The organism is Runella defluvii (genome assembly GCF_014195535.1).
Lineage (GTDB): Bacteria > Bacteroidota > Bacteroidia > Cytophagales > Spirosomataceae > Runella > Runella defluvii.
This window is the reverse complement of sequence record NZ_JACIBY010000001.1, coordinates 288358-499649: the sequence shown is the minus strand read 5'-3', so window position 1 is coordinate 499649 and position 211292 is coordinate 288358. Positions and strand designations below refer to the sequence as shown.

Here is a 211292-nt window from a genome sequence, read left to right as displayed (position 1 = left end):
CACTACAGGGTTTCCTGATGAATCTGTTGTACGGCTATATCCTCCTGTGCTACATGTAGCATTGAACGACAATACTGTCGATCCTGATACTGCACTTACACACAAGCTAATCGAGTTAGCTGGACCTTTCGCTGGTGATACTGATGATACCTGACCCAAAGATGCTGTTGGTGGCACAACTACATTATACGTGTAAGGTACTGAAGAAGCACCGATACATCCTTTTGCTGTCTTACATGCTACATATACTGTATATGTACCTACTGAAGCAAAGTCAGTAGCTGTTTGCTCTACACTGCTTGCATTTACAATAATAGCTGTTTCACCCGCGCCACATGTCGCTGTGAAAACTGGCAATGTACCAACACAACCTGGGCTCACAAATGATGATACCGTTGGAGCTGCCGCTGGTAGCGGGTTTACTTTGAATACAACTGGCGCGCGACTAGCCGCTGGAGTTTGGCACCCTTCTGGGGTTACACATCCTACATAATAAGTGAAACTACCCGCGGTAGTCGTATTGGCTACCACTGAAGCAGAACCGCTTCCTGCAGTTGTATTGTCAGCGTAAAGTTTTGGCGATCCGTTATCACATACTGCACCTGCAGCTAATGATAAAACAACTGCTGGACCAGCCGTTGTTTGGCAAACCTCTGGAGTCGTAAAAGCAATAGTTCCAGTTGGTGTTGAAGGCGTAGCAACTACTGTAAGAGTTACCGTTTTCTCTGGGCTAGAGCAGGCTCCGTTTACACAAGAGATTTTGTAGTTGTAAACACCTGCTGCTGTTGGTGCGGGTGCACCTGGAACAACCGTTGCGTTTGTTACGGCATCTTTAACAACTGTAGAACCTACATCACAACCTGCATTAAAGTCGAGTGTAGTACTTCCTGTAATTGCACTTTGACACAAAGTAATCGAAGATGCTGGGCCTGTAGATGGGTTCGTAGTAGCAATATGCTGTAACGAACTAACAGGAGTCTGAGTAACCATAAAACCAGGAACTGAGCTGTACTTATTAAAAGTACAACCTGAACCAGATGTGCTGTATCTTACAGCGTATGGCCCACCCGAAGCTGGTAGTGGAAGCGATGCGTTTGTTGCTGGAACAGGCGTAGCAGAAACTTTGCCAAGTGTTACACTAGTACCTGAAATCGGGGCAAGTGTAGTAGCATCAACAATTTCAGCTACTACGTCAATGTTTTGACAACCCGCTCCTCCAGAAATTGAAACACTACCTGCTGCAATGGTAAGGGAGGTCCCTCCACACTGCGGACTTGAAGGGGCAGGTGGCTGGGAAATATCCGTTACTGCTTGACCCCAAGCTCCTACTGCTACCATCAACACCGCAAAAAGCGAAAGTAAAGATTTGATTGGTTTCATTTGGACTTTTTTTTGTTTTTTTCCCCACTAAAAAACGTTATTTTAATTTTACAAGCACACTTTGGGGTAGAGGCTTACGTTTAGCATAATTGTCCCTTACCGAGCACTCCCACTCGCAAGAGCCGACAGGTCGTAGGGGCAGTTAGGGTCTTCCTTTGTTTCTGGGTGTTGTACGATTGAGATAGTAAAACATAGCTTAAGGTTTGTGATGTTTTAGTGCTGTGGGTTTCCACCCACATTATAAACCTCACTTAACATATGACTCACAAAAATACAATAAGTATCTACAATTCAAAAAAAATAGGTTAGTGTATTTTAAGTTTTTTTTAATAACCAGCTCAAATCATAAAAATGCGTTCAAAGTCACTCCTATTCAATGATGAATATCAGATTCTTGCATTTATTTAATCTTTGAAAGTTTCTCATTAAATGCTTTACCATCGATTTTAGCGGCTTTTGCAACGGCGATAGCCGACTGTAACGCTTTCTTGGCATCTTCTTTTTTATTGACTTTGAGATAGGCTGTTGCCAACTCTCCATACATATCAGCCACCTCTTTCGTATTTCTCTCTGTAGGTTTCACAAGTTTCAAGCCTTCATTAGCCCATATAATTAAGGATGGGACATAAGTAACATCGCTTGCATTTTCATTAAAGTATCTGACTAAATACGAATAGTCGGCAAAACGAAGCGTTCCATATTTCTTGTGAGCATTTAACCTCTCTGTGGCACCCTTCGTATCTTTTGCCCGAAAATACGCTTCGAGTTCTTTCAAAACTGTTCTAGTACTCGCGACCGATTGTGTGATTCCCAATTGAACAAACGCCTGACGAACTTTAACTACGTCAGCGACATTGAGTGTGTTCGCTCTACGGCCGTACAGTGTAAAATACAAAATCGACTCTCCTGTCTCTTGTACGTCTTTGGCTGGAAATTTGGCTTTGTACTTACCTATGTTTTTGAAGAAATACGCCGCCATCGGATTCTCTATATCATTTATTAACCGTTGAAGAACATAGAAGCCATTAGGACTTTCCATGTCTACTGGCTTCGTAAAAATCTTACCTAGTTCATTATTTATCTGCCAAAGTCGGTCGTTATCCTTTGTCATCTTTGCAAACTTACCGTAGTTAACCAAAAATAATAAATCACGGTCCCCTTTAGCAAATCGATTAGGATACGAAGTAACTCGTTTTGTTGGATCAGTAGCATCTTTCCCATGACGAAGGACTTCTTCTATCGCTTCAGCACGACTGGGCTTTTCAGCTGGTGCTGCGTAGTGGGTCAATTGTCCAGAACTGGAATCAAAAAAGAAGAACAATGGAAATTCCACATAAGATATCCCTTTTTGCTGTTGCATAATTTTAGACTCCTCTGAGTTCGCTTCCATTTTGTAGGAGACAAAATGAGTGTTAAAATAATCTCCTACTTTTTTTTCTTCGAGAACAGGAGCTAACGCTGCACAGTGTGGGCATCCTGTAAGATAGACTTCTACAAAAAGTGGCTTATTAGACCGCTTAGCTGTCTCCACAGCAGCTTGATAGCTTCCTGCTAGAAAACCTATCCCTTGTGCATAGCTAGTTCTCCAAAGCCCTAATATACTAATTGATAATAGTATACTAACTTTCAATTGGAATGTGTTTCGATTAACAATTGACCAGTACATATAATTAAGATAGTTATATTTTGATGTAAGGAATCTGAGTATCGCTCAAAAATTCTCGGCAAATATATGAATCCAATTGTTCTAGCCGTAGTAAATTATCACTATTAAGAAAATAAAACTGTACATTTGGCAGTAGTAATTCTTTCTCCCTCTTATTAATTTGGCCCGAAAGTGTTTAGTACTAACCAAAAACTTCAACAGATTCATAACTTCTCAGTTGTTTTGATAGTATTACTTAATGTAGTATCTAACTCGCTCGTTGCGCAAAAAGATACTAACTCTATTTATACTTCAAATCATATAGAATTTATAGGTGGTTGGGCAAATAGCAACCGTACGCCATTTTGGAACAGAAATTTAGAATACGGATCCGTACCAATATCCTCTCCTTTTTCATTAATTAGGCTTAGCAGTGAAAATAAACATAAAACAGGTAATGTTAGTTGGACTGGACACCTCGAACTAGTCGCAGGCATATCGGATAAGTCAATCTTTCAACTTCCTGTATCATATTTATCTGCCGAATACAAAAATTGGTGTATATATGTCGGCAGAAAAAAAGAGACAATTGGTATTACTGATACTACTCTTAGTTCAGGCTCTTACACCTGGTCTGGTAACGCACTGCCAATCCCTAAAATCCACATTGGAACGAATGGATTTGTTCCTTTACCAATCTTCAAAAACAAAGTATTCATCAATGCAAACATTGCTCATGGCTGGTTTGGGAAGCAGCAATTTGCTAGCAATTATTTTTTACATCAAAAGGTACTGTACTTCAAATTTCAACCCAGAAGCCCGTTTTGGAGGGTATATGCAGGTATTGTTCACTTTGCACAATGGGGGGGGAATGCACCGTGGTTAATAAAATACAACCGGACCGACCCCAATGGGGACTTCCCAAGTTCATTTAAAGATTTTATTAATGTGTTTTTAGCTCGGAAATCTTCACCGTCCATGTTCGAAAATCAATTAGGTAATCATGTTGGCTCAATAGATTTCGCTACTAGCATAAATTATGGTAGGAATAATTGGCTTTTATATTACCAACATAGTATAGAAAGCAGAGGAATTTTAAGTAATTTACCCGATGGGCTCTATGGTATAAGTTGGCAAATAAAACAAAGGAAGAACCAACGTTTATTTACCAAAATCACATTAGAAGTTTTGTCAACACTTAACCAAAATACAAGTTATGATACGACCAGAAATGTTTATTTTAATGATGATTATTTCAATCATCCCTATCAATATTTTGATGGCTGGACATATCAACATAGAGTAATCGGAAATCCATTTATTACGATGCGGACAGAAAGCCAAGCGCGATGGTTTGATGTTAGAGGTTCTTATAAAAATGACGCCTTCCAACAAATCAATAGCAACAGGCTCATTGCAATCTATGGTGGTCTTCAAACACAACTTACTGAAAAAGTAACGCTAAAACTTCGATTATCAACTTGGTTAAGCTATTTAAGCTTCAACCCACTCAATGGCCTCTATCAAGAACCTGTACAACAGTTTTCTTCCTCAATTGAGTTAGCAAAAAAGGCTGCAATTCTCCGCAAAGGAGACATTACATTTAAGATCGGCATTGACCAAGGCACTCTTTTAAGCAATACATATGGCGGCATTATTCACATAAAATATCCTATTCACCATAAATAAAATCAAACTTTAGCATATGAAGGGATTTTTTTGGAGTTCTACACAGCGTCAAGTAACTTTGTAAGTTAAAAAATGGAACCATTTAAAAGAATGCTCTACAAAACAATAAACGATAGCACTACAAAGATGCATCTAAATATATTCTCTAAAGTCAAGCCTCTGGCAATACTTTGCTATTTTTTCTTTATCCTAGCTTGCTTTGGTAGTTGCGTAAGCCCTAAGCAAATTGTATACTTTCAAAGTAATGATACCACTACAATTGTCAAGTTACCTAAAATCACACCCGAAATTAGTAGAATTCAAGCAAATGACATCCTCTCAATAACAGTGGGAAGTTTAAGCACAGAATCAAATGAAATACTAAACTTTGCAAATATAAATGCTCTAACTACATCTAGTTTTCCAGGTCAGGCAGGGGCCAACCAAGGCCGCCAACCATTAGGGTACTTAGTTGATATAACAGGATTTGTGGAGCTTCCATTTGCAGGCAAAATAAATGTTCTTAATCTAACATTAGAAGAAGCTTCACAAAAAATAAGAAATGAAATCGAAAAATCACTTAAGAATCCAGCCATTAATATTAGGTTTTTGAATCATAAATTTTCAATCTTGGGAGAAGTCAACCATCCTGCCACTTATAATCTTGTCAATGACCAAACAACATTGCCCGAAGCACTTGCAATGGCAGGCGATTTAACTATTTACGGCGAACGAAGTAATGTTTTAATTATACGTGAAAAAAATGGGGTTAGAGAACTCTCTCGAATCAATTTATTAAACAGAGATGTCCTTAACTCTCCCTATTATTACATCAAGAATGGTGATGTAATCTACATTGAACCGTCTAAAGCAAAAGCAACTTACACAGACCGTTCAATACAACTAGTACCAGTAATTACCAGTATTACAACAACAATTCTTGTTTTATTAAATTTTATTCTCAAGTAATCACCAACTTTTACATCCTGATTTAATTTTATAAATGGAAGACTTCGAAATATCCAAAGATCAAGATTTTAATCTTAGATTAATTATTTTCAAATACTTGAGATACTGGTATTGGTTCATTCTATCATTATTCTTTAGTTTAGCAGTATCATACTTTTATTTACAATATACGACCCCAATCTACAGGGTGAGTGCCTCTCTTTTAATTAAGGATGAAAAAAAAGGTATGACAAGCGGCAATCAGATTTTAAAAGATTTAGAAATTAGTGGAGGAAGTAAGATAGTTGAAAATGAAATTGAAATTCTAAAATCACGCAATTTAATCGAGAATGTAATAAATGAATTAAATCTTACAGTTGGGTATTATGAAGAAGGTAGATTTAGAGACAGTGAATTATTCAAAAAGTCACCAATTACACTTAACTATACCCAACTTCAAAATAATGCTTATCAAACACCTCTATACATACAAACAATTGATAATCAACATTATAGACTATTAAATCAAGATAAAAACAACCTTGGCACTTATCTTTATACACAGCCAGTGAATTCAGGATATGGCCGTTTTCGGGTATTTATTTCTAAAAAAGAAATCATTCCTAATCAAATCATTAAAATCTTTTTTTATGACAAAGAAAATCTCATTGAGTCATTAACTCAACAACTTCAAGTAAACTTACTCAATACCAAAAGTACTGTACTTGAGGTTGGGTTAGAAACAAATGATCCAGATAAAGGGAAAATTATTTTGGCAAAGCTACTTGATGCCTATTCTTATTCTTCTTTGCAAGACAAAAATAGAGAAGCGTCAAATACTATGCGGTTTATCGAGGAACGTTTAAAGTTAATTACAGGAGAGCTTGTAAATGTTGAAAAAGATGTAGAAACATACAAAAGTTCTCAAGGTATTACAGACTTAAGTACAGAAGCGAATTTATTTCTTGAAAAAGTTAAGGATAATGATACCAAGCTTAATGAGGTAGATATACAATTAAAGGTACTTGATGGGGTGGAAAGATATCTGCAAAGTGGTCAGGGTCAGATTGCACCAGCAACTTTAATGGTTACTGACCCGATTCTTACTTCATTTATTGAAAAACTGGGTGAACTTGAATTACAGAAAGAAAAAGTTTCAAGAAGTGTACAACCTGGCAATCCTTTTTTAGAAACTTTAAACACTCAAATATCCAACACCAAACAAGCTATCAGAGAAAGTGTAAATAATCAAAAGAAAGGACTATCAATTACAAAAAGTGGGCTACAGTCATTAAATACGCGTTTTGAAACAACAATACGAGCAATTCCACGAAAAGAACGCGAGTTTGTTAGCATACAAAGACAACAAAATATTAAAGAAAACTTGTATCTAATCTTACTCCAAAAACGAGAGGAGACTGCCCTGTCTTATGCTTCTACTGTAACAGATAGTAGGATAATTGATTTACCACATTCAACATCTAGCCCCATAAAACCTAGAAAAAGGACGATTTACCTTATATCATTTTTGATAGGCTTTATATTCCCTATTTTAGTATTACATCTCAAAGAGATGTTAAATGATAAAGTTCAAACTAAGAAAGAAATCGAACAAGAAACCTCTGTTTCGATTTTCGGCGAAATCGCTTTGAAACCAAAAGAAGTAAAATCCCCCCTTCTTGATACAAAAAGTCGAAGTTTTATAACAGAACAGTTTCGTATCCTAAGGACAAATCTACAGTACATTAACTCTAATTCAAATAATGACCTTGGGAGGGTTATACTCTTTACTTCTTCAAATAGTGGTGAAGGGAAAAGTTTTGTTACCCTTAATCTCGCAGCTAGTATTGCAGCTTTAGGGAAGAAAGTAGTAGTATTAGAATTAGACCTTAGAAAACCAAAATTAAGTGATTACCTCTCATTACCAAGAGATCATGGTATTACAAATTATTTAATTGGTAATACCACCCCAGATAGCATATTACAAAAAACTGGTGTTGATAATTTGTCTTTAATTGCGACTGGGCCGCTTCCCCCAAATCCATCAGAATTATTATCAAATGGTCGTATAAAATCTTTGCTTGAATTGTACAGGCAACAATTTGATTATATTTTAATCGATACTCCACCAGTTGGGCTTGTGACCGATGCAGTAATTTTGAGTCCATTAATTGACGCCTGTTTCTACATAGTCAGGCATGATATGACACCGAAACGAGACCTCTTAATTGTCTCTGAGTTAAAGAAAAATGATAAGTTTAAATCAATAAGTATAATATTTAATGGTGTTAACTACCGTAACAGCCGAGAATATAGGTATGGCTATGGGTATGGAACTAAATACGGTAAAGGCTACTACTAGAGCAAATTATGAAAATTTCAGCAGAAAAAGTGTATAGAAATAGTGGAAATTCAGCTATCATTGATGCTGTTACTGATTCCGATAAATCAATATTAGATATTGGGTGTGGTTTTGGTGACAATGCACGTATCTTGGCAAGAGATGGAAGAAATATTGATGGAATTACCCTATCAGAAGAGGAAGCTCGAAATGCTGGTATGTATTTAAACAATGTTTACATACATAATCTTGAAAATGGACTCCCACTTGAAATTGCTCAAAATAAATACGACATCGTTATATGTTCCCACGTTATCGAACACATAGCTTATCCAGAAAAACTTCTCAGTGATGTAAGAGAAATATTATCTCATAATGGGAAATTGATTATCGCATTACCCAATATTATGATTTATCAAGCAAGGTTTCAACTCTTGTTAGGAAATTTCAACTATAAAGAGACAGGAATATGGGACTACACACATTTAAGATGGTATACTTATAAAAGTGCTAAAAACTTACTAATAACACATAATTTCAAAATTATAAATAGTTTTGTCACAGGTGATTTACCTGGATTAACGATTACTAAGTTCATACCATATAAACTACGGCAATGGGCTTTCAAAAATATATTTGTTAGGTTATCAAAAGGTCTTTTTGGAGGGCAAATTGTATTAATTGCTAAGAAATAATACATGAGAATACTTTTTATAACTTCAACTGAGCAAGACTACTTAGCAGATTCTCTTTTACATGGCTTCAGAAGCATATATGGGTATAATTGTATTGATTATCCTAAATGCGATTTTTTATACAAAAACTATCAATCATTTGATAATAAAATTTATGGAGAAGGATTTACTCTCTATAATGGTTTGCTAAATGATGCGCCAATTGACCGGCTAAACATTGATACAAAAATTAAAAAAGAATACTTTGATTTAATAGTAATCAGTAACATACAGCGTCAATTTGGTTTCTTTTTACAATACAGACCTTGGTTAAACTACAAAAACACAATTATTATTGATGGAGATGATACTCCAAAGCCCTATCCCATGAGGGGTATTTGGCTCAAACACTACTACTACTGGTTTCTACCTAGAGCTAATAAAGATTTCCTGTATTTTAAAAGGGAGTGGACAACTGAAACTCATTTTAATATTTACAAAGCATTATCACCAAGTTTTGTAAAAGTCATGTATAAATTTGACAAAAATTTACGCAAAATATCATTCTCTATTCCAAAAGAAAAAATCATTAACCAACTTCCAATAAAGACGAAAGATTTTCCAAGACATATTGTTGATAAAGAAGTAGCACAATACATAAATGAAGCTAGGGATAAATATGTTTTTTCAAATGAAAATGACTATTACTTGGATTTACAGAGTTCTCGTTTTGGAATTACAACAAAACGAGAAGGGTGGGATTGTATGAGACACTATGAAATAGCTGCGAATGGTGCTGTTCCCTGCTTTTTACAACTCAATAAGAAAAATATTAATTGTGCGCCACATGGTTTAGATAATAGCAATTCTATTATTTATCAAAACTATCAAGATCTGATAAAACAAATCAATAAACTTTCAAATGATGATTACCAATCTATTCAATCAAATGCATTGAAATGGATTCACTCACAAACTACCGAAGTAAGAGTTAAAGAAATTATAAACACTTTTAAAATAAAATGAGAAAGCTTATTTATAATCTACCCAATTTTAAAGGTAAACAGAGAATCCTTTTAATTTTAGATAAATTTTTTAAAACGTCCATTATAAATGTACGGAACGGAATTAAGCTCGAAGGTTACTTCTCTAGTTTACAAGATACAGCATTCATAAAAAAGGAAGTTGAAAACTATAAACTAGAATATTTAATTTCTAATTTACCAAATGATGGAGTATTTATTGACATTGGAGCGAATAATGGTTATTACTCTGCATTAGCTTCACAAAAACTGTCACGTGAAGGGTCAGTACTCTCTTTTGAACCTTCCTTAAGAGAATATAGAAGGTTAATATTTGCGAATCAATCCAATTTTCATCAATGCCAATGGCTACTTTTTAATATAGCATTAGGGTCGGAAAATGAAATAGTAAGAATTAAGGCAGACGAAAGTCATACAGGAATAAACTTTATTAGTAAAAATAAAAATGATGGTACTCAAAGTTGTGTTTTAATGAAAGGTTGTGATATTATAAATAACTTTATACATAAGGATAAGGTCATAGATTTAATAAAAATAGATGTCGAAGGATATGAATATTTTGTACTATTAGGTTTATTGCCGATTTTAAAGGATAAAAGAGTATGTAGTTTACAAATCGAAATAACAGATATATTTTTAAAGAGAGCTGGGTCAACTAAAGAAATGCTTTACAATTTATTAAATTCTTTAGGCTATGAAGGACAATATGAATCTGATGAATGGCAATATAACGAAGTTTTTATCTTAAAGGATACTAAAGTCAATGTCATCAGTTAAGCGAATTATATCAGGAAGTCTAGCTTCATGGGGAAGTATTTGTTTGAATTTGGTGATCCAGATTATGTTTGTGCCAATTTATTTGACTTATTGGACTATTGAAACATATAGTATATGGATTTCATGTCAAGCACTTATGTCATTTATTACAATTTTTGAACGAAGTCATCAGACTTTTTTAGGATTTGAATTTTTAAAAATCAAAAATACAGACGTTAATAATCTAAATAAAACGATATCTTCTGGTATATTAATTGGCTTATTACTTGGTTTTATTCAATGTCTAGCAGTTTTATTACTAATTAAATGTGATTTTTTGAGACATATTTTTGTATCAATTTCATCGCTTAATTTACAAACGGCAGGTTATGTATTATTTATTTTAACACTTTCCAATTTATTAAGTAGTAGCGTGGGAGGTATATTGGTAAGGGCAGTGACACCATTTGGTTATTACCCTAGAATGGCTTGGTGGGGAATTTTATCTACCTTCTCAGCTGCTTTTTTCCCTTTATTTGCTGTAACCAAAGGAGGGGATTTAATTACCGTCAGTATTGTAACCTTATTATCAACTTTTATATCTAGCCTTTTTATTTATTTTGACTTATACTTAATATTGAAAAGAGAGAACATTAGATTAGTTAACTTTTCTCTTCAAGAGGGTATTACAAATTTAAGAAACTCAACAATAGTTGCAATAAAAGAGTTTTTCGACAACATTCGCCAACAAGGAACTAGAACACTAATTTCCCCTTTTTTAAGTCCGAATAAGTTTGTAACTTTTACAACCATAAGAACCGGTTCTAATATTGCATTGCAAGGCTTGAATACTGTAGTCAACCCTCTAATGCCTGAGTTAGTAAAATTCTTACACCAAAAAGATCAAGATAAAGTTAATAGTAGTATTAGCGTGCTTTGGGCTATCGTTATACTATTTATGTCTCCAGCAGTAACAATTTTACAAGTATATGTGGAACCTTTATATTTAATTTGGACAAGAAATAAAACCTCTTTTGACCCATATTTATTTTCTTTACTCTCAATTTCAGTTTTAATTTATGCTATAACTCAACCTGCCATATCAATTATAACAGGAAATAATTTATTAAAATACCAACTTATTCTATCAATAGTATCTGGACTAATATTAGTATTGAGTTTAGTTATACTCGTACCCAAATTTAATCTTATTGGGATAGGTGTTTCTTTAGTATTTTCAGAATGCACACTTTCAATTGGATATCACTTTTATTGCAAAAGATGGTTAAGTTTAAACAAATTAAAATGGCCCAATAATTTATTTAACCACTCAGCCTTAAGCGTTTTTTGTGCGTCATTTTCGATGCTATTATTAGCTTATTATACAAATTTTAAAATATTAATCATGGTTTTATCTATTAGTCTTCAAATTGTGATATCTTATAAATATGTTAAGGCTTTACCAAATGTAGTTGTAAATAAAATTTATAACTTTTTTTTAAAAAAAAAAACGTAAAACACATATGTTACCCGAGATATCAATAATTACACCGACTTGGAATGGTTTACCATATATCAAAGAATGTGTAGAATCCGTCATTACACAATCCTTTCAAAACTGGGAAATGGTTATTAGTGATGATGGGTCTAGTGATGGAACACGAGACTATTTAAAAACTTTAAACGACTCAAGAATAAAAGTTTATTTTCAAGAATCAAACCTAGGCATTTTTGAAAATTTGAATTTTATTTTTTCAAAAACAAAATCGCCTTTATCACAAATTTTATGTCAAGATGATTACTTTGTAAAAAAGACTTCAATCGAAACAATTATCAATTATTGGAAGAGAGCTCCAGAGAGTATATCATTTGTTAGATTTAACTTCAATAATGTTGTACAATGTAAATTGACAAAATATCTAAAAGAAATAGCTCCAAAAGTCCTTGATTCTTCTAAGTCAAGTTTATTTTTTTATATATTCGGAAACATTCCAGGTAATCTTTCAAATGTTTCTTTAAGATCTGATATTGTTAAAAAGTTCAACTACTTTCAGCAATCACTACCTTTTGCTGGCGACTTTGATTTCTGGTCAAGAGTTTCAGAAAAAAGTAATATAGGAATTGAAGATGAAATTATCACATTTGTAAGAAGACACCCTAAAGTCGCCTCAATTACTCTTAATAAGAAAGGAGAACTAATTTCTCAAAATAATAAAATAGTAAGCAGTCTATACTCAAAGTTGTTAGATACAAACAGAAACAAAAAATTATTACTAAAAATAATAGGGACATTAAATTACGATTCTCTACAAAGAGATACTGCTCTAAGGAAATGGTTTTACGGGTATTCTGAATACCTAATAGAGTTAAATTTAATTTCTACAAATACATCATTTATATTACCAAATTATATTAGGTGGTTTTTATTTATCGTGTCATTGGGTGGTAGAGTTGGCAGGGTATTAATTGCTAAAATAATTTTTAAAATTGTTACATTATGAAGAAATTAAAAAGAACTATTCGTAAAATCATAGATAGAGTTCAGTATACTAGAATAAACTCTAGCGAGGTAATTGGCAACTTTCAAGCAGATTGGTGTATTGATACAGCATCACTCCAGAAATCTCCAATACTTTTTTCTGGAGGTGCAGGAAATGATATTTCATTCGAACAATTGTTTGTTGAAAAATTTGATGGATGTGTATATTTGTATGATCCATCCCCTACTGGTAGGAAAACATTCAAAGAATATAATGGCCCTAATAAAATAACTTATCATGCTAAAGCCTTAGGCAAAACTAATATGGGAGTGCTTATGGCCAAGCCTCAAGATCCTCAGGAAGGCTCTTGGACGATTCTTCAGAGCAGCAATGGTAATTATGAAGAATTTAAGTCAGTATCGCTTGTTGATGAAATTTTGCGTTATGGGTTATCATATGTTGATGTAGTAAAACTAGACATAGAAGGATTTGAATATGACGTTCTTGATGACCTTCTGGAGAGTAGCATAGAGGTTAGGCAAATACTTGTTGAATTTCATGATTTTTTTGACGGTATAAGTAAATGGAAATCACTGAAAATGAGGTTAAAGCTTAGAAAAAAAGGATATGTATGTTTTCATAAAAGTCGGTATGATTTTTCATTTATAAAAAGATGAATAAAATTACCCAAATTTCAATTGGTCGCTTCCATCATTTTCATTTAGCGCGCCAACTCGAAAAGTATAATCTTCTTGAAGCTATCTGGACTGGCTATCCATCGTTTAAATTAAAAGACGAAGACGGCATTGCCGTAGATAAAATAAAAACCTTTCCATGGTTTCGTGCCCCTTATATGGCTTTAGGCCCTTGGATTGACTATCTACCAGCCTTAAAAAAGCAGTGGGACTGGTTGGCATTTGAAAGTATAGATTACTTTGTAGCTCAGAACATTAAGAGTCCAACAACTTTAATATCATTATCAGGAACTGGACTATACTCAGGGAAAAAAGCTAAATCATTAGGCGGCAACTTTATATGCGATAGAGGGTCATCCCACATCGTTTTTCAAGATAATATTTTGAAAGATGAATATCATAGATGGGGATTTAAATATGAAGGAGTTGATAATCGCATTATTCAAAAAGAACTTAATGAATATGAAATTGCAGATTTTATTACTGTACCATCTCAATTTGTAAAAAACACATTTATAAGTATGGGTGTTAATGAAGAAAAGGTAATAAAAATACCGTACGGAGCAAGACTTGAAAGATTTAAAAAAATCGGCAATCCACCGAGTAATAAATTTAGAGTTCTCTGGGTTGGGGCAGTTAGCATAAGGAAAGGGTTTATTGATTTACTTAATGCCTTTAATTTATTATCACATCCAAATAAAGAATTGCTTGTTATTGGTTCAGTTCAGCCTGAAATTAAACAGATTATCAAATCAAAAAACATTAAAAACGTAATATTTAAAGGCAACTTACCAAATACAAGTCTTGCTGAATATTACAGTAAGAGTCACGTTTTCGTATTGCCCAGTATTGAAGAAGGTCTAGCAATAGTACAAGGAGAGGCACTTTCGTGTGGGTGTCCTGTCATTTCTACTCCTAACAGTGGAGCAGAAGACCTTTTTGAAGATGGCATTGAGGGCTTTATTGTTCCGATTCGTTCTAGTCAAACTATACATGATAAGCTACAGTTTTTAATTGATAATGATTTAATGAGAAAAAAAATGTCAGAAAATGCTATCCTACGGGTAAAAAAAATCGAAGGATGGGATACTTATGGTAAAAACATGGTAGGCTTTTTAAAAAGCAAAACATATGAGCTCAAATAAAAATACGATACCAAATAATATTAACAATTCTAATAGCTTTGTTAATGTATTAGTGCTTTGGGCTTCACGAACATTGATATTTTGTTCACTTTTGCAGTGTATTTTTTTCTTTGACTCCAATAATTTTATCGCTGTATTGACCATAAATATATCATTTTATATTTTAATAATAACCACACTTAAGCAGTCTTTTTTCAAAAACTTCCCATTATCAATTTTTTTGATTATTGGATTTTTTCTAACCCAATTATATCTCCCTCTTATATTTACTTTGTTAGAGGGAAATCCTGTTGTGTTCAATTTAAAATTATCTAATGAAGTATTTTTACACTCATTTTTGATTTTAATTACACTCATAATTTCTCATTATGTATACAGGCAATTTTCGTATTTACACAAGAATAAACTTCGTAATATCCTATTAAGATTCGATTTTTTCACCCCGCCTTCAGATACACAAATTTGGATTATTGGGCTTATAGGTGTATTCGCGACATTCTACGTTTACATATATGCAAAAAGCGCTTTAAAACTTACTGGAGGTTCTTTTGATAAATTTATTGAAAGTTTAATTAATTTCGCTTACGCGCCTTATTTTATTGGAATTGGTATCATTTATGGTCGGAATGAAAAAATAAATAATAATTATCTAATTAAAATATCAGTCTATACAATTATTATTTTTTTAGTAAGCGTGGCTCGAAATAGCCGTGGTGCATTTATGTTTGGTTTTACAAGTTTGGCTTACTCATACATACTCTGTATAGGTTTAGGAATCAAAAAAGCAAACTTTTTTAATAAGAAAAATATTATTTTATTGATTATGTCATTTTGGCTGATAATAGGACCTATATCTGATTTGAGTACTGCAATGGTTGCTGTCAGGAATCAGCGCCATGAAGTTTCAAGTTTCAACTTACTTGAAATGACTATTAAAGCATATGAAAATAAAACCTTATTACAACAATTTAAAAATAATAAGAGTGGTGACGACTCAGGATGGGACGAGTACTATCTTAACAATGTATTATTATCAAGATTTTGTAATATAAAGTTTAATGATGCTAGTCTTATTGAAGCCTCAAAACTCAACTTTAAAATTGACAAAGGTTTTCAAGATTTTTCTATTAATCGTACTATAGCTATTTTACCCACGCCCATTTTGACATTGCTAGGAATTGATCTCAACAAAAACTTAATCAACTATTCGTTTGGAGATTACCTATTCGCAAAAGCTAACTATCTTGGCAATGATTACAGTGTTATAGGTGTAAATCGCACTGGCCATATTTCTGGAACTGGAATGATTTCATTTGGCTGGTGGTATCTTCTGTTACTATTTATCTTTATAATCCCGTGTTATTATATAATTGATTCATGTTACATAAATTTAAAATCAACAATTTCTAATGGATTTGAGCCCAGAATCAGTCTCTGTATCTTACTGGCTATCAATTCAGTATTTATATTTCTCCCAAGCGAAAGTGTAATGACTTTGCCCATGTTTTTAACACGTGGCTGGATTCAAATGTATATTTTATACTACTTTATTTTTAAGTTCAGTTATTTTATAAGTTTTTTTATTAAAAAATAAAAATAGATGAATACAATTTGGTATCTGGGAAGTTCTTCAATTGATAGCACTTCATTCCACAGAAGTAAAGCGTTAAAAAGACTGGGATATAATGTATTACTTTTTGATCCTTATAAAACATTAAACAACCCATTTGATAGATTTTTAAACCCTATTCATTTTAGAACTGGGTACATTCTAACTAATAATAAAATAACTAGATGGTGTGAAGAATTATTGGAGAATCAACCAGCACCTGATATTATCTGGATAAATAGTGGAGAACTTTTTGGCCCAAGTGCTCTTAAAGTACTTAGACAAAAAAAAGCTCCTATTATTCTGTATAATAATGATGATCCTACAGGAAAGCGGGATGGTGCACGTTTTAACTTGCTTTTGAAGTCTATACCCTATTATGATATTTGCGCAGTAATGAGGGACGTTAACATCAATGAGTTTACAAAAAAGAAAGCCCAAAAAGTTGTTAGAGTTACAATGTCCTATGATGAAGTAGAACATGCTCCTTTTTCAGATCCGTTAATTATTTCACCTAAATTTCATAGTGATGTTGCGTTCATTGGAACATGCATGAAGAATGAAAATAGAGACCGGTTTATTTATTCATTAATTAAATCAAATATTAATGTTTCAATTTGGGGGGATAGATGGAATCAATCTCCATACTGGAATAAGTTAAAACCTTATCATAGGGGCAACTCTATAAGTGGTCGAGAATATGTTTCAGCTATCCAAGGTGCAAAAATATGTCTTGGTTTACTTTCAAAAGGAAATAGAGATCTCCATACACAAAGGAGTCTTGAAGTTCCATATGCGGGAGGAGTTCTTTGTGCCCAACGTACGAACGAACATCTTGAATTATTTAGGGAAAAACAAGACGCCCTCTTTTGGTCATCATTAGATGAATGTATCGAAATCTGTAAACATTTACTTGAAAATAATAATTATCGCGAAGAAGTAAGGTTTTCTGGTATGAAAAGAGTTAGAGAAATAAAAGTTGGTAACCAAGATGTTTGTCAAAAAATTTTATCTTCCATTTAGTAACTTGCATTTAATATCCTCATTTCTTTACATTATAATCAATTTATGCCAATGAAATTGGTTTTTCTAGCACATCCCAAATTTATTAATCTTCCAAGCATGGAACGATTTAGGAATTTACTAGTAAATGGAATGCAGCAACGGGGCCATATGGTAAGTGTATGGGAACCTAAAGCTATTTTCTTTTTACTACCATTTTCTGGAAATATTCGTAAATGGCTAGGTTATATTGATCAATTCATTTTGTTTCCATTTATAATATATATAAAAACAAAATTCACAACAAAAAAAACACTTTTTGTATTTTTAGATCATGCTTTAGGTCCTTGGGTGCCACTTCTAGCTCACAGGCCCCATGTGATACACTGTCATGACTTTTTAGCTCAACTTTCAGCATTGGAGCAACTACCAGAACATACTACAAGTACAACAGGAAAACTCTACCAACGCTATATTCGTTGGGGCTATTCAAAAGGTAAAAATTTTATCTGTGTTTCAAAACAAACTCAACGTGATTTAAATGGTCTATTGCCCTCTCCTTCAAAAAACGCTTTAGTTGTTTACAATCCTTTAAACCCATTATTTGAGTTTTTAACACAAGAAAACGGTCGTCAATTTTTTGAAAGTGTAACAAGTTTAGAACTTTCAGGTGGATACCTTTTACATGTTGGAGGTAATACATGGTACAAAAATAGAATCGGAGTACTACATTTATACATTAAATGGCGTAGTTTGAGTAACAAAAACCTACCTTTGCTTCTTGTAGGACCTCCACCCACTGCTGACATGCTTGCTCTCATTGCAAATAACAAATACCAGAATGATATCCATTTTCTAACACAAATTGACGATATATCTCTTCGGTATGCTTATGCAGGTGCGACTTTGTTCCTTTTTCCATCCTTAGCAGAAGGATTTGGATGGCCAATAATCGAAGCTATGTCTTCTGGTAGTATTGTTATGACTACCGATGTTTCTCCGATGAATGAAATAGGGGGCAATGCCGCTGTCTTTATTTCTAGGTATAATAAACAAGTAGAAGACTATGAACAATGGGCTTTGAAAATAGCCCCATTAATTGAAAGCGTTTGTAATTGGAACCCTGATAAAAGAGAGCAGCAAGTTCAATTATCGTTGAAAAATGCGAAGCAATTTAATGTGATAGAAGTTTTAAATAAAATAGAAAATGAGTACAAAAAAATAAATAACACATTCTTTCAGGAGTGAACTGCATAAAACCATGAAAATATTACAAGTAATTGACAGTATGAACTCTAGTACAGGTGGCACGGCTAAAGGTTTAGAATATTCTATAATAAATCTAATTGGTAAGGGTATAAATAACGAAATAGTTTGTTTAGATAATAAAATCTATAGTCCGCTTAATATAAAAGTTCATCTCTTGGGTCCTTTCTTTAGCCCATGGCATTTTTCCTTTAAATTATTACCTTGGTTAAAAAGTAATATTACAAATTTTGATATAGTGATTATAAATGGCTTATGGCTCTATCCAAGCTTTGCTACTTATTTAGCATTCAATCACCTAAAAAGAAACAAGGCACATATCAAAACTTTGCTATTTGTGATGCCACACGGAATGCTTGACCCATACTTTCAAAATGCCCCGAATAGGAAGTGGAAAGCCATCAGAAATCGCATTTTTTGGAAGTTTTTTGAAAAACATGTAATCAACAAAAGCGATGGAATCTTATTTACGACAGAAGAAGAAATGCAGCTAGCCAAACAAACGTTTACCAACTATCAACCAAAATTAGAAATCAATATCGGTTATGGAACTATTCCTCCACCCAGTTTTAATCAAGTAAAAATATCTTTAGGCAAAAACAGACATTGTATCAATAATTCAAATCCATATTTACTTTTTTTAGGCCGTGTTGCTCCGAAGAAAGGTCTTCATATTTTAATAGACTCTTATCTACAAATATTAAATATAAAACCTAATTTATTTGCAAAATTACCAACTATCTTAATTGCTGGGCCTGTTGACAAAAGTAACTATGTTAATGAATTAAATAAAAAAATTGACCAATGTGAACAATTAAAAGAAAAATTTCATTTTCTTGGTATGGTCGAAGGCGACCACAAATGGAATCTCATTTACAACAGTACTGGGTTAATTCTACCTAGTCATCAAGAAAATTTCGGGATTGTGGTTGCAGAAGCACTTGCGTGTAGCAAAATAGTAATTACAACAAATAAAGTAAATACATGGAGAGAAATTGAGAGGTTTCAATGTGGATATGTAGTTGATGATACAGTGTCAGGATTGTGTAATGCTTTAGAATGGTTTCTTAGCCTGCAAGATGAAGATTTAATAAAATTTGAAAACAATGCTTTAAATTGCTACCACTCGTGTTTTAATATAAATAATACAAACAAAAATTTAATTAATTTATTTCAAAAATTCAAATCAAATGCATAATCTTGATACGTTTTCTGGGCCATCATTCTCAATAAAAAATAGACTTTTGAGAGTTATTTGGAACTGCGTATATTTCCTTTTTTTTTCTCCTACTCCTCCTCCATTCCATGTCTGGCGTTCTGCAATTTTAAGATTATTTGGTGCAAAGATAGGGAAGGGGGTTCATATTTATCCAAAAGTCAAAATATGGGCTCCATGGAACCTAGAAGTTGGTGACCAAACGGGCATTGCTAATGGAGTAATTCTCTATTGTCAGGGCAAAATTTCGATTGGAAAAAGGAGTGTCATATCGCAAGGTTGTCATCTTTGTTCAGGAACCCATGACTATAACCAAATCGGATTTCCTCTAGTTACTAAGCCGATTTCAATTGGTAATTACGTTTGGGTTGCAGCGGAATCATTTATTCATCCAGGAATTAATATTGGCGATGGCTGTGTTATTGGAGCAAGATCTGTTGTTATCAAAGATTTAAAAGAATGGATGGTTTACAGTGGTCACCCTTGTATGTTCATTAAATCAAGAAAAAAAATATATTAATTTCAAAATGACCCAAGACATACTTGATTTAACTATTGTAATTCCAACAAAAAACGAAGAAAAAAATATACAACTTTGTTTAAATGCAATAGGTAGAAATTTCGCAAAAGAAATAGTATTAATTGACTCTGGTAGCACTGATAATACGTTAAATATTAGCAGGAAGTCTAATGTCACTATCCTTCATTTTGAGTGGGATGGAAAGTTTCCAAAAAAAAGAAATTGGTTTTTATTTAATCACCCTCCAAAAACAAAATGGGTTTTATTTTTAGATGCTGACGAGTTTTTAACAGAAAAGTTCAAGTTTGAAGTTCGTAATAAATTAAAAACAAGCTCACATGTAGGGTATTGGCTTTATTACACGGTTTATTTTCTTGGAAAACCCTTAAAAGGAGGTTATCCACTGAAAAAATTAGCTCTATTTCAAGTAGGCAAAGGGTACTACGAAAAAATCAATGAAACATATTGGAGTCATTTAGATATGGAGGTGCATGAGCATCCAATTATTGATGGAAGTATTGGAAAAATAACATCTAAGATTAGCCACAATGATGTAAAAAATTTATCCCATTATATAAATAAACATAATGAATACTCCGACTGGGAATCTAAAAGATACATCCATTACCTATACAATCCTCACTTAAAAAGTAAATGGACGTTTTTTCAAAAGATCAAATACAGCATTTTAGGAAAGTCTTATGTAGGTATAATATACTTTTTTGGAAGCTTTATCTTAATGAGAGGTTTTTTAGATGGAAAAACAGGGCTTTTATTTTCACTGATGAAACTTTCATATTATACTCAAATTTACTGCAAAATTAAAGAACTAAATGAAAAATAATAAAATAACAACGGCTTTACTTTTTACTATTCTTTTATTGGAGGTAATTTGTCGTTATTTTGGATTGAATACTTACCCTTTATATATCAAAAGCAAAGATTACGAATACGCCTTAAAGCCTAACCAAAACACTGTGATTTATAGAAATAAATTCATAACTAACGAATACTCTATGAGAAGTACAAGTATGTCATATAAAGACACTAGTGTTATTTTATTAATTGGAGATTCTGTTATTAATGGTGGCAATCTAATAAGTCATGAAAACTTAGCATCAACAATTCTTGAAAATGAGTTATCAAAGGTCTTAAAGAAAAATATAAGGGTATTGAATATTTCTGCTAAGTCGTGGGGACCTGACAATGGGGCTGCATTTATAAAAAAACATGGTTTATTTGATGCCGACATTATTTTTTTAATTGTAAGTAGCCATGATGCCTTTGATACAATGACATTCTCTAACATTGTCGGAGTTTCGCCTGACCATCCCGACAAAAATACATTATTTGCTACACACACTCTATTAAAAAAAATTTATAATAGATATTTCCCAAAGACTATACATGAGATACCTGTTCAAAAAAAATGGAATACAGGATTTAATTATTTTAAAAACATATCTAAATTTAACAATATACCTATATATATATATATACATTCAACAAAAACAGAGCAAAAAGCACATACGTATGAAAACGGTGGAAAAGAAATTATTCAATTTTGCAAAAAAAATAAAATAACTATAATCAAAGGAATAGATTTTGAACAAGAAAAATACTATTTCGATGACATACACATGAATGATTCAGGCCAACTATTTTTATCTAAAATTTTATTTCCTTATATCTTAGAAAATAAAAACAAACTATAGTACATATCTTTTCAATTATTATTTAAGATTTACGTTACAAGACTCGATTAAAAACACAAATTGTATCTTTTCACTATTTCAACATATACAACTGTTTTATCTAACAATTCTTATGACTCCTAACCCAGCAACTACTATTTCAATATTAGGAATACCGTTTTTTAATGGACAAGTTAATGACGTTTATGAGTATCTAAACCAATATGGAGGGCTTCTTACTGTACCTGCGGCTCCTGCTTTAGTCAATATTTCAAATGACTCTGAGTACTACAAGTCTATTGTTAATTCTGATATAATTATCCCTGATAGTGGCCTAATGGTAATCATGTGGAATTTATTCAACTCCAATAGGTTAAGTAAAATTTCGGGCTTGGAGTTTATTAATTTTTTTCTAAAAAAGCTTACTTTTGCTGGTCATGTACGTCTAATGCTTGTCAACCCATCTGATTCAGAGGGGTCAATTAATTTAAATTATTTAAAACAAGTAGGAATTAATACGACTTTAATTGGTTCATATACTGCTCCTTATTACAAAAAAAATGTATTCGATCCTCAATTAGTATCAAAAATTGAAGAATTCAAGCCTCAATGGATTATGTTAAATATTGGCGGTGGAACCCAAGAGAAATTAGGATATTACTTAAAAAATTCCTTGTCATACAAACCAGCTATTTTATGTACTGGGGCTGCAATTGCATTTAAGACAGGAAGCCAAGCATCTATTCCTCAATGGGCTGATTACATTTATCTTGGATGGTTATTCCGGTGTTTACATCAACCAAAACTTTATATTCCAAGGTATATTAGAGGCTTCAGGCTAATTTACCTTATTTTGAAATTCAAATCGAAGAGAATAATATGAAAAAAGCGTTAGTTTGCGGTGCAGGTGGCTTTATTGGTGGCCATCTTGTCAATAGATTAAAATCAGAAGGTTATTGGGTTAGAGGGGTTGATTTAAAGCAGAATGAATTTGGCAATAACCAAGCGGATGAATTTATTATTGGGGACTTGACATTACTCAATGTAGCCATGAATGCTCTAGAAGGTGGCTTTGATGAAGTATATCAGTTAGCTGCTGATATGGGAGGCGCTGGCTACATATTTACGGGTTTTAACGACGCTTCGGTTATGCACAATTCTGCTTTGTGTAATCTAAATATTTTAGAAGCAAGTGCAAATGCTGGTGTTGGTAAAATTTTTTATTCTTCATCGGCTTGTATGTATCCTGAATACAACCAGCTAGACCCTGAAAATCCCAAATGTTCAGAAGACTCCGCCTATCCAGCTGCTCCTGACAGTGAATACGGATGGGAAAAACTTTTTAGTGAACGTTTGTATCTTGCTTATCAAAGAAATCGAGGTCTTGATGTCAGAATAGCAAGATTTCACAACATTTTTGGTCCATGTGGTACATGGCAAGGTGGAAAAGAAAAAGCTCCTGCTGCGATGTGTCGTAAAGTAGCAGAAGCAACAGATGGTACATTCATTGAAGTTTGGGGTGATGGTAAACAAACGCGTTCATTTCTCTACATAGATGACTGTATAGACGCTATCCGAGCACTGGTTAAATCAGATTTTTCAGGCCCTGTTAATATTGGCTCTGAAGAAATGATTTCAATCAATGATTTTGCTCAAATGGTTATTGATATTGCAAATAAAAAACTTACTATTAATAATATAACTGGTCCTCAAGGTGTTAGAGGCAGAAATTCTGACAACTCTCTAATCTTTAAAAAATTAGGCTGGAAGCCATCGCTCACTCTGCGCCAAGGAATGGAATTAACTTACAAGTGGGTCAGTAAACAAGTAGCTATATCTGTCACGGCTTGACACGGAGATTTGTCAGTAACCAAAATAAAAAGGTTTGTATAGGCAAATTGAATCCGTTACTTTTGTACAAGTTGATAGTCCAACACAAAACCTATTAACTTGTACATTTCTTTGTTGAATTCGGATGAGACCTAGTTTACCCTTTTTTTTTCGACCCCTCCAATTCGTTTCTGACCTCATCGTTTTGAGTGTGTCTTTTGAAATCGGTAACGCATTGGTAAGCCCTAATTCTTCGAGTATCAACAATAAAAATATTGTATTTCTATCTTTTCTTGGTTTTTGTTGGCTGTTGATTGTTTCTGTCCTGCGCCCTTACAAACATACTCGCCTCAAATTCCACGTATTCACTCTTATTTACAAGCATTTGATATCAGTGCTTCTCTTTTCTGCACTGGGTGTTTTCATATGGATGCTTCTTCAAGACTTTCATCTACCTAGACTTCAGCTCTTTTACACGTTCTTATTGTTCTGGATTTTTGGGTGCACTTGGCGAACTGCGGCAGTGGTCTTACTTAAAATTTATCGTGCCAACGGCAACAATACCCTGAATTATGTCATCGTTGGTTACAATGATACATCACAAAGAATTAAGCGCTTCTACGACCAACATCCCGAATTTGGCTACAAGTTCTACGGCTATTTTGATGAATTGAGTGCTACCAATAAGCCATTAATTAGGGGCGATTACAGCGTCTTAAACCAACTACTCGCTTCGAACCAGATTGATACCGTTTATTGCTGTATTCCTCGTGTAGGGCATCCACTCTTAAAGGATATGGTAGAGAAGTCAAATACTGCTTCGTACAAAGTCAAATTAGTGGTTGACTTTGCCTTCTTTTTTAGCCAAGCACCTTCACTCGAATTTCACGGGATTACTCCAGTTATCTCACTATCATCGGAATTCTTAGATTACTCCAAAGAGTACATAAGTAAACGACTTTTCGATGTTATTTTTTCAAGCTCTATTTTACTACTTGGGTTTCCCATTTTCCTTTTATTAGGCTTAATAACCAAATTAACGTCTAAAGGTCCAGTCATTTTTTCGCAAGATAGAACTGGCCAATGGGGTAAAAAATTTAAAATATACAAGTTCCGAAGTATGTATGTCGGTGCACGTCTAGGCCATTCGGAAGGTACTCTTGACAAGAGAATAACCCCTTGGGGACGTTTTTTAAGGAAAACCCGACTCGATGAGCTTCCTCAATTTTATAATGTACTTAGAGGCGACATGTCAGTCGTAGGCCCCCGCCCATTAGCAGATTATGATGTTAAAACGTTGATGGATGAGTCACCCGATGATTTTAAACTCATTTTATCCGTCAAACCAGGGATCACTTCCATTGGACAAGTCAAATTTGGTTATGCGGGCTCTCCTGACGAAATTAAGCGAAGACTTCGCTATGACTTACTTTATCTCAATAAAATTTCATTCTTCTTCGATATGTGGTTAATCATGAAAACAATGGTCATCATGATTAAAAAACAAGGAAAATAAATGACAATAGGACTCATTGGGGCTGGTATTTGGGGTAAAAACATCATCCGAGAATTAAGTAACCTAGCGGTTGACATAAAAATCTTCGACCCCAATCCTGAAGCGAAGAAAGATTATCCCCATTTTTTTGTCGATTCACTAGATGATTTGCACACTGCTGATGGAATAGTTTTGGCCTCTCCATCCGTCACTCACCGCTCCATTTTAGAACAAATTGTTCCGTGGGGCATACCCGTTTTTATTGAAAAGCCACTCGTTACTTCACTTGAAGACGCCATCGCTCTTAAAAAGTTTGAAGACTATCCCCTGTTCATGATGCACATTTGGCGCTACCATGCAGGAGTGCAGCTTTTAGGGCAACTAGCTCGTACTAAAGAACTTGGCGAGATTACGGCTCTTTATACGCATCGATGTAACTGGACAAGTCCCCGCACCGACACCGATAGCATTTGGAACTTAGCTCCCCACGATTTGACCATTGCCCTTGAAATCCTTGGGTACATTCCAGCGCCGCGTTCTGCGGTCATTGAATGGCACGGAACTAATGCCCGTGGTATGACCGCCCTTCTAGGTCATTCGCCTTTTGTTCAAATAGAGGTTTCAAACCGCTTTGCCGATAAACGTCGTGAAATTCGACTGCACGGTACCAAAGGGATTGCCATTTTGGCCGATGAAAAAGTAGATTATATCGAAATTTTCTACGGTGACGAATGTAGCTACCCTACGCCAAATAATAGCGAAAAGCGTTTTTTTGACACCACTCCACCTTTACGAAAGGAATTAGAAGCATTTTTAGCCTATTTACGCGGTGGCTCACCTCCTATTTCCACTTTTCAGGAAGGAATCACGACCATTGAAGTTCTTACGGCACTTTACACGTTAGGTGCCACAACTTGTTAAACTTTCGGGCAACATGTCTCCTCGATTTTCTATTTTACTTCCTACCACAAACGACCGTGGGTTGCTACTTCCTTACTCGGTGAGTAGTGTTTTAAAACAAACTATCCCTGATTTTGAGTTGCTTATCATTGGTGACGGGGTGAATGAATTTACGAGGGGAGTGATTCAATCGCTTGTTAAACAAGATACCCGAATCAAGTTTTTTGATTTCCCAAAGCACCTTCGTAGAGGGGAACCCAATCGGCATCAAGTACTTACACACTATGCACAGGGAAAGTATGTAGCGTATCTTTTAGATCGCGACTTGTGGCTTCCAAACCACTTAGAGACATTACTAGAGTTATTTGAAAAAGGAAACTTTGTTTCTTCCAACTATTTCCGACTTTTCCAAAATGGAGACATTCGGTATGGATATTCAAATGCGAGGCAACATTTTGTCTTTTCGGCTGTTGCACATACTTATGAATTTTACAAGAACCTACCCTACGGCTGGCGCACTACCCCTCCCGATGTTTTTACGGATGACTATATGTGGGCGCAATTTATGGAACACCCTGACTATTCTCCATTTTTTGGAAGCGAAGCCACCGTGCTGTATTTTAAACGAGGAGCTACGTATCCAGGAATCCCGACCGAAAAGCGCGTAGAAGAATTAAAAGAGTGGGAAGCAAAACTCAGCGACTCAACATTTCTCCATGTTATGCGCAAAAACGTACTCCAGTCGTTACTCGATGAGCGTGCGGCCTTACAAAATGATTGGATTCGGATTAAAGGCAAGACCCTCGCGGAATTGGTTCCTTTTATCCAAACCAAGCTTACATATAGCCTTTACGCTCTAAAGCGGCGACTAGCGTACGCAAAGAAGGGGCATTAGAGGCAGCATCTGTCAGGATAGGATTTTCAATTCCCCAAGGCAATTCCAATTCAGGATCATCCCAAGCACAACGCCAGTTGTCGTCGCCTCCATAATCCACATAGGCTTCCGAAACTGACTGAATATGAAGCGCAGGCGTATGGAAAAACCAGCCGTGCAGCATCCCTTTCGGGAAAATAAGCGCTGCGGGATCATCACCAAAAAGTTCAAATAGGGCAGATTGATGTTGTGTAGGAGAGCCCGCGCGTAAATCCCGCAAGCCAAGCACGCAATGCCCATCAATGAGACAAAAATATTCGTCGTGGCGTTGGTGGTAGTGCATTCCACGAAACACATTCGCTTCCGATTTCACGACACTCCACTGTACAGGTTTAAGAACCGTCCCCCAATGATCCTGAAAAATTTCGGTAAAGGAACCTCTGGAGTCTTTATGTTCTTTCAATGACACCAATTTCACTTCATGTAATTGTGTCCCTGCAATTTGGGTGGATTTTGCGATAGCGGTGGTACTCATGAATCAACGACCTTTTTTACAAAAGTAATTGGCCTTTGTGATTACCACAAGATTTTTGACTACTTTCTTCAAATCCCCTCCTTATACACTCAAGGGAAAGTTATTTAACGGTATCTAGCTTCTTTGGTTTTTACAAAAATGGGCTTTATCTTTGAACCTCTTCTATTAACAAGAGAATACTTGTAATTATGGAAATTTAAGGTGTTTTTCTAAAAAAAATACAAAATGAAGGAGCCTGAAGTTGAAAGTTTTTCTACCACCTTTGAAGAAATTCCATTGGAAGATTCTACCAAATATCCTACTTCTTACGTTGACATTAGCCCGAAACATTCACCCACACTGGTGCAAAACCCGTTATACATTGTGTGTCCTGAATCTAGTATTCCACTTATAACAGACATATTACAGAACTATTCTTATACTCCCTTATTCAATCAGTGTGATCAAATCTTCAAGCGGCAAGGTGTCATTACTTATTACAATGCGGCATACATTGACGACCTTGAGAGAGAATTTTTACTAAGAAATATAGAATATGGAGTTACTGTAATGCCCTTGGTGGATTTTCTGGAGTCAAAAAATAAATATACAGAAATCAGCCTTTTAAATGGTGATTACTTTCTTAACAAGGAAGCCTTCTCTGTACTGAGAAATCGTACTAAAATTGCTACGAAGCGTTTTTTTGACATCATCTATGCATCTATTCTTTTGGCACTTCTATCGCCTATTATGTTGCTAACGGCTATTGCAATACGACTAGAGTCAAAAGGATCAATTTTCTATCGCCAAAAACGCGTGGGGCTCTATAATATCGAATTTGAGGTTATTAAATTTCGTTCGATGCGGTCTAATGCTGAAGCAAGTGGTGCGCAATGGGCACAAAAAAATGACCCAAGAGCTACTAAGGTAGGTACGTTTATTAGGAAAACACGAATTGACGAGATTCCTCAGTTGTTTAATGTACTAAAAGGCGAAATGTCTCTCATTGGGCCACGGCCAGAAAGAGCTGTTTTTATTGAAATGTTGAAAACAGCTATCCCTTATTACGAATTTCGTCACGTCATTAAACCAGGACTAACTGGGTGGGCACAAGTCAAATACCCTTACGGAGCATCCATAGAAGATGGTATGTGGAAACACAGGTATGACATGTACTACATTAAACACCAATCATTCGGATTTGATTTTAAAATAATTTTACATACCATTAGGGTAGTATTAGCTGGGTTGGGACGATAGATAAATTTGCGAGGCTGCCTCTATGAGACATAGGTATTCCATTAATTTTCTGGTGTATTTTTTAATTGGTGCGCTTACCAGTTATGCACAGTTTTTGCCTACGTCCGAGTATAATTTATCGGTAAATGCCTACGGCACAAATTCTCCCACCGTTCCATTCTGGTACTATGCCAATCAATACAACGTTATTCCCAAAAACTCCTCTTCTTTTATAGCAAGGGCCTCGCTTGGTAATACTAAAGGGGACACCGTAAAGTACAGCTGGCGCCAAATACGGCTTTTATATGGACTCGATGGTGCTTTTATTGCCCAACAAAACTCAAATAAATTTAAGCTTATTGAGAGTTTTGCTGGCATCAAATACGGGCCTATTGAATTATTTTATGGTCGTCGGCTCGAAACGATGGGCCTATTGGGCGATACACTTCTTTCTTCTGGTTCTTATAGTTGGTCAGGGAACGCCCAGCCCTTCCCAAAAATTCAATTGTCAATTCCCAACTACGTAGAATTGCCTTTTTTTAGAGGACTATTTTCCATCAAAGGCTCTTTTGCCCACGGATGGTTAGATACCCTTGCAGTTGCATATGGTCCTCGAACCAATGCGGTAAAAGGCTATTATCACCAAAAGACCTTGTTCATCAAAATGGGTCGCCCAAACTGGAAAATCAATTTAATCGGAGGATTCAATCACCTTGCCCAATGGGGTGGAGAAGACCAAATTTGGCCTAACGGGCTTCCTCCTAAAGAGGCTTGGTGGGCCGTTGTGGTGGGAAAACCGTGGCAGGACAGCCGCGTGGGCAATCACCTTGGAACGCTTGATTTAGGGCTGGTTTGGAAGTTAGCTAACAACAAATCTTTGACTTTTTTTCGTCAAAATATATTCGACGATGGTTCCTTATATAATTTCTTAAATATTCAAGATGGACTCCAAGGAATAACATTTAACAATCGAAATGCCCCAAATTACGCGCAAACATTTACCCTTGAAAAAGTCAATTTTGAATGGATGAACACCACCAGTCAAGGGGGAAATGTATTTGATTTTCAACAACAAATTTTTGGGAGAGACAATTATTTTAATCATTATGTGTATTCTGAAGGATGGTCTTATAAAGGTGAAATGATTGGTACGCCTTTTATCCCCAAACAGAGTGATATTATTAGTTCTTTTCCCCTCATCAAAAATGCAAAAACCCTCAACAATAGAGTTCAGATGCTTCACTTAGGTGCAAGCGGTTGGATAGATGAATGGAAATGGCTAGTAAAAGCCTCTTTCAGCAACAACTTGGGTACGTATGATTATCCATTTCCTTCCGCTAGACAACAATTCTCTAGCCTTCTCCAAATCCAAAAGGAACTACCTTGGTTGCAGGGAATCGATTGGACAACATCCATTGCAATCGACGCTGGTACACTCTACGAACCTTCCATGGGAATCCAATTAGGGCTTCGTAAAAGAGGATTTTTTTGATAACTTTGTTTTTTACATTGTTCTCACAAGTATTCTATTCGTCCAGAAATTACTTCTTTTCCATTGAAAAAGCTTTTCGTATTACTGTCTTGTTGCTTTTTAATTTTGGGTTGTGGAGGTTTGGCTACCGCACAAGATAGTACTGCAAAACATTCTTTTAGGACTGATTTCAGTGCTTTTTATTACAACACGGCCACCCAAATGCCCTTTTGGTTACGAGCGAATCAGTACGATGTCGTACCAGAAAAAACAGCCGTTGCGCTAAGCGGGGCAATCGACTTTGAAAGTAACTTATCTGCAAAAAATAATAAATGGAAACTCATAGGTAGTACTCAAGTAGTAGGAAATCTGCTAGATAGTAGAAGTACCACCCTGTTCTTACCCCAGTTGTATGCGGGTGTTAAATATAAAAATTTGCTTTTTTATGCTGGCCGCAAAAAAGAATTGTTTGGTCTAGCTGACAGCACACTTGGCACAGGCTCTTATATATGGTCAGGAAATGCCTTTCCGATGCCTAAAATCCAAATTGAAATACCAGATTATCAACCATTAGGAAAAAATAACCCTTGGTTAGCTTTTAAGGGGAATTACGCTCATAGCTGGTTTGGGACGAACAAGTTTGCCTATGGTTATTATTTGCACCAAAAGTCCGTTTATGTTCGCATCGGTAGGCAAAGCTCTTCCGTCAAACTATATGGGGGTTTTAACCACCAAGTGCAATGGGGCGGAAAAACATTTGATGATATCGGAACGGTCACAAATAAAACACTTCCCAGCAGTTTTGCAGACTATTTATTAGCAGTAATTGCCATTGGTCCAAACATTGGGGTTCGAAAAGGCAATGCCTTCGACTCTACTAACCGCGTAGGCAACCATTTAGGTACAGTTGATGTTGGCTTTGAACTTGATTTGAAAAAAGTAAATATTTTGGTGTATCGCCAAAATATCTACGAAGATGGGTCTTTATTCTACCTTACAAGCATCGCCGACGGCCTGAATGGAATTGTACTCACCAACCTTTACCCTAGCCAAGAAAAAGGTAGAATTTCCTTTAAAAAAGTGGTATTTGAGTTCTTAAATACCCGTAGTCAGGGTGGTGATACGTTTGTGATGACAAATGGCAAAAAGCGCGGCAAGGACGAGTACTTCAACCACCAACAGTACTACGATGGGTGGTCGTATCGACGACGAATTATTGGGACTCCGTTCATTACCAATCAGGAAGATACCAACCGCCCTGAAGAACAAAATACCAATGACATGGCTAACAACAACCGTGTTTTAGTATATCATCTTGGTTTTGAAGGCAATATCGGCCCCTCGATTCAGTTTTTATCCAAAATCTCTTACAGTGCCAATTACGGTACTTACATCTACTCCTACCCTACCGTTCCTAAACAACTTTCGGCTTTGTTACAACTCAAAGGCCAAATTCCTGCGCTCTCGGGCTTAGAGTGGGTTGCCTCGGCGGCTATTGACCGTGGTGATCTTTATACCAAAAATACAGGTTTTAGGATAGGTTTTAGACAAACCTTTGGTACAGGCAAATTCCGTACTTCCAACTAGGACACTTCATCCGTATGCGTTCTTCTTCCATAGCTCCGCAGCGAATTGTGTCACTCGTTCCGTCGCAAACTGAGCTTCTTTTTGACCTTGGTTTGGAGGATAAAGTAGTAGGTATTACAAAATTTTGTTGCCATCCCGCCGATAAAGTAAAGAACATCGCAAAAATCGGCGGAACCAAAAACTTTGACTTTGAAAAAATCAAGGCGCTGAACCCTAATTTGATTATTGGCAACAAAGAGGAAAATTATAAAGAAGGCATCGAAACTTTGCAACGAGACTTTCCCGTTTGGATTTCTGACATCGTCACCTTAGACGATTCGCTTGAAATGATTCAGAAGGTTGGGGAGCTCACCCACAAAGAACCTGAAGCTTTCAAAATTTGTCAACAATTATCTACCCAATTTGACTCACTCCAATCGCCGTCGCTTCGCCCACGCGTAGCATATTTTATTTGGAAAAAGCCCTTTATGGTTGCCGCGAACGGCACGTTTATCCACGAAATGCTAGGTAAAGCTGGTTTTCTCAACGTATTTGGCAACCTGACACGTTATCCCGAAATCTCAGAAGCTGACTTACGACAAGCTGCTCCTGAGCTCATTTTTCTTTCTTCAGAGCCTTATTCATTTCGAGAAAAACACTTACTAGAATTTCAAGAAATTTGTCCCTCTGCCCATATTATGTTGGTTGATGGTGAATTGTTCAGTTGGTACGGGAGTAGGTTATTAAAATCCGTTGCTTATTTCAATGAATTGAGAGATCGTTTGTCAAAATTCTTCGTTTCCTGATTTTGTACAAAACTATCTTTGCAAATTTTTAACATTGTACTCAGTTTCATACGATTTTATACCTAAAACCCTCCTTACTATGCTGCTTTTGTATGTCCTGTTGGGGATTGTAGCCCTTGTTTTGTTAGTTGCCTATTTCCATCTTGATACGTTCATTTCCTTCGTCATCGTCAGTATTGGCCTAGGGTTAGCCTGCGGAATGAGCGTAAGTCAAATCAGTCAGTCGCTCGAAAAAGGCATCGGCGGAACGCTCGGGTCATTGGTAATTATCATTGGTTTTGGTTCAATGCTTGGCAAACTCGTGGCGGATAGTGGGGCAGCCCAACGAATTACGACCACCCTCATGAATATTTTTGGCCTGAAATACCTGCCTTGGGGATTGGCCTTGGCTGGTTTTATCATTGGTTTGCCTTTGTTTTATAATGCGGGTTTTGTGATTGTCATCCCCCTCATTTTTACCATTACTGCTTCCACCCGACTTCCCATGTTGTATGTCGCTATTCCGATGTTATCGGCACTTTCGGTAGCGCACGGTTACTTGCCTCCTCACCCTTCGCCTACGGCCATTGCTACTCAATTTAAAGCAGATGTGGGGCAGACACTCTTTTATGGGATTTTGGTTGCGATTCCTGCCATCATCATTGCAGGTCCTATTTTTGGAAAAACCTTAAAAAAGTACAACCCTAAGCCCGACGCTTCTCTTTTTAACACCCGCCAATTCACCGAAGACGAAATGCCTAGCCTGAGCATCAGCCTTGTAGTAGCGCTTTTGCCTTTGCTTTTACTGACATTGATGCCTTGGCTCAAAGGACAATTTGAGGAAAATTCGGCGTTACATACGGCGTTTACCTTTTTGGGCGACCCCTCTATTTCGATGCTCATTTCAGTACTGGTCGCTATTTATTTCTTGGGAATCCGTCGGGGCAGAAGTACCAAACATGTGATGAAATCATTGGAAGAAGCCTTCAAAAGTGTCTCAATCATTCTCTTAATTGTAGCAGGAGCAGGTGGTTTTAAACAAATACTCACCGACGGCGGGGTAAGCAAGTACATTGGTGAACTACTAGCAGGTGTCCAAATTTCACCTCTTTTGTTAGGTTGGGCGATTGCGGGCGTCATTCGTATTTGTGTGGGTTCGGCTACGGTAGCGGGCCTCACGGCCGTTGGAATCATCGCTCCTTTGGTTCAAAGTCAGGGAGTTAAGCCTGAATTAATGGTGCTGGCCATCGGCTCAGGTAGCTTGATTTGTTCTCACCTCAACGACGGTGGTTTTTGGTTGTTCAAAGAATATTTCAACCTGTCCATCAAAGAAACCTTACAAACTTGGACGATTATGGAAACCATTGTTTCGGTAGTGGGGTTAATTGGAGTTCTAATTTTAAACCAATTTGTTTAGTCTGGCTAAAACCCATCTAATTAAAAATCAACTATTTGAACATAAAATTCTATTTATAAGCAATGATTACTTCGGTAGTCATTGCTTATTTTTTAAATTTATTTATTAATTTGCTTCATCAATATTTCTAACCTTCAATCCCTCCCACTCCATGAAAAATTTCTTGGAACGCCGCTCATTTCTAAAAGCTACGGCAGCCATTGGTTCTGCCTTAGGATTACCTTTTGTTTCTAATGCTCGCTCAAATTCAATAGAAGAAACGATTGCTCAAACGACCGTCATCCCAAAGGCCGTTGGTAAGTCGGTAATTGGTCTAAAATCAGCACCGATTCCGCAGGTTCGGGTAGCTTTTATTGGGGTCGGGAACCGTGGTTCGGGGCACGTAAAATTGGTACATGCCTGCGGAGCAAAAGCCAAAATTGTGGCCGTTTGCGACATTCAGGAACGATATACCAACCGAACCAAACAGTGGCTTGAGTCAAAAGGGGTCAATGACGTCGCCTACTATCATTCAAAAGTGGACGCCTGGAAGGAAATGTGTCGCCGCGATGACATCGACCTCGTTATCATTGCCACTCCTTGGGAAGACCACGTCCCCATGTGCGTTTATGCCATGCAACAAGGAAAACACGCTGCGACGGAAGTACCTGCTGCTTATACCGTAGAGGACTGTTGGAAACTGGTAAATACCGCCGAGCAAACCCAACGCAACTGCATGATGCTCGAAAACGTTTGCTACGGCGACGAAGAACTTTGGGTATTAAACATGGCCGAACAGGGTGTTTTTGGTACCATTACTTACGCCGAATGTGGCTACATCCACGATTTGCGGGAATTGCTTTTCTCCAAAACTGAATACTACAACATGTGGCGGATTCGTCACAATTTGACCCGTGACGGAAACCTTTACCCGATGCACGGCCTCGGCCCTGTGTCGCAATACATGAACATCGACCGTGGCGACCGCTTCAACCACTTGGTATCAATGAGTAGTTTGGAGGCCAGTCTCAGTGAAGACTCTTCTACCATGACCGACCCTTCCAACGAATTTCATGGGCGAAAAGGTTTCAAACACGGCGACATGAACAATACCCTGATTAAAACTCACTTAGGCCGTACTATTTTGGTTCAACACGATGTTGTTACGGCTCGTCCTTACAGCCGTATCAACATGCTGGCGGGAACCAAGGCATTCCATACGGGCTATCCGAGCCGTTTTGCCAAAAAAGGGCAAGGGCACGGTTTTATTAAAGACGAAGAATACAAAGCCTTACGCGAACAATACAAGCACCCTATTTGGGCAAAAATGAAGGAAGAAATCGAGCGTAACGGTGGTCACGGCGGCATGGACTTCGTACTGATTTACCGCTTGATTGACTGCTTCAACCGTGGAACAGCCCTCGACATGGACGTGTATGATGCCGCCTCGTGGTCGTCGGTGACTCCGCTTTCTGCGCTTTCAATTCAAGGTGGCAATGCTCCTGTTAAATTCCCTGACTTCACGCGCGGACGCTGGAAAGAAGACCGTAAACTCGGTATTTTGACCAACGTTTAATATCCCTCCCAATCCTTCCAAGTTTCAAAAACTTGGAAGGATTATTTTACCACCATTCCCATGACCTTTCTGAACAAACTACTCGTTGGTACAGTAGCTGTTTGCGTTTTGGCATACGGCTATCATTCTCTGTCTGAAAGTGAAATTGATTTTAATACGCAAGTCAAGCCTATTCTAAACAAAAAGTGCATGGCTTGCCACGGTGGAGTAAAAAAAGCAGGCGGGTTTAGTCTCTTGTTTGAAGAAGAAGCCTTCGGAAAAACCAAATCTGGAAAGCCTGCCATCATTCCAGGGGATGCTGCTCACTCCGAATTTATCCTTCGTTTGACGCACCCTGATCCTGAAAAATTCATGCCCAAAAAGGGCGAGCCTCTCAGTGAAGAGGAAATAGAGCTCTTGACCAAATGGATTGACCAAGGAGCAAAATGGGGCAAACATTGGGCGTACCAAGCCGTCGAAAAACCTGCTGTTCCAAGTAGTTCATGGTGGAAGTTTTGGGAAAAATCGTGGGTCAACAACGATATTGACCACTTTGTGACCGAAAAATTAAAAGAACAGCACTTATCGCATAGCCAAGACGCCGATAAAGCCACGCTGTTACGTCGCGTAACGCTCGATTTGACAGGGCTTACACCCACCGAGCAACAGTACAAGGCATTTTTTAACAATCCCGCCCCCAATGCCTACGAAACGGTGGTTGACTCTTTGTTAAAATCACCAGCTTTTGGGGAAAAATGGGCTTCGATGTGGCTCGATTTGGCTCGCTATGCCGATTCAAAAGGTTACGAAAAGGACGATATTCGCAATGCTTGGCGTTACCGCGATTGGGTCATTAAGGCGTTTAATCAAAACATGCCTTATGACCAGTTTATCACCGAACAATTGGCGGGTGATTTGCTTCCGAATCCTACCGAAAATCAACTCATCGCCACTGGTTTTCACCGAAATACAACCAATAATGACGAAGGAGGAACTGACGATGAAGAGTTTCGAGTCGCTGCCGTGCTCGACCGCGTAAGTACCAATTGGGTAGCTTTCAACAGTACGACCTTTGCGTGTGTCCAATGCCATAGCCATCCGTATGACCCTTTTAAGCACGAAGAGTTTTATAAATACATGGCCTTCTTCAACAACACGCGCGACGAGGATGTCATGGACGAATCGGCTCACTTGCGGTTTTTCAACGAAACAGACCAAAAGAAGCTGGATGAAGTAGCTCAATGGGTAAAAACTTCCGTTTCTGAAACGAAGTCGAAAGAAATTGTGCATTTTTTACGAACCGTCGAGCCTCGTATTTACGCGCACAATTTTGATAGTTTTCAAAAAGGAACTTCCGAACCTAGTTCATACATGGGAATGCAAAATGGGGGAACCTGCCGTTTGAAAAATGCGCCAACCATCAACAAAAGTCGGATGCTGATTTCGTACGTCACGGCACAAGTGGGTGGAAGCATTGAAATTAGAACTGATAGCCTCAACGGCCCTAAATTGGCCGTGGTAAAGCTTGATACGGCACAAGGACGTAATTTTTGGAACGGCCTTACACTCCTAAAATGGGTAAATCTCCCCAAATTTAGCACAAGAAAAGACCTACATTTTATTTTCCGAAACCCCAAACTAGCCTCTGAAAGTCAAGATGTTTGTTTGGTCAATTGGGTCATGTTTTTGGAAGACGACTTTCCTGGAAAAGGAAAAGAAGGCTACGATACGCAGTTCAAGCATTTCAACGAACTGCTGCTCACTCGCACCGAAAACGTCCCTATCATGCTCGAAAATCCAGCCGATTTGAAACGTACCACTCGAATTTTTGAGCGGGGAAGTATGTTTTCGCCCACCACGGCCGTCGAGCCCGATGTTCCTCATTCATTACACCCTTTTCCTAAAAACGCCCCCCGAAATAGACTAGGATTGGCCCGATGGATTACGGCCAAAGAAAACCCGCTCACGGCTCGAACGCTGGTTAATCGGGTGTGGGAGCAGTTATTTGGAACAGGGCTTGTCGAAACCCTCGAAGACATGGGTTCGCAAGGCTTTGCTCCTACCCACCAAGCGTTGCTCGACTACCTTTCGTACCGTTTTATGGACGATATGAAATGGCAAATCAAACCGCTTTTGAAGGAGATTGTTTTGTCAGCCACCTACCGTCAAGATTCGCACGTTACGGATGAACTTTTGGAGAAAGACCCTGCCAATCGTTATTTGGCGCGTGGCCCTCGCGTTCGATTGACGGGCGAGCAGGTTCGTGACCAAGCCTTGGTCGTCAGCAATTTATTGAGCAAAAAAATGTACGGCCGCCCCGTCATGCCTTACCAACCACAAGGGGTTTGGCAAGTCGTGTACAGCGGTTCAAAATGGAACCAAAGCGTGGGAGAAGATGCCTATCGGCGCGCCATTTATACCTACATTCGGCGTTCAAGTCCGTATCCGAGTATGCTTACGTTTGATGGCTCTACGCGCGATGTGTGTTTGGCTCGGCGGATTCGCACCAACACTCCTTTGCAGGCATTGGTCACCCTCAACGATTCGGCCTTTGTCGATGTAGCCCAACACTTTGCACGTCGAATGCAGCACGAAGGAGGAAAAACTGTGGCTTCTCAGCTTCAAAAAGGATATGAGTGGATGACGGGTCATGTACTTCCAAAACCCAAGCAAGAAGTATTTGAAAAGCTCTATCAAGAAGCGCTGATGCGTTTTCAAAAAAATCCCCAAAAACGCGAAGACTGGATGTGTAACAGCACGGCTGAAGCCGCCGCACTGGCGTTTGTGGCCAATACTATGTTGAATATGGACGAGTTTATAACGAAGGAATAACCCATGAAACTTCAAAACGAACTTCAACTCGAATCCGCTCTGTTGGAAACTCGGCGGCATTTTCTCAAGCAATGTACGTCGGGGCTGGGCATGATGGCCTTAGGAACCATGTTTGGAAGCTGCGGCAACGGAAGTACTAAAAAACAGCTTGTTACCAATCCATTGGATGTTAAGATTCCTCATTTTGCGGCGAAGGCTAAATCGGTAATTTTCTTGCACATGTGCGGTTCTCCGTCACAACTTGAGCTGTGGGATTATAAACCCGAATTGGCCAAATTAGACGGCAAACCTTGCCCTCCTTCCTTTTTGGAAGGTAAAAAATTCGCGTTCATCCGCGGAGTACCCGACATGCTTGGGTCGGTGGGCGTGTTTAAGCAACACGGCCAATCGGGTGCGTGGATGTCCGATTATTTTACCTATTTACCCCAAATGGCCGATGAAATTTCGTTTTTGAAAGCCATGTACACCGACCAATTTAACCACGCCCCTGCGCAGTTGTTTATGCACACGGGCAGTGCGCGCTTAGGGCGCCCTTCGATGGGCTCATGGGTGACGTACGGGTTAGGTTCCGAAAACGCCAACTTACCAGGTTTTGTGGTACTTACATCGGGCGGAAAAGCCCCTGACGCAGGCAAATCGGTCTGGGGAAATGGCTTTTTGCCTTCGGTTTACCAAGGAGTTCAATGTCGTTCAGAAGGAGACCCCGTTTTGTTTTTGAGCGACCCCAACGGTTTGGATAGAGATTTACGCAAAAAAGCCATTGATGCCCTCACGGCGGTCAATCAGCAACAATACGAGGAATTTAAAGACCCCGAAACACTCGCCCGCATTGCACAGTACGAAATGGCTTTCAAAATGCAGGTATCGGTACCTGAAGTCATGGATATTAGCAAAGAACCTACCTACATTCATCAACTCTACGGCACGCAGCCTGGGCAATCATCGTTTGCTAACAACTGCCTTTTGGCGCGTAAATTGGTGGAAAAAGGCGTTCGTTTTGTGCAGCTATACGACTGGGGCTGGGATACCCACGGCGACGGCAAAGGGACTTCATTGGAATTTGGGTTACGCGATAAAATCAATCAAATCGACCAATCCATCACGGCTTTACTGTTGGATTTGAAACAACGCGGTATGTTGGACGAAACGTTGGTGGTATGGGGAACGGAATTTGGCCGAACGCCGATGCAAGAAAACCGCAACGGCAAAAAAATGCCCTTCAAAGGCCGCGACCACCATACGGATGCGTTTACGTGCTGGATGGCAGGCGGTGGTGTCAAGCGAGGATTTAGTATGGGAGAAAGCGATGAGCTAGGGTATTTTGGCATCAAGGACCGAACGCACATTCACGATTTACAAGCGACGATTTTGCACCAACTTGGTTTTGACCACGAACAGCTCATTTACGAGTTTCAAGGAAGAAATTTCCGACTGACCGATACAGCGGGCAAAGTAATTAAAAACGTGATTGCCTAAAAAAGATAAAGCCCCGCTATCGTGAGCGGGGCTTTATACTGACTATTCCTAAACCCTTAACCTTTTCTACATGAAAAAACTAATATTATTATCTATCAATTTTTCTCTTTTTCTTTAAAAACCATTGAGTGAGCTAATTTGTTCCCCTTGATTTTCAAGTTCTTCGCTTTCCATAAGACTGTTCCAGTCGAGCTTCCAGAGAAAATTGATGTTATGCGATGTCTTTTTTAAACTTTGCAACCAGTCTTTCGCATTTGCCTCATTGCTTGTACTCAGCGAATGAATCATTAGACTAACTGCGTTTCTAAACTGCTTTTGCTTTTCAGCATCAACATTCAAAAACTTAGACGGAGAGTTGTTGTAATAAGTCACAATTTCTACAAAAACTTTCCAATCTTCTTGCTCAACGAAAGGCGTGTACTGTTCATTGATGTACTGCTCGAATGCCTTTTGTTGCGCTTTCACCAGTGAAGTACCCTTCGGGCTGGCGTTTGTTTTGCTACTTTCTTTTGCGTTTGACTCGGTCGCTAAAAGTACAAATCCGAGTGCAATTGCAAATATAATTGAGTTAACCGTTACTTTCATAATAAAGTTCAATTTTGCTCTTGCTCATTGAACGATACAAAGGTCGGGATAAATTTTTAATCTGCAAATTTCCATTTTCCACAAATTAAAATATTATTTCGACTAAACTTCTATAAATAAGGGTTTTAGGAACAGTATAAGTAAGATTTATGATTTTTGTCAGAATTTTATTTTGGTTAAAAAAATAAAATGTCGATAAAATTTTTTTTAACAAAAAAATAAAGTTCTTTAAAAAATACAATCATTGATTGAAATTATTCATCGTATTTTGTATTCCTAAAGTACAAAAACTGAGTACTGCGTCGCCAGCACGGTCCAAATCAATAAGTAGTTCTTCAAAACTATCTTCTGGAAAATTACTCAAAACATACCTAACCTGCTGTCCGCGCGGAAAATCACTTCCTACTCCGAAGCGCATTCGGACGTATTCTTGCGTCCCCAACAATTCTTCAATGTTGCGCAAGCCATTGTGCCCTCCATTCGACCCTTTGGGTTTGATTCTTATTTTTCCCTGCGGCAACTGGATTTCGTCCGTAATCACCATTACGTTTTCCAAAGGCACCTTAAAGGCATCCATGTAGTAGCGTAGCGCCTTGCCGCTGAGGTTCATGTAGGTGGTGGGCTTAATGAAGTAAATTTGACGCCCTTTGTGTTTAAACTCAGCCGTATAGGCCAATTTTTGCATGGTAAACTTAAAATCGTGCTGGGCTGCCAGGCGGTCGAGCACCATAAAACCAATATTATGCCGCGTAAGGGCATATTCTGGGCCTATATTTCCAAGGCCAACAATCAGGTATTTCATAGTTTAGACTGAAAATAAAACGAAGGTAGTAACTACTTTTTAGAAGCGACTATTTTTTGTTGAAGGCCATTAAAAAAGGCTTCGCGGTAGGTATCTCCCAATGGAATGTGACCTTCGGCAACCATGATTTGATTGCCATCAATGCCCTGTATTTTGCCCAAAGCAACAATGTACGACTTGTGTACCCGCAGAAAATAGGGTTTTGGTAAACGTTCTTCGAGCTCTTTGATGGTAAGAAGCGTAACGATTCGTTTGTCATCGGTAAAAATCGAAACGTAATTTCCTAGCCCTTCTACGTATCTTATTTCGGAAAGAACCACTTTCAGCAATTTTCCTTTGGTTTCGGTCTTCACAAAAATATAATCGTCGAGAAACGATGTCGCCGAAGTAGAAGCCGTCTTGGGTTGTTCTTCGGCTTCAAGTAACGTATGCGCTTTCTGAACTGCTTTCAAAAACCGTTCAAAACGCATGGGTTTTAACAAATAATCAACAATGTCTAAGTCATACCCTTCAAGCGCATATTCGGGATAAGCCGTGCATAGAATGACCTTGGTTCGTCCACCGAGAAGTTTTAGAAACTGAATACCCGTAATTTCGGGCATGTGTACATCCAAAAACACCAAATCAATCGGCTCTCTTTGAACCAGTTGGAAGGCTTCGATGGCATCGGTAGTAGCGGCAACCAGCTCTAAGTTTGGGATTTTTTCGACATATCGCGAAATTATATCCAAGGCATGTTGCTCATCATCAACGGCAAGACAACGAATTGACATCGTAATTGGGGGTTGGTCCGAACCACAAATGTACAGATTCTCACTCATTGTCAAACGTGATTTATGACCAAGTTAACCTCAAAGTAATGCTTGGTGTCGTTGATAGTTAGCTGATGTGAATTAGGATAAACTAATTCTAACCTGCGTCGTACATTGTTCAGCCCTATCCCGCTCGAATTTTCTTTAGGCCCTTCTGACTTGCGGTTTTTCACCGTAAACACCAACGAAGAATCAGGCGTTATTTGCAATTGAATCTGGACAGGTTCTTCAGCCTTGGTCGTTTTTCCGTGTTTAAAGGCATTTTCAACAAACGAAATCAGCACCAAAGGCAAAATGCGTTTGCTTGTGACATTACCTTCTACCGTAAACTCAACGGCAAGTTTATTCCCAAAACGAAGTTGATGAATCGTAATAAAATTCTTAATATGGCTTACCTCTTTTTCCAGTGATACCAAGCCCGTTTCGTCGGTATCGTGCAAGCTATATCGCATCATATCCGATAACAGCAAAATAGCTTCTCCCAGCGACTCCGAAAGCGGTTCTGCCTGGGCGTGTAGGTAGCTAAGGGTATTGTAAAGAAAGTGAGGATTGATTTGGTTTTTAAGCGAGCTTAGCTCCGCAACCAACGCCATTTTCTCCAATGTTTGGCGTTTTTTTTGTTCCTCAAAATAGTCCAGTAAAATACGATACCCAAACCCCACAATCATAAACACCAACGATGTACGCAGCAACCAAGGAAAATAATCTAAAAAGCTACTTAGGTATTCGGCCGAAAGAGCCCCAAAAAGCAACTCCGTGACGTAGGTTCGGAAGAATGAAAAAACGGCTGTTACTGATAGTTGTAATGCCAAAGAGCTCAAGAGCCATTTGGTTTTATTTCCAGAATAAGGGACTATTTTAAGCAGATACGCATAGCCATAGGTAACTCCTGTCACCAACACCATGTGCAACACAAACCAATAAAAATAGTGCCACGTAAAGGTTTGCTCAAATCGTCCCTGAAGGTAATTGCTTATTGAGTCCTGTAGAAGCAGCAAAGCCCCCCAAAAGGTCCAAAAGAAGATGTGGTATTTGTATTTATGCCATTGGTACATTTTGCTGTGAAATTCTTTTAAAAACAAATATCGGTTAGATAATCCTTATGGTGTTGGTTTATTGGACGAATTTGGTCTTTGGACTGACCAACGAGGAGTTTGTCCATGTGAAACTAAATCACATAAAGTTTGTATTTCAAACCGCGAATAGGGGTGTTTATCACTTTTTTTAGCAGGAGATGCCACTACACCCTACTTTTGAATCACCCAACAGCCATACAGCCATTTTTTTTAAACATACAAGCCATGAAAACGACAAGCGCCCCGTCATTGAGTTGACGGGGCGCTTTGTGTACATTTAAAGGCTACTATAACTGCATCGCTTAGTCGTTGACTTTTTCCACAACTAAATTATGGTTGGTATAAATACAGATGTCGGCAGCGATGTGTAAACTTTCACGAACCATCTCTTCGGCCGAAAGGTGCTGTGCATGTTTTTTGAGTGCCAATGCCGCTGATTGCGCAAACATAGACCCAGACCCAATCGCAGCGACCTGATTATCGGGTTCTAAAACGTCTCCAGTACCTGAAATGACGAGTAACTCGCCCTTCCCTGCCACAATCATCATGGCTTCCAAGCGACGCAAATAACGATCAGTACGCCAGTCTTTAGCCAATTCAATAGCAGCGCGTTTTAAGTTTCCGCCGTACGCGTTGAGCTTTTCTTCAAAACGCTCCATCAGCGTAAAAGCATCGGCCGTAGAACCTGCAAAACCCGCAATGACTTTGCCGCCTGCTAAGCTTCTTACTTTACGAACATTGCTTTTGGCCACGGTATTGCCCATGGTTGCTTGTCCGTCGGCCCCTACAACGACCTCGCCGTTATGAATAATTCCCACTACGGTAGTGGCATGAATTGGTTGCATATTTTTAAAAATAGTGTCAAAATGCTAAACCAACATTCCGAGTGGGTTTTCCAACAACTTCTTGAATGTTTGTAAGAAAGCAGAACCCGTAGCACCGTCCACCACACGGTGGTCGCACGAGAGCGTTACTTTCATGATGTTGGTAGGATAAATGCTACCATCTTCTTTGAAAGCGGCTACTTTCTTGATACCTCCTACGGCCATGATACACGAATCTGGCGGGTTGATGATGGCCGTAAATTCGTCGATACCAAACATTCCTAAGTTAGAAATCGAGAATGTATTGCCTTCCCAGTCTTTAGGTTGTAGTTTTTTATCTTTCGCTTTTCCTGCCATGTCTTTCACTTCGCTTGCAATGACAGAAAGTGTTTTCTTATCAGCATCGCGAACCACAGGCACCAACAAACCTTCGTCAACCGCTACGGCTACCCCTACGTTTACGTAGTTGTATTTACGGATTTTATCGCCCAACCATGCCGAGTTGATGGCAGGGTGTTGTTTAAGAGCCAACGCTGCTGCCTTGATAACCATGTCGTTGAACGACACTTTCACTGGGCTAACTTCGTTGATTTTACCACGCAATTCCATCGCTTTATCCATGGTAATTTCCATTGTAAGGTAGAAATGCGGAGCAGTAAATAGACTTTCGCTCAAACGACGAGCAATCGTCTTACGCATTTGCGATATAGGCGTATCTTCGAAATCTCCAACCGCAGGGGCTGCTGCTGGTGCAGCTGGTTGTGCCTTTGGAGCGGCTGGCTGACTACTAACAGCTGGCTGCTGGCTGCTGACCGCCGAAGCACCATCAATGTCTTTTTTGACAATACGACCACCTTCGCCAGAACCTACGACTTGGCTTAAATCAACACCTTTATCTTTGGCAAGTGCTTTTGCCAACGGAGAAGCCTTAATACGTCCATCTCCGCTTGTAGCAGCTGCTGGCGCTGCGGCCGCTGCTGGAGCAGAGGCTGCTACCTCTGGGGCTGCTGGCGCAGGTGCACTAGCTGCTTGTGGGCTTAGGAGAGATTGATAATCAGCGCCTGCCTCACCAACGATAGCAATAATGCCATCGACAGGTACGGCTTCACCTTCTTTCACTCCTAAATAAAGAAGCGTTCCGTCTTCATAGTTTTCGAGTTCCATCGTTGCTTTGTCAGTTTCGACTTCGGCAATAATGTCGCCCGACTTCACTACGTCTCCTACTTTTTTCAACCATGCTACGAGCACCCCTTCGGTCATTGTATCCGACATTTTGGGCATCCGTACCACCGTTGCGTTTACTGGAGCGGCTGGTGCAGCTGGCGCCGCAGCAGGTGCTGGCGCAGCTACTTCCTGTGGAGCAGGCGCGGCTGGTGCTTCAGCGGGGGCAGGAGCAGCTCCTCCACCTAACAATGCTTGATAGTCTTCGCCTGGAGCTCCGATAATGGCAAGAATACCATCCACGGGTACAGCCGACCCTTTTTCTACGCCAATGTAAAGAAGTGTACCTTCTTGGTACGACTCCATGTCCATCGTCGCTTTGTCAGTTTCTACTTCGGCGATAATATCACCTGATTTGATTACATCTCCTACTTTTTTGTGCCAAGCTGCAATGACCCCTTCGGTCATTGTATCAGACATTTTGGGCATTCGGATTACTTCTGCCATAGTGAGTGGGTATGAATAGGGAATCTTTGTTTCGTTAAATTTCAAGGGTCAAAATTAGTAGAATCACGCAAAAGTCGTCATCTTCTTTGGGAATTAGTTTGACTTTGCGGATTCAAAGGTTATTCCGCTGTATATTTCTTCCATTGGAATTTCGGCTTGGATGGATGAAAACACAACGGTTTGGTCGAGTTGTTCATAGACTCTGTATTCCCACGTTTTATCATCTACTTTGTAAAAGACTTCTACCAAAGGAAACCGTTGTTCAATCAACACATACTCCTGAAAACTAGCAATCTGGCGATAGGTTTTAAACTTTTCACCTCGGTCATAGGATTCTGAACTTTCGGAAAGCACTTCTACAATCAGGACGGGATTTTTAGCGGCCTCAGGATTTTCGTCGTAAAACTCCACAGGTCCACAAATCACCGATGCATCGGCATAGCGGTACTTTTCTTCGCTAATGGCGATTTTGAGGTCGCTGTTATATTCATTACACGGCTTCCGCTTTAAAGCCTGACGTAGTTCACCTGTTACGTTAGTACTTATTCGACTATGCTCGGTTGTTCCTCCTGCCATTGCAAACACTTCTCCCCCATCGTACTGGTACTTGATGCCTGTTTGGCGTTCCAGTTCGAGGTATTCTGCAACTGTGTAGTAGTGGTGGCTATGTTCTGGCAATCCCATAAATAAGTGTGTTTAAAATCATTAATTAATCTTCAACACCGCCATAAATGCTTCTTGAGGAATCTCTACGCTGCCCACTTGACGCATTCGTTTCTTTCCTTTTTTCTGCTTTTCCAACAATTTACGTTTACGCGAAATATCCCCTCCGTAACATTTTGCCAATACGTCTTTTCGCATCGCTTTTACCGTTTCGCGGGCAATGATTTTCTGACCAATTGCCGCTTGGATAGCGATTTCAAACATTTGACGCGGTATCAGTTCCCGTAGTTTTTCGCACAGTTTTTTACCCCATTCGTAAGCCTTCGTACGGTGAACAATAGCCGAAAGTGCATCCACTCCGTCGCCGTTGAGCATCACGTCTAGCTTAATCATATCTGATTCGCGGTAGTCAAGCAACTCATAGTCAAGGGAGGCATAACCGCGAGAAATGGTTTTCAATTTGTCAAAGAAATCAAAAACTACCTCGGCCAGCGGCATCTCAAAAATCAATTCAACGCGCTCGGCAGTCAGGTAATTTTGATTTTTTAGCAGCCCTCGTTTATCCATACACAACTTCAAAATAGGGCCAATGTATTCCGATTTCGTGATGATTTGAGCCTTAATAAAAGGTTCTTCTATCCACGAAATATACGTCGGTTCGGGCATTTCAGAAGGGGCACTTACTTCCAATTCCGCTCCTTTGGTCGTCACTACCTTAAATTTCACAGAAGGAACGGTGGTAATAACGGTCATGTCAAACTCACGCTCCAAACGCTCTTGAACAATCTCCATGTGGAGCATTCCCAAGAACCCACAGCGGAAACCAAAGCCTAGGGCGGCCGATGTTTCGGGCTCCCATACCAAAGCTGCGTCGTTGAGCTGGAGTTTTTCCATCGCTTCGCGCATTTCTTCAAACTCGCTGGTTTCGACGGGGTATAATCCCGCAAATACCATTGGTTTTACTTCCTCAAAGCCTTTGATAGCTTCTTTGGATGGCTTCTCCGTATGGGTAATGGTATCCCCTACTTTTACTTCTTTGGCTACTTTAATTCCCGAAATCAAATAACCTACGTCGCCACATTCAATGACATCTTTGGGCTCTTTTTCGAGACGCAGGGTACCAATCTCGTCGGCGTTGTACTCTTTACCCGTAGCCACAAATTTTACTTTGTCGCCTTTCCGAATGCTTCCGTTCTGAACACGGAAAATTACTTCAATCCCGCGGTATGAGTTAAAAACCGAGTCAAAAATCAACGCTTGAAGCTCAGTATTGGGATTTCCTGATGGAGCAGGAATGCGCTCAACAATGGCATTGAGAATATCTTCAATCCCGATACCTGCTTTACCCGACGCAGGAATGATATCGTTGCGGTCGCAGGCGAGCAGGTCTTCCATCTCGTCTTTTACCTCTTCAGGCATTGCCCCTGGGAGGTCGATTTTATTCAATACAGGAATGATGACCAACCCTTGGTTCATGGCCAAGTAAAGGTTAGAGATCGTCTGCGCTTCTACGCCTTGCGAAGCGTCCACCAAAAGCAGCGCACCTTCACAGGCCGCAATCGAGCGCGATACTTCGTAGCTAAAGTCAACGTGGCCTGGTGTATCAATGAGGTTTAAGGTATATTTTTCCCCTTTATACATGTAGTCCATCTGGATGGCGTGGCTCTTGATAGTGATACCCCGTTCCCGTTCCAAGTCCATATCATCTAACAGCTGGGCCTGCATCTGACGGTCAGTAACCGTTTTGGTAAACTCCAACAAGCGATCGGCTAAAGTACTTTTGCCGTGGTCAATGTGGGCAATAATGCAAAAATTACGAATATTCTTCATTCAAAAAGTCGTTATACTAGCTCACCAATAGACAATTGGTTTGCAAAATTACGTTAGATTCGCCGAATAACAGCGGGTTAGAGGGGATTGTTTAACGATAGTCTTCTTTCACAGGGCTTTCAGCTTATTTTCTGGTCATAAAATCACTAGATAACCACATAGCTCACATAGATTTATCACATAGCAAACAAAGCTGTTCTCTCTATTTTCTATGTGTTTATTCTACTGTGCCCTATGTGTTAACACTACAAATTGAACCAATAGGTCAATTTTGCCTGAATAGAACGGTTTCTTGATTGGCCATTGGCTGTATTATAATTGTCGATATACACCAAAAAGAAATCCGATACGGGCGCAAAACGCCATTGAAAACGAGTGTTGACGTTCATGTTCTCAAACTGACTGTTGTATTGTAAAAAGGTCGTCAAAAACACTTTTTTTGAAAACGTCCAGTCTAACCGCGGCCCCAACAAAAACACATTGTTGTCACCAATCGGGAGGTTGATGCGGTTGTACGTAAAATTCATTGCCAACGCGATATAAGGTTGGTAACGGTAGTTAATAGAACCCGCTAAACTCACAATTGTTCCATCATAATACTGCCCAACGAGCGGCTGCGCAAACAACCACCATTTTTTGCGCTGGTCAGAGAAGTAATTCAACGACGCATTGTAGTACGTATAACTTCCTCCCTGCTTCAGTGATGGCAATTTACCGTTGCTTCGTAAAGCATCAAAATCCGAGAATAGGTAGGTATAGTTTTGGTTCAACGATAAGAGCATTCGTGCTGAACTCTGAAACGACATCGACAAAAATGGCCCCGCTGTAAGGTCGGTGACACCCACATTAGGCATCGAATATTGCTCCAACGCTACTCCTACGCTGTACCGATTGACCAAGCGCGTTCGGGGATAAAACGAAAATCCGAGCGTTGGATTGATACGCAAAAAGTCCTTGCGTGGCACAAAGCCCACTTCGGCGTCGTAGCCTTTTCCTACCCAATCGTGTGCCCAACGAAACGTGTATTTCAGGACGCTGTACATCAACGAAAAACCGTTTGCAAACGCATCTTTTTGTTTGTTTTCGCTGAATGACTGGTGATAATACGCTTTGCCTTGCCAACGGCTGTCTCGCGAAGTAAAATTATACTCCAACCCTCCCACACGGTTGAAACTTGACAAATTCCGACCCATTTCGGGATGTAAGGTTTGTTTATTGACAAAAATCGCCGCAATGTTAGAGCGACTAAACACCTTCCGCTGCACCGACGCCACGGCAAAATTAGCGCCCGAAATCCCTTTAAACTCGTCGTCCGCTGTTTGGGCATTCAACAAACCTATGCGCCAGTTATCATCCAACTTACCACTCAATCGCGCTCCATATACAATGCGATTCGGTACGCCCAATCCTGTGGTCGAATCTTTGGCAATACCAATTTGACGGGAGAAAAAGGGACTTAAAATTTGGTTTCCTGCACCGCCCAAATTGCCTTGAGGAGGCAAAAACGGATTGATAACGTAGCTGCCAAAGCCCGAAAACAAGTCGGAATTTTCGAGAAAAAACTGACGCTGCTCGGGAAGGTTTATGTCAAAACGAGTAAGGTTAATGATCTGGCGGTCGGCTTCAACATTGGAAAAGTCAGGATTAACAGTCAAGTCCAAATTTAGTCCCGACGTCACGGCGATTTTAGCATCCCCGCCTACGTTGAAACGCGTGCCGTTGTTGGGGTTATTGCGATTGACAAAATCTTGTGAATTGCCCGTCGCAATGTACGGAATCAACGAAATGTTCGCCCCCGTTTTACGCAGTGGTTTTTCAAAAACAATGGGAATGGAATACCCCAAATTCATAATCAATTGATTTTGGGGTATTTGAACTACCGTACTTTGTTCATTGATTTGGGTATCAAAACGGTAGCTTTTAAACAACCACTGGGTAGTTCCTTCTTTAAAACGCAGGGTTGTAAACGGAATGGCTACTTCAGTGGTCCAATAGTTGTCGTAAATTTTTGACTCGGCCGTCCATTTATTGTCCCAAAACTCACTGAAGAATGTATTGTCGGTAGCTCCATTGTACAGCAATGCCTCCCGCATGACGCCCAAAGGATTGGTACCAAACAGAAAGGCATTGGTGCGGTCGTTGAACGTATCGAAGATAAAACTCACGTTGTCGTTGCTGCCTGCCCGATAATCCCGACGATACGACAAAACCACGTAGTTTTTATGTTGCGCGTGGCATTTGGCACTGACGTAGATGTTTTTGTCATCAAAGGTCAATTTCACTTCGGTTTTGTAAACAGCCTTGAGCGTATCGGCGGGGAAATACTGCCAAAACGTACCAATCGTAGGAATAGCCGCCCAGGTCTGTTCGTCAAGCACACCGTCAATTTTTATTTTTTCCGTCGTAAACTTGACTTGATAAGGCGGCGCCGTTTGGGCAAAAGCAAAAAGGGGCAAACACAACAACAGTAAAAGTCTCATCGATACGCAAAACAGTTTAGGTTAACAAGCCACAAAACTACTCATACTGAGCCAATAAACGGCGCTTTTTGCCAATATGTACGGTCACTGAGTTGAGTTATTAGAAAACACGCCAAATCGGTTGCGCTAATTCTTTCACCCAGCATGTCTTCTGTACTTATTAACACCTTTTTTCGACTATCCGTCAGCTCGATAAGTGGAAGCCGAACCAATGTCCACTGCGCTTCGCTGCTGCTCAAAAGTTCATATTCTCGTTGTTTATCGGCGGTAGAAATCGGAAAATTGGTTTTCATCCATTCAGTTGAGAACTGCGTTTTAGCGCTTTTTTTGTCAAAAGGCGTATCTACGTTCAATCCTGTCGTCACAATATACCGTTCGATGTTACACTCGTTCATCGCTCTAAGTATGTTTTGTGTAGATTGACTAAAGATTGTAGGTTCACTGTTAGGGATACCCAAACCCAACGTACTTATCACCGCGTCGCAGCCTTGCATCAACCGACGCACGACTTCATAATCTCGGATATTGCCCTCCAAAATTTCAACAGCAGGATGGTTATAAAACAAAGGTAAGTCTCGCGAAGAAGCATCACGAATCAATAACTTCAAACGAAAGCCTTGTCGAAGCAATTCTTTCACTAAATAAGCGCCTGATTTACCTGTGCCGCCTATCACGGCAATAATTGGGGAAGAATTCATAAAAAGTCTTTGTAAAAATTGAAAAATAAGAGAAGCATCAGTCGTTATTTCATCGACTGAGCAGGATGGTAATACTCAGAAGCCACCCAAGTTTCGCGTATTTTTACAAAGAGATTTGAATGAGACAAAAGTAACTTTTTTACAAATACTTCCAAAATGCCCACGGTTTTCGGGTAGTGAGGTAACTCAAATTTTGGTCATTGGCATACGCCTCGCGTTCAAAACAAATGTTTCGATAGGCTCGATAGCGGTGCCGATATACGATAAGGCGCACCAAGAATTCCAAAAGATACCAAACATAAAACAGAAGCAGCCCCGTCTCCGCCTGTTGCCGCAGGTGAATCCGCTCGTGGTTAATAAGCCACGCAGGAGGATTTTGTTTCTTAAAAAAGACCCACGGAAAAAATGTCAGTCCACCTACCCAAAGGAAGGGGACATGCACCGAAATCATGGGTAAACGCAGTCGTTTTAGCATGAAATTGTCAAAAATTTGATTTCTTTTAATGAAAAATCTAATTTTAGCACTCTTTGGCGAAAAGTTAGGAGTTTCTGGCACAAATCACAAAATCGTCGTTTCTCCCTTTAACCAAACCATTAACCTTTACAAGCCCCATGCGATTTACTGCCAACCTCCTCAATGTGTTTGATCACATTATTTCTTATGCCGAAATCGACGTTGAAGACACCCGCATCGTCAACATTTCTATTCTTGGAGGAGAACGAGTAGGTGCTCCCTATGTACTACCTGGTTTTATTGATGCCCACGTCCATATCGAAAGTTCGATGCTAACACCCGCTCAGTTTGCACGGCTGTCGGTTGTTCATGGGACTGTCGGGACAGTATCAGATCCGCACGAAATTGGGAATGTATTGGGCGTAAAAGGCGTCGAATACATGATTGAAGATAGCCGAAGAGTGCCCTTTAAGTTTTGCTTTGGTGCGCCGTCGTGCGTACCTGCGACCACTTTTGAAACCGCAGGCGCCACTATCTCCGTCAAAGAAGTTCGGCAATTGTTGGCATTAAAGGAAATTGGGTATTTGGCCGAAATGATGAATTTTCCTGGGGTGCTTAACGAAGCCCCTGAAGTAATGATGAAGATTCAGTGGGCCAATGCCTTCAATAAACCCATCGACGGTCACGCACCTGGGCTTCGGGGGGAGGCCGCCAAAAAGTACATTGAAACGGGCATCACCACCGACCACGAGTGTTTTACGTACGAAGAAGCATTTGAAAAAATCCAGCTTGGACTCGAATACGTCTTGATTCGGGAAGGAAGTGCCGCCAAGAATTTTGAAGCGCTTATTCCACTGATGGCGCAGTATTCTTCCCGACTGATGTTTTGCTCGGACGACAAGCACCCTGATAATTTGGTCGATGGCCACATCAATCAACTGGTGAAACGCGCTTTGGCCAAGGGCTACAAGCTTTTCGATGTTTTGCGGGCGGCTTGTGTCAATCCTGTCTTGCATTATCGTCTGCCCGTGGGGTTGCTTCGAGAAGGCGATTCGGCGGACTTTATCATCGTGGACAACCTCCATGATTTTACCGTTCTCGAAACTTACATCAATGGCGAAAAGGTAGCCGACCGTGGCACGTCTCTCTTGCCTGATTTGCGCAGTCCAATCGTCAATCAATTTGATTGTCAGCCTTGCCAAGCATCCGACTTAGCCATTCCAGCTCCGAGTACTTTTCTTTCTTTGAGAGTCATTGAAGCACTCGACGGTCAATTAATCACCAACCTGCTTGAGGTACCCGCCCGCGTCGAAGCGGGTTATATTGTTTCGGATACCGAGCGCGATATCCTCAAAATCGCGGTCATAAATCGTTATCAGCCTGCCCCTGTTGCCATCGGTTTTATCAAAAATTTTGGACTTACGCAAGGCGCATTGGCCTCGTCGGTGGCGCACGATTCGCACAACATTATTGCGGTGGGCTGCGACGACGAAAGCCTTGCCAAAGCCATCAATTTGGTGATTGAAGCCCAAGGCGGCGTCAGTGCCGTGGACGGCGAAGGAAGTGGTCATATTTTATCGCTGCCAATCGCAGGTTTAATGTCGGATAAAGACGGCTACGAGGTCGCAAATCAATATACCGCCCTCGATTCTTTTGTTAAGCAAACATTAAATTCTACGCTTGCGTCCCCTTTTATGACATTATCGTTTATGGGGTTACTTGTAATTCCTTCTCTGAAAATGAGTGATTTAGGACTATTTGACGGGAGTACATTTCAATTCGCCAAATTATATTCTGAAAATTAAATGTAAAAAAAACACTTTTTATTTTGCAACTTAATATAAAGAAAATTACATTTGGGCTGTGATTGTTTCAAAACCCCAAACCCCTCCACCCAAATGCCCCGGTTTCATCTAACTACTCAGGAAGAGGTAACTCTTTGGAATCAGTTTCGTCAAGACGACGAGGCAGCGTTTGCAAAACTTTATCAATGTTACGTTCAGCTTTTGTACAACTATTGTACGCAATTTAGTGTCGATAAAGCTTTGATTAAAGATTGTATTCACGATTTGTTTGTAGAACTTTGGCAACACCGTCACACGCTTGGTGACACCACATCAGTTCGTTATTATTTGATGGCTTCGATTAAACGTAAATTGGTTCGCCATCTCAACGCTCAACAAAAAAATACGAGCAGCGAAGAAATTCCTTTGGAGTACCACCACCTTTACACTGCTTCGGCGGAGTCGTACGTAATCGCTCAAGAAGAGTATTTACAAACCAACCGTAACCTCAACGAAGCCATGGAGCGCCTTCCACGCCGTCAGCGCGAGGCCATTTTCTTGAAGTTCTATGTCAATATGACCAACGAAGAAATTTCAAACTTCATGAAAATTAATATCCAGTCGGTGTATAACTTGGTTTTTGGCGCATTGACAAGCATGAAGAAGCAATTATCGGCTGAGCACGTAATTGTTTAAAAACATAGTACTATTCCGACACCTTAATCTTACGCCCGCAACTGAGTTGCGGGCTTTTTTTTATCTGTTAAAATTCAAAGGTATCCCACACAAATCGACAAGCCTTTACGGTGCTTCCTCCGGGCATTACCTCAGTGAGAGTCGCCTGATTAGTTCCTCCTACTTTCTCGTAAAAACCTCGTGCAGGAAGATTGTCTTCCAACACTTTGAGATACAGCTTCGGCTGATGATAGACTTCGAGGCTCCACTCATAGACTTTCCGCATCAACTTTCTTCCAACCCCTCTTCCTTTCAACTCAGGCGCCGCGTGTAGGTTATCTATGAATGTACCGAAAGGGTCGGTTGAGCTACCATAAGCACACACAAATCCCATAGCTCTCTCTTGGTCATCCACACATAAAATAATGCGTTGGTTTTCGGCAGGTTGTTCAATTCGTTCGGTCCAGACCTTAATTCGGTCGGCCGTTACATGATTGTCGAGGTAGTCGTCCGACAACATACCTCGGTAGGTTGTTTTCCAACTCGCCGCGTGAAGGTGAGCGATTGTCTCAATATCGTTGGTAGTAGCAATACGAAAATGCGCCATAAAATGTAGAATGTTATAGTTCCAAAGATACGCTCAAGAAAGTATTTTGGGAATAGTAAAAAAGGAAAACTGCGCGAAAAGGCTCAAAGGTTTGTATTTTTGCCCCACTAATAACAGCAATCATGCCAGCACCCCTACCCGAACGTATGCGCCCGCGCACCCTTGAGGATTTCATCGGTCAACCTCGACTTTTAGGCCGCAACGGCGCACTCAAACGAGCCCTAGAAAACAACCTTATTCCGTCCATGATTTTGTGGGGGCCTCCAGGGGTCGGTAAAACAACGTTGGCGCTCCTTATTGCTGAAACCACCAAGCGGGTTTTTCACTCACTTAGCGCCATTAGTTCAGGGGTGAAAGAGCTGCGCGAAGTGTTGGCAAGACCCTCGGGCTTATTCCCTCCTATTGTTTTTATTGACGAAATTCACCGCTACAACAAGAGTCAGCAAGACGCTTTGCTGGGGGCGGTAGAAAAAGGCCAAATTACGCTCATTGGCGCTACCACCGAAAACCCTTCCTTTGAAATCAACTCTGCGTTGTTGTCGCGTTGTCAAGTCTATATTTTAGAAGGGCTAGGTCAAGATGAGCTCATCAAAATGCTGCACCAAGCTGCCGAAAAAGACGAAATTTTAAAAACAAAAACCATTCAATTTGATTCCTACGACGCCTTGCTTCGCTTGTCGGGGGGAGACGGCCGTAAGTTGCTTAATTTGTTGGAGTTGGTGGTCAATGCGCATTTTTACGAAAACCCTATCGTGATTAATGACGATACCGTAACGGAAGTGGCACAGCAAAATTTAGCCCGATACGACAAGTCAGGCGAACAGCACTACGACATCATTTCGGCATTTATTAAGTCGATGCGCGGAAGCGACCCCAACGCGGCGCTGTACTGGATGGCCCGCATGATTCACGCGGGTGAAGATCCTGTATTTATTGCCCGACGGATGTTGATTTTGGCCTCGGAAGACATCGGCAATGCCAACCCCACAGCCATGATTATGGCCAATGCCTGCGTAGATGCCGTAAAAGCGATTGGTTTCCCCGAATCACGCATTATTTTGTCTCAAGTGGTGGTGTATTTGGCGACTTCTCCCAAAAGTAATGCCAGTTATGTGGCCATTAACGAAGCCTTAGAATTGGCCGAAAAAACGGCACATTTGCCCGTTCCGTTGCACCTGCGGAATGCACCCACCAAGTTGATGAAAGAAATTGGCTACGGCAAAAACTACAAATACGCGCACAATTACGAAGGCAATTTTACGCCTTTGGATTTCTTACCCGACGAATTGAAGGGTACAAAATTGTACGAACCAGGCCAAAATGCCCGCGAAAACGAAATTCGAAAAAGCCTGCAAAAATGGTGGGGAGATTGGTACGGCTATTAAGCCTTAAATTTGGCAATGGCTGCGCGCGTTTGTTCCGACAACACGAGGTGCCCGCTCATGGCTGCGCGTTCGTAGAGCAACGTGCTCCAGTGCTCAGTTCCTTCCCAAAATACTTTTTTAAGCTGTCGAAGCGCTTCGGGGTTATAACTTGCCAGCTGACGGGCTAAGGTAGCCAGGGCAGCGTCCAACGCTTCGATGGATTCGTACACTTCGGCATATAATCCTTTTTCTTTAGCCCAATCTGCGGAGTAAAAGGTAGCGGCATTGAGGGTCATTTGTGAAAAAGCGGCTACACCGATTTTTCGTTCGATGGCAGGCCCTACGACAAAAGGCCCGATGCCAATCAGCAATTCGCTCAAACGTACGGCAGCGTGTTGGGTTGCCAAACAATAGTCGGTGGCAGCGGCAAGCCCTACACCTCCACCCACGGCCTTACCCTGCACGCGCCCAAGTACGATGGCTGAGCTTTGCCGACAAGCATTAATGACCTTGGCAAAACCCGAAAAGAAAGCCAATCCTTGTTCTTCGGTTTCGATGGAGGCCAATTCTTCAAAACTTGCTCCCGCACAAAAGGTACGTTCTCCTCCGCTTTTTAGCACAATTACTTTGGTACGCTCATCTTCTCCCACTTCCGAAATGGTAGCAGCCAAACGTTGCAGAAGTGCACTGGGCATTGAGTTTTGGGCAGGATGAAAAAACGTAATGGTGGCAATTCCTTCGGCGGAATGCTCGGCGGTAACGTAGGCTTCCATGTTATTAGATTAACGTTTGCGCTTTAAAAGTTTCTCGTAGGGTGGAAACCAACATCTGATGGCTTCTTTGGGTTTTCGATGGAAGATAGGCGCATAGAGCCCAAAATACAAATCGGCTCCCTGTGGTTTTCCAATGCCAAAAATCCCCGTAAAATGATCAGTTCCAATCATAAGCGGCCCCACCCGCGCGGCCAATCCAACCGCAACAGCGCGGTAGTTATCATATAAACTTACGGGGGCAGAAACTTCAAGCCAACGCGTTTCGTACCTTGGAGTTACGGCCAAGACCGACTGAGGTCTAATGTTCATGTAGTTTTTTCCCCTCAACCCTTGTACCCAAATGGCGTTCACGTACCAAGGGCCAGAGTGGTGATAGTCAAAACTGACATTGGCTGCCAGCGGAAGCCCCACTTTAAAAGCACGAGGCGCATCGTCTGGATTGATCGACAAAGAACGATTGACTGCCGCCACCGCCAAGGGGGTTGTATTGGCCATGTTAAATTCCGAATAAGAAAATTCGTCCCTTACCTTTTGGACGTCTATTTCCCTTGTATAATTCAGGTTTTTGTAATTAAGCCGCCCAATATCCGTAATCGCTGCCGAAACCCTAAACTTATATTTGTTCTTGTTTGGGTCGGGTTCTTTGCCTCGTTTGGGGACTTTTCGTGTATATTCATTAAACTCAGGGCGATATTCATATACTACCCCCAAATCAGCCCCCCAGCTGCCACCCGCCGAAGCCTTTCCAAAGAGGAATTTAGGACTAAGGCCAATGTTATCAAAAGCTGCTCCCGTGGTGTAGCCATAAGTTGCGTCAAGGTTTTGAACGACAATAAACTCTCTTTCACGATTTAAGCTCTCTACCACAATTCGATGGTCGGTATTTCGTAGATCGGCATGAACGTTATAGACGCCTACCAACCGTTTTACGGTTGCACCCACTTTCAAAAAATGTTCATCATAATCAGCCACTACCGCCCCCAGCGTCATCCCCATTTCGAGAAACCCATTGGTATTTAATTGCGCCTGTTGGTTACGAAAATCTTTGCTTTGAAGGTCTTTGTTATCTGTCCCAAATCGAATCACCCGCGCGGTTTCTTCCGTGACATCTGTTAGACTCATGGCATATCTCCCACGGCTAGTGAGGCCAATCGCAAACCGATTATTGTTAAAAGAATAAAGCAGTGAAGGCCCGCGCAAATCACCTCCCGCGTGCATGTGTTTACGCTCGCCGTTGAGGCGTTCTTGGTAATATTCTTCTTTCCAAACAATCGCTCCTCGTTCACTTCGGTACTTTTTAGGAACAGTATTGGTCATGATTCCGAAAATGGAATACGGAGCTACCCAACGGATGTAATTGTTGGCAAGGAAAATATCATTCCCTACTAAATTGATGTATAACTTATGCCGTGAATCGGCGGCATGCGCTGGATTGAGAAAAAGGGCGTTGGTTCCTGCATAATTGCTCGACGAAACTCCAAGCCAATGTTGTGCTCGACCTTGAACACAAGCAAGCAATCCAACAACAATCATCCAAAAGCGATTCGACATTTTAACAGTAGTAAAGTAGGTGTTGTAAAAGTAAGGGCTCTAAAGTAGCAATGTACTTATTTAAAGTAAAAACTTAACGGCAAAATACTATACAAAGTACGGCATAATCCAATAATTTCCGAAACTTGTCCATTAATACTAACCAAAAGAACAAATTACCACAGAAAATTTGGTAAAATCTCTACTTTATCCATATCTTGTTCGGCAAAACAAATAACTCACCAACGATTTTTCACCATTATGCAATTTTCATTCAAAAACTATGATACCGAAAAGTTCTATGATGAGATGTTTACCCCCGATGGCAAAGTACGCCCTGGGTACGAAGCATTTAAGCAACGTGTAGAGCAACTCAACAATACAGAACTCGCTAACCGTCAGCACACTGCGGAGCGCGCACTGATGTCGATGGGAATTACTTTTAACGTGTATTCGGAAGGTGAAGGAACTGAGCGAATTATGCCTTTGGACATTATTCCAAGGGTGGTAACGGGCGACGAGTGGAACCGCATGGAGAAGGGACTTATCCAACGCATTACGGCGCTCAATCTTTTCATTGACGATATTTACAACGATCAAAAGATTTTAAAAGATGGCGTTGTTCCCCGCGATTTAATCGAGACGTCTAAGTGCTATCTGGAAGCCTGCAAAGGCTTAAAACCACCCAAAGGCATTTGGTGCCACATCACAGGAACCGACCTTATCCGTGGCGATGATGGTCAGTTCATGGTACTCGAAGACAACCTTCGCTGCCCGTCGGGGGTTTCGTACATGCTCGAAAACCGCGAACTTTCTAAGCAGATTTTCCCCGAAGTGCTCGCTCGCACGGGGGTTCGCCCTGTATCTGACTACCCTGCGCGGTTGTTTGAGATGTTGAAATTTATTGCCGACCGTCCCGATCCGAACATTGTGGTCCTTACGCCTGGAATTTATAACTCTGCGTATTTTGAGCACTCGTATTTGGCTCAACAAATGGGGGTTGAGCTCGTTGACGCCCGCGATTTAGTCGTTTCGGGTGGTTACGTTAAAATGCGCACGACGCGTGGTTTTGAAATCGTGGATGTCATTTACCGTCGCCTCGACGACACCTTCCTCGACCCTCAAGTGTTTAACCCGCACTCGTTGCTAGGCATTCCTGGTATTTTTGATGTCTATAAAAAAGGGAGAGTTGCCTTGGCCAATGCCCCTGGAACGGGCGTGGCCGACGACAAGGTAATTTATGCCTACGTGCCACGCATCATTAAGTATTACCTCGACCAAGAGGCAATCATCCCTAACGTGCGCACTTACATCTGTCGCGAAGACGATGACCTGAAATATGTGCTCGAAAACGTAGAAAATCTTGTTATTAAAGAAGCCAACGAAGCGGGAGGCTACGGGATGTTGATTGGGCCTAAAGCTACGAAAGAAGAACACGAGATTTTCCGCCAAAAAATCAAAGAAAATCCGCGTAATTACATTGCTCAGCCCGTAATTTCGCTTTCTCGCGTGCCTTGTTTCTTGGACGACCACGCCGAAGGCCGCCACGTTGACTTACGTCCTTACATTTTGTACGGCGATGGCATCAACGTTATCCCAGGTGGACTAACACGCGTTGCTCTACGCAAAGGTTCCCTCGTCGTTAACTCTTCGCAAGGAGGAGGTGGCAAAGACACGTGGGTCACTTATTAGAATGTCGAATTTAGAGTGCAGAATGTCGAATACTAAAAACTCGACACTCTGCATTCTACACTCGACACTTTTATTTTTCTCCTATTTCGTACTTATCGGTGTACTTGCGGTATTGGCGTTTGTGGCGGTCGTCGAGGTCGATTTTGCGCCCGCGAATAAACGCATGGTCAATGCCGTTGGAACGCATATCCAAAATATCTCCTTTGCACACCACCAACGTGGCCAATTTTCCTTTTTCAATCGTGCCTACGACGTTGTCAATTCCCAACAATTTGGCAGGCGTTGATGTAATCATTTTTAAGGCTTCTTCCGACGAAATTCCGCCAAATCCTGCCGCCGTACCCGCCGTAAACGGAAGGTTACGCGTCCGCCAATAAGCTTCGCCATAACTCAAAGCTACTGTTACACCCGCTTTTTGAAGCAACGATGGCAAACGGTACGGCTGGTACACAGGCTCATCTTGGCGCGTAGGCAAACGGTGCGTTTCGCCCAAAACGACGGCTACGTTATTTTCTTTCAAAAACTCCGCCACGCGCAAGGCATCTTCGGCTCCAATGATGATGATTTTCTTCACGCCATGTTGCTTAGCAAACTTCACTGACTCTACAATGTCTTTGCTATTATCGGCACGGATGTAGAGGTTTTGGCGCCCGTCAAAAAGACCACGCAACGACTCCAATTTAAGGTTGGTAATGGGTGGGTTTTTGATTTCGCTGTAGGCACGTGCATCCGAAAATAGCTGCGCCAACGAGTTAATCACTTCTTGGCGACGCGTATTGCGTTGAAGATTTACCGAAAAATCATCGAAATTAAACTCACGAGCAAAGAACGCAGGCCACGTTAGCCAAAGTCCATCGTCTTTTTTGAGCACGGCATCTTCCCAGTTCCAACCGTCTAATTCCATCACCGACGAAGAACCTGAAAGCGTACCACCTTGGGGCGTCGCTTGGGTTAGTAGCAATCCATTGTTACGCAACGTAGGAATCACTTCTGAGTCGGTATTATACGCAATCAATGCCCGCACATTCGGGGTAATGCTTCCCACTTCTTGGTTATCGACGGTAGCACGTACTGACGAAATTTCGACCAACCCTGTAGTGGCTCCCATCGCAATGAGACCTGGGTACAGGTGTTTGCCCGTCACGTCCACCACCTCGGTTTTTGATTTGTCAAACGTAGTACTTGCATCGCCTACGGCGGTCAATACCCCTTTGTCAAACACCACCACACCCTTTTCAATCACCGTCCCATTGCCCACGTGAACCGTGCCGCCCACTAGCGCCATGGGTTTGGCTTGGGGCTTGGCAGGGGCGGGATTCTGAGCGTTTGATGAAAGCGAAATAAGGCTAAAAAGTACAGGAGCGGAAGCCCCAAAAACCACCTCAGCCAAGCGCCTGAAGGTCGTTGTTTTTGTTTTATTTATGGAAACAATCATGAAAATATCTTTTTAATTCATTCGTAAAAACCAACACAATGTAGCGGCTGGAAGCCTTTTAATAGTCGTCGCTTGCCCAGAGGCAAGCGCCATCGACCATCGGCTATTTCCCTTCTTCTTCTCCTTCTGCCATAATGCCTTCAACGTCTTCGCAATGCCACATGCGCTGACGACGGAACGGTGGGCGAACGGCCGTAGCACCGCCTGTTTTGGCAGAAATCATTTTCTGAATCAAACGCGCACGCTCTTGTTCTACTTCCCCACGGCGCTTGTCGTCGCCATCGGTCGAATAACAAATCGCACCTTCTACAATTGTGTAGTCGGGACGAGCGTAAATCGAAAGCGGGTGATTGTTCCACAACACCAAATCAGCGTCTTTCCCTACTTTGATACTTCCTGTGCGCTTGTCGAGGCGTAAGATTTTAGCGGGGTTAATTGTCACCATTTTGAGGGCTTCCGTTTCGGCAATGCCACCGTATTCAACGGCTTTGGCCGCTTCTTGGTTGAGGCGACGCGCCATTTCGGCGTCGTCAGAGTTGATACTGGTCAATACGCCTACTTTCGCCAAAATCGCGGCATTGTACGGAATCGCGTCTTTTACCTCCATTTTGTACGCCCACCAGTCGGCAAACGACGAACCAGCGACACCGTGTTTTTTCATTTTGTCGGCCACTTTGTATCCTTCCAAAATGTGCGTAAATGTGTTGATTTTGAATCCTAACGAATCGGCTACTTTAATCAACATGTTGATTTCTGACTGCACGTACGAGTGGCACGTAATGAAGCGCTTGCCGTTCAAGATTTCGGCCAACGTTTCCAATTCAATATCACGACGTGGGGCTGGAACACCAATTTTGTTTTTCATCGAATTGTACGCATCCCACGAGCGGTCATACTCACGCGCACGAATAAAATGGTCGTAAAAGACTTGTTCTACCCCCATACGGGTTTGAGGATAACGAATGGTCGCATTGGGGCTATTGGATTGTTTTACGTTTTCACCCAACGCAAACTTGATGTATTGCGCTTCAGGAACAAGCATTTCGTTGACGTTGCTTCCCCATTTGAGTTTTACGACCGCCGACTGCCCACCGATTGAATTGGCCGAACCGTGCAACAACTGTGACATCGTTACGCCTCCCGCCAACTGACGGTAAATGTTAATATCATCAGGGTTAACGACATCGCTCATGCGCACTTCTGCCGAACTTGATTGTCCACCTTCGTTGACCGACGCGAGGGCAATGTGCGAGTGTTCGTCGATGATACCTGGTGTAAGGTGCTTGCCTGTTCCGTCAATCACGCGGGCTGTAGCTGCCGAAAGGTTTTTACCCACTTTGGTAATTTTTCCATTTTCGACCAACACATCGGTATTTGTCAACACGCCTGCGTCTTCGCTCGTCCAAACAGTCGCGTTTTTTACCAAAATTGTTTCAGACTTTGGTTTTTCGGTGTTTCCAAACCCAACAAATGGGTAAAGCGGTTTGCCGACATTCGGTACTGGACGTTGGGTAGAATCGCGGCGGGTTTCAGGCGCTTTGTAGGCTTCTTGGAACGTAGCGGCCCATTTAATAGCTTCTCCTTTGGCATTTTCACCACTTCCTTTCAACGTGGTTCCTTCCAAATAACCCGTCAAACGAGTGGTTGCATTCGGCGTACGGCGGTCGGGCTGGAAGTTAATAGAAATGACGTCGTTGAGGAACGTCACTTTGGGCGTAATCTTTACTGTATCGCGCAACACTACTTGGTAGTCGGGCTTATCGGGCTTTCCAGTAATGACGAGTTTGCCTTTTTCATCGTTCAGGTTCAACTGATACGTCCCACGGATGTCCGTTTGGCTCAGTGAATTAATAACGTATTTTTTGCCGCGAATCCAGTTTTCGTACAGAATATTATCCGCGCTAAAAATACTGCCCGACGTAATGATAAAGTTCGCCCACGTACCTGTTTTGAGGCTTCCGATTTTGTCGCTGCATTGGAGCAATTGGGCAGGAATCGTTGTGAGAGCTTCGAGGGCTTTGGTTTCGCTCAAGCCGTGTTCGATGGCTTTGCGGAGGTTTGGCCAAAATTCGGTTTTGGTTTTTAACAATGCCGACGTCAGCACAAAGTTCACACCTGCTTTTTCGAGGGTAGCGGCGTTGGCAGGAGCCATTTCCCAGTGCTTCATTTCGGCAAGGCTTACGTTGTCGGCATCCCATGCGTCTTCTACATCAAAAGCCGATGGGTAGTTAATCGGAACAATAATGGAGCCACCTGCGGCTTTGATTTCATCCACGCGCTGGTATTCATCGCCTGAGCCTCTAAAGATGTATTGCGTTTTAAATTCATCGCCGAGTTTATCCGCCCGCAACAGACTCCATTTGTCCGTCGCTTCAAATATCGTTGGCAATGATGTATGTTTGTTAAATGCCTCCAATGAGAGGTTAAACTCAACGTTTTTGCCGCTGTTTTTGTACCACTCCGCATCGTAATAGGTCTGGCGGAGAAGGGCCATCGAGCCCATGGGCGAGTTGGGATACTGCTGGGTAGAAGTCCCTTTACTAAACGACAAGTGAAAAGATGCAGGATGGCGAAGTACCGTGGAGTTCTCACTTTCTGAGGACAAACTCACCAACGCCCCCGTTCCGCGCACAATCCCGTCGTGGTGGTGGGTCAATACCGCGCCAAAACCCAACTTACGAAGTTCGTCGGCTTTGGTGGTATTAAGGGTAAAAATCTTACCCGCTTCGGCATCGGCGTTGACGGCTTGGTTCCAGCCATACGCCCCTTTTTTATTGGACTCAATTTGCGGAGAAAATCCACGACCGCCGCGCTGTCCACGCGCGATTTCGGGCATTCCGTAATCCGACTCCATGTCGATAAGCGCAGGATAAATCCGACGGCCTTTTAGGTCAGTAACCACCGTCCCCGAAGGAATTTGAACGTCTTTGGCAGCTGCCACGACAATCCCATTTTTAATCAGCAAGGTCGCATTTTCTACAACCGTGCGAGCATCGACATAAATGGTCGCGTTGGTAAAAGCGTACATTTCTGGCCGCTCGTCATAAACCCCGTTGCGGGGGAAAGTGGGCGTTTGCGCCCTTACGGCCGAAGTTACCGCTAGTGTGATGAGAAGTGTAATAATTTTTTTCATGCAAAAAAAACGGAGTAAATGTGAGTATTCTAACCCAAATCTACTCCGTTCGTTGCGAAAGCCCAAACCCCACTTGGGCTTATTTACTCGTCCTCAGGCGATTTTGCGACCAAGAGGGGTTTTTACGAGTTTTATTTTGTAATTATCTTGACCAATGTACCCTGCTGTACTTGGTCGTTGGCTTGTAGTTGGTTCAAAATTCCCAAGTCTTCCAACTTGTTATCGGGCATTCCAAAGCTTTTCATTACGTCTTTGAATGAAGCCGTGCGCGCTACCGTTTTGATGCGAATGCGATCAGGTTTACGGTTAAGTTTATCGGGGTCGTTGAGGTTACGGAAATTCTCCCCAACATTACGGAACGTAGGTAAATTAGCCGCAAACGTAGGCGCATAACTCATGCCGTGCATCGCCAAAATCATGCCGTTGTACTCGTACAAGTAAGTTGCCACCTGCACAACCGTGTTCGGGTCTTGGGCTTGTTGCGGCGCCGTTTGTCCTCCTTGCTGCTGCTGTTGTTGCTGCTGGATTTGTGAAACCATCACCACTGTAGGGATTCCATTGATGGTTGTTTTTTTGTTTTCCAACACCTTGAAATTATAGTTTTTGACCACGTTTTGGGCAGCTTCATCCAGCGTTTTTCCTTCAGCAACGGTCAGCATCATCATCGACTTGCCATCTTTGGCCGCCATTTGGAACTGCACAGGTGAGTTTTCGTATTGCCAATCACGCGGAACGGGGAATTGGAATTTTAATTCTGGATGATAAAAATTCCAATTTTCTACAAAGCCCTGTTTTGGATCGTCTCCAAAAATAATTCCGTCAATCATGCGCAAGTAGCGCTCTCTTTCCACCAAATACTGCCCTGGGTTTGATTTCTGATATTCTTCGGCCATTTGGCGCACGTTCGTAAAGCGGTCACCTGGATCGGGGTGCGTTGACATAAAGGTAGGAATCGCTTGGCCGCTTTTGTCAGAAATACGCTTGATGGTTCCGAAAAACTGCGCCATTTCGCGGGCATCGTAGCCTACTTTGCTCGAATAACCCACCCCAATTTTGTCAGACTCGGACTCGTGCGCACGGCTGTAGCTCAACAACACCATTTGCAACCCTTGCATGGCTTGGTCGCCCATCTGACGTACTTTATCTGATAACACCATCCCAGCCATTAGCCCTACAGTACCAAGTACTTGGGAGGTCTGCTGACGGGCCGAGTGACGAGCCGTAATGTGACCAATCTCGTGCCCCAAGACACCCATAAATTCGGCTTCATTATTGAAATGCGCCATGATACCTCTGGTAAAATAGACATACCCGCCTGGAACAGCAAAGGCATTTACCACTGGCGAGTCAACGATGTGAAACTGGTAAGGCAAATCAGGGCGGTGCGAAATAGCTGCCATCGACTTCCCTTTTTCATTGATGAAGTTTTGTAGCTTCGCATCTTCATACAGACCCATTGTAGCCACTATCGAAGGGTGCGACTGTGCCCCGAGCGCAATTTCTTGGTCTTGGGACATAAAGATGATTTCTTTTTTACCTGTAACGGGGTTTCGGGAACAACTTTGTAAGCCCAAAGCCACCGCAGTTGCAAAGTATAACCACAAATGCGAGGTCTTTCTCATAGATAACAGGAATAAGTTAAAATATACGAACTATATAATTGACACAAATTTCCAAAAAAGTAACCATTAAGTCACTATAAAATCCGCATCCAAATGGAATTCAAACCTACCAAAGACTTACCAAAAAAATACCAATCGACATTTTTATCCTTTTTAGGGTTATTATTGGGAGTTGTGGGGATTCCGTACTCTATTTTTGGGCAAAAAATTCCCCAATATACAGGATACGCATTGGTATGGTCTGACGAGTTTTCCAACGATGGTGCACCCAATCCACAAAACTGGGCTTTTGAAAAAGGATTTGTGCGCAACCACGAGCTACAATGGTATCAGCCCGACAATGCGTACGTCAAAAAAGGAAAGCTTATCATCGAAGGCCGACGCGAACAAAAACCCAACCCAACGTACAGCGCCCAAAGCCAAGATTGGCGCAAACAGCGTGCCAACATCGACTATACTGCCGCTAGTTTAAAAACCCAAGGGTTACACAGTTGGCAATATGGCCGCTTCGAAATGCGGGCAAAGATAGATACACAAGCGGGAATTTGGCCTGCGTTTTGGACGCTAGGCGTGGAAGGCGAATGGCCACGCAACGGCGAAATCGACATCATGGAGTTTTACCGAGGGATGTTACTAGCCAACGTCGCGTGGGGAAGTGAAACCCGTTTCAAAGCGATTTGGCGCGACCTAAAGAAACCGATTGAAACCTTCCAAGACCCACGTTGGCGTAAGAAATTTCACGTATGGCGCATGGATTGGGACGAAAAGGCCATTCGACTTTATGTGGACGGCGAATTGCTAAATTTTGTGGAGCTTCAATATACGATTAACCAAGACGGCACGCAGAAAAATCCCTTTATGCAGCCTCACTATTTGTTGCTCAACCTCGCCATCGGCGGCGATAACGGAGGCGACCCTTCGTCAAGTAAATTTCCATCTAAATACATCATCGACTACGTACGCGTGTATCAGAAATAAACGTTGCTATGAAATCACTCTTCTTGCCTGTGTTTTTCCTCCTTTCGTGGAAAGCATTTGCCCAAAATCCCGAAAAAATCGTCCAGCAGCAATTGGACGCTTACAACCGCCAAGACCTCAAAGCGTTTGTGGAAACCTACAGCGATACCGTTGAGATTTACAGTTTTCCAAACGCTAAACCGCGCGTTTTGACCAAAAAAGACCTAGAAAATGATTACGGGAGTCTTTTCAAAAAGTTTCCCCAAAACTTCGCTGCCTTGCACGGGCGAATCATTCAGGGCAACTACGTCATTGACAAAGAATACATCACAGGACGCGGGCAGGAGTTTTCGGCCACGGCCATTTATTTGGTGGAGAAGGGCTTGATACGCAAAGTTTGGTTTTTACGGTAAGAAACATTGCCCCCAAACGGTGATTTGGGGGCAGCATGGTTTTGCGTCTCCGACGCACCTTATAATTCCGTACGAATCAGCGAAACTTCAGCTACTTGTAAGCCCCGTTCGGCCTCTTTGCAGTTCCACTGAAACACCACTTCGCCGTTTTTAATGGCCTGGGCAGGTACTTCAAACTCGTATTCGGGTTGTTCGCCCAGCTTGATATAATCGTGGATGAGGCTACCGTCGGAAGTCATCATGCGTACATTCGACTTAAACCTACCGCTGTACACCACTTTCACTTTGTACTTCACTCCCTTTTCCAATTGGTCGTACTTGATTTTCAGAACATTATCGTACAACACTTCGATTTGGCTCGTCCATGCCCTCGGCACGGCTGGAACGGGCGTGCTCATTCTTGGAAAACTATCAAAGTACTCTTTGGGTAAGTTCATGCCATAACCTATCCGCGACGATTGGAGGCTTTCGGGGTCGTTGTTCCAGTTGTGTTTGGTAGGCACTACCCGCGCACGGCTCGTTGGGTTCATAAAATGATCGTAAATACCGCCTTTGCCTGGGTAGGTGCGACTGAGCAAACGCGCCAATGCCTGTTGCCCCTGCGTGTCGTCCATTTTTTCCACTTTTTTCAGCTCGCGCAGTAGCCACGGTGCATCGTTGAGCGGATAATCGAGGTTATCAATAAAATTGCCCCGACCTGGCATAGCGCCGTGTTTGGTCACCGTCAGCTGCGCCCCAATGCTCCTATGCAACGAATCGGCCAAAGCCAAGCACCGTTCTCGTAACAAAACACCAACGGGTTCATTCCACGCTTTGCTCAACACGTTTATGGCTTTTTGAGCTTTGGCTTGGACATTGCCTTCTCCCGACTTCAGAATTTCGTAGGCTTGGTGCTCCAGCTGGGTTTCGTAAATGCTTCTTTCCCGAACGTAGGCATCAAAATACGCCCGAATCAATCCCATTTGAAACCGAGGATTGGCCAGAAGCGTTTTTGAAGCGGACTGCTCCATTTTTTGCCACCTCAGTAGCGTTCGTTCGATTTGATTGGCGGCCAACACAGGCCCTTTAATGTTGGTTTCTAATTCTGATATGCCCAACGCCCCGTCCATGGCTAAGTCTGCCCCAAAAAACAAGCGACTATAGTCTTTTAACGTCTCTCTGACGTCCGTTTTGGGATCCCAATCTTGGTCGCTCCAGATAAATTTGTTCACATCGTCGTTGGTTCCTTCGGAATAACTGATGCTTCCAATGCAGTACGGCGCGACGATGTTGTGGAAAAACTTCTGGTCTTTGGGGCGAGGATTCACCGCTTCACGGCCAAGCGTAACCGCCCAAGCAGGATCCCAGTCGGGTTCGGGGTATTGTGCGGCGATGGAGTGCGTAATGTCTGGATAGTTCCGAATTGGAATCGACGGCTTCACAATTTTACGAATTTGGTCAATCGGCACTTTCACCCAAGGCCCATAGACAATGCCCCCCAACCAAGGATAGCCTTTGTTGACATGCCGAAAAAAAGCCTCAAACCACGCTTTGGTGGGTTTAAACGACTGGGGCGAAATCCAAATTTTTGCTTTGGGATGGTATTTGTTCAACAGCAACGCCATTTTATCCATCCACTCAAAAAGCTCGTCGGGTTCGAGTTCGCCTGGGTCGCCGCCTGGCACAAAAACGGCGTCTATTTTTGAAACAGCTTTAAAGACTATTTCGCGGGCGGCCAACTCATTTTTTACTTTTTCAGGCGTTGTAAAATCTTTCCCAATGTTGGGATACCACATCCAAACGTCCAGCCCGTAGCGTTGGCAAATCCGCGCTTGTTCTTTGACCATGTCCAACGTGGCCAATTTCATGTGACGGCTGGTTGGCTCGTCGTCGGTGCCTGGCGGGAGAATTTCGATGCTATTAGCCCCAAAAAGTGCCAATTCGCGAATGTATTGGTCATACTGCGCCACGGTGAAGGCATCGTACGAGTTGGTTTTGGGACGATAGCCCAATTGATGTCCTCGAACGAGGTATTTGGGACTGGTAGAAAGTCGCAAGTCGGCAGGAAAACGAATGTGTCCTTGGGTGATTTCGGCCTTGCGGAGCAAACGCCCCACGCCGTACAAGACGCCTCGTACGTCTTTTCCCACAATCACAATTGCTTTTTTATCCGCCAAGGCCACCATCCGAAAGCCTTCTTGGGTAGGTGCCGCCAATCGAAGCAGGTCGGTTCGTAGCGTCGAGGATAATTCCGTGAGGTTTTTATCCAGTACCAAATAAATGCTGGCATTGGTCGTTTCTGACAAATTGGGAGAAACACTGGGTGTAATTCCCGAACGCTTTGCGATTTCTTCCTGCAAAACGTTGACAATTTCTTTGAAAGCAGCCGCATCGGCAGGGCGATGGTGAATACTGGCTGGGGTCAGGTCTATCCACGATTGGGCATGGCCGACGTGAAAAACAATAATAAAGAGGAGTGCGGTTAAAATAGATTTCATTGGTGCGTTATTTCAGAATCAGATTTTCCAAGTACAAAAAGAATCTTCCCGAAAGTTTACACTTTCGGGAAGGCTTTAAGTAGAGGAACTCTAATTTTTCAAAGTCAAATTGTGCCAAAAACTACCTAATTCCAAGGTTTGCTTGTGCCTTGAATGAGCCACATTTTGGCGTATGGGTGGTCTTTGCTTTGTCCTGATGGGATATAGTTGGTGCTTCCTAAGCGCTCAACGGCGGAGTTGTAATTTGTCAAATAAGACGGGTCTTGGTTGGGAGACGGATACATGTATCGAATCGGCAAAGCTTTGCCAAACTGCGCTACATCGCCCGCCTTCAACGCAGGAAAGCCCGTTCGTCTCCAGTCAAACCACGACTCAATACCAAACCAAGAGGAAAGCCATTTTTGCTCCATAATTCGCTCCAGCTTGTTGGAAGCCGACGCATAACTAACCAACGGCTGTGCGTAGTATTTTTCATAGTCATAACTCGCCGTAAATACCCCTGCTTTGTCCATAGAAGCCCGAATGGCTTTTTTATAGTGGCCTTCGGCATCGGTCGCCCCAAAACTTCCCGCCAAAGCTGCTTCGGCCAGAATAAACTCCACCTCGCTGTATGTTATGATGTTCATTGGAACATACGTATCCGTGTTTTTACGGTAGCGTTCGTGTAAGAAAGAAATGTAGGGGTTGCGTTCGTTGTTGTAAGCCGTCGCGTCATTGCCTTTGTTGTAAGCGACAGCTTGCGTAATGGCCAAACCCACTGGCAAACCTACATAAAGCGACGTATCTACATTGGTAGCCGTTGTGGGCACATACACCACCGAATAGCTTTCGCCGTAGCTATTTTTGACCGTTACGGTTGTTTCTTTGGTGACTTTGGTATCCCATTTTCGCTGCACAGGTTGTATCCAACGTTGAAGACGCGGGTCATTTAGGGCGATTAACTTATTAACAAATGGCTGTCCAGGCTTTAGCAAAAAGTTGGGATTGGGCGAATTGAGCGGCCCACCTGGGGCTGAATTATCGGCACTTGCACCGACAAACGCCATCGAGGCATCATCGCTATTGCTCGTAAAAGCATCGGCAGACGCTTCCGTAAATTCTGTTTGAATATTTACGCCCAAGGCACTCATTTCGGAACGTTTGTCGGACAAGCGCAAGGCGTAACGCAAACGGAGCGAATTGGCCAATTTCCGCCATTTTTTTCCGTCTCCTTTGTACAAAATATCGGACGTCGGGTTGACGGCATCTTTGCTTTCGAGGCTGTTGAGTAAGGTCACGGCTTGTTTCAAATCGGTCATAATGCCTTTATACACGACGGCCTGCTCATCGTATTTTGGAAAAAATAGACCAGAAGATGCCTTGAGCGACTCTGTGTAAGGTATATCACCGTACAAATCGGTTAATAAGCCAAACACAGCCGACCGCATCGTAAGGGCAATGGCCTGAAAAAAGCGGTTATTTTCTTTGATGCCTTTGTCGTAAATCAACTGATTATTGCGCAAAATCTCATAATAACCGTTCCACGACTCTTGCGTCCAAGCGTATTGGTTGATTACCGCCGCTCCTTCGTTGGTTCCTGCCTGCATGTATTGCATCGCTGCCCCAATTTTAGACCCGTCTCTGCCTAAGCTAAAGAAAGTTTTGCCCGTGTTGGACAGCACATAGGTCATAATGTAGTTGGAAGAAACATCTTCTGGACTGTTAGGATTTTTGTCGATTTCGGTCAAATCTTGGCACGAAAACAGCAAACCACCTACGGTTAAAGCGGCAATCCCTTTTTTTATGTTTGTGAATTTCATCGCTACCCAATTTTAAAAGTCAACATTCAATTTGAAACCTACTGAGCCAGTGATTGGCATCACGTTGTAATATTCAACCCCTTGCGACCAGCTGGTACCCGTGGGACGGAAGGCGCGCTCAGGATCCAAGCCCTTGATTCCGTGACGGGTCCACATGTACAGGTTGTTCCCAACAATCGACAAAGAGGCGTTTTGAACTTTGAAACGGCTCACAAAGCTTTTTGGCAAAAAGTACGTAACCGAAATTTCTCTCAGCTTGACGTACGTGGCACTGTACAAATTGCGGTCAGGGAAAGGACGATTAGCGTAGCGGTACGCGCTGAATGGGTCAATCCATTTGCTGCCCGCTCCGCCCAAATTTTCCACATAAACGGTATTTCCTGCGGCATCTTTGGTAGCAAGAACCCCAGGGTTCAGGCTGGCATCTTGCAGGCGTTTTGCAGCTTCGGTGCTTCCTTCAGGCCACGCAAAACCTCCATAAGCGGCGTTTCTTCCTCCAACCCAATTGCCGAGATACATGTCTGGATTGGCTTTGATTTGTTCGGCAAGGCTACGCGATGGGTCATACGACACGCCTGACAAGGTTTCGTCAAGCATTCCGTTGTTTCCAAGAAACATCATGGTATTAGAATAAAACTGTCCTCCTTGGCGCCAGTCGATATTGGCAAAAATGCTCAAGTTTTTGTAGCGAATCGTCGGCTGAATCCCCATGAGGAAATTATGGTTAAAGTTGCCGATTTTCATCAAGTTGTTGGGGTCGTTATCGGTTTGGTAAAGCCCTCCGCTGGTCACAATCGGATAATTATAATAAGGCGACGCTTTATCTTTTACCCTCAACATTGGCGCCATATAAATATCGCCCACTTGCCCTCCTTCGTAGGTACGAACCTCCGCGCCGCTGTACGATGTAAACGAGAAATACTTGATTCCTTCGGCCAGTTTACGAATGTAGGTGCGGTTGCGAGTCAAGGTAAAATTCATGTCCCACGTAAAGTCTTTGGTTTTGATGGGGGTTGTGACTATCCCAATCTCAAAGCCCTGACTTTCCACCAACCCCGCATTGATTTGCTTGTTGCTCGCTCCTGATTCAATGGGGGTTACGATAGAAAGCACTTGGTTTCTGTTGCCGCGTTTGTAGTAAGTGGCTTCTAGTCCAAGTCGGTTTTTGAAGAATTTAAAATCCACCCCAATCTCATGCGAAGTCGAAATTTCGGGTTTCAAATCAGGGTTTCTGAGTACGCCCGCCATGTACATACGTTTGGCCGCTCCCCAGTCGAGCGCAGTACTGTACGTTTGTGAACGGCTGTATGGGTCAACGTCGTTACCGACTTGGGCAAAGCCCGCGCGTACTTTGGCAAAATCAACCCAAGATGGCATTTTGACTACTTCTGACAACAAGACACTCAACGACGCCGACGGATAGAAGTACGAATTGTTTCCTTTTTTGAGCGTACTCGTCCAGTCGTTTCGGGCGGTCAAATCTAAATAAACAAAATCCTTGAACCCAAGCGATGCCGACGCATACACACCATAAAGCAGTTTTCGTGAAAAAGAACTCAGCGGATTGAACGTTCCAGGCGCACCGTTGGCAATGGTGTATAAGCCTGGAATTACGAGTTCGGTTGTGGCATTGTACAACGACTGGTAGTATTGTTCCAAACGGTTGGCCCCCACCATCGCGTTGAGGCTCCAGCTGTTTTGAAAGCTCTTTTTATAATTGAGCATCAAATCCAAGTTCTGTTCTTTGCGGTAATCGTTGGAAATGGTATAACCACCTTTCAACGCTTCAAAATTGCTGTACGCTTTTTTGGACTCAAAAATCTCGCTGTACGAATCCCGCGCGTATTTGCCCGTTAGGGTCAATTCATTGGTAAAATCATAATCCATTTGAATTTTAGCCACCGTACGGTCGCGGCTAAAACCCGTCAGGTTTTCATAGACCAAAAAGAAAGGGTTGTTTTGTTTGTCTTTGTATTTAAGTTGGGCAATCCCCTCTTGGCCTGGCAACCAATAGTTGCGCAAATCGTTGATATTCACCTGCGAACCCATTTCGTAAACACTTCTAACGGGGTCGTTGCGGCTGGCGTCAATCAACGGTCGGTTGTCTGAGCCCGACTGGGTTACATTCAAGCTTACCGACGTACGAAACTTATCTGTAATGTTATACGCAGAATTGAGGGCAATCGTCAAACGCGATAAATCGGTGTTTGGAATAATGCCCGAGTTGCTCATATTTCCTACCGATAGACGGAAATTTCCTTTTTCATAATTGCCATTCACCGACACGTTGTTGGTGTTGGTTACGCCCGTTTGAAAGAAATCGTTGAAGCGGTTTGGGTACGAAATCAAGGGAGCTTTTTGGCCGTTGCTGTTCCACAAAACCCAGTTTTCGCCCGCATCTAAGGCAGCGCCCCAGCTTTCGTTTTCGGCTTCTTCCAGCACGTGCGCACCCGTTTTTCCTGAACCAAATTTGTTTTGAACGTGCACATATTCCAACGGCTTGTCCATCACTACGGAAGTGTTCAACGACACCCCAATGCCTTTTTTACCTCCTGTCCCCGATTTGGTCGTAATCAAAACCACGCCACTTCCTGCCCGAGAACCGTACAACGCCGCCGCACTAGGCCCTTTTAGGATCGAAATATTGGCAATATCGTTGGGGTTAATGTCCGAAATTGGATTTCCCATGTCGGCCCCCGCAAAGGAGTTGGTCATGCGGTTGGCAACGGGCACACCGTCAATCACAAACAAGGGTTGATTGTCGCTGTTGAGCGAGTTAGCACCGCGAATCACCATACTCACCGATGAACCAACGGCACCACCCATTTGTGAAATCTGCACCCCCGCCACTTTTCCCGCCAAGGTGTTGAGCACGTTGTTTTGGGGCGTTTGGGTAAGGGCGGTACTTTCTACATTCCCCACCGAATAGCCCAACGAGCGCTTTTCGCGTTTGATACCCAAGGCCGTTACAACTGCCTCGTTCAACACGATAGCGCTTTCTTCTAACTCTACTTGTAAATTGGTTTTATCTCCCAACGCCACTTCTTTGGTTTGGTACCCGATAAACGAAAATACCAAGACCGAGGTAGAAGCGGGGGCATCGATGCTAAACGAGCCATCACTTCCCGAAATCGTTCCCGTTTGGGTGCCTTTTATCACGACGTTGACGCCAGGCAAAGGTGCTCCATCCGACTTAGCCACCACCTTCCCCGCAATCACCTTCACCAATTTTCGGGCAGGTGCTAATGCCTGTACTTCCGAAACTTGAGGCGTGGAGGTGGTTGCGGGGGGCGTTACTCGCAAGGGTTCTTGTACAAACCCCGCCCATTTGGTCATGGGCGTCAGTAAGTACAGGTTTTTGTCGAGTTTTTCATAGCGCAGATTTAGTGTGGATGATATAAAATCTAGTTCTTTTTCAAGCGACCCAAACTGTTGCACACCATACTCAATGGTTTTGTTTTCAACGGTTCGTCGGTCATAAGAAAAGGAAACTTTGTATCTCGACTGAAGATCTTTCAAAGCGCTTTTGAGCGATTTGGTCGTTGTTGACTTTTGGTACTGACCCTGAACTGCAGCTACTTCGCGCGAGGCCAGTAATTGTCCCGATGCCTGAAAGGCAAAGCAGCAAAACAGTAGCCCCAGCACCTGTTGCCGTGATTTCCGACGGTAGAAACTTTTCATATAGACAATGGTTTGATATTCTAAAAACCTAACAATCAATTGTTAATAGACTTACGCACTTGAATTCCGCCCTCCACACGAACCACCTGGCCTGGGTACGCTTTTTCCAAGGCATTGATGAGCACGGCGGGGTCGTCAGACGGAAAAGCTCCGTTGAACTCTCCAAGTTCGCTGCCTGGCTCTACTTGCACTTTCAGGCCAAAGCGCCCTTCTAACGTTTTTTGAATTTCGGCCAACGTAGCATTTTCAAAAACCACTTTGCCCGACTGCCAAGCAGCATACGTTTGAACGTTGATTTCTGATTTTACCAAGCCACCCGAAGCCGTTGAATATTCCACCAAATCGCCTGGTTTCATCACTAATTTTTGGGCGTGGTTATTGGCCAATGACAATTCTACTTTGCCCGATTCGAGCGCCACGGATGTCGAGCTAGCGGCCTGTCGGACGTTGAAGCGTGTGCCCAATACCGCCACATCCACCTCGCCCGAATGCACCACAAATCCTCGGTGATTGGGCAAGTGACTTACGTCAAAAAATGCTTCTCCTTTGAGCCATACTTCTCGGTTTCCAGTAGCGTGTTGATTCAAATTTTCTACTTTCAACTCAGCCCCTTTGTTCAGTTTTACCAAAGAGCCGTCGGCCAGTTTCAGTTCCATCATGTGCTCCGAAGCCACATATATGTTGTCGGCCTCTGCTTTGTTCAGGTACCAAACCAGCCCAAATGCCATCAAAACACTCGCTGCGACAGGCCACGCCCATCGAACAAATACACGCGACAGCGAACGCGTTACGGGCTTGGTTTCTTCCCAATCTTGTACCCTCGACATCAATCGCGCAGTCGCTTGCTCTATCTGCTGCTCATTGACCAGCCTCTCTTCTTCGTTTTGCATAAATTGCAACAAAGACACGGCCTCGTCCACGCTCGCCTTGAGGGAAGGGTTTTCGGCCATTGACCTATTCCATTTGTCAACCGACACATCATCGGTTCGGAAATACCAAGCAAGAAAGGTCTCGTCGGTCAGCAATTGTTCTGGTTTCATATCAAGATTATTAACCCTTTCATGTACCAGTACCGCAAAGCATCACGGGATAATCATTTTTTTTCTTATTTTTTTTTTATTCTCAAAAAATTCAAATTGCTACATCATTAAATAGCCTACTTTTGCTTCACTTTTGTAATAGTGGTATATAAACACTTGGTTAGATGGATGAAACTCAATTGTGGAAGGGTTTTCTAAACGCCGACCAAAAAGCTTTTGAGGGACTTTTTAAGAAGTATTACAGGCCGTTATATCTGTATGGGTATAAAATTGTCCGTAATACGCAGCTTTTGGACGACTGCATCCAAGACCTTTTTTTTGAGCTTTGGACGTCCAAAGAACGTCTGGGGGAAGTTACGTCGGTCAAGGGCTATCTCTTCAAAGCCCTGAAATTTAAGCTGACACGGGAGTTGCGGAAAGAAAATCGCTTTGATGCCATTGAAGAAGAACCCAATGAGTGGTTCGAAATTAGCCACGAAAGTTGGTTAATAGAACAACAAACCGACCATGAACAAAAAGAAAGGCTCACACATTTGATAAGCCAACTTACCAAACGGCAGCAAGAAGCCCTTTATCTTCGTTTTTTTAGCCAATTAAATTACGACGAAATCGCCGAAGTGATGAAGCTGACCTACCAAGCGGTCGTCAATTTGATTTACAAGTCCGTAAAGTTTCTGCGAGAACACCTTGTCCCCTTCCTGATTCTCTTGATACAGGCTTCGTTGGGGGTGTTTTAGCCCCCACTACCCCACTCGAAACGGGCTGACAATCGCCGAAAATCGAACACTCTCGTAAATGGTGGAAACGGCTAATGTAAAACCCAAACGATCAAAAGAAATTGTATCGGTTAGCTTCTCATACGTTTGATACAACCACAACTCAGGGTTGTCAGTACGGCTGTACAATTCAACACTGCATTCATACTGAGAAACAATGAGATAATACTGTACCGAAGGGATTTTTTTGTACTTTTTGAGTTTGAAGTCTTTATCGTATTCTGCTGTACTCTTTGAAAGAACTTCTACTAACACAGAAGGATAGGCTACTACATATTCATCTTCTTTATCCCGTTCATCGCAGCTTACCATCACATCAGGATACGGATAATACGCATTTTTTATCGCCTCTAATTTTACACTTTCACTGAATACATCACATCCTTTCGGGCGAAAAACACGCTTCAAAGCACTCTGAATATTATCAGTGATAATGTTATGATTTTTGGAAGTACCTGCCATTGCAAATACCTCACCCTCATAAAATTCATACCGAACTTCACTCTGGTTATCGAGCTCAAAATATTCTTCTAGCGTATAATGTTTTTTCTCCAATTGTGCACTCATGAGCCTCTCAAGTTTAGTAAGTAGGAAGGCAAAATACGCTTTTCTCCGCTGACTTCCTACTTCAGTTTATTCAACGTATAATAAATCGCGCGGTTCATTAGCAGCTTTCCGTCAGCAGTTTTTAGTTCGCCCATTTTGAGGTCATAAACGTAGCCCGCTTTCAATTCGGCCAATTTGAAGGACACTTTTTTTCCGTCGGGCGATACCGTCACTTCTCTCACGGCGACGTCGGCCACGTCGGTTTTGGGCGAGCCGTAGGGGCGGTGGTATTTGTAGTAATAACGCTGAAATTTATACAAACTCGGATTGGCCGCTATCTTGGCATCTACGGGCAGCGAAAACGTAAGTTCAAACCCTTCTTTGGTGAGGTTCATGGCCATGATTTCTAGCGGAACTTTGCCCTTCCAATGAATACGCGAAAGTCCTTCGTCGCCTACCCAACCGTGGTCGTTGTGTCCAATCCACAAATCGCCGTTTTTATCAAATACCAAGCGGTTGTTTCCCTTCAATAGCCCCGTTCCGTCGCCAAAAGCCACGCAAGCGCCCTGCATTTGTCCACCCACTTCTTCCATCAACAAACGCACCAAACGCGGGTAATCCATTTCTCCAATGAATAGTTGCCCCGTAAAGGGTCCAAATTTTCCACCCGTGTTATCGAGCAAAGGCTGCGTCACCGAATGGGCGATTTCGGTATGTGGAAACGCAATTGCTTCGCGGGTACGCATACTGTCAAGCTGTTCGACGGGCAACGAAAGGGGCTTAACGCGAGGAAAGTCTTTTTTCCAAATTAAGCTTGCCACGTGTCCGTAAAACTTGTCTTTTTCAACGTGATACAACGGACTTGTACCGCGCCAATCTCCCTGATTGTCTGACACATACAAACGACCTTTGGCATCAAATCCTAGCCCATTGGGTGAACGAAAACCTGAGGCATAAGGCTCCAATTTTTGCGTTTTTACGTTGTATTTCATCACCCAACCACGGTACGGCACACACGAATACATCCGCCCATCGCGGCTCAGTGAGTCGTACGTACCGCGAATTTCGGGACGAATCCCCGCACCGTTGGAGGCGACGTTGAGGGCAATAAAATAGTTACCGTCTTTGTCTTTGAGCGGCCCAAAAGCAAACTCATGGTAATTGCCCGACATCCCAAAATCGTCAGTGACAGTCTCATAAACATCCGCCACGCCGTCGTTGTTGGTGTCTTTGATGCGCGTCAATTCGGGGCGCTGCATCACCAAAATCTCCGTATTACTGATGGCTGCTACGCCCAACGGATCGTGCAAACCTTCCGCAAATTTCTTCCAAACTTTGGTTTTGGGGTTGTACGTCATCACCTCCCCCAAGTGAAAACACGCCACCAACCGTCCGTCGGGCATAAAATCCATCCCGCCCGTCTCGGCCCGTAGCCCTTTGGGCAGTTTGATTTGCTCGGTTTCGTAATAATTGGTAATCGTGTCGCGCTGCGCAAACAACGGACTTATGATCAATTGAACCAAAAAATAGACAATCAAAAAGCGTTTGTGTGGTCCTCTACTTTTGGGTGAATTCATTGTTGATGCTATGCTTAATTGTATTCGTTTTACGTAATTTCTTTTTTGATAGTTTTCGGTTGTGAGCAACCGAAAACACAATCCGTGCAAGCGGTTACTCATAACCGCGACCCGCTGCGAACTAAATTTCGTCGCAAGATTTTCGGTTGTGAGCAACCGAAATCACGGCTGTTAATGCCCGTGATGCGCTCCGTGAGCAACGGGGGGAGCCTGCATCGTCACGACGCATTTGGTCGTGCCTTTAGGCAGCGTCAGCGTACCGTTTTGCCACTTTCCCACCGACGACTTGTAGGTAATACCATCCGTAGGCTGGGTCACCAAATACACGGTTTGGGTGGTAGGTTTACTAAAAACAAACGTCCGCGATACTCCTTCGTCGTTGGGCAATGCCTTGAGCGTTTCGCGAACCTCTACCCCATCAATAGCATATCGGAACGTCGGCAGGCGATTGGTCAGGGTATAACCTTTAAAATCAACTTCGGGTAACTTATCAGCTTTCCCTACGCGCAGTGGGTAGGTGACGTTGTCTTTAAAATAAATTGTTCCTTGGATTTTGCCTAGCGCATTTCCGTTGCCTTTCCAATGGTCGGTGTTGTCCACAAATCCGCCTCGCCACGCATAACGCAAATAACACTTACCCGCATCAAAACAGTAAGCATGAGACGCCGACAACGCTACGGCAATGGCCGCGGGGCTACAGTCGGGCATGAACGTACGGTAAAGCAACGGATATTCTAACGGAAAAGGGTGCGGCGAACTTGGGATGCGCTCCAACGTTTGGCGCGAAGGTGGAATGTTGGGGTCGGTTGCAAGCAACGGCAACGGCTTGGTAGTGACGTACATCGCACCGTACATCACATAGCCGTGTCCTGGGTAGGTACACACGTACGGGTACACACCTTCGGTCGCAGGTGCAGTAAACGTGATGGTTTCGGTGGTATTAGGCACTAAGATTTTGCTCGCCACGAGTACTTCGGGCATGGGCGGAACGTAATTGACTGCTTGGGCTTTGTCCCCCATTTTGATGACGGTTTCTACCACGAGTAGGCGTTTATCGGGTTGAGTAATCACCAGATTGTGCGCCATGTCGTCTTCGTTTTTAAACAAAATCTTAACTTTTTGATTGGGTTTGACGGCAAAACGCGCCAAATCAAATTGAAGTCCCGTGATGGCTTGCAGCGTAATGGTGGTGTCGGACTGCGCCCACGAACGGAAAGCGAACAAAACAACGAATAGTCGAAAAGCTACTTTATACATGATACTGACGTAATCGGAAAGGTCTCTTGCTATAAATACTGAAAAATGGGAAAATTTACTCCCCCATCATCCGTATTTCAAAAAGAAAAACGCTGGAGTAAACAAATTGTTCTCAAAAGAACCTTGTTTTACTCCAGCGTTTTCAGGAATTCAACGCCATTTTTTAGAGGTGAATCCATTGGGATTCAAATCAACCCACAAAACGCTTCGTAACGTTGATGGCTTTGGCGCGGGTTTCTTCAATCAGCGGATGAATGGGCTGCGCCAACGCCTCTAAAACGTCGTCGATGGTATCTTTGAATAAGAGATTGACTGGCATCACAACTTTTTCTGATTCGCTGGTTTGCAACACGGCAATAGGTTTTACTTTGCCCGAAGCCGACAATTGACTAAAACGACGGCGGCCATCCAAATAGCCTTCTTGGGTGGGTTCAAACACCACTTCTTCGGTTGTAATTTCGGCCAATTGAGCGGCAATTTTTTCGTCCAATGCCGCCAATAATTGGCGCAAATGCACCGTGTCTTTTCCAGTACGAATGCGTTCGCGCAACGACTGACGAATCAAGTATGTGATGGCGTGCGTAACGTCCAAACCAATTTCCGCCATTTGTTTAAAAATCAACGACGTTGGCGACATCCCAGGCAGGGTGTTGGGGTCGTGGAGCAATACGCGTCCGTCGGGCGTTAAAAATCCGTCAATCCGTGCGACCGAATTCATGCCCATTTTTTCAAATACCAGCGCAATGTTGTACTGAATCTTTTGGTTGTTTTCGAGCGACGTACGTACGGGAATAAATTTCCGAGTAACGTTTAGTTTATATTTTGTTTTAAAATCAAACGTCTGATTTTCTTCGAGTTTGGCAATCTCAGTCGGCGGCAACGCAATCACCGTACCATCGTTGTCCTGAATCACCCCGCACGAAAACTCTTGACCTTTCACAAACTCCTCCAACAAGACTTGGTCTTCGGCGTTAGCGGAAAGTAAAGCCCCCTTACCCCCAATGGGGGAATAATTGTTTAATTTCTCAATCAATTCGGTGGGGTGATAGATAAATTCGCCCGTTTGTTCTATCACGACTGGATAACCGATGCTTTCGTCGAGATTGGCAATGCGCTGCGCAAATGCGTGTTTTTCCTCATTCGAATAGCCTTTCCATTCGTCGGTGGTTACTTCCAAAGCAAAAAAGCACTGGTTCATGGCTTTCACAAAGTCTTCGAGGCTATCTTCTTTAACAATTGACACCCCAATCGACGAGCCTTGGTGAGGGGCTTTTACCACAATCGGCAAGCCCAACTCTGCTTTGGCTGCTTCAAATACCTCGGCGGCTTCCGTTCCACGCCATTGTTCCCAGCGAACCACCTGCATTTTTTTCTGCTGGCCATTGGCGCGGGCGATTTGCTCATTTTGCAAAATTTTATCAATACTCACTGCCGACCCCAATAAGCCTGGCCCCATATACGGGATTTTATGCCACTCCAACAAACCTTGGATAGCACCGTCTTCGCAGTCGGGACCGTGAAGGATGATAAAGGCAAAATCGAAATACGTTTTAAAGTTTTTCGGCTGAATTGGCGTTCCAATAGCGTGCATCAATGCCTCAATTTCCTGCGGAGCCAACTGCTGCTGCAACGACTCGATATACACTTCAAACCCACCGTCGCGAAACGCAGGCCCAGGATAAAATTCCCGAATCCCCGAATGATACAATTTTTCCTCGTCGGTCAGGATAAAATTACCGAGGCTGTCCACAAACACCAATACAGGGGTGAACAACGTTTTGTCGATGTTTTCGTAGGCAGTTTTACCACCCGCATAAGAGATTTCGCGCTCACGCGCTGGGCCGCCAAAAAAGATTCCGATACGCATTTAAATTGAGAATTTGAAAATGTGGCAAGAAGATATACTGGCAAAATTACTGTCTAAACAACGTTTTGGAAGCTATTTCCCTAAAAAATAATCCCACGCCACTTTGGCGGCTTCTGCGATGGCTCGGTCGCACTCCGCTTCTGGGAGGGTGGTATTGTTTAGGAAAACTGCGATGGCAAACCGCTTACCGTTGGGCAACTGTACAATACCAATATCGTTGGTAGCCGTGATAACTCCTTGTTTGTTTACGCCCGAATAGCCCGTTTTGTGCGCTACGATTGTTCCTTGCGGCAATACTCCTTTCAGTTTACGCGGCCCCGTGGTGGTGCCAACGAGGGTGTTCCACAAGAAATCCCAGCTGTTTTTGGAGAGGACCTTCTTTTGGTGAAACACCGCCAGCAACTTCGCGGCCGAACGCGGCGTGCTCCAGTTGTCAAATTGTACGCGGTCATCGGCGTGCATTTCTTCTTCGGTACCTACGATATTTACCTCATTGATACCAATGCTTTTGATGTATTTATCCACCACTTTGGTCCCACCCACCAAACGAAACAAAATATCACAGCCGTTATTATCGCTTTGCGCCACGGTGTATTCAAGGATTTCGCGCAGCGGAAGTTCGACCTCACCGTTGGGGTATTTTTCCCGCAAAGGACTCCACGTATTAGGCAACAAGTCTTTTTTAGTCACTTTTATTTTTTGTTCCAACGCCCATTTTCCCTTATCGACTTCACTCAATACCGCCAAGGCCAAGTGGAATTTATACACGCTCTGCATTGCAAAACGCCCCTGCCCATTGACACTCACTGTATCGCCGTTACTCAAGTCAACTATACCGACACCCAACATTCCTTGGGTAGTAGCAGCAACGCGTTGTAAACGCTGCCGAAGCTCGTTGGTTTGACTCCAAGCTGAGCCCCAGAAAAGAAAAAAAGTACCTACTAAATAGATGGGTAAAAATTTCAGGGCATTTGTCTTAGTATAATCCGTTGGCTTTGAATGGATAACTGTTAACAAATAACGATTAACTTGTGCTTTAGCACTTAAAATGGCTAATGTTGAGGGTTTCATTTTGTTTTTGATGAATATAAATTACTGTTTAATGATGCTAATGGCACACCCTCCGCCTTTGGCAAGTCGAATGCTCAGGGTGGTTTTGTTAGTAACGGTCATTTTTTCGATTTCATACGCCTCGGGATTTGTTTTCCAATCAGCCCCCTCCCCGTCGCGGTAAATGGTGGCTTGGTACGTGGCTCCTTCCTCCAAAAAATCAAAGTTTAACACCGAAGTCCGCGCGTTTTCGTCCGAAATAGCCCCCAAAAACCAGTTTGGTTTTCCTTTTGCTTTGCGGGCAATGGTAATAAAATCGCCTGGCTCAGCCGCCAATACTTTGGTATCGTCCCAGTCCACGGGAACGTCCTTGATAAACTGGAACGCATCCAAATGTTTGTTAAAGTTTTCGGGAAAATCGCCCGCCATTTGCAAAGGACTGTACATGGTCACGTACAACGCCAGTTGTTTGGCCAAAGTCGTCCGAACGCGCGTCGTGCGCGAAGCATCGTACTGGTTGAGTTGGAAATGGAAAAAGCCAGGCGTATAGTCCATTGGGCCACCCATCAAGCGCGTAAACGGCAAGATGGTTTCGTGCTCGGGCACAAGTCCTAGTTTAGGGGCGTTGTTAAACTCATTTCCACGGGCGGCTTCGTTGGCCAGCCAGTTGGGATACGTCCGATGCAAGCCCGTAGGGTGCGCAGGCTCGTGGGCTTCCACCATGATTTTGTACTCGGCGGCTTTTTGGGCCACGCGCTCATAATGATTCACCATCCATTGCCCATCGTGGTGTTCACCGCGCGGAATAATCCGCCCCACGTAGCCCGTTTTGACGGTATTCATCTGATTATCTTGCATGTAGCGAAAGGCTTTATCCATCCAACGCTCATAGTTGGTCACCGCCCCCGACGTTTCGTGGTGCATGATAATCCGAACGCCTTTTTGACGAGCATAGTCGGTCAGTTCTTTGGTGTTGTAGTCAGGATAAGGGGTGATAAAATCGAACACATTTTCTTTCCAATTGCCAAACCAGTCTTCCCAACCCTCGTTCCAGCCCTCTACTAGCACCCCATCAAAGCCGTGTTGAGCAGCAAAGTCGATGTAGGTTTTTACGTTGGCCGTATTGGCTCCGTGCTTGCCAGAGGCTTTTTCCCAAGTCGCTTTCCCCACGTGCATTTCCCACCACATACCGATAAACTTTTGGGGCTTAATCCACGAAACGTCCGTAATTTTTGAAGGTTCGTTGAGGTTCAATATCATTTTCGACGCCAAAATATCCGTCGCTTTATCACTTACGTTGATGGTACGCCACGGGGTTGTAAATGGCGTTTGCAAATAGGCTTTGTTGCCCACCGCATCGGGCACAAGGTGAGAGGTCAGGGTAAACGTTTTTTTGTCCAAAGCCAAGTGCATCACGGGGTAATTGACCAACGCCGCCTCGTGGAGGTTGACGTACATTCCCGTTGGGTTTTTTAGCATCAGCGGCACTTGAATCACGTTTGGCCCAATGACCGATTTGAGCGCGATGTCGGTTTCCTTAGCCGCCGCCGCCACTGCGTCCACTTGGCTCAACGGAGTAGTGTTGTACAAATACTCGTTGGTATCATAATCGCCTGGAATCCAGAAGGCTTTGTAATCGCCCGCCAAGTTGATTTGCGTCAGTTCGTCGGCGACTACAAAGTGATTGAGGTGTTCTTGTTTTGGAAATTCGTACCGAAACCCTACTCCTTCGTTGAACACCCGAAAGGCCACTTTCACTACAATCCCCGCTTTGTCTTTGAGCGTCAGCGTGAGGGCTTTGTAGTGGTTCCGAATTTGATTCACTTCCCCCCAAACGGGCCTCCACGTTTCGTCCACGGTGGACGAGTCTATGCTCACCAGCGAAAATTGCGTCAGCATCGTTTTGGGGCGACTCAGCGAAAACCCCAACGTGGACGGCTCCACAAACGTATTTTTTTTGTAGGAAACGCTGTACGACACCGTGCCGTTGGCGGCAAGTTGGGTCTTGAGCACAATGTTTTTGTCGGGCGACGCCACGGTCGTGGTTTGGGCATGAGCGCCCCCTAGCCCCGCCACCAATAAGCCAAGTAAAAGTGTTTTTTTCATTTGTATCATCATAGGTTAAAAACTCATTTTGTGTCACCGAGGCTTCGCCAGCGTCGCTTTCATCCGATAGCGAAGCACTACTTTTTTCCCTGATACTTTTTCCAGTACAGGTTTCAAGATTTGATTGGCGTTTTGTTTGGTCTGCTCCAAAATCCCCATTTCTAAGGCCGCTTTTTGAATTTGCTGTTCGGCATGTTGATAAGCCGCTTGCACGAGTTTTGCCTCTTCCATGAAGGCGTATTCGGTGTTATAAACTTTCGATTTGGAATGGTCGATTTTGTAACTGCAAAGCTCGGGTTCGGGCAAATGTACAATGACTGTATCCGACGCCTCCGTGACGTCAGAAGTGGTGATTTTGGTCAAATCAATGCAACCAATCGCTTCTCCCTGTACTATCAAAACCGCTTTGGCATTAGGAAGCCATTTCGTCACCTGTTCGTGCTCGACAATGTCCTTAAAATTGTACCGAACTAACTCTAATTTCCCCAGCGCTTGTACTTCTTCGAGCACCACGGCGTGGGTAGTTTGGGTCTCGTTTTCAGCCCCTAGCGAAAACCAATTCCCCGTTTTGAACGCTTCCCACAGCGCAATTACTCCGCTGATTAAGACCACTGCAAAAACAACCCGCAACAACAAACGAAAAATCGTGGACATAGCAAGAAATTACTTAATTTGAAAATGAGAAAATTTAAAAATAAAAACACTCGCTCTACAGGGAATAATCCTCCGAATCACTTCTCTGAGTAAATGTACAAAAGTTAGATTAATCTCTTGGTAAGCCAGCAACAGAGATAATTATCAACTTTTTTTAATACAATTTTCACTGCTGTCTATCAACGACTTAGCCTTTTTATTAAAAACCAAGTTCAATTTAGATAGCGACACAGACGTAAAATTATGTACCTTTGTATCCCGTAACCAGTCCAAACAAACTCCAAAGTCATGGCTGCTCACGGGCAAAAAACCGCAAAATATATCTTCGTTACTGGCGGTGTAACATCTTCATTGGGAAAGGGGATTATTGCCTCTTCACTCGCAAAACTCCTCCAATCACGCGGATTGTCGGTCACGATTCAAAAATTTGACCCTTACATCAACGTTGACCCAGGAACACTCAACCCCTACGAACACGGTGAATGCTATGTAACAGACGACGGCGCCGAAACTGACCTCGATTTGGGGCACTACGAGCGCTTTTTGAATGAGCGTACCTCGCAAGCTAATAACGTCACAACGGGCCGTATTTATTACGACGTCATCATGCGCGAACGCCGTGGTGACTTCTTGGGAAAAACCGTACAGGTCGTTCCTCACATTACCGATGAAATCAAAAAACGAATGCTTCTTCTCGGCGAATCGGGCGAATACGACATCGTGATTACCGAAATCGGAGGCTGTGTGGGCGATATCGAGTCTCTCCCCTTCTTAGAGGCCGTTCGTCAGTTGAAATTTGAATTGGGCGAAAACGATGCATTGGTCATTCACCTGACGCTGATTCCGTATTTGAGTTCGGCAGGTGAGTTGAAAACAAAACCTACCCAGCACTCAGTTCGTATGCTCCAAGAATCGGGGATTCAACCCGATATTTTGGTATGCCGTACGGAACATCCACTTCCGCACGAAATGCGCCGTAAAATCGCGTTGTTCTGTAACGTTCAACCCGCTTCGGTCATTGAGGCCATGGACGCATCGACGATTTACGACGTACCACTTTTGATGAAAAAAGAACGCCTCGACCAACGCGTGTTGTATATGCTAGACATCTACGACGACAAAGACGTGGATTTGGATGCATGGCAAACTTTTGTGGACCGCCTCAAAAACCCAAAACACCACATTCGTATTGGCTTAGTGGGTAAATACGTCGAATTGCACGATGCCTATAAATCCATAACTGAGTCGTTTATTCATGCAGGTGCGGTTAATGAGTGCAAAGTCGAAATCGAATGGATTCACTCAGAACACCTCACTCCTGAAAATGCGGGCGAGAAAATGGCGTCGCTCGACGGTGTTTTGGTAGCTCCAGGTTTTGGCGAACGTGGTATTGAAGGTAAAATTGCCGCTGTACAGTACGTTCGCGAACACAACATCCCGTTCTTTGGGATTTGCTTAGGTATGCAAATGGCCGTCATTGAATACGCTCGCAACGTGTTGGGTTGGGCCGATGCGCACTCCACTGAGATGGACAGCGAGACCGACCACGCGGTGATTGGCATGATGGAAGATCAGAAAAACATCACCAACAAAGGCGGAACAATGCGTTTAGGGGCTTATGCTTGTAAGTTGCAGTCGGGTACGTTGGCGCATAAGATTTATGGCAAAACCAAAATCAGCGAACGCCACCGCCACCGCTATGAGTTCAACAACTTGTACCGCGCCGATTTCGAAAAAGCGGGCATGACCATGTCGGGTATCAACCCTGAAAACGACCTTGTAGAGGTTATCGAACTTGCCAACCACCCGTATTTTATTGGAGTACAGTATCACCCTGAGCTCAAAAGTACGGTCATGGCGCCGCACCCATTGTTTGTTCATTTTGTGAAAGCATCGTTGAACAATGCCAAACAAAAACGTTCGACCAAAAAGGTTGTTGTCGTAGAAATGCCTACCGAACCAGCGGCAGAAACGGTGTAATAATTGTTGATAAAACCATTTTTTATTGGTGCTGAGAGACGCGTCTTTCAGCACCTTTTTGTTAATTGACATGACAAACGCTCCGCTCATTGTCATTCTTGGCCCTACTGCCTGCGGAAAAACCCGCTTGGCTACACAGCTTGCGGCCCAAATCGAAGGAGAAATTATCAGCGCTGATTCGCGGCAGGTGTACCGAAGAATGAACATCGGTACAGGGAAAGATTTGGACGAATATGTAGTTGACGGGAAAAGCATTCCCTATCACCTCATCGACATCTGTGACGCAGGCGAAGCGTATCACGTACATCGTTTCCAAGTCGATTTTCAGGCTGCTTTTAGCGATATTCAGAGCCGCCGCCACACGCCTATTTTATGCGGCGGGACGGGGCTGTACATCGAATCGGTCTTAAAGCAATACCAGTTTACGAGCATCCCCGTTGATGAAACACTACGACAGCAACTTGAAACGCTGTCGGATGAAGCCCTGTTAACGCGTTTTAATACCACTTCCTCGGCTTATTCTTCACTAGCGGACACATCCACCCGAAAACGGCTCGTGCGTGCCATAGAGATTGCTACGTACCTACAAACGCATTCGTTTGAAACAGCACCACCCACCCCGCTTCATTACCAAATTTTCGGGCTTGATTTACCCGTCGAAGAACGACGAACGCGCATTACCCGCCGCTTGCATCAGCGCCTTCAAAACGGGATGATTGACGAAGTACAGGCCCTGCTCCACCAAGGACTTACTCCCGAACAGCTCATTTATTACGGATTAGAGTACAAATTCATGACCGAATACCTCACTGGAGTGCTGACTTACGACACGATGGTCGAGCGGCTCAACGTTGCCATTCATCAGTTTGCCAAACGCCAAATGACCTTTTTCCGTAAAATGGAGCGCAACGGTCTAACAATTCACTGGTTAGATGCCCTTGCCCCCATTGACCAATTGGTAGCGACAATAAAAACTAGCCTCTTCCCTAAACTGTCTTGAAGGTTTTTCCAGTGGCGCAGGTTTCTGCCTCGTGGTGAAGGTTTCTGCTCGTGGTGAAGGTTTCTCAAAACCTTCACGGTATCCTCCCTGTGGTTCAGGTTTCTCAAAACCCGAACTTCGTACTTTCGGTTTCTCAAAACCGAAGCCCCTTTCCTCAAAAACACTGAATCAGAACACTGCGAAAGATTGCTGTGTTTACTTTGGAACTTTTACAAGGGGTCAAATGGTTTACTGATTAAATATTTAAACACATATTTATCGTACCGGCGACCCGGTCATTCTTACGAAAATGGGAAAGGCACTCGAAATCACGGATGCTAACTTTAGCGAAATAGTAGAAAATTCTGATAAGACCATTACATTGGTTGACTTTTGGGCAGAATGGTGTGGACCTTGCCGTTTGGTAGGCCCTGTGGTAGAAAAACTTGCAGGTGACTTCGACGGTAAAGCAACAGTTGGTAAGGTTGACGTTGACTCAAACCCTGAAACAGCTGTTAAATTTGGAATTCGTAGTATCCCTACGTTGTTGTTCTTCCAAGATGGCAAGATGGTTGACCGCGTAGTAGGTGCGGTTCCAGAAGCTGCGTTGAAAGCAAAATTAAACTCTTTCTTCCCTGAAAGCGAGCAGGTATAAGCATTTGCATACCAACAACATAAAACTAAGAAAGCCCCGCAAATGCGGGGCTTTCTTACGTAAGAAGATTACTTCAACGTACCGCGCAATGCACGTGGGATTTCCACACCTGCGATTGGCAACGAAGGGTTGTTCAAAATTTTGAACCCTTCTACTTTCAAATGACCTACTTTCACTGATTTACCCAAGTCAAGTTCAGCTACTGGTACATCCACGTAATCAGGGATGCTATCTGCCATACCTAGAACTTTGATTTTGTGGAGTTTTTGTACCAATTTACCCCCTTTACTCACACCTACTGCCGTTCCGATGAAACGAACAGGTACATCTACTTTGATTTCTTTTCCTTCTTGAATCAACAAGAAGTCAGCGTGAAGGATAATGTCACTTACTGGGTGATATTGTACATCCTGCAAAATCGCTTGGTATGTAGTTCCTTCGATGTTCAACGTTACGTTATACACATCTGGTGTAAAAAGTAAATCGCGGAACAAATACATTGGAGCTGAGAAGTGAACTTGCTCTGCACCTCCGTACAATACACATGGAACCATTGCTTCTAAACGCAACGTGCGAGCTTCTTGTTTGCCGAGATTCGCTCTTTTAAACCCTACAATCTCTGTACTTTTCATAATTAATTGGCCCCTAATCCCTAAGGGGAGTGTTTGAGTGAATCGTACCCTGGGATTAAAAAGGTACGTGTTAGATAGCGCAAACTTGTGCTTACGCTGGATTTATAAATAATGAGCTAATAGATTCGTGGTCACGGATGCGGCCGATGGCTTTGGCAAAAAGCTCTGACACCGACAATACCTTGATTTTTTCGTTTTCTTCGCGCAACGGAATGGTATCCGTAACGATGAGTTCTTCCAATACCGACGTACGAATACGTGTGTGCGCATCTCCTGACATCACAGGGTGAGTACAAATAGCCCGAACCGACTTAGCGCCTTTACTCATAACGAGTTCAGCGGCTTTGCACATGGTTCCGCCCGTATCAATTAAGTCGTCAATAAAGACAACGTTGGCGTCTTTGACGTCACCAATTACCTGCATCGACGCCACTTCATTGGCACGTTTGCGGTACTTATCGCAAAGGATAATGTCGGCGTTAAAGAACTTCGCAAAATTACGCGCACGGGCCGCACCACCTACGTCGGGCGACGCGATAACGAGGTTTTCTAACTCTAGGCTCTTGATGTAAGGAACAAACACGCTGCTGCCTTCCAAATGCACCATTGGTATATCAAAAAAACCTTGAATTGCTCCTGCGTGAAGGTCGAGCGTCATGATTTGCTCTGCGCCAGCTGCGGTCAGAAGGTTAGCAACCAACTTTGCCGCAATGGGTACGCGAGGTTTGTCTTTGCGGTCTTGACGTGCATAACCAAAGTACGGAATCACGGCCGTTACTTCGTGAGCCGACGCACGCTTGGCGGCGTCAATCATCAACAACAACTCCAAGAAGTTATCTGCCGAGCCAAACATTGACTGAACCAAGTACACATCGCATCCGCGCAATGATTCTTCAAAACTTGGGGACAATTCGCCATCGCTAAAACGGCGTAAATTGTAACCACCTAAGTCGCGCCCGTAGTGGCGAGCGATCTTTTCGGCTAGGTACGTTGATTGTAAGCCAGAAAATATTTTGATTGGATTGAAAGAGGCCATGCCCTGTAGAAAATTTCCGCAAAGGTAGGGAGATTTTTTTAGAAAAGCGAATAGTCCTTCCAAGTTTTGACAAGCTTGGAAGGACTGGCAACTACTTAGTCGGTTTCATACGGGCGAGCCTTGCTTTTACGGTCACGTTGGTTTTAGAACCTACCACAAACCACTTACGACGTGCCGCGAATTGCGGAAAAATAATCATGTAGTACCGTGGGTTTTTGCGCATGAGGTCAAACATCGCCATTTGCTCCACTTATCTTCAGCAAAAACCTATTTATTTAAAATTTATAACCTAAATGGATGGTTGGAAAAATTGACCATGGTTTAGTGGTATAATTCCCCAAAGCAAAATTCACCTTATTCAAAGGAATATTGTAATCTATGCTTGCCCAAGGTGCAATAAAAATGTTGGAAAAAGAGGTATTTTTAAAGAAGAAAAACCGGTATCCCGTATGGACTCCTATGCTAAACGTTTCTTGATTTTGAACCAATTCGGAGGCCCTATGGGTAATTTTGTGCTTGGCATAACCCGCACCTACGCCAGCAAACCACGTTTCTTTTTGGTTAAGTAGGTAATTGATTTTTCCACCTACCCCTCGGCTGTATGTCAAAAATCCTTTGTTTCCGCTGTAAGCTTCGGGTTGATTAGCTCCAAATATTCCCAAATCGTAGCGAAAACGTTTTTTTACATAAATAACGTGAAACGAATAGCCATTTAGAGCAAAGGCAATCGGGTCAGTTTCTAATTCAATACGACTAGTGGATACAGTATCTTGTATCGCGTTTTTTTGAGCAAATGAGTTTTGTATGAGCAATAAAAGCCCAGCAAGAAAAAATGACTTTTTCATGAGATAAGAAGTAAAAAAAATAAAAATGAGAAAGTTAACTAGACTTAGAACAGAGCCTACGCCCCTTGTTCAGCCCGATTTTTAAGCGCCTGATTCATTTTGACAAAGTTGTTTCGGGTGTCGTTTCCAATTTGTTTTAAAATCAGCGAACTAAGAATGCCCGCGAAATTTTCTCCGTGAATAAGGTTGACTTGGTTTTCAGAAATTTCTTCAATTTCAAAGTAATGATGGCCATCAAAAAGCCCTTTTACCCAAAGCGAACCTAGCCAACCAAAGCTTCGATTAGGCTCTACCTGTATTACTTCTGGCTTAAATACAATGGTTTTATCTCCATTTTGAAGCGTATTTTTGAGTTTTGTACCCACTCGTAAAACGCCCTCACTTTTTACAATAAATGGATTCCAAAGGGCATAGGCATTGAGGTCGGCGAGGATGCTCCAAACCTTTTCTTTGGAAGCATTGATGATGATTTCGGTTCTAATTTTGTGTTTCATGACTGCAACATTTAATGATGTTGCAAAAGTAGCTTGCCAACTCCTTCCCCTCCATTAACAATTGTAAAGAAATGCGTTCAGCTAGCGTTTTTGTTGAGCAAGTCGGTTTCGGATGCGGCTCATCGACACGGGAGTCATGCCCAAGTACGAAGCAATAAGGTGATGAGGGACTCGGAGTAATAAATCGCCATTTTGTTCTACGAACTTCGCATAACGTTCCTCTGGGCTATCAAGCAAAAAAGAGGACAAAATTTGTTGCGAATTGATAAAACGTTGCTCGGCAATCTTGCGGGTAAGCACGTTGAATTTGGGCAACTCTTCGTAGAGTTCGTTCATTTTGGGCTGGGTAATAACCAGCAAATCAGCCTCTTCAAGCGCTTCTAACGACTGAATACTGGGCGTTTGTCGCAAAAAACTATCGTAACTACTGGCGAAGAGATTTTCTCGAAAAATAAAGGCCGTAATTTCATCGCCTTCGTTTTCGTAAAAAAGGCGTAGCATCCCTTTATTGATAAAGTACAGTTCGTTGGCCACTTGTCCTTGCCGCACGAGAGAGAATTTTCGAGGCACTTGTTTGAATACAAACGCACTCTCCAAAATTGCCTTTTCACGGTCGGTGAAGGTGACAAATTGAGCAATCAATTGATGCAGCGCGTCAAACATAAACAAGCAAGATTAGCCTAAAAGTAGTTATTTTTTGGCAAAACGAGCTAAAAGAAAGCTTACAATTTTAACCGCCGCAAAGGCCGCGCCTACCCCAATAATCGCCCCTGCAATGATGTCTAATGGATAATGGACTCCTACATAAACGCGGCTGTAAGACACTAGCGCCGCCCACGGAAAAAACCAAAGGAGATACTTATTGGGTCGTTTGACGGTCGGGACAACCGTACCGCAGAGCAGCCATAAAGCCGTGGCCAATCCAAAACTGTTGGCCGCGTGCGACGATGCAAATCCGTAGGTTCCTCCGCAGCCTTCAACCACCAGGTGAATTTTGTCCTGCAAATACGCGACGTGGCAAGGCCGCAAACGCTCCACCCACGGTTTCAGCAAGCTAGAAGCGGTCTGATCGGCAATGATAATCGTTAAAATCAAGGCACCAATCATTCCCGCCGCTTGCTGCTTGTACTGCCACACCAACCAAATAATCAGCAAGGCATACATCGGAATCCACGTATTTCGCTCCGTTACCCAATACATCAGCGTGTCAGCCCAAGGTGCGTGTGCGCCGTTGAGTGACAAAAAAATCTGCGTATCAAGCTGTTGAATCTCGTGGAGCATTTTTTAGTTTACTGTTTGGGGATTGTGTGGAGGGGTACTCATACCCCGACCTTTTCTGTTTCGGGTTTTCAGTTTAGGGTTTCGAGTTTACCGTTTGGGATTGTGTGGAGGGGTACTCATACCCCGACCTTTTTTTCATGTGACAAAACCTTAAACTGAAAAACCCCAAACCTGAAACAGCAAACCGTAAAAAGTTAAGAAAGCCCAATCTTTTCCCGCACTTCGGCTAGTTTTTTGGAAGCGATGGCGCGGGCTTTTTCTTCGCCTTCTTGGAGTTTTTGTTCGAGTGCGGCGGGGTTTTCTTCGTAATAATACGTAAACATCTCGCGCTCTTTGGCAAAACGTGTTTTTAGAGCTTCAAAAAATGCTTGCTTGGCATGACCATAGCCATACCCACCTTTGAGGTAGTTTTCGCGCATGGTTGCAATATCGCTGTCACTGGCTATGAGCGAATATAATTTAAACGTAAGGTCCGTTTCTGGGTTTTTCGGTTCTTCAAGCGGGGTCGAATCCGACAGGATTTTCTTGGTTACTTTCTGCAACTCTTTTTCTGGTTGAAAAAGGTCAATATAGTTTCCGTACGACTTGCTCATTTTTTGTCCGTCGATGCCTGGGATGGTCATCAAACGCTCGTCGATTTTCCCCTCAGGAATCACAAAAGTATCGCCATAGGTACGGTTAAACGCCTCCGCCATGTCGCGGGTCATTTCGAGGTGCTGCTTTTGGTCTTTACCTACGGGAACATAATTAGCATCATAAAGCAAAATATCCGAGGCCATCAATACAGGATACACAAACAAGCCCGCGTTGACATCGGCCAAGCGGTCAGCTTTGTCCTTGAACGAATGGGCATTGGCCAACATCGGATAAGGCGTCAAGCAAGACAAATACCACGTTAGCTCGGTATGATAGGCCGATACCCGCGACTGACGATAAAACACCACTTTATCGGTATCAAGACCACACGCAAGCCACGCCGCCGCTACGGCACGGGTGTTGTCTTGAAGCACTTTCGCATCTTTGATGGTTGTAAGCGAGTGCAAATCTGCAATAAACAAAAACGACTCATTATCAGATTTTTCCGACAACTGAATCGCGGGCAAGATGGCGCCCAAAATGTTACCTAAGTGTGGTTTACCGCTACTCTGGATACCTGTTAATATTCGAGCCATTGTGTATTGTTTGTACTAGTGACGTTTTCCCTTTTCCGCTGCCTTTTAGACAGACCTACGTTTGGGCGCAACAAAATTGCTATTTTTAGGCCAAAATACGAAATCTGATGTTGACACTATCTACCCTTGAGTTTCTTCAAGAACTAGCCGAAAACAATAACCGTGACTGGTTTACTGAGCACCGCAAGCGCTACGATGCCGCCAAAAAAGAGATGGAGGCACTGGTAAAAGGCCTTATCAAAGGCATTGGAGAATTTGAAAACCTTCCCAATACCGAACCCAAAGACTGCTTGTTTCGTATCAACCGCGACATTCGTTTTTCCAAAGACAAAGCTCCCTATAAACAATGGCTTTCGGCGGCGGTTGGCCCAGGGGGTCGGCACTCGGGGCGGATTGATTTTTACCTACACATCCAGCCTGGAGAATCGTTTTTGGGCGCTGGAATGTGGAACCCTACGCCAAAACAACTGGCGAAGTTTCGACAAGAAATTGATTTTAACCCAGAAGCTTTAAAAAATATCATTGAAGCCCCTGAGTTCCGAACGTATTTCCCCGAAGCGTGGGGCGAAAGCCTACAGCGGATGCCCAAAGGCTACCCTGAAAATCATCCTGACATTGCACTATTGAAGCGCAAACAGCTTTTTTTCATGCACAAATACACCGATGCTGAAGTAACTTCGCCACACTTTGCGCAGGAAATCGTCAACGGCTGCCGCCTTATCAAGCCCTATTGTGATTTCTTAAATTACTTGTTTTTTGAGGAAGAAGAAGAAAGCTTTGAGTTGTAATCTTTAGCTATTTTAAGGGCATTTATCTATATTTAACCATCCATTTAGTGTTTTAGTATCTAAAATCACATTTTTTGTATGGGATTGGTATATGCAGAGGTTGAACTTATCAATGCGGAAGATTTAGCATTGGCTCGCAAGTTTTATATTGGCGAAGATGAAATAAAGCGCATGTATGTTACGGGACTTGTTGATACTGGTAGCTATATGCTTTGTATCAATGAATCCATTCAGGCCCAAATGCAGTTTCCAGTCATGGAAAAACGAATTGGCCAAATGGCGAATGGCGACCGCATCGAATGTGAGGTAGTTAGTCAAGTTGAACTGCGCTTTAAAAATAGACGTACAATTTGCAACGCTATGATTCTTCCTGGCGACAGTGAAGTACTCATTGGAGCCATTCCACTTGAAGACATGGATGTGCTTGTCAATCCTTTGCGTCAAGAGCTAATCGTTAATCCAGATCACCCTTATTTTGCCCAAATGAAGTTAAAAGGAGTGAAATAAGGAGTTTGTTCGTATGAAAATCGTCTGTATTTCTGACACGCACAACCTCCATAGAGCGATGTCTGTCCCCGACGGGGATATTCTCATTCATGCAGGTGATATTACCGTGGCTGGCGATGCGCGTGAAGTAGCCGATTTTAATACTTGGCTAGGCACATTACCTCACAAACATAAAGTCGTGGTAGCTGGTAACCACGACTTTTGTTTTTTACTCTCCTAAATACGACAATTGGGCATTTCCTGAGTCACGCCTCCTTCTCTCGATTTCAATGGGACGTAGTACGAAGTGCCATTGTTATTGAACTATAGCACTTCGTAAAGCAAACGATGCTTGTTTATCATAAGCTACATAACATACCCCCAATACCAACAAAGCAGTTAGGGGCACTGCCAAAACGCCAGTGAAACCATCGACCGCGATAAAACTGACTGCGGCACAAATAAAATCAATGGCAAAACCCGCAAAAGCCCATTCCTTAATACGTCTCGGTAGGAATGGCAGCAGAATAACTAACCCTCCCAGAAACTTAAAAATATTCAGCATGAGAGCAAAATAAGGCGGGTAGCCCAAGTGTTGCATAACCTGTCGGCTTTCTTCCGAATTGATGGTAAAGAGCGGCATTAGACCTTGGGTAATAAAAAGTAGGGCAGCTGTTGTCCAAAAGGTTATTTTCATTGTTTTCATGACCGTTTTGTTAATTTTAGTTGGGTTGGTAATTTATCATTCAATTAATGCCAAATTTATTGCCATAAAGGGTGGAGTTATAGCCGCGTCTCCAAGTACTGATCCAAATTTTCGAGTGCCATAGAAAAGCCTTCTTTAAAGCCCATTTCAACCACTTTTTCGAGGTCGCTCAGTGAATCGTACGAAATCGTAATCTCAACGAGGGTTGTTTTGTTGGCCTTTTCTGCAAACACATTGTTCCATAATGAACGCGGAAAATCTTGCACGACAGCCCCATTTTCGTCACAAAAGGCATCGAGCCCCGAAAAGCTTTTTTTAGGCTCTACTTTTTGGTAATCGGCCCTGCACCAATGCACTTCGTTTTCGGGTGAAATCATACAATAGTGCCAATACCCTCCTTCTGAAAAGTCCATGCTTTTGGTTTGGGTACGATACGGCTTCGGCGCCCACCAAAGGTCGAGCAGTTCGGGATTTGTCCACGCTTCCCAAACCAAATCCAAATCTGCGGCAAACTCGCGTTTTACCTGAATAGTGTTGTTTGCCTTGTTTACCGAAAAATCAAAAAGAAAACGGGTGCTCATTGCTGTTTTTGTTTTTTTAAGGTTGATAATACTTCGTCTAATTGAGAAAATCGGCCTTTCCAAATCTTCCTTATTTGGTTGAGCCATTGGTCTATTTTATTCATGATTGCTCATAATTTTAAACAAAAAGAAACCATTTGGTTGCAAATATAATACACAACCAAATGGTTGCAAATTTTTTTGTATTTTTTTTGTGAGGCCAATGATTTACAAAAAACACTAGCTTGCATTTGGAAGAATACATTATTGTACTTTTTATATAGAATAAGCCATCAACCAACCCAAGAAAATGGCGTTTCTTTATGTGCCCAGCGTAGAAAGAAGTATTATTGATTCAAGCCCAATCTTGGTAGTAATCTTGGTATTTACGGAGAAGCTATTTTTTCGCAACTTGGCTATTTTAGTACAGTTTTACCTATAAAATCTCAATTTCTGCTCTAAATATTTTGATTTTTTACAAAAAAATCGTATATTGTTCGTTTCAAGTAAAATACAATTGTATAAGCCGTAAAGCATTTGTTTCTTTTTTAAGCTGTTTTTCAGCCAACTAACAGCCTCCGAAACAAAAAGTGTTTACTGAGTTCGTCTCGATTATGTAGGCTCATACAAACTTACTATTTCTATCACTATTCTAAGTCAACCATTACGCAGTTTTTGATTTTCAACCTAGGTTGACAGGTACTCTTTTACATTTTTTTAAACCATCCACCCCAAAGCACAGCTATGGAATTGTATTATTCATTCTCGGTTCTCATTGTGTTAGCATCTGTTTTTGCTTACATCAATCTCCGTTTTCTAAAGCTCCCTCCTACCATTGGTATCATGGTCATGGCCATTCTCGTCTCCATTATTCTACGGTTCGCGGGGCATTGGCTTTTTCCAATTACTACCCAAAAACTCCTCAAACTCCTCACCGAATTTGACTTTACGGGAGTTTTGATGGGGGCAATGCTAAATTTTCTGCTTTTTGCAGGAGCTATTCACGTCAACTTTGCCGATTTGAAGGAGCATCGCCTTCCTATTCTCACTTTTTCAACCATCAGTGTTATCATTTCCACCTTTATCATTGGTGGGGTTTTGTTCTATGGTCTTCCTTTATTCGGCCTTGAATTACCGTTTTTGTATTGCTTGCTGTTTGGGTCACTGATTTCTCCTACCGACCCCATTGCCGTTTTGGGCATTCTCAAAAAAGCCAACGTTCCCAAATCGCTCGAAACAAAAATCGCAGGGGAGTCACTTTTCAATGATGGCGTCGCCGTTGTGTTGTTTGCCGTGATTTTGGAATTGACACAGGCTACCACCATCGACATCTCGCTGGGGTCTATCAGTTGGCTACTCGCAAAGGAAGCATTAGGCGGCTTACTGCTTGGGGTATTGCTCGGTTTTACGGCTTCTAAAGCCATCAAAGGCATCGACGATTACATCGTTTCGGTACTTATTACGTTATCGGTCGTGATGGGAGGCTACCTCATTGCGCAGGCGACCCACACGTCGGGGCCACTAACGATGGTCGCAGCAGGGCTTATTATTGGAAATTACGGTAAAAAAGCCGCCATGAGCGACGAAACCAAAGACTATCTGACAAAATTCTGGGAGCTAAACGACGAAATTCTGAATGCGATTTTGTTCTTATTCATGGGATTTGAGTTGTTACTTATTCCAGACCTGAAACTGAACACCTACTCCGTCGTATCAGCTATGGCTATTGTTGTCGTTCTTTTTGCGCGTTTTTTATCTATCTGGTTGCCTTCGCTCATTGTTCCTTTCAAGCTCAACAAAGGCTCACTCACGATGCTTGTCTGGGGAGGGTTACGCGGCGGGGTTTCTATCGCCTTGGTACTTGCCATAGGCGCTAACCCCTACAAAGATTTGCTGTTACAAATGACCTACTTCGTGGTGGTCTTCTCTATTATTTTCCAGGGTCTGACTTTGGGAAAAATGTCGGGAAAAGTACTCAACCGAGTAGTGTCTAACTAACCGTCATTAAAGTAAAACGCCTCGGGTTTATTCTCCGAGGCGTTTGGTTTAATACTTAATTACCCATTTCCCAATGGTTGTTCCCGACTCCAGCTGGGCGTGGGCTTGCTTGAGCGTTTCGGCCGATAATCCGTGAAGGGTGTGGGTATGCGTATGAAACAACACTCCTTCGTCGAGTAGCTGTGCCACACGGTTAAGAATATGATGCTGTTCAATCATATCGTCGGTTTGGTAGGTCGAACGGGTGTACATAAACTCCCACGAAAAGCTCACACTTTTACTTTTGAGTTTATTGAGCGCCACAGGTACGGCGCTGCCCGTAATCGAAGCAATGTGTCCTTGTGGCTTGATGAGCTCGGCCATGGCATCCCAATAGCCGTTGTTATCCACAAAATCAACGATAAAATCGACAAACTGAAACCCTGCACCGCGCACTTCCTCTACCAAATTTCGGTGGTTAACAACCACATCAGCTCCCATTTTTTGGCACCATTCGATGGTTTCTGGGCGCGAGGCTGTGGCAATCACTTTCAACCCTAGGACTTTTTTGGCAATTTGAATAGCAATCGACCCTACGCCTCCTGCTCCTCCAATGATGAGCAAGGTTTTGTTTTGATCGCGCTCGGCCGAAAGCCGCATACGGTCAAAAAAGATTTCCCAAGCCGTCAGCACCGTCAAAGGCATGGCCGCCGCTGCTTCGTCGGCCAACGTGGACGGCTGTTTGCCTACAATCCGCTCGTCAATCAATTGATATTCTGAATTACTTCCTGGCTTGGTGATGTCTCCTGCGTAATAAACTTTATCACCGACGCTAAACAAACTTACGTTTTCTCCTACAGCTTCTACCACTCCTGCGGCATCCCACCCGATGATTTTGGGCGTATCTAATACGGTACCTTTGGCGGAATTTTGTCGTATTTTAAAATCAACGGGATTGACCGAAATGGCGCTTATTTTCACGAGTAATTCGTGGCCGCTGGGTTGGGGCTTTGCGGTTTCAAATTCAATAAAACTCTCCTCTTCCGAAATGGGCAACGATGTTTTAAATCCTACTGCTTTCATTGTGTGTGCGTTTGTTTTGGGGATTCTTCATGTAAGTATGTAAGGAGGAAGTAAGGGCGGAAGTTCAACCTAAACACAGGCTACCCACAACAGCCCTGCCCCTACATCGACTGTGGTAAGGAGCATTTGATCGTCTTTTCTGATTAATTGAATAAATTCAAGCACTTCAGAAGCGTGTGAGATGACGTTATCAACCACCAATACGGCGCCTTTGGTACGAATCAGCAAACGGCGTAAATCAGGCCAATAGTTTTTATAGAATGCCCGTTCGGCATCCAGAAAAATAAGGTCATACTTAGGCTCAGCATGTTGCAAAAACTCTTGCGCGTCGATGGTCAGGCAGGTAGTATGGGCTAGAAAGCCAAACTTTTCGAGCGATGCTTGAGCCAATTGCGTTCGTTGCGGCTCTATTTCAATCGTAGTGAGGTGTCCGCCCGTACTTTTAAGGGCATCGGCAAACCAAAGTGTTGAATATCCATTAGAAGTTCCTATTTCTAATAAAGCCTTGGTTTGCTGCCCTCGAATAAGCATCGAAATCAGCAACGCCGACTGTGGTTCAAGATTTCGCCACCTGTCTAGTCGATTAGGTTTTTGTTCATCCTCCAATTTTAAGGTCGTGTAGAGGTGCTCCAATTGAGAAAAAAAAGCCTTATTCATGCGTGAAAACGAGTTATTTTTTTCGTCCTACAAACCGTATTACCGAGCCAATTCCATTGTGGTAAAGCCCTTCTGTCAATTCAATGGCTTTTTCTTCCAATTCGATGATTTCATAATTGGCAAAATCGGCTTCGATTTCTTCTATCGAATACAGCATTTCTATTTCCCTTGGCCCACCCACTTTTTCGTTTTTTGCAACATATTCAAGGTGTTTTTTACTAAATGCCTCAAAAATAATGATACCCCCTCGACGCAAATAGCCGTCTAGTAATAGGTGGTACGGTGATTTCATTTGGGCAGGAAAATGGGCATAAATGAGCGCAATAGCATCAAATTGCTCGGGTTGGTAATGGAGTTGTTCTAATAGCCCTACTTCGTAATCTATTGTTACTTGATGCTTTTCGGCCAACTGTAAGGCTTTTTTTTGCCCTTCTTTACTTACATCAAAAGCCCAAGTTTGCCAGCCCAATGTTGCGGCAAAAACTGCGTTTCGACCTTCTCCTTCGGCAGGGAATAAGATGTTGCCTGGCGAAAATTTTTGTAATTGTTCTTTCAAATAATCGTTAGGCATTTCTCCATACGCATATTCTGACTGACCATAGCGGTCGTTCCAGCGTTCAACCCATGCTTCTTCCATTTTGTGTTTTTTTTGAGGCGATTATTAGCTAGTTGAGTAAGTGATAAAACGAGCTATTCGTTCCCAAGATACTATCAATTTAGAGAAATTGGGCAAAAGCCAAACCTCCCGAAAGTTGGAAACTTTCGGGAGGTTCTTTCGCTATTTCCACGCCTGTCTTCGTCCGACCATCCACACAAACTGAATAAAATTAAATTCCATTTGGTCAAACATTACTTTTTTCCCTTCGGCTTTGAGGTGGAGGTTGGGCGTATAGCGAAGGTTGGTACGCAACAACCACGTTTCCGAACGGCTAATGCGAATATCCCAACCAAAAATCACACCCAATGCTACTTTTTTGGCTTCGTATGAGTTAGAGACGCCGTTGTCGGTATCCGTAAATCGCAAGTCTTCGTAGGCTAAAGTAGGGCCTACGTAAGGTACAAAACCGTGGTAATCGCCCAAAAATTTGTAGGTTTCAAAAGTGTAGGAACGGCGTTCGTAATTGAGGTGTACGCCGTAACCGCTCATGCCGTAGCCTAATTTACGGTACGAAACGCCCACATTGGCATCCGCTTTGTGAAAGTAACGTCCTGCGGCAATGTCAGGAATCAAACTTCCTGGGCTTTCTTGCTTTAAAAATGGGTACTTATCTTTAACGTATTCTGATTTTGAGATTTCAAACGAGCTTGAGGGGCCTATTCCCACGTACCAGCAGTTCAAGCGGTTGCGGGATTGTAGTTTTTTCACGCCCATTTTCATGTACTTTTCGCCGTATTTAGAAGCCAGCCCTCCGTTGGAATTAATCCAATAACTGAGTCCGACATTGAACGACCAAGGCGATACATCCAATGCTCCGTACTGGGTACGAGAAAGTGGGTATTGGAAATCGGTATAACGCTGGTAGTTGAGCCCCGCTTGAAACAATACTTTTTTGGTGGCATACACAGCACCTGCTTGAAAGGGAAAGGTTGTTTTGGCCACCGACGGCACTGTGGTATAGGTTTTATTGGGTTCGTTGGAGATTTGAGCAAAACTGAATCCTTTTAAAGCTACTCCTACAAAAGGCCGTAATTTTCCTTCCTTGATAGCCCACGGAAAAAAACGTGCGCCCGTTTCTACGCCTTCGTTGTAGGAAACATTGGCCAATTCGGCAGGGATTTTTTTGCCAAATTGAGCTACAGGAATGGAGACGTAAAAATCAGCGTGTCCCCAAAAGTGCGTCCCGCCTAATAAAATACGGGGTGAGGTAGTTCCCCCAAAATCAACTGATGACAAGCCGTTCGGGGTGAGATATTGCGTCGTTCCACCCGTGGTCGTAAAAGCGTCTATGCCAAAGTAAGATTTGGCAAATGACGTCCGAACTTTTAAGCGTTCTACCGTTGTGTCCTTTTCAGCGGTTTGCGCATACGCCGAGAAGGAGTGAAGTACCGAACAAACGGCAATAGTAAAAAGGGTTCTTTTGAAAGTGGCTGTTAGGTTCAATAAAGCTTCCATAAAAAAACGGGTTTGTGTTTTGACTGACACAAACGTAGAAGCTCAAAAATGGTTGTCCAAAAAAAAGGGACGTTTGCCTAGGTTTTGGGACAAATGACCCATTTTGGGGCTTTTATCCCCTATTTTGGGACGAATGACAAGCTATTTTTTGAAATAATCAGCCATCAAATCGGTGTAACGGCGGGCAACGGGCAGCGGATAACCCACGTTTTTGAGTTGTAATTTATACCCTTGGGCATTGCCCGTGATTTTGGTTACTTGTTTTAAATTAACAATAAATGAGCGATGACACCGCACGATGTCGCTGTTTTGAATCTGTTCTTCTAATCGACTGAGACTACTCCGAATCAGCATTTTTTGAAGGGTATTTTCCTTTAGAAACACCACTTCCGAATAGTTACTAGCCGACTCGATAAACAACAATTCGTCGGGCGAAAGGCTAAAGGTGTCTTTGAGATTTTCGGCGATTAGCGTAATTGTTTCTAATGACGCGGATGTGGGTTGTTCCTCTGTATTTGTTTTAACCGACAGTTTGTCGGTTGCGTATTTGCGCTGCAAACGGGTATAATCAAGCAACGTAATGATGGTCGTAGGAATGATGCCAATGGCGACGGTAATACCTATCCAGCTAAACAGTTCTTTTATCCGAAACGAACTCACAAAAAACCATTGGCTATAGAGCCAGTTTCCGACCGAAATGATGACTAAGATTAACAAGACCCCCAGAATTTCTTTCCCGACCGTCCAGTTTGCTTCCGAATACCAGCGTTTGAACAAAAGTGGCATGGTCAGGCTAATGCCCGACAGGCACAAAAAAGTCACAAGCCCATATCCCGCCAAAATCAGATTTTTATCGGGATGTTGCCAATACGAAGCCCCAAAAGGTTGAAAAACAATCAAAAATAGGGCAATAAAGCACCCTGCGCCTGCCGAAACCAAGAGCCAATAGCGAGAAAATAGCGCGTTGTGCGGGTAGGGTTGTGAAAGTAATGAAGTCATAAGATACAGAAAAAAAGCCACTCCGAGGAATGGCTTTTTTATGAAGATGGTGTAAAAAATTACACTCCCTGTGAAGTCAATTTAGCGCCTAAGTATTCGCGGTTGAGGCGGGCGATGTGCTCCAAAGAGATTTCTTTAGGACACTCTGCCGAGCAAGCACCTGTGTTGGTACACGAGCCAAAGCCTTCTTCGTCCATTTGCGCTACCATACGCTCTACGCGCATTTTACGTTCTGGCTGGCCTTGTGGCAACAACGCAAATTGTGATACTTTGGCCGACACGAATAGCATCGCGGAAGCATTTTGACAAGCCGCTACGCAAGCGCCACAGCCGATACACGCCGCTGCTGCAAATGCTTCGTCGGCGTCTTCTTTGGCAATTGGAATGCTGTTTGCGTCCTGTGCATTACCCGTATTGACCGATACGAACCCACCTGCCGCTTGAATGCGGTCAAAGGCAGCACGATCAACCACCAAGTCTTTGATAACAGGGAAAGCTTTGGCGCGCCAAGGCTCTACCACGATGGTGTCGCCGTCGCTAAAGCTACGCATGTGCAACTGGCAAGTGGTAATACCACCTTTGGGGCCGTGTGGACGGCCATTGATGTACATGCTGCACATTCCACAGATACCTTCGCGGCAATCGTGGTCGAAAGCGATAGGTTCTTTGCCTTCCCCGATGAGTTGTTCGTTCAACACGTCGAACATCTCTAAGAATGACATATCGGGCGAAATACCAGCAACTTGGTACGTTTCGATTTTCCCTTCTGTTTTTTTATTTTTTTGTCTCCACACCTTCAAGGTGAGATTCATATTTCCGTGACTCATTTGAATTTGAAAATTTGAAAATTTGAAAATTTGAAAATCGCAATGGCAAGCCCTCTGGGCAGCTCCGCGTTAAAAATCATCCTTTTGAGGTACCAATGATTTTAGCCAATATTTTCATAATCTGGTTAACCTCATCCAATAGCATTTCACAATTAGGATAATTGGGTGCATGTTGGCAAAGAACCAACCAGTATTCTGTTTCATCAGCTTCTTTCGCGGCTACTTTCATTTTGTGAATAAAATCAGCTTTACTCTCGGCATTTTGAGCCTCTCTGACATTTGCGCCAATTGAAGTCGCCGATTTTAAAAGCTGATTACTTATCACATACTTTCGTTTTTCCTCTAGCAATTCACAGAATGTGATAATTTGAAGTGAAAATTGTAGTGTCTTAGTCACTATTACATTTTCTTTATCATTTCTCATTTTCAAATTATCACATTTTCAAATTACCTCATTATTTATAACTCCGTTGGGCAATCTTGATGTTTTCATACACCAAATCCTCTTTGTGGAGTTCCCATTGGCTTTCACCTTGGTGTTCCCACGCCGCTACGTACATGTAGTTTTCGTCATCGCGAAGTGCCTCACCTTCTTCGGTTTGGTATTCTTCACGGAAGTGACCACCACACGATTCGTTGCGGTTGAGGGCATCGCGACACATCAATTCGCCCAACTCAATAAAGTCAGCCACGCGGCCAGCTTTGTCAAGTTCAGGGTTAAATTCATCGACATCACCCATTACGCGAACATCAGACCAGAATTCCTTTTTCAATGCTTGGATTTCTGAGATAGCCTCTTTCAAACCAGCTTCGTTACGTGCCATACCGCACTTATCCCACATGATTTTTCCTAAACGCTTGTGGAACGCTTCTGGCGAGGTTTTTCCTTGAATAGAAACAAGTTTCGTAATACGGTCTTTTACTTGTTTTTCTGCTTCCACAAACGCAGGGTGGTCAGTAGAAATCGCGTTGGTACGGATTTCGTTGGCCAAATAAGCTCCGATGGTGTAAGGAATCACGAAGTATCCATCGGCCAAGCCTTGCATCAAGGCACTTGCTCCGAGGCGGTTGGCACCGTGATCAGAGAAGTTAGCTTCTCCCAACGCGTACAAACCTGGCACCGTTGTCATCAAGTTATAGTCAACCCAAAGCCCACCCATAGTATAGTGAACCGCAGGATAAATACGCATTGGCACTTCATACGGGTCCTCGCCTGTGATTTGTTTGTACATATCAAACAAGTTTCCGTATTTCTCTTTTACTACGGCCTTTCCTAATTCCGTGATTTTTTCAGCCGACGCGTCATGGAGGTTCAATTTGTTCACTTCGCCTTTTCCATAGCGCTGAATCGCCGCCGAATAGTCGAGATAAACCGCCATTTTCGACGTTCCTACGCCATAGCCAGCATCGCAACGCTCTTTGGCGGCACGCGAGGCAATGTCACGAGGTACGAGGTTACCAAACGCAGGATAACGACGCTCCAAGTAATAATCGCGTTCGTCTTCTGGAATTTGGTCCGCAGGGCGGGTATCATTTTTCTTTTTAGGCACCCAAATACGGCCGTCATTACGCAACGATTCCGACATCAACGTCAGTTTCGACTGGTGATCGCCCGATACAGGAATACAAGTTGGGTGAATTTGCGTAAAGCAAGGGTTTCCGAAGAACGCTCCTTTTTTGTGTGCTTTCCACGCCGCCGTTACGTTAGATCCCATGGCGTTGGTTGAAAGGTAAAATACGTTTCCGTAGCCACCTGTACAAAGCAACACCGCATGACCGAAATGACGCTCTACTTCACCCGTTACGAGGTTACGCGCAATGATACCACGGCATTTGCCATCAATCACTACGACGTCGAGCATTTCGTGACGCGAGTACATTTTTACCGTCCCCAATCCTACTTGACGCTGAAGGCCCGAATAAGCTCCCAAAAGAAGCTGTTGACCTGTTTGTCCAGCGGCGTAGAAGGTACGCTGTACTTGGGTACCACCAAACGAACGGTTTGACAACAAGCCGCCGTACTCACGGGCAAAAGGTACACCTTGCGCTACGCATTGGTCAATGATTGAAGCTGATACTTGTGCCAAGCGATAAACGTTTCCTTCGCGAGCGCGGTAGTCACCTCCTTTGATGGTATCATAAAACAAACGATAGGTAGAGTCACCGTCGTTTTGATAGTTTTTAGCAGCATTGATTCCCCCTTGAGCAGCGATTGAGTGCGCACGGCGGGCAGAATCTTGAAAACAAAAAGCTTTCACAGAATATCCTAGTTCGGCCAACGTCGCAGCAGCTGACGCTCCTGCCAAACCAGTTCCTACAACGATAATTTCGAGTTTCCGCTTGTTGGCGGGGTTGACGAGCGCTACCGTAGAGCGGTACTTTGTCCACTTACTTTCAAGCAGCCCATCAGGGATTTTGGCGTCCAATTTTGGTGATGTTGCCATATTTTCTAATTTGAAAATTGAAAAATTCGATAATTTGAAAATGATGTAATAGTGAGAACTTGGTTGTGCTTCATTAGCACATTTTCAAATTCTCAAATGGGCACATTCATCATCACATGCTCTTGAAAAAGAAGTACAAAGGCATCAAAGCGAAACCAATTGGAATGATGATACCGAATACCCCAACGCCCAAGAAATTGAGTAAAGGGTTGTACTTAGAGTGATTGATTCCCAATGTTTGGAAAGCACTCTTAAAGCCATGCACCAAGTGAAACGACACAGCAAACATAGAAAGCACGTAGAAAAGTACTAAAATTGGGTTTTTGAACCCTTCCATTACGCTACGGTACAAGTCTTTCACGATTACCACGCGCGTTTGGTTTTCTTCACGTACAAATTCCTCCATTTTGCCTTTGATTTCACCTTCGAAAGGAGTAGCTACGACTTCACCAGTGACGAGGTTTTGCTCATACTGCGTGTAAGGCACGTATCCAAACTTGTATTCAAACCAGAAGTTTGACATGTGAACGACGATAAACACAAGCAAAATAGTACCAAGCAACGCCATACTACGCGAAAACCACGAGCTATTTGCTTTTCCGTTGGAAACCACATAGCGCTGATTTCCACGCGCTTGACGGTTTTGTTTTGCCAAATACAAACCTTCAAAGGCGTGTAATAAAATAAGCGCGTACAGGCCGTACGAAACCGTTTTGATGAGGGGGTTGGTGGTCATAAAAACGGCATAGACATTGAAGGCCAAGCCGTCATCATGTTTGAACAACTGTAAATTTCCACTCATGTGAACAATCAGAAAAGAGCATAAAAACAAGCCAGAAAGGGCCATGACCAACTTTTTTCCAATTGAGCTTGATAGTGTTTGAGTAACCCAAGACATATCTAAGTTTTTTAAATTAAAACGATGATTATTACTATTTTCAGCGGTCAAAAGTAGGTCTCAATTAATTTAGAAACAATCTAAAATCAAACTTTTTTTGCTAATTAGCAATAGTCATTTAAAGCACAAATTTGTAACTGAGTGTGTCATTTTTTTGTTTTAGCATCAAGCACAAAAAATACGTCTCTAAAAAAGAAAGCGGTGGAAAAAGCAATAAAATTTACACCATTTTCCTGAAATATTCGTTTTAAAAATACTATTTGCAGACCACTAGCTGCAATCGACACTGTACCCAATCATACCCCATAGTTACCCATGAGGAATTTGACACTACGTATTCTACTTCTTTGGTTGTGCATTTGTAGTGCATACTATTCTTATGCCACGCACGTTCGCGCGGGCGAGATTACAGCAAGTCGCATCTCCGACCGAGATCTTACTTATAGGCTAACCCTCACGACCTACCATGATGAAATTGGGGGGCGCATGGCCAGCGAAGGCCAAAACGACGTAACGTTTTGTATTCGTCCTTTCAACGGAGGGGCAGGAACCACATTGCTGGTTGAACGGACTGGACGAGCGCCCATCAACGTAGCAACTACGATCAACACTTTCAGTAAGCCGTTTACGTTTTCTTCCCCTGGGGTATATGTCATTTCGGTGGGTATTGAAAACCGCAACGATGGCGTAGTTAATATGTCTAACTCGGTCAATACGCCGTTTTACGTAGAAACTGTCTTGGTTATCAATGCCTCTCTAGGGCTCAATCGCACGCCCGTCATGCTCAACCCTCCTTTGGATTCAGCACGTACTGGCCAAAAATTCTGCCATAACCCTGCGGCTTTTGATGCCGATGGCGATAGCCTTTCTTATCGTCTTTCTATTCCAAAACAAGGAACTCCAGGAACCTGTATCAACCGCAACGTAAATGGGTATCGTGATCCTGCCCTTGGCGTAGATCCTGATGCAAAAAACGAATTACAAAATGCCCCAGCTACCTTCACCATCGACCCCATTACGGGAGATTTGTGCTGGGATGCTCCTGCTAGGACAGGGATTTATAACGTTGCTTTTATCATTGAAGAATGGCGCGACGGCGTCAAGATTGGTGAGGTAGTCCGAGATATGCAAATTGTAGTAGCCGATGGCCCCAACCGACGGCCACTGCTCGACCCCATTGCGAATGTGTGTGTAGAAGCAGGGCAAATCGCCTCCCAAACAGCCCGTGCTACCGACCCCGACAATAATCGTCTGATATTTTCGGCATACGGAGGAGTCTTTAACTTAGACCCCCAAGGAAAACCGATTAGTCCTCCTTTGATTGCGACCGACTATGCCACATTTACCCCATCGGTGAGCCAATCGCAAGCCTCTCCTGCCGTAGGAACGTTTCGTTGGCTGACCAATTGCAACCACGTTCGTGAAGCGCCTTACGATGTCGTTATCAAGGTCGAAGATTTACCTGGACGTAATCAAATTCAATTGGCTTCGCTCGAATCGTTTTCCATTCGGGTTGTTGCGCCCAAACCTTCTGGCCTTACAGCCACCCCATCCACGGGCACAGCCGCAGGCTTTACGCTTACTTGGACTTCCTATCGCTGCCAGCTACCTGGAGCTCAAATGATTATTTATCGAAAAGAAGGATGTTCGGGTGGAACGTTTAGCGGATGTACCAACCCAGGTGACCCACTTGCTTTGGGCTATACTGAAGTAGGGCGCGTTCCTGTCAATGCCACTACTTTTACTGATGACAACAATGGCCTTGGTTTGAGAAGAGGTGGTGTTCAGTACAGCTACCGTATTCGTGTGGCATACGCCCTTCCACAGGGCGGATTCAGCCCACTTTCGGACGAAACGTGCTTAGACCTACCTGCGCAAACCCCTGTGCTCACCAACGTAACCGTGGATACAACCAGCACAAACCGAGGTGTTATTACGGTAAAATGGACTCGTCCGCCGTTTAAAGCAAGCGATGTCCCTGGCCCTTACCAATATCGCTTGTCGAGAGCAACAGGCTTAAATGGCACCGACTTCACCCTTATTGCCACCATCAATACCAACTTGGACGCTACGGTTGATACCATTTATGTGGATCGTAATCTCAATACCGTTCAAAATGGGTATCGCTACCGTTTGGAGTTTTTCCATACCCTCAACGGTACGCTCACGAGTCTCGGAGTTACGGAGGCTGCCAGCAGCGTTCGTTTATCCGTTTCTCCTGCCAACCAAGGCTTACGCCTCAACTGGCAAGCAGTAGTGCCTTGGCGCAACGAAAACCAACGACACCGCGTGTATCGGGAAGTTAGAAATCGCCCAGGTACGTTTAACCTCATCGCGGAAGTGTCTGTGCAAAGTGCAAGCACCTTTACTTACATCGACGATGGTACCGACCGTTTTACAGCCGATGGTACGCACACGATCAAACTCTCGACCGATTCTACGTACTGCTACCGCGTTGAAACGGTAGGCACTTACGATAGCCCTCGGATTAGAGTGGGGCAACTGTATAATTTCTCGCAAATTGTGTGTGCCGCTCCCGCCGATAGCACCAAACCTTGCCCACCCGTTTTGACCATTGATGCCCTCAATTGTGATAACCCGACAGGGCTTGAATGTGCCTCTTCGGTCGTTAACAATACCCTCAACTGGACCTACCCTGTCAGAGGCACCAACAACCAAGAATGTGCGGCTGCGGTTAGCTACAATGTTTATTTTACCCGTTATCCAGAAGACCCTTTTACTAAAGTAGGACAAACTACCGCCCCAACAACCACCTTCAGACATACAGGGCTAGACTCCTACGCGGGCTGTTATTACGTGACAGCAGTCAGTCGTTTTGGTACTGAAAGTGCTAAGAGTAATACCGTTTGTAACGACAACTGTACGTCACTAAAATTACCCAACGTGTTTACGCCTAATGGTGACGGCAAAAACGACTTGTTTACCCCACTCTCTTGTACTGCCTTTATCGAAACCATCACGTTTGTGGTATATAATCGTTGGGGAACGAAGGTATTTGAAAGTAACAATCCAACTATCAATTGGGATGGCAAAACGTCGGATGGCCAAGACTTGCCTTCAGGAACCTATTACTATCAAGTAACCGTTACCTTCAAAACCTTGCAAAAAACCAGCGAACCCCTCACTTTAAAAGGATGGATTCAGCTGATTAAATAAGATTAGGACAAAACCTATGAAGCTGCGGGAAACTTCAGCTTCATAGGTTTCATGCAATAATTAAAAGGAGGAAATTCGACACTCGTCATTCACTCATTCGACACTCTTTTCCAATGGATATTATTTTCTTTGATGGAGTATGCAACTTTTGCAATGCAAGTGTCAATTTTATCATTACTCATGATTCGACACGTCGTTATCGTTTCGCGTCGCTTCAATCCGAATTAGGCCAGAAAACGCTTCAAGAAAATGGGTATTCAACCGTTGAATTGAACACTATCCTTCTGCTTCGCAACGGAAAACTCTACCAGAAGTCAACAGCAGCCTTAGAAATTGCCCGTTATCTCAAAGGCTGGTCATGGTTGTATGGCTTTATTATTCTTCCCCGTTTTATTCGAGACGCTTTCTATGGGCTTGTTGCCCGTAACCGGTACCGAATTTTTGGAAAATCAGAAAGTTGCCGCATTCCTACTCCCGAAGAACGCTCCTTGTTTATTGTTTGATAGTTTGGGGCAAGCCTTGTATGTTTGCACTCACATTGCCCCATTCAACGATCAAACTAAACTCCCTCTTGGGGGCGGAGGGCTTCTAAAAATCAATGAAAGCATACGTATTTCCTGGCCAAGGTTCGCAGTTTAGCGGCATGGGCAAAGACCTCTACGAAAACAATGCTCAAGCGCGCGCGCTCTTCGATAAAGCCAACGAAATTTTAGGATTTGAGATAACCAAGGTCATGTTTGAAGGAACCGAAGAAGAACTCAAGCAAACTAATGTTACTCAACCTGCGATTTTCCTACACTCCGTTATTTTGGCTTCGACCGTCGCCGATTTTGCACCCGAGATGGTAGCAGGCCACTCGCTTGGTGAATTTTCTGCTCTGGTAGCGGCAGGCGCATTGTCGTTCGACGACGCCCTTCGGTTGGTCGCTCAGCGTGCGGCTGCCATGCAACGCGCCTGTGATCTAACGCCATCGACCATGGCAGCCGTACTCGGGCTTGACGACGAAAAAATCGAGCAAATCTGCGCTTCGGTAGAAGGTGAAGTCGTGGTAGCGGCCAATTTCAACTGCCCAGGGCAAGTAGTTATCTCAGGCTCACACGAAGGAGTTCGTTTGGCTGGTGAAAAGCTCAAAGAAGCAGGTGCCAAACGCGTGTTGCCACTTCCTGTAGGTGGAGCGTTCCACTCGCCGCTGATGGAGCCTGCCCGCGAAGAATTGGCAGCGGCCATTGAAAACACGCAATTCACCGAACCACGTTGCCCTATTTACCAAAACGTAAACGCCCAAGCTGCTACCGACGTTGCAACAATCAAAGCCAACCTTATTTCACAGCTCACGGCTCCAGTACGCTGGACGCAATCGGTGAAAAACATGGTAGCAGATGGCGCAACCGAGTTTGTGGAATGTGGACCAGGTAAAGTTCTTCAAGGATTGGTAAAAAAAATCGCCCCTGAAGCAGTAACAGCGGCGGTTTAAGCAAAAAAAATATTTGCACAAAGCCGCTGAATATCAAGCGAAAGGCATTTTTTGAAAAATTTATTCTCATTTTTTTTCCAAAAAACGCTTGACACGTAACCAAGAAAGCCGTACTTTTGCACCACCAAAACGGAATTGGTGGATGGTGTAATGGTAACACAGAAGATTTTGGTTCTTTTATTCAGGGTTCGAGTCCTTGTCCGCCAACCGAAGCCTCTCAAGCAATTGAGAGGCTTTTTTGTTTATTGACCTGCTCTTAGCTGTGGGCAAAAAACAAAAAACCCCGACGAAAAAGCATCGGGGCTACTAAGGTATAAAAACGGAAACCTACTTTTACTTCAACTTCATTGCCAGCGTAATGCTGTTGCCCACCATACCTGTACTACGCATATAATGCCCATAACGCACCTCAATGGTATTCCAGTGTTTGATTCCAAACATACCACCTGGAGGCGCAAACCGAAGCCCCATGCCTACGAAATGACTGGTAAAACCCGAAATATCATAGTCGCTGGTATAATACGTTTCGGTGGCTTGGTGCTGGGCGTACGGTTTGAAGTAGCGCACGGCGGTTTGGTTGCTAAACCGATAAAACGGACTAACCGAGAAAAACGGCGTCACTTTGTACGAAGCTTCTACGTTGACAGTATGCGCGGTCATTCCCCAATCATCGTTGTAGAACCGATAAAACCCACGCAAAATAAGGCGGTCGCCTGCAAAGTAGCTGATACGTGCTCCCACGGGGAGTTTAAAACGGCTTCCAGGTAGTTTTTCAACCGTATGTGAACCATTCGTAAAATATACTCGGTGATATGGCGTACTAAGTAACCCTTGCTGGAAGGATGGCTCTACCGTAAACAATACCTGCAAGCGTTTGTTAATCACTTGCGAAAGCGACAGCGCTAAATTGTACGAATTTCGTGGTTTATAAGCCACGGGATCACGGTCTCCTTCGGCCGCAGAGCCATAGCCCGATGGGCGTAGTTCGGCAGGCAAAATCGCCGTCCAAGTATCAAAAAACGCCCCTGCTTTTAGGCTAAACTCACGGTTATTGTCTTTCGACGACTTAGAAAAACTAAGGTTTATCCCGTGCGATTGATAGTCGTATTCGGTCGAATATGAATAACTAATGCCCTTCGTTGTATGCCTGGCATCGTCTTTCACGCTCCACGAAAGCGACGGATAAACGTGCGTATCGCTGCGCGAGGCCGACGAAACCGTCAACGGATCGATATTATCGGAAGAAGCGGAAGTATAATGGTCGATATTGAAATCGGCGACGATGCTGTGTTGGCGGCTTTTTCGGTCGATAAAAGACAATTTCAAATCAATCGAATTGGCAAAATCGCCTAGTTTTTCGGTACCTATCCCACCCGTCACGGCTGAGTTATTGCCATCTTGTCCGTAATAGCTACTGACCAAGTTTACTTCGTCAATTTTGAGTTTACGCTTTTCGTAGGTATCTTTTTCGGATTGGGCATACCCTCCCCGAAGCAGCCCAGCAAGCAGCCCTACACTGATGATGATTTTTTTCATTAAAATTTATGATGAAAGATACATAGGTAGAAAATACGCTAGTTGCAACCACAGCCACCGCCGCTTTTGCCCCCATTGGCTCCTGACGCTCCCTCCCGATAGAGGTAAAAACTTTGCTCAAACTTTTCAGACTTGCGGGCCGACAACTCCATTTCGGAGTCATTGATACGGCTCTTTTGGTATTCTTTCACCGTCACGCAAGAGGTCATACTTCCCACAACCGCAGCGAAGAAGAACCCGTTTTTTAATTGCTTTCTCATAGGACTTTATCAGTCTTTGGTTAACTGATTTTGATATTTTTTGAGGTAAACACACGATTTGTATCATCAATAATGACGCAGGCCATTCCTTGCATCTGGTTGATTAAATCTAACCCAACTCGGACGCCCATCACAGTTACGGGCGTGGCCATGGCATCGGCAATTTCGGCATTGGGGCAAATAATCGTCACACTTTTAATCCCCGATACGGGCAAGCCCGTTTTGGGGTCAATCGTATGTGAATATTTCCTCCCCCCTATCATCACATATTTTTCGTAATTGCCCGAAGTGGCGACTGAAATGTTGCTGATGTTGAAGTACGAAAAAGGCTGTTCTTTGGCATCGGGATGAGCGATTCCAATCGTCCAAGGTTCGCCGTTGGGCTGAGTCCCCCAAGTAGTCAAGTCCCCCGACGCATTCACGATTCCGTTTTCTACGCCTCGTTGTATCATCAGCCTTTTGGCCATTTCGGCGGCGTAGCCTTTACCTATACCGCCAAAACCTATACGCATTCCCTTTTCTTTCAAAAAGACGCTGCCATCTGCTTCGTCCAAAATCACATTACGGTAATTGATAAGTCGCACCATTTGGCGGGCGGTTTTGGGGTCGGGCAAGGCCGTCATTTGGGTATCAAAATTCCACAAACTCTTATCTATCGACCCGTACGTAATGTCAAAAGCTCCTTGGGTAACCTCCGAGATTCGCAGCGAGCGCTTTACTAATTCAAACACCTCTCGATCTACTTTTACGGGCGAAATTCCTGCGTTGGCGTTGATTCGATTGGTCTGGCTATTGTCGTTGAAGGTAGTAAAAAGCGCTTCAATCCGTTGAATTTCGGCTATGGCCTCATCAATTCGCGCTTGCGCCCAAGTTTCATCCTCTGATACAGCGCTGATTTCGAAGCGATTGCCCATCAATCGACATACGCGTTTGTGCAAGATTTTCAAGAAAAGGCGGCGTTTATTGTTTGCTGTTAATCACGGCATCAATATCATTGATGAGCGACTGGGTACTCATTGACGCTGGGTATCCTTCCCATTCTTTCACAACTTTGCCGTGGGCGTCCACCAAGACAGTCAGCGGAAACTTTCCCTGAGAATTGTATTTATCAGCCAACGATTCATTGTGGGAGGTCAGTTTGGCATCAAGCTGATTTTTTTTCAAACGGGGAAAATCGGCCCTTACCAACACCAAATGCTGAGACGCATATTGTTCAAAATCAGCGGATTCAAAAATGTCTCTTTTTAACTTAATACAAGGCCCGCACCAATCTGACCCACAGAAGTTTAGCAAAATATACCTATGGTTTTGATTGGCTTCATTTTGCGCCTTAGAAAAATCGTTGCCCCATTGCGGAGCGGCCAGCCACAATGTGCTGATGAGAAGTGACGTGATAAATTTCATGGTTAATGGAGGAAGAAAGTTTGATTAACTATAAACAACAAGGGTTGTACCATCGGTAGCGGTTTTGTAAACGGTAAGGCCCTTGCTACCAAAACTGTTTAAGCCTTTTCCTGTCAGGTCAAAACGTGCGCCGTGGTCGGTGCAATAGTACTCTGTTTTGTTAAAAATGATTTTCTTTTTAGGTTGATGCGTACACGTTTGGGTCGCCGCAACATACACTCCTGCGCTCGACTGCGCCACCACAATCCCACTCTTAACAAGATACCCGCCTACTGTTTTCAGCGCGGCGTTGGCCGTAGCAGTAAGGTCGATGGTAAGAAGCCGATTGGTAATGGTGCTGAGGTCGGTCGTTGAACCTGTTGTGCTACCCGTGCTTGTTCCAGTTCCTGTCCCAGTTCCAGTTCCAGTTCCAGTTCCAGTTCCAGTCCCCGTGCTTGTACCTGTTCCCGTGCCAGTGCTGGTCCCCGTACTCGAATTTGGGTTAACCGACAGGGCTTCAACGTAAGTATCTTCTTCTCGAATACAAGAGGTCATCAATGCCATCAGTGCAGCCCCCTTAAAACCCATTGACTTTAAAAATTGATAGCGCGAATAGCGTTCCATGTCTTGAACTTTTGGTTGGTCAGTTACCCAACATTACGTACGCTTTCTGTTAAGTGTTGCTCGGAATTAGAAAATAATTTTCAATTTAGAAGTTTTCAAAATAGTTGAAAATCATTTTTGTACCAAAATGATACAAAGACAAACGGCGAGCATTTGCTCGCCGTTTGTCTTATTCACTCTATCTATCTACTTTTCTTTGAAAGTAAGGTGGCTTAGTTGTTATCGCCGCCTTCTTTTACGTCGTCGTTTCTTACGCCTTTGGTTTTCTTAGGGGCAACAAAGCTCATTTTACCAATCTTGTAGCTGAATGTCAGCTTGATGTTTTGGTTATAAATATTGTTGACCATCGTTTGATTCAAAATCGGAGTTACCGAAGTTGAAGTCATTCTCATGCCACCCAAGAAGTTGTCTGTGGCAAGACCAAGGCTTCCTTTTTTATTGTTGAATTCTTTACGAACACCCAAAGAGTACATGTAAAAGCTTCCTTGCACTCCTTGAAGAGTCACTTGGTTTCCTCTCATACCGCCGTGTGCTTGCACCGCCCAGCCTTTGTTGAGTGAAAGACTTGACATGATACGCCCGCCAATCACGACACCCGAGTTACTGGTATTGATTGATGTTCCATCCAAGCCTTGAACTTTGCCTTCCAAGTAGTTATAATACACATCCACCCCACCATTCAACGTCCATTTTGGTGTAAGATACACGTTGGCAAAGATATTGGCTCCCACCACTTGTTGCTTCCCGATGTTTTCAAAGGTTGTAATAATTGCCCCTGCGAGGGTATCAGAAGGCGAACTCAAACGCATGATGCTGTTGTTGGTTGAGCGGCTAAACACCGAGGCATTGAGGTACGTTTTTTTGATGCTTGTACTCAAAGCCAACTCAAAATTGTCGGTCAATTCAGGCTTCAAATTCGGATTACCGATGCTGATATTGTATGGGTTAGCGGCGTTAAAGTTGGGGTTCAACTGCTGCAAACCTGGGCGCTGAATACGGCGGTTATAGGCTGCTTTTACCGTTGTTTTTCCTTTGATATTCTTTGAAATATTGATGCTTGGCACTAAGCTACCGTAGCTAGGAATGTTGATTTTACCAATTTGGTCTTGGGCATCAATCGTTGTGTATTCATAGCGTGACCCTACTTTAAAGGTATATTTGTTGGCAGTAGAGTAAGTGTAAGACATGTACCCTGCCACGATGTTTTGGTTGTAATTCAGCAACCCTTTTGGATTACGTGCATCGGCCGCAAACTCACCCGTCGCCCCTGCCACTTGGTAGCTATAATCACTGTTTACTTGACGCATGATGGTTTTGGCACCGATTTCAAACATCTGATTTGCTTTGATGGGCGTTTGGTAATCGGTCTGAATCGTCGCCTCTTGGTTAACGTTCGAGTTCAAGTTCTTCTGACGGCTCAACAACATGCTGCTTTGGCTCAACAAGTCAGCGTTGAAGTTATTGGTAAGATTACTGCGGCTGTATTGTGTCGAAATCGACCACTCTTTTCCTGGGGTTTTGAACGTACGAATATAATCGAGGTTCATATCCACGTTATTTGAAAGGTCGCGGGTAGTTACATCACGGAGGGTTGTAGAAGTTAATGCGTTGTTGGTAAACAAGTTACTTGTCATGTCTTGGTTACGAATCATGTTACGCGTTCCAAAGCTCACGCCCGCCGTCAATGACTGATTTTTTCCCAAATCATAATCAAATCCGAGATTATAACGTCCAAACAACCCATTGTCATAGGCGTCAGTCGATTGTTTGGTCAACAACGACATGCCGTTTTGAATCGTCGTTTGGTCTAGCGTTGTAGCGGCTTTGTTGTAAAACATCCGTCCAAATCCACCGAGCGTGATTCCCAATTTTCCTTGGCGGTAGTTACCGTTTAGGCTAAGGTTTGAGCCACGCACCCCTACCCCAGCATCGAGGTTTAGGGTAAGCCCTTGGAGGGTTGATTTTTTGGTAATGATATTGATGATACCCGCAGAACCTTCGGCATCGTATTTGGCGGAGGGAGAAGTGATTACTTCCACTGATTTAATCAAATCGGCAGGAATCATTTTCAAGGCATCCGCAATGCTACTTGCTACGATTGTTGAGGGTTTATTGTTAATCAATACTCGAATGTTAGAGCTTCCGCGAAGCGAAACGTTTCCGTCCAAATCGACGCTCAACATCGGTACTTTTTTAAGAATATCCGCGGCATCGCCCCCACGAGAGGTAAGGTCTTTTTCGGCGTTATACACCATGCGATCCACTTTTTCTTCAATCATTGACTTCTCACCCGTCACGACCACTTCAGCAAGGGTACGCACATCGGGACTGAGTTTAATTACCTCCAAATCAAGCTCTTGTCCTTTTGCAAGTTTGATATTATCAATGGTTTTGTCTTTAAATCCAATGAACGAAATCATCAATTTATAGTCACCAGCGGCGATGCTTTTTAAGGTAAACTTCCCTTTTTCGTCGGCCATGGTACCATCTACAGGCTTGCCTGTGGCTTTGTTGAAGAGGGCGATGTTCGCAAATTCCACCGCTTGCGTAGCAGCAGAATCAATCACAAAACCTGTAATGCGTGAGTTGCCTTTAGGAGCGTTACTTTCAAGGTTTAAGCTAGGCTGTTGGGTAGTTGTGTTACGGTTGCGGCCATTGCCATCACCGCTTTGCATACCACCTGGACCACCTGGAAATTGAGCGTGGGCGGCTGTCATGCCCAATGCTACTATGACGAGAGTGAGAATATTTTTCATCTGCTTTGTTCGTTTTGATGACACAAAACAAATAGGTAAGCAGTTCGCAAAAAAATGCAATAGACTGAGGGTAGTCAAACGACGATAAGTGGCGGTTTTTGGCCGATTAGAGGCATTTTTCAGCCTTTATTCGTCCTTCAGACACATTAGTAGAATACAATTCCGATTCTATCGGCAAAAAACGGCAATTAATAGAGTAAAATGGGGTGTTTCGTGGAAAGTAGTGTGGAGTTAAGTCAAAAAATGGGTTAAATAAAAAATCATCGGCTACTAACAAACAGCAACCGATGACTGGTCATTTTTCACCTATCAGAAAAAAGCATCGTTGTCATTCAAGTGCAACTCTAGTTCAGAATAAGAATAACCTATCTAGGAGTAAAAACATCTGAGCGAGGACGCGAGCGAATTCGTGTACGATTAGCTACAAATTCTATCTCATTCCCCTTCTTATTTATTACACCTTTTTCAAATTCTTGACTCACTGAATTACCCGAATTGGCTTTTTCATCTTCTATTGGAAACCCAGCATCGCTATTTTCCCAGCCCATTTGTGCCCATTTATCTCGTATTGAGCCTTTTACTATATGAGCATTCGTCTTTTCTGACCAATAAATAGACCCTCCTTGAAAATGGACAAAAAAACCTTCCTTATCTGGGCACTTGGTTTCGATCGAAATCGGGGATCCTAAAAAACCTGTTTCGGCCCCAAGGCTTTCCCATTTGGAACAAATTGCCCCTAAGGGATTCATAATGAATTCACATTCTACTCTAAAAATGATAGTATAGCTGTAATCATTATAGTCAATATAAATTCCCAAAAGACCATAATCATCATGTTCGCGAAATGCCTGTGAAAAATTTTTAGTACCTCTTTGCCCAAGTGTTAACTCATTAAAATTAACCAATCCTTTGGCATTTCCTAGCGTATCATTTTTGTCATTTTTTATAAAAAAAGTGACAATTGTATCAATAAACTGGAATCCAGTATCTATGTATTTCCCTGATTCATTCCCTGCTATCGGATTTCCACTGTAAGCCGTCACAGCAGCTTTTCCAATTTCTACGGCAAGATTTTTAATATTTTCTTTGTTCTCATACCAACCATCATTTTGGTCAATATCAACAGCATGAACAACAATACCAATGGTTGATTCTTTGCTGAAATCATCAAATAAAAGGGAGGTGTCTGCTGGATAGCTTTTTGTTTGCCCAGTATTGATTCTTAGTAAAGGTAGTGCATACCCTTTTTGCTTGTTCCCAGTTGCAATCAACCCTGATAAAACTAATTTATCTCCAGAATGAATGGACTCTGTATCGCTGCAAGTCACATTTTCGATAACTACTTTGTATTTGTACATTTTTGTTTGAGTTAAAATTAGTAAAACTGATTTTCTTTTTTCGCCATTACACAACTTCTCCAATCACTATTAAATCACATAAGTACGTAAAAGGGGTATGAGTGCTGTCCGCACTTTGAGCAGAAATGGTAATTACATAGTCATCATCAATGATGCGTTTCTCAATATTCCAAATAACCATCCCATTACCCGTACTGTCGCTACTATGTATTGTGGCTGAAACAGTGGGAGGAGATTTGAATTTTGGTACATGAAACTGCAGTTCTCGCACATGGTCCTGTCGGAGATTCATAGGTAAAGTGCCTCTACACATCAGGTGGTGATTGTCAAGTCTAATTTGTGTTAGCATTGTCGTAAATGGTTAATGAGTGGATTGATTTTAGTTAGGATGCTGATTTATTGTACTGCGCCACTACTGCTAGACATATACACTTTTCCATCTATCCATAAGGCAGGATTTGTCCTTGAATCAGTTGTATTTGTTCCCATTGCTATTTTTCTTGCGCCAGTGGCGGCATCAAGCGCATGAATACGAGGATCATACGTTCCATTAATATTTGTTGAGGATGCATACAAAATACCATTGGCAAAGACAGGCCCCAAAAACTGTTTAAAACTGTTTAGAGACCATTTTTTTGCGCCAGTAGCTGCATCAAGAGCATATAGATAATCATCGCCGCCAACAAAGTAAACCAGTCCATTGCCAGTAATTGGAGAAGATTGAAAACTGCCCGAAAGTGTAGTTGCAAACTTCCATTTTTCTGCCCCTGTTTTTATATCTAAGGCATGAAGGGTTGCTTTGTCATAATTGGAAGCATAAACAATATCGTTGGACACAGTAACAGAGCCTACAAATAGACTTCCCCCAACGGCTCTCCACTTAACAGCTCCTGTTGCTGCCTCTAATGCCAATAAGCCTTTATTGTTATTATCAGAAACGATTACTAAACCATTGGCGACACAAACGCCGCCTTTCGAGTCAGAAGAAGCATATTTCCATTTTAAACTGCCTGTTGAGGCATCTAATGCAAAGAGTGTTTTATCGGAAAAGGAGGTTATATAAACAATACCATCGGCGACCGTTGGGCTTGACTGGATTACAGAAGCCACAGAGAACTCCCATTTTTTTGCGCCTGAAGCGGCATCTAACGCATACACTTTATTGTCACCGCTTCCGCCGCCAAAATACAGTATTCCCTTCTCAACAACAGGACTTGAAACAGGGGCACCTACTGTTTGAAACTCCCACTTCTTAGTACCTGTTTTTGCATCTACAGCGTACATTTTGTTTTCATCTGACCCAAAATACACAATTCCATCCAGCAAATACAGGTCCGTTCTGACATCCTTACTATTAGTGGAAAACTTCCAAAGTTGTTTGCCAGTGGCCGGGTCATAAGCCGTTAAACCTCCGAATTCGCCAACATATAAGAAGTTGGAGCCTGTACCGACAACCGCGTCTTTTTTCACAGTTACTTTATATACTTGCGTACTTGCATCCTCCGCCGTAACCGTATAACTCACTTCCTTAGAAAAATCCTGAGCTATACCCGTAGCAGGTGAAATGGTTGCTTTATCAGAAATAGTAATGGTCGGTACAAGTTTGGTCAAATCAGTAGCAGCAGGTACGGTCGCCGAGATGGTTTTGGCAGTAGCATCAATGGTAGCATCTACGGCAGGGCTAAGGGCAGCAAAACTAAATTTAGTGATGTCTTTAGCAGAACTTTTGGTAGTGGTTCCAGGTGTTGGGGTGGGTGTAGGAGTATCAGCCGTTTTGCAAGACCAGACTGAAATAAGCCCAATGATGAAAAAATAGGGCATAATTGTGCGCAAGTGAAAATGTGCTTTCATTTGTTTCTGTGTGATTTTAGTAGAAGAAAAGAGTATTTTTAATTGCAATCCATCAGCGTAATTCGCTGATTACTACTTTTGTTGGCAGCATCAATCGTGGCATTTTCAATGAGATAACCCTGCGAGTTGGTCTTTACGTCCGTGATTTTCTCTTTGCCGTCGGATATTAATTTGCCATCTTGGTCAGCAAAAAATGACTCATAGGTTGTACCTACATTACCCTCGGCGACCTGCCACGAAAAACCAGACAGCACATCAAACGGTAAGCCACTTTTAACCAGCAATTGCTCTGGCGATTTTACTATCCCGACAGGATTAATGATTACTTCAAAGTACTTATTACCCTGTAAGTCGGCAAAGCCGCGCTTTGTGATAATACCATTGGCATCGTATTCAAAATACTGTTTTCCGTCCGAATTAGGGTCGCCCGTTTCGTAGGTAAACTCAGTGATTTGGCCAGCTGCGTTGTATTTAAGGTTGTTGATTCCCTTACTACCGTCGGCGTTGAGATAGGTTACTTTTGAGATTTGACTGTAGTAATAGCTATAAGTTTCCGTGCTGTACTCCTTCCCATCTAATTTTATCGCCGACTTGATAAGCAAGCCAGAAGCATCGTACGTAAAGCTATATATGTAAGTGGAGATTTTGCCTGAGCCCGTTCCATCAAACTCACGAGTCATTTGGGTGATTTTGCCATTCGCGTCGTAGGTATAGGTATGTTTATTGCCATTGCCTCGATCGATGACCGAAACTTTGCAGGGCGGGGTTGGGGTACGATGATCCTGGCAGGCAGCCACAGTAATGAGCAAAAAAGCCAGAGTGATGAGTTTTTGTAGGGTTTTCATTTGAACTATTGGGTTGACTAAGCTGAAGCATTTTTAATAGCCCAAAGTTCAGGAGAAATGAAAAGATAGAAAATCAACAATTTTAGGGATGAGACATAAAAAAGCCGCTCGGAAGGAGCGGCTTTTTAGTAGTTATGACACAGCCTATATTTTGACCTTTGCAACACCATAGGCCATCAATAACAAGGCACTTATATCCATTACCATTCTTACAGTACTGATTTGATAATACAAAATTATATTCTCATTGTATAATAAATCAGAAAAAAAATAGAACAGAATTGAAAAAATATATTGAAAAAAAATGCCACCAACAATGAATACAAGCCCATTTCGAAGAAGAGGCATTTTAAATTTACTTAAAAAATACTGTCTAAAAAATAGAAGAGATAATATAATCCCGTTCAAAGCTATCAGAAAAGATCCAATGGGCTGAGCATCTTTATATCCTTCAAAATAAAGAGTATTTACTATTTCAAACACAACTAAGATAAAGCCTGCATATTGCACCCAATTTCCGATTTTTTTGTCAACAATCTTGCTAAAAAACAAGTTGAGAAATAAAAAATCATTAAGAAAATAAAAAGGTGAAATAAAAAAAGTGTCGTCAATTTCTAAACGAGCTAAGAAAGGCCAAGTAGAGGGGTAATGATTGATAACATAAATAAATACAAGCTCAAAGACAGCTATCAAAAACATCCCTAATGAGTTCCAAAATAGCCAATAAAGCGCTTGTTGACTCGAAATAGGGAAAAGCCTCCTTATCAACACGAAAAGCAAGACTCCTCGTGCAGCTAATAGCCCATACCCCAGATTAATAACAAGTTGTGCGTATGCTGTTTCGGTCATACTGTCGGTATTTTTACTTTCACTCCGTCACCGCCGTGACCGTCATCACCACAGGGTTGGTCTTTCCCTTCAATGATAATGAATTTTTCTCCATTTTGTTCGCACACATTTATTTCAAGCGATACGTCAGTTAGTGCGAACAGTTCGTTTAAAGCGGCCGTGGTAATCCCAAATTCATGATTTCCCAAACTTCGTCCTCTATTGAGCGAGTGAGTAGTTCGTGATATTCGAACTCGGTCATTCATACTTGTCAATCGAATCAACAAACCATCGCTGCCAGTTGACAGCGGATTTATTCTTTCATATCTACTGTTGCACAGACGTTTTATCAGGGTTCTACGCAAGAGGTCTGACAATTCAATTTGCTTCTGGGCAGATTTATCCACATCGGCCGCATCAATAATTCGTTTTCCCATTTTTAAAAAAAATAGTAAGTTTAGAAAAAATTAAAACATGAGCAATATAAAAATTTTACCTATAAATCCGATTATACAACAGGGACATAGGCTTTGTTGGGCTGCCTGTATGGAAATGATCGCTGAATTTTTACCCCCAGCTTCTGACATGCAGCAAAAAGTTCTTTTAGATAACTACTTGCATCTTTTATATCGTAGTGCTACTACTCCAGCCCAGAACCAAGCTTTGACTGATATGTTGAATACACCTCTAATATGTAATGAAAGATATCAAACCATTGCCTCTGATAAAGATGATTATTCTCAAGTTCTTGCATCCGTTGGAATTCAATGCGTTCATTATAAATCCATTAACTTCCCAAAATGGAGTTTTATTCAATCCAAAATTGTTTCTGGAACTCCCATACTTTTAGGAAGTGATTATCCATTTGATGGTGGTCATGCGGTAGTCATTATTGGTTATTTTATTGACGAAAACTCTGCCTCAAAACCTCCGTGGGTACTTGTTAATGATCCTTTGTCAAATAAAGATCCTTGTAATGGTCATGCACAAAGGGCAGCTTGGGTATATCAATCTTTACGAGAATACTGCATGTCTCAACATTCAAAAAATGTTTTTATAACTGATTTTAAAAAAGCAGCGAATCCAATTATTAATTTTCATACTCTTACTTGGCCTAACACATCTGAACCTAATTATCCACGACTTCCTTCTGTCAGTTCTATAGATGATTTTAAAGAGAATATCTATAAAATAATAGCTGTGATTGTTTCAAACTTAAGGGGCTTTTTTAATTTGAATTCTTCCAATTTACATTTAAAAAGTACTAAATTGCTGCGAAAGTATTTTATTGACAGCAGCACCTTAACGAAATTAATTACAAGCCTAGCGGATTTAGGAAATAACAATAATGGCAGTCCACATACTTTGACAGTATATGAATCGGATAGTCCAAAACTGGATTTGGTATTATTTAATTCGCCTCATGATGATGGGTTTTTATTCTTAGGTGCTCAGGAGTATTTGAATGTAACAGTAGTTAAAGATATAAATGCGTTAGTAGAGCTGGATGGTACAATTTTAAACTTTACATTTAACTTTGACCACGAGCATCCAAACTACTCACTGGCTGTTATTACACCCGATCATTTTTATTTTTTGCATTTTCAATCAAATGAACAAGATTACTTCACTCCTTTTTATGACTATGAACTATTGGGGGTGAAACCCGGATATGCTTACGAACGTGCTACATTGGCGGCCATTTTAATAAATAATCTCTCTCTCTGACAACGACTAAACCAACTTCCATTCCAACGCCTTCACCACGGCTTCGGGAGCCGAATTGACGTGAAGTTTCTCGTAAATGTGATTAACATGGGTACATACCGTATGAAAGGTGATACCACAACTGTCGGCAATCATTTTGTAACTCAGCCCTTTTACCATACAGCTCAGGACTTCGCGTTCGCGGCGAGTGAGATCCACAAACGTATGTTGTGATTTTACAAATTGCTGCTGAAACATATCCACCACCTTGCGGGCAATACTCGGTGAGAGGTGTGAACCACCTGCATACACTTCCTGAATCGCCTGCACATACAATTCGGGGTTGGGGCTCTTGACCAAATAGCCTGATGCTCCCGAGCAAATAGCCTGAAATACCTTGTCATCGTCTTCAAATACGGTTTGTATCAGCACTTTTACTTGCGGATACGCTTTTTTTATTTCAATCATGGCGGCAATACCTGAGCCGTGGGGCATTTGTATATCCATCAACACTACGTCGGGTTTGAGTTTTTTGACGATACTTACGGCTTCACGAGCATCGGGATAGCTACCCGCCATCCATATTTGTTCTGTACCAGCCAAATACAGCGCGAGGCTTTCCCTGAAATTTTTATTGTCTTCAAACATCACCACGCGTATCATCTGTCTAATTGGTTAATTGCCTGTCTATCCTAATTTATTTAGCTCCAAAATTCTGAAAAAGTTCTATAGAAAAATATCCATAATTTTGGGGATAAAAAGCTACAATAGCATTTCAATACTTACGATGGTTCCTTTGGTAGGCAAAGAGTTAACTGCCACATTCATCTCTGCTTCTTGAGCACGGGTTTGAAAATTATAGAGTCCATTACCTCCCTGAAGTGTCGAAGCATCAAATCCCTTTCCATTATCTTGAATAAGCATGTAAAACCGTTGTTTATCAGCCGAAATCTCCACCGTTGCTTTGGTGGCTTCGGCGTGTTTGGCAATATTATTGACCGCTTCCTTAAAAATAAGATAACAGTTTTTTCGCTGTTCCATTGTAAAATGAACCTTCTGAAGATCCGTTTCTACCTCAAAACTCAAGGCAACACCACGACTAGACAATAATGCAAAGGCAAAAGAGCGCATCCGCTCAATTAATTTTTCGTTGGAATCATTTTTGGGGCTGATAGTCCAAACTGTATCCTGCATTAAAGATACCGACTCTTGAGAATTATGAATGATTTTTTCTAGGAGAGGCAGCATGTCAGGCGGTGCTTTTTTTCGTAATACTTCTACAAAAATGGCAATACTACTCAAATTAGACCCTACTTCGTCATGGAGATCGGCGGCAATTTGATTACGGATGTGCTGAATTCTAAGTTTTTGACGAAAATTGTACAAAAAGAAAAGATAGAACCCAACTCCTACCATGAAAAGCAGATAAATACCCACAACAGGCCAAAACCACCATTTTTCCCAAAAAGCTTCTTGTACATTTATTTGTACTGTTATTGGCAGAGATTCAAAAGTCGAGGTTCGAGCTTTCATTTCAAATTGATAGTTCCCTCCCCTAAGCTTTTGAAATTGGGCTACAGGATATGCGCACTGCATCCATTGGTCACTACTGTTTTTTAATCGAAAAAAATAAGTGGCCGAATCAGAATATAGTGGAACTGCTTCAATTTGTAGGTAACTGTCAAGCTTTAAAAATACGGGTTTTGCGGATAATGGTTGTTCTACTCCATTGACAGTTATTCGTCGTAACACAAATTGATGGTTGTGAGCTACGTTTTCCGTGGATAAAAAAATCAGCATGAATATCAATATGGCACGCATAGCTCAACAACTTCATGATACAACGTCCCAAATTTGACATAAATATGGAGTAATGCAAAACAGGATTATACCATTTATTCGTTTATTGACACTACACCTTCACAAAAATCTTGTGACGATACATTACGTACAGCATCAACCATACCAACAACAAGCCACCAAGGGCGTTGAAAACTTCGTGCCATGGCTCGGGGGCATGGCCGTATAGCCCCGCAAACAACAACCGCGAGGTTTCACCAAAACTGATAAAGCGACACGCCAAATAAATCACCAACGAATTCATCCCAATTACTTTGAAGAAAAACGTCCAGCGCGTGTATTTTTTGACGTCGATAATCCAGTAGAAAAGAACCACCATCAAAAAAGCCATTCCGCCCGTTAATAGAATAAACGAACTCGACCACAAGTGTTTGTTGATGGGAAAAAAGGGCGACCACGCTAACCCCGCCACTACCCCAATGACGCCCATCAGACTCAGTTGTTTCAGCTTTTGAGCTACTGAGATAGCACTATTTTGCAAAATATCTCCTGCCAAACACCCAAAAATAGTCAGACAAGTGGCCGACAATTGCGTCGTCATGGCAAGTTCATCGTAGGTTTTTTGTTTGAGGCGGCCAGGCATCAACGTACGGTCGAGCCAGCCCACTAAATTCCCCTCAAATGTTAAATCTCCTGCCTGAAAACCAGGGGCAGGAATGAGCATTAGCACCGAAAAATAAAGGACTAAAATTCCCAAAGCGATGTAGAGCATTTGTGTCCACGTAAAACGCATGTACAACAAAGCCACTAAAAAAGTAGCAATACCAATCCGCCCCAAAACAGTGCCATAGCGAATATGAGCAGGGTCGAAAATATCAACGGGGGCGTTTTTGTCCAAAATCCCCAACACAAACAAAACCAACATTCGCTTGAAGACTTTTTTGGTCAGTTCAGCCTGCGATATGCCTTTGGCCAAACCACTCTTGAGGCTAAACGCCAACGACACCCCCGCCATAAACAGAAACAAGGGAAAAATGAAGTCGTAGAAGGTAAAACCGTTCCAATCGGGATGGTGGAATTGTTCGGCGATGGCGTCGATAAACGACAATCCTGTTTTTCCTCCCAACAAATACAGAAAAGCGCCACCGCCCGAAATCATGAGCATGTCAAAACCACGGAGGGCGTCGAGCGAAGCCAAACGGCTCGGTTGAGTTACTGTGTTCACTGTTTTCTAAATTTTTTAATGCGGTGAAAGGTTAGGTAATTGGCGTCGTGGTTGTTGTGTGCCCCCCCTGCGCCATCGTCGTAGGCCGTGCGCGACAAAAACACAATATGTCTGCCCTCAAAAAGCCAGTCCACGTACTGAAAACCGTGTTTCAAAACATCTGGGTGTTGAAGAACTATTTTGTGTAATTTCCAATGAATCAGGTCTTCCGAACTAAACAAAGCTTGCGTATTGCGAATACTGGCAGGGTTGCGTTTGGGATTGGCGTCTTTGATTTCTTGAGGAATATAATTGGCAAGCGTCCAGTAACGTTTTGATTTTGGGTCAAAACGAATCGTGAATTTTTTACTCCCACCAGGGAAATTGACAAAGTCTTTGGCAGGGTCAAACGTGGCGTTTTTGCCGTCGGCACTGATGTGTACAAACGCGGCCTTCTCCTCTAGCGTACTTTTATCGTCCACCCGTAAAATATCGAGCAATTCTCCTTGTGGGGTCACAACGGCATTGCCCTCTATCCATCCCCCAAAATTCCCACCCAAAAGTGTTGAATCGTATCGTAGCACGTTGCTGTGGCTCCAGCTCGAAGCTTTCATTGGGTCGGCATCCAGTGGCATTGACATCATAAACGCCCCGTACCGTTTTCCCCATTTCTTAATCGGCCCCATGGCATCCTCCATCGCACGCCACAAGCGTCCGTTGTGTTCAATCAGCGGAACGGGCGCGCAGTGGTACTCACCAGGCAATATCAGCCCGTTTTCGCCATCGGTAGGCTCAGTCCACGTGACGCCGTTATCAAGCGACTTTCGGATAATGGTGTTGCCATGGTGCTTGCTTGTTCCTAGAAAGTATAGTTTCCCTTGGTGAACAAAGAGTTTTGACCAAAATTGCCCGTTGATTTTTGAGATTTGAGTCCACGTTTTCCCTTTGTCAGTCGAGCGATAAATGCAAGAAACAGGACGCTCAAACTCGTTGGATTGAGGGCCAAATAAGTCGTGTGAAGCTAAATAGTCGCCATTAGTAAGGCGACAAATACTCGGCGAGCCAATGTACAACCCCGACGAAGCTGGGCTGTACGCAACTTTACTTCCTGGGACTTGGGCTAGGCCCCATTGAACCATACAAACCAGTAAAAACCAGCTTGCAACAAGCGTTTTTCTCATGTCAGACGTAGATTAGAAGGGTGCGCGCTCATAAAAGCAACATTACCTCTACAAATACCTCTGAAATAGTGGTTTCGGCTAGTGGAGGAGTTAAAAAAATATGCTCCCCAGCTAAATAGAAAATTAAGGCTGAACTAAGCGTATAAAAAACATATCTGTCAAGAAACTGGCATTTTTTAGCCTAGTATTACCTATTATAGATTCACCAAGATATTGACCTGTAAGATATATATTTTTATTTTGGCCAATAACCATATTAGTAACTATATCCGTCTCTTTCCCCCCGCCACTTATAACCCATTCAGCAGGATAATTATTAGAATATTTGGCGACAAAAAAGTCAAAGCCTCCCGTTGCAGAAATTATTTTAGGTGCTAATGATTTTATAATTGCATTTCCCTTAAATACCCCAGCCAAATACACCGCCCCATCACCATCAGCAGTAAGCGAAACCCCATTTAGAAATTCTCCTTGCGTTTCAAAGGCCGCAACGACATTTGTTTCCGAGAATCTAGCCAAAAAAATTTGATATGTGTTGAGACTACCTATTAATTTGTATATTCCAAATGCCGCAGCACCTTGAAAACGCCCTGCTACATAAATATCATCTCGATTATTAGCAATCACTCTAACGCCTTCAACATTCCCTCGTAAGTTATTTACATCGCCGTGAGCCTGAAAAACAGACATAAAATCTCCATTAGTAGAATAGCGAGCTAGGTACATATTTTGATTTCCAAGGGTCTCTAAAATTTGATTACCAATCCTGAATTTTCCTACGAAAGACCCCGTAATATAAATTTGGTTTCGTGAACTGATAGCAACACTCGTGCAAAAATCATAGTTAGACCCTTCGCTTCCCCCTTGGCGCGCCCAACGAAACGTCCCATCTGGTGTGTACGAAGCTAAGAAAAAATCATTAACCCCAACAGAAGTTAAGGTGATAGTTCCGAAAGTCGCAGAATCAAAGAATGTACCAACAATATAAATATTATCAGCTTTGTCCAGTTCAATATCATTAATTAACAACGCATTTGCACTATCTATTTTTTTTATCCATAAGGGCACTCCTTCGGATGAAAGTTTAGCTAGGAAGCCTTCTGCTTTTCTGGGCAAAGCCGACAGTATTCCTACTCCAAAATTTACGCTATCTCTAAAAACTCCAGTTGCATATAATTCGCCCGTTGAACTTATACATAGGCTCATGTCAGAGACTCCAAAACCAATATTTGAAGCAATTGATTTTACCCACAGAAGCTTTCCTGTCTTATCATATTTTGCCAAGAAAATAGCAGAAGTATCTGACGCTACAATTGATAAAGAACCAAAAATAGCAGTAAGGTTAAAAATACCTACAACATATAGATTATCATCGGTATCAACAACAATATCTAAACCAACTTCAGAAAGAGCTCCACCACCACTCCAAGCGGTCATTAATGGATTTTTTTCATCAGTGCCTAATGGGATCCATTTTATACCATTATATACACGCAAAACATTAAATGTGGTATCAAAAACAGCATCTCCTTTCGTTGGCAATGCCAATTGATTGATTGCTTCGTACGAATTCTTCGGAAAACTTAAAGTGCTTGGGGTGATAGTCTGAGCAGAAATAACCAACCCATTAACAATAAATAACAAAAGAATAGTAAGAATTTTCATGGTAACAAACGGTATGATTGTACCAATAAATATAGTTTAATTCTAACAGATTTTGCAGTATGGCGAGCGTTTTTTCATATCAGGCTTAAAATTTAAAATATTGACAAACCCCTTACCGCCAATTGTCAATCTTGAGTTGGCGAAAAAACGTTTCTTCCTCCATTTCCCGAACTTGCCCAGGTTGTAAATCTTCCAACGACAGCTCTTCGATGGAGAGCCGAATAAGACGCTGACAACGGTGATTGATGGCCGTCACCATTTTTCGTATTTGGCGAAATTTACCTTCGGTCATCGTAATAAGGAGCCAAGTATGCGGAATTCGCTCGTCAAATTCGTAGCCACTTTGAAACAAATTGGTCGGTTTCTCCACAATTTCTACTTCGCAGGGGGCAGTGACATACAGTTCTTCGGTACCACGAATGCGAATAGCAACCCCCTCGCGGAGGCGTTGAAGGTTTTCTGGACTCACCACTTTATAGACCTGTACCAGATAACTTCGCTTGTGGGTAGTTTCACCTTGAAAGAGTAATCTAGTCACTTTTTTGTTGGTCGTAAGCAGCAACAACCCTTCCGAAATGCCATCGAGCCGCCCAATTGGGTGCGTTCCTTCGGGAAAATCAAACGCCAACTCGTCCAGCTTACGAGCGTCAGCAGGCCCTATAAACTGCGAAAGCATATTATAGGGCTTGTTGAGTACAAAATAGCGATGCGAAGCCTCCGTCATCAGTTAGAGGCTTGTTAAAAATGCCATGGTGTCCACGCCGTCGGCATAGTCAAAAAGCGTAGGAGCTTGGGCTTGTCCCAACGGGAGGCTGTTGGGAAACCAGCCATTTTGCGAAACAATGCACTGAATTTTTTCGGCTTGCTCCGCTAGTTTTTCAGCAAGCTCTTCTGCCGACGTATAAGTTTCGTAAAACAATACTGAAATCGGCGAAACCAACGACGCCGACTGACGCATCATCAAGAAGCCATTGTCAAAATGCGGCTCACGATTCACCAAATACACCGACTTATTGTACTCATAATTATTGAAGTACTTGTGGTGGTTAATGTACGTATTGGCCTTATATTCAATGGTTTCATAAAAAGTATCAAACCGATACCCCTCTGGCACATAGACCTTTGACACGTTGCGACAGCCAAGTCCAAAATACTGAAGGACATCCCGCCCAAAAGCATCGAGTTCTTCGGTCGTTTCAGTACCATTGAGCACACCCACCGACGTCCGATTGCGGCGAATGATGTGGGGTTTCTTTGAAAAATAATACTCAAAATAACGGGCGGTGTTATCGCTACCCGTGGCAATGAAAGCATCGGCGTCGTTGAGGCGTTCGGCTACGGTGATACGTTCGGCCAAAGTAGGGTCGATTTCCTTCAATTGTTGCATCAAAAACAGCATCAATAGGCGGTCGTCCGAACTGAGTTTGGCCAGTAAATGATGCCCACTCAAAAGAACACACAACATATCGTGAAAACCCACGGCGGGAATATTTCCTGCCATCACGACCCCAATCTTTTGCGGCGTCACCACTTCGGCAGTGGCCAAAGCAGGATATGTCTGCAACCACCGCCGAAGCGTAACTTCTTCCAAATAAGCGGAAGCAATGGATTGCAATGATTCGGTCACAAACTCAGGCGTAAACCAGTGGTTTTGTGAATGAGCACGGTACGTTATTTCTTCGATGGCGTTTGTTTTGAGTAATTTTCCTAAGGAAACAAACGGAGCTATGCGTTTTTCGAGATTATTCATTGAACTATTTATAGGAAAAGTACAAATAAAATAAGAAATATATTTTTTGTACCCCAACCGAAACTTTAAATAAGTAAATTTGTTTTTTAATTGCGAATGCAAATATCCCAAAACTAAACGATACTCTGCAATATGGCTATCATGATTACTGACGAATGCATCAACTGTGGTGCATGTGAGCCAGAATGTCCGAATACTGCAATATACGAAGGAGGTGTAGAATGGACCTTCGCGGGAGGAACTGCCCTTGAAGAAATCGACTACGGCGACGGAACCGTTGTCAGTGCAAAAGTAAAGCAAAAACCTGTTTCAGACGAGTTTTACTATATCGTAACCGATAAGTGTACAGAGTGCGTAGGTTTCCACGAAGAACCACAATGCGCCGCTGTATGTCCTGTTGACTGCTGTATTCCAGACCCTGACAACGAAGAAGAGGACGAAACACTTCTTGCGAAAAAAGCTTGGATGCACGGCGAATAGTCGGGCAACGACATTACATTTTGACACCAATATGCAAAAGCCGCTCCGTTCTCGAAGCGGCTTTTTTTGTTCCAACGGCTTGACTAATGATTCATCGACTAGTCTTTATGGTCAATGTTTTCAAGAATTTTAAGCGCTTCTTTTTCGGCTTCTTCGTCTTTGTCGTCAAACGTAATGACGATAAAAAAGTTGGTGCGGCTCTTGAGATCGACGACTCCCGCCAACATCACTCGGTCGCCATCTTTAAAGCCTTCTACATAATAGCCCGCGAAGTCGCCATTTTTGAACGCTTCTTCTTCATCAACTTCTTGTAGCTTGAGCTCTTTGGCAAGCTCAACCGTCGCTTCGTCCATGTCTTCTACCGCAAGTTTCTTTTGGTTCCAGATGTACATGAATAATTCCATGCCATCGCCTTTCATTTCAAATTCGTTGCTGGTATTTTTTACAATTTTAAAGTCGCGCGGAACCGTGATTTCGATGTTATATTGCTCCCAGTAATAGGTCTTATCGACCACGGAAGTAAAGGCAAAAAAAGAGCTGATAACTGCCAACGGAAGCAGCATTCGGAAAATGGTTTTCATACAGGTAAATTAGTTGAGGTTAAATTGGTAAATTAGAGAAAGGTCAAGCCGTGAGTTGAACAAACGAAAGTAAATATATTCTCATTATCAACCAAACAGCCGTTGTCTAAGCCATTGAAGGTACATTTTCTTACTTACCAAAATCGTTTTCTCTTTCCCCATTTAAAGCCTTCAAACCAGCCGACACTGACCAAACCAACCAAGCTAACAAAACCTAACTGGTTCAACGACAACGGCGTAAGTTTGAAAAAATTGGCTAAAACTGGAACATACACCAGCCCCGCCAAAAGCACGATAGTTATCCCAATCACACCCAGCAATAAGTTGTTTTTATACTTAAAACTCTCAATCACTGAGTTAAAGAAAGACCGATTGGCGAGCGTCAAAAAGATGTTTGCAATCACTAGCGTGGCAAACACCATCGTCCGAGTTTGGTCTTCCGAATACCCCTGTCGAACTGAATATTGGTAGATAAACAAAGTTCCCGCCGTAATCATCAGCCCTTGTACAATGCTAATCGACAACTCACGAAGGTTCAGAAAGGTGGTCGTCATCGGGCGGGGAGGTTGGTGCATGCTGCGTTTTTCGAGCGGTTCATTTTCATAAACAATCGAGCAAGTCGGCCCCATGATTAGTTCTAAAAAGATAACGTGAACGGGCGTAAAAATGGCGGGATACACCCAACCTAACACCAGCGGCAACGCCACAGTCAGGATGATTGGAATGTGAATGGAGATAATGTACTGAATCGCTTTTTTAAGATTGTTATAAATTTTTCGCCCTGCCGCTACGGCATCAACCATTTTACCAAAATCATCGTCAATCAGAATCAATGACGAAGCTTGTTTCGCGATTTCCGAACCTCGTTTTCCCATCGCAATCCCAATGTGAGCCGCTTTGAGGGCTGGGCCGTCGTTGACTCCATCTCCCGTCATTCCCACTACCTGTTGTTGGGCTTTCAACGTATTGATAATTTTCAACTTTGCTTCAGGAAACATACGGGTAAACAGCGTCGTTTCGGCAATTTTCTTTTCGGCATCTTCGGGAGAAAGGCGTAGCAACTCCTCTCCCGTCAATGGTGGAGTAGTACTTCTGAAATGCGCCTGTTTGGCGATGGCTTCCGTCGTGAGGGAATTGTCGCCCGTAATGATTTTTAGCTGAATGCCTGCGTCGTAGAACTGCTTAAATACCTTGGCAATATTGGGTTTTGGTGGGTCGTAGAAACCAACCAACCCTAAAAACTCAAACGCCAACTCTTGTTGTTTTTCGGGAAACGTTTTTCCTTCAAAAGAAGCCACGCCTACCCCAAGCATCCGCAGCCCATCGGCGGCAAAAGCCGCGACTTGGCGGTGTACTTTTTCTTTCTCTTCGTCGCTCAACGTAGAATGACGCAGAAGCGCTTCGGGCGCTCCTTTGCAAGCAATAATTCGTTTTCCAGACTGATTTTCAAAGACGTGAGTCATCATCGGCGGCTTCCCCGAAAGTGGATATTCGTGTACCAACCGAAACTCCGAGCGCTCGTCTTTTTCCGTCGATTGGCGATAGGCTTCGTGTAAGGCTTTTTCCATGGGGTCAAAGGGGGCAGGTTCACTTGCCCACATGGCCACTTCAATCAGTCGGCGAGCAGGTGCATTTTGCCACTGATTTTCACCCAAAGCCTCTTCACTTTCGTTGACATACAAACGATGCAAGGCCATTTTATTTTCGGTAATTGTTCCCGTTTTATCGGTACAAATCACCGTGGCCGAGCCCAATGCTTCCACCGTTTGGGTCTGTTTGACGATAATTCCTTGCTGCATGAGCCGCCAAGCCCCAAGCGCCATAAACGTAGCAAATGCCACGGGAATTTCCTCGGGCAACACCGACATTGCAATGGTTAAACCTTTGAGTAAACTGCCTAAAACATCGCGCGATTGAACGTAATTTATTCCCCAAATCAACACGAAAATAACCGCCCCAACCGCCGCCATCCGTTTTACAAATTGGTCGATTTGAAGCTGTAAAGGCGTTTTTTCGGCTTCTATCGTTGCCAAAGACGTACCAATTTTCCCCAACCGCGTATGCTGCCCCACGGCCGTTGTTTCAAACACTCCTTGCCCCGACTGCACCAGTGCTCCCTGAAACACCTGATTATTTTCGGCATTTTGAAGTTCTTTGTGAACCGCAAACGCTTCGCCCGTCAGGATGGACTCATTGACCGAAAAATCGTGGATTTGGAGCAACGTACCATCCGCAGGAATAAGTTCCCCTTCCGATACCACCACCACATCGCCGACCACAATCTCACTCGAAGGAAGCTCTACGACCTCATTGTTTCGAATCACGGCCGTGGAGGCTTGGGTATAGGTTTTTAGGGCTTCGAGGGCTTTTTTACTGCGTGAGTCTTGGTAAAACGAGATGGCCGACACGACCAAAATCGCCCCCAGCATAAAAAAACCTTCGGAGAGTTCATTGAGCGAAAAATAGATGACAGTACAAGCTACCAGCAAAATAAACATCGGCTCCGTAACGGTTTCTTTGAGGGCTTCCCACCAAGCACTATTGGACGTATCTTGAAGGGCATTCGTACCATTTTCTCGCCGCGACTGCTCGACTTGGGCATCGGTAAGACCTTGGAATGGATAAGGATGTGAAGGCATGAGCAAAACGATTTGTGATTTCTTTTTGTGCTTGAAAGAGGAATTGATAAGTTTGCTAAAACTACAAAATATGCGGGATTCCGCACCTGATTTCATCCACAAACTCCTTTTAATAACCCTTATGAAATACCTACTTTTACTTTTCTGCTTACCGCTTTCGCTATTCGCCCAACGTTTTACGAAAGCCGAGATAGCCCGTTATGAGCAGCAAGCCAAGCGCGTGACCATCGTTCGCGACAACTGGGGGATTCCGCACATTTACGGAAAAACCGACGCCGATGCGGTGTTTGGACTCCTCTATGCGCAATGCGAAGACGATTTTAAGCGGGTCGAAATGAACTACATCGAAAAACTAGGCCGTACGGCAGAACTCAAAGGCGAATCGGCGCTGTACAACGACCTCCAAATTAAACTATTGATAGACACCGCAGAAGCCATTTCGGACTACAAAAAAGCCGAACCGTGGCTCAAGAAATTACTTCAAGCGTACGCCGACGGCATTAATTATTATTTGTACAAACACCCTCAAACCAAGCCCGCCCTGCTTCAACGTTTTGAGCCTTGGTTTCAGCTACTTTGGACCGACGGCAGCATTGGAGCCATCAGTACGGCCGATTTGAGCGTGGCAGAGTTAAAGAACTTTTACTCGGGCGAGGTCACGGCGGCCATCGCTCCCCCCAAAGACCCTGAGCACCAAACGGGTTCAAACGGCTTTGCGTTTGGTCCCTCTATCACGGCATCGGGCAACGCCATTTTGTACATCAACCCCCACGTAACGTTTTATTTTCGCCCCGAAGTACAGGTAGTGAGCGACGAGGGACTTCACGCTTACGGGGCAGTTACTTGGGGACAGTTTTTTGTTTATCAAGGATTTAACAAGTATTGCGGTTGGATGCACACTTCTTGTAATGTCGATGTAGCCGATATTTACGCCGAAAAAGTAACCAAAAAAGGAGACGCGTTTTTTTACGAATACAACCAGCAACTCAAACCCATCATCGAAAAGAAAATCACTATTAAGTACTTAGAAAACAACGAATTAAAATCAAAAACATTCACCACCTATTTTACCCACCACGGCCCCGTTATGGCCAAACGCGAAGGGAAATGGGTGAGCTTGCGCTCGTTTAACCGCTCCATGAACAGTCTTGTACAAAGTTGGAAACGTACCAAAGCCAAGGGTTTTGAAGAGTACAAAAAAACGATGGACTTGAAAGGAAACACCTCCAACAACACCGTTTTTGCCGATAACAAAGGCAACATTGCGTACTGGCACGGCAACTACGTACCTATCCGCGACAAATCGTTGAATTGGGCAAAACTGATGGACGGCACCACCCCCACCACCGAATGGAAAGGATTGCACCCCGTGGACGAAACCGTACACATTTACAACCCCACCAACGGCTGGATTCAGAACTGCAATTCTACGCCTTTTACCGTTTCAGGCCCAGCAAGCCCTAAGCGCGAAAACTACCCACCGTACATGGCACCCGACGGAGAGAATTTTCGAGGGGTAAATGCAGTTCGGGTGTTGAGCAACCAAAAAGGATACACGCTAGACAAAGTCATTGAGGCTGGCTACGACACCTACTTGTCGGCCTTTGAGGTACTGGTTCCTGCGTTGGTAACGTCGTTCGAGAAAAATGTAAAACCCAGCGATTCGCTCTATACTTCGCTGGCCGAAGCGGTACAATTGTTGAAAAAATGGGACTACCACGTCGCCGAAAACTCAGTAGCGACCACCCTCGCCATCGAATGGGCCCAAAAACTTACGCCCACGATTACGCGCTTGTACATCGACCAAGGTGAACGCGACCAAGTGGAAAACACCAAGCTTTTTGCCGCCAACGCTACCTTGGCGCAACTTACCACTCCCCTACTCGCTACGTTGGCCGAATTGAAAACAAAGTTTGGAAAATGGCAAATGCCTTGGGGGGAAGTCAATCGTTTTCAGCGCCTTACCAACGACATTCAATCCAAACACGACGACGCCCAGCCTAGTTACCCTGTCAAATACGCATCGGCACTGTGGGGAATGTTGCCGTCGTACAACAGCCGCCCCTACGCAGGCACCAACAAGCGCTACGGCGTGAGTGGCAACAGTTTTATCTGTGCCGTTGAGTTTGGTCCTCGTATCAAAGCAAAATCACTTTTGGCAGGTGGCAACAGCGGCGACCCCGCCTCTAAGCATTTCAGCGACCAAGCCGAAATGTACACCCAAGGAAAATTCAAAGAAGTTTTATTTTACAAAGAAGACGTCCTCAAAAACGCCGAACGAACGTATCATCCTGGACAATAAAAACAACCTTCCCGAAAGTTTTATAACTTTCGGGAAGGTACCCCACTCACAACTCATGGAAGGTTTTTCACTTGTGAAAGGGGTTTCTCAAAACCCCGTATAATTTGTAACTCATGGAAGGTTTCAACCCCAATTTTCTCCAAGATTTAGTAGAAATGAAAATGCCTTTTGGGAAGTACAAAGGAGTGACACTCTGCGACTTGCCAGAGCCTTATTTGGTGTGGTTTCATGCCAAGGGTTTTCCTGCGGGGAAGCTAGGCATGTTGCTTTCTACCCTCTACGAAATCAAAATCAATGGTTTAGAGTACTTGTTGAAGCCGTTGAAATAAATACCTTCCCGAAAGTTTTGAACTTTCGGGAAGATAGCTCAAATACTACGCAATCACTTCATAAATCATCAGCGGGTTGGCTTTGTTTTTGAGTTCAAACCTTCCCGAAAGTTTTGACCTTTCGGGAAGGTGGCCGAAGGACTACGCAATCACTTCATAAATCATCAGCGGGTTGGCTTTGTTTTTGAGCGTCACTTCGCCAATGGGCTTGCATTGAAATGATTCTTTAATGTTATCGTACGCACGTTGGCCAATCACAATTTGACCTGGCTTGGCCGCCGACTGGAAACGTTGAGCTACGTTGACGGTGTCGCCAATCACCGTATAATCCAAACGACGCAAAGACACCGAACCAATATTGCCAGAAATCATTTCGCCAGAATTAATACCAATCGCCACGCGCGGCATAAACGTACTGTGATTCAATAAGTTTTCTTCTATTTCCTCGATATGGGAACGAACCGCTAAGGCTGCCTCAACGGCATGATCGAGGTGATATTCCCCTCGAAAAACCGCCATCACGGCATCGCCCATGAACTTATCAACGTGCCCGCCTTGCGCAATGATTTCTTTCACCATCACGTCAAAGTACTTGTTGATAAGCTTTACCACCGTGTCTGCGTCCACGTTTTCAGTAATGGCCGTAAACCCACAAATGTCGATAAACATGACAGTCGCCTCCACGAGTTCGTTGGCCATCAGCGATGACTCAAACTCTTGACGGTTCATAAAATTCAGCACGTTTTCATCGACGTACATTCGCAGGATGTTGTTTTCCTTGATGGCCTGCAAAGTTTCCCGCAGATGCTGTACGTGTTGAAGCGTTTTTTCGACGGTGACTTCCAAATCGTCAAAATTGACAGGTTTGCAAACAAAGTCAAACGCCCCGCGATTCATGGCCGTACGAATGTTATCCATATCGCTATAGGCCGATACCATCACCACTTTGATGAGCGGGCTCAATTCGTTCACCTTGCTCAACAGCGTCAGTCCGTCCATCACGGGCATATTGATGTCGCTCAACACCAAGTCGATATTTGACTCTTTTTGAATCACTTCTATGGCTTCGGCGCCGTTGGGGGCAAAGTGAAACTCGTAGGAACCCTCCCGAATTTTGCGCCTAAATTTCTGTTTAATAAGCAATTCCAAATCGCTTTCGTCGTCCACGACGAGCATTTTGGCTTTTGTCATAACGATTCAAAGAGTTTTTGTTTCAGACTGGAAAAATCAATGGGTTTGTTCAAGAAATCATCGGCCCCAAACTGCTTCGCTTGGTTGTAGTTTTCTTCGTCGTTATAAGCAGTAATCATCATAATAGTCGGTGGCGACATCGGATGCGTACTACGAATTCGTTTGAGAAGCTCAATACCGCTCATCCCTGGCATGTTAATATCCGACAAAATGAGCACAACTTCTGACAAATGGTCTTTGAGGAAATCGAGGGCTTCTTCTCCCGAATACGCGAAGTTGAAATTCAGTTCACCGCTTCGAATTTCACGCCGAAAGCGCTGTTCAAAAAGGGTTTTTATATCGTGTTCGTCGTCAACAACTAGAATTTTCATAGGGTTGCAGCAGGTTTTGCAGGTGTAATAATACAAAAAATGTTGGAAACTAAAGTAGGGAACCGATAGTTAGGAGAGAAAAGACATAAGGCCATGTCGAATAAATTTTCTGTTGTATGAACAATTTTCAATACCATAATCCCGTGCGCATCCTGTTCGGAAAAGGACAAATGGCGCAACTTCCCAAACAAATTCCTGCTCAAGCCAAAGTGATGCTCACCTACGGCGGAGGAAGTATCTTTAAAAATGGGGTATATGACCAAGTAAAAGCAGCACTCAGTAGCTACACAGTAGTAGAATTTGGCGGTATCGAGGCCAACCCAACCTACGAAACCCTCATGAAAGGGGTTGAGATAGCGCGCCAAGAAGGCATTGATTTTTTGCTTTCGGTAGGTGGAGGTTCGGTACTTGACGGCACCAAATTTATGGCCGCCGCCATTCCTTTTGAAGGCCCCGATGCGTGGCAAATTGTGGCCAACCGTGCCAAATTTACGAAGGCGATTCCCATTGGTGCCGTACTCACACTGCCCGCAACGGGTTCAGAAATGAACTACTACGCGGTTATCAGTCGCCAAGAAACGCAGGAGAAAAAAGGCATGGGCAATCCGCTCGTTTATCCGCAGTTTTCGATACTCGACCCCGAAACCACGTTTTCACTGCCCCCTCGCCAAATTGCCAACGGCATTGCCGATGCGTTTACGCACGTCATGGAACAATACATGACCTACCCCGTCCGCGCCGAAATGCAAGACCGAATGGCTGAAGGTGTGTTGCTCACGCTCATCGACGAAGGTCCTAAAATGTTGGCAAATCCCACCGATTATGATGCCGCAGCCAACATCATGTGGGCCGCGACCATGGCCCTAAATGGCTTACTAGCCGCAGGAGTTCCTACCGACTGGGCTACGCACCAAATCGGCCACGAACTCACAGCCTTGCACGGCATCGACCATGCGCGTACGTTGGCAGTGGTATTGCCTCATTTGTTGGAAATCAAGAAAGAGACCAAACGCGAAAAACTGCTTCAGTACGGCCGTCGAGTGTGGCAATTGACAGGCACGGACGACGAACTAGTGGCGGGCGCTATTCAAAAGACGGCAGATTTCTACGAATCGTTGGGGATTCCTACCAAAGCAAGTGCGTATGCTATTCCAGCTAGTACCGTCACCGAAGTGGTACAGCGTTTTGAAGCACGCGGGATGAACTTTGGCGAGCGAGCCGACATCACACCACAGGTAGTGGGCGAGATTTTGGAGCTTAGTTTGGCCTAGCTTGCCTTATTGACTTTCGCAAATGCCGTAAGAAAATCCATCTGTCGGCGGCGCGAAACAACCTCCACCTCACCATTAGACAAGTGTATTTCTAGCGAAAAATCGATTTGGCAGAAATGCGAAACTTGACTTAAATTAATAAAGCTTCCTCGACTGACCCTAAAAAATTGTTCGCTCGCCGCAAGTCGTTGGGCGACAATTTTTAGGGTTCTTGAGAACAGAAACTTTTTTCCATTGGTATGGATAATTTCGGTATAGTTTCGCACGCTTCGTAACGCAACAATTTCATCGGAAGCAATCCATAACTTATTGGCATGAATAGGAATGAGTAAACCGTGCATCATAATTCAGGTGGAGATTTAGTACTCCTACAATTTCCTAAATCTTTAGCATACTTTACAGCACGACTTTACGAACAAGGCTATTTTCTTTGTGGATGTGAGGGTTTGTTTTGTGAGATTACTATTAAAACTCCATGAGAGTAAAAACAATGGTAGCCGAATAAGACGCAACAGGAGTTAATACCGACAAACCCCTCACTTGGTATTCGATGGGTATATCATTGCGATCGGGGCCTGTTCCTGCAAATAAAGTAGTAGGCATGCTAGTTAATAATGTATAGGTGGGCGTCCCGCTAATCGTACCAATTCCCCCCAAAGTCGTTCCATCACCCGTACGGCGTATCCAAAGTTGCAAATCGGAAGTCCAATTATTGTTTTGTTGCTCTACTTTTACCTCCCAGTTACTTTTCACCGACACCAATGACACCAAGCTTTGGTTAGGACTACTGGTTAGGTATGAACTGTAATTTAAGCCCGCTTCGGTGATAAGTCCTGCCGCCGAGGGATTCCAAGAACCTGTGACCGTAATACTGCTCACTTGTGCCAAACATTTAGACGAAAGCCAGCACATACTTATAATTAATAATGTACGTATCATGATGCGTTAGTAGTCTAAAATTGTGTAGGTAATGGTGAGCGAGTTAGCAAATGTGTACTTTAATTGACTATAATTTTGAATTTCAAGGCCATAAGAGACAGGATACCCCACTCCCATACCACTCCCTGTAAATGCCCCCCCAATGCCAGAAACAATCATTCGGTCGATACCATCTACTAACAATGATGAAGTGGTACGACCACCGATTGCGCCCGTTCCAGAGCCAGCACCCACATACAGACGTAGCCCTAGCCCACTCGGAACACTTCCCGAGCTGATTCGAGCAAATATGGCTCGATTTCCTCCCAGCATTACTGCCGAAGTAAAGTTGAGGTATTTTGTACTACTCATCGTCGTTGTCAATGGGTTACCCGCTTCGGCAGGAGCCTGAAGGGATAAATTAATCCCCGTAGCAGGCTCTATGTCTAGCAGGCTCACGGTAGGTAAGGTCACGTTAATTCCGACCGACGAAGTAATTTGAGCCCGTACACTCACCCCTACCCCTAGTATGATTAGAAGAAATGCCCATTTTTTCATTTCGAACCTGTTTGAATACTTCTATCAATAAAACGGATGGTTCGGCTTACTGGACGAACGACAAACGTCACTTCTTTTGCCTGCTCTGCCACGACCGTAACATCACGCTGAGGCTGACTGATGCTAAATTTCCCTTCGCCCATCATGAGTGTCGCTTGTAACTTCCAATCGCCTGGTTTGATTTCTTTGAAAGTAAACTCTCCGTTTTCATTAGCCAATGTGAGGTGAGAGTCTTCGCCATTAAAGAGTTTTACCAGTACCGTTGGTTTTTCAATTTTATCCCCTGCAAGGCCTGGATTGTTTCCCTTCTCATAATTTACCTTTCCAGCAATCATCCCTGCCTTGATAAACGGAATTTCGAGGCTGTGGGTACTATCGGCTTTTACTTCTACTTCAAGAATCCCCTGATGCGCGGGGATATCGTTCATTGTCATCGACGACCGAAACAAGCTTACAGCATAACGGTCAGGTTTTAGGTTATTAATTACAAACTTACCATCGGTATCGGTGAGGTACTTTTGGCTACCAATTTGCACCAAGACTCCCTCTTTTTTGACGTTGCTTGCACCTGTTATTTGTCCTTTGATACTCCCCAGATTTTTCACCTTGGCCACCGCGATATTGAATAAGTAGCGGTACTGAAGCGATAGAATAAAGTTATTTTGCTCAGAGTATCCTGGGATGTATGTTTGCATTCCCATAGCCGTAAATCTATGATTTCCTAAGTCTAGCTTAGCCTGCAAGCTAAAAAAATCACGACGCACAATAAGCTCATCAGGTGCGTAATTGTTACGATAATTAAGGTTAAAATCAAGAAGATTTTTCACTCTGTATCGAATCAACCCACCATAGTATAGATAATCTCTTTGGATGTTATCAGAAGAAAATTTATTAGTCCGATAAAACTCTCCATTTAACCCTAACGAAAACTGAGATGTTAAATAAAATTCATTTTGTAATATACCTCGATAACTATAAGATGGTATAGATAAATCGGGAGGAACTAATAAATTTTGGGTATTACTAAGTTCTCCCGTAGCCCATAGTTGCATATTTTTTGTAGTGAGAAAAACCATTAGACGAGCTAAATTTTCTCGGTAATTAAATTTCTTAACTTGTTGCCGATCTTCTCTAGCTTGAAACCCAGCGTTGAGAATTGCTTTCCAATTTTTGTTGATTGAATAGCTTATTATTCCAAGGCTACTTTTAGTAAACGGGGAAGTATTGATATTTAATAAATCAAAGCTAGGACTTATTCTACTATAATTGTTAAATAAACCAACTGTTAATTTTGGAGTAACTTGAAATGTAACATTATTTACAAACTGCCAACCGTTATTGAAAAAGCCGAAATAGTTTTTGCCTGCATACAAAAATAAGTTGGTGAGAAAAACGCGCTTCCAAGCGTAGTTGACCATACTATATAGCCCGACGTCAAGTTTTCCATTAGAAGAGTTAGCCGCAACTTCATGCTCCATTGTTAACTGTTTTGTTTTCAATGCTCCTCCCACGCCAATGTGGTGTGACCAAATAGATCGACCATTGAAAAGCATATTTTTGGACATGTAATTAAAAGACGTTTTAAACCCGCTGCGCGACCGAAAAGCATAGCTTCCTCCCAGCGTTTCTTTTATATCACTAATAAATCGTGGTCTTTGATAAAACGCTGAATACATTTTTCCGTTATTTTCTCGTTCAATTTTGACACCACGCCCAAATCGGCTCTGTTCCATAATTTTGGAGAACATTAAACTATAATCTCCAAGTTGGATATTTGTGGTATCATAAGTATAAGAAACCGAGTATTGGTCGTAAGCACCTAAGATAGGCAAGTCAATTTGGTCAGGGCCATGTATGATAAATTCAAGGCGGTGCTTGTTTGTTGGATCGATAAAACCTTTTCCGCGTATGTCATATTGTGCCAAACTTGTATAACTCCCTTGTCGGCTGACTATATTGTACCATGCACCTGCTTCTATTGGGAAACGGTGATAAGGGTCAATAGGCTTTGTTTTTGTGCTAAAAACTGGTATACTCACAACATGGTAAATAGGTTTACGAGCAGAGTCACTTGGTACTAATTTCAAGTCTGCTGTAGCTAGCCACGATTCACCTCCAATTTTGGGAATCACCTGAACAACTGTGATTTTTGTTGATCGATTAGGTTCAATCACTATTGGCCGTTCATATCCTTCAATAAATCCTTGAGAAGTTTCAAGGCGGAGATTCTCCTGTACATTTCCTGCATTATGTACAAGAAATGAACTTCTTAATGTTTCACCTTCTTTGATAAATGCAGGTGGATTAACATTAGTGACTGATATTGAATAAATGGGAGAAACTTTGGTAGTAAAATGCTCAACAAAACTCTCTAAGCCATTTTTAAAAACCATTACGCTTACCTCCCTCTCTCCTGCCGTAGCATATTTACCAACACTAATTGTATAAACAAATCGGGCATTGGTCAGTCCTACCAAACGAGGGGGAACTTTCTTTGCGATAATTTGCCACCCTTCAGGAAATTTAACAGTAGCCCATACTCGTTGACTCATTGGGGTTGGACATGAGATCTCTGCAATCACCGTAAAACGTTCCCCTGCTTTCGTTTGAGCAGGTAGATTTGACAATTTGATTGAAACATTATCCTGAGCTATTACGCTAGTAATACCGATAAGAAAAAACAATAAAAAGAAACCCTTTTTCATAGCAGTATTGGTCTTCAAGGATACTGGTTTTACAAATGCCATTTATTTTATATCAATATCAACATTAGTAGCAAACAAATCTTGCCCATAATCAGCCATTAACAACCCCTCATACTTACCTTTTGGCAAATTTTTAATCATCAACTCATATTCCGCACAGGCATTCGGGTAAATGCGCCGAAACGCACTCTCAGTAGTAGCTAGTTTTTCCCCATTACCATTTACTATATCTAATATCAATTTTGTACGGACAGATGCCTTTCCATCGTTTTTGACCTTTACTTTAACTATTCTCACCGAATCAGAAGGGGACTTAAGATCAATGTTATCAAAATTCAATAAAGGCTGGTTTTCATTTTGTCCAACATTACCTACTACTTGAATCGCATACCGAGCTTTTGACGATATAGTAACTCCCATTTTCTTTTCCTCACCTATTGGAGTATCGCCTTCCACCATAAATACACACCAATAAGAGCCTCGAAGTGAAGAATCATTTGGGATTTGTATTTCGTATAGAAGTTCGTATTCTTCTCCTGCTCTCAAAACTCGTTCATCTACGTTCGTCTTTACCCATTTTGCCAATGAGCGAGGATGAGTATTGGCAGGAGCGAAGTTGCTATTATTTGAACAATCAGTCATCAAATCATTTTTATATACAATAAAACGTTCGTCTGAATTGCCTACATTTTTTAAAGTAATTTTCCCACTGGCCAAAACACCCGTTTCTAATTCATGCACGTGCGTGAGACCATTCACAACCATTATTTTGGCAAATGAAAAGAAGGAAAAAGTAGTAATGAATAATAGAAACAGAATCGCCTTTTTCATAATTTTTCTATCCAATCAGCTAGTAAACTTTCACTATTATGTTCTAAAAAATGGTCGCAACTATACAATGTTGCGACCGAATAAGGTTAGATATCAGACAAAGTATAGGTAACTTGCACAGTGTTGCTTCCGTACCGAATAGTACTGTAAGACCCTGGAAGTATCGCTAAGGTAAACGTAAGTTGGTGTCCTCGGTTTGTTCCCTTTCCAGTATAACAACTCCCGATATTGGTAATAATCGGTGAGAGTGTACTTGTTATGGGAATAGGATCGATGCTTACTCGCGTTCCAACTTGCCCTGCGCCACCACCATTGTCTTGGCTCACCGCTACCGTCAAGTCAGTCCCAGAAGGTACGTATCCAGACGTAATTTGTGCACTTATACTGCGAGACGTTTCACCACTAGAAGCCACCGTAGAGGAGTAATTGAGCCAAATTGAACTACTCGTAGAGGGTGCCGTCAAGGGCTCTCCTGCTTGAGTTGGTGCGTTCAATGCCAATGTAAAATTGGTAGATCCACTTGACGCAAGCGCAAGTAATGCCACATCTGGAACAGTTACAGTGACTGGATGATTCTTTGTGTTGTTGGGTGCTTGAGCCTTAACAACGCTTTGTCCAATACTTCCCCCTAAAAGCACCAAGAAAAATATTCTTTTCATGATCGAAAGGAGAGTTAACTACGGAGTAATCGAATACTTACTCCGTAGATTTTTTTAATTATCCGAAAGAGTGTACGTAACAGTAATTACATCCGACGCATTGTATCTTATGTCCGCGTACGCACCTTTGAACGCCAACGCATAGGTCAAAACAGCGCCATTTCCTGCAGCTGTTCCAGTATAACAAGACCCAATTGCTGTAACAATATTCTGTGCAGTCCCTGTTAATGCAAAAGGAGTTCCTATTGCCGTACCTTTCGCTCCATCACCACCAGAAGCTATGACAGCAGAAACCTTTAAATCAAAGCCACTAGGCACAGTACCCGCCGTAATTGCCGCTGTGATCGTTCTGGCCATGTCACCACCACTTGTAGCAACTGTAGAAGAATATTGTAGTGATTTGTCTGAGTTAGTAACACCTGTAACAGATACTGGGTCACCCGCTACTGTTGGTGCTACAACTGCCAACGTAGGGTCTGCACCTTCAATTTTCAATAATGCTACGTCAGGAACTGTGATAGTTACATTGTGATTTTTTGTGTTGTTAGGTGCTTGAGCATAAAGAGCACCACTCCCGATGCTCACGAGTGCCGCAATGGCAAATAGTTTTTTGAACATGTTGTTTGTTTGTTTTTTGGTTTTGAAACATGGATTGTCGGAATTGACGATACAAAGGTGATTGAAAAAAAAGGATGGCGGTATCGTAACGTTTACGAGTCGAGGTCGTAATTATTACGAGTACTTTTCGTAATAATTACGATGGACAAATGACCGTCTGAATCCCAATTTTGTCTTTCCAATCGTTGGGAATCATTCTCAACAACTCGCTTTTCACCTAACTATGGCAGTTGTATTTTTAAGTATAAGTACCCTGCTGGTGCAGGGTGTTCTACTGGCACTTATTATCAAAGCAACAGGCACCAAAATGTCCATTGTATATGGCCTGAGTCGTGGGTTACTGGCCACTGGTGCGGGCATGTGCATAGCCGCTACCCTTGGCTGGTTTTCTCTCACGCCCTTGGTCGCAGTAGTTTTTCTACTGGGTAGTATCCTCATCGAAAGTGTCGGGTTAGCACTTCTTGCCAAACAAATTGAGCAGTCGGTACGGGAGCTACGACTCGACCGATCGTTATTAGAAGAAAGTAAGCGTCATGCCACCGAGCAGCACGCCGAGCAAGTGGAAAAAGCGTTTTTCAAAGGGCAATTAGAAGAGCGCGCTAGGTGGATAACCCAACATCCCATTTTTCCTACCAACGAAGCTGCCCTCTTGACTCCAGACGAATTACTCGAACACCTTCATTTTGGGGAAGTATTGCACCGCCTAGTCAACAACCTCACGCGCAGCACTTCGATGGTGTGTAATTTGCAAGTTAGCAACGACCCAATTATCGGCCTTTTAACTCCAAAAATTCGCTTTAGCATTTATAATACGCTTACAGAATTGATTCAGTTTGCAATCAAATACGACAAAGCAACCTTACTGGAAGTACAACTTCAAACCAAAGATGAGCAACACTTGATTATTACTGTCAGAGATAATCGCTTGGATACTGTGACCCAATCTGATACAGAGATGACCCTTCTGCACTATTTAAGAACTCAGGTAGGCCGCTCGGGCGGCGAGTTTAAACTCATTCGCCAACCCGAACAGCAAGGCTTATGGCTTTACATTTGGTTTCCTTTGCCGCTTTTGGCTACGAGTAAATAGTCAAGGGCCAAATTGAATAATTCTTTACTCGACATAAGTTGATACTTATCTTTAATATTTTGAAGGTGTGTGTACACAGTAGTAGGAGCTTTTTTTAAGTCAAACGCAATCTCTTTGACCGTTGCCCCTTCTCCAATCCGTACCAATACCTCTTGTTCAGTGTCAGTTAAGAGGCCAAACTTAGACGTTTTTGAGGGTTTGGGTGTCGATTGCAAACTATCTGAGAATAACAAATAACGAAGCTCAGTCGGTAACAGTAAAAACTGGTCTTTGTTGCGCGGGTTAAGCGTCCAATCAATAGCATACAAAATATCATCAGGAGTAACCGACTTAGACATATAAGCAGATACTCCCTCGAGAATTGCCTTTCGAATATATTCAGAGCGGTCTTCACCCGTAAGTAAGATAAACTTACAATTGATCCCCATACGCTTGACTTCCTGAATCAGTTGTAAACCATTTCGCTTTTCACCCAAGTGAATATCTACAATCATTAACGTTGGGTGAATCCTAAGTGCGACTTCAAGTGCTTTATCGTATTGTTGCACAGCATCGACCTCTACTTTGTTTAATCGTTCATTCAGAAAGCTCCCTAGAAATCGATTTGACAATTGTTGGTCGTCGACTAAGAGCAACGACACTTTTTCAAGAATTTCAGAATCTCGAAGAGTAAATATGGAAGTGAGCATAATGTAGGGTAAATTACAGATTAATCTTATTCCGTAATAATTTTCAGAAAAATACGCTAGTCTTCAATCAAAACAAATTCAAATATATAGAATATTTAATTTGGCAAAAACGGGAAATTTCCCATTTTAAGTTGGGATATTCTAAATTCTCTTTGTTTTTTAAAAAGCAAAAATTGCAGCGTTTTTCTTCACAAAAGCAACTTACTTTGTGAATCCCTATAAATTTTTTGTAAACAAGGCTATGTGTTTGACGAAATTAAAATCAGTCTTGTTAAGGCTTGGGAGTATTTTCCCCTTTAATAAGTTTCTCTTTTTATAAAAAATCTACAATTTATTTTAAAATGCCCAATCATTAACTGCTATTTATCGACGTCTATGAGACATTTTGTACAAATCAGCAAGCAAGTTTTTTCCCTATTACACCGTCTAACCATATTAATTATATGTCATTATCATTCGCTAGTTCACGCCCAATCCCCCCGCTTCCTCCCTCTCCAACGCCACAAAGTCCAGTGGGCCAATGCCGTTATAAAGAATGCCCTTAAAACCAAAGACACGCTTCAGCTCGCCGAGGGATGGTACCTTTATGGGAAAATCTATCAAGCCTCTGGCGATTGGCTAACCTCCAAACGCTATTTTTTAAAATCACTCAGAATACAGGAGAAAAGGGGCGATTCGTATGAATTAGCACGCTTGTACATCCGTCTGTCCGGCCTTGAGGGTCAACTGTTTCATTATGCCGAAAGCGCCCATTATGCTCAACTTGCCAAGCAGGTAGCCGAACGAATCAGATCGGACAAAGCCTTGTCTCTAGCTTATGGAGCCATGCAGGGTTTGTATGAAACTGACTGGTCAGAAGGTGGCGCAAAACCCTATCCTACCCCCAACCTTGATAGTAGCCTTTACTACCTAAAAAAACGAGAAAAGCTCGCTATAGAAACAGGCAATCAGCTAGATTTAGCAGCAATTATGACGAATTTAAATTATAGAGCTTTTGTAAAAAAGGATATTAAATCAATAGATTACGCACAAAAAGCGGTGGATATCTACCAGGCTCAAAGAGATACTTTAAATGAAATTAAGGCCAGAATTGGACTAGTTAATGCCTACTTAACCTTCAATTATCTCAAAAAAGCAGGCCAAGAAATAGATACAATCGATGCGTTCCAAAAAGCATTATCCATAAAAATCATTGATAATGAGCACTACAAAAGAAGTCTTGCTCAGTCAAAAAGCAGCTATTACGAACAAATTGGAAATTTTAAAAAAGCCCTTGAAAATGAACGCGAATACGTCGCTTTGGAACGGCAAATTATCCACGTTGACCGAGATGGGCTTGTCTCCCGCCTTGGCTTAGAGTACGAAACGGAAAAGAAAGAAGCCGAGCTGAAAGCTCAAAAGCGCCAGCTCCACCTCAGCCAGCAAAACCAACAAACGCAGCAACGCTTTGTTCAAATTTTGGTAGTCTTGTTGGTTGGGGCATTGGGCCTTAGTGTAGCTTTTTATCGTATTTCTGTCAAAAACCACCGCCTGAGTGAATCAAATGCCTTGCTGGTACGTGAGCAAAACCACCGCGTCAAAAATAACCTTCAACTCGTTTCGAGTCTCCTCAACTTACAACTCAACCGCCTCACCGACGATGCCACCAAAAACGTTTTGGAAGAAACCCAGCTCCGCATTGAGGTCATGTCGGTACTCCAACGAACCCTCTATACAGGACAAACCCTCGGCGAAGTCAACCTACACGACTTTCTCAGTGAAATCGTCAAAGTAGGGTTACAAACCTTTGGCTACGAACATGTTCAGGTGCAAACCACCATTTCTCCCTCCTTGCATTTGCCCATCGACCACGCCATGCGCATTGGGCTTATTGTTAATGAATTGCTCACCAATGCCTGCAAATACGCCTTCCCCGACCACAAAGCGCCAAAATGGTCACTCAGCTGTGAACAATCTAACCGCCTTTGGGCGCTCCAAGTCGCCGACAACGGCCCAGGATTTATCCCCGAAAAATCGATTACCAAAAAATCATCCTTCGGTATGAGACTCATCCAACTCCAAGCCGACCAACTCTATGCTACCTATCAATTCGAAAAAAATAATGGCTCACTGTTCCAAATGAAATTTAAAGTACAATCAACTTAAAAGGCATATAATACGGCCACTTATTTTATCAAAACCCTATTTTTCTTTGTGAAACAAGGCATATTCTTTGTGAAACACATTTTTAATGTTTCTATACGTACATTTTCTATTTACCGTTCGATAAGTTTTTATCCTTAAAAAATAAATAAGGCTTATTTTAGCAAGGCAAACGCCAACGGGTCACGGTGCTTGCGATACCTATGAGTAACATTGGATTAAGTATTCAAATGAGCCACTTTGCAAAGGCACTTATCATCCTTGTCATGGTAAGTAGCGTTGGTAGTATTGCCCAAACTCCAACCACCCACTTTCTCCCCCTTCAGCCCCACAAAGTCCAGTGGGCCAATGCCGTCATTAAGAATGCCCTCAAAACCAAAGACACTATCCAACTCGCCGAGGGGTGGTACCTGTATGGTAAAATCTACGAAGCAGCGGGCGATTATCTAACCGCCAAACGTTATTTCTTACGCTCACTGAAAATTCAAGAAAAACGCGGTGACTCCTTCGAGCTCTCGCGCCTATACTATCGCCTCACTACCATCGAAGGAACACTGTTCCATTACAAAGAAGCCTATCACTATGCACATTTAGCACTGCAAGTTGCCGAACGTATAAACTCCTACAAGGCACTGTCATTGGCCTACGGTTCCGTGCAGTCAATTCATGATATGGATTGGTCGGAAGGAGGGAAAAACAAAAAATACCCCTCGCCGAACTACGATAGCGCATTGTATTATTTACGTAAGAAAGAAAAACTGATTAACTCTTACGGCACACCTTTGGACATGAGTGCAGTTATGGTTAATTTGGGAGCTGAATTGCAAAGAAGAAATGATCCAAAAGCCATTGATTATTACCAAAAATCCCTTGACATTTTCCTCAAAAAACAAAACCCTGCCGAAATTGTCATCGCAAAATTACAATTAGGCCAAGCGTGTCTTCAGTTCAAACAACTCCGTAAAGTAAAATCACTCATTCAAGAAATTGAACAAGAAATTCCAGCATTACCGTCATACTCAATTGACAAAACTTTTCAAACCAGTATAAATGCGCTTTATCGGGACTACTACGCCGCTACAGGTAATTGGCAAAAGGCATTCGACTACGCTCAACGGGTACACGGCGCTGAATACCAAAAACTCCACGCCGACCGCGAGGGTGCCATCTCCCGCCTCAGTGTAGAATACGAAACCGAACAAAAAGAAGCCGAGCTCAAAGCCAAACAACTCGAACTTCAACTTAGCCAGCAAAACCAACAAACGCAGCAACGCTTTGTCCAAATTTTGGTAGTCTTATTGGTTGGGGCATTGGGCATTAGCATAGCTTTTTATCGCATTTCTGTCAAAAACCACCGCCTGAGTGAGTCGAACGCTTTGCTCGTGCGTGAGCAAAACCACCGCGTCAAAAACAACCTACAACTCGTTTCGAGTCTTTTGAACTTACAACTCAACCGCCTCACCGACGATGCCACCAAAAACGTTTTGGAAGAAACCCAGCTCCGCATTGAGGTCATGTCGGTGCTCCAACGAACCCTCTATACAGGACAAACCCTCGGCGAAGTCAACGTGCACGATTTTCTAACGGAAATCGTCAAAGTAGGATTACAAACCTTTGACTACGAACATGTTCAGGTGCAAACCAACATTTCTCCCTCCTTGCATTTGCCCATCGACCACGCCATGCGCATTGGGCTTATTATCAATGAGTTGCTCACCAATGCCTGCAAATACGCCTTCCCCGACCACGAAGCACCGCAATGGTCGCTGAGCTGTGAACAATCTAACCGCCTTTGGACACTCCAAGTCGCCGACAACGGACCAGGGTTTATCCCCGAAAAACCGATTAACAAAAAATCCTCCTTCGGCATGAGACTCATCCAACTCCAAGCCGACCAACTCTACGCGAAATACGCTTTTGAAATACAGAACGGCTCTTTGTTTCGATTGAATTTTAAAGTATAACTAACCCACTACCCGATTACCACTTACGATGAAAAGCTTAAAAGTTCTTATTGTCGAGGATGACCTCACCATGGCCGAATCCATCCAAGAGACGCTCGAACAGGCAGGTCATGAAATTATCGGCCAAGCCCGCAATTCCCGCGAAGCGCTCAACGTGGTCAAACACCAGGTACCTGACTTGGCGCTGGTCGATATAACGCTGGAAGGAACGGCAGATACGGGCATTATGATTGCCAAACAAATGATTGCCATCAGCCCAATGCCCGTCATTTACCTCACCGCACACGACGACCCTGGCATTGTAGCCCAAGCCCAAGAGACACGCCCCGCGGCGTACTTACTAAAACCTTTTCGCCACAAAGAATTGGCGATTCAGATTGAACTGGCTTATTACAACTACAAAGCGCAACACGCCACGCCCGTTAATCCGCACACCTCGCTTTCTTTATTTTTGCCCGTAGATCAGGGGAAAGGATACATTAAGGTCAATAAAAAGGAAGTCATGTATTTGATGGCGGCGGGTTCGTACGTAGAAGTACATACCGTGAAAGATGCCAAACCGTTGATATTTTCGATGAATTTGGGCTACTTGGCGCAGTTTTTTATGATTCAAGGTTTTCATCGCTTATCGCGCTCACTGGTGGTCAACCTAGATTACATCGAACGGATTGAGAAAGGCCAGCTTTTTATGACCAATCGGGATACTGCGGTGCCATTTCCCGAGAACCAACACCGAGAACTTCTCCAACGCTTAGCCATTGTACGAACGCCCTAAACATGCGTCTAAACTATTTTTTCGGCCAATCCTAAATTCTCTAGTTGTTTTATTGCCTCTTCCACATTGCAATGAATCCAATTAGGGCGCACACTCAAATTGCCCCCTTGAGGAGTGATTACAAGGTTATGAGAAGTACCCAAATCTGTCACAGATTCGGTTGAACCTCGTTTTAAGGCGGGATTAAGTGACAGTTTGATTTCTATGGATACCATTGGTTGAATACCTTCAACTAACACCAAATCCATTTCCGCACCATTGGATGTACGATAAAAATAGGGGAAAACGCCATTTCTAAGCCTTCTAATAATTTGCTCAATCACAAACCCTTCCCAAGAAGCCCCCGCTATCGGATGTTGAAAAAGATGTGATTGTGTACGAAGGCCATGCAAAAAGTGTAAGCTACCGCTGTCTATCAAATAAAGTTTCGGGCTTTTAACAATACGTTTGGAAACATTTACAAACCATGGTTCAAGTCTCCTGATGATGTATGCTTGTTCGAGGATGGCAATATAACGTTGTACTGTTGTGTGAGAAATCCCAAGCGAATTAGCCAGCGTAGAATAATTGAGCAAAGCACCGTGGTTGTGAGCCAACATTCTCAAGAAATTAGCAAGTAAACTGGGAGAAGCATTAATACCCAACTGAGATAAATCCTGCTCAATATACGTTTTGACAAAATTTTGTTGCCAAAGATACCAAAAGTCGTCACTTGGCGCCAATAAAGCATCAGGAAAGCCTCCCCTAAACCATAACGTTGGCACTGAAATTTGCGTAGATTGTGCTTCTTCAATTTGCAGGGGCATAAGTTCGTGATAGGCAATGCGTCCTGCCAATGATTCTGAACTTTTCTGTAAAAACTGAAGGGATGCCGAACCTAAAAGAATAAATCTACCAGGTTGTCGATCACGGTCAATAAGCCCCCGTAGCTGAGGAAAAATAGGAAGTAGCCGTTGTACTTCGTCAATAATAATAGTTTTTTCACGGTTAGTATCAATAACCCATGCCGCATTTTGGCTAAGGGTTTGGTAGTCGTCAAGTAGTTCTAAATCAAAATATAAAAAGGGTCTTGTTAAATCACTTACTAATTGCTTCGCCAAGGTAGTTTTCCCTACCTGTCGAGGCCCCAAAATTCCTACTGCAGGAAAAAAACGAAGTGATTGCTGAATAATTTGTTGTAGGTATCTAGGAATCATTATTCATGTAATTTGAATTTTTAAAGTTCAAATTACATGAATAATGGCTTAAATCACAAGAAATTTGTAACAAATGTGCTAACGTACTGAGGGTTGCTCACAACCCGACTGCTGACTATTTAAAGGCTTCCAGCCTATTAGTCAATATTGAAAAGGCTAGAAGCCTTATAATAAATATCACGAGCGGAACGCGCGCGCTATCTGGCAGAAAAACGAAACAAAAAAGCCCCAAATTCCAGAGAATCTGAGGCTTTTCTTATGGAAGCGTATAGCTAGTTTTTAGGCTTAGAAAAGACCAAACCAAACAATAGAATTACGACATAACAAATAATCGGTGTCAAGTACGATTGAGCCACGTCGATGTCGGCTACTTTCCCCATGATAGGTGGGAAAACCGCACCACCCACAACTCCCATGACAATAAACGACGACGCGCGTTGCTTATGCTCGCCAAGGTTGCGAAGGCCTAATCCAAAAATCGTTGGGAACATGATACTCATAAAGAAGTTGAGCATCATCAAGGCGATAAACGACGCCCAGCCCCAGGTTTGAGAAATAATCAAACACAACACAATGTTGGCCGCTGCAAAAATCGCTAACAAGGTATTTGGCTTAATAAAACGCATCAAAAACGTACCTACCGCACGACCTGCCAACAACAACACCATGCTAAACGAGAAATAATACCCCGCTTTTTCGTCGGTCATGTCGGGCATGTATTTGACGGCATAGTTGATAAAAAACGCCCAAGTCGCGCCTTGCGCTGCTACGTTGAAAAACTGAGCGATGGCTGCCCAAATAAAGTGGCGGTGCTCAAACAATCCTTTTTTCGGACCTGTGCTAACGCCTTCTTCTGCTTCAGTGCTTTCTTCGGTCAAAGGAGGTACTTTGATAAATGAAAACGCAATGGCAACGCTAAGTACCACCGCACCAATCACGATATACAAATACTTCACTGGCGCAAGGTCATGGACAACGTCGCCCGTAGGAACGTTACGCAAAATGATAAATGACCCCAACACAGGCCCCAAAATCGCCCCTACTCCGTTGAAAGTTTGGGAAAGGTTAATGCGTTGTTCCGAGGTTTCTTCGTGACCCAAAGCCGCCGAGAACGGGTGCGCTACGGTTTCGAGCGTGGCCAGTCCACAAGCCAAAATAAAAAGGGCTAACCGAAAGAAATCAAACGATTGGGACTCGGCAGCGGGATAAAACAGGAACGCCCCGATGGCATACAAGCCCAAGCCAAGCAGTACGCCGTTTTTGTATCCGTACTTTTTCATGAACAATCCCGCAGGAATTCCCATGACAAAATAGGCACCAAAAATCGAGAACTGAACCAAGCCAGAATCAGCGATAGAAACGTTCAAAACCGTCTGAAAACGGCGATTCAATAAGTCTCCCATCGTAATGGCAATCCCCCAAAGAAGGAAAAGACTCGTCACAAAAGCGTACGTCGGGACGTACTTGGCGGTAAGTAAAGGGGCTTTTTTCATCAATAAATTAGTAAGTGAAGTTTAGGGTTATTTGTAAGGTTAGAAATCACCTTCCCGAAAGTTCAGACCTTCCCGAAAGTTCAAAACTTTCGGGAAGGTACAGACTAATGCTTAATAATCGAACGATCCAAATGCACGTAGCCACCATCCACGTGGATAAGCTGACCCGTAGTGTGGCTCGATTTATTAGACAACAAGAAGGTGACCATGTTCGCAATTTCCTCGGGGCTAGTCATCCGATTTTCAAAAGGAATACGGCTATTGATTTCGTTGAGGGTTTCTTCTGGATTCGGTAACGTTTTAATCCACTTTTCGTACAGCGGCGTCCACGATTCGGCTACAATGAGCGCATTTACTCGAATCCCGTATTTCAACAACTCCACCGCCCACTCGCGCGTAAGGGCATTACGAGCGCCGTTCGCCGCGGCATAGGCCGACGTATTCCCTTGTCCCGTTTCGGCTACTTTCGAGCTGACGTTCACAATCGGGCCTTTGGTTTTAATCAAGTACGGCAGGGCGTGTTGTGCCAACAAATAATAGTGCACGACGTTTTTGTGCAACGAAGCCATAAATGCTTCATAGCTGCCTTTTTCAAGCCCTACCCCGTCGTTGACGCCTGCGTTGTTGACCAAACCATCAATCCGACCAAAGCGCTCTACCGTCAACCGAATGGCTTTTTCGCATTCGGCAGGGTCGGTAAGTTCGGCTTCAACGCCGTAAGCCATGCCGCCTAAGGCTTCTATTTTTTCGATAACCACTTGGTTATCAGCCGCGCTTCTCCCCACAATCACAGGAATGGCCTCTTCTACGGCTAAGGTACGCGCAATGGCTTCGCCAATTCCTTTGGCACCGCCTGAAACGATAATGACTTTTTCTCGAAGATGTAAGTTCACAGGTAAAAGAGAAAGTTAGTGAAATGGTTACGTTTTAGATTTAATAAGTACTGTACGGCCTGAATCTCATGCAATACTACTAAAAACAATTAAAAAACGCTTCCTTTCTTCCGCTACCAAATGCTTACCCGAACGCTATCAGGACGATACATTTTATCGGTTGGCTTCATGTTAAACGCTTTGTAAAACTCAGGCATGTTCGACAACGGCCCGTTGACCCGAAAATGCTCAGGCGAGTGAGGGTCCACCGAAATGCGGGTGCGCATCGTTTCGTCACGGTTCTTAATCCGCCATACTTGCGCAAATCCCAAGAAAAAGCGTTGTTCGGGCGTAAATCCGTCTATCTTCTCATTGCTTTGTCCTTGTTTGGTACGTTTGAAGGCTTCAAAGGCAATCGAAAGCCCGCCGATGTCGGCAATGTTTTCTCCCAACGTAAGCTCTCCATTGACGTGGACGTTGTTCAAGACCGTGTAGTTGTTGTATTGCTTCACCACCACCAACGCTTTGCGTTTGAAACGGTCAGCATCGGCTGGTTTCCACCAATTTTTGAGCATTCCCATGTAGTTATATTGGCTTCCTTGGTCGTCAAAACCGTGGGTCATTTCGTGACCAATCACTGCCCCGATGGCGCCGTAATTGATGGCATCGTCGGCATCGTTATCAAAGAATGGGAATTGCAAAATGCCCGCTGGGAACACAATTTCGTTGAACGTTGGGTTGTAATACGCATTCACCGTAGGCGCTGTCATCCCCCACTCGGTTTTGTCCACAGGCTTTCCGACTTTGGCAAAATCGAGCTTCAACGCCGACGCCCGTATCGACTGCCTGTTGGCGTAATAATTATCCGCCACAATTTCCACGTCCGCATACTCTTTCCACGTATCGGGATAGCCAATTTTCTTGAGGTACAAATTCAATTTCTTCAACGCTTCGGTTTTAGTCGAATCACTCATCCAGTCCAAACGCTTGATACGGTCGCCGTACACCACTTGGAGGTTGTTTACCAGCTCATCCATGCGCGTTTTGGCCGCAGGCGGGAAGTGTTTTTTTACGAACAATTGCCCCAACAAATCACCCAAACCACCATCAACGGCGTTGGTAATTTGTTTCCAACGAGCCTCTTGCACTTGCTGACCGTTGAGGGTTTTTCCGTAAAACTCAAACTGCGCATCCCGAAAGCCTTTACTCAACGACGAAGCTGCACCTGTCAAAATATAAAAGCGAATTTTGTCTTTGATAACCTCCATCGACTGTTTTCCCAACAACTGGTCAAGGCCACGGTAATAGTCGGGCTGGCCAATGATGACCGTATCCGTTTTTACGCCCATTTTTTGCACCAACTTCACCCAATCAATGCCAGGCGTCAACTTTGCAAGGTCTTTGGTAGCAAACTTGTTGTAGTTTTTTTCAGGATTCCGTAATTCCACAGGGCTACGGTGCGACTTAGCAATTTCGGTTTCGAGTTGGAGAATACCTTCGGCTTTTTTCTGCGCCGTGGCCGCATCGGTTCCGCTCAAGGTAAAAAGCGTCGTCACGTATTTTTTGAAAGCATCGCGTACTTTTTTCGTTTCGGCATCCGTGCGAAAATAGTAATCTTTTTCGGGGAGCGTCAAGCCCGTTTGGGCAAACTGCAACGCATTGTAGCCTGGGTTTTTCTCATCGCTGCCTACATATAGGCTAAACCACACACTGCCTGGGTCGGACGGAAGGCTGGCTGCGTAGTCGATGACGTCTTGTTTGCTTTTCAATCCATCGACTTTGGCCAAATCGGCTTTGATAGGTTCGTAGCCTTTCTTCTCAATCGTGACGGTATCCATACCCGATTTATACAAGTCACCGATTTTTTGTTCCAAACTTCCTTTGGTATGCGAACCCTTGGCCGTTTCTTCCAAAATAGTGTGGAGCTTGGCTAAATTATCTTCGTACAAGGTATAAAACGACCCCCATCCCGTTTGGTCAGCGGGGATTTTGGTATTTTTCATCCAGCCACCGTTGGCGTATTGAAAAAAGTCATCGGTGGGTTTGGCGGTTGAGTCCATGCCCGTTACGTCAAAAAACGACGTTCGCTTCGGCTGGTCAGACTCCGACTTGCAGCTCACCAAAAAAGCACCTACGGCCATTGCCGAGAGGATTTTCAAGGAATTGTTCATAGGAAAGGTTGTTTATTTCGAGGTACAAAAATTGAACATTAGCGAGATTTCAGAAAGGGTTGGATTCGTAGGTAGGTCAACGAGCGCCAAAGCCATTCGACGGGGCCATAACGGAAGCGCTCAAGCCACCATTGACTAAACGCAATTTGGGCTAAAAACACCATAATTCCAATCAAATATCCAACGGCTGGCGATACCTTCCCCAGCAAATTGAGCCCAAATCCGAAGAAAATAAACCAGCCCAATAAGGTTTGAGTAAGGTAGCTCGTCAGGGCCATTTTACCGATGGCTGCCAATGACGAAAGCACCTTGTTCCAACTTTTTTTGGACAGTAAAAAACTTACCCCTGCCACGTAAAACAGCACCATGCAGGCATTCATCAAGTCGTAGAGCATTGATAACAACGCCGATAACCACATCGGAATCGTTTGGTTGAAAATGCCGCTCAGTTGTAAACCTACGCCAATCAGAAGCAATACACCTACCACCGAAATAGTGTAAATGAGTAACTTCCGAAAGAAAATACGGTGCTCCTCGAACTGCTGGAGGAGTTGCTTACGGGCAAACCAAAAACCCAACAAAAAGAAGCCAAAGGTGATGTAAAGGCGTCCGCTGAGAACTTGGAATTTCATCTTTTTGGGAAACGCAGCCCAGTTATCTTCCAAAAATGGAAAATACTCCCCCGCTCGAATCAAGTTTAGGTAGCGTTTGTTGCCTGGTTCATCAAAAATCGTTCCCCATATCGCCCCCGTGTCTATGTGTTGAAAAGTCATGTACGCATCCTGAAGGCGTGCAGGAACATTGACAATCAAGCCAATAGCAACCCACAGTAAAATCTTATCGGAGACATTGGCAAAAAGTAAAAGTCCGAAACCTACCATGGCATAAATGCTCAGAATATCGCCCCGCCAATGCAAATGATGTAGTAGCCCAATGCCACCTAACAGGGTAATTCGCCACGCAAAACGAGCTAAAAACGCCGCTTTACGGTCGCTGGTTCGGAGGAGCATGAGTCCAAAACTTACTCCAAACAAAAACGAGAAAAAGGCGAAGAACTTCCCAGTCACCAAGATTCCGTCAAATGTCCAGATAATTTGAGAGAGCACGTCCGATTGATACGGTTTGCTCACTTCCTGGGGCAACGACCAGCCGCCGTGCCATCCGATGTAGTGTGCTAAAATGATACCTAAAAGGGCAAAGCCCCGAAGCCCGTCGATAAGCGGGACACGCGAAGTGAGGGTAGAATTCATCTGTTTTTTAAAAGGCTGTAAATTGTTTATAAAAGAAGCAACAGTACTGTTATTACTCTATTATGTGGTATGACACCCAAGTTAGGCACTTCCCTTGTTATTTTATTATATTTGTACCTTACAATCATTCATAGTCATGACAGCTAAACTCACCAACGTACAAATTGAACTTCTGAGGACGTTTGCCTATGAACTTTCCGAAGAAGAATTGACGGAACTCAAAAAGGTGCTAGTTGCTTTTTTTGCTAAACGCATACGTCAGCGTACGTCTCGCCTTTGGGAAGAAAAAGGATACACTGCTCAAACAATGCAAGATTGGTTAAACGATGAAAACCAATAGGTTACGTATTGTATTAGACACAAATGTGTTTCTCGTCTCTTTGGCAGAACAATCACCCTATTCTATCATTTTTGATGCACTTCTTGAAGGAAAGTTTGAACTAACTGTTCATAATGAAATCATTACTGAATATGAAGAAGTAATTGGGAAACGATACGATAAGGAAACTGTTAGCGATGTATTAGAGCTCATTCTACACTTAGACAACATCTACCGACAGGAGGTTTATTATCAGTGGGGTTTAATCCCCAACGACCCTGATGACAACAAATTTGTAGATGTATGCGTCGCATCTCAATCCGACTATTTAGTCTCTAATGATAAGCATTTCAATATTTTAAAAACTACTCGTTTCCCGCCTGTCAATTTGATTAATGCAGAAAATTTTATTCAAATTTTATCAGAGTTATCGTAATACTCCTCCAAATACACTCTTCACTTCTAGTTTCTTTTACTCTTCTTTTCACCCTCTTTACTCCCATTTTTGAGGGGTTTGTCAGAATTGCCCTGTAGAATCCACACGGGCAAAATAGCTTTGTATCCGTTATCAAAACAGCTATTTTTACCTCGTATGATTGTTTCATCACCCAACAGCCCCCAAACTTCCGCCATGGAACTCAGAGCCATTCACCTCGGCTTCGCCGAACTCATTTCAGAAACGCAACGGTTTATCAACCAACATTGGATAAAAGTAGGTGTTCTCAACCTCATCGCGGCTTTTGGGCGATTGGCCCAAGGAGGCGGCTTTGGGGTTATTTCTCCTTGGCTTTTTGCCCTCATTGATGTCCTTGTCGTCGTCGCTCGCCTCGGATTGATTGTCCTTGTTTTGGGGCAAGGCTCTTGGCAAGCGGGGGTTAAACAAATTGTTCTTTTCCCAAAACGCATAACTACCGAAGGAGGGCTTCTTTGGAAACAACTCAAACTGAACGTTTTTTGGAATAAAATTGCATTTTCGGTCAACTTCATCGTCATCATGATTATTGGCACCGTTACCAATTTGAGCATCCAACTTTTTACGCACCTATTCTTCTTCAACTGGCTCAAATCGCATCAGTTTATTGCTCCAAAAACCACCGCTTGGGGAGTTATTCAGTTTTTAGGAAACCTCAGCATTACGCCTTTCACGGTGGTTTTTATGGTATTGGTAGCTATCTTTTTGGTACGTAAACCTGAACAACGATGAGCACCGTACTTACTCCTGACCAACAATTGGGGGCACCTTCTAAAGTGGTGACTTACCCCGCCGAAGGGTTAAAATACCTTCAATTGGAAACACTATCGGGCAACGTAGAATTGATTGGCCACGACGAAAATGCCATTCGGGTAGAGGTTTTTGCCTCCGTACGCAGCTTGTTATCGCTTTTTTTGTACCAAGAACCCGTCACCGAATTTCCCTCCGACATCAACCCTTTGGTGATGACCATCGTGGGCGAATCGTTGAAAATCACGGCGCGTCCCAATTACTTTAACCCTTACAATTGGGTTCATTTTCACCGCACATCGTTTCGTATCTTTTTACCTCCCTCGTTGCATTCGTTTATCAAAACGTACGGTGGGCACGTTCGGCTCCAGCACCTTTCGGGAAACCATAAGTTTGATACTTGGGGTGGGCATTTGCTCTTGCTTCATTCAGAAGGCAACTACCTTGGCAAAACCATGGGCGGCAATATCGAAGTAGCTCATTGTCAAGGCAATATTGAACTCAGCACGTTTGGGGGCAAAGTTACTGTTAGCGACAATGAAGGGTCTATCCGCGCCGACACCAAAGGCGGCAATGTGATTATTCATAACCACAAAGGCAAAATCAACGGAAGTACGTGGGGTGGAAACATCGAAGCCACCAATATCACGGGCGACTTAGAATGTAGCACCTCGGGCGGAAATGTCCGCCTTAGGCATCTCAACGGCAATATCGGCGCCAGCACCCGTGGGGGAAATATCACCGCCGAAGTAACGTCGATTCACCAATATTCGTGGTTTGACACTTCAGGCGGAAACATCAAAGTGGCGCTTCCGCTTCACCAAGGGCTAGACTTGGAAGTGGTCGCGGGGCGCGTAAGGCATCCTCGTTTTCAAGACTTTAACGGCTATTCGTCCCGAAGTAATTTACGAGGCAAACTCAACGGTGGCGGCCCCAACGTCACCATTCGGAGCTTTGGCGGGCGGGTTACGCTGTCGCAGTATCAGTCAGGAACGCCTGCTCCTGCGCCTTATTCGTATGTTCCTACTGATTATCCACGCCATCCGTTTACGGAACCAAATACGCCCACGCCTCCATCACCCACTCCGTCAGCGCCTCCTCCCGCAGTGCCCAACAACCACGAGCGAACGCCTTCGCCCTTTTCGCTTGAAGGAATGCTGATTGCGTTTTTGTTCTGTTTGTTTTTGGGATATGGACTGAGTGGGGTCGTTTATTTCTCTTTAGAGTTTTTTCGTTCCCACAACATTTTATCCACGGGCATCTTTTTTTCCAATATCGCCAATAGCCTCGGGGCATGGTTAGCGCTGCAAATTTTCATTCATTTCCTCGATTCCAAAGTGCATTTCCCTTGGGCCAAGTACCTCACGGTCATTGGACTTACCTTTCTATTTGTTCTTTCGTTCCAAACCGTCATTGGCATTTTTTATTGGAGCAAAATCCCCGTTGCATCTTGGCCCAGCAACGTGAAGTCAACCACTATTTTTTACTTGATTTTACCCCAAATTGTGAGTTGTGCTTATTTGTATTATTGGCAACGTACGCGGCAGATTACGCGCAAAATTTCGGAACAGGAATACCAATTGCTCAATCTCGAAAAATTAAAAACCAAGGCCCAACTCAACGCCCTCGAAGCGCGTATCAACCCGCATTTTCTATACAATTCACTCAACAGCATCGCGGGGCTTGTCCACCTAGACCCCGACAAAGCCGAAGAAATGACGATTCAATTGTCGAAGTTGTTTCGTTATACCACGGGGCGCACTGAGGCGTATAGCCATAGTATTTCTGAGGAATTGGATGTAGTAAAATCGTATTTGGCGATTGAACAAATGCGGTTTGGGAATCGGCTTCAGTTTAAGGTAGAAGTACAGCCGTCGTTGTTGGACGTAAAAATTCCGCGTTTTTTGCTGCAACCGCTGGTCGAAAACGCCATCAAACACGGTATTTCGCAGTTGCTTGACCACGGAATTATCGAAATTTGTATCGAACGTACCTCCAGCCATATTCTGTTTACGATTCACGACAATGGCCCTGCCTTCAAAGAAGAAATAGCCAGCGGATACGGGTTACGAAGTATTCGAGAAAAACTTCAATTGGTATATGGCGACAAGGCCACGTTACAAATTCAAAACAGCGACCACAAAGCGGTCATCATCAGCCTCCCGCGTGACCACGAGTGGACAGACTGGAAATAAACCATCGCCTCTAACGACTTTTAGCTATGTTTACTACCCTTCTTATCGACGACGAGCCCATTGCCTTAGGGCGCCTCAAACGTTTATTGGCGCAGTTTGACGACCTCATTGAGGTGGTTGACGAAGCCCTCAACGGCCTCGAAGGCATTCAAAAAATTGAAACGCTACGTCCCAATTTACTTTTTTTGGACATCGAAATGCCCCAAATGACAGGTTTTGAGATGCTATCACGGCTGTCGTATATGCCTATGGTCGTTTTTGTGACGGCCTACGACCAGTACGCCATCAAAGCCTTTGAAGAAAACTCCATTGATTATTTGCTCAAGCCCGTTGAAAAAGAGCGTTTGGCCAAAACGATGGACAAACTCCGAAACCTGCGTCCCGAACAAGAACCAACACTCAGCCAAGAAAGCCTCAGGCAACTCATCGGAAGCATGGTGCCGAAGAAAGAAATGCACTCTATTTCGGTCAAAAGCGGCGATAAAATCTTGTTTGTCCCGCTGTCGGACATTAGTTTTTTTCAGGCCGAAGACAAGTACGTACTGCTCAATACCGTCGATAATAAACAGTATTTGATGAATTATACGATTACGAGTTTAGAAGAAAAACTACCGTCAAATTTTGTAAGGGTAAGCCGCTCAACGATTGTCAACAGCACCAAAATCAGGGAGATGGAGCGGTATTTTACGGGCAAATACATGATTGTGATGCTTGACCAAAAACAAACCAAAATCGAGTCAGGCAGTACCTATCAAGAAAACGTAAAGCGCCTGATGGAATTTTAGAAATATCGACAAAATCAATCATTCCGTCGAGCGATAGGGGTGATTTGTACATTTTACTGGGTAAATTAAGGGCTTCAATCCACTTTTACAGTAGGGCGAAAGCCCTTTTTTGTCGTAATAAACTTACAAAAGGGGTTGTAGCGTCAAAAAGCCGTTTGCTCTCATTTTTAGGGGCTTTCGGTACGATACCTAAACACCATTTTTGCATAACACTTACATTTGTTTACTTGTTAATACCTCACTAAACGAACTACAGAGCTCTCTAAATCTTATTTTGAATGAATTATTCCAAACCCACGTATTCTTTTTACATAAGTTTATCGACAGTATTGGTTTGTTTGTCGCTGTCGGCTTGTAAAGAAAAAAAGGGAAAAGAAGGAGGTGGCGGTCGCGAAGAGAAAAAAGACAAACCTACCCTTGTCGATGTCATGGTAGCTGCTCCTCAGCCCCTCACGAATGTAGTTGAAGTCAACGGAACGATTATTCCGAGCGAATCGACCGAGCTACGCCCCGAAGTAAGCGGGCGCTTGACTTATCTCAACGTTCCCGAAGGAAAAACGGTCACGCAAGGAGCGATTTTAGCCCGCATCAACAGCGCCGACCTCGAAGCCCAAATGCAACGAACCAAAGTGCAATTGGACAACGCCGTGCGCACCGAAGAACGTTTCAAAAAACTTCTTGACGTAAACGGCATTAACCAAAGCGACTATGACGCCGCTTTAAATACTGTCAACACCCTCAAGGCTGACATGGCTTATACCCAAACGTTGATTGACAAGACGGTACTTCGTGCGCCATTTACAGGAACGATTGGTCTTCGTCAAATCAGCCCAGGTTCGTACGTAACCCCTACGTCCATCATTGCGACGATTCAGCAGTTGGGCAAAAAGAAAATTGATTTTACCCTTCCCGAAGAATACAGCGAATTGGTTCGGATTGGTTCGACAGTGAAGGTACGCGTGGACGGGCGGGATTCGGTTTTGAGCCGAGCCACCGTGATTGCCCTTGAGCCGCAAGCCAACCGACTCACCCGTAGCTTGGTTGTGCGCGCACTCATGGACGATTCTCGCGCCAATCCTGGGGCTTTTGCCAAGGTAATTATTGGCAATGGCAACAACAAAAAAGCCATCATGATTCCGACCAATGCCATCATTCCTGACGACCGCAACAACCAAGTTATTTTGGTCAGAAACGGAAAAGCTGCGTTTGTCAACGTACAAACAGGAATCCGTAGTTCCAACAGTGTAGAAATTACCCAAGGTCTTAACGTGGGCGACTCTGTCGTTGTAACAGGGGTATTGTTTGCCAAACCTGACGCCGTTCTCAAAGTAAGAAAAGAAAAGAAATGAACATTTCAGAATTATCCATAAACCGCCCCGTGCTTGCCACAGTGATGAACTTGGCAATCATTATTTTTGGAGTCGTGGGGCTTTCGTTTTTGGCGGTGAGGGATTATCCCGCCATTGACCCTCCGCAGATTTCGGTGAGCACTTCATATACAGGTGCTAACCCCGACATCATTGAGAGCCAAATCACCGAACCCCTTGAAAAACAAGTCAACGGGATTCAAGGTATCCGCACCATTACTTCTTCTAGCTCGCAAGGAAGCAGCCAAATCAGCGTAGAGTTTAACCTCGGCGTTGACCTCGAAGCGGCCGCCAGCGACGTGCGCGACAAGGTGAGCCAAGCCTTGCGTAGCCTTCCACAAGACATTAACGCCCCGCCAGTGGTTTCAAAAGCCGATGCCAATGGTGAATTTATCATGATTTTGGCCGTTCAGAGCGAAAGTAAAAGTTTGCTCGAATTGAGCGACTATGCCGAAAACGTGCTCCAACAACAGCTTCAAACCGTTGACGAGGTAAGTGCTATCAACATTTTTGGGCAAAAAAGCTACGCCATGCGTATTTGGCTTAATCCCGACAAAATGAATGCTTACAACGTTGCCTTCTCCGACATTCGTTCGGCACTGAACAACGAAAACATTGAGCTACCTCCTGGAAAAATCTACGGTAACAACACGGATTTAACCATCCGAGTATTGGGTCGTATGACCACCGAGAAGCAATTCCAAGACCTTATCATTCGTGAAGATGCGACGGGAATCGTGCGTTTGAGCGATGTTGCCAAAGTAGAATTAGGCCCAGAGCAGCTCGAACAAAGCTGGAAATACAACGGCTTACACGCGGTGGGCTTGGCCATCATCCCCCAACCTGGAGCTAACAACATCAAAATTGCGGACGAAATCTACAAACGCGTTGCGCAAATTCAGAAAGGCAGCAAAAGCGACGTCCAAATCAAGGTATTAAGTGACAACACCAAAAACATTCGTAACTCACTCGCCGAAGTAGAAGAAACGCTCATCATTTCGTTTATTTTGGTGGTTATCGTTATCTTCCTTTTCTTCCGCGATTGGCTCATTGCGATTCGTCCATTGATTGATATTCCGATCTCGCTCGTGGCTACGTTTTTCATTATGTACCTGGCGGGCTTCTCAGTCAATATCCTTACCATGTTGGCGATTGTGCTTGCCACGGGTCTGGTGGTCGATGACGGTATCGTAGTCACCGAAAATATCTTTAAGAAGCTCGAACAAGGCTTCCCGATTCGTAAGGCCGCCATCGAAGGAAGTAAAGAAATCTTCTTTGCCGTTATTTCGACCTCTATTACCCTGGCGATTGTATTCTTACCCGTTATTTTCTTGGAAGGGTTTATTGGTAGTCTTTTCCGCGAGTTTGGGGTAACACTAGCCGCCGCCGTACTCGTCTCCGCCTTTGTATCGCTCACTATCACGCCTGTGTTGAACGTCTATCTTTCACGCAAAAACGCAGGTCATGGTTGGTTTTATCAAAAAACCGAACCTTTCTTCCGTGGGATGGAAGATGGCTACAAAGCTATGCTTACGGGCTTTTTGAAAGTTCGCTGGATCGCGTGGGTCATTGTATTGGCCTGTGGAGGGATTATTTGGTATTGCATGGGTACGTTGAAAAGCGAACTTGCACCGTTGGAAGACCGCAGTAGTATTCGTTTTAACGTAACTGCTCCCGAAGGAACAAGTTACAGCGCCATGTCCAAAATCGCCGATGATTTAGGCAAATTTTTATACGATTCGATTCCTGAACGCGACTTTATCTTCGTTCGTACGCCAGGCGGAGGTCCTGGAGGAGGTGGTGCTACCAACAGCGCAGCACCTCGTTTGGCCTTGGTAGAACCCACCGAGCGTACCCGTAGCCAAAGCGATATTGTGAACGATTTGCAGAAAAAGCTCGGTCGCTTTAACCAAGCACGGGTGTTTGCCGTTCAAGAACAAACGATTTCGGTAGGGTTTGGCTCGCGTGGTAGTTTGCCAGTACAGTTTATTCTTCAAAACCAAGACCTTGATAAGCTCCGCGCTATTATCCCGAAATTTTTGGAAGCAGCTCGTTCGGACAAGACTTTTGCCAACGTCGATGTCAACTTGAAGTTTAACCGTCCTGAGTTGAAACTTTCCGTTGACCGAATGAAAATCAGAGACTTAGGACTCACCACTCAAGACGTAGTAGCCACCATTCAGGCCGCGTTTAGTGGAGGTCGCTTGGCTTATTTCATCCAAAATGGTTATCAGTACTCAGTCATTGCCCAAGTAGAGCGCACCGACCGTAACAAGCCCGAAGACATTGGCCGCTTGTACGTACGCAATTCGCGCGGCGAAAACATTCCGTTGAGTTCTGTCATCCGTTGGGAAGAAAGTACGACTCCGACGACGATTTATCACTATAACCGTTACAAGGCGGCTACTATTTCGGCGTCGTTGGCGGAAGGCTACACCATCGGCGACGGTATCAAAGCCATGGAAAGCATTGCCAACAAACTCCTCGACGAAAGCTACCAAACGGCGCTATCAGGCCCTTCGCGTGACTTCTCAGAGAGTTCGTCGAACATCCTTTTTGCCTTTATGTTGGCCTTGGTACTTATCTATCTGGTATTGGCGGCTCAGTTTGAGAGCTTTATCGATCCATTCACCATCATGATTACGGTACCATTGGCATTGGCAGGGGCGTTGTTAAGCTTGTGGGCTTTTGACCAAACCCTCAATATCTTCTCCCAAATCGGAATGATTATGTTGATTGGTCTAGTTACCAAAAACGGAATCTTGATTGTGGAATTTGCCAACCAACGACGCGAACATGGCCTCAAGAAAGTAGAAGCCGTTATCGACGCTTCAACGCAACGTTTGCGTCCAATCTTGATGACCAGCCTTGCTACTTCGTTAGGAGCCTTGCCGATTGCGTTGAGCTTGGGAGCTGCCAGTACCAGCCGTATTCCGCTCGGAATTGTGGTTGTATGTGGCATCATGTTCTCCCTTGTTCTTACTTTGTTTGTCGTTCCAGCGGTATATACGTTTGTTTCGGGAAAACACAAAAACGCCGATAACGTAGAAGAAAAGACTGTGGAAGTTAGCAACGCCTAACTTCCACCATTTTATCTACAATTAACCAATAATGATTAACTGTGCTTTGGCACGTAATCTCATCACAATGAGGAAATTTTTGATCGTATTAGGTTTGACCATTTCTGGTCAAATCGCCTTTTCTCAAAACTTGACACTGAGCGATGCCATCGGCATTGCCCTCAAAAATAACCTCGACATTGAGGTGTTGAAAAACAACATTCAGGTAGCCCATATCAACAACGACAAAAGTATCGCTGGTGCTTTACCTACAGTAACGGCCACCATCAACGACAATGAGCAATACACCAACGTCAATCAGAAGCTTAACACGGGAGTGGAAATTAAGCGAAACGGCGCGGCGGCCAATCAGCTGAACTCCAACGTGACGAGTAGTATTTTACTTTACAACGGCAACCGCGTTAAATCAACCAAAAAACGCCTTGAACAACTCGAACTGCAAAGCAAGCAGTTGCTCAACGCCCAAGTTCAAAACACAATTGCGGGCGTAATGGCGGGCTATTATGACGTCATTCGTCAGCAAGCGTACATTCGCACCATCGACCAGTCGATTGATGTGGCAGAGCGCCGTCTGGAGTTGGTAAAAGTGCAACAAAACGTAGGATTGGCCAACAACGCCGACTTGTTTCAATCTCAGCTTGATTTGAACGCTTTGCTTCAAACCAAGCAGTCGCAACAACTGATTGTGACCCAAGCCAAAACCGATTTATTGCTTTTGTTAAACCTTCGTCCTGACACGCTTATCGCCATCCAAGACACGATTATGGTTGATAAAAGCCTTCAAATGGATAATATTTTGCGCAACGCTAACCGCAACGCCGACGTGATGGCAGCCGACAACCAAATCAAAATTGCGGAATGGGCAGCCAAAGAAGTTCAAGCACAACGTTACCCCACGCTGCGGGCAAACATGGGTTTCAACTACAACCGTAACCAACAAACCGCTGGGCAGCTACTTCTCAACCAAAGTAGTGGGCCGTTTTTGGGCGTAGGCTTAACGATTCCTATTTACAACGGAGGTATCTTCAAACGCCAAGAACAAATCGCCGCCATCAATACCAAAAATGCAGGCTTACGCAAAGAGATTCTCCAACGGACATTGAGCAACAACGTCGTGAAAGCATACCAAACTTATACGATGAATTTGCAGCAGTTGGAAGAGCAAAAGAAGAACGTAGAGCTTTCAAAAAAACTACTTGATTTGACACTCCAACGTTATCAGCTTCGCCAAGCGACCATCGTGGAGGTACGCCAAGCCCAACAGAGTTTTGAAAGCATCGGGTACGCGTTTGTCAATTATAGTTTTGCTGCCAAAGCCGCCGAAATCGAATTGCTTCGTTTGGCTAATGACCTAAAATAAAATAGCGTGGTTGGGGTTTTGAGAAACCCCCAACCACGCTATTTACCCCATTTGAAATTTACGTTGGCTATCATAAGCCAATCCCACGCCCACACTGTCCAGTTTGTTGGTATCTGATACTTCGGCATGGGAAAACAATTCTCTAAAGGCAAGTTGAACTGCGGGTATCTCGGTAGAACCTCCCGTTAAGATAATCAACTCAATGTCTTGTAGGCGAACACCTGCCTCTTGTACACAAGCCGTTGCGGCTACGGTCACTTGCTCAATTTCTGCGGCAATGGATTCTTCAAAGACCGCTTTGGACGTCTCAACGGTACAACCTTCCGCCAAAAAATCAAGTGATGAGCAATTGACATCGTGGTAAGTCAAAGCGATTTTTGCCTCTTCCACAGCGCCTAACAACACGTGCCCGCTTTCTTGGTCGATGACATTCAACAAGCGTGAAAGTCGCTCAGGGTCGTGCGATTGGCCCAAATACTGGTAAATCTGCATTCGGTTTTTGGGCGTATAAAGCGAGTTGACTTTACTCCATTCGGCCAAGTCGTAATAATACTTGAGCGGTACGGGCAAGTGTTTGTCGCCGTACGTGCTACGAAAACCCAACTCGGGCATAAACGAAATCAAACTCAAGTCTTTGTCAAAATCATTTCCGCCAATCCGCACCCCAGTGTTGGCCAAAATATCGTTGGCGCGGTTGGTTCTATTCAAAAAATGCTGGGAAAGGCGAATCACCGTAAAATCGGACGTACCCCCGCCGATGTCCACCACCAACGCCAGTTTTTCGCCCGATACGTTTTTTTCGTGGGCAAAAGCGGCGGCAATGGGTTCAAACTGAAACTCAATGTGTTTGAATCCTACTTGCTGCGCAATTTTCCGTAGCTCTTCTTGGGCATTTTTGTCGCCTACGGGGTCGTTATCAATAAAATGAACAGGCCGCCCCATCACCACACTGTCGATTTCTTGGCCCGCTTCCAGTTCGGCTTTGTCTTTGAGGTTTTTGACAAACTGACCAATGATTCGACTAAAATACATCGGACTGCCGTTGACGAGCGTTCCTTGTTTCATAATCGTTGTTCCCAATATCCGCTTCAAACTGCGCATAAAACGGCCTTTGTTCCGTCCCAAAAACAGCTGCACCGCGTCGCGTCCGTAATGGGGCGTGTTGTCGATGCGTTCAAAGAAAATCGCGCTAGGAATGGTGGTGTTTGTCCCTTCGACGGGCACCAACGTAAGTTGGTTATCTCGGTAAAATGCAATGGTAGAGTTTGACGTTCCGAAATCAACGCCGCATGAAATTTCCGACATTTGTGCTTGTTATTGTTCTCCAAAAACTTCTTTTGCCAACGCACTATCCAGCCCGTATAAGTCACGGCGGAAGTTGAGCTGACCCGTATTATCCACCCAAGTTGTAAAATAGACAATATACACTGGAAGCGAAGGACGAACGGTTATCCATTTCTCGTTTTGTGTTTTCCAAACGGCATTTAGCTTCTCTTCGTTCCATTCTGGGAGACTTTTTAACACGTGCAGTGCCAATTTTTCGGGTTCAGACACCCTGATACAGCCGTGGCTAAAGGCGCGTGCGGTCTCGCCAAAGAGGCTTTTGGAGGGTGTATCGTGCAAATAAATGCTGTAACTATTGGGAAATAAAAACTTGACTTTTCCCAACGAATTTCCCTTGCCAGGTTTTTGTCGAATGGTATATGGAACGTTTTTAGTGTAAGAACTCCACTTGACGGAGTACGGATTTATCACTTTGTTGCCCGACACCACTTCCATGTTGTTTCGTTCCAAATACCCTGGGTTGCGTTTCAGTTTGGGCAAAATTTCGTTGTTGATGATATTGTTGGTCACCACCCAATACGGATTTAGCACCACGTACGAGAGATTTCCTTTAAAAATACTTGTCTTGGTCGCTTCCTTTCCCACCACCACTTTGCTCATCCAAGACTGAACGCCGTTTTCAAACACGTGTAAGCGATACTCAGGAATATTGACCAGCAGCATATTCGGTTCGAGTTCATCGGGTACCCACCGTAGGCGTTCCATGTTGAGCATCATTTGGCGGATGCGTTCTTCCACGGGGCGGTTCATTTCCACCAACGTCTTTTCGTCCAATTTACCCGTTTCTGAAAGTCCCATTCGGTGCTGAAAGCGTTTTAAGGCCACGGCCACCGAGTCATCAAATATGCTCGTCGAATCCAGCGTTTTTAAGTCGCCCCAGCGGTGTAGGTTTTGTTTCAGCACCAAAACCGTCGAATCTTCGTCGCCTTTTTTGGGCGCTTTTCCCTCAAATTCCAATTTAGGCCACCCACCCTGTTGCTGAAGGAGTCGGTACTGACGCAGTTTTTCTTTCAACAACGTATAATAACGATTGACAGGCTCGCGAATCGGCTGCCCTTTGGCCATCACGAGCGTATCTAACAAGGCTTGAAAATTTTTCTTTTTGCGGGGAATAAACCACTCCAAATCCAACAAATCTTTGACCGTACCCGCGTATGCTTTATCGGCATACTGAAAAAACGCCGTAGTCAGCAGCAATTCGAGGGTCTGTACTTCTACCTTATTGGCCAAAAACTTCGTTCCTTGGGTTTCGGCCTCGTTCACCAATCGGTCGATTTCGGCGTTGTACAAGCTGCTATCGGCAAAATCACTGATGTAGCTTTGCCGTAAGTTATTGAAGTTGTTGGCGGCATTGGCCAGGCGGTTTTCGCTAAACCACGCATACTGATAGCCGCGTCGCTGATAAAACGAGCGCACATCCGATTGAAGGCTATCAGCCAATGAACGCGACGCAAAAAACGACGCTAGCACGGTACTATCGAGTACCAAAGTGGTATAATCTTGTTTGGAATAGACCGTTGAGTCGGGTGCAAATGCTTGTTTAACGGTTTCCTTTTGGCGAAATTGGTAATAGACAGCGGCCCCAATCAGGAGCAACACCCCAACGGCGATGGCGATATAACGTTCGTTTTTGTTCATAGGAGGCATAGGATTCCAGAAATAGTGTCGGAAGAAAACACAAAAAAGTCGTTCCACCTAGCTGGGGAGCGACTTTTTTGATGTCAAACTTACCCAATCACTGGGAATTTTCTTACTTTTTTCTGTTTTCAACTTGATAAAGTTTCTAAATGAAAAAAAGTTAATCAATTGTGCGTTTTGTTAATTTAACTGTTATAAAATTTTAATGTGTATAAATAGTTGATAAATAGAGGTTTTTATTGAATAATATCAATGGTATATTTTCAAACTACTCCCCAAATAGATAATTAAGTAATAGTTAGTGCATATATAAGCAGGATGAGTGATAATCAATTTTGTTGATATAAAAACTTTATTTTTATATATATTTACATTTTTTACGAAAAAACATAGGTTTAATTTTCATATTTTATTGATGAATCAACAACAGATAGATGCTTTTAGAGAAGCTCTTAAATTTTCACCTGATAACTTACCACTTCGTAAATTATTGGCCGAAGCGCTTTTCAATTTAGCGCGTTACGATGAAGCCCTGATCGAATGGAAGGAATGTTTACGACTTTTGCCAGAAGACAATGAGTTGAAAGTAGCGTTGGCCAAGACCTATTTTTACCAAAAAAACTATACAACAGCACAGTATTTGTTGGAGGAAGTGGTTGAGAATCATTCATATGCCTCAGCTGCAATGCTTCTGTCTAAAGTACTGGCTGAGTTGGGTGAATTGAAGCAAGCGAAGCACTATTTTGATGTAGCAATCCAATGGGATAAAGGAGTATATGACAAAGATTTTGACGATTTTCTTGGACGCAAAATTCGAGATGCTGGGTTGGCGGCTCCCAACGACTGGGTAGAGGAGATTGAAACTATGGTTACTCATTCAAACATAGAGAAACCTAAAATTTCATTCAAAGACGTGGGAGGTATGGAGGCTGTAAAAGAAGAAATTGCTCTTAAGGTCATCCATCCCATGAAAAACCCCGAAATTTACAAGGCATTTGGCAAGAAAATAGGGGGGGGGATTTTGCTATATGGTCCTCCTGGTTGTGGAAAAACGTTGTTGGCTCGGGCAACTGCGGGAGAAATTAATGCACACTTTATTTCGGTGGGCCTCAACGACGTGCTTGATATGTGGATTGGAAATTCTGAAAAAAATCTTCATAATATCTTTCAAGAAGCTCGTCAAAATGCTCCTTGTGTCCTCTTCTTTGATGAAGTAGATGCGTTAGGGGCAAGCCGCAGCGATATGCGTCAAGCCGCAGGAAGGTTCATTATTAATCAGTTTTTGGATGAAATGGACGGTGTTAAGTATTCAAACGAAGGAGTACTAATTTTAGGCGCTACTAACTCTCCTTGGTATTTAGATTCTGCTTTTCGCCGACCTGGCCGATTTGATCGTATCATTTTTGTTCAGCCACCTGACCAAAAAGCACGAGAAGAAATTATTAAATTACAACTCTTGGAAAAGCCTACAGAAAGTGTCGATGTTCAGTCTATCGCTAAACAGACAGCCGATTATTCAGGAGCGGATTTGAGGGCTGTTGTTGACATTGCCGTGGAATCAAAACTTCCTGAATCTCTGAAAAAAGGGCGGGTAGTGCCAATAACAAACGCCGATTTAAAAAATGCAGTAGGTAGGCATAAACCTACAACTAAAGAATGGTTTGCTACTGCTAAAAACTATGCCCTGTACTCCAACGAAAGTGGTCTTTATGACGATATCTTGAAGTATTTAAAATTAAAATAATGGAAAGCGAGGGCAAAAAACTATTGTTGAAAGCAGACCATTTACGTTCACTTCAAAGATGGCAACAAGCCATTGATATGTATCAGTCTGCTTTACAGCTTGCCTGCCCTCAAGAAGAGGTCTTTTGTCGAATTGGGCAATGTTACTATTCATTGGGGAAATTTGAGGAAGCAATCGAATATGCCCATAAAGCCATTGGAGTTCAACCCGACTTAGCTTTTGCTTTCCATCTATCTGCTTTATCTTACTTCGCATTGGGAGCAAGCAAAAAAGCGGAAGAATTAGAAAAAATAGCCTTAGCTAACTCTCCTGAAAATCCTTTGAATCATTGGTTACTAGCTAAAATTTATAATTCCAAGAAAGGTTTTTTTAGGAAAAAATACGCAAAAATAGCCCTCACTTACGCTTTACAAGGGCTCAGCTTTGCTCCTTTTCACACACTTTGTTTAATTGAAAAAAACAAAGCATTACTCACGCTAGGACGTAAAGATGAGCTTGAAAGAGGTATGGTGGACGTCATACAAAGTGCCCCTGACTCTACCGTAGCTTTTGAACATCTGGGAGATATTTACACCGCCATAGGCAAACCTGATAAAGCGACTCCATATTTTAAAGAAGCGCTGAAGCTTAATCCGTCTAATCGTGAGTTGATTATTAAATCTAAGCATTCAAAATGGGATAATGTCATCGCAGGATTGGTGATAGCTTTTTCATTTGCAGCCTCTCAGCTTCTACGAGCTTGTATGGGAGAATAATCTAAAACTTTGAAGTTGTAATTTAACCTTATGATAACAGAAATCCATCTCCAACGAGCTCGTCAGCTTTTGGAAGTCAATCGTCAAGAGCAAGCCATCGAAGAGCTTTTAATTGTTCTTTCAACCGACCCTGACAATGTAGACGCATTGTACATGATTGTCCATTGTTTTATTCAAGTAGAAAATAATGATAAAGCACAGGAGTATTGGCAAGGATTAGTTCAAGTAGCCCCCAGCAACTCGGTGACTCACTACTACCATGCAATCATACTTGATCGATTTAAAAAAGCTAAAGATTCGGAAGCTGCTATTTGGCACGCCATTCAGCTTAATCCTCACGAGGCCGCTTATTGGGCTTTTTTGTCGGCGCTTTATATTGATAAAAAAGAGTGGGAAAAAGCCTTGGAATATGCAAATAAAGGGTTAGCCATAGATCCAGAGCACACTACTTCGCTCAATCACCGTACGCTTTGCTTGACAAAACTTAATCGTAAAGAGGAACTATATGATAGCATCAATGATGCTCTTCATGCCGACCCGCACGATTCGTACACTCATGCCAATATTGGATGGACTCAACTTGAAAATAATGAACCTGAGGAAGCTATCAAACACTTTAGAGAAGCTCTGCGACTTAATCCATCTCAATTCTATGCGCAAGAAGGAATGAAAGAAGCCATCAAGGGGCGTAATCCGATATATCGAGCTTTTTTGAATTATGCTTTTTGGATAAGCAAACAACAATCTGTGATGCAGTGGGTTGTGATTTTAGTTATTTTTCTTTCTCAACGCATTCTTCCAGAGCCATTTAGTACTATTGTTACTATTCTTGTCATAGCATCTTGGTTAATTACCCCTTTGGCCAACTTTGTCTTATTGTTTGACAAAGATGGAAAATACTTGTTGAGTAACCTACAAAAAAATGGGGCAATCGCGGTTAGTTTTTTTATTGCCGTTTCCATCATTGGGCTAATAACAGGCTTAATTATAAAATCTATCGACACTATTTATATATTGGGACTCTTTGGGGTTTTTGCTTCTCTACCAATTACTGGGATGATTGCGTCAGAAGAAAGATTTAAGATTGGTTGGGTAAAAGCTTTAGGCTTTGGCTTGCCTGCTTTGGGGATAATCGCAATTGGTGCGTGGGCGATTGATAACCTTCGTGTTTTTGATATGGCGTGGCAGTGTTTTGTTGTGGGGTCTGCGCTAAGTACTTGGGTATTTGCATTAAATAAAAATTAATAAAATGTCCTGTGTTTGCCCATCTATTTATTCGTAATGGAGGGTGCACACAGGACATTAGACGTACTATTGTTACTTCACCCTGCCGCTAGGCCGTACATTCTTACCTTCGCGTTTGGTGAGGTCATCGCCTAAGTCGTCGCGGGCTTCATCGGCTACTTTTTGAAGCTCCGTCACAATCTCAGGATAAAGCTCTTTCACGTCATAGCGCTCCGACGGGTCGCGGCGAAGGTCGTACAATGCCAACGGAAACGGGTGATTTTCGGGGGCTTTTCCTGGGAAACCGTCGTTGCCTGGCTGTTGCCCTTCGTAGGTGCGACCTTCGTGCGGCAATACGAGTTTCCAGTCATCGCGACGCACGGCTTCTAGGTTGTTGCGACGATAATAGTAGTAAAAATACTTCCGAGGCGTGGCGTCCATGTTGCCTTTGAGCAGGGGTAAAATATCCACCCCATCAATCTTTTTGGTAGGGAGTTTTGCCCCGCAGATGTTGGCGATGGTAGGCAGCAAATCAATCGTCGAAGTAAGTTTGTTACAAACGACTCCTTCGGGCGTGACACCTTTCCAGCGAACGATGCAAGGAACGCGCTGGCCGCCTTCAAAACTATTGCCTTTTCCTTCGCGCAAGCCGCCCGATGAGCCTGCGTGGTTTCCGTAGTTGAGCCAAGGGCCGTTGTCGCTCGTAAAAATCACCATTGTATTTTTATCCAACCCATTTTCTTTCAAGGCTTTCATGATTTCCCCTACCGACCAGTCGATTTCGAGCAGCACGTCACCGTAAGTTCCTTGGTTACTTTTGCCCTTAAACTTCGCCGACGCCGCAATCGGTACGTGGGGCATCGAATGCGGCAAATAGACAAAAAACGGCCCTTTTTTGTGCTTTTTAATAAAATTCACCGCCCGTTCGGTATAAATCCCCGTCAGTTTGGCTTGGTCATCGAGGGTTTTGATTTCTTGAATCGTGTCGTTGTTGCTCAACAAAGGCAAATATGGAAAACTCTTTTTGCGGTTGTCAGACTCGTTGGTAATCGGTTTTCCGTCGTAATGAACCGCCCACATATCGTTGGAGTAAGGCAAACCAACGTACTCATCAAAGCCTTGTTTGGTTGGTAAAAACTCAGGTTTATCGCCCAAATGCCATTTTCCAAACATGCCCGTGGCGTAGCCTTTTTCTTTCAACAACTCGGCAATCGTCGTTTCGTCGGGGTTTAATCCCACTTTAGCATTGGGAAACAACGCTCCCGAAATGCCAACGCGGTTGGGGTAACAGCCCGTCAGCAACGCTGCCCGCGAAGCGCTACATACCGCTTGGGCTGCCAAAAAATTGGTAAAGCGCACCCCTTCTCCCGCCAGTTTGTCGAGCTGAGGCGTACGGTATTGCAGCGCCCCATAACAACTCAAATCGCCGTAGCCCAAGTCATCCATAAAAATCAAAATGATGTTGGGCGAAGTGGCTTTGGGGGCTTGTTCGGTCGAAAAAATGGTAAAGGCCGAAATGCCGACCAAGGCACACATTGCAAAAAAAACAGTTGAAAGCTTTTTCATAATTTTAAGTGGCAAGCCACTGTTATCTGTTAATCGTTATTTGTTAACCGTTAATTACAAATCACAGTATATCAAACAATTATGCGACTACTCAAAAGTGAACGTAACTACTATTCACTACTTCTTCACTTCAAATTTTGGATCCACAAACTCCCATTCGTGAACGTGCGCGGGGCGGTGTTCGCGCTGTACGATTTCGTCAAACTCCTTGGCCAACTCGGGGTGAGCAGCGGCCACGTTGTTCCGTTCGCCAATGTCGGCTTTTAAGTTATAAATCTCCCATGCGCCGTTGCGGTTTGCTTTTACGTTTCGTTTTACACCCTTCCAATCTCCTTTCCGAATTGCCAGCTGCCCGCCATTTTCGGGGTATTCAAAATACAAATAAGGGTGTTGAACCTGCGTGGATTTTCCCAAAAGAGTGGGCAAAAACGAAACTCCGTCGGTCGGAAGGGCGGGTTTGGTTCCCAACAAATCGGCACAAGTTGCCAGCACATCGTACTGCGTCGAAACGTGGTCAGTGACTTGTCCAGGCTTGATTTTTCCTTTCCAATACGCAATCATTGGTACTCGGATTCCGCCCTCATATACGTCCATTTTTAGCCCACGAAACGGCCCCGCACTTTCAAAAAACGCCGCGTCCACGTGCTTCACAAACGTCGCCCCGTTGTCGCTCGAAAACATAATGATCGTGTTGTCTTCTATCCCGAGTTTTTTCACCAACTCCCAAATCTGCCCTACTTGCTTGTCCAAATACGAAATCATGGCCGCGTAGGTCGAGTACGGATACCGCGTGGAAGCATAGCCCGTTTGGCCACGGTAGGGCTTTTCGTCAAACTTCCCGATGTACTCTTTGACCGCCTCCGCGGGTGCTTGCAGCGACAAGTGAGGCAAGGTATAAGGCAAATACAGGAAGAAAGGACGGCTTTTGTTATCATTGATAAAGCCCGTTGCCTCTTCCGTCATTTTGTCGATGGCGTAGTCTTTCCCTACGTAATATTCGTAGTTTTCGTCCCCCTCAGGCATGGGGCGATGGACTTTGATGTAGGGGTTATTTAATGCCACTTTTTCCCCATTTTTCCACAAGTGGGTAGGATAAAAATTGTGCGATTGTTTTTGGCAAAGCAACCCGTAGAAGAAGTCAAAGCCTTGTTGATTGGGGTTTCCTGTGGTATTGGCCATCCCCATTCCCCATTTTCCAACCGCGCCCGTTTTGTAGCCCGATTTTTGGAACAAATGCCCAATGGTAAATGCACCTTCGTTCAACGGCATTTGTCCACCCTCTTTTTCGTCCTCAAAACCACCGAGTTCGTAATTTCCGCGAATGTAGGTATGGCCTGTGTGGCGGCCTGTCATCAATCCGCAGCGCGAAGGCGCACACACAGGCGCCGACGAATAATGCTGCGTAAAACGCATTCCGCCCGCCGCCAGTCGGTCGAGGTTGGGGGTTTTGATTTTCTTTTGCCCATACACACCTACTTCACCGTAGCCAAGGTCGTCGGCAAAGATATAGATGACGTTGGGTTTTGAGGTCGATTTTTGGGCCAATGCCATTGTTCCCCAACAAAGGAAAAGCAACAAAAGTACTCGTTTCATATTCTGCTTCGGTTGATTAAACCAGCGGTAGGAACGCACTTGACGTCCTACCGCTGATTGTTTGTTTTAAAATAGAAATGGAGTTGGATACTACTGATGTGTCAGGTCAAATTACCAGCCCGAATTTTGGGTAAGCTCGGGGTTGAGTTCGCGTTCTTTCTGTGGAATAGGCCAGAGGTAGTGTTTGGCAGGGTCAAAAACGCGGGTAAATGAGGCAATCTGAATGGTTTTCAAATCGGCACCGTCTGCGTACGTCATTCCATAAACATCTCCTACCATTGTTTTTTCGGCGGTTTTCCAGCGGCGAATGTCAAACAAACGAAGTCCTTCAAACGCCAATTCAAGCAAGCGCTCTTTACGGACGACATCGCGCAACTGTGCTTGCGATAGCCCCGTCGCCAAAGCAGGCAATTTCACATCGGCACGCTGACGAATTTGGTTAATGGCGTCGTAAACGGTGGCATCTATCTGATTAAGTTCAATTTTTGCTTCGGCATACGTAAGTAAAACTTCGGCATACCGCAACAAAACGATGTTGATTCCGCAGTTTCCACCCGTGGTTAAGTCTTCTTTGTTGATGTATTTTTTCAACACAAAACCCGTCGAAGTGGCTAGGTATGTATTGCCAATGGCATCGGCCGTTCCGCTTGTTGGACGCGGGTCAAATTTCTTCCCATCGGGCAAATCGTCGCCTTGTACAAAAATCGAGGCCCTCAAACGCGGGTCGCGGTTGGCATACGGATTTTTAGGATCAAAACCGCTGGTAGGGTCGGTAATGTCCTTGCCATTGGCCATCGGATACGCATCCACCAGCGCTTTGGTAGGCACGTAGGTATTGTTGGCCGTACGTTGGCTATACGGCCCCATGCTCGCAAACACGTTGTTGGAATAGGTATCCTTAATAAACTGTTTGTCCAAAATCACTTCTGAATTGTTTTCGGCTGCGTACGAGAAAAGGTTGGCATAACTCGAATACAAGGCGTACGTTTTTGAATCAATCACCGCTTTGGCCGCATCCGCCGCTTCTTGGTAACGCCCCGCCCAGAGCGCAGCCCGTGCTTTCAAGGCCAAGGCTGCCCCTTTAGTGATACGCCCTTTGTCGGTTTGGGCTGCGGGTAAATCGTTGGCCGCTTCGGTAAGTTCTTTGAGCACAAAATCCCAAATTTGGGCCGAGGATGCCCGCTTGAGCGTCCGTCCTTCTTCAATACCGATGGTCGTCGTTACCAAAGGTACATCTCCAAAAAGCCCCACGAGCTTGGTATATTGATACGCTCTAAGCGTACGTGCTTCTCCTTTGAGGCGGGCAATAAGGGCGGTGTTGGTCGTTTGGACTTTATCAATGTTGGCCAAAAAATCGTTGGCTAGGCGAATCCCACGGTAAGCCGACGTCCATTCGGTTTGAGGACGCGAATTGAGCGCATCGTGAATGCCTTTTTCAATGTTAGACTCTACTTGAAATACTTGGTTGACGTGCGAAATATCCGTGACGCCTTCAATGGCAAAGATGTTGACCCCGTCCAAAGCAGGATAGAGACCGTTTGAGGCAAGAATCGCGTCTCTTTCGGTTTTCCAGAAAATATCCGAAGAAATACGGTCGTTGGGCACGGTGTCAAGCAGGTTTTGTTCGCAACCCGACAATACACCTAAGCCTACGACAAGAGGGAAAATATATCTGATTTTCATTGTTTTAAGCTTTTCTTAAAGGTTAAAATTGTACATTAAGACCAACCGTGGTCAGCGACGTTTGAGGATAATAGGTCGCGCGTCCTGATTCTGCTTCGGGGTCGAGGTTCCATTCATTCAACTTCGAGAACGTAAGCAAGTTGGTACCGCTCACATAGACCGTAGCCCGCCCCGCTTTGATACGCTCCAGCAAGCCTTTTGGCAAGCTGTAAGACAATTGAATGGTTTTCATGCGGAAGTACGACCCGTCGATAATCATACGGTCAGACGTGGATACGTTGCGCAAATCCAATTTTACAGGACGAGGGAAACGCGCATTGGGGCGCTCGGGCGTCCAGTAGTTATCGGTATAAATTTTGTGCGTAAAACCTTCGTAGTTACCCATTTCGGCCAATGCCCCCGACAAACGCGTGTCCACATCCGCCGCACCTTGCCACTGGGTAAAGAGCGTAAAGTTTTTGTAGCTAAAATTGGTGTTTAGTCCAAAGGTGTAACGCGGGAACGTTAGACCAATAAACGTCATGTCATCGCTATTGATTTTTCCGTCGTTGTTCAAATCCACGTACTTCACATCGCCAGGTTTCATGTTAGGCACCAACGTAGGATAGGCTTTGATTTCGTCGGCCGTTTGGAACAACCCATCGGTTTTGTATCCCCAGTGGGCATTGTACGGCAAACCCTCTTTGATGATGTAGCGCGGGTCAATGTCCGTGCCTGAGATGTAAGGCCCGGTTTTGGCCAAATCAATCACTTTATTGTTGTTTTGGGCAAAGTTTCCGCCGATTTCGTACGAGAAACCACTCTTGGTTTTGTTGCGGTACGTCAAGCCCAATTCAATTCCTTTGTTCCCCACTTTTCCTGCGTTTTGCGGAGGGGCATTCAAACCTACGGTTGTTGGAATGGGTAGGTTTAGCAAAATACCGTCGGTCAATTTGTCGTAATAATCAAAGGTAAAGCTCAAACGATTGTTCCAAAGCTGCGCATCCAACCCAATGTCGGTTTGGGCGGTGGTTTCCCACGTCAAGTTCGGGTTGGCCAAGTTGGATTGAACGTAGCCTTGCACCACCGAGCCGCCAAACGTATAGGTAGAAGAGTTAAGGGTTTGGAAATAGCTGTACAAGCCTACTGCTTGGTTTCCAGTTCTTCCCCACGAACCACGCACTTTCAACTCACCCACCACGGCGCGGAGTGGCTCAAAGAACTTCTCCTCTGATAAACGCCAGCCTGCCGAAAACGACGGGAAGAAGCTATACACTTTGTCACCCGTAAAACGCGATGAGCCGTCGTAGCGCGCATTGGCTTCAAACAAATACTTGTCGGCCAAAGCGTAGTTTACCCGTCCAAAAAACGAGCGAAGTCCCCACTGAGAATCTACGCCACCGCTGTTTTTGTTGTTGTCAGAACCTGCGCCAATCGACTGCACATCGTTGTTATAAAAATCCTCCCGATAAGCATTGATGGTGTTGTATTTGTTCTGAATTTCTGAATACCCTACCAATGCTTTTACTTCGTGTTGACCAAACGTATTGCTGTACCCCAACAAATTATTGAGGGTTGTTTCGCGCGTTACGCTGCGGATTTCGGTCAAACTACTGCGCGGAATGGTTTTTCTGACCAACGATGGGTTGTAATAATCCAAGACCGTATAAGCATTGGTGTAGTTTTTGTTTTGCTCTGCCGTGTAGCGAATGGCGTATTGGCTGCTAAATTTCAAGTTCGGAATGATTTCCCATTCTACTTTTCCACTTCCAAACAAATAGTCCTGAATGTTCCGTGAAAGCCCTGCGATTTCGGCGTACATCAAGGGGTTATTGCCTTGAGCACTCACGCCGTAAGTACCATCAGGATACTTTGGAACAGCCCATAGCGACCCGTGAAACATGGTATTAAATACGTTGAACTCACTGATGGGCGTTTGCCAGTTGTTGTTGCGGTAGTTGATATCCACGCTTGCGCTCAACCGATTGGACACTTTAAAATCGGTATTGGCGCGGATTTCTTTCACATCGCTGTCAAAATTAGGGGCAATTCCTCCTTGTTTTTGGTAACGTACCCCTACACGGCCGCGAAAAAACTCATTTCCACCGCTAACCGACACGTTTTGGCTAAACTGCGGCGCTGCCCGTAACACGGTTTTAAACCACGTGTTGGGCAAAGGAAATTTAAGGCGGTCGGTGGCATTGACGTATTCTGAAATTTGGGCTTCGCTAAACTTCGCCGCTGCGCCCGAATTGATATATGCTACGTTTTGCAAACGCATGTAAGGCTCTAAATCCATCATTTCGGGTTTATTAATGGCATTTTGAACGGCATAAAAACCGCTGTAATCCACCACTGCTTTCCCCGACTTGGCGCGTTTGGTTGTCACGAGCACAACCCCGTTAGCCGCCCGCGACCCGTAAATCGCCGTCGATGAGGCGTCTTTTAGTACCGAAATGCTTTCAATATCATCGAGATTAATGGTGTTAAAAGGTTGTTCTACTCCATCTACGATAAACAACGGATCGTTTGAACTCAACGTAGTGATACCACGTACCCGCACCGTGGCACGAGAGTTGGGGCCAGGCGAACCACCACGGTCAAGAATCGTCACCCCAGGTGCAATCCCTTGCAAGGCTTGGTTGGCGTTCGACACGGGGCGGCGCGTTAGTTGTTCGCTTTTTACCTCAGCAACGGCACTGGTCAAGCTCGTTTTTTTCTGAACGCCGTAACCGACGACGACCACTTCACCGAGTGCCTTGGTGTCGGCGACCAGCGTGATAGTGAGGGCCGTGCGACCACCTACCACCACCTCTTGGGGTAAATAGCCCACGTAGCTAAACACCAACACCGCTTTTTCGTCGGGGACGGCGAGTTGAAATCCACCATTGACGTCGGTGGTTGTACCACGGTTAGTGCCCTTGAGCAAAATACTTACACCAGGCAAAACTTGACCGTTTTCTTCTGCCACTTTTCCCGCAATTTTTATATCCTCCAACACTACAGCACGGGTCGCTGAGGTTGGAAATTGAAGTTGCGAAGGCACCGTCCGAAGACTTGAGAAATCATTAGAAATCGTTCTAGTGCTGGGCAACGCTTCTGGACTTGGCTCGCTAGGTGTGAGAATTTCCTTGCCCGAAGTTTTTACTTTTTGGGTTTTAATAATGTAGGTATTTCTCACTTTTTTGTAGGTCAAACCCGCAGGGTTGAGGAGGTTCTCCAACACCTGTTCGAGTTTGCCACTGAGGGCGTCGGCTGCAATCAACCGATTCGGAATTTCGTCGGTTTTATACACCAAATGAATCCCAAATCGCGTTTCGGCATCGCGTAGCGCTTCTTTCAAAGGAATAGACGCTTTGCGGTCGGGTTGGGTCTTATTTTGCTGTGAAATGGTTGTGTAATTGGCGGCAAACACTTGCGCATTTGCTTTTTGAACAAAACCTGTTATCCCACAGACCAAAAAGGATAATAGTAATGGTTTGTACATGGTTTATCTCAAAAGTTAGGTTTATTTAATCGTTAGTTTTTTCTCTGATAGTTGGCAGTCGGCTTTTAGAAGATCGACCAAAATGTCCCGTACTTCTTCGGCACTCCCCGAAGGAATAGTTCCCGATATTTTTTCGTTGGCAAGGGCAGGGTTTTCAAAACTTACTTCAATCCCGAAGGTATCTTCGATGCGCTGGGCGACATCGCTCATTGCTTCGCCGTCCAAAATCCAGATGTTTTGTTGCCACGAACTGTACAGTTCGGTTCTTACTTTGCGCTGCGTCAAGCTACGGGTATCGGCCCGAAATTCCACCATGTCACCAGGCCGCAAGACCGCCGATTGTTGGGCAGCTTTGATTTGAACTTTTCCTGACTGAAGCACCACTTGGGTCGTTTTGCGGCGGTCTGAGACGTTGAACTCCGTCCCGAGTACTTCCACCACGAGGTCGTTGGTATGTACCCGAAACTTCGCATCGGTTGGCGTATGTTTCACATCGAAAAACGCTTCTCCTTGCAACCACACTTCCCGAATGGCCTTGTCTTTTAAATCTTCCGAAAACGACAAGGTGGAGTTGGCATTCAAGTTAACCACCGAACCGTCGGGCAACTCAACTTTGCGAGTTTCGCCGTAAGAAGTAGCGTACGAGACTGTGGTGGGTTGCGACGTGTACCAAGCAGCTACCACACCGCCTACCAGCAACACCACAGCGGCGGCTACCCAGCTCAATCGTTTCACAAACGAGCGGCGTAAAGGCACGACGGGAGCGTCTTGCGGCGACAATGGCAAGCCAATGGTTTGCTCAAGTCGGGTTTTGAGGGCCTGAACTTTCGCTTCTGGCATGTCAGGCAAACGAACTTCGACTCGTTGTACCAACTGTCGGGCTTCTTCCATCGTCGTTTGGCGTTCAGGATAGGTGTGGAGAAATTCGTTCCAAAATTGATCCGCTTCTCCCGAAGGATTTCGTACCCAATCTTGGAAAAAGTCATCGGCTGCGAGTTGCACAGCGTCAAAGGAGGCGTATTTTGTTAAGGGTTCAGGCATTCTCTCGGAGGCATTATACCACATAGAGAAACGAAGTGCGAAGATTACCTCTTTCTTTTTTAAAAAAATTTATAAAAAAATTTCAACAGCCCAAAAACAGCCACAAATATCCAACTATCGCGCAGTTGGCCGAGGGCTTTGTAGATAAGATTATAGACCGAATGACGCGTTAGCGACATCATTTCGGCGATTTCGTCGTAGCTTAAATTATCGTAAAAACGAAGAAGAAGCGCTTCTTGCTGACGCTTAGGGAGTTGAGCAATGTGTTTTTCGAGCTGATGTTTTTGAAGGGATTCGGTTTCTTGGTTGACAAACCACGTATCGACGGGCTCGATGTAGTCCTCATTTATCTCTTCAAATTCAGAAAGTTGCGTATGTCTCGACTGCCGATTGAGGTACTTGAGCAGTTTGGTTTTTAGGGATTTACACAAATAAAATTGAATGTTATTTGCCTCAACTTCACTTAACGACGCTCGGTATTTCCAGATATCCTCAAATACATCATGGATGGCATCCGTCAGTAGTTCTTCATCGTTGCAAAGTCGGCGGCCAAATTTGTACAAGATTTGTATATACCCATCGTATAATTCGCCCAAAGCATAGTTATCACCCGCCCTGAGTCGATTCCAACTTGTCAAATGTGTCTCCTTTTGGTCAGAATTCATACCTGCATAAAATGAAAGCCGAGTTTCTCAAGGCAAAAATAGAATATATAAACAATAGGTTATATAAATTTCTTTTAAATCTTTTAAAATCGTGGAAAAGTACAAAACAACATAAACAAATAAAAACAAAAGAGGCTGTTTGGTGAAACAGCCTCTTTTAAAAGAAAAAACGAACAGTTACTTCAAGCCCAACAAGAAGCCAATGGTAAAGTTGGCATCCCAGTCAAAAACAAAGGTTTTGCAACCCGTGGCATCAGCAACGGCTTTATAAATATTTCCTCCTGCTTTTGATTTGGCTTTGTCGAGTTTGTACGCCTCGGCGGCCTTCAAAACGGTATATCTTTCTTTGCCATTTCGTACCTCTTTGGCCAAATCAAACGGCACACCGCCAATGATAAAGCATATTTCTCGCTTGCTTTTGGGCACTTGTTTCGACATTGCCCCTACTTCTTCATACACTTTGTCGTCGGCTACTCCTTTTTCGTAGTACTTAGCGCCGTACGTTTCAAGGGTCTTGATAGCACCACCTTCACTCCAAGCGATTTTGGTATTTCCTGAACCAATGTCGGTAAAGAAGCCTTTGTCGTTAAATGAAGCAGGCAAGGCACACTTCAAGCCCAATGAACCTTCTTGGTCGGGCGTTACGGTGTTGACCATGTACCCCATATCCTTCAATACTTTGATAATTTTACCCGTCACTTCCGCTTTCAATGCGCCCGAACTCACCACAAAGTGAATGTCTTTGCCACTTACGCCGTGGTCCATCATGTTACCGATGTAGCGTTTCAGGCCAATGCGGATGTCGTAGTCAGAAGCCATGTTTTCGATGACCATGCTGTTACCAAACTCAGCGTGTTCGAGCTTCCAATTTTTGTCTTTGTCGATGTTCACCACAAACGAGTTAAACCCGCTGGCTCCCAATTCGACGACACCTTTGAGCTTCCCGTCCACGGGCTCAGGAGCCGTATAAGAAAAAGCCCCAGCCGTCGAAGTAGCCTCTGCCGACGACTCACTGCTGGCCGAAGAAGAACTCTCGTCCGAAGCTGTCGATTCAGTTGTTGTACTTGCCGACGGGCCACCTTCGGGCGATTTGGTCGTCAGTTCTGTTATGGCTTTTTTAGGATCGGGGCCCAAGAAATAATACCCTGCGCCCAATAACCCCGCGATGAATAAAATCAAAAGGACTTTGCCTGCACCTGTTAGATTCATAGTAGTTGTGGTTAAATTTTACGAAATATACTGCTTTATGCCGTTTTCAATCAAGCTAATTTCACTGGCAACGCCTTCTTTGGCCGTCACGGTAGCCTGAATTTTTTGCTCAATTTCGGCAAACTTATCCGTAAACTTACTATCTATTCCGTTGAGCGCCGCTAATTTCTCGGTTTGTATTTTTTCCAAATTGGCAATTTCTTGCTTCAACTTAGCCAACTGTTGCTCAATGGTATTGACTTCGGTATTGAGCTGCTGTTGTTCTTTGGCTTTTTCGGTGGTGAGGGCGTTTTTCTTTTGCTCTCCTGCCGAAACCGTCGCTTCAAACGCTTTTTGTAATTCTGTTTTATAAAAAGCCGCCGACTCCAGCAAAAACTGTTGATTACAATTAGGATTCAGGAGTTTAGCGCCTTCATAGGCCGTCTTAAAATGCTCTACACTGGGGTTGGTGCTCGTCCGCAATAACATTTGCGAAAACTCATAAAAATCGAAACCAGGCTGATTTTTTTCTTCCAAAATCTTCCGAAAACGGTTTCGTAGGTCTTCCACGAAGTCGTTAGAAGCGGGGGCCACAAACACAGGCGCACTCACGGGTGTGCTTTTAGGCGGCGCGGAAGGAGCGGGTGCGGACGCAGGTGCGGCTGGTTTTTCTTCAGCTTTTTGGTCGTCTAGTACCACAAAAACTCCTGCTAAATCGCGGAGCCAACCGCTCATTTTACTTTTTTGGGGTTCGTCTGCCACTGTTGTAAAGGTTTGATGTTTTCAATGATTGTTTCGATGCGAACGCGTATTACCACGAAAGTTATAAAAACCTTCGTATAAGGCTGATAAAGGTAGAAAAGATTTTGTTGAGAGGGTATGGGTAAGTAGAAGAGTGGTTGAAAACGGGGCTGGTTTTAGGATTTTTGAGGATGAATTTTACAAAAAAACCGCCGCCCCCAAAAAAGAGGCGGCGGTTCAACTACACTTTATGAAAAACCCTACTCTATTTTTAAAACTTTTAACGTACGAACCGATTGGGCTGTGTTTACACTCAAAAAATACACACCAGGTGCTAATTTATCCACCGAAATTTCTTCCGTATGTGCATCAGTATCAGCGGTAAATGCACGGCTTAACACCTGACGTCCCGAAGCGTCCATCAACGAAGTCTGTACTACTTGCCCCTTACTGCCTTGTACCTTCAAACGGAGAATGTTAGTGACAGGATTGGGCAGAACGGTGGCGAAAGACCCGTTATCGGTGGATTTTAGCCCCTTCCAGGGTGACAAATTAGTTGCCGTGCGACGCGACCCTTGCTCTTTGCCATTTGCCCCTTGCCCACTGCCCTTTGCCTCTTCTCTTGCTGCACCCACACCTACCCCGTCTCGCGATTGGATTCGGAACCAATATTCCTGATAAGCCAAGACATTGCCTTGCGCTTGGCGGGTGGAGGGATAAATACTTCCCCAGCCTTTTTGGTCCCAATACCGAATACTCAATTTGTATAAACCTTTCGGTAACCCTGAATCATAGGCATTTCCTCCCGCACCGTTGTCGGCGTAGAAACCATAGGCTGGGTGATTTTGGGCGTATAGCTCCGTCCAGCCTTCACGATTGGCATACATAAAATAAGGGGCATTGTTTTCGTGGGTATTAAACGAACGAACCACACCCATTTCGGGGGTTGCCAACATATCAAAAGTCAGCGAGCCGTTTGTTCCCAAGGCACAGGCATCAGCATTGATTGTCCAGAAACGAGGAGCTATTTTATTGGGATTTTCCACAAAAAAGAGCGTCGGATTTTGCTGGGTACTTTGTTCTAACGTAGGACCACCATCGCGCGTGATGAATTGGCTAGACCACGCTGCTCGGTCGTTTATTTTTACCGACGACCTTGATTCGCCAATGTTAATCAACGTAACCACGAAGGCATTCCAATAGACCTCTTTACGGTTACTTTCTTGGCTTTGGCAGCCGCCGTCAAAAAGGCATTTGGCCCAGTAGGTCTGTTTGGTTACGTTGCTAAATGCCACTTCAAAACTTGTCGCGGTGATACCCGTATTCCAGTACGTTCGACTTCCTGCGGGGCAATTGGCTGAGACAACAACGGTCGTTCCTGTACATACAATTTCTTGCGAAACAGTCACGACGGGCGCTTGAACAGTCGTTTGTAGCGTAAAAGTCACGACTTGGCTTTTTTCGCTTACGCAACCCATTTCCGTCTGACAACGAGCGTAGTAAGAAGTCGTTTCGGCAGGAATAGTGGAAGGTAGATTAGGCAAAGCCACGTTGGTAGTGGCATTGTACCAAACCGTTTTTAGGATTCCGCAAGATGATTGTCCGCTAAAACTTGCGGTTGGGTTGCAACTGGTTTCGGGAAAAAGGGACACTTGAGGAGCCGCGGGAATTGGGACTAATTTTAACCGCATCACCCCAGACTCGCTTTCTACACAAGACGGAATACCATTGGCCTCACGACAGCGCACACGGTAGTTGTGGTACTGATTGTCTGCCAGTCCTATGGGTACTCCAGTGGTATATTCACCGCCGTCAACGGAGTAAACAATGATTTCTCCCGCCCCACAAGTCGCTGTAAACGAGAGAGGAGCTGTTGATAAAGCACAAACTTCTTTGGTTTCGCCGACTGACACCACTACGCCATCAGCTGTCAGCGATACATTTTGGGGAACAGAAGCTCGATAGTTGATAGTTACTTCAATCACCCCCGAATAAGTGGCGGGACAATTGGCGTCGCAGGCCGCTTGGTAACGGTGGAGTTGGTTATTGGAAGATTGGGAAATTGGCGGATTAGTAGCCCAATTGCTCCATACGCCACTGCCTACTTGCACTCGCCAAACGGGAGAAAGCGAAACGCACAAACCCAAAACACTAAACTGTAAACTATTGACAGGATTGGCGTCTGTGTCGCAGAATACCTGGTTATTGCCTTCGTTTAGTACTTGGCTTTGAACTTGTAACGCAATGGAAGGTTTTGTTTGGATAGTAATCGTCGCTACTCCCCCCAATGGTTGCGAACACCCATTCGCATCGCTTACCGACACCAACGTCAAGGTTTGATTCGCCGTCGCGCTCGGGACACTGACTGTTGCCGTTCCACCTGTTAATACCGTCGTTTGGTTGCTGCCACCGTTTATTGTGTAAGTGACGGTCGCGCCGCTGGTACCGCTCAAAGTAAAGGTGGCGGTGTTGTTGGCACAAATGGGACTGTTGTTTGATGTAATAGAGGCGGTTGGTAAATTGTTGACCGTCACTGTTGAAGTCCCCGTCAGGTTTTGGCTGCAAGTCCCATCGCTTACCGACACCAGCGTCAAGGTTTGATTCGCGGTTGCACTCGGGACACTGACTGTTGCCGTTCCACCTGTTAATACCGTAGTTTGGTTGCTGCCACCGTTTATTGTGTAAGTGACGGTCGCGCCGCTGGTACCGCTCAAAGTAAAGGTGGCGGTGTTGTTGGCACAAATGGGACTGTTGTTTGATGTAATAGAGGCGGTTGGTAAATTGTTGACCGTCACCGTTGAAGTCCCCGTCAGGTTTTGGCTGCAACTTCCGTCGCTTACCGATACCAACGTCAAGGTTTGATTCGCCGTCGCGCTTGGTACGCTGACCGTTGCTGTTCCTCCCGTTAGTACCGTCGTTTGGTTGCTGCCTCCGTTGAGGGTGTAAGTGACAGTCGCGCCGCTGGTACCGTTCAAGGTAAATGTGGCCGTACTGTTGGCACAAACGGGGCTGTTGTTTGATGAAATGGAAGCGGTTGGTAAATTGTTGACCGTCACCGTCGAAGTTCCTGTTAGATTTTGGCTACAACTTCCGTCGCTTACCGAGACTAGCGTCAAGGTTTGATTCGCTGTAGCGCTCGGGACACTGACCGTTGCTGTTCCACCCGTTAGTACCGTCGTTTGATTGCTGCCTCCATTTATTTTGTACGTAACAGTCGCGCCGCTGCTGCCGCTTAAAGTAAAGGTAGCCGTACTGTTGGCACAAACTGGGCTATTGTTTCCTGAAATGGACGCCGTGGGTAAATTGTTTACCGTTACCGTGGAAGTCCCCGTCAGGTTTTGGCTGCAACTTCCATTAGTTACTGAGACTAGCGTCAGTGTTTGATTCGCCGTAGCGCTCGGGACACTGACCGTTGCCGTTCCGCCCGTCAACGTAATCGTTTGGTTGCTGCCACCGTTGAGGGTGTACGTGACGATTGCGCTGCTAGTGCCGCTCAAGGTAAAGGTAGCCGTACTGTTGGCACAAACGGGACTGTTGTTTGATGAAATGGACGCCGTGGGTAAATTGTTTACCGTTACCGTTGAAGTTCCCGTCAAGTTTTGAGTGCAACTTCCATCGCTTACCGACACTAAAGTCAAGGTTTGATTCGCCGTCACGCTCGGGACACTGACCGTTGCTGTTCCGCCCGTCAACGTAATCGTTTGATTGCTGCCGCCGTTTATTGTGTACGTAACAGTCGCGCCGCTGGTGCCGCTCAAGGTAAAGGTAGCCGTACTGTTGGCACAAACGGGACTATTGTTTGATGAAATAGAGACGGTTGGTAAATTGATGACCGTCACCGTTGAAGTTCCCGTTAGATTTTGGCTACAACTTCCGTCGCTTACCGAGACTAGCATCAGTGTTTGATTCGCCGTCACGCTTGGTACGTTGACCGTTGCTGTTCCACCCGTCAACGTAATCGTTTGATTGCTTCCGCCGTTTATTGTGTATGTGACCGTCGCGCCGCTGGTTCCACTCAAAGTAAAGGTGGCGGTGTTGTTGGCACAAACGGGGCTGTTGTTTGCTGTGATGGAGGCGGTTGGGGAATTGTTGACCGTCACCGTTGAAGCTCCTGTGAGGTTTTGGCTGCAACTTCCATCGCTTACCGACACCAACGTCAAGGTTTGATTCGCCGTCGCGCTTGGTACGCTGACCGTTGCTGTTCCGCCCGTCAACGTAATCGTTTGGTTGCTGCCGCCGTTTATTGTGTACGTGACAACCGCGCCAACAGTACCGCTCAAGGTAAAGGTAGCCGTACTGTTGGCACAAACGGGGCTGTTGTTTGATGAAATGGAAGCGGTTGGTAAATTGTTAACCGTCACCGTCGAAGTTCCCGTCAGGTTTTGGTTGCAACTTCCGTCCGTTACGGACACTAACGTCAAGGTTTGATTCGCCGTCGCACTCGGGACACTGACTGTTGCTGTTCCACCCGTTAATACCGTAGTTTGGTTGCCACCGCCGTTTATTTTGTACGTGACAACCGCGCCAACAGTACCGCTCAAGGTAAAGGTAGCCGTACTGTTGGCACAAACGGGGCTGTTGTTTGATGAAATGGAAGCGGTTGGTAAATTGTTAACCGTCACCGTCGAAGTTCCCGTCAGGTTTTGGTTGCAACTTCCGTCCGTTACGGACACTAACGTCAAGGTTTGATTCGCCGTCGCACTCGGGACACTGACTGTTGCTGTTCCACCCGTTAATACCGTAGTTTGGTTGCCACCGCCGTTTATTTTGTACGTAACAGTCGCGCCGCTGGTGCCGCTCAAAGTAAAGGTGGCGGTACTGTTGGCACAAACGGGACTGTTATTTGCTGAAATAGAAGCGGTAGGCAAATTATTGACCGTCACCGTTGAAGTCCCCGTCAGGTTTTGGCTGCAACTCCCGTCCGTTACAGACACTAACGTCAAAGTTTGATTCGCCGTCGCGCTTGGTACGCTGACCGTTGCTGTTCCGCCCGTTAGTACGACTGTTTGATTGCTGCCTCCATTTATTTTGTACGTAACAGTCGCGCCGCTGGTGCCGCTCAAGGTAAAGGTAGCCGTACTGTTGGTACAAACGGGACTGTTATTTACTGAAATGGAGGCGGTTGGAGAATTATTGACCGTCACCGTTGAAGTTCCCGTCAAGTTTTGAGTGCAACTTCCATCAGTTACAGAGACCAGCGTCAAGTTTTGATTCGCCGTCGCGCTTGGTACGCTGACTGTTGCCGTTCCGCCTGTTAACGTAATTGTTTGGTTGCTGCTACCGTTTATTGTGTACGTGACCGTCGCGCCGCTGGTGCCGCTCAGGGTAAATGTGGCGGTGCTGTTGGAACAAACGGGGCTATTGTTTCCTGAAATGGAGGCCGTAGGGGGCGAAACTGTAAAAGTACTGCTTGGCCCCGCCGCCGCCGCACTATTGCCGACTCCATCGGTAGCCGTATTCGCGTTTATACTAAACCCTATTGTTCCTGCCCCTGTAATTCCACTCAAAGTTACCGTTCGAGTTGCTGTTCCTGCCCCTGAAACCCCTACGGTGGCAGTAGCCGAGCCCGTGGTAGTAAGTGTGATGTTGGAGGCTGCTAAGGTAACGTTGGAGGCTCCCGTGTAAGTAACGGTATAATTAACTGAACCACAAGCGACGGTCGTTGAACTTGGAGCACCAATACTTACCGTTGGGGGTGACTTGTCAATGGTATAAACCTCTCCTGAGTTGTAAGGAACCGTGACCGTTGGGTTTACCCCTGTCGCATTTGCCATGTCTAATCGAATCGTGCCGTCTCCTGTACCTGTATTGACAGGCACCGTCCAGGTAGTACCTGAACCAGAAGGTGTCCCTACACTTGCCCCTGTAACACTTCCCGTTGTGGTGAGCGAAAAGTTGCTGGCTGACACCCCTGTGACACTTCCTGAAAAAGTGACGGTATAATTCACGACACTCGAATTGGAAGGACTAGCAGATGCCCGCACAATGGACGAGACCGTGGCCCCACCACCACCCGCGACCGATACCAACGTGGCATGAATATAGAACATTGGGGGGGCTGGATTGATTGTAGTACCACATCCGTTTCTGTGGATTGAGAAGGAGTATTTCCCCGATACAGTAGGTGTATAGTTGATTTGTGGGTTATTATTGCAGGTGTTATCATTCCACGCTACTACTACATCGGACGGGTTTCGGATTGTCAAGTACGTATCCTCTCCCACGTTTTCACAACCGTCAAATCGGTAACTATTCCCCGCAGTGAGGTTGACCTCCACATATTCCCCTGGCCACATGCTATTGACTAACTCTGACCGCGTTCCCACGGTTAGGCCATCAGGAGTAGTAAAATTGGTACTAACAAACGCTTGAGTTCCTTTGGGACATTGGGCATGGCTTTGCAATAGCCCTAGAAGCATAAAGAACACCCCCAGTACATAGTTTTTCATAGACGAAGCAAGTAAGGTTTTGAAAACAATCGTGCCAAACGACGCTGTGGCAACTACGAAAATAGATGCCTGATTTGAGTCGAATCGGGTAGATGTATAAGCGCCTCTTACTGCCCAGTAAGTGCTAATAAAAAACCAACAACTGTTTGGGTTTTATTGTAAAAATCGGCTCATCGCATTGAGTAGCGCATCTTTTCGGCGAACAGCAACGGGAACTGTTGCGCCCCCAAGCATGATGAGTTGTCCACCGTCTGTTTTATCAAATTTTTTAATTTGATTGAGGTTCACAATGTACGAATGGTGCGAACGGATAAAGTGCGCGCTTTCAAGTAGTTTTTCGTATTCGCCAAGGTTTTTTGAGACTAAAATTTCTTGGTCGTCGATGAGTTTAAATGCCGTGTAACTTCCTTCGGCTCGGCAATAAACAATGTCTGAGAGGGTAACCACATAAATGGTGTCGGCATCACGCAGCACCATTTTACGGTTTTGGTGGGTGAGTTTTTCTAGGTTTTCGCGTAAAATTTCAAGTTGAAGGTGCGTTTGACTAAATTGGAGTTGTTGTTTGGCGCGGTGGATGGCCGCTTGGAGGTCGTCGGCATCAATCGGTTTGAGTAAATAATCCAAGGCTGATAGTCGAAAAGCATCTACCGCAAATTCGTTGTGAGCCGATACCAGCACCACTTGAAAAGAGCGAGCAGGCATTGCTTTGAGCAAATCAAGGCCCGTTCCGTCGCCTAGCATTACATCCAAAAAAACAATATCGACGGCATGCGTGCGCAGCCACTCTTGTGCCTCCTGCAAGGAGCCTGCTTCCCCTACAATTTGTATTTCTGGGAAAAACTGTTCGATTAATTGCCGCAATCCGCGACGGTGTACTTCTTCGTCGTCAATCAAAAAACAGTTCATACTTCAATTAGGGGTAGGAGAAACAGCACTTGGGTGCCGATTACTTGTTCGTGTTCGAGAATATCTTCTACGGTAAAATCTATTTTGCCCCGTACTTGTTTGTTCAAAATCGCGATGCGTTCTTTCGTAATTTGGGTGGCCAACGACTGCTTTTCGGCCTCTGGTATAAGCGTTGCTGCTTTCTGTCGTCCTATGCCATTATCCTTAATAATCAACCGAATACCTGCGCCATATTTTTGAAAAACTACCTCAATTTTGCCTTTTTGGGTCAACGTACGAATGCCGTGTTCGAGGGCATTTTCCAAAAAAGGCTGGGCAAGCATGGGAGGAACGCCCCACTCTTCCGCCAACACGCCCTCTTCTAGCCTTATTTCATAATCAAACTGATTCCCAAATCTAATTTTCTGAATTTCGAGGTAGTTTTGCGTCATGGATACTTCTTCCGCAATCGCAATAAACTCTACTCGGCTAGTTTCCAGCACGGAACGCATCAATTTAGCAAATTTCGATAAATAAGAAACCGCTTGCATGGGTTCTTTCTTTTCTAACAAATACGTCTGAATGGAAGACAATACATTGAAGAAAAAGTGAGGATTGATTTGGGTTCGTAACAGTTTTTGATTGATATCTAGTACTTGATTTTGTTTCTTGAGAATTTGATGGCGGGCATAAAAAGCTGTTAGCAACACCACTCCAAACAAAATAACCCCCGACAGCGCAAACCACAGGTTGCGCTCTTGTAGCTCCAACGTTTGAATTTGATTTTGACGGTTCAATTCTCTGATTTCGTATTCTTTACGCTCAGTTTCGTACTTTACCTGAAGTTCGTGGATTTTCGATAAGCTCTTTTCGTTCAAAATACTGTCTTGCATTTTGGCTTTTTGCCGCTGATAAACCAGCGCCTTCGCAAAATCGTTTTGTTTTTCGTAGCTTTTGGTAAGGGTGTTGTACAATTTGCTCAGTACCTCTCGGTCGTTGAGTTCTTCGGCCAAGACAATGGCTTCTTGGGCGGTTTTTTGTGCCTCAGGAATGCGGTCCAACTGTAAATAAATACGGGCTAGATTCGACATGGCGTTGAGCCGTGGCCTTTTTGCTTTAAGCTTATCGGCATATTCAATGCTTTGAAGAAAGTATGCCTCCGCTTCTTTGTATTTATTCCGCACCGATTCGATACTGCCAAGGTTATTTAGGCGGTTGGAGGCACCCAAATAATCTTTCATTTGATAGGCAATATCAAGGGCACGTTTGTTCATTTTGAGGGCTTCGTCGTACTGGTTGGTTAACGTGTAGTACGTCCCTAAGTTGCTCAAACACACCGCTATGTAAGGAGTTCGATTGAGTTTTTCGGCGTACATTAACGCTTCTCGGTAGTAAAACTCACATTTGTCCAATTGCTTCGTTTTACTGTAAATATTTCCGTACCCTTGCGCGGCTAAGTAGTGGAGTTCATCCGATTGGCTTTCTCGCGCTACTTTTTCCACTTCGTGAATGGCTTCGAGCGACTTTTCGTAATCGTTTTCCGCGGCATAGCTGATGGAAATGTTATTATACATCGCGGCCCGAAACCGCGCATAGCGCTTGGGCTCGCGGGTTTTGTTGTATAACTCGTTGTATTTTAGGGCTTCAAAATAATAAGCGCGCTCCTTGGCAGGTTTGCCATGATACGATTGATAAATGCCTAAGGCGTGGTTGGCTTTCAGTAGCCCTTTGGTATCATTCGTTTTGGTAAAATACTGAAGGCTACGCGTTTGCAATCTCAGCGAACTATCAGGAAGTGTACGTACAACGGAGGCGGCCAAGTAATGTTCTAGCCACGCTTTTGTTTCATCTTCAGTGATGGTAGGTAGCAATGGAACGCCCCATTGAATGTATTTACGAACCGAATCGCTCTGATTCATGGCGCTAAATACATCACACAACTGCACCAACGCCTCGCCTCGGGCATTGGGGTTGAAGTTGGCATAAAACTTTTGAAGTAACGCCTTGGGTTCTTCGACGGTTTGCCCCCATAGGGTAGCATGGGAAACACTTAAAATAACGAGTAGGGTGATTTTCCGAAAAAGCATACGTTTTATACCGTTGATGTTGAATTTTACCTTTTCAGGAAGAAACCCACAGACGATAAAAGTAAGATGTTAAAACCAAGAAGTCAAACTAATTTTTCAACGTAGTAATGGCATCCATTTTTCAAATTAACGCTAGTAGCGGCCGTTAAACTCCCATTTTTTTATAACTGTCGTTATTTAATACACAACTGTTTGTTTTTTGGGAACAACTGTTACAAAACAACCCTTCAAAAATCAAAAAACACTGGTTATTAGAACATTACAAATAAGCGCCTGGTTTTTAATCCATCACGAGGCAATGTAGATTTAGGCCATTAACCTGATTTGTAATCGTCCTAAATCTAGTTTTTTCCATGTTTTTACGCTCCCTTATCCCTGTTTGTTGGATACTGTTTATAATAGGATGCCAGTCGTCCGAAACGACCCGCTCATCGCCCTCCTCCCTTTTCTCGCTTTTATCTCCCCAAGAAAGCGGGCTCTATTTTATCAACGAAGTGAACGAGAACGAAAAAATCAATATTCTCACCTATGAGTACCTGTACAATGGCGGAGGGGTAGCCATTGGGGATATTAACAATGATGGTTTGCCCGATGTGTTTTTGACAGGAAACCTCTTTGGCGGAAGGCTATTCCTGAATAAAGGAAACATGAAGTTTGAACAAATTTCGGAGAAAGCCAACGTCTTTTATGGGGGATTTACGACGGGAGTGACCATGGTTGACATCAATCAAGATGGTTGGCTCGACATCTATTTGTGTCGCTCGTTAGACCTGAATCCTGAGAATAGGGCCAACTTACTACTCATCAACAATCACGACAATACCTTTACCGAACGAGCCAAAGAATACGGATTGGCTGACACGGGCTATTCCAATCATGCCAATTTTTTTGACTATGACCGAGACGGCGATTTGGATTTGTTTTTGCTCAATCACCGCGTCGATTTTGAATCGGCTTTGACGCTCTACACCACTACTAATGCGTCGGGGAAGAAAACGTTGGTGACTCCCCAAAGCAATCCTGCGACCCATAGCAAGCTCTACCGAAACAACGGAAACGGCTCATTTACTGACGTATCAGAGAAAGCAGGGATTGCTAAGAGTACGTTTGGGTTGAGTTGTTCGGTGGCCGATATGAACCGCGACGGCTGGCCTGATATTTACGTGGCCAACGACTACGGCGACAAGGATTTCTTTTATATCAACAACCAAAAAGGCGGTTTTTCGGACGAACTCAACCGTATGTTTAGGCACATTAGCAAAAATGCCATGGGAAACGACATCGCCGATTTTAACAACGACGGTCTGCTGGACTTAATTAATCTCGATATGGTAGCCGAAGACAATTACCGCCAAAAGCAACTCAAAGGCAACAGCCCTTACGATAAATATTTCTTAGCCGTGGGGCTGGGGCTACACCACCAAGTAGTACGCAATACACTTCAACTCAACAATGGCCTCAACGCAGAAGGTCTCCCTGTATTCAGTGAAATAGCCCAACTGGCGGGGGTATCGCATACCGATTGGAGTTGGTCGCCGCTTTTTGCCGATTTTGACAACGACGGCTGGAAAGACCTTTTCGTAACCAACGGCTACGCGCGTGATGTCACTGATTTGGACTATTTTCGGTACCGTTCGGTGGAAGCGCTGCAAAAAGCGGGAAACGCAAAAAATATCAACCCATTGGAGTTATTGAAATCGATGACGAGTACGCCCTTAACCAATTATGTATTTCGTAACACCCATGATTTGCGTTTTGAAAATAAGTCAGCGGAGTGGGGAATCAACCTTCCCTCGTTTTCCAACGGCGCCGCCTATGCCGACTTAGATGCCGACGGAGACTTAGATTTAGTGGTAAATAATTACAACAGTGAGGCTTTTTTATACCAAAATAACAGTCGTTCGCACAACGCAAATCACTATTTACAGGTAAAATTGAAAGGTACACCGCTGAATCCAACGGGGATTGGCGCTCAAGTGACGTTAGTCACCGACGCAGGCCAACAAACCCAAGTCGTAGCATCAACTCGCGGATTTTTATCTTCTACGAGTACGCCCCTTCATTTTGGTTTAGGAACAACTACGATGATAAAAGAACTGAAAGTGACGTGGCCAGATGGGACGATGCAGTCGATTTCAAAACCGCCCGCGGATCAATTGGTGGTTCTTGCCCAGAAAGATGCCCAACCCGCCGCCCCTCGCAGTTCTTTTCCGAAATTCATTTTTAGAAAAGCATCTTTAACGCAGCTTGACACCTATACGCAGTTCGAAAACAACTACATCGATTTTAAGGATGAGCCCTTGCTGGAGCACCTTTATTCCAATAAAGGCCCCTACACAGCCCAGGCCGATGTCAATCAAGATGGGCTGGAAGATCTCTTCATTGGAGGAGCGGCAGGGCAATCGGGCACGCTTTTTCTGCAACAAAAAAAGGGTGGTTTTAAAAAATCGGTACAGCCTGCGTTTGAAAAAGATGCGGCCTACGAAGACGCGGGAGCACTCTTTTTTGACGCTGACGGGGATAAAGATTTGGATTTATGGGTCAACAGCGGAGGCTATCAACACGAACATTCTTCGCCACTTTACCGCCACCGTCTTTATCTCAACGATGGAAAAGGACAGTTCGTGCTCGTTCCACAGCCGTTTGCTTCCAATGCAACTTGCGTGAAGGCACAGGACCTAGATTTAGACGGCGACCAAGACCTCTTCATTGGCGGGGGAGTTACGCCTCATTCGTATCCATTGTGTGAAAAAAGCTTGCTACTTCTCAATGACCAAGGGCGTTTTCGAGACGCTTCTCATTTGCTGCCCAATGGTGGTAAATTAGGCATTGTCAACGACGCGCTTTGGAGCGATTTAGATAACGACCGTTTTCCTGATTTAGTGGTCGTAGGCGAATGGATGCCCATTACCATGCTCAAAAATTCGTCGCGTCAATTTCTAGATATTACTTCCAAAGCGCAGTTGACTCAATCGAATGGTTGGTGGAATTGCATCGAAGGAGCTGATTTTGACCAAGATGGCGACGTTGACTTTGTGGTAGGAAATCGAGGGGAAAATTCATTTTTCAAAGCAACCCCCGCGCAGCCTGCGCGTTTGTATGCGGGAGATTATGACCAAAATGGGCGATTGGATGCCATTCCGTGTTACTATTTTAAAGATGGACGCGCGTATCCTAAACACAGCTTGGATGAGCTGGCAAACCAACTTCCCTTGATTAAAAAGAAAATGACTCGGTACGCCACCTATTCCAATGCAAGCATTGAGCAAGTGATTGGCACCAAAGAAGCCAACGCGGCTGAACTACGACTCACCCATACTTTTTCCAGTTCTTACCTCCAAAACAATGGAAACCTGACGTTTCGCCTCACTCCTCTGCCCGTTGAAGCGCAGTTTTCGACAGTGCAAAGCCTATTGGTGGGAGACTTCAATGCCGACAAACGCGCCGATGTGCTGCTTTGCGGAAATGAGTACGGAAGCGACATTGATTCGGGTCGGCAAGATGCGTCTTCTGGGATACTTTTATTGGGTAACGGAAAAGGACACTTTACGCCCGTTCCTGCCTATCGTTCTGGGCTGTATCTTGAAGGAGATTACAGAAGGGTTATTAGGTTGAAAGTAGTAGAAAACCAGTTTTTTTATTTTTTTCTAAAAAACAACGGACGGGGCGAAATAATGCAGTAAGCTGAACTATTTTTGCCTCCTTCCAAACCTAGTTATCCCAACCTTTTTATGAGAAAATTTATCTGGTCTTTTGCCTTGTTTTGCCTTTCCTTGTTGGCGCATGGCCAAGCCTCCAAACCCAACGTCATTATCATTTATGCCGACGACCTTGGTTACGGGGATGTAAGTTGTTACGGTGCAAAAAAAGTTGCTACGCCCAACATCGACCGATTGGCTAAAAAAGGTGTCCGCTTTACCAACGCCCACACCACCGCTGCTACCTGCACTCCTTCGCGCTACTCGTTGCTGACGGGCGAATATGCTTGGCGAAAGCCTGGAACGGGTGTGGCCACTGGCGATGCCGCCGCCTTGATTTTACCAGGGCGCAGCACCTTGCCGTTGGTCTTCCAACAAGCAGGCTACCAAACGGGAGTTGTTGGGAAATGGCATTTGGGCTTAGGGCCGCAAGGTGGTCCCGATTGGAATGGCGAAGTTAAACCAAGCCCGCTGGACATTGGCTTCCACGAGTCATTTATCATGGCCGCTACGGGCGACCGCGTGCCCTGTGTGTATGTCGATAATCGCCGCGTGGTTAACCTCGACCCCAACGATCCCATCAAGGTGAGTTTTAAAGAACCTATTGGCAACGAACCGACGGGCCGTGCCAACCCCGAACTGCTCAAAATGAAGCATTCGCACGGGCATGATTTTACCATCATCAACGGAATTGGACGCATTGGCTACATGACGGGAGGGAAAAGTGCCCGTTGGAAAGACGAAGACATGGCTGATATTTTTACCCAAAAAGCCGTTTCGTTCATCGAAAACCACGCCAAGCAGCCCTTTTTCTTGTATTTCGCTACTCAAGACATCCACGTGCCACGCGTACCTCACGAACGGTTTGCGGGGAAAAGTGGCATGGGGCCACGCGGTGACGTGATTCTGCAACTGGACTGGGCAGTAGGCAAAGTACTCGAAACGCTCGACCGACTAGGGCTCTCCCAAAATACGATGATTGTATTTTCGAGTGATAATGGCCCTGTGGTGGACGATGGCTACCAAGACCAAGCAGTGGAATTGCTCAGTGGGCATACGCCCGCGGGGCCACTACGGGGCGGAAAATACAGTGCGTTTGACGCAGGGACGCGCGTGCCGTTTATTGTAAGTTGGCCACAAAAAATCAAGGCGGGGGTTTCTCCCGCGTTGGTGAGTCAAATCGACTTGTTGGCTTCGTTTGCCAGTTTGACAGGGCAAACGTTTGATGCCACCACCGCCCCCGACACGCGCAATTACTTGCCTGCACTGCTGGGCAAAGACAAAAAAGGCCGCGACCACGTGATTGAACACGCGGGAACGTTTTCGGTCATTCAGGGCGATTGGAAGTACATTGCGCCGAGCAAGGGAGCTAAAATGAGCGTTGAAACCAATACCGAATTAGGGAACGATACAAAACCTCAGTTGTATAACCTAAAAGCGGATTTGGGCGAACAAAATAACTTAGCCGAAACCAACCCTGCAAAGCTGAAAGAGTTGGAGGAATTGCTAAAAAGTGTAAAAGAATTGAAGAAATAACCTCTTTCGCCCCGAACTGCGGTTCGGGGCGAAAGAAGGCATCGCGTCTCTGACGCAGTTGTTGCTTTTTGATATTTATGAGCAAGATACTACTGCTACATTATTTTCGCACAACTCTCTGACTATTTCCCCCTCCTTTTGTCCACACAAAATAATCTTTTCCGTGCTCTATTATCTTGTATGTCTCTTGGTTGACAAGTAGCGTGCTGTCTGTTTTGTCAAACACCCATTCAAAATTACTTAGGCGACCGTCGGCACTTTGAACAAGACCATCGGGAGAAGCCATTTTTCCCGTTCCATTGGCATCAAAAATGAGCTTACGTTTAATCGTAACGGTAGGTGTGAACGCATTGTTCCACTCCCAACTGCCGATAAAATAGTTTGATTCAAGCACTTGATAGCTGAAATTCTCTTTGCAACCAACCAAGGAACCAATGAGTAACATTAGGCTAAAAATGAGGCACTTTTGAGAAGTTTTCATACTTTGAAAAGGTGTGTTTAGTAGTTAAAATCCCTCTTTAAATAGGGTATATTCATAGTAAAAGCTTGTTTAACTTACTTCATCGCGGCTTTAAAGATGGCGTCGCGAATTGGGTTTGGGTTAAAATAGTCTTTGGTAGCTTGTAAACCCATGTTTTGACGGTTGATGAGAATAATCACCGAGAGTTTTTTTTCGGGAACCACCGTAATGCTCGTGCCCGTAAAACCCGTGTGGCCAAACGTGCCCGTCGGGCCATTTTTCATAAAAGAATTAATCGGATCCATCATCCAACCAAGGCCGTTCTTAAAGTTATCTTGGGTCAAGAAAAGTGTTACGGTTTTTTCCGAAATAAACGATTTCCCTTTGACTTTTCCCTTGTTTTTGAGCATATCCACCAATTTTTGAAGGTCATCCACGGTTGAGAACAGCCCCGCCGCCCCCGAAATCCCTTCATTGGCGTACCAGGCATTACCGTCGTTTACTTCACCTTGTAAAACGTACTGTCGCCAACCGTTCCAGCTTTTCGGATCAAGGTCTTTGACCACAAAACCCAATGACGGGTCTTCCACCATTCGTTTTTCGTAGGGATTTCCCATCGAAGTCGCTGCAATGAGGTTCGCCTTTTTATCAGGCTTAAACGTCGTTTTGGTCATTTTGAGCGGGGCAAAAATGTCCGTTTTAACGTAAACATCCAGCGGTTTACCCGACACCTTTTCGATAATTTCCCCCAAAATCGTAAAGCCCAAATCCGAATAATGACGCCCTTCACCGACGGGATATTTCAATGGTAGTTGTTTGATAAACGCGTAAGTAGTAGCGCGTTGTTGCGAAAAATAGTACAACGGATACCACTCGTACATCCCCGACGTATGCGTCAACAAATGACGGAGGGTAATTTGGGCTTTGTCTCCTTCGTCTAAGCCTTTGACGTATTTTGATGCGGGGTCGTCCACGTTGAGTTTTCCTTCGTCGTGTAGCTTCATGATGGCAGTTGTTGTCCCAATCACTTTGGTCAACGACGCAATATCAAACAAGTGATTGACCCTCATCGTTTCGGGATGCTCCGACACTGAGCCGTCAAATTCCTTCAGTTTTGCGTATCCAAACGCTTTTTTGAGCAATACCTTATTTCCCTTTTTGATAGCTACTACCGCCCCAGGAATTTTATTTTCGGCGATGTATTTCTCCACAACAGCGCTAACCTCATTGTCCAATACTTGGGAGGTATTCTTTTGGGCAAAAACGATTTGAGCGGCGAACAAAAACAGAAAAAAGGCGGGTTTCATTAAATCAGTAATCAAGGTGTTTAAAATAGCGTTTGTTGCACGAAGATACATTGAAGTGTTTGTAAAAACTTATTTTTCTACTAACTTCCTCCACAGCCACCACAACCACCGCATCCTCCGCCACAGCCGCCGCCCCCACCATCGCCGCCACTACTACAACCTGTCCCTCCTTCTCCACCACCGCTATTTTTGGAAGGTTTGCCAAACACCCCTTGAAGGGTTTGATTACTGCCCAAACTGTACGAAGAATCGAGCAACAGAAAGGTAAGTGCGCCTGCGGTAATATACCCTCCCCAATCTTGCGATTGGTAGCCTAGTTTCACCTCTTTGTCTATCAACGGTAACTGCGCCAGCACAATCCAAACCAACACATAAACAATCAACAGTAATAGCAAAAAAATCACGGGCTTGTCATTCACTATCCCCTGCGCCACGCGCGCCAATCCAACCATGATTACCCACCATTGAAACAAACCAACCGCCACATCTTTGGCAAGTTCATTTTTTAGAGCCACGGCTTTTTTCGACATTGTTTCTGCAAACGGATACAAAAATGCCCTCAGCAGCCCCGCTGGCAGCTCCTTTTTATCTTGGGCTTGCAACGAGTACAGCATCGGCTGCTGCACTTGCGCATCCCACCCAAATTTCCCTTCGTCTTGGTAGCGAATCCATCCTCTTTCGGCAAAATCAGCCACGAGGGCTCGGAACAGGGTTTCCGTATTTTTGAACAAAGCGGCAAAATGGTAGGGGTGTAATTGCCGCGCAGCTTCTCCCATCACCCGTCTTTTGTACTGGATTTTCAGATACGTACCCCACCAAGCCCAAGCCATTAGGAGGGGGAAAGTCAACAAAAAATGAGGCCCCGACAGCATAAACATTCCGAGCGAACACAGCCCAATGACAAGGGCTCCAATAGGCCAATACGTGTGACCGTCCCACTGAGGCGTCGCTTGCAAAGTCGGCGTTCGGAAAGGTGAAGTCGGTGCTAAGTGGTCTTCCAGTGCTAGTCCTTTGGGCAAAGGCCAGCAATCGGCAGGAGGCAATTCTTGAAATTCTTTGACGTAAGCAATCAGGGTATCGGCGTACCAGTCACGGTGGCGTTGGTTTTCGGAAGCCCCTCCTTGATTGGGGTAGTGGTGAAGTTGTCGTTGGAGTACTTCTCCGCAGAGTTTTTGCCAGTAGCTTTGCGTGTAAGTCAGGTGTAAATGCCAAACTTCATCAACGACCTCCGAGGGCGATGCTCCTTGGGGCATTGTAAGGCAGAGGTACAAAAACTTTTTATACTCGGCCATCGCCCGTTTGGCAAACTCAGGCGACCATTTTTGTTCTTTGATTAACTTATCAGAAAACTGCACAGCAGCCTCTGGAGCATCGTCTAATTGAAAATCGCTCAATTTTTGCCAGAGCGACGGTTGGGAAAGTGGGGTGTTCATCGGATAAGAGTTCGGTTTATGTTTAGGACCGAAAATTGGGCGTTTTCCTACCTCAAAGTCAAGGGTAACCGCTAGTGACTTGCTGTGTAAGGGGTTGTTACAGCGGGATTACACAGCTTTTTCTAAAAAATGGATAACTTGCAGCCCCGTCAGACGATAGTCAGACGGAGTTTACGGCAAAACGGTCTGACTATCGTCTGATCGTCGTGCGACGGAGTTTGCAGCAAAACGGTCTGACTACCGTCTGATCGTCGTGCGACGGAGTTTACGGCAAAACGGTCTGACTATCGTCTGATCGTCGTGCGACGGAGTTTGCAGCAAAACGGTCTGACTATCGTCTGACCGTTGTAAACCATCATCACCATGAACATTGAAGTAGCCCGCCCTTTGTTTGAAAAGCTTTGGAACCAAGTCCTCGAACGGTATTTTCAAGAAGAACTGGGCTTGCCCTATACCGATTTCCGAACCCCTCCGCACTCGATGAATCAGGTGTTGGGCAACGCCAATTGGTCGAAAAGCAGTAATTACGAAAAACAACATAAGCGACAACTACCCGCTTTTGTTGGCAACGCCACCCACCAAAAAAGCCTCGAACTACACGAAAAAGGCATTGGCCCCGAAACCTATAAATTT

170 protein-coding genes and 1 tRNA gene (1 of these 171 running past the window's edge) are annotated in these 211292 nt (G+C 43.7%); 71 read left to right on the top strand and 100 right to left on the bottom strand.

What is annotated here, in order from left to right; genetic code table 11:
- Positions 1 to 1380 (bottom strand): hypothetical protein (locus FHS57_RS02020; protein WP_183971183.1); only part of this gene is annotated, 1380 nt, incomplete at its 3' end.
- Positions 1381 to 1780: 400 nt separating this feature from the next.
- Complete coding sequence (locus FHS57_RS02015) at positions 1781 to 3046, bottom strand: thioredoxin family protein (RefSeq protein ID WP_183971182.1); 1266 nt, start codon at positions 3044 to 3046, stop codon at positions 1781 to 1783.
- A gap of 222 nt (positions 3047 to 3268) precedes the next feature.
- Between FHS57_RS02015 and FHS57_RS02010 the strand changes: the two genes are divergently transcribed.
- The 22 genes from FHS57_RS02010 to FHS57_RS01905 all read left to right on the top strand — a co-directional run bounded on the left by FHS57_RS02010 (position 3269) and on the right by FHS57_RS01905 (position 27202).
- A complete protein-coding gene (locus FHS57_RS02010; protein WP_183971181.1) occupies positions 3269 to 4714 on the top strand; it encodes a capsule assembly Wzi family protein in 1446 nt (481 codons plus the stop codon).
- 72 nt (positions 4715 to 4786) lie between these two features.
- Positions 4787 to 5662 carry a polysaccharide biosynthesis/export family protein gene (locus tag FHS57_RS02005; protein WP_229601236.1) on the top strand — a complete coding sequence of 292 codons (876 nt, stop codon included), beginning with the start codon at positions 4787 to 4789 and terminating at the stop codon, positions 5660 to 5662.
- A 34-nt stretch (positions 5663 to 5696) separates the two neighbouring features.
- A complete protein-coding gene (locus tag FHS57_RS02000) occupies positions 5697 to 8003 on the top strand; it encodes a GumC family protein (RefSeq protein ID WP_183971180.1) in 2307 nt (768 codons plus the stop codon).
- Between the two features lie 8 nt (positions 8004 to 8011).
- Positions 8012 to 8677: a class I SAM-dependent methyltransferase gene (locus tag FHS57_RS01995; protein ID WP_183971179.1), complete on the top strand. Its 666-nt coding sequence runs from the start codon at positions 8012 to 8014 to the stop codon at positions 8675 to 8677.
- A 3-nt stretch (positions 8678 to 8680) separates the two neighbouring features.
- Positions 8681 to 9682, top strand: coding sequence for a glycosyltransferase family 1 protein (locus FHS57_RS01990; RefSeq protein WP_183971178.1), 1002 nt, complete (start codon positions 8681 to 8683; stop codon positions 9680 to 9682).
- Positions 9679 to 10476 carry an FkbM family methyltransferase gene (locus FHS57_RS01985; protein WP_183971177.1) on the top strand — a complete coding sequence of 266 codons (798 nt, stop codon included), beginning with the start codon at positions 9679 to 9681 and terminating at the stop codon, positions 10474 to 10476. Before FHS57_RS01990 ends, FHS57_RS01985 begins: the two co-directional genes overlap by 4 nt.
- Positions 10463 to 11971, top strand: coding sequence for an MATE family efflux transporter (locus FHS57_RS01980; protein ID WP_183971176.1), 1509 nt, complete (start codon positions 10463 to 10465; stop codon positions 11969 to 11971). Before FHS57_RS01985 ends, FHS57_RS01980 begins: the two co-directional genes overlap by 14 nt.
- A 7-nt stretch (positions 11972 to 11978) precedes the next feature.
- Entirely contained in the window at positions 11979 to 12956 is a 978-nt protein-coding gene (locus FHS57_RS01975; RefSeq protein ID WP_183971175.1) for a glycosyltransferase family 2 protein, read from the top strand.
- Positions 12953 to 13612, top strand: coding sequence for an FkbM family methyltransferase (locus FHS57_RS01970; RefSeq protein ID WP_183971174.1), 660 nt, complete (start codon positions 12953 to 12955; stop codon positions 13610 to 13612). The genes FHS57_RS01975 and FHS57_RS01970 overlap by 4 nt, the downstream gene beginning before the upstream one ends.
- Entirely contained in the window at positions 13609 to 14775 is a 1167-nt protein-coding gene (locus FHS57_RS01965; RefSeq protein WP_183971173.1) for a glycosyltransferase family 4 protein, read from the top strand. The genes FHS57_RS01970 and FHS57_RS01965 overlap by 4 nt, the downstream gene beginning before the upstream one ends.
- On the top strand, positions 14762 to 16369 hold the full coding sequence (locus tag FHS57_RS01960; protein WP_183971172.1) for a hypothetical protein: 1608 nt from the start codon (positions 14762 to 14764) through the stop codon (positions 16367 to 16369). Before FHS57_RS01965 ends, FHS57_RS01960 begins: the two co-directional genes overlap by 14 nt.
- A 6-nt stretch (positions 16370 to 16375) precedes the next feature.
- The gene (locus tag FHS57_RS01955; protein WP_183971171.1) at positions 16376 to 17407 is read left to right on the top strand and encodes a CgeB family protein; all 1032 of its coding nucleotides are present in this window, start codon (positions 16376 to 16378) and stop codon (positions 17405 to 17407) included.
- A gap of 51 nt (positions 17408 to 17458) precedes the next feature.
- On the top strand, positions 17459 to 18634 hold the full coding sequence (locus tag FHS57_RS01950) for a glycosyltransferase (RefSeq protein WP_183971170.1): 1176 nt from the start codon (positions 17459 to 17461) through the stop codon (positions 18632 to 18634).
- A gap of 13 nt (positions 18635 to 18647) precedes the next feature.
- On the top strand, positions 18648 to 19850 hold the full coding sequence (locus FHS57_RS01945; RefSeq protein WP_183971169.1) for a glycosyltransferase: 1203 nt from the start codon (positions 18648 to 18650) through the stop codon (positions 19848 to 19850).
- A complete protein-coding gene (locus tag FHS57_RS01940) occupies positions 19843 to 20388 on the top strand; it encodes a WcaF family extracellular polysaccharide biosynthesis acetyltransferase (protein ID WP_183971168.1) in 546 nt (181 codons plus the stop codon). The genes FHS57_RS01945 and FHS57_RS01940 overlap by 8 nt, the downstream gene beginning before the upstream one ends.
- A gap of 7 nt (positions 20389 to 20395) precedes the next feature.
- The gene (locus FHS57_RS01935; protein WP_183971167.1) at positions 20396 to 21232 is read left to right on the top strand and encodes a glycosyltransferase family 2 protein; all 837 of its coding nucleotides are present in this window, start codon (positions 20396 to 20398) and stop codon (positions 21230 to 21232) included.
- Positions 21222 to 22103 (top strand): SGNH/GDSL hydrolase family protein, encoded by an 882-nt coding sequence (locus tag FHS57_RS01930; protein WP_183971166.1) that lies wholly within the window; start codon positions 21222 to 21224, stop codon positions 22101 to 22103. Before FHS57_RS01935 ends, FHS57_RS01930 begins: the two co-directional genes overlap by 11 nt.
- Before the next feature lie 112 nt (positions 22104 to 22215).
- The gene (locus tag FHS57_RS01925) at positions 22216 to 22965 is read left to right on the top strand and encodes a WecB/TagA/CpsF family glycosyltransferase (protein ID WP_183971165.1); all 750 of its coding nucleotides are present in this window, start codon (positions 22216 to 22218) and stop codon (positions 22963 to 22965) included.
- A complete protein-coding gene (locus FHS57_RS01920; RefSeq protein ID WP_183971164.1) occupies positions 22962 to 23933 on the top strand; it encodes an NAD-dependent epimerase/dehydratase family protein in 972 nt (323 codons plus the stop codon). The genes FHS57_RS01925 and FHS57_RS01920 overlap by 4 nt, the downstream gene beginning before the upstream one ends.
- 124 nt (positions 23934 to 24057) lie before the next feature.
- Positions 24058 to 25428 carry a sugar transferase gene (locus FHS57_RS01915; RefSeq protein WP_229601235.1) on the top strand — a complete coding sequence of 457 codons (1371 nt, stop codon included), beginning with the start codon at positions 24058 to 24060 and terminating at the stop codon, positions 25426 to 25428.
- Positions 25429 to 26328 (top strand): Gfo/Idh/MocA family protein, encoded by a 900-nt coding sequence (locus FHS57_RS01910; RefSeq protein WP_183971162.1) that lies wholly within the window; start codon positions 25429 to 25431, stop codon positions 26326 to 26328.
- Positions 26329 to 26341: 13 nt separating this feature from the next.
- Positions 26342 to 27202: a glycosyltransferase family 2 protein gene (locus tag FHS57_RS01905; protein WP_183971161.1), complete on the top strand. Its 861-nt coding sequence runs from the start codon at positions 26342 to 26344 to the stop codon at positions 27200 to 27202.
- On the opposite strand, the gene FHS57_RS01900 is transcribed toward FHS57_RS01905, so the two are convergent.
- Positions 27144 to 27716, bottom strand: a complete 573-nt coding sequence (locus tag FHS57_RS01900; protein ID WP_183971160.1) for a dTDP-4-dehydrorhamnose 3,5-epimerase family protein — start codon at positions 27714 to 27716, stop codon at positions 27144 to 27146. The genes FHS57_RS01905 and FHS57_RS01900 overlap by 59 nt on opposite strands.
- A gap of 225 nt (positions 27717 to 27941) precedes the next feature.
- Here FHS57_RS01900 and FHS57_RS01895 point away from each other — a divergent pair, with 225 nt between their 5' ends.
- From FHS57_RS01895 to FHS57_RS01860, 8 genes are all read left to right on the top strand, one after another.
- The gene (locus FHS57_RS01895; RefSeq protein WP_183971159.1) at positions 27942 to 28955 is read left to right on the top strand and encodes a sugar transferase; all 1014 of its coding nucleotides are present in this window, start codon (positions 27942 to 27944) and stop codon (positions 28953 to 28955) included.
- Between the two features lie 22 nt (positions 28956 to 28977).
- Complete coding sequence (locus FHS57_RS01890) at positions 28978 to 30426, top strand: capsule assembly Wzi family protein (RefSeq protein ID WP_183971158.1); 1449 nt, start codon at positions 28978 to 28980, stop codon at positions 30424 to 30426.
- 201 nt (positions 30427 to 30627) lie between these two features.
- On the top strand, positions 30628 to 31992 hold the full coding sequence (locus FHS57_RS01885) for a capsule assembly Wzi family protein (protein ID WP_183971157.1): 1365 nt from the start codon (positions 30628 to 30630) through the stop codon (positions 31990 to 31992).
- Between the two features lie 14 nt (positions 31993 to 32006).
- Positions 32007 to 32777 (top strand): ABC transporter substrate-binding protein, encoded by a 771-nt coding sequence (locus FHS57_RS01880; RefSeq protein ID WP_183971156.1) that lies wholly within the window; start codon positions 32007 to 32009, stop codon positions 32775 to 32777.
- A 79-nt stretch (positions 32778 to 32856) separates the two neighbouring features.
- Positions 32857 to 34173, top strand: a complete 1317-nt coding sequence (locus FHS57_RS01875; protein WP_183971155.1) for a gluconate:H+ symporter — start codon at positions 32857 to 32859, stop codon at positions 34171 to 34173.
- Positions 34174 to 34324: 151 nt separating this feature from the next.
- The gene (locus tag FHS57_RS01870) at positions 34325 to 35728 is read left to right on the top strand and encodes a Gfo/Idh/MocA family protein (RefSeq protein WP_183971154.1); all 1404 of its coding nucleotides are present in this window, start codon (positions 34325 to 34327) and stop codon (positions 35726 to 35728) included.
- 60 nt (positions 35729 to 35788) lie between these two features.
- Positions 35789 to 38539 (top strand): DUF1553 domain-containing protein, encoded by a 2751-nt coding sequence (locus FHS57_RS01865; RefSeq protein ID WP_183971153.1) that lies wholly within the window; start codon positions 35789 to 35791, stop codon positions 38537 to 38539.
- A gap of 3 nt (positions 38540 to 38542) precedes the next feature.
- On the top strand, positions 38543 to 40015 hold the full coding sequence (locus FHS57_RS01860) for a DUF1501 domain-containing protein (RefSeq protein WP_183971152.1): 1473 nt from the start codon (positions 38543 to 38545) through the stop codon (positions 40013 to 40015).
- Between the two features lie 114 nt (positions 40016 to 40129).
- Here the strand turns inward: FHS57_RS01860 and FHS57_RS01855 are convergent, their stop codons facing one another.
- From FHS57_RS01855 to FHS57_RS01805, 11 genes are all read right to left on the bottom strand, one after another.
- On the bottom strand, positions 40130 to 40600 hold the full coding sequence (locus FHS57_RS01855; protein ID WP_183971151.1) for a hypothetical protein: 471 nt from the start codon (positions 40598 to 40600) through the stop codon (positions 40130 to 40132).
- Between the two features lie 241 nt (positions 40601 to 40841).
- A complete protein-coding gene (gene pth, locus FHS57_RS01850; RefSeq protein WP_028521881.1) occupies positions 40842 to 41402 on the bottom strand; it encodes an aminoacyl-tRNA hydrolase in 561 nt (186 codons plus the stop codon).
- Positions 41403 to 41434: 32 nt separating this feature from the next.
- The gene (locus FHS57_RS01845; RefSeq protein WP_183971150.1) at positions 41435 to 42175 is read right to left on the bottom strand and encodes a LytR/AlgR family response regulator transcription factor; all 741 of its coding nucleotides are present in this window, start codon (positions 42173 to 42175) and stop codon (positions 41435 to 41437) included.
- Positions 42176 to 42225: 50 nt separating this feature from the next.
- Complete coding sequence (locus FHS57_RS01840; protein ID WP_183971149.1) at positions 42226 to 43269, bottom strand: sensor histidine kinase; 1044 nt, start codon at positions 43267 to 43269, stop codon at positions 42226 to 42228.
- 323 nt (positions 43270 to 43592) lie between these two features.
- Entirely contained in the window at positions 43593 to 44135 is a 543-nt protein-coding gene (hslV, locus tag FHS57_RS01835; RefSeq protein ID WP_028521883.1) for an ATP-dependent protease subunit HslV, read from the bottom strand.
- 24 nt (positions 44136 to 44159) lie between these two features.
- Positions 44160 to 45782, bottom strand: a complete 1623-nt coding sequence (locus FHS57_RS01830; protein WP_183971148.1) for a pyruvate dehydrogenase complex dihydrolipoamide acetyltransferase — start codon at positions 45780 to 45782, stop codon at positions 44160 to 44162.
- Between the two features lie 93 nt (positions 45783 to 45875).
- A complete protein-coding gene (locus FHS57_RS01825; RefSeq protein WP_183971147.1) occupies positions 45876 to 46466 on the bottom strand; it encodes a Uma2 family endonuclease in 591 nt (196 codons plus the stop codon).
- Between the two features lie 21 nt (positions 46467 to 46487).
- Complete coding sequence (gene lepA, locus FHS57_RS01820; protein WP_183971146.1) at positions 46488 to 48275, bottom strand: translation elongation factor 4; 1788 nt, start codon at positions 48273 to 48275, stop codon at positions 46488 to 46490.
- Between the two features lie 245 nt (positions 48276 to 48520).
- A complete protein-coding gene (locus tag FHS57_RS01815; RefSeq protein ID WP_183971145.1) occupies positions 48521 to 50755 on the bottom strand; it encodes a DUF5916 domain-containing protein in 2235 nt (744 codons plus the stop codon).
- Between the two features lie 41 nt (positions 50756 to 50796).
- Positions 50797 to 51453: an NAD(P)-dependent oxidoreductase gene (locus FHS57_RS01810; RefSeq protein ID WP_183971144.1), complete on the bottom strand. Its 657-nt coding sequence runs from the start codon at positions 51451 to 51453 to the stop codon at positions 50797 to 50799.
- A gap of 139 nt (positions 51454 to 51592) precedes the next feature.
- Positions 51593 to 51928 carry a hypothetical protein gene (locus FHS57_RS01805; protein ID WP_229601234.1) on the bottom strand — a complete coding sequence of 112 codons (336 nt, stop codon included), beginning with the start codon at positions 51926 to 51928 and terminating at the stop codon, positions 51593 to 51595.
- Between the two features lie 137 nt (positions 51929 to 52065).
- Between FHS57_RS01805 and ade the strand changes: the two genes are divergently transcribed.
- Positions 52066 to 53712, top strand: coding sequence for an adenine deaminase (gene ade, locus FHS57_RS01800; RefSeq protein ID WP_183971143.1), 1647 nt, complete (start codon positions 52066 to 52068; stop codon positions 53710 to 53712).
- A gap of 93 nt (positions 53713 to 53805) precedes the next feature.
- Positions 53806 to 54387 (top strand): RNA polymerase sigma factor, encoded by a 582-nt coding sequence (locus FHS57_RS01795; RefSeq protein ID WP_028521893.1) that lies wholly within the window; start codon positions 53806 to 53808, stop codon positions 54385 to 54387.
- Between the two features lie 67 nt (positions 54388 to 54454).
- Here FHS57_RS01795 and FHS57_RS01790 read toward each other — a convergent pair whose 3' ends face one another.
- The gene (locus FHS57_RS01790) at positions 54455 to 54973 is read right to left on the bottom strand and encodes a GNAT family N-acetyltransferase (protein ID WP_183971142.1); all 519 of its coding nucleotides are present in this window, start codon (positions 54971 to 54973) and stop codon (positions 54455 to 54457) included.
- A gap of 122 nt (positions 54974 to 55095) precedes the next feature.
- On the opposite strand from FHS57_RS01790, the gene FHS57_RS01785 reads away from it, so the two are divergent.
- Positions 55096 to 56358, top strand: a complete 1263-nt coding sequence (locus FHS57_RS01785; protein ID WP_183971141.1) for a replication-associated recombination protein A — start codon at positions 55096 to 55098, stop codon at positions 56356 to 56358.
- On the opposite strand, the gene FHS57_RS01780 is transcribed toward FHS57_RS01785, so the two are convergent.
- On the bottom strand, positions 56355 to 57110 hold the full coding sequence (locus FHS57_RS01780) for an enoyl-CoA hydratase/isomerase family protein (RefSeq protein WP_183971140.1): 756 nt from the start codon (positions 57108 to 57110) through the stop codon (positions 56355 to 56357). The genes FHS57_RS01785 and FHS57_RS01780 overlap by 4 nt on opposite strands.
- Before the next feature lie 9 nt (positions 57111 to 57119).
- Positions 57120 to 58661, bottom strand: a complete 1542-nt coding sequence (locus FHS57_RS01775; protein WP_183971139.1) for a DUF5723 family protein — start codon at positions 58659 to 58661, stop codon at positions 57120 to 57122.
- Positions 58662 to 58901: 240 nt separating this feature from the next.
- Here FHS57_RS01775 and FHS57_RS01770 point away from each other — a divergent pair, with 240 nt between their 5' ends.
- The gene (locus FHS57_RS01770) at positions 58902 to 60332 is read left to right on the top strand and encodes a circularly permuted type 2 ATP-grasp protein (protein WP_183971138.1); all 1431 of its coding nucleotides are present in this window, start codon (positions 58902 to 58904) and stop codon (positions 60330 to 60332) included.
- A gap of 70 nt (positions 60333 to 60402) precedes the next feature.
- Here the strand turns inward: FHS57_RS01770 and FHS57_RS01765 are convergent, their stop codons facing one another.
- From FHS57_RS01765 to FHS57_RS01755, 3 genes are all read right to left on the bottom strand, one after another.
- Positions 60403 to 61767: an amidohydrolase family protein gene (locus FHS57_RS01765; protein WP_183971137.1), complete on the bottom strand. Its 1365-nt coding sequence runs from the start codon at positions 61765 to 61767 to the stop codon at positions 60403 to 60405.
- 103 nt (positions 61768 to 61870) lie between these two features.
- The gene (locus tag FHS57_RS01760) at positions 61871 to 64900 is read right to left on the bottom strand and encodes an amidohydrolase family protein (protein WP_183971136.1); all 3030 of its coding nucleotides are present in this window, start codon (positions 64898 to 64900) and stop codon (positions 61871 to 61873) included.
- Positions 64901 to 65031: 131 nt separating this feature from the next.
- A complete protein-coding gene (locus tag FHS57_RS01755; RefSeq protein ID WP_183971135.1) occupies positions 65032 to 66522 on the bottom strand; it encodes a M48 family metalloprotease in 1491 nt (496 codons plus the stop codon).
- A gap of 93 nt (positions 66523 to 66615) precedes the next feature.
- Between FHS57_RS01755 and FHS57_RS01750 the strand changes: the two genes are divergently transcribed.
- Complete coding sequence (locus FHS57_RS01750) at positions 66616 to 67500, top strand: glycoside hydrolase family 16 protein (RefSeq protein WP_183971134.1); 885 nt, start codon at positions 66616 to 66618, stop codon at positions 67498 to 67500.
- Between the two features lie 8 nt (positions 67501 to 67508).
- A complete protein-coding gene (locus tag FHS57_RS01745; RefSeq protein ID WP_183971133.1) occupies positions 67509 to 67892 on the top strand; it encodes a nuclear transport factor 2 family protein in 384 nt (127 codons plus the stop codon).
- 59 nt (positions 67893 to 67951) lie between these two features.
- On the opposite strand, the gene FHS57_RS01740 is transcribed toward FHS57_RS01745, so the two are convergent.
- The 4 genes from FHS57_RS01740 to FHS57_RS01725 all read right to left on the bottom strand — a co-directional run bounded on the left by FHS57_RS01740 (position 67952) and on the right by FHS57_RS01725 (position 76889).
- Complete coding sequence (locus tag FHS57_RS01740; RefSeq protein WP_183971132.1) at positions 67952 to 70369, bottom strand: hypothetical protein; 2418 nt, start codon at positions 70367 to 70369, stop codon at positions 67952 to 67954.
- 125 nt (positions 70370 to 70494) lie between these two features.
- A complete protein-coding gene (locus FHS57_RS01735; RefSeq protein WP_183971131.1) occupies positions 70495 to 72168 on the bottom strand; it encodes a SusD/RagB family nutrient-binding outer membrane lipoprotein in 1674 nt (557 codons plus the stop codon).
- A gap of 12 nt (positions 72169 to 72180) precedes the next feature.
- On the bottom strand, positions 72181 to 75849 hold the full coding sequence (locus FHS57_RS01730; protein ID WP_183971130.1) for a SusC/RagA family TonB-linked outer membrane protein: 3669 nt from the start codon (positions 75847 to 75849) through the stop codon (positions 72181 to 72183).
- Positions 75850 to 75884: 35 nt separating this feature from the next.
- A complete protein-coding gene (locus FHS57_RS01725) occupies positions 75885 to 76889 on the bottom strand; it encodes a FecR family protein (RefSeq protein WP_183971129.1) in 1005 nt (334 codons plus the stop codon).
- 164 nt (positions 76890 to 77053) lie between these two features.
- Between FHS57_RS01725 and FHS57_RS01720 the strand changes: the two genes are divergently transcribed.
- Positions 77054 to 77626 carry an RNA polymerase sigma factor gene (locus tag FHS57_RS01720; RefSeq protein WP_183971128.1) on the top strand — a complete coding sequence of 191 codons (573 nt, stop codon included), beginning with the start codon at positions 77054 to 77056 and terminating at the stop codon, positions 77624 to 77626.
- Between the two features lie 6 nt (positions 77627 to 77632).
- On the opposite strand, the gene FHS57_RS01715 is transcribed toward FHS57_RS01720, so the two are convergent.
- From FHS57_RS01715 to FHS57_RS01685, 7 genes are all read right to left on the bottom strand, one after another.
- Positions 77633 to 78232 carry a Uma2 family endonuclease gene (locus FHS57_RS01715; RefSeq protein WP_183971127.1) on the bottom strand — a complete coding sequence of 200 codons (600 nt, stop codon included), beginning with the start codon at positions 78230 to 78232 and terminating at the stop codon, positions 77633 to 77635.
- Positions 78233 to 78288: 56 nt separating this feature from the next.
- Entirely contained in the window at positions 78289 to 79788 is a 1500-nt protein-coding gene (locus tag FHS57_RS01710; RefSeq protein WP_229601233.1) for a DUF7133 domain-containing protein, read from the bottom strand.
- A 171-nt stretch (positions 79789 to 79959) separates the two neighbouring features.
- Complete coding sequence (locus FHS57_RS01705) at positions 79960 to 81045, bottom strand: plastocyanin/azurin family copper-binding protein (RefSeq protein WP_183971126.1); 1086 nt, start codon at positions 81043 to 81045, stop codon at positions 79960 to 79962.
- Positions 81046 to 81235: 190 nt separating this feature from the next.
- Positions 81236 to 82912 carry a D-alanine--D-alanine ligase family protein gene (locus FHS57_RS01700; RefSeq protein WP_183971125.1) on the bottom strand — a complete coding sequence of 559 codons (1677 nt, stop codon included), beginning with the start codon at positions 82910 to 82912 and terminating at the stop codon, positions 81236 to 81238.
- Positions 82913 to 82984: 72 nt separating this feature from the next.
- Positions 82985 to 83983, bottom strand: a complete 999-nt coding sequence (bla, locus tag FHS57_RS01695; protein WP_183971124.1) for a class A beta-lactamase, subclass A2 — start codon at positions 83981 to 83983, stop codon at positions 82985 to 82987.
- Between the two features lie 21 nt (positions 83984 to 84004).
- On the bottom strand, positions 84005 to 86068 hold the full coding sequence (locus FHS57_RS01690) for a glycoside hydrolase family 97 protein (RefSeq protein WP_183971123.1): 2064 nt from the start codon (positions 86066 to 86068) through the stop codon (positions 84005 to 84007).
- 33 nt (positions 86069 to 86101) lie between these two features.
- Positions 86102 to 86722, bottom strand: a complete 621-nt coding sequence (locus FHS57_RS01685) for a DUF4230 domain-containing protein (RefSeq protein WP_183971122.1) — start codon at positions 86720 to 86722, stop codon at positions 86102 to 86104.
- Positions 86723 to 87010: 288 nt separating this feature from the next.
- Here FHS57_RS01685 and pyrG point away from each other — a divergent pair, with 288 nt between their 5' ends.
- The 3 genes from pyrG to trxA all read left to right on the top strand — a co-directional run bounded on the left by pyrG (position 87011) and on the right by trxA (position 90336).
- The gene (gene pyrG, locus FHS57_RS01680) at positions 87011 to 88702 is read left to right on the top strand and encodes a CTP synthase (protein WP_183971121.1); all 1692 of its coding nucleotides are present in this window, start codon (positions 87011 to 87013) and stop codon (positions 88700 to 88702) included.
- Between the two features lie 70 nt (positions 88703 to 88772).
- Entirely contained in the window at positions 88773 to 89702 is a 930-nt protein-coding gene (miaA, locus tag FHS57_RS01675; RefSeq protein ID WP_183971120.1) for a tRNA (adenosine(37)-N6)-dimethylallyltransferase MiaA, read from the top strand.
- Between the two features lie 289 nt (positions 89703 to 89991).
- Positions 89992 to 90336: a thioredoxin gene (gene trxA, locus FHS57_RS01670; RefSeq protein WP_183971119.1), complete on the top strand. Its 345-nt coding sequence runs from the start codon at positions 89992 to 89994 to the stop codon at positions 90334 to 90336.
- A 68-nt stretch (positions 90337 to 90404) separates the two neighbouring features.
- Here trxA and FHS57_RS01665 read toward each other — a convergent pair whose 3' ends face one another.
- The 7 genes from FHS57_RS01665 to trpS all read right to left on the bottom strand — a co-directional run bounded on the left by FHS57_RS01665 (position 90405) and on the right by trpS (position 95796).
- Positions 90405 to 90968, bottom strand: coding sequence for a 50S ribosomal protein L25/general stress protein Ctc (locus tag FHS57_RS01665; protein ID WP_183971118.1), 564 nt, complete (start codon positions 90966 to 90968; stop codon positions 90405 to 90407).
- A gap of 91 nt (positions 90969 to 91059) precedes the next feature.
- Entirely contained in the window at positions 91060 to 92004 is a 945-nt protein-coding gene (locus tag FHS57_RS01660; RefSeq protein WP_028521923.1) for a ribose-phosphate pyrophosphokinase, read from the bottom strand.
- A gap of 275 nt (positions 92005 to 92279) precedes the next feature.
- Positions 92280 to 92849, bottom strand: coding sequence for a hypothetical protein (locus FHS57_RS01655; protein ID WP_183971117.1), 570 nt, complete (start codon positions 92847 to 92849; stop codon positions 92280 to 92282).
- Positions 92850 to 92905: 56 nt separating this feature from the next.
- A complete protein-coding gene (locus tag FHS57_RS01650; RefSeq protein ID WP_183971116.1) occupies positions 92906 to 93343 on the bottom strand; it encodes an SRPBCC domain-containing protein in 438 nt (145 codons plus the stop codon).
- Between the two features lie 81 nt (positions 93344 to 93424).
- Positions 93425 to 94006, bottom strand: a complete 582-nt coding sequence (locus tag FHS57_RS01645; protein WP_183971115.1) for a Crp/Fnr family transcriptional regulator — start codon at positions 94004 to 94006, stop codon at positions 93425 to 93427.
- 27 nt (positions 94007 to 94033) lie between these two features.
- Positions 94034 to 94624 (bottom strand): phosphatase PAP2 family protein, encoded by a 591-nt coding sequence (locus FHS57_RS01640; protein ID WP_183971114.1) that lies wholly within the window; start codon positions 94622 to 94624, stop codon positions 94034 to 94036.
- A gap of 194 nt (positions 94625 to 94818) precedes the next feature.
- Positions 94819 to 95796 (bottom strand): tryptophan--tRNA ligase, encoded by a 978-nt coding sequence (gene trpS / locus FHS57_RS01635; protein WP_183971113.1) that lies wholly within the window; start codon positions 95794 to 95796, stop codon positions 94819 to 94821.
- A 107-nt stretch (positions 95797 to 95903) separates the two neighbouring features.
- On the opposite strand from trpS, the gene FHS57_RS01630 reads away from it, so the two are divergent.
- The 3 genes from FHS57_RS01630 to FHS57_RS01620 all read left to right on the top strand — a co-directional run bounded on the left by FHS57_RS01630 (position 95904) and on the right by FHS57_RS01620 (position 97311).
- Positions 95904 to 96584: a DUF2461 domain-containing protein gene (locus tag FHS57_RS01630; RefSeq protein ID WP_183971112.1), complete on the top strand. Its 681-nt coding sequence runs from the start codon at positions 95904 to 95906 to the stop codon at positions 96582 to 96584.
- Positions 96585 to 96662: 78 nt separating this feature from the next.
- Positions 96663 to 97091: a retropepsin-like aspartic protease gene (locus tag FHS57_RS01625; protein ID WP_183971111.1), complete on the top strand. Its 429-nt coding sequence runs from the start codon at positions 96663 to 96665 to the stop codon at positions 97089 to 97091.
- A 13-nt stretch (positions 97092 to 97104) separates the two neighbouring features.
- On the top strand, positions 97105 to 97311 hold the full coding sequence (locus tag FHS57_RS01620; RefSeq protein WP_183971110.1) for a metallophosphoesterase: 207 nt from the start codon (positions 97105 to 97107) through the stop codon (positions 97309 to 97311).
- Between the two features lie 75 nt (positions 97312 to 97386).
- Here FHS57_RS01620 and FHS57_RS01615 read toward each other — a convergent pair whose 3' ends face one another.
- The gene (locus FHS57_RS01615; RefSeq protein ID WP_221225527.1) at positions 97387 to 97767 is read right to left on the bottom strand and encodes a DoxX family protein; all 381 of its coding nucleotides are present in this window, start codon (positions 97765 to 97767) and stop codon (positions 97387 to 97389) included.
- A gap of 86 nt (positions 97768 to 97853) precedes the next feature.
- The gene (locus tag FHS57_RS01610; protein ID WP_183971108.1) at positions 97854 to 98357 is read right to left on the bottom strand and encodes an SRPBCC family protein; all 504 of its coding nucleotides are present in this window, start codon (positions 98355 to 98357) and stop codon (positions 97854 to 97856) included.
- A 723-nt stretch (positions 98358 to 99080) separates the two neighbouring features.
- Here FHS57_RS01610 and FHS57_RS01605 point away from each other — a divergent pair.
- Positions 99081 to 100334, top strand: coding sequence for a cation:proton antiporter (locus FHS57_RS01605; protein WP_183971107.1), 1254 nt, complete (start codon positions 99081 to 99083; stop codon positions 100332 to 100334).
- Between the two features lie 48 nt (positions 100335 to 100382).
- Here the strand turns inward: FHS57_RS01605 and FHS57_RS01600 are convergent, their stop codons facing one another.
- From FHS57_RS01600 to FHS57_RS01560, 9 genes are all read right to left on the bottom strand, one after another.
- Positions 100383 to 101396, bottom strand: coding sequence for a zinc-binding alcohol dehydrogenase family protein (locus FHS57_RS01600; RefSeq protein WP_183971106.1), 1014 nt, complete (start codon positions 101394 to 101396; stop codon positions 100383 to 100385).
- A 69-nt stretch (positions 101397 to 101465) separates the two neighbouring features.
- Positions 101466 to 102053, bottom strand: a complete 588-nt coding sequence (locus FHS57_RS01595; RefSeq protein ID WP_183971105.1) for an O-methyltransferase — start codon at positions 102051 to 102053, stop codon at positions 101466 to 101468.
- A gap of 13 nt (positions 102054 to 102066) precedes the next feature.
- A complete protein-coding gene (locus FHS57_RS01590) occupies positions 102067 to 102690 on the bottom strand; it encodes a class I SAM-dependent methyltransferase (protein WP_183971104.1) in 624 nt (207 codons plus the stop codon).
- A gap of 141 nt (positions 102691 to 102831) precedes the next feature.
- Positions 102832 to 104166, bottom strand: coding sequence for a hypothetical protein (locus FHS57_RS01585; protein WP_183971103.1), 1335 nt, complete (start codon positions 104164 to 104166; stop codon positions 102832 to 102834).
- 141 nt (positions 104167 to 104307) lie between these two features.
- Positions 104308 to 105165, bottom strand: coding sequence for a LytR/AlgR family response regulator transcription factor (locus FHS57_RS01580; RefSeq protein WP_183971102.1), 858 nt, complete (start codon positions 105163 to 105165; stop codon positions 104308 to 104310).
- Between the two features lie 59 nt (positions 105166 to 105224).
- Complete coding sequence (locus FHS57_RS01575; RefSeq protein ID WP_221225544.1) at positions 105225 to 105977, bottom strand: succinate dehydrogenase/fumarate reductase iron-sulfur subunit; 753 nt, start codon at positions 105975 to 105977, stop codon at positions 105225 to 105227.
- A 91-nt stretch (positions 105978 to 106068) separates the two neighbouring features.
- Complete coding sequence (locus tag FHS57_RS01570; RefSeq protein WP_183971100.1) at positions 106069 to 106416, bottom strand: four helix bundle protein; 348 nt, start codon at positions 106414 to 106416, stop codon at positions 106069 to 106071.
- A gap of 31 nt (positions 106417 to 106447) precedes the next feature.
- Positions 106448 to 108436 (bottom strand): fumarate reductase/succinate dehydrogenase flavoprotein subunit, encoded by a 1989-nt coding sequence (locus FHS57_RS01565; protein WP_183971099.1) that lies wholly within the window; start codon positions 108434 to 108436, stop codon positions 106448 to 106450.
- Positions 108437 to 108548: 112 nt separating this feature from the next.
- Positions 108549 to 109334, bottom strand: coding sequence for a succinate dehydrogenase cytochrome b subunit (locus tag FHS57_RS01560; protein ID WP_122928942.1), 786 nt, complete (start codon positions 109332 to 109334; stop codon positions 108549 to 108551).
- Between the two features lie 315 nt (positions 109335 to 109649).
- Here FHS57_RS01560 and FHS57_RS01555 point away from each other — a divergent pair, with 315 nt between their 5' ends.
- The 4 genes from FHS57_RS01555 (at position 109650) to FHS57_RS01540 (ending at position 114192) form a co-directional block, all read left to right on the top strand.
- Entirely contained in the window at positions 109650 to 112511 is a 2862-nt protein-coding gene (locus tag FHS57_RS01555; protein WP_183971098.1) for a T9SS type B sorting domain-containing protein, read from the top strand.
- Positions 112512 to 112624: 113 nt separating this feature from the next.
- Positions 112625 to 113014 carry a thiol-disulfide oxidoreductase DCC family protein gene (locus FHS57_RS01550; RefSeq protein ID WP_183971097.1) on the top strand — a complete coding sequence of 130 codons (390 nt, stop codon included), beginning with the start codon at positions 112625 to 112627 and terminating at the stop codon, positions 113012 to 113014.
- A gap of 95 nt (positions 113015 to 113109) precedes the next feature.
- On the top strand, positions 113110 to 113985 hold the full coding sequence (gene fabD / locus FHS57_RS01545) for an ACP S-malonyltransferase (protein WP_183971096.1): 876 nt from the start codon (positions 113110 to 113112) through the stop codon (positions 113983 to 113985).
- A 136-nt stretch (positions 113986 to 114121) separates the two neighbouring features.
- A tRNA-Gln gene (locus tag FHS57_RS01540) sits at positions 114122 to 114192 on the top strand.
- 126 nt (positions 114193 to 114318) lie between these two features.
- Here the strand turns inward: FHS57_RS01540 and FHS57_RS01535 are convergent.
- The 11 genes from FHS57_RS01535 to FHS57_RS01485 form a co-directional block, all read right to left on the bottom strand.
- Positions 114319 to 115521: a DUF3570 domain-containing protein gene (locus tag FHS57_RS01535; RefSeq protein ID WP_183971095.1), complete on the bottom strand. Its 1203-nt coding sequence runs from the start codon at positions 115519 to 115521 to the stop codon at positions 114319 to 114321.
- 38 nt (positions 115522 to 115559) lie between these two features.
- Positions 115560 to 115781, bottom strand: coding sequence for a DUF4266 domain-containing protein (locus tag FHS57_RS01530; protein ID WP_183971094.1), 222 nt, complete (start codon positions 115779 to 115781; stop codon positions 115560 to 115562).
- Between the two features lie 20 nt (positions 115782 to 115801).
- Complete coding sequence (locus tag FHS57_RS01525) at positions 115802 to 116728, bottom strand: FAD:protein FMN transferase (RefSeq protein ID WP_229601232.1); 927 nt, start codon at positions 116726 to 116728, stop codon at positions 115802 to 115804.
- A gap of 13 nt (positions 116729 to 116741) precedes the next feature.
- Positions 116742 to 117185 (bottom strand): thioredoxin family protein, encoded by a 444-nt coding sequence (locus tag FHS57_RS01520; protein ID WP_183971093.1) that lies wholly within the window; start codon positions 117183 to 117185, stop codon positions 116742 to 116744.
- Between the two features lie 24 nt (positions 117186 to 117209).
- A complete protein-coding gene (locus FHS57_RS01515) occupies positions 117210 to 117788 on the bottom strand; it encodes a Rieske (2Fe-2S) protein (protein WP_229601231.1) in 579 nt (192 codons plus the stop codon).
- Between the two features lie 212 nt (positions 117789 to 118000).
- Positions 118001 to 120544, bottom strand: a complete 2544-nt coding sequence (locus tag FHS57_RS01510; protein WP_183971092.1) for a TonB-dependent receptor — start codon at positions 120542 to 120544, stop codon at positions 118001 to 118003.
- Between the two features lie 365 nt (positions 120545 to 120909).
- Complete coding sequence (locus FHS57_RS01505; RefSeq protein ID WP_183971091.1) at positions 120910 to 121902, bottom strand: LGFP repeat-containing protein; 993 nt, start codon at positions 121900 to 121902, stop codon at positions 120910 to 120912.
- A 396-nt stretch (positions 121903 to 122298) separates the two neighbouring features.
- Complete coding sequence (locus FHS57_RS01500) at positions 122299 to 123753, bottom strand: PQQ-binding-like beta-propeller repeat protein (protein ID WP_183971090.1); 1455 nt, start codon at positions 123751 to 123753, stop codon at positions 122299 to 122301.
- Positions 123754 to 123791: 38 nt separating this feature from the next.
- Entirely contained in the window at positions 123792 to 124598 is an 807-nt protein-coding gene (locus FHS57_RS01495) for a hypothetical protein (protein WP_183971089.1), read from the bottom strand.
- A 144-nt stretch (positions 124599 to 124742) separates the two neighbouring features.
- The gene (locus FHS57_RS01490) at positions 124743 to 125447 is read right to left on the bottom strand and encodes a hypothetical protein (protein ID WP_183971088.1); all 705 of its coding nucleotides are present in this window, start codon (positions 125445 to 125447) and stop codon (positions 124743 to 124745) included.
- Entirely contained in the window at positions 125444 to 125863 is a 420-nt protein-coding gene (locus FHS57_RS01485; protein WP_183971087.1) for a hypothetical protein, read from the bottom strand. The genes FHS57_RS01490 and FHS57_RS01485 overlap by 4 nt, the downstream gene beginning before the upstream one ends.
- Before the next feature lie 37 nt (positions 125864 to 125900).
- Between FHS57_RS01485 and FHS57_RS01480 the strand changes: the two genes are divergently transcribed.
- Positions 125901 to 127154 (top strand): C39 family peptidase, encoded by a 1254-nt coding sequence (locus FHS57_RS01480; RefSeq protein WP_183971086.1) that lies wholly within the window; start codon positions 125901 to 125903, stop codon positions 127152 to 127154.
- A 6-nt stretch (positions 127155 to 127160) separates the two neighbouring features.
- Here FHS57_RS01480 and FHS57_RS01475 read toward each other — a convergent pair whose 3' ends face one another.
- From FHS57_RS01475 to FHS57_RS01445, 7 genes are all read right to left on the bottom strand, one after another.
- The gene (locus tag FHS57_RS01475; RefSeq protein ID WP_183971085.1) at positions 127161 to 127796 is read right to left on the bottom strand and encodes a response regulator transcription factor; all 636 of its coding nucleotides are present in this window, start codon (positions 127794 to 127796) and stop codon (positions 127161 to 127163) included.
- A 99-nt stretch (positions 127797 to 127895) separates the two neighbouring features.
- A complete protein-coding gene (locus FHS57_RS01470; RefSeq protein WP_221225526.1) occupies positions 127896 to 128933 on the bottom strand; it encodes a sensor histidine kinase in 1038 nt (345 codons plus the stop codon).
- Positions 128934 to 129045: 112 nt separating this feature from the next.
- Complete coding sequence (locus FHS57_RS01465) at positions 129046 to 130158, bottom strand: acyltransferase family protein (protein ID WP_183971083.1); 1113 nt, start codon at positions 130156 to 130158, stop codon at positions 129046 to 129048.
- Positions 130155 to 131318 (bottom strand): sialidase family protein, encoded by a 1164-nt coding sequence (locus FHS57_RS01460; RefSeq protein ID WP_183971082.1) that lies wholly within the window; start codon positions 131316 to 131318, stop codon positions 130155 to 130157. Before FHS57_RS01460 ends, FHS57_RS01465 begins: the two co-directional genes overlap by 4 nt.
- Positions 131319 to 131441: 123 nt before the next feature.
- A complete protein-coding gene (locus FHS57_RS01455; protein ID WP_183971081.1) occupies positions 131442 to 132983 on the bottom strand; it encodes a hypothetical protein in 1542 nt (513 codons plus the stop codon).
- Positions 132984 to 133095: 112 nt separating this feature from the next.
- On the bottom strand, positions 133096 to 133707 hold the full coding sequence (locus tag FHS57_RS01450) for a pseudouridine synthase (RefSeq protein ID WP_183971080.1): 612 nt from the start codon (positions 133705 to 133707) through the stop codon (positions 133096 to 133098).
- A 3-nt stretch (positions 133708 to 133710) separates the two neighbouring features.
- A complete protein-coding gene (locus FHS57_RS01445; protein ID WP_183971079.1) occupies positions 133711 to 134733 on the bottom strand; it encodes an acyl-CoA reductase in 1023 nt (340 codons plus the stop codon).
- 132 nt (positions 134734 to 134865) lie between these two features.
- Here FHS57_RS01445 and FHS57_RS01440 point away from each other — a divergent pair, with 132 nt between their 5' ends.
- On the top strand, positions 134866 to 135213 hold the full coding sequence (locus tag FHS57_RS01440; protein ID WP_028522014.1) for a 4Fe-4S dicluster domain-containing protein: 348 nt from the start codon (positions 134866 to 134868) through the stop codon (positions 135211 to 135213).
- A 98-nt stretch (positions 135214 to 135311) separates the two neighbouring features.
- Here the strand turns inward: FHS57_RS01440 and FHS57_RS01435 are convergent, their stop codons facing one another.
- Positions 135312 to 135794: a hypothetical protein gene (locus tag FHS57_RS01435; RefSeq protein ID WP_183971078.1), complete on the bottom strand. Its 483-nt coding sequence runs from the start codon at positions 135792 to 135794 to the stop codon at positions 135312 to 135314.
- Positions 135795 to 135928: 134 nt separating this feature from the next.
- Positions 135929 to 138433: a cation-translocating P-type ATPase gene (locus FHS57_RS01430; RefSeq protein ID WP_183971077.1), complete on the bottom strand. Its 2505-nt coding sequence runs from the start codon at positions 138431 to 138433 to the stop codon at positions 135929 to 135931.
- Between the two features lie 121 nt (positions 138434 to 138554).
- Between FHS57_RS01430 and FHS57_RS01425 the strand changes: the two genes are divergently transcribed.
- The gene (locus tag FHS57_RS01425; protein ID WP_183971076.1) at positions 138555 to 140735 is read left to right on the top strand and encodes a penicillin acylase family protein; all 2181 of its coding nucleotides are present in this window, start codon (positions 138555 to 138557) and stop codon (positions 140733 to 140735) included.
- A gap of 113 nt (positions 140736 to 140848) precedes the next feature.
- A complete protein-coding gene (locus FHS57_RS01420) occupies positions 140849 to 141064 on the top strand; it encodes a DUF3820 family protein (RefSeq protein WP_183971075.1) in 216 nt (71 codons plus the stop codon).
- A gap of 141 nt (positions 141065 to 141205) precedes the next feature.
- Here FHS57_RS01420 and FHS57_RS01415 read toward each other — a convergent pair whose 3' ends face one another.
- Together FHS57_RS01415 and FHS57_RS01410 are read right to left on the bottom strand one after the other, a co-directional pair.
- The gene (locus FHS57_RS01415) at positions 141206 to 142255 is read right to left on the bottom strand and encodes an adenylate/guanylate cyclase domain-containing protein (RefSeq protein ID WP_229601230.1); all 1050 of its coding nucleotides are present in this window, start codon (positions 142253 to 142255) and stop codon (positions 141206 to 141208) included.
- A complete protein-coding gene (locus FHS57_RS01410; RefSeq protein ID WP_183971074.1) occupies positions 142252 to 142626 on the bottom strand; it encodes a response regulator in 375 nt (124 codons plus the stop codon). Before FHS57_RS01410 ends, FHS57_RS01415 begins: the two co-directional genes overlap by 4 nt.
- A gap of 116 nt (positions 142627 to 142742) precedes the next feature.
- Between FHS57_RS01410 and FHS57_RS01405 the strand changes: the two genes are divergently transcribed.
- The gene (locus tag FHS57_RS01405; RefSeq protein WP_183971073.1) at positions 142743 to 143897 is read left to right on the top strand and encodes an iron-containing alcohol dehydrogenase; all 1155 of its coding nucleotides are present in this window, start codon (positions 142743 to 142745) and stop codon (positions 143895 to 143897) included.
- Here the strand turns inward: FHS57_RS01405 and FHS57_RS01400 are convergent.
- From FHS57_RS01400 to FHS57_RS01370, 7 genes are all read right to left on the bottom strand, one after another.
- Positions 143894 to 144241, bottom strand: a complete 348-nt coding sequence (locus tag FHS57_RS01400) for a LytTR family DNA-binding domain-containing protein (protein WP_183971072.1) — start codon at positions 144239 to 144241, stop codon at positions 143894 to 143896. The two genes, FHS57_RS01405 and FHS57_RS01400, sit on opposite strands and share 4 nt — an antisense overlap.
- A 121-nt stretch (positions 144242 to 144362) precedes the next feature.
- Positions 144363 to 144836, bottom strand: coding sequence for a hypothetical protein (locus FHS57_RS01395; RefSeq protein ID WP_183971071.1), 474 nt, complete (start codon positions 144834 to 144836; stop codon positions 144363 to 144365).
- A 6-nt stretch (positions 144837 to 144842) separates the two neighbouring features.
- Entirely contained in the window at positions 144843 to 145373 is a 531-nt protein-coding gene (locus FHS57_RS01390) for a hypothetical protein (protein ID WP_183971070.1), read from the bottom strand.
- On the bottom strand, positions 145370 to 148120 hold the full coding sequence (locus FHS57_RS01385) for a carboxypeptidase regulatory-like domain-containing protein (protein WP_183971069.1): 2751 nt from the start codon (positions 148118 to 148120) through the stop codon (positions 145370 to 145372). Before FHS57_RS01385 ends, FHS57_RS01390 begins: the two co-directional genes overlap by 4 nt.
- The gene (locus FHS57_RS01380) at positions 148121 to 148909 is read right to left on the bottom strand and encodes a hypothetical protein (RefSeq protein WP_183971068.1); all 789 of its coding nucleotides are present in this window, start codon (positions 148907 to 148909) and stop codon (positions 148121 to 148123) included.
- An 86-nt stretch (positions 148910 to 148995) separates the two neighbouring features.
- A complete protein-coding gene (locus FHS57_RS01375; protein ID WP_183971067.1) occupies positions 148996 to 149568 on the bottom strand; it encodes a hypothetical protein in 573 nt (190 codons plus the stop codon).
- Between the two features lie 54 nt (positions 149569 to 149622).
- On the bottom strand, positions 149623 to 150186 hold the full coding sequence (locus FHS57_RS01370; RefSeq protein WP_183971066.1) for a hypothetical protein: 564 nt from the start codon (positions 150184 to 150186) through the stop codon (positions 149623 to 149625).
- Between the two features lie 223 nt (positions 150187 to 150409).
- On the opposite strand from FHS57_RS01370, the gene FHS57_RS01365 reads away from it, so the two are divergent.
- Positions 150410 to 151276, top strand: a complete 867-nt coding sequence (locus FHS57_RS01365) for a hypothetical protein (protein ID WP_183971065.1) — start codon at positions 150410 to 150412, stop codon at positions 151274 to 151276.
- On the opposite strand, the gene FHS57_RS01360 is transcribed toward FHS57_RS01365, so the two are convergent.
- A complete protein-coding gene (locus FHS57_RS01360) occupies positions 151234 to 151965 on the bottom strand; it encodes a response regulator transcription factor (RefSeq protein WP_183971064.1) in 732 nt (243 codons plus the stop codon). The two genes, FHS57_RS01365 and FHS57_RS01360, sit on opposite strands and share 43 nt — an antisense overlap.
- A 375-nt stretch (positions 151966 to 152340) precedes the next feature.
- Between FHS57_RS01360 and FHS57_RS01355 the strand changes: the two genes are divergently transcribed.
- The 3 genes from FHS57_RS01355 to FHS57_RS01345 all read left to right on the top strand — a co-directional run bounded on the left by FHS57_RS01355 (position 152341) and on the right by FHS57_RS01345 (position 156846).
- Positions 152341 to 154110: a sensor histidine kinase gene (locus FHS57_RS01355; RefSeq protein ID WP_183971063.1), complete on the top strand. Its 1770-nt coding sequence runs from the start codon at positions 152341 to 152343 to the stop codon at positions 154108 to 154110.
- Positions 154111 to 154310: 200 nt separating this feature from the next.
- On the top strand, positions 154311 to 156071 hold the full coding sequence (locus tag FHS57_RS01350) for a tetratricopeptide repeat-containing sensor histidine kinase (protein ID WP_221225525.1): 1761 nt from the start codon (positions 154311 to 154313) through the stop codon (positions 156069 to 156071).
- A gap of 28 nt (positions 156072 to 156099) precedes the next feature.
- Entirely contained in the window at positions 156100 to 156846 is a 747-nt protein-coding gene (locus tag FHS57_RS01345; protein WP_183971061.1) for a LytR/AlgR family response regulator transcription factor, read from the top strand.
- An 8-nt stretch (positions 156847 to 156854) separates the two neighbouring features.
- Here the strand turns inward: FHS57_RS01345 and FHS57_RS01340 are convergent, their stop codons facing one another.
- The 5 genes from FHS57_RS01340 to FHS57_RS01320 form a co-directional block, all read right to left on the bottom strand.
- The gene (locus tag FHS57_RS01340) at positions 156855 to 158042 is read right to left on the bottom strand and encodes an ATP-binding protein (protein ID WP_183971060.1); all 1188 of its coding nucleotides are present in this window, start codon (positions 158040 to 158042) and stop codon (positions 156855 to 156857) included.
- Positions 158043 to 158314: 272 nt separating this feature from the next.
- A complete protein-coding gene (gene fucP, locus FHS57_RS01335) occupies positions 158315 to 159535 on the bottom strand; it encodes an L-fucose:H+ symporter permease (protein ID WP_183971059.1) in 1221 nt (406 codons plus the stop codon).
- A gap of 104 nt (positions 159536 to 159639) precedes the next feature.
- The gene (locus tag FHS57_RS01330; protein WP_183971058.1) at positions 159640 to 160428 is read right to left on the bottom strand and encodes an L-fucose dehydrogenase; all 789 of its coding nucleotides are present in this window, start codon (positions 160426 to 160428) and stop codon (positions 159640 to 159642) included.
- Positions 160429 to 160541: 113 nt separating this feature from the next.
- Positions 160542 to 162578 carry a M13 family metallopeptidase gene (locus FHS57_RS01325; protein WP_183971057.1) on the bottom strand — a complete coding sequence of 679 codons (2037 nt, stop codon included), beginning with the start codon at positions 162576 to 162578 and terminating at the stop codon, positions 160542 to 160544.
- Between the two features lie 38 nt (positions 162579 to 162616).
- On the bottom strand, positions 162617 to 163828 hold the full coding sequence (locus FHS57_RS01320) for a DUF418 domain-containing protein (protein ID WP_183971056.1): 1212 nt from the start codon (positions 163826 to 163828) through the stop codon (positions 162617 to 162619).
- Positions 163829 to 163964: 136 nt separating this feature from the next.
- Here FHS57_RS01320 and FHS57_RS01315 point away from each other — a divergent pair, with 136 nt between their 5' ends.
- The 8 genes from FHS57_RS01315 (at position 163965) to FHS57_RS01280 (ending at position 174156) form a co-directional block, all read left to right on the top strand.
- Positions 163965 to 164168 (top strand): DUF8507 family protein, encoded by a 204-nt coding sequence (locus FHS57_RS01315; RefSeq protein WP_183971055.1) that lies wholly within the window; start codon positions 163965 to 163967, stop codon positions 164166 to 164168.
- Positions 164155 to 164583, top strand: a complete 429-nt coding sequence (locus tag FHS57_RS01310; protein ID WP_183971054.1) for a putative toxin-antitoxin system toxin component, PIN family — start codon at positions 164155 to 164157, stop codon at positions 164581 to 164583. Before FHS57_RS01315 ends, FHS57_RS01310 begins: the two co-directional genes overlap by 14 nt.
- A 156-nt stretch (positions 164584 to 164739) precedes the next feature.
- Positions 164740 to 165351, top strand: coding sequence for a hypothetical protein (locus FHS57_RS01305; protein WP_183971053.1), 612 nt, complete (start codon positions 164740 to 164742; stop codon positions 165349 to 165351).
- A complete protein-coding gene (locus FHS57_RS01300; protein ID WP_183971052.1) occupies positions 165348 to 167564 on the top strand; it encodes a histidine kinase in 2217 nt (738 codons plus the stop codon). The genes FHS57_RS01305 and FHS57_RS01300 overlap by 4 nt, the downstream gene beginning before the upstream one ends.
- 26 nt (positions 167565 to 167590) lie before the next feature.
- A complete protein-coding gene (locus FHS57_RS01295) occupies positions 167591 to 168349 on the top strand; it encodes a LytR/AlgR family response regulator transcription factor (protein ID WP_183971051.1) in 759 nt (252 codons plus the stop codon).
- A gap of 278 nt (positions 168350 to 168627) precedes the next feature.
- Positions 168628 to 169698 (top strand): efflux RND transporter periplasmic adaptor subunit, encoded by a 1071-nt coding sequence (locus FHS57_RS01290; RefSeq protein WP_183971050.1) that lies wholly within the window; start codon positions 168628 to 168630, stop codon positions 169696 to 169698.
- Entirely contained in the window at positions 169695 to 172796 is a 3102-nt protein-coding gene (locus tag FHS57_RS01285; protein WP_183971049.1) for an efflux RND transporter permease subunit, read from the top strand. Before FHS57_RS01290 ends, FHS57_RS01285 begins: the two co-directional genes overlap by 4 nt.
- 67 nt (positions 172797 to 172863) lie before the next feature.
- Positions 172864 to 174156, top strand: coding sequence for a TolC family protein (locus tag FHS57_RS01280; RefSeq protein ID WP_183971048.1), 1293 nt, complete (start codon positions 172864 to 172866; stop codon positions 174154 to 174156).
- A gap of 42 nt (positions 174157 to 174198) precedes the next feature.
- Here FHS57_RS01280 and FHS57_RS01275 read toward each other — a convergent pair whose 3' ends face one another.
- Together FHS57_RS01275 and FHS57_RS01270 are read right to left on the bottom strand one after the other, a co-directional pair.
- Complete coding sequence (locus FHS57_RS01275; RefSeq protein ID WP_183971047.1) at positions 174199 to 175461, bottom strand: Hsp70 family protein; 1263 nt, start codon at positions 175459 to 175461, stop codon at positions 174199 to 174201.
- A gap of 9 nt (positions 175462 to 175470) precedes the next feature.
- Positions 175471 to 177138, bottom strand: a complete 1668-nt coding sequence (locus tag FHS57_RS01270) for a L,D-transpeptidase family protein (RefSeq protein WP_183971046.1) — start codon at positions 177136 to 177138, stop codon at positions 175471 to 175473.
- A 322-nt stretch (positions 177139 to 177460) separates the two neighbouring features.
- On the opposite strand from FHS57_RS01270, the gene FHS57_RS01265 reads away from it, so the two are divergent.
- From FHS57_RS01265 to FHS57_RS01255, 3 genes are read left to right on the top strand one after another with little or no spacing between them, the layout of a single operon-like run.
- On the top strand, positions 177461 to 178882 hold the full coding sequence (locus tag FHS57_RS01265; RefSeq protein ID WP_310586957.1) for an AAA family ATPase: 1422 nt from the start codon (positions 177461 to 177463) through the stop codon (positions 178880 to 178882).
- Positions 178882 to 179637: a tetratricopeptide repeat protein gene (locus FHS57_RS01260; RefSeq protein ID WP_183971045.1), complete on the top strand. Its 756-nt coding sequence runs from the start codon at positions 178882 to 178884 to the stop codon at positions 179635 to 179637. Before FHS57_RS01265 ends, FHS57_RS01260 begins: the two co-directional genes overlap by 1 nt.
- A 30-nt stretch (positions 179638 to 179667) precedes the next feature.
- Entirely contained in the window at positions 179668 to 180882 is a 1215-nt protein-coding gene (locus FHS57_RS01255; RefSeq protein WP_183971044.1) for a tetratricopeptide repeat protein, read from the top strand.
- A gap of 72 nt (positions 180883 to 180954) precedes the next feature.
- Here FHS57_RS01255 and FHS57_RS01250 read toward each other — a convergent pair whose 3' ends face one another.
- The 11 genes from FHS57_RS01250 to FHS57_RS01200 all read right to left on the bottom strand — a co-directional run bounded on the left by FHS57_RS01250 (position 180955) and on the right by FHS57_RS01200 (position 202225).
- The gene (locus FHS57_RS01250) at positions 180955 to 182397 is read right to left on the bottom strand and encodes a sulfatase family protein (RefSeq protein WP_374757993.1); all 1443 of its coding nucleotides are present in this window, start codon (positions 182395 to 182397) and stop codon (positions 180955 to 180957) included.
- Positions 182398 to 182544: 147 nt separating this feature from the next.
- Complete coding sequence (locus FHS57_RS01245; protein ID WP_183971042.1) at positions 182545 to 184020, bottom strand: arylsulfatase; 1476 nt, start codon at positions 184018 to 184020, stop codon at positions 182545 to 182547.
- 111 nt (positions 184021 to 184131) lie between these two features.
- Complete coding sequence (locus FHS57_RS01240) at positions 184132 to 185703, bottom strand: RagB/SusD family nutrient uptake outer membrane protein (protein WP_183971041.1); 1572 nt, start codon at positions 185701 to 185703, stop codon at positions 184132 to 184134.
- A gap of 22 nt (positions 185704 to 185725) precedes the next feature.
- The gene (locus FHS57_RS01235) at positions 185726 to 189169 is read right to left on the bottom strand and encodes a SusC/RagA family TonB-linked outer membrane protein (RefSeq protein ID WP_183971040.1); all 3444 of its coding nucleotides are present in this window, start codon (positions 189167 to 189169) and stop codon (positions 185726 to 185728) included.
- A gap of 21 nt (positions 189170 to 189190) precedes the next feature.
- Positions 189191 to 190210 carry a FecR family protein gene (locus FHS57_RS01230; RefSeq protein WP_183971039.1) on the bottom strand — a complete coding sequence of 340 codons (1020 nt, stop codon included), beginning with the start codon at positions 190208 to 190210 and terminating at the stop codon, positions 189191 to 189193.
- 59 nt (positions 190211 to 190269) lie between these two features.
- On the bottom strand, positions 190270 to 190875 hold the full coding sequence (locus tag FHS57_RS01225) for an RNA polymerase sigma factor (protein WP_183971038.1): 606 nt from the start codon (positions 190873 to 190875) through the stop codon (positions 190270 to 190272).
- 177 nt (positions 190876 to 191052) lie between these two features.
- The gene (locus FHS57_RS01220; RefSeq protein WP_183971037.1) at positions 191053 to 192084 is read right to left on the bottom strand and encodes a hypothetical protein; all 1032 of its coding nucleotides are present in this window, start codon (positions 192082 to 192084) and stop codon (positions 191053 to 191055) included.
- Between the two features lie 18 nt (positions 192085 to 192102).
- Positions 192103 to 192825 carry a hypothetical protein gene (locus FHS57_RS01215; protein WP_183971036.1) on the bottom strand — a complete coding sequence of 241 codons (723 nt, stop codon included), beginning with the start codon at positions 192823 to 192825 and terminating at the stop codon, positions 192103 to 192105.
- Positions 192826 to 193064: 239 nt separating this feature from the next.
- The gene (locus tag FHS57_RS01210; protein WP_183971035.1) at positions 193065 to 199253 is read right to left on the bottom strand and encodes a T9SS type A sorting domain-containing protein; all 6189 of its coding nucleotides are present in this window, start codon (positions 199251 to 199253) and stop codon (positions 193065 to 193067) included.
- 153 nt (positions 199254 to 199406) lie between these two features.
- Entirely contained in the window at positions 199407 to 200159 is a 753-nt protein-coding gene (locus FHS57_RS01205) for a LytR/AlgR family response regulator transcription factor (RefSeq protein ID WP_183971034.1), read from the bottom strand.
- Positions 200156 to 202225, bottom strand: a complete 2070-nt coding sequence (locus tag FHS57_RS01200) for a tetratricopeptide repeat-containing sensor histidine kinase (protein WP_183971033.1) — start codon at positions 202223 to 202225, stop codon at positions 200156 to 200158. The genes FHS57_RS01205 and FHS57_RS01200 overlap by 4 nt, the downstream gene beginning before the upstream one ends.
- Positions 202226 to 202578: 353 nt before the next feature.
- On the opposite strand from FHS57_RS01200, the gene FHS57_RS01195 reads away from it, so the two are divergent.
- The gene (locus FHS57_RS01195; RefSeq protein ID WP_183971032.1) at positions 202579 to 205908 is read left to right on the top strand and encodes a VCBS repeat-containing protein; all 3330 of its coding nucleotides are present in this window, start codon (positions 202579 to 202581) and stop codon (positions 205906 to 205908) included.
- Between the two features lie 48 nt (positions 205909 to 205956).
- Positions 205957 to 207459, top strand: coding sequence for a sulfatase family protein (locus FHS57_RS01190; protein WP_183971031.1), 1503 nt, complete (start codon positions 205957 to 205959; stop codon positions 207457 to 207459).
- Positions 207460 to 207559: 100 nt separating this feature from the next.
- Here the strand turns inward: FHS57_RS01190 and FHS57_RS01185 are convergent, their stop codons facing one another.
- The 3 genes from FHS57_RS01185 to FHS57_RS01175 all read right to left on the bottom strand — a co-directional run bounded on the left by FHS57_RS01185 (position 207560) and on the right by FHS57_RS01175 (position 210659).
- Complete coding sequence (locus FHS57_RS01185; RefSeq protein WP_183971030.1) at positions 207560 to 207940, bottom strand: hypothetical protein; 381 nt, start codon at positions 207938 to 207940, stop codon at positions 207560 to 207562.
- A gap of 74 nt (positions 207941 to 208014) precedes the next feature.
- The gene (locus FHS57_RS01180; protein WP_221225524.1) at positions 208015 to 209226 is read right to left on the bottom strand and encodes a serine hydrolase domain-containing protein; all 1212 of its coding nucleotides are present in this window, start codon (positions 209224 to 209226) and stop codon (positions 208015 to 208017) included.
- 80 nt (positions 209227 to 209306) lie between these two features.
- Positions 209307 to 210659, bottom strand: coding sequence for a glycine-rich domain-containing protein (locus tag FHS57_RS01175; protein WP_183971028.1), 1353 nt, complete (start codon positions 210657 to 210659; stop codon positions 209307 to 209309).
- A gap of 363 nt (positions 210660 to 211022) precedes the next feature.
- Here FHS57_RS01175 and FHS57_RS01170 point away from each other — a divergent pair, with 363 nt between their 5' ends.
- On the top strand, positions 211023 to 211292 hold the 5' end (the start) of the coding sequence (locus tag FHS57_RS01170) for a hypothetical protein (RefSeq protein WP_183971027.1). 903 nt of this gene lie beyond the right edge of the window; the window shows 270 of its 1173 coding nt (coding positions 1–270); it begins with the start codon at positions 211023 to 211025; the stop codon falls past the right edge of the window.

Bases quoted from the DNA above. Each gene is read 5' to 3' on its own strand.
- FHS57_RS01915 (WP_229601235.1), top strand. From the start codon at position 24,058: ATGAGACCTAGTTTACCCTTTTTTTTTCGACCCCTCCAATTCGTTTCT.
- FHS57_RS01810 (WP_183971144.1), bottom strand. From the start codon at position 51,453: ATGAATTCTTCCCCAATTATTGCCGTGATAGGCGGCACAGGTAAATCA.
- FHS57_RS01180 (WP_221225524.1), bottom strand. From the start codon at position 209,226: ATGAAACCCGCCTTTTTTCTGTTTTTGTTCGCCGCTCAAATCGTTTTT.
- FHS57_RS01460 (WP_183971082.1), bottom strand. From the start codon at position 131,318: ATGAGAAAAACGCTTGTTGCAAGCTGGTTTTTACTGGTTTGTATGGTT.
- FHS57_RS01705 (WP_183971126.1), bottom strand. From the start codon at position 81,045: ATGTATAAAGTAGCTTTTCGACTATTCGTTGTTTTGTTCGCTTTCCGT.
- FHS57_RS01870 (WP_183971154.1), top strand. From the start codon at position 34,325: ATGAAAAATTTCTTGGAACGCCGCTCATTTCTAAAAGCTACGGCAGCC.
- FHS57_RS01235 (WP_183971040.1), bottom strand. From the start codon at position 189,169: ATGTACAAACCATTACTATTATCCTTTTTGGTCTGTGGGATAACAGGT.
- FHS57_RS01260 (WP_183971045.1), top strand. From the start codon at position 178,882: ATGGAAAGCGAGGGCAAAAAACTATTGTTGAAAGCAGACCATTTACGT.
- FHS57_RS01565 (WP_183971099.1), bottom strand. From the start codon at position 108,436: ATGGCAACATCACCAAAATTGGACGCCAAAATCCCTGATGGGCTGCTT.
- ade (WP_183971143.1), top strand. From the start codon at position 52,066: ATGCGATTTACTGCCAACCTCCTCAATGTGTTTGATCACATTATTTCT.
- FHS57_RS01980 (WP_183971176.1), top strand. From the start codon at position 10,463: ATGTCATCAGTTAAGCGAATTATATCAGGAAGTCTAGCTTCATGGGGA.
- FHS57_RS01855 (WP_183971151.1), bottom strand. From the start codon at position 40,600: ATGAAAGTAACGGTTAACTCAATTATATTTGCAATTGCACTCGGATTT.
- FHS57_RS01735 (WP_183971131.1), bottom strand. From the start codon at position 72,168: ATGAAATTCACAAACATAAAAAAAGGGATTGCCGCTTTAACCGTAGGT.
- FHS57_RS01530 (WP_183971094.1), bottom strand. From the start codon at position 115,781: ATGAGAAAGCAATTAAAAAACGGGTTCTTCTTCGCTGCGGTTGTGGGA.
- FHS57_RS01785 (WP_183971141.1), top strand. From the start codon at position 55,096: ATGCCAGCACCCCTACCCGAACGTATGCGCCCGCGCACCCTTGAGGAT.
- FHS57_RS01555 (WP_183971098.1), top strand. From the start codon at position 109,650: ATGAGGAATTTGACACTACGTATTCTACTTCTTTGGTTGTGCATTTGT.
- FHS57_RS01470 (WP_221225526.1), bottom strand. From the start codon at position 128,933: ATGCTGATTTTTTTATCCACGGAAAACGTAGCTCACAACCATCAATTT.
- FHS57_RS01765 (WP_183971137.1), bottom strand. From the start codon at position 61,767: ATGATTGTTTCCATAAATAAAACAAAAACAACGACCTTCAGGCGCTTG.
- FHS57_RS01315 (WP_183971055.1), top strand. From the start codon at position 163,965: ATGACAGCTAAACTCACCAACGTACAAATTGAACTTCTGAGGACGTTT.
- FHS57_RS01700 (WP_183971125.1), bottom strand. From the start codon at position 82,912: ATGCGTATCGGAATCTTTTTTGGCGGCCCAGCGCGTGAGCGCGAAATC.
- FHS57_RS01750 (WP_183971134.1), top strand. From the start codon at position 66,616: ATGGAATTCAAACCTACCAAAGACTTACCAAAAAAATACCAATCGACA.
- FHS57_RS01445 (WP_183971079.1), bottom strand. From the start codon at position 134,733: ATGAATAATCTCGAAAAACGCATAGCTCCGTTTGTTTCCTTAGGAAAA.
- FHS57_RS01420 (WP_183971075.1), top strand. From the start codon at position 140,849: ATGGAAGGTTTCAACCCCAATTTTCTCCAAGATTTAGTAGAAATGAAA.
- FHS57_RS01725 (WP_183971129.1), bottom strand. From the start codon at position 76,889: ATGAAACCAGAACAATTGCTGACCGACGAGACCTTTCTTGCTTGGTAT.
- FHS57_RS01220 (WP_183971037.1), bottom strand. From the start codon at position 192,084: ATGAATCTAACAGGTGCAGGCAAAGTCCTTTTGATTTTATTCATCGCG.
- FHS57_RS01860 (WP_183971152.1), top strand. From the start codon at position 38,543: ATGAAACTTCAAAACGAACTTCAACTCGAATCCGCTCTGTTGGAAACT.
- FHS57_RS01600 (WP_183971106.1), bottom strand. From the start codon at position 101,396: ATGAAAGCAGTAGGATTTAAAACATCGTTGCCCATTTCGGAAGAGGAG.
- FHS57_RS01450 (WP_183971080.1), bottom strand. From the start codon at position 133,707: ATGACGGAGGCTTCGCATCGCTATTTTGTACTCAACAAGCCCTATAAT.
- FHS57_RS01930 (WP_183971166.1), top strand. From the start codon at position 21,222: ATGAAAAATAATAAAATAACAACGGCTTTACTTTTTACTATTCTTTTA.
- FHS57_RS01830 (WP_183971148.1), bottom strand. From the start codon at position 45,782: ATGGCAGAAGTAATCCGAATGCCCAAAATGTCTGATACAATGACCGAA.
- FHS57_RS01760 (WP_183971136.1), bottom strand. From the start codon at position 64,900: ATGAAAAAAATTATTACACTTCTCATCACACTAGCGGTAACTTCGGCC.
- FHS57_RS01770 (WP_183971138.1), top strand. From the start codon at position 58,902: ATGCAATTTTCATTCAAAAACTATGATACCGAAAAGTTCTATGATGAG.
- FHS57_RS01510 (WP_183971092.1), bottom strand. From the start codon at position 120,544: ATGAAAAATATTCTCACTCTCGTCATAGTAGCATTGGGCATGACAGCC.
- FHS57_RS01325 (WP_183971057.1), bottom strand. From the start codon at position 162,578: ATGAACAATTCCTTGAAAATCCTCTCGGCAATGGCCGTAGGTGCTTTT.
- FHS57_RS01880 (WP_183971156.1), top strand. From the start codon at position 32,007: ATGCGTTCTTCTTCCATAGCTCCGCAGCGAATTGTGTCACTCGTTCCG.
- hslV (WP_028521883.1), bottom strand. From the start codon at position 44,135: ATGCAACCAATTCATGCCACTACCGTAGTGGGAATTATTCATAACGGC.
- FHS57_RS01615 (WP_221225527.1), bottom strand. From the start codon at position 97,767: ATGAAAATAACCTTTTGGACAACAGCTGCCCTACTTTTTATTACCCAA.
- FHS57_RS01305 (WP_183971053.1), top strand. From the start codon at position 164,740: ATGATTGTTTCATCACCCAACAGCCCCCAAACTTCCGCCATGGAACTC.
- FHS57_RS01640 (WP_183971114.1), bottom strand. From the start codon at position 94,624: ATGCTCCACGAGATTCAACAGCTTGATACGCAGATTTTTTTGTCACTC.
- FHS57_RS01965 (WP_183971173.1), top strand. From the start codon at position 13,609: ATGAATAAAATTACCCAAATTTCAATTGGTCGCTTCCATCATTTTCAT.
- FHS57_RS01505 (WP_183971091.1), bottom strand. From the start codon at position 121,902: ATGTACAAATACAAAGTAGTTATCGAAAATGTGACTTGCAGCGATACA.
- FHS57_RS01575 (WP_221225544.1), bottom strand. From the start codon at position 105,977: ATGAATCTCACCTTGAAGGTGTGGAGACAAAAAAATAAAAAAACAGAA.
- FHS57_RS01435 (WP_183971078.1), bottom strand. From the start codon at position 135,794: ATGAAAACCATTTTCCGAATGCTGCTTCCGTTGGCAGTTATCAGCTCT.
- FHS57_RS01650 (WP_183971116.1), bottom strand. From the start codon at position 93,343: ATGAAACACAAAATTAGAACCGAAATCATCATCAATGCTTCCAAAGAA.
- FHS57_RS01625 (WP_183971111.1), top strand. From the start codon at position 96,663: ATGGGATTGGTATATGCAGAGGTTGAACTTATCAATGCGGAAGATTTA.
- FHS57_RS01745 (WP_183971133.1), top strand. From the start codon at position 67,509: ATGAAATCACTCTTCTTGCCTGTGTTTTTCCTCCTTTCGTGGAAAGCA.
- pyrG (WP_183971121.1), top strand. From the start codon at position 87,011: ATGGCTGCTCACGGGCAAAAAACCGCAAAATATATCTTCGTTACTGGC.
- FHS57_RS01905 (WP_183971161.1), top strand. From the start codon at position 26,342: ATGTCTCCTCGATTTTCTATTTTACTTCCTACCACAAACGACCGTGGG.
- FHS57_RS01395 (WP_183971071.1), bottom strand. From the start codon at position 144,836: ATGATACGTACATTATTAATTATAAGTATGTGCTGGCTTTCGTCTAAA.
- FHS57_RS01245 (WP_183971042.1), bottom strand. From the start codon at position 184,020: ATGAAACGAGTACTTTTGTTGCTTTTCCTTTGTTGGGGAACAATGGCA.
- FHS57_RS01815 (WP_183971145.1), bottom strand. From the start codon at position 50,755: ATGAGACTTTTACTGTTGTTGTGTTTGCCCCTTTTTGCTTTTGCCCAA.
- FHS57_RS01205 (WP_183971034.1), bottom strand. From the start codon at position 200,159: ATGAACTGTTTTTTGATTGACGACGAAGAAGTACACCGTCGCGGATTG.
- FHS57_RS01200 (WP_183971033.1), bottom strand. From the start codon at position 202,225: ATGCTTTTTCGGAAAATCACCCTACTCGTTATTTTAAGTGTTTCCCAT.
- FHS57_RS01925 (WP_183971165.1), top strand. From the start codon at position 22,216: ATGACTCCTAACCCAGCAACTACTATTTCAATATTAGGAATACCGTTT.
- FHS57_RS01195 (WP_183971032.1), top strand. From the start codon at position 202,579: ATGTTTTTACGCTCCCTTATCCCTGTTTGTTGGATACTGTTTATAATA.
- FHS57_RS01985 (WP_183971177.1), top strand. From the start codon at position 9,679: ATGAGAAAGCTTATTTATAATCTACCCAATTTTAAAGGTAAACAGAGA.
- FHS57_RS01570 (WP_183971100.1), bottom strand. From the start codon at position 106,416: ATGAGAAATGATAAAGAAAATGTAATAGTGACTAAGACACTACAATTT.
- FHS57_RS01780 (WP_183971140.1), bottom strand. From the start codon at position 57,110: ATGGAAGCCTACGTTACCGCCGAGCATTCCGCCGAAGGAATTGCCACC.
- FHS57_RS01300 (WP_183971052.1), top strand. From the start codon at position 165,348: ATGAGCACCGTACTTACTCCTGACCAACAATTGGGGGCACCTTCTAAA.
- FHS57_RS01995 (WP_183971179.1), top strand. From the start codon at position 8,012: ATGAAAATTTCAGCAGAAAAAGTGTATAGAAATAGTGGAAATTCAGCT.
- FHS57_RS01720 (WP_183971128.1), top strand. From the start codon at position 77,054: ATGGATGAAACTCAATTGTGGAAGGGTTTTCTAAACGCCGACCAAAAA.
- FHS57_RS01495 (WP_183971089.1), bottom strand. From the start codon at position 124,598: ATGAAAACCCTACAAAAACTCATCACTCTGGCTTTTTTGCTCATTACT.
- FHS57_RS01370 (WP_183971066.1), bottom strand. From the start codon at position 150,186: ATGTTCAAAAAACTATTTGCCATTGCGGCACTCGTGAGCATCGGGAGT.
- FHS57_RS01295 (WP_183971051.1), top strand. From the start codon at position 167,591: ATGTTTACTACCCTTCTTATCGACGACGAGCCCATTGCCTTAGGGCGC.
- FHS57_RS01190 (WP_183971031.1), top strand. From the start codon at position 205,957: ATGAGAAAATTTATCTGGTCTTTTGCCTTGTTTTGCCTTTCCTTGTTG.
- FHS57_RS01595 (WP_183971105.1), bottom strand. From the start codon at position 102,053: ATGAATAAGGCTTTTTTTTCTCAATTGGAGCACCTCTACACGACCTTA.
- FHS57_RS01975 (WP_183971175.1), top strand. From the start codon at position 11,979: ATGTTACCCGAGATATCAATAATTACACCGACTTGGAATGGTTTACCA.
- FHS57_RS01690 (WP_183971123.1), bottom strand. From the start codon at position 86,068: ATGAAAAAAACACTTTTACTTGGCTTATTGGTGGCGGGGCTAGGGGGC.
- fabD (WP_183971096.1), top strand. From the start codon at position 113,110: ATGAAAGCATACGTATTTCCTGGCCAAGGTTCGCAGTTTAGCGGCATG.
- FHS57_RS01610 (WP_183971108.1), bottom strand. From the start codon at position 98,357: ATGAGCACCCGTTTTCTTTTTGATTTTTCGGTAAACAAGGCAAACAAC.
- lepA (WP_183971146.1), bottom strand. From the start codon at position 48,275: ATGAAGAATATTCGTAATTTTTGCATTATTGCCCACATTGACCACGGC.
- FHS57_RS01440 (WP_028522014.1), top strand. From the start codon at position 134,866: ATGGCTATCATGATTACTGACGAATGCATCAACTGTGGTGCATGTGAG.
- FHS57_RS01955 (WP_183971171.1), top strand. From the start codon at position 16,376: ATGAATACAATTTGGTATCTGGGAAGTTCTTCAATTGATAGCACTTCA.
- FHS57_RS01275 (WP_183971047.1), bottom strand. From the start codon at position 175,461: ATGTCGGAAATTTCATGCGGCGTTGATTTCGGAACGTCAAACTCTACC.
- FHS57_RS01875 (WP_183971155.1), top strand. From the start codon at position 32,857: ATGCTGCTTTTGTATGTCCTGTTGGGGATTGTAGCCCTTGTTTTGTTA.
- FHS57_RS01710 (WP_229601233.1), bottom strand. From the start codon at position 79,788: ATGAATTCACCCAAAAGTAGAGGACCACACAAACGCTTTTTGATTGTC.
- FHS57_RS01285 (WP_183971049.1), top strand. From the start codon at position 169,695: ATGAACATTTCAGAATTATCCATAAACCGCCCCGTGCTTGCCACAGTG.
- FHS57_RS01865 (WP_183971153.1), top strand. From the start codon at position 35,789: ATGACCTTTCTGAACAAACTACTCGTTGGTACAGTAGCTGTTTGCGTT.
- FHS57_RS01715 (WP_183971127.1), bottom strand. From the start codon at position 78,232: ATGAGTGCACAATTGGAGAAAAAACATTATACGCTAGAAGAATATTTT.
- FHS57_RS01895 (WP_183971159.1), top strand. From the start codon at position 27,942: ATGAAGGAGCCTGAAGTTGAAAGTTTTTCTACCACCTTTGAAGAAATT.
- FHS57_RS01645 (WP_183971115.1), bottom strand. From the start codon at position 94,006: ATGTTTGACGCGCTGCATCAATTGATTGCTCAATTTGTCACCTTCACC.
- FHS57_RS01585 (WP_183971103.1), bottom strand. From the start codon at position 104,166: ATGGAAGCTTTATTGAACCTAACAGCCACTTTCAAAAGAACCCTTTTT.
- FHS57_RS01375 (WP_183971067.1), bottom strand. From the start codon at position 149,568: ATGAAAAGAATATTTTTCTTGGTGCTTTTAGGGGGAAGTATTGGACAA.
- FHS57_RS01730 (WP_183971130.1), bottom strand. From the start codon at position 75,849: ATGAAAAGTTTCTACCGTCGGAAATCACGGCAACAGGTGCTGGGGCTA.
- FHS57_RS01940 (WP_183971168.1), top strand. From the start codon at position 19,843: ATGCATAATCTTGATACGTTTTCTGGGCCATCATTCTCAATAAAAAAT.
- trpS (WP_183971113.1), bottom strand. From the start codon at position 95,796: ATGGCTCGAATATTAACAGGTATCCAGAGTAGCGGTAAACCACACTTA.
- FHS57_RS01480 (WP_183971086.1), top strand. From the start codon at position 125,901: ATGAGCAATATAAAAATTTTACCTATAAATCCGATTATACAACAGGGA.
- FHS57_RS01945 (WP_183971169.1), top strand. From the start codon at position 18,648: ATGAAAATATTACAAGTAATTGACAGTATGAACTCTAGTACAGGTGGC.
- FHS57_RS01550 (WP_183971097.1), top strand. From the start codon at position 112,625: ATGGATATTATTTTCTTTGATGGAGTATGCAACTTTTGCAATGCAAGT.
- FHS57_RS01385 (WP_183971069.1), bottom strand. From the start codon at position 148,120: ATGGCATTTGTAAAACCAGTATCCTTGAAGACCAATACTGCTATGAAA.
- FHS57_RS01665 (WP_183971118.1), bottom strand. From the start codon at position 90,968: ATGAAAAGTACAGAGATTGTAGGGTTTAAAAGAGCGAATCTCGGCAAA.
- FHS57_RS01515 (WP_229601231.1), bottom strand. From the start codon at position 117,788: ATGGAACGCTATTCGCGCTATCAATTTTTAAAGTCAATGGGTTTTAAG.
- FHS57_RS01350 (WP_221225525.1), top strand. From the start codon at position 154,311: ATGAGTAACATTGGATTAAGTATTCAAATGAGCCACTTTGCAAAGGCA.
- FHS57_RS01345 (WP_183971061.1), top strand. From the start codon at position 156,100: ATGAAAAGCTTAAAAGTTCTTATTGTCGAGGATGACCTCACCATGGCC.
- trxA (WP_183971119.1), top strand. From the start codon at position 89,992: ATGGGAAAGGCACTCGAAATCACGGATGCTAACTTTAGCGAAATAGTA.
- FHS57_RS01240 (WP_183971041.1), bottom strand. From the start codon at position 185,703: ATGAAAATCAGATATATTTTCCCTCTTGTCGTAGGCTTAGGTGTATTG.
- FHS57_RS01900 (WP_183971160.1), bottom strand. From the start codon at position 27,716: ATGAGTACCACCGCTATCGCAAAATCCACCCAAATTGCAGGGACACAA.
- FHS57_RS01225 (WP_183971038.1), bottom strand. From the start codon at position 190,875: ATGAATTCTGACCAAAAGGAGACACATTTGACAAGTTGGAATCGACTC.
- FHS57_RS01405 (WP_183971073.1), top strand. From the start codon at position 142,743: ATGAACAATTTTCAATACCATAATCCCGTGCGCATCCTGTTCGGAAAA.
- pth (WP_028521881.1), bottom strand. From the start codon at position 41,402: ATGAAATACCTGATTGTTGGCCTTGGAAATATAGGCCCAGAATATGCC.
- FHS57_RS01685 (WP_183971122.1), bottom strand. From the start codon at position 86,722: ATGTCCACGATTTTTCGTTTGTTGTTGCGGGTTGTTTTTGCAGTGGTC.
- FHS57_RS01560 (WP_122928942.1), bottom strand. From the start codon at position 109,334: ATGTCTTGGGTTACTCAAACACTATCAAGCTCAATTGGAAAAAAGTTG.
- FHS57_RS01415 (WP_229601230.1), bottom strand. From the start codon at position 142,255: ATGACAAAAGCCAAAATGCTCGTCGTGGACGACGAAAGCGATTTGGAA.
- FHS57_RS02015 (WP_183971182.1), bottom strand. From the start codon at position 3,046: ATGTACTGGTCAATTGTTAATCGAAACACATTCCAATTGAAAGTTAGT.
- FHS57_RS01365 (WP_183971065.1), top strand. From the start codon at position 150,410: ATGGCAGTTGTATTTTTAAGTATAAGTACCCTGCTGGTGCAGGGTGTT.
- FHS57_RS01340 (WP_183971060.1), bottom strand. From the start codon at position 158,042: ATGATTCCTAGATACCTACAACAAATTATTCAGCAATCACTTCGTTTT.
- FHS57_RS01455 (WP_183971081.1), bottom strand. From the start codon at position 132,983: ATGAAAATTCTTACTATTCTTTTGTTATTTATTGTTAATGGGTTGGTT.
- FHS57_RS01210 (WP_183971035.1), bottom strand. From the start codon at position 199,253: ATGAAAAACTATGTACTGGGGGTGTTCTTTATGCTTCTAGGGCTATTG.
- FHS57_RS01655 (WP_183971117.1), bottom strand. From the start codon at position 92,849: ATGAAAAAGTCATTTTTTCTTGCTGGGCTTTTATTGCTCATACAAAAC.
- FHS57_RS01535 (WP_183971095.1), bottom strand. From the start codon at position 115,521: ATGAAAAAAATCATCATCAGTGTAGGGCTGCTTGCTGGGCTGCTTCGG.
- FHS57_RS01500 (WP_183971090.1), bottom strand. From the start codon at position 123,753: ATGAAAGCACATTTTCACTTGCGCACAATTATGCCCTATTTTTTCATC.
- FHS57_RS01775 (WP_183971139.1), bottom strand. From the start codon at position 58,661: ATGTCGAATCGCTTTTGGATGATTGTTGTTGGATTGCTTGCTTGTGTT.
- FHS57_RS01360 (WP_183971064.1), bottom strand. From the start codon at position 151,965: ATGCTCACTTCCATATTTACTCTTCGAGATTCTGAAATTCTTGAAAAA.
- FHS57_RS01920 (WP_183971164.1), top strand. From the start codon at position 22,962: ATGAAAAAAGCGTTAGTTTGCGGTGCAGGTGGCTTTATTGGTGGCCAT.
- FHS57_RS01175 (WP_183971028.1), bottom strand. From the start codon at position 210,659: ATGAACACCCCACTTTCCCAACCGTCGCTCTGGCAAAAATTGAGCGAT.
- FHS57_RS01620 (WP_183971110.1), top strand. From the start codon at position 97,105: ATGAAAATCGTCTGTATTTCTGACACGCACAACCTCCATAGAGCGATG.
- FHS57_RS01255 (WP_183971044.1), top strand. From the start codon at position 179,668: ATGATAACAGAAATCCATCTCCAACGAGCTCGTCAGCTTTTGGAAGTC.
- FHS57_RS01845 (WP_183971150.1), bottom strand. From the start codon at position 42,175: ATGTCAATTCGTTGTCTTGCCGTTGATGATGAGCAACATGCCTTGGAT.
- FHS57_RS01380 (WP_183971068.1), bottom strand. From the start codon at position 148,909: ATGAAAAAGGCGATTCTGTTTCTATTATTCATTACTACTTTTTCCTTC.
- FHS57_RS01430 (WP_183971077.1), bottom strand. From the start codon at position 138,433: ATGCCTTCACATCCTTATCCATTCCAAGGTCTTACCGATGCCCAAGTC.
- FHS57_RS01390 (WP_183971070.1), bottom strand. From the start codon at position 145,373: ATGAAAAAATGGGCATTTCTTCTAATCATACTAGGGGTAGGGGTGAGT.
- FHS57_RS01660 (WP_028521923.1), bottom strand. From the start codon at position 92,004: ATGGCCTCTTTCAATCCAATCAAAATATTTTCTGGCTTACAATCAACG.
- miaA (WP_183971120.1), top strand. From the start codon at position 88,773: ATGACAAACGCTCCGCTCATTGTCATTCTTGGCCCTACTGCCTGCGGA.
- FHS57_RS01795 (WP_028521893.1), top strand. From the start codon at position 53,806: ATGCCCCGGTTTCATCTAACTACTCAGGAAGAGGTAACTCTTTGGAAT.
- FHS57_RS01825 (WP_183971147.1), bottom strand. From the start codon at position 46,466: ATGGGATTGCCAGAACATAGCCACCACTACTACACAGTTGCAGAATAC.
- FHS57_RS01185 (WP_183971030.1), bottom strand. From the start codon at position 207,940: ATGAAAACTTCTCAAAAGTGCCTCATTTTTAGCCTAATGTTACTCATT.
- FHS57_RS01990 (WP_183971178.1), top strand. From the start codon at position 8,681: ATGAGAATACTTTTTATAACTTCAACTGAGCAAGACTACTTAGCAGAT.
- FHS57_RS01475 (WP_183971085.1), bottom strand. From the start codon at position 127,796: ATGATACGCGTGGTGATGTTTGAAGACAATAAAAATTTCAGGGAAAGC.
- FHS57_RS01950 (WP_183971170.1), top strand. From the start codon at position 17,459: ATGAAATTGGTTTTTCTAGCACATCCCAAATTTATTAATCTTCCAAGC.
- FHS57_RS01790 (WP_183971142.1), bottom strand. From the start codon at position 54,973: ATGGCGCATTTTCGTATTGCTACTACCAACGATATTGAGACAATCGCT.
- FHS57_RS01960 (WP_183971172.1), top strand. From the start codon at position 14,762: ATGAGCTCAAATAAAAATACGATACCAAATAATATTAACAATTCTAAT.
- FHS57_RS01490 (WP_183971088.1), bottom strand. From the start codon at position 125,447: ATGACCGAAACAGCATACGCACAACTTGTTATTAATCTGGGGTATGGG.
- FHS57_RS01410 (WP_183971074.1), bottom strand. From the start codon at position 142,626: ATGAAAATTCTAGTTGTTGACGACGAACACGATATAAAAACCCTTTTT.
- FHS57_RS01910 (WP_183971162.1), top strand. From the start codon at position 25,429: ATGACAATAGGACTCATTGGGGCTGGTATTTGGGGTAAAAACATCATC.
- FHS57_RS01840 (WP_183971149.1), bottom strand. From the start codon at position 43,269: ATGTACCAATGGCATAAATACAAATACCACATCTTCTTTTGGACCTTT.
- bla (WP_183971124.1), bottom strand. From the start codon at position 83,983: ATGAAACCCTCAACATTAGCCATTTTAAGTGCTAAAGCACAAGTTAAT.
- FHS57_RS01290 (WP_183971050.1), top strand. From the start codon at position 168,628: ATGAATTATTCCAAACCCACGTATTCTTTTTACATAAGTTTATCGACA.
- FHS57_RS01605 (WP_183971107.1), top strand. From the start codon at position 99,081: ATGGAATTGTATTATTCATTCTCGGTTCTCATTGTGTTAGCATCTGTT.
- FHS57_RS01970 (WP_183971174.1), top strand. From the start codon at position 12,953: ATGAAGAAATTAAAAAGAACTATTCGTAAAATCATAGATAGAGTTCAG.
- FHS57_RS01310 (WP_183971054.1), top strand. From the start codon at position 164,155: ATGAAAACCAATAGGTTACGTATTGTATTAGACACAAATGTGTTTCTC.
- FHS57_RS01630 (WP_183971112.1), top strand. From the start codon at position 95,904: ATGTTGACACTATCTACCCTTGAGTTTCTTCAAGAACTAGCCGAAAAC.
- FHS57_RS02005 (WP_229601236.1), top strand. From the start codon at position 4,787: ATGGAACCATTTAAAAGAATGCTCTACAAAACAATAAACGATAGCACT.
- FHS57_RS01590 (WP_183971104.1), bottom strand. From the start codon at position 102,690: ATGGAAGAAGCATGGGTTGAACGCTGGAACGACCGCTATGGTCAGTCA.
- FHS57_RS01250 (WP_374757993.1), bottom strand. From the start codon at position 182,397: ATGTGTGCCTTGGTCGGCATTTCGGCCTTTACCATTTTTTCGACCGAA.
- FHS57_RS01280 (WP_183971048.1), top strand. From the start codon at position 172,864: ATGAGGAAATTTTTGATCGTATTAGGTTTGACCATTTCTGGTCAAATC.
- FHS57_RS01740 (WP_183971132.1), bottom strand. From the start codon at position 70,369: ATGAAATCTATTTTAACCGCACTCCTCTTTATTATTGTTTTTCACGTC.
- FHS57_RS01755 (WP_183971135.1), bottom strand. From the start codon at position 66,522: ATGAGAAAGACCTCGCATTTGTGGTTATACTTTGCAACTGCGGTGGCT.
- FHS57_RS01580 (WP_183971102.1), bottom strand. From the start codon at position 105,165: ATGACTTCATTACTTTCACAACCCTACCCGCACAACGCGCTATTTTCT.
- FHS57_RS01890 (WP_183971158.1), top strand. From the start codon at position 28,978: ATGAGACATAGGTATTCCATTAATTTTCTGGTGTATTTTTTAATTGGT.
- FHS57_RS01425 (WP_183971076.1), top strand. From the start codon at position 138,555: ATGAAATACCTACTTTTACTTTTCTGCTTACCGCTTTCGCTATTCGCC.
- FHS57_RS01520 (WP_183971093.1), bottom strand. From the start codon at position 117,185: ATGAAATTTATCACGTCACTTCTCATCAGCACATTGTGGCTGGCCGCT.
- FHS57_RS01270 (WP_183971046.1), bottom strand. From the start codon at position 177,138: ATGAACAAAAACGAACGTTATATCGCCATCGCCGTTGGGGTGTTGCTC.
- FHS57_RS01355 (WP_183971063.1), top strand. From the start codon at position 152,341: ATGAGACATTTTGTACAAATCAGCAAGCAAGTTTTTTCCCTATTACAC.
- FHS57_RS01400 (WP_183971072.1), bottom strand. From the start codon at position 144,241: ATGATGCACGGTTTACTCATTCCTATTCATGCCAATAAGTTATGGATT.
- FHS57_RS02000 (WP_183971180.1), top strand. From the start codon at position 5,697: ATGGAAGACTTCGAAATATCCAAAGATCAAGATTTTAATCTTAGATTA.
- FHS57_RS01320 (WP_183971056.1), bottom strand. From the start codon at position 163,828: ATGAATTCTACCCTCACTTCGCGTGTCCCGCTTATCGACGGGCTTCGG.
- fucP (WP_183971059.1), bottom strand. From the start codon at position 159,535: ATGAAAAAAGCCCCTTTACTTACCGCCAAGTACGTCCCGACGTACGCT.
- FHS57_RS01805 (WP_229601234.1), bottom strand. From the start codon at position 51,928: ATGCTAAAACGACTGCGTTTACCCATGATTTCGGTGCATGTCCCCTTC.
- FHS57_RS01485 (WP_183971087.1), bottom strand. From the start codon at position 125,863: ATGGGAAAACGAATTATTGATGCGGCCGATGTGGATAAATCTGCCCAG.
- FHS57_RS01230 (WP_183971039.1), bottom strand. From the start codon at position 190,210: ATGCCTGAACCCTTAACAAAATACGCCTCCTTTGACGCTGTGCAACTC.
- FHS57_RS01885 (WP_183971157.1), top strand. From the start codon at position 30,628: ATGCCCTTTTGGTTACGAGCGAATCAGTACGATGTCGTACCAGAAAAA.
- FHS57_RS01935 (WP_183971167.1), top strand. From the start codon at position 20,396: ATGACCCAAGACATACTTGATTTAACTATTGTAATTCCAACAAAAAAC.